This is a genomic window from Craterilacuibacter sp. RT1T, from assembly GCF_023502145.1.
Taxonomy (GTDB): domain Bacteria; phylum Pseudomonadota; class Gammaproteobacteria; order Burkholderiales; family Chromobacteriaceae; genus Craterilacuibacter.
In genome coordinates this window covers 283,099-508,381 of record NZ_JAMFLI010000001.1, presented here as the reverse complement: position 1 = coordinate 508,381, position 225,283 = coordinate 283,099, and the positions used below count along the sequence as shown (strand labels likewise).

The following is a 225,283-nucleotide window of genomic DNA, read 5'->3' as shown; positions in this document are numbered from 1 at the left end:
CCCCGCCTAAAGGGGTGGATGTGCTGAGCGAGTAAACCCGCCATGGCGGCAGGCCGTGCTTGCCGCCATCAGCGCAGGGACAGCAGGGACAACACGCGATACCGGCTGACGCCGGACAGCGCCGGCAGAATTTCGTAATAGCCCTGATAGGCATCACGCTGGTTGAGCCTGGCATTGAAATCCGCGACAAAACCCTGCGCCCAGCTTTGCTCGTCCATGCTCACCAGACGGGAAATCGAGTGTTCGGCCTCGGCAATCGCGCTTAAGATCGCAGCGCGCGACTGCTGCACTTGCGCAATGATGCTGACGACGCGCTGCAAACTCTGGCGGACACCCGCGTGATCATCCAGCTGCCAAGGCAGCTGAAACGGGCCGGACTCGGTTTCCAGACGCACGCGCTGTGGCGAGCCGGCCGGAAAGCGCACGCCTTCGCCACGCACCATCAAGCCCTCGCGCAGCCGCGCGAGCGCGGTCTCCTCGACGCTGAATGCCAGCGCCCCGCCATCGTCCACCTCGGCGCGCACCCCCATGCCGCCCAGCGCGCGGTTAAAGCGTTGCAGCAGGGTTTTCTCGTCGACCCCTTCACCAACGGCAACCACCGCAGGCGGTACGCCGCGCTCCGGCCCGATCAGCACCAGCGTTTCCGCCTTGCCCTGGGTCAGCGCAGACAAATCCATGCCGCGCAGCGAAAAACGCTGGCGCACTTGCCCGGTCACCTGAAAATGCAGCTGCCCGTCCAGCGTGCCATCCGTTTTGGCCTCACGCTGCGCCCATTGTGCCCCGACTTCATCGGCTCTGGCCTGCAGGGGCTCTTTCTCAATGCGCCGGCTGCCCAGCTCGCGTCCCAGATCGGACTTGAGCAGCTCCAGACGCCGCAATAGCTGATCGACGAAATCCAGCGACTGCTGGGCGCTCGTCAATTGCTGGTTCAGCTGCGTACTATAACGCCAGCCCGACACCGCCGATTCGCGCTGGCTGCGGTTTTCCGTGTCGCTAGCAGCGGCTAGCGATCCTGTGCGCGCAGCCGCGACCACGGGCTCGGCCAGGCGGCCTTTCTTGCCAAGTGCGGGCGTATCCAGTGTCGTCAACAAGGGGCGCATATCCGTCCTCAGATCGCATTAAACAAGGTCAGCTGGCTCACCTTGCCATAGGCCTTCTGGCTTGCCTGCAGGGCAAGGGTGTAGGCATTCATACTGATAAAGGCCTCTGCATAGTCGAGCCGGCCAATATCGATTGCGCTTTTCTGGTTGGCAAGACTGACGTTGCTGTGATTGTCGGCCATCATTTTGATAATATTCTGCGCCCCGCCCTGCTCGGCAATCTTGCTGCCTATCATCTGGTGTGCGCTGTCCAGCACACCCAAGGTTTGGCGCACATCATCGCCCACCGCTGTCGCGGTCAAGGCCGGATCATCCAGCTTCACAATCAGCGCGTCCAGCTGGTTAAGCATGCCGGGCAATTGCGCTAGCGTGGCATTCGACACCTGACTGACGCCATGCCCCACAACCACCGAGATCGTGTCCTCATTGCCGGCAAAACCATACACACCGGTCGTGGCATCACGCTGAATGGCAGGCTTGTCATTGGCGGTACCGGAAAAAAGATAACGCCCTTCCTGATCACGGATATTGGCGGAAAACACCAGACTGTCGCGCAGGCTTTTAAGCGAGGCGCCCATGGCGCGCAGATCGGCCGCGGTATTACTGCCATCGGCCGCCCACACCAGCAAGTCGCGCATCTGCATCATGTCGTTGCTGATACTGTCCAGATGCGCCTCGTTCAGCGACAAGCGCGTACTAAGCGCCGTGATATTGGAGCGATACTGGTCGATCGCCGCCTCCTCGCGCTGCAGACGCAGCAGGCGCACGCTGGCGATCGGGTCATCGGAAGGCACATTCAGGCGATTGCCCGATGACATCTGCTGGCCAAGTGCCGCCAATTTGGCGTTATTGTCCTGTAGCACGGCATTCATGGCGCTGTGGTACTGGGTGCTGGCGATACGCATCTTCAACTCCTTACAAAATGGCCAGGGTGCTGTCGAACAGCTCACCGGCCACGGCGATCACCTTCATATTCGCCTGATACATTTTCTGGAACTCGATCAGGTTGACCGCCTCTTCGTCGCTATTCACGCCGCTGGTCGATTTCCATGCACTCTCAGCCTCGGCACGCACCGCGGTAGCAGTCCCCAGCGAAGCTTTATTCTGCTGGCTGGCAATGGCTAGCTGTCCGACCAGCTGTGCATAGGCATCACCAAAACTCACCCTACCCAGCGTTGCGACATCCACCTTTTCTTCACGAATGGCAATCAGCGCATTCAGATTGCCGCTATTGGCCGGCGAGCCCGCAAGAGAGGAAAAAGCCAGCGCCTCCGCCGTCAGCGGCGCCAGCCTGACCGCACCATCAGACGCGCCGATCATAAATAACGGCTTGCCGGCCTGACCCTGCAAATCAAAACCGCCGGCCAGCACTTCGTTGGTCCGGGTCGCCAGCTGCCCCATCAGGCTTTGGACAGCCGCCAGCTGCGGGCGCAATACATTTTTTTCATAGTCGCCCAACCCGCCCAGCGTGCCACCGACGCGCTCATCACTCAGCACAAAACGCTCATTGGCAAACTGCAAGGTCAAGAGCTGGGAACCATTTTGCTGCGCCTCGACCGATAAGGCTGCCGCCGTATCGCCCACCACCAAAGGCGCACCCCCGGGCAAGCTAATGCTCTTGCTGCCATCTCCCAGCGTACTTACCCGCACATCAACCAACTCAGCCAGGGCATCGATCCGGCGGTCACGCTCATCCAGCAAGCCGGCCACATTGCTGTTCATCGCCTCGGCTGCGGCCACTTTCTGATTTAACTGTGCCACTTGCTGCGACAGCACATTGATCTGACCAACCACGGCCGCGCGCTGCTCGCCCACCGATGCCAGCTGTACGGCAAACACCCGGTTAAGGTTGTCGCTGCGGCGCACCAGTGCATCGGCCTCGCTAATGACCTGCTGGCGCAAAGGCAGGGATGCCGGCTCGACACTGGCGGCATTCAGCGCGGCATAGAACTTGTCCAGCCCGGCCGACAAACTGGTGCCGCTACTGCCCATGACTTGCTCTAACTGTTGAAAATACTCGCGTGAAGCCGCGAGCTGGCCCTGTTGTGATTGCGCCTGCCACATCTGCAGGTTTTTATAGGTGTCGCTGTAACGGCGAATGGCAAGCACATCCACGCCGGAGCCGGCGCTCAGGCGATCGCCGCTAGCGGCGGCCAGCGGCGACAACACCACGCCCTGACGCGAATAACCAGGGGTCATCACGTTGGAAATATTCTGGCTGATGGTATTCAGCGCAGCCTGGGCCGCACTGGCACCGGACAGCGCATTGCTGGTCATGCGCATAATATGAACTCGTTATCGGATAGCTGTCATGGCAAACCGGGCCGCAGATGCCACGCCCTGCCCATCAAGAGCGACCAGAAGGGGTTAATTCTTAAGCGCTGGCCCCGCAGAAGCCGGCGTTAACTGACGCAAAATGGCATCTGCCACACCAAAAGCACGCGAGCGGGCGATCTGGTCGGCCACCGCCATCTGCGCAATGCCGGACAACTCACTGCCGCTACCCTTGTTGAACAAACCTTGTTCGCCGGCAATCGCCTGCGTGCCCTTATCCATGTCTTTGAACATTTCGCGCACGAATACCGCCTCGAACGCTTCGGCCGCTTGTGCCGCTTTTTGCTGCCATGCTGCATCGGCTACGGCAGGTGACGTATCGGCCACGACTTCGCTCGCAAGCGGGAGAGCGCTCTGCATCTGCGTTTTAAGCATGATTTTTCCTTAAATGACTATCAGCTCGCCATCTATCGCGCCAGCCTGATCCAGCGCCTGCAGGATGGACATGATGTCGTCAGGCGACGCGCCTATGCTGTTGACGGTATCGATAATGCTTTGCAACTTGACCCCGGCCGGCCAGCGGAACATGCGGCCATTGCCTTCTGCCACCTGCACCTGGGATTGCGGCACCACTTCGGTACGTCCGCCGGCAAAGGCATTGGGCTGGCTGACCGCATCCTGCTCACCGATAATCACGCGCAAGCTGCCATGCGATACGGCAGCGGCGCGCACGGTCACGCCCTGGCTGATGACCACGGTACCGGTGCGCGAATTGAACACCACGCGCGGCAACTCGTCGCCGGTGGTGATATTCAGCCGCTCCAGGCGGGCAACAAAAGCCACCCGCTCGGTCGGGTTAAGCGGTGCCAGCACCTCGATCGAGGTCGCATCGCGGGTCGAGGCCAGCGTGCCGAACTGGCGGTTGATGGTGTTGACGATATTGGTCGAGGTCTGGAAATTAGGCCGTTTCAGGCTCAGGCGGATGCTGGGCCCGCTGTCAAAATCGCTGCTGATCTCGCGCTCGACCGAAGCGCCATTAGGAATGCGCCCGGAAGTCGGGGTATTAACGGTAACACTGGAGCCGCTCTTGCCCTGCGCCGACAAGCCGCCCACCACCACGCTACCCTGAGCCAGCGCATAGACCTCGCCATCGGCCGCCTTCAGCGTCGTCAATAACAAGGTGCCGCCCCTAAGGCTCTTGGCATCGCCCAGCGACGACACATTCACGTCTATCGTTTGCCCCTTGCGGTAACCGGGCGGCAACACTGCGCTCACCATCACGGCGGCCACATTTTTAACCTTGGCACCACCACTCTCCGGCTGTTTGAGGCCGAACTGGTTCAAGAGGTTGGCAACCGACTGACCGGAAAATTTCACTTGGGCATTGTCGCCCGAGCCATCCAGCCCGACGACAATACCGTAACCGATCAACTGGTTCTCGCGTATGCCTTCGATACTGACAAGATTGCGCAATAACTGCGCCTGTGCCAGCACCGGCACACAGAGCAGCAACAGGCGCAGCAGGGGAAAGAACGGCATCAACTAGCCTTTCAAAACGGCATCCATGGACTATTGAACACGCGCATCAGCCAGCCGGCGGCGTTGGCATCGCTCAAAGCACCACGCCCGGCGTAACCGATACGGGCATTGGCTATGCGTTGCGAGGAAATACGGTTATTGCTATCCACATCATCGACGCGGACATAGCCGGCCAGGCGCAAATACTCTTCGCCCTGATTCAGGGTCAGCTGTTTTTCACCCTTGACCAGCATCAGACCGTTGGGCAAGACCTGCTGCACCACAACCGTCAATGAGCCGGACAGGCTATTTTGCTGCGATGACGAGGCGGCGCCATTGAAATTACGTCCGGCATCTATGCCGACATTGGTCTTATAACTATTACTGCCAATCACGGCCGGGCTGATTTCCACCCCGGACTTCTTATCGAACTGGGTACCGGCACGTTTGCTCGCCTGGGTGGTTTCTTCCAGCACGACCGTCAGCACATCGCCCGGACGAAACGCGCGCTTATCCGCCACCAAAGATGCCGCGCCATAGGCCGAAAACACGCCACCACCGCTACCCTTGGCACTAGCCAAAGGAACCGGTGGCAGTTCGGGCTCGCTTTCCCTGACCTGCGGTATCTGGGCACAACCGGCAAGCAAAACCAGGCCAAGCCAGAATACGGATCTCATCGTGCCGACTGAGCCAGGTTCTGCATCATATTGTCGGCAGCCGACAGCACCTTGGTATTCATTTCATAAGTGCGCTGCGCCGCAATCATTTCAACCATTTCTTCGACCACCTGCACATTCGAGCCCTCCAGCGCACCCTGCTTGAGCTTGCCCATGCCATCCGCGCCCGGATTACCCTCAACCGGCGCGCCGCTGGCGTCGGTTTCCTGAAACAGGTTGCCGCCCAAGGCCAGCAAGCCCGTCGGATTGACGAAGCTGGCCAGCGTCAACTGACCCACGGCCTGCAACTGGGTCGAGCCGGGCACACCAACAGACACCTGGCCGCTTTCGTTAATGGTGACCGATGTGGCATTGGCCGGCAGTGTCATGCCAGGCACCAGCGGCAGCCCCTGCGCAGTCACCAACTGCCCTTCGGCATTGACCTGCAACTGTCCCGCACGGGTATAGCCGGTATTGCCGTCGGCCATCTGCACCTGCAAAAAACCCTGACCGATAATCGCCACATCCATGGCTTGTCCAGTCGTGGAAATCGCGCCACCGGTAAACACCTTCTGCGTGCCGGCCAGACGCGTGCCATTGCCAAACTGCACCCCGGAAGGGGCCAGATTATTGGCATCGACCTGCGCGCCAGGCTGACGCTCGACCTGGTAGAACAAGTCTTCAAACACCAGGCGATCGCGCTTGAAGCCCACGGTATTGGCATTGGCCAGATTGTTGGCAATCGCGCCCAGGCGCGCATCCTGCGCCTGAATGCCGGTCTTGCTGATCCATAAAGCCGGATTCATGATCTTCTCCTTGGCTTAGCCGCGTACCAGACGATTGCCGGCATCGGCCATTTCGCTGGCGGTATTGAACATTTTCATCTGCAATTCAAAATCGCGCCCCAAAGCCATGGTCGCAATCATTTCCTCGACTGCCGACACATTGCTGCGCTCCAGATGCCCGCCCTTGACGCGCACGGTATCGTCGGCCGGCAAAGCCCCGCCGGCACGGCTGATAATGAAGCCGTTGCCATTCTTGCTGAGCTCTTCCGGCACCGGCCTGACCAGCTTAAGCCGGCCCACCGGCTGCATCAGCGCCTCACCCTGCGCCTGCACCGATAACGTGCCATCGGCGGCAATCGCCAGCTGGCTAAATGGCGGCAGCGTGATCGCACCGCCATCGCCCAGTACCGGACGGCCCTGCACGCTCAACCGGCCATCCGGGCCGACATCCAGACTGCCGGCGCGGGTATACACTTCCTGCCCGCCATCCAGCACCGCCAGAAAGCCCTCGCCCTCGATCGCCACATCCAGCTCGCGCCCGGTCGCATGAATCGCTCCGGGGCGGCTATTGACCGCGGAGGGCTCCAGCCTTGTTACATGACGGGCATCAAAACCGCTACCGGCGACCACCTGACTGCGCGCCACGCCAAAATCGGCACGAAAACCACCGGTTTCGCTATTCGCCAGATTATTGGCATGCACCTGTTGCGCCTTGAGTGCACGGTTGGCTCCGCTCATGGCGGTAAAAATCAGCGCGTCCATAATCGCCTTAGATTGCCTGCATCAGGGCTTGAATCGCCTGACTCTCGGCGGTAATCACCTTGGTGTTGGCCTGATAGCTGCGCTGCGCACTCATCAGTTTCACCAGCTCCCCCGTCATATCGACGTTGGAGCCTTCCAGTACACCGGCCGCCAATACGCCAGCCTTGCCATTACCCGGCACCGACACCACGGCGGTACCGGAAGCAGGCGAATCTATCCAGCTGGCACCGGATACCGGCGACAACCCGGCTTCGTTAGGGAAGTTGGCAATGGCCAAGACCCCGACGGCCATGCGCTGGCCATTGCTGTATTGGGCGACCAGTTCGCCATTGCTTTCGATACGCACACCGGTCATCACGCCCGAGGCATAGCCGTTCACGCTATTGGCCAGGGTGGTGCTTTCGCCGGCGAACAAGGTGGTACCCGAATAGTCGACATTGACCGTCAAGGGGGCCGCCCCCACAGGCGTACCCAAGTTCAATGAGTTGATGGCCGGCACGCTCAATTGCCCATCCGCACCAAAAGTCAGCGTAGCGGGCGCCGCTGCAGGCTTGCCATCCAGCGTATATTGCACCTGGACTTCATTGTCGCCCGTACGGACAAAATACTGGGTCAGATTATGCTTGTCGCCACGCGAGTCATACACCACCGACACCGTCGAAGCATTAAAAGTCGAGGGGTCGTTCTTGTCGAAAGTGCCGCTCATCTTTGTCCACGCGGTAGACAGGTTACCGGTGTACTTGAGCGCAGTACTGGCCATAGCCGGGATCTGGCCCGACGGAATCTTAAGATCGCCCAGCGCGCCCAGTGCACCATTGGTCGCATTCATGGCATAGCCCTGTACACGGCGCGCCGAACCATCGACCAGAAAACCGTCTTTGTCGGTATTAAACATGCCGACCCGCGTGTACTGGTCCGAGCCATCGCTGCCACGGGTAATAAAGAAGCCGCTGCCGTCAATAGCCGCATCCAGCAAGCGGCCGGTCGACTGCATCCCGCCCATGCGGGCAATGTCTTGCGTCTTGGAGGAAATACCGACCCCCATCGCCTGCGAGCCCACATAGAGCGAGGCAAAGTTGGTGCGACCTGTCTTGTAGCCATAGGACGAGGCGTTGGCAATATTGTTACTGATGCTGTCCAGCTGGCTGCTGACTGCGTTAATGCCGGAAACTGCGATTTCTAGACTCATGACTATCCTTGAGCATCGCGGCTAGCAGCACCGCGCAGCTGGGTAATGGAAGAAGCAGGAAATTCGCCCAGACCTGCCAGGCGCAGCAAGGGCTCACCACCGGACACCGGCAGACGCACCCCCTCGATACGTGCTTCGAACTCGAGCATCGGTTTTTTGCCGGATGCGGTTTGCACGCTGACTTCATAATGCCCGGCAGGCAATTTCAGCGCCGCCGGATCAATACTGAAAGCAAACGCCCCCTCCGGCTGCGCCCCAAGATCCACCTTGGTCTGGCTGCCATCAGCCGCAGTGAGCGTCACCGAAACCGCTTTTTCCGCACCGGAAAGCGTCAGATGGCCGCTCAGCGGACCCGAAGCGGTCGACAGTTCAAGCCTATAGGTAGAAACCCGCGACAAATGCCCGACCTGCCCCCCCAGCGCCAAACCCTGCAACTCGCGCAACATCAAAGCATTGCCCTTGAGCTCGGACAGCATGGAAAGCGAAGTCTGCATCTGGTTCATCTGCACCAGTTGATTAACGAACTGGGCAGGGTCGCTGGGCGACAAGGGATCCTGATTCTTGATCTGCGCCATCAGCAAAGTCATAAACATGTCAGCATCGCCCAGGGCTTGACCGGCGGCCTTGGCAACCGGTGTCTCCCCCTTGGCGCCGCCAGTGTGCCGCTCCTCGACTGTCACACCCGAAACTGCCATCACCCTTCTCCCAGCTTGAGCAGGTCACCCTGCATGGAACGCACCCGGGTCATCACTTCGACATTGGTCTGAAAAGCACGCGAAGCGGCCATCATGTCGGTCATTTCCTCGACCGGATTCACATTGGGGTAGAACACATTTCCGTCAGCATCCGCCAGCGGGTTGCCCGGTTCATGCAGCTTGCGCAATGGCGCCGGGCTTTTGACAACATCCAGCACCGCCACTGTCGCGCCCTGCCAGCCATCCGCGCCCCCTTGTGCCATGGCGGCAAACACCGGCTTGCGCGCGCGATAGGCCACAGCCTCCGAACCCGAGGCCGACTCGGCATTGGCCAGATTACTGGCGATGGTATTCAGGCGTATGGTCTGCGCCGTCATGGCCGAACCCGCGATGCGGGAAATATCCCTGAAAGACATGATTTATTGTCCCGAAATGGCTTTGGCCAAACCCCTGAATTTCATATTCAAAAAAGTCAGGCTGGTCTGGAAGTCGCTGGTATTCTGGGCAAACTCGGCTTGTTCGACCCCCAGCTCCACCGTATTGCCATCCAGCGAGGCATGATTGGGCGTACGATATTTTGCCGCCGTATCCAGCGCCATTTCCATATCGCCTTCGCCGCTCGTCGCCTGCTCCAGCGCGGCAGAAAAATCGATATCGCGCGCCTGGTAACCGGGCGTACTTTCATTAGCCAGGTTCGACGCCAGAATGCGCGTACGCTCCGCCCTTAGTTTGAGCGCTTCCGGATGGATACCCAGCGCCTTGTCAAAAGCTATTCCCATTGACACCCCTAGCCATGTTCAATACCGTTGCTATGACTCAAGATACTGGTTAAGAATAAACCGGTAAAATTGATAGGGGATATTAATAAGCCCCCCGAGATACGTACATGTAATAATTACCAAGACAGCCAGAATGGCAATATTCACGAACCCCTGCCGCCAGACGCTGATGCTTGGCTTGTTATGTCTGGCCAAGGGCGCGCTCGCCAGCACGCCCGCCATACAGCAACAACTCGATATCGCGGTCAAGCAGGCACTGCTGTCGCAAGCAAAAGCCGGCGACAAGCCGCCAGATGCGCAACTGAGCTTTATCCCGCCACGCGAAGCCGATCGCCTGCCGCCTTGCCCGTCAGCACTGCAAATACGCGCTATCGATACCCGCAACCCCGGGCGCATGCGTTTTGCCGTGAGCTGCCCTGAGCTGTGGCAAAACATATGGACCGTACGCGCCCGCCTTCCCGCGCCACCGACGCCAAAGACAGAAGCCGCACCCAGCAAGGCTCAACAGGGTCGTCACAAAGAGGAAGTTGCAGAGCAAGGCCGCAAACAGGATGCCGAAGTGGAATCGCCCCCTCCGTCAACGCCAGTCAGCCAAGGCAATGGGCGCGTGCTGATCCGGCGCGGCGACAAGGTAGACATTATCGCCAGACGCCCGGGCATCGAGGTCAGGGTTAACGGAGAAGCACAAAATCAGGGCAAGGCGGGGGATATCATACGGGTGATGAATCTGGCCAGTGGCCGGATTTTCCTGGCCAGGGTCAATGCGGCGGGAAGCGTTAGCCCGCTGGCGTCGTTGCACGCGCCTGACGCTGGCGCAGAGACGCCACCACACTACTGAGTTTGGCGGCGTAATCCGGATCGGTGGCATAGCCGCCTTGTGCCAGCGCACGGGCATAGGCTGCACCATCACTGCCTACTCCTAAAGCGGCACGATAGCGCGGGTTGGAGGAAATCAGGCGCGCATAGTCGTTAAAAGCTGCTGCGTAATCGGGATAGGCACGAAAAGGCTCAACGCTTTTGCGCATCTGCCCATCGACAAACTCATGGGTCACGCTGCGGGTGCGCTCACCCTGCCAGCCCTCACCCGCTTTGATACCGAACAAATTAAAGCTATGCGAGCCATCCTCGCGCACGATGGGCCGGCGTCCCCAATCGGACTCCAGCGCTGCATGAGCCGCGATAATCTCCGGTGCGACACCCAGCGTGCTGGCGGCCTGACGCGCATAAGGTAAAACGGCGTTGGCAAAATCTTCCGCCGAGCCCGCCTGCGAAATGGTGCGCGCAGCGCCAAGCGCCCCCTGCATGGCAAGCCGGCTATGCAGCCAGGCACCATCAGGCGAAAGCGCCGGCATCGCCTCCGATTCTCCGTGGCGGATATAGTCGCTGACCTCCTGCCGGGTTTGCCGGTAAAGCGCGGAAAACGAATGACCCGCACCAGAGGCTGGCGCAGGCAAAGTGGCCGCAGCCGGCATCTCCCCCGCCACCAAAAACGGCAAGCGCCGGGATTCAGGCAGAAACATAGACATCCTCGTCACCGAACATCACCCGGGTCAACAAGCCATGCTGCTCGCTCATCAGCCGGCCATTGCGCGCATTGAGCGACTGGCAATGCTGCACAAGGCTTCCCAAGGCTTCCCAATGTGCCCGGCAGCGCGTGGCGATATCGACGGGCAAACGCATAAACAAAGCTTCTATCGAAGTCAGCCTGACCACACCCAACGCTTGCAGCAGCAAGCGCTCGCGCTCACAGCGGCTGCTGTCCAGCGTCGCACTCAGCTGCAGTATGCTTTCAGCAAGCGCAGCCAACTGGGACGCATCGCAGCGCACGATAGCGCCAAACTGCGCTTCCAGCAGGCGCTCAAGCTCGGCGTAAGCATTCCGATCAGCCTGAATGCCAGCCATCAGCTGCTTGAGCATTGCCGCGTTCATCATCCCTGATTGCCATGGTAGCGGGCGATCAGCCCGGCCAGCTTATCCGCATCAAAACCGATTTCACCGCGCGCGAGCGCCTGACGAATCGCACTGACCTTGTCCATGTCTACTTCTGCCATGGCAGAAAGCGCATTCATCGCAGGCGCGATATGCGCAGACTCCGCACTGGCTTGCTTCACCTCGGCAGGCGAAGGAGAAGCGGGCGCACCGGTACGCTTGCCGGCAGGCAATTCGCGCAGTTCTGTTCTTTGTGGTGTGATACGCATCTCTTGCCTCGTTTATCCTTGAACCCGTTACTCTAGATAAGGCGGCAGCAACCGGTAAAAACTTAAAACTGTTCCGGCAAAGGTTTAAGCAAGGTGATGCGGCGGTTATCCAGACGGATGTAATGCCCGTATACCAGCTCTTTAAGGATGCGCGCCACCATCTCGCGCGAGGAACCGATGCGTTCGGCAATTTCCTGTTGGGTAAAGGCTTTTTCCAGCTGCAAGACGCCATCCGTTTCGACCATCACCTCGCCGAACAGGATACGGATACGGCCGTAGACATCGAGCAAGGCCAGATTGCGGGCCACCAGCGACATGGTTCGCACCATGCCGGCCAGACGCAAAAGAATCTGCTGCCGGCTGACGGCACAAGGCAGACCGTCCTTATCGTCGAACACTACCATTAAGTCCTGACGACGAAATCTCAGCAATTCGCACTCTTCGTCGGCACAGCATCCCCATGCGCTACCACCACCATCCAGGTAGGACACTTCCCCTAATACATCGCCAGGCTTACTAAACAGAAAAACAAAGCGCTTGCCACTCCCATCTTCGGCACAGCATTGAATGCGGCCGGACAGTTGCACATAGATAGCATCCAGCACATCGCCTTCACGGAATAGGGTCTCCCCCTTACGCAAGCGTAACGGCACCCCCAGCTCCATTAAGCGCGCCTGTGCATCTTCGTCCAGCTCGGCAAAAAAATCGCATTGCGCGACTTGTTGCCGGATATTGTCATTATATTGGGTCACGATCTCTGCTTCACACTTGCCTAACACCCGAATACAGCAGCAGACACTATTAATAAATCTGGCAGTAATCAAGCGGCTTTTCACTAACATTGTTCAATAACAATGAGTATTGATAACCAATGCGCGATAATACCGCATGGGATGACATGTGTGTAACAAAACGCTTAAAACTGCTATTTTTTATTGCACCGCAACAACACCCTTAGCCTGACATTATTGCACCTTGACCAAGCGCTCTTGCAGCACGGTGGCCGGCGCCACATCCGGCCGCGCCGAGTTCACACCCGGCATTAACGCTTCAGTCCGGCCGGGCATGCCGAACATGGAAGACACCTGGTGTGCCTGCTCGGTGGTCAGCACCAGCATCTCGATGCGCCGGTTGGCTACCGCCGCCGGGTTGGCACGGTCCAGCGGCGCCCTATCCGCCATACCGACCACCTGCAAGATGCTGTCTTGAGGCATACCGCCATCCAACAAATGGGCACGGGCGGTCATCGCCCGATTGCTGGACAAACTCCAGTTGGAAAAAGCGGCATGACTCTGATTACGAAACTGCAGCGAATCGGTATGCCCGACAATCAGCAACTGGTTTTCGATGCCACGAAACATCGTCCCCATCCTGACCAGCAACAGGCGAAAACGCTCATTGATCGCGGAGCTGCTGCGCTCAAACATGCCCTGCTCATCGGTGTCATGCAGTAAGATGCGCAAGCCATAAGGCGTAACGACCGCCTGCATATTGCCGGCTAATCCGGCTTCGATCGAAAGCGTCGTCATCATGCGTGCCAGTTTCTGCATCGCCTGCTCGGAGTCGACGCGCTGGCGCGCACCCGCAGAATCATTCAGTGCCGAAGGCTGGCTGCTGCTCTTGACCTGGGTCTGGGCACGACTGTCGCTTTGCGGCTGACCGGGAATCGGATCACGCGGAATCAGACTGCCTTTGGGACTGCCCGTGTGATCCAGCCGCACCGAGCCTCCTTCCGCCGTCATGGTCGCGCCGCCTGCATTCAAAACCTTTTCCAGGTTTTCCTGGTCACGCGCCGCCAGCACCCACAACACCATAAACAGACACATCAAGGCCAGTACGAAATCGGCAAAAGCCACCTTCCATGCCCCGCCATGACCGGCGTCGCCACCGCGCTTGGAGACCTTCTTGATAATGGTGCTTTCGTGGTGCACGTCTTTTCTGGCCATCGCCGCTCCTTAGCTCACGCCTTCGAGCGCATTAATCCACAACTCCAGTTGCGAGAAGCTGGGCTTGGTATTGAGCTGCACCAGACGACGACCGGCGTCGATAGCCAAAAGCGGTGGTTTGCCCGCCACATGGGTGACCAGCACCACTTTGACTGATTCGAAATTGGACATTTCTTCCTTCACCTGCTGGTGCATCATATTGCACAGCGGATCCAGCACGCCGTAACAGAAGAAAATACCGATAAAAGTTCCCACCATCGCCGCGCCAACCTTGGCGGCGATATCGCCAGCCGTCGCCCCGGCACCCACGCTATTCATCGCCATCACGATACCCAGCACCGCGGCCAGAATGCCGAAGCCTGGCATGCCTTCGGAAATTTTGTGCAACGATTTGGACGGCTGCTCCAGCTCCTCCTCGATGGATTCGATTTCGTGATCCAGCACGCCTTCAAGCTCGTGGGCATTGATCTTGCCCATGGCCATCAGGCGGAAGTTATCAACGATAAAAGCCATCAATTTCGGCTCGTCCAGCACCAGCGGATAGCGGGTAAACAGCGGGCTTTGCGCCGGATTTTCCACATGCTCGTCCAGCGCCTTCAGGCCCTGGCTGGCGGTAATCAAGAGCTCATACATCAAGAGCAACAGCTGGCGCTGAAATTCGGCACCCTGCTTTTTGTGCAGGATGACACGCTTGAGCTGGCCGACCATCTCCTTAAGCACATGACCAGGATTGCCCAGCACGATGGCTCCCAAAGCTGCACCGCAAATAATCAGCAACTCGATCGGCTGCCACAACACCGCCAAAGAGCCGCCATGGATCATAAAGCCGCCGAATACGCAGGCGAGGACGATGAAAATACCGAGTAGTTGCTGCATGTTTTACTTTCAGGGGGTCAGGCGGCAAGCCGCATTTTCATTTTTTTCAGCGCGGCCTTGTTGATCTGGCATACACGTGCCTCGGTCAGATCGAGCACCAGCGCGATCTCCTTGAGGCTCAGGTCGAATTCGTAATACAGCTGGATCACGCGCTGCTCGCGCTCATCCAGCAAACGCAAGGCTTGCGCCAGGCTTAAACGGTCCAGCAAGGCCTCATCCGGACGCGACATCCCCCCCGGCTCATGCCCAGCCGCCAAAAGTTCGTCCAGGCTGGCCATGGCCTCGGCGCTCTCGGCCTGCATGGCACTCCCATAGGCCTGCGCACTCAGGCCCAGCAAGGCGCAAGCCTCGGCTTCGCCAGGCTCGTGCCCAAGCTTGCGCGTCAGTTCGCGCAAACCATCGCGCACCCGGTGCGCATCCTGACGCACCGCACGCGGCCGCCAATCCAGACGGCGCAACTCGTCCAGGATCGCGCCGCGCACACGTAAAATGGCAAAGCCGGCAAAGCGCTCATCCGGCACGCCATAACGCCGCAGCGACTCCAATAAGGCCATCAGCCCTATCTGCTCCATATCCTCGCGCTCGATTACGGCAGCGCACTGCGAAGACAGCTGGCGCACGATGCGTTTGACCAGCGGCAGATAGGCATCCAGCTGGCTGGCTTCATCCTGCAAGGCCGTATCGGCGTAGTCGGCGTACATGCGCGCTACTCGATAATCAGCTTGGCAACCATGACTTCGGAGAACGGCATCGCTCGCCCCTCGCCGGCAAACGTCGCCTTATATGCCTGCGCCAAGCGCTGCTGGAATGCGTCGACACTCATGGAGCTGGCTTGTGCAGCGCCCAACTGCGACAGGGAGCGCACGGCAATACTGCGGAAAAACGGCAATTGCGCCTTGACTTCGGCTTCCTGCTTGTCCGAGGTGCGAAACACCAGATCTATCGCCATAAACTGCTGGCTAGCCCCTTCGTGCCCCTTGAGCATGACGATAACCTTGTCCAGACTGACAAAACGGCCATCCTTGACCACGGGGGCCGCGACCGGCTCCGCCGCTTTGGCATGCGCAGACTGGCTCATCCAGAAATACATGCCGCCACCACCTGATAGCACCGCGACCAGCGCGGCCACTACGCCGATTACTACTGATTTATTCATGAAAAACCTCAGACCCTGCTAAAACCCTGCCCCAGCTCGAACACCTCACCGGGGATATCTGCCTCGGCCAGCGCCTTGCCTGGCGCCTGCCCGCTGTGCTGCTGGCCACCTTGTCGTCCCTGGCCCTGACCTGCACCGGCCTGACCTTCACGCACATCAACGCTGACTTGGGAGAACTGGCGCTGCGCCAGATCCTGACGCAAGCCCTCGCCTATGGCCTGCAACTGCCGCACCACATCGGGGTTGGAAGCCGTCAACTGTACCGACAGTCCGCCTCCTTCATGCCGTATGCTGATTTCCAGCGCACCCAGCCTTGGCGGATCCAGCCGGATCAGCGCCTTATCCATGCCGTGTGCGCTTTGAAGCTGCAGCCGCTCGCCCAATGCACTACGCAACGATTCGCCCCAGCTGGCGCTCTTGCCCGCATCCAGCGTCAGGGGCGCCCACTCCGGCAACGGTGCCGCGCCAGCCTTGGTGCCCGCCGGCCAGGGGACGCCCATCCCGGCATCACTGGCGATAGCCAAGCGGCCAGTCTCGCCATCGGCCTGCGCCAGCGGCGAGGCAGGCGAAAAGCGGGCCGCAACTTCGCCAGACAGTACCGCTGACGTATCCGCCCCCCGTGCCGGCATACTCTCCGGCCTTGCTGGCAGCTGAGCAGGCACGCCCGCCTGACGCAATAGAGGGGAAGCCAAATCAACTACCGGCAGGCTGGGCAATACGGCCGCGGCCAGCACCGCCTCACCGGCACGCATAGGGAGCACGACGTGCACAAGCGCATGCCGGCTCTCGACAGCGATACCGTCACTACCCTGATCTACCGGCAATACGCCTAGCTCTACCTGCGCATCCTTGGCGGGCATCATAGCGGCCGCCAGCATGCTCATGACGGGCAAAGCAGGCGTCGGTGCGATCACAGCGGCAGCCGTATCAGGCAGGGGAGACTCCGGCTGACGCTCGGCCTCTTCGCCCGGGACCTGCTCTTCCTGCGGCAAATGGGCTAACAAACTGGAAAAGAGCAAATCATCCGGACTCGCGGCGTCACCCGCCGCAACAGGCGGTGTAGCGGGTGCGGTTTCGGTACGCGAGGGCACGACAGGCAAGGCTGGCGAAATCATAAAAGCTCCGGCTCACTGAAAAGTGCATACGCCTGCTGTCCCTCGCGCGCCGAGGCCAGCAATGCCATTTCCCGCGCCAACTGTGCGCGATGGGCACTGCAAATGGCGACGGCTTCGCCATATGCCTCGCGCAAAGCCAGCAATAAGGCACGCTCGTGTGTGACATTGGGTTGCACAAGATAATGCTGCAGCTGCAAGTCCAGCTGCGCCAGCCGCGCCCAGTCGCACGCTTCGGCCGCATGGATCAGGGCGCGCGGGTCAGGGATGGGTGGCTTCATGCTGATCCCTGACGCCGATCCAGCCGCCCTTAAGCTGGGCCAGCAAAGCCAAAACCTCATCAATCGAACCCACTTCCAGCTTGACGCTAGCGTCATACAAGCGGTAGGCGCAGTAGTCATAAAGGCGGGCCAGATTGGTCACCACCTCGCCACCGCTATCAAAATCCAGCGCACCGGACAGGCCATTCAGGATATTGATGCACTTGGTGATGCTGTCGCCTTTTTCCTCGTAGCGGCCGTGTTCGATGTGGGCCCGCGCCCGCGCCAGCTCTTCCATCAGGCCGTCAAACAACACCAGTACCAACTCCACCGGAGATGCCTGACTGGTCTGCGACTCCAGATTCACTGCGTGATAATTGCGATACGCTTCGTAATCCATTTTCCCGCCCCTTGCCCCTGGCGCATCAAACGCCCAGATTGCTGTTCAACATTTCCATGGTTTTCGCCATCTGCGTCTGCAACTGCTGCAACTGGCTGTACTGCTTGAGATAGCGCTGGTAAGCCTGGTCGTAATCCTGATCAATGCGGCCCTGGCGCTTGTCCAGATCGGCCTTGAAGCCGGTTTCGGAATCCCTGCGCTGCTTAAGTACCCCCTTGGTCGAGCTCAGCCAGGTATCCAGATAGCCGCTGCCGGCCTTAAGCAGGCCACCCGCGGCGGTCGTGCCGCTAAAAAAACTGTCCAGCGCATCCGGCTTGCTGTCCAAAAGCTTGCCCAACTTGCTTTTATCCAGTGTCAGCGTGCCGTCACGGGTGGCAGCGATGCCCATATCGGACAACTTGACCCCGCCAAAATCCTGACGAATCAGGCTATTCAGGCGCTCGCGCAGCGCCCGCACACTGGCATCCGAGGCAAAAGCGCCGGCGGCCTGCCCCTTTTCGGCATTACCGGCCACCGTCAGGCTATTGATGCTTTTAAGCAGCGCGTTATAGCCATCGACAAAGCCCTGCACATTGGCTGCGGTATCGGTGTCGCTGCGCGCAACATTCAGTACCAGCGGCGCATCAGTCGCACCCTGTGCCTTGCTCAAGTTCAGGGTCACGCCATCCACCACGCTAAAGGCATTGCTTGCCTGAGTCAGCTTGATCCCGCTATCCTTCGCGCCCATCCATACCACCGCATCCCTGGCCTCGGTCAGCGGCTTGAATGCCGTCACGGCACCGCTCAGCGCGGTATTGCTTGAACTGAGCGTGATCGTATTGCTGGACCCGGTCTGACCGGCCGACAAGACCAGCGTGCTGCTGCCATCCTGCCCGGTCACCACACCGACACTGAGCTTGCCGGCATTGTCCTTATGCTGGTTAATGGCGCGCGCAATCTCGGTAGACGACAAACCAGCCTGACCATCGGTATCCGCATCCTTCAGCGAAATCGAAAAGCTTTTTGTCCCCACATTCACAGTCAGGGTTTCACCGGTCGCGACCGCCAGCCCATTGGGCGGTACAAAGCTGATCTGGTGCGCACTGGCTACTTGCTCGACAAACAGCGAATAGCGCCCGCCCTGAGCCTTGCCGGTGGCCGTAGCCGTGGCAGCGCCGTCAGGCGAGACCGTTGCGCTCATCGCCAGCATATTTTTTTTGCTGCTTAGCCCATCCAGCGCATTACGAAAATCCTGCAGCGATTTTTGCAAGCTGGCGAGGGCATCGCTGCGCCCTTTGCTGGCCTTATTTTGCTGATCCAGCTGCAGGCGTGCGCCTTGCACATAGATCGAGGCCATCTGGCTGGCCATCTGGGCGGGATTGAAGTCGGTCATAGCAATATCCTGTTCGGGCAGTCCACCATAGTGATGACTAGCGACCAAACACACTGTTTTCTTGAATTTTTACCAAAACAATGGCCCGCTTGATAAAACCATCCTGTTTATTCAGTGGCTTAGCGGCTAAAAACGCTGTGCTTGGCGCTGCCAGCTCTGTCCGGCCGCTTCGTCCGTGTGCTTCTGTTCGCGTCGCTCTTGTTCGCGCAACAGATGGCGTGCTGCCGCAGCATGAACCTGCGCCATCGCCTCGCGTTTTAAGCGCGCCGCCAGCAGACTCTGACGACTCAGCTCGGCATCGGCTTCCGACAAGGCCAGATCCTGCTGCTGGCTGAGCTTGATCTGGCTAAGCTGCCCCTTATAGGCCGACATATTCATCGCCTGCGAGCTATTGAATACGGTTTGGCCTGTCGATGGCGGTGCACTCAACTGCTCCAGCAGGCTGATATTGTTGCGGTAACGCTGCAGCAAGGCATGCTTGGTTTTAAGCTCATCCGCCGCACGCTCAACCTCACGCTGGCGCACCCCGACCATCACGTTCAAGGCCTGCAAACTGCGTGGTTTACTCATGCGACAATCTCCTGCAACTGTTGCCAGCTAGCGGCAAGCTTCGCGCCAGTGTCAGCATCCTGGCGCAATAAACCCTCTATCGCCGGCAGCAAGGCTAGCGCACGGTCGGTATCGCGGTCGGCACCGGCGACATAAGCCCCCAGCGGCAGCAGCGCCCTGACTTCCTGATAACGCGCCCACATCGCTTTGAGCGCTTGTGCCGACAGTTTCACCTCGCGCGGCACCACCTGCCCCATGCAGCGGCTGACCGACGCGGCAATATCGATGGCCGGATAATGGCCGCGCTCGGCCAGCTCGCGCGTCAGCACGATATGGCCATCCAGAATGGCACGCGCGGTATCGACCACCGGGTCCTGCTGGTCATCGCCCTCGGCCAATACGGTGTAGATCGCACTCATGCTGCCACGCTCGCCCTCGCCATTGCCGGCACTTTCGGCCAGCGCCGGCAACATGCCGAACACCGACGGCGGATAACCGCGCGTAGCCGGCGGCTCGCCCAGCGCCAGCGCGACTTCGCGCTGCGCCATGGCATAGCGGGTCAGCGAATCGACCAAGAGCAGCACGTTCTGTCCCTGGTCGCGAAAATGGGCCGCAATGGTGTGGCACAACTCGGTCGCCTTCAGGCGCATCAAGGGCGACTCGTCAGCCGGCGCGACCACCAGCACCGCCTTGGCTAAGCCTTCAGCGCCCAGCGCATGTTCGACAAACTCGCGCACCTCGCGCCCGCGCTCGCCGATCAGGCCCACCACCACCACCTCGGCTTCGGTGTGGCGCGTCATCATGCCCAATAGCACGCTCTTGCCCACCCCGGAGCCGGCAAACAGGCCAACGCGCTGGCCGCGCCCCAGCGTGAGCATGGCATTGATGGCCCTGACGCCGACGTCCAGCGGCGTATCCACCGCACGCTTTTTCAGCGGATTGATGCGCGGCGGGTGGGCCGCCAATGGCAGCTCGCCCCCCAGCCTTCCCCGCTCGTCCAGCGGCTCGCCCAGACCGTTGACAATGCGCCCAAGCCAGGACGGCCCTATCATCAGGCCGCCAGCGTCCGGCGCCGGCTTGACCCGTGCGCCGGTCATCAAACCGACCGGCTTCTTGAACGGCATCAGATAAGACACCTCGCGGCGGAACCCCACCGCCTGCGCGTCCAGCCATTCGCCGCGTGCCGTTTCAATCAGGCAGCGCTGCCCGGTTTCCAGCGGGCAGCCCACGCTCTCCAGCAGCAGGCCAGATACGCCGATCAGGCGGCCGGTCACGCTGGCCATCGGCACGCTGGCGAGGTCTAGCTGCCCCAAGGCATCACGCAGCATCGTCCGCCCCTGCTTGCGTCTTGCTGCGGGCCTTGCTGCGCTTGACCGGCGCGACCGTTACCTCGGCTTCGGCCTGCGGTTTGGCTTTTACCGGCGCACGCTTACGCGTGGCGGCGGTATCGCTGGCCGGCTCCGAAGCGAGCGCCTCTGGCGCCAGCGCCACCGGACGCAACGCGCCACCGTCGGACGGCAAGGTGGCCAACTGCGTACGCACCTTGTCCAGACAAGCATCCAGCCGCTGGCGACAGCCGGCATCGGCTTCGATTTCCGGGGTCCGGATACGGCATTCGCCCGGCGGCAGTTTGGCGTCCGCCAGCAAATGCCACTGGCTGGCCCGCTCCGGCGCCAGCTCGCGGATGCGCTCGTACTCTTCGCTGTTTAAGGCGATCTCCACCTCGCCCTTAACCAGGGGCAAGGCGGCCAGTGTTTCTTCGACCAGCACCAGAATCTGTGCCGGACGTAAAGTCAGCTCGCAGCGGATGACCTGGCGCGCGACCCGGTCCACCAGATCCACGACGCCTTCGCGCAAAAAAGCCTGATAGTCGTCACAGGTGTGGCGCAATGAGGCCGCCGCCGCATCCAGCGGCGCGGCCAGCGTCAACAAGCTGGCCAGCGCCTGCTGGCGCCCCTGTTCCAGCCCTTCCTGATAGCCGGTGCGCTGGCCGGCCTCGCGTCCGGCGGCCTCGCCCGCGGCCAGCCCCTCGTGGTAGCCGGCATCCATACCCTGACGGAAGCCGTCGGCCACCGAGGCCTGCACCTGCGCCACATCGCCGCCGGCAAAAGCGGCGGGTAACTCGCTCTGCACCAGCGGCGGAAAGCGGAAAGAACGCCAGCTCTTCACTCGACCACTTCCTCGGGAAACAGCTGCAGGTCGATTTCACCATTGGCGGCCATTTCCTTGACCAGTTCCATAATCTCGCCCCGCACATCTTCGATGCGGCTCTTGGGTACCGGCCCCAGGCGGCGCATCTGGCTCTCGAAGTTCTGAGCCTGACGCCGCGGCATGGTCTGGATAATGGCGTCGCGCACCGCCGGTTCGGCCCCCTTAAGCGCAATGGCCCACATTTCAAGCGAGACGTCTTCGCAGATGCGCGCAATCACCGTTTCGGTCTGGCGCGACAAGACGAAGAAGTCGTACATGCGCGACTCGATTTCGGACACAATCTTCGGATCATGTGCGCGCAATAGCTCAATCATGCGGCCGCGATCGCCCGACATGCGGTTGATGATATCGGCCGTCTGCTGCATGCCCTCGACACCCGTGCTTTGCGTATGCAAGCTGGCCAGACAGCGGTTCACCAGCTCCTCCAGCTCCAGCAGCAGTTCCCTGTCCACATCTTTCAGACGGGCAATATTGACCAGCACCCGGTCATGGCAGGCTTCGGGCAGTGCATCCAGCACTTGCCCTGCCAGCGCCGGCGGCAAAAAGGCCAGAAACAGTGCCTGCATGCGCACATGCTCATGCGCGATGCGGTCGGCCAGCCATTGCGGCGACACCCATTGCAGGCGCGCCATCTTGGGGCGGATGGCATCGCCGTAGATCTGGTCGAGTACCGAGTTGGCGATATCGCTGCCCAGCGCCAGATCCAGCGAACGCTTGAGGAAGGAGCGGCTGGCACCGTGCACGCCGCTTTGCTCGCGGTACTCGTCGAAGAATTTCTGGATCGAGGTTTTCACGGTATCGACTTTGATCCCGCTTAAGCCGCTCATCACCTGTGTCACCTGCAGCAATTCCTCGCGGTTCAGGCAGCGCAATACCGCCGCAGCCGGCTCTTCTCCCATGCACAACAAAAGAATGGCGGCCTGCTCGACCGGCGACAAGGCATGCTCCTGCGCCTCGGCTGCAGCCAGAGCCACCGTTGCGGCATTCATGCCGCCATTAAGACTGCTGTTGTCCACTTTTTTGCACCCATTGTTTCACCACTTCGGCCACCCGCTCCGGCTCTTTGGCCGCCAGATCCTTCAAATGATCGACCAGTACATCGACAGAGGAGCCCGCCGGTGGCAGATCATAATTTTCCAGCAGCGGCACGACCGCGCCGACCCGCCCGGGCGCGCCCGCCAGTGCCGCTCTTTGTCCATCCGGCATCACCCCCAGCGCAGCCGGCGTCTCGCCCGGCAATTCGCGTTCGGGCGCACTGCCGGCCTGCGGCGGCGCCTGACGGCGCAGCAATGCAAGCACGGGCTTGAGCAGCAGCAAATAGGCCAGCAAAGCCGCCAGTGCCCAGCCCAGCATGCGCAGACCTTCATACCACACCGCCGGGTCCATCCAGAACGGTTCGGCCGGCACTTCAGGACGGAAATCCAGACTGCTAACCAGCAGGGCATCGCCGCGCCGGGTATCAAAACCCAGGCCGTTTTTCAGTACCGCTTCGATATTGGCAATTTGTGCCGGCGTCCAGCGTTTGCCATCCGGCGCCGCGCGCTGGTTCAGCACCACCGCGACATTCAGCCGGCGCAACTGGCCACGGGCACGTTTGACCTGGGTGACGTTGCGGTCATATGCATACTGGCGCGTGGTGGCCTGACGACTGGCACCCAGCTTTTCGCCGGCCGGCGCAGAAGCGCTGGTATCGATAGGCTGGTTGCTTAGCGAACCGGGAATCCCGACCATGGGCGCATTGGCCGAGGTTTCGGCACGCGAAGCTTCATTGGTGACCTTGGGCGCCTCGCCATACTGCTCGCGCGTCTCCTCCACCCTGTCGTTGTCGACATCGGCCGTCACGCTCAAGCGGTAATTGTTCTCACCCAGACTGGCACCCAGCAAGGCGCGCACATTCTCGGCAACCTCGCCCTTGATGCGCCGTGCCGCCTCGCTATCCTTGCCCTGCACCAGCCCTTCGGACAGGTCCACCCGCGCCGACAGCAAATTGCCGGCCTGATCGACCAGCGTCACGCTGCCTTCGGGCAGCGTCGATACACTGCCCGACACCAGCTTGATCACGGCAGCCACCTGCTCGTCGCTCAGGGTCTGGCCGTTTTTCAGTGTCAGCACCACCGAGGCCGAAGCCTTGCTATCGGCGGAACCGACAAAAGACGTGGTTTTAGGCAGCGACAGGTGTACCCGTGCCGCCTTGACCGGCTCCAGCGCCAGCATGCTTTGCACCAGTTCGCCCTCCAGGCCGCGACGGAAGCGCACATCCTGCACAAACTGGCTGACGCCGAGCGGGTCTTGCTGATCCATGATTTCCAGGCCGGATGGCAGGCGCGCCACCACGCCCTTGGACGCCAGCGCCATGCGCGCATGTCCCAGCACCGCATCCGGCACCAGCACCTGCCCGCTTTGCGGATGCAGACGATAGGGAATTTGTTCGCCATCCAGCACCGCCATCATATCGGCGGCGGCGATTTTTTCATCGGCGCCAAACACCGGCTTATAACTGGCGTCGTCGCGCCACAACCAGAACACCACCGCCAGCGTCACCAGCGCGCATAGCGCCAGCATGGGCAAGGCATAGCGCAGGGAAGAGGCAGATAGCGACCATGCCGGCGCGCGCGCGCGCCAAGCTTCAAAACCGTTACGCAATCGGGAAATCAAGGCAGGCTCCACAAAGAATCAGACCGGCATCTTGATCAGGTCATCCACCGCACTGACGACCTTGTTGCGAACCTGGGTCAGCATGGAGAACGACAGCCCGGCCTCCTGGCTCAGAATCATCGCGCCGACCAGATCATTGCTGCGGCCGCTGTCCACCTCGGTCATTTTGTCCGAGGCTTCGCGCCCCTGTGCGTCCACGCTATGCAGCGCCGCCATCATGGCATCGGAAAAACTGTGCGAATCCGTCGCGCTGTCCGGCTGGCTGGCGATATGGGCCGGCTGCGCCAGTGTCGCCATATCGTCGCGCAAGATAGCGGACTGTCCGCTGAGTAACATCAAGCCCGGATTGGTGAGCATGCGCATCCTTACAGACATGAAAGAGAGAAGTTTGTCACGCCACCTTTATGACGGCATGGTTTACTGCGCCGCAGTTTAAACTTACTTCTATCTTCTATATGCGTGAATTTTCACAGACCCTTACGTGAATTTTCACCTCATCTACCCGCTCTGCATTCAGTAAGATGCTCATCCATGTGACACGCCGCGCCCGCGAGCCTGACTGCCCTCTCCTGCCAACTTGAAGAAGCCATGCCCAAAGCCAAGATCCTGAGCCCGGAACAAGCGGCACGCGTCCAGCCACTGGACGCCACCACATTAGGCCGGCCTTTTCATCAGCTCCCGCTGCTGATGCCGCTGATTGAAGCCCGGGTCCACGAATTTGTCAGACGCGAACTCAGCCTGCGCTATCGCGCCACGCTCACGCTGGGCAGCATCGGCTATACGCGCGAAGTCAGTACCGGCCCGCGCTGGAGCTGGCATCAGGTTGGCAACAGCAGCATCGGGGTTCATATCGAACGCCCCCTGCTGCTACGCATACTCGACTGCCGCTATGGCGGACGCACCGCGCAAGTGGACGCCCCCCAGACCGAGCAGCCCGAGACCGAAACCGAATTTCGTCTGGCGCGGATGCTGGGGACGACACTGGCACCCCTGCTACCCGAATTCATTGCCCAGTCCTGTGGCGATACCCCGCTGCCGCTGCCTCCCACCCAGCACCTGCCGGTCGCCCCAGGCAGCACCCCCGTCTTTGCATTGATCCTGCAGCTGAGCGAAAGCGATGGCAGCCCTTGCGGTGCCATCCGTCTCAGCCTTGACCGCGACAGTCTGGACCGCCTGCTCAGAGCCAGCAGCACGCACTTGGCGCCGCGCCCGGCATCGGCGCAAGGAGCGCAAGGCCCGCACTTTGGCGAGACCCTCAGGCTGCGCCTGCAAGCCCGGCTCCAACCCCAGAGCCTGAGTCTGGGCGAAGTCCTTGATTTGCAGGTCGGACAGATTATTCCAGCCTTACACCCGGGCTTGGCCCATGTCCATATCGGACGCAGCCGTCTGTTCCGCGCCAGCGTGGTCGAACACGAAGGCAGGCTGTGCCTGACCTCCTTTACCGATGAAGAATGAAGCCCACATGATGGAAAAAAACGATCTGGAAGAACTCGATAACCTGCTGGACCGACTGGATACACCACCAGCCGCAGCGCCCGTGGCGTCGCCTGCGCCACGCGATATGAGCGGCTTGCTGCGGCGCATACCGGTGACGCTGACTCTGGAAGTCGGTGAAGCCGAGATCTCGCTGGCAGACTTGGCTGCAGTGAATACCGGCTCGGTGATCGAGCTGGACAAGCAGGCCGGCGAAGCGCTGGACATCCGCGTCAACGGCACCCTGATCGGCCGGGCCGAGGTGGTGATCTGTGGCGAAAATTACGGCTTGCGCATTACCGAACTGAACAATCTGGGTCTGGACGCGCTCTCTTCATGAAGCTGCTATCCGCTACGCGCCTTCTGGCTTGTGCGCTTGCGCTGATGCCGCTGGCGGCCAGCGCCGCCGGCACGCTGGACTTGCTCAGCGCCAATGCCGCCGGCACCCAGATCGACTTTACGGTCAAAACGCAGATCCTGATTCTGCTGACCCTGCTTGGCCTGTTGCCGGTGCTGGTGCTGATGATGACCAGCTTTACCCGCTTCGTCATCGTGCTGTCGCTGCTGCGCCTGGCGCTGGGGCTGCAGCAGGGCCTGCCCAACCGCATCGTCACCGGGGTTGCGCTGATCCTGACTTTGCTGGTGATGCGTCCGATCGGGCTTGAAGTCTGGGACAAGGCCATGGTGCCGTTTGATCAGGATAAGATCACCATGCAGCAGGCGCTCACCATCGCCCAGGAGCCGATGTCGCGCTTTATGCTGGCGCAAACCAGCAAGACGGCGCTGGCGCAAATCGCCCGCCTGTCGGGCGAGGCGCATATCACCGAGCCCAGGCAACACGCTTTTGTGGTCAAGCTGGCCGCTTTTTTACTGTCCGAACTGAAAACCGCATTCCAGATCGGCTGCATGCTGTTTATTCCGTTTCTGGTGATCGATCTGGTGGTGGCCAGCGTGCTGATGGCCATGGGCATGATGATGCTGTCGCCGCTGGTCATCTCGCTGCCGCTTAAGCTCTTGCTGTTCGTGCTGGTCGATGGTTGGTCGCTGACGGTGAATACGCTGGTTTCCAGCATACAGGCCTACTGATGCTGACCCCGGAAATCGCCGTCGATCTGGTGCACGACAGCCTGGCCGTCATTGTGACGCTGGTGGTGCTGCTGGTGCTGCCTTCGCTGCTGGTCGGCGTACTGGTCAGCCTGTTTCAGGCGGCGACCCAGATCAACGAGCAAACCCTGTCTTTTCTGCCGCGCCTCTTGGCCACCTTGCTGACCATTGCACTGGCCGGGCACTGGATCACGACCTACCTGATGGATTTCTGTGTAGATATGTTCAATCGTGCCGCCACCTTGGTAGGCTAGATGGAAGGTCTGTTTCCCAAACTGCTGCAATGGCTGCCCATGCTGTGGTGGCCGTTCTGCCGCTTTATCGCCACCTTGTCGGTCGCCCCCTTTGTCGGGGAAACCGCCACGCCCATGCGCGCCCGCGTCGCCATCGCGCTGGTGCTGGCAATGATTAGCGCGCCGGCGATGCGCGATATGGCGCCTATCGATCCGTTTTCGCTGGCCGGCATCGCCGCGGCGCTGGGTGAAGTCATTATCGGCCTGCTGTTCGGTTTGTCGCTGCAATTGGTGATGGTGGTGCTGTCGCTATTGGGTTTTTTGCTGTCTTCGCAGATGGCTTTGTCCATGGCCACGCTCAACGACCCGGGCAATGGCAGCTCCAGCGATGTGCTCTCCACCCTGCTTTATCTGTTTGGGGCGCTGCTGTTTTTTGCCATGGATGCGCATCTGGTACTGGTGGAAGTCATCTACCGCAGTTTCGCCTTGTGGCCCGCCGGCGGCGGCATCCCGCCACAAGCCATGCTGCAGGTGGTACTGGGCGTAGGCTGGGCGATGTCGGCGGCCCTGCTGCTGGCACTGCCGGCCATCTTCGCCACCTTCGTCGTACAAATAGGCTTTGGCCTGATCAACCGTGTCGCACCGGCACTTAACCTGTTTTCGCTGGGCTTTCCTCTGGTGACCCTGTTCGGGCTGATGACGCTCACCCTGGTGGCCACCTTATTGCCCGGCCACTATGTGCGCCTGTGCCAGCAGATCTTCGGACTGTGGGAGCGCATGCTGACAGGAGGCGCGCTTGGCTGAAAGCAGCAGCGGCGACAAGAGCGAAAAGGCCACCCCGCACAAACTGCGCGAGGCGCGCAAAAAAGGCCAGGTACCGCGCTCGCGCGATCTGGCCAGCGCCATCGGCTTGCTGGCGGCGCTCAAGCTGTATGCCTTGCTGATGCCCGGCTGGCTGAAGGATTTTCACAGTCTGTTTGCGCTGGCTTTTGCCCCTTTGTCCGGCAGCGGCACACTGGACAATAGTTTCTCGCTGCTGTTTTCCGGCTCGCTCACCTTACTGGCCGGCATGCTGCTGCCGCTGGCGGCCATCCCGCTGGCCATCATGCTGTTTTCCATGCTGCCCGGCGGCTGGGTGTTTGCCGCCACCCACTTCTTCCCCAAGCTTGAGCGCATGAATCCGCTGGCCCATTTCGGCCGTATCGCCTCGGCCCAGCACGCCAGCGAAACCGGCAAATCCATCGTCAAGGCGCTGGTGCTAGGCGCGGTATTGTGGGGTGTCGCCCATCGCGCCATGAACGATTTTTTCGCGCTCAAAGGCGCCACGCTGGACGCGACCCTGACCTATAGCCTGGCCGTATTCAGCGATGCACTGATGTCACTGATCCTGTTGTTTGTTGCCTTTGCGCTGATCGATGTCCCGCTGCAAAGCTGGCTGTTTGCCCGCCAGCAAAAGATGAGCAAGCAGGAGATCAAGGATGAATACAAAAGCACCGAAGGCCGTCCCGAAATCAAGCAGCGCATCCGTCAGATCCAGCAGCAAATGGCACAGCGCGGCGTGCGTAAAAGCCTGCCCGGTGCCGACGTGGTCATCGTCAACCCCAGCCACTATGCGGTCGCGCTCAAGTATGAAGAGACGCGCGCCGAAGCGCCGTTTTTGATTGCCAAAGGCATGGATGAGATGGCGCTGTATATCCGCGCACAGGCGCACGAGCTGGGCATCGAAGTCATCGAAATTCCGCCGCTGGCGCGCGCCTGTTACCACACCACCCAGGTCAACCAGCAAATCCCGACGCCGCTCTACCGCGCCGTCGCCCTGGTGCTGAACCATGTACTGCAACTGAAAGCCTTTCGCAGCGGCAAACGCCGCAGCGCACCCGTCCTGCCGGACAGTCTGCCCGTACCACGCGAAATGAGCGAACCGCGAGAACCGAAATGAACCTGCCTACCCGCATCATCAACGAGCTCGGCCGCCTGAAGGTAGCCGCGCCGATTTTCCTGCTGGCCATCCTCGCCATGGTGATCCTGCCCTTGCCGCCGCTGGCGCTGGACATCCTGTTCACCTTCAATATCGTGCTGGCCATTCTGGTGATTCTGGTCAGCGTCTCGGCCAGACGGCCGCTGGACTTCTCGGTATTCCCCACCATCATTCTGGCGACGACGCTGATGCGCCTGACGCTGAACGTCGCCTCGACCCGGGTGGTGCTGCTAAACGGCCATGAAGGCACCGATGCCGCCGGACGCGTGATCGAGGCCTTCGGTCATGTGGTGATAGGCGGCAACTTCGTGGTCGGCCTGGTGGTATTCGTCATCCTGATGATTATCAACTTCATCGTGATCACCAAAGGTGCGGAACGCATCTCGGAAGTCTCCGCCCGCTTTACGCTGGACGCCCTGCCCGGCAAGCAGATGGCGATTGACGCCGACCTCAATGCCGGCCTGATCAATCAGGAAGGCGCACAGCAGCGGCGCAAGGATGTGGCGGCCGAGGCCGATTTTTACGGTGCCATGGATGGCGCGTCCAAATTCGTGCGCGGCGATGCCATCGCCGGCATCCTGATCCTGATCATCAATATGGTGGGCGGGGTCGCCATCGGTGCATTGATGCACGATATGGGATTTGCCGATGCCTTCCGCCAGTATGCACTGATGACCATCGGTGACGGTCTGGTGGCACAAATCCCGGCGCTCTTGCTGTCGTCGGCCGCCGCCATTATCGTCACCCGCGTCAGCGACGACGGCGACATGCAGCAGCAAATCGGCGGCCAGTTGCTGGCCTCGCCTACGGTGCTGCTCAGCGCCGCCGGCATGATGTTCGTACTGGCCATCATCCCCGGCATGCCCTGGCCCACCTTTATCGCCTTTGCCGCCCTGCTCGCCTTTGTCGGCTGGCGCATGCAGAAAAACCGCCAAGAACCGCCGGCCAGGGCCGATATCGCTGAAATCCGTCAGGCGCTCGCCGGCGATGCCGAGCCGCCACTGGACTGGCATGCCCTGCCCTACACCGACATGCTGTCGGTGATGCTGGGCTACCGTCTGGTCAGCCTGATCGACCAGGCGCAAGGCGCCCCGCTCAGCAAACGCGTGCGCGGCGTGCGCCAGAGCCTGAGCGAAGCCATGGGCGTGCTGCTGCCGGCCATTACCCTGCGCGACAATCTCAGGCTCAAGCCCACGCAATACGCCATTTTGATCGGCGGCAATACCGTAGCCGAGGCCGAAGTCCACCCCGAACGCCTGATGGCCATCCCCTCGCCCCAGGTCTATGGCCAGCTCGACGGCATCCCCGGCATCGACCCGGCTTATCTGATGCCGGTCACCTGGATAGAAAACAGCGACAAGGCGCATGCGCTGGGCTTGGGCTATCAGGTGGTCGACTGCCCGAGCGTGATCGCCACCCACCTGAACAAGGTCATGCGCGAGCAGATGAGCGAGCTGTTTACGCTGGATGATGTGGCGGCGCTGAACGAACGCCTGTCGGCGCTGGCCCCCAAACTGGCGGCGGCGCTGGCGCAAGCCTTGACCCAGGGCCAGCAATTGCGCGTCTTCCGCCAGTTGCTGACCGAAGGCGTGTCGCTCAAGGACATCATACCGGTCGCCACCACTCTGACCGAGGTGGCGGAAAACGGCAAGGATCCCATCTTGCTGGCCGCCGAGGTGCGCTGCACCCTCAGGCGCCAGATTGTGCAGGCCATTCTCGGCCCGCATGCCGAAATGAAGGCTTTCAACCTGACCCCCGAGCTGGAAAACATGCTGCTCTCCTCGCTCACCCAGTCGCAGCAAAGCGGCAAGGCGGCGCTGGACAGCTTCCCGGTCGACCCTAATGTACTGCAACAGCTACAGGTCAATATGCCGGTGATACGCGACCAGATGAAACAGCACGCCACCGCTCCCATCTTGCTGGTCATGCCGCAGATCCGCCCCATTCTGGCGCGCTACGGCCGCCTGTTTGCCCCCGGGCTGAATGTGCTGTCCTACAACGAGGTGCCGGAAAACCGCGAAGTCAGTCTGATCGGCACGCTGGGCTAAGCGCCGACAGCGCCGGACTGCAAGCCAGCAACGTCAGCACCGCCACCTCGAACAAGGGCAGTGGCAAAGGACGGGATGCCATGGCCGGCAAACGGCAGCCGGGCAACAGGCGCGGCGGCGCGCTTTGCACGATATGACAGGCCAGCAGGGCAAGCCCCGCCTGCTGCAAGGCGCTGCGAATGACCGGCACGCGCGACTTGAGCCAGACGCAAGCCGGTGCCGACGCCGCCAGCAACAGCGCCACGCCCCCCTCATGCGCGCGCAACACCAGACGCACCCGCCCGGCCTCCTCCAGCTCGATTTCCAGCACCAGATCGGCCAATGCCAGCGCCAGCGCACCCGAAGCCTCCGCCTCGCGCTCGGCCAAATCAAGATACACGCGCGGCCCGCCCCATAGCCAGAACGGCAGGCTAAGCGGCAACGCCGGTGCCGCAGGCGTCTCGGGCAAGCCGCCCCCCGCCTGCAGCCAGGCGGCAGAAAAATGCCGCTCTTCGCGTAAAACCTGACGCTGGCTTTCCGCCAGCAGCGCACCGGACAAGGCCGTTTGCCAGCCTTGTGCCAATTGCGCCGGCGCCGGCATCTTGCGCTGCAATAACGGCGCGCTGGCGGCATCCTGCGCCCAAGCGCGCCCTACCGTTTCGGGCGCCACGACAGCAGCCTGATCGCTCGCGCGCTGCGGCCAGGCCAGCTCCAGCCGCGGCGACACCGCACGCACCACAAACGGCCATAGCGAACCTTGCGCCGGCGCGGGTAAATAAGCCGGCCAGCGCAAACTCACACTCACCCCCTGCCCTTGCAACAAAACCGTCCCGTCGGCCTGCTGCGTCATCAACATCAGCTTGAGCAGCTCGCCCGGGCGCAATAACACATCGCCGTCGCGGCTACGCACCGCAATCGGCGGCAAGGCGGCACTGACTGCCCTGATGCGTTCACCCATACATTCCCCACATGAAAAAAGCCGGCGCCCGAAGGCTGCCGGCTTGATCAATCAAGACGCCAAGCGTCTATGGCTTACTGCAGCAGCGACATCGCCAGCTGGCTCATCGAGCTGGACTGCTTCAGCATCGAGGTGCCGGCCTGCATCAGCATTTGCTTGGAGGTCATGCTGGCGGATTCGGACGCGTAGTCGGTATCCATGATGCGGCCCTTGGCGATCTGGGTGTTGTTGTTCACGTTACCCAAGTTGCTGTACACCGACTGCAATCGGGTGGCAGCAGCGCCCATCTCACCGCGAGACTTGGAAACAGAAGCAATCGCCTTATCCAGCTTCGTGATGGTGGCAGCGGCGCCAATCTCGGTGCCCGCTGCGGGTGCCGCGCCATACATCGTTGTAGCAGCGCCGACATCCGTGTCTACATCCCCCAGTGTCGTCTTCAGATCAGCATCCATGACTTCAGCCGCAGATGCACCGATCTGGAACTTAATTGCAGCCTTGCCCAGCGTACCTGCAGTCTTGTCCAACACCTCAGTACCGCCGAAACGGGTGTTTTTCATGATGTTGCCGATTTCTGCCCCCAACGCATCATACTCGGCCTGCATCGCCGCCTTGTCTGCAGTGGTGGTCGTGGCGTTGGCACCCTCGGTCGCCAGATCCTTCATGCGCAGCAGGATGTTGGACACTTCGTTCAGTGCGCCTTCCCCGGTCTGCAGCAGCGAGATGCCGTTCTGTGCATTTTTCATCGCGGCGCCCATGCCGCGGCTTTGTGCATCCAGACGGGTCGCAATCTGCAGGCCGGCAGCGTCGTCCATTGCGCTATTGATGCGCAGACCGGTACCCAGACGGGTCATCGAAGTGGACAGACCGCTCTGGTTGGCATTGAGGTTGCTCTTGGTGAACAGCGATGCGGCGTTGGTGTGCAGGCTCAGCATGATAGATTTCTCCGGTTTTGGTATCAATTGAGGCACTCATTCCAGCGCCTTCACTGATACAAGACGACCGCCTTATCGCAACACTTAAATCCGGCAACTAAATTTTTTATTCGCCCCGCACACGGCCAGACAAGTACGGCTTTTAAGTACCCACTACAAAATAATCGCATACTTTACCAACACAACACTGCAGCCCGCATAATGATATGATTTCATCATTACCAGCCCCGCAAGCCTGCCGTGACCGACCTGACCCTGCCCTCGCTGCCTGTTTTGCTGTCACCGGCCAGCCCCGAACCGCTACTGCCCCGCTTTCCGTCCACCACTGCACTGGATGCGGATGAAGCGGCGCGGGTTTTGCTGCTCTGGCTGGACAAGGTCGGTCATAGTCCGCTGTCGGCCGATACTTTGCTGCTGTCGCTACAAGCGGCGCGCACCACCGGCAGCCGTCTGCAAAACCGGCTTGACGCGCTGGCACGCGAACGCAGTCCTGACGATGCCGGCGCCGGCAGCCAGTTGCAGGCGCTGGCCCTACAGCTTGAAATCGCCCTGCATCAGGGTTACAAGCGTCTGGCCATGCTGCGCGACCGTAGCAGCGGCGGCGGCTGGCTCTCCAGCAGCAAGCCGCGCATGGAAGCGCTGGCGCTGGCGCTGGATAGCGCCTGGCAGCTGCAGCTTTATTTCACCCGCCATCACGCCCAACTGCCTGATGGCTTCTGGCTGGATTGCCACCAGCTCTATGCGCATATCGCGGCCAAGAACTGGGCACAAAAAACGGTCGGGGAGCCTGCCATCACGCTGGCCGCCCGCTACGCGGCCATTTTGCTGACCGGTTTGATCGCCAGTAACGGCATGGATCAGGCTTCGCTCAATGCCTTTATTCCGTTAATGCAGGAAGAAGCCCGCCACCTGCAACTGCTGGCCGCGACAGGCGAGCTAGCGGAAGAAGGCGGTTTTGTTTTCAGCAGTGCCGGCGACACCCCGCCGCGCTTTATCACCGACTGGCCGGCGCGCAAAGGCCCCGGGCCATGGTGGCAACTGGATTTGGCCGTGCTGCTGGAGCGCTTGCAGGCGCGACTACAAGCCCTGCCCGAGCCGGTGTCGCAAATCGAGCTGCAGTTACTGCTGCAGTTGCAGCAAAACTGGCGCCATCCGGCACGGCGGCGCCACCGCCGGCGCCGCCGCTTGGAAAGCAATAAGCTGCGCCTGTTAAGTTCACTGCCCGACTGCTGGGCGGCGCTGGCCGCAGAAACCAAGGCGGCAACCGGTGAAGACGCCACCGTGCCGGCCCCGGAGCTGCATATAGTCGACTTGAGCCTGTCCGGTGTGCAGTTGCAGGGCGAAGGCCGGCTCTACCATATCCAGCCGGGCGAGGTGGTGCTGATCAGCAGCAAGCCGCGCCACTGGCGCTGCGGCATCGTGCGCCGCATCAACAGCCACGATGCGCAAACCTGGTATGGCATCGAATATATGGGCAAACAGCCGCAAGCCGTGGAAATACGCCCCGACAACTCGCTAGGCACCAGCTGGCAGCAGGCCATCATGCTAAAAGGCAGCCTGCGCCATAGCGGCTGTGGCGTATTGCTACTGGAAGGGCGCGCCTTCAACACCCTGCGCCCGTTCATTATTCGCCATGGCACACAGGAAACCGCCATCCAGGCCACCCGCTTGCTGATGCAAAACAGCCACTACCAGCTATTCGAATACAAAAACCAGTAGGCGGCAGCGCCTGCCCAAACTCTCTGCGGACCTTAAGCCATGCCCGTGATTACCTGTGTGGAAGACCTGCGCCAACTGGCGCAAAAACGCGTACCCAAAGCCTTTTACGACTACGCCGACAGCGGGGCCTACACCGAAAGCACCTATCGCAGCAACAGCAGCGATCTGGCGGCGATCAAGCTGCGCCAGCGCGTCGCCATCAATGTGGAACAGCGCTCCACCCGCACCAACTTGCTCGGGCAGGAAGTCAGCATGCCGGTCATTATTGCGCCGACCGGGCTGGCGGGCATGCAATGGGCCAATGGCGAGATTCTGGGCGCACTGGCCGCCGAAAAATTCGGCATTCCGTTTACCCTGTCGACCATGAGCATCTGCTCGATTGAAGACGTGGCCGCCGCCACGCGAGCGCCATTCTGGTTCCAGCTGTATGTAATGCGCGACCGCGGCTTTATCCGTGCGCTGATCCAGCGCGCCAAGGCCGCCGGCTGCTCGGCGCTGGTGTTGACGCTGGATCTGCAAATTCTCGGCCAGCGCCACAAGGATCTGAAAAACGGCATGTCGGTGCCGCCCAAGCTGACCCTGGCCAATATTCTGGACATCGGCTCCAAACCGGCGTGGGCGCTGCGCGCACTGGCCGGGCGCAAGACCTTCGGCAATCTGGCCGGTCATGTGACCGGCGGCAGCGACATCGTGTCGCTCAGCCAATGGACGGCACAACAGTTTGACCCGACACTCAGCTGGGATGATGTAGCTTGGATCAAGCAGGAATGGGGCGGCAAGCTGATCTTGAAAGGCATACTGGATGTAGAAGATGCCAGGCTGGCCGTCGCCACCGGCGCCGACGCCATCGTGGTCAGCAATCATGGCGGGCGCCAGCTCGATGGTGCCATGTCGTCGATTCAGGCGCTGCCGGCCATTGCCGAAGCCGTCGGCGATCAGATCGAGGTCTGGTTTGATGGCGGCATCCGCAGCGGTCAGGACATACTCAAAGCCTGCGCCCTCGGTGCCAAAGCCAATATGATAGGCCGCGCCTTTTTGTACGGGTTGGGTGCCATGGGCGAAGCCGGCGTCAGCCAAATGCTGTCCATCTTGCAGCGCGAGCTCGATGTCAGCATGGCGCTGACCGGTAAGCAAACCATCCGCGACATCGGCCCGGATATTTTGGTGCGCTAAGCGGCCAGGCGGTGCGCCCGGCCACTGTCTGCTGCACGCAACACAACCCCACCCAAGCCAGCCGCCCTGATCCGACAACGATCAGGGCTTTTTTATGCACGCCAAAGCCGTATTCGGCAGATTTATTGCACAAACCAACATGGCAGCAAGGTTTTACTGCATAGCACGCCAACGGCTGGGCATAGCTACCACCGTCCGCCCACCCAAAAAGCAAACCTTACGTCATAAACTGTATATCCTGATTGTGTAAAGTTTTGGCTCGCGTCGTCAGGAGATATTTTTGGAACACACCAGACATCAGGTGCGCCCGCGCACACTGCTCTGGCTGGCCTTGCTATGCCTGACCGGCACGGCGCAGGCAGCCGACAAGGTAGGCAGCATTCTATTCAGCCAGGGCACCGTCAGCGCGCAAGCGGCCAACGGCCCCTTGCGCATCATTGCCAAAGGCAGCCCAATCGAGGAAGGCGATACCGTCAGCACCGATGCCAAGGGCTTCGCCGTTATCGAATACACCGATGGCGCGCGCAACACCCTGCGCCCGGCCACCCGCCTCACCATCAACCGCTACCGCAGCGACGGCACCTTGCAGACCCTGGTCGCCGGCGGCATCCGCAGCATCTCGGGCGGCATCGCCAAAGCCCGCCCCGAAACCGTGAAATACCAGACGGCGACCGCAACGCTGGGCATCCGCGGCACCTCCTTTGATGCGCGCCTGTGCACAGACAGCGGCGACTGTCAGGATACGCTTTCCAATCCGGCAGCACGCGCGCTGCTCATCAAGGGCCAGGTCAACGCCGGCGGCCGGGTACTGGTGAAAGGCGGTGCCGTCGCCGAAGGCGATACGGTAAGCACCGGCGCGGCATCGATTGCCGTGCTGGCCTTTGCCGATGGCAGCCGCGCCAGTCTTGGCCCCAATACCCGGTTTTCAGTCAAGGAATGGCGCTATGCCAAAGGCCAGGGCGGACAAGCCGCCCTCAGGCTCATCGATGGCGCCGCACGCATCGTCACCGGCGCGATCGGCAAGGCCAACCCGCAGGCGTACAAGGTACACGCCGCCACCGCCGTGATCGGCATTCGCGGCACCGGCTTTGACCTGAACTGCCGCGACAGCTGCGCGCAAACCGAAACACTCGGCAGCGAGGCACCACCGGCCGAGGTCGGCACCCGCACCGGTGCCAGCCCGGCCGAGGGCAGCCGCCTGTTCGCCCATACCTGGCAAGGCACGATCGAAGTGGCGGCCGGCCCGTACCGCGTGCCGGTCAGCGTCGGGCAAACGCTGGCGGTGAATGTGGCCAATGGTGCCAGCGACTACCTGAGCGGCGTCCCCGCCTTTATGCAGGACGATGCGCTGCCGCGCCCGGACAGCGTCGCCGGCAGCTTTGACGACAGTCTCACCCCCGCCCGCCCCGGCCTGTATAGCTGGGTACGCAGCGGCCGCGTCGCGCTCGCGCAAGGCGGCGGCGAAGTGGCGCTCGCCCCGGACGAGGCAGGCTACGCCGACTTTGCCGGCCATGTTCCCGAGAAGCTTGCGGCCATCCCGGCCTTTATGGCCGACGACACCACACCGCTGCCTGACGACTTCGACGAAAGCCAAACCCGACTGCAACTGCGCGCCCAACTGCGCGCCAGCCTGATAGAGGCACCCGCCCAATGCACGATACGCTAACCCTGTCCATGCGGCCGCTGCTGCTGGCTTTTGCACTGATGCCGGTCGCGGCGCTGGCGACCCAAGCCGGGCCCGGCTTTACCGTCACCGCCTATCAGCTGACCGACGCCAACCCGCTCACGCCGGACGATACCCGCCGCGTCCTCGCGCCCTACACCGGTGCGAACCAGACCATAGCCAGCCTGCAGCAAGCGGCGGCGGCCTTGCAAAAAGAACTGGCCGCCCGCGGACACGGTTTTTACCGCGTGATCCTGCCGCCGCAAACCGTGGACGGCACCGTGCGCCTGCAACTCATCCTGTTGCCGGTGGGCGATATCAGCGTCTTTGGCAACCAGCATTTCTCTACCCCGTCCATCCTGAACGCCCTGCCCGGCTTGCAAAGCAGCCAGTCGCCGGACACCCGCAAGCTGGCGCGCAACCTTGCCCAGTTCAACGACCATCCGGCGCACCGCGCGGTACTGACCCTGTCCGAAAGCCGCGAACGCGAAGCCATCGATGTCAAAGTCAGCGTCGAAGATGAAAAACCGTGGCTGGCCTTTGCCTCGCTGCAAAACAACGGCAACGCCAGCACCGGCAAATGGCGACTGTCGGTCGGCGCACAGGCCTCGCGCCTGTTCGATACCGACCAGCAACTCACCGCCTCCTATACCACCAGCCCGGATGAACACCGTCAGGATGTAAGCCAGTTTGGCGCCTCATGGAAGCTGCCGCTATATGCGCTGGCCACCGACCTGTCCGCCTATGCGGTCTACTCCAATGTCGACTCTGGCACCGTCGGCGGCTTTTTCGATGTGGCGGGTCAGGGCCATTTTTACGGCGTACGCGCCAGCTATCACCTGCCGCTACAAGGCAAGCTCAGGCAAAGCGTGGCGCTGGCGCTGGACAGCAAGTCGTTCACCAACCAAGTGCTGTTCGCCGGCGACAATCTGGGCAGCGATGTCGGCACGCGTCCGCTGACACTGGCGTGGAATGGCCAATGGCAAGATGCCGCCAGCCAGCTGGATGCCTCGCTGGACTGGGCGCACAACCTGCCCGGCGGGTCGGATAACGACGACCTTCACTATGGCGCCAACCGCGCCGGCGCAACACGCAACTGGCAGGCCTGGCATGGCGGCCTGAACGCCAGCATGCTCTTGCCGCGCAACTGGAGCCTGAACAGCCGCCTGCAAGGCCAGTACAGCCGCGATGCGCTGATCCCAGGCGAGCAGTTCGGTCTGGGAGGCAGCAGCAGCGTGCGCGGCTATCAGGAACGCGAAGTCTCAGGCGAGCGCGGCTATTTCGCCGCGCTGGAATGCTGGACGCCGCTGCTGCGCCCCACGCTCAGGGGACTACTGTTTGTCGATGCCGGCCAAGTCAGCCGCATCGACCCGCAAGCGGGTGAAGATGCCCGCTCGGCCCTCGCCTCGCTCGGTGCCGGCCTGCGCTGGCAGCCGCACAAACTGCTGGGCCTCTCGCTTGATCTGGCCCGTCCGCTAAAAGACGGCCCGAGCACCCGCGCCGGCACCTGGCGCGCCCATGCCTTAGCCAGCGCCCGCTTCTAAAGGAACACCCATGCCCTATGTGCCCCACTTCCGTCCGCGCGCACTGGTCATCGCGCTTGCCGCTGCCTTCGGCCCGGTTTACGCCCTGCCCGGCGGCCATACCGTCGTCGCCGGCAATGTCGCCATCAACGCCCCGGCGGCCAATGTGCTCAATATCACCTCGGGCAGCCACCGAGCCATCGTCAACTGGCAGCAGTTCGGCATCGGAGCCGGCGAACGCGTCCAGATCAACCAGCTCTCTGCCAACAGCGCCCTCCTCAACCGCGTCACCGGCGCCGACCCCAGCCGCTTGCTAGGCACGCTGCAATCGAATGGCCGCGTATTTCTGATCAACCCCAACGGCGTAATCTTTGGTGCCGGCGCACGCATCGACACCGCCGGCTTTATCGCCTCGACCCTGAACATCAGCGATGGCGACTTTCTGGCCGACCGGCTCAAATTCAGCGGTCTCGGCGCTGCCATCCACAATGAAGGGCTGCTGCAACTGAACGGTGACCTTGCGCTGATCGCCCCCCAGCTCAGCAACCAGGGGGTCATCAAGAGCGAACACGGCAATGTGGTGCTTGCCGCCGGACAAAGCGTCGAACTGATCGACCTGGCCAACCCCGATATCCGCTTCGCGCTGCAAGCCCCAGCCGATGCCGTACTCAACCTCGGCCGCATCGACGCGGCCAGCGGCGCGGTGGCGCTGTTTGCCGGCCAGATCCGCCACGGCGGCCAGATCAGCGCCACCCGCGCCGAAGTCGGCGGCGGCGGCAAGATCGTGCTGCGCGCCGGCACCATCCATGTCGACCAGGGCGCCAGCCTGAACGCGGATGCCCAAGGCAGCGGTCACGGCGGGCGCATCGAGCTTGTCGCCAGCGGCAAGGCCGCCGTACACGGCAGCTTAAGTGCCAGAGGCGGCGAGCAAGGCGGCGACGGCGGCTTTATCGAAACCTCGGGCGCGCAGGTGAACCTTGCCGGTGTCAACGTCGACACCCGCGCCCCCCAAGGCAAGACCGGCGACTGGCTGATCGACCCGAACGACTTCGTGGTGGCGCAAAGCGGCGGCGATCTGACCGGCAGCCAACTCTCCGGCCAACTGGCACAAAACAACATCACCTTGCAAAGCAGCGCCGGCCAAAGCGCGGGCAACGGTGACGTGCTGATCAACGACGCGGTCAACTGGAGCGCCGACACCACGCTAACGCTGCAGGCCGAGCGCAATATCAGCATCAACAGCGCCATCAGCGCCAGTGGTGCCAATGCAGGCCTGGTGCTCACCCCCAGCAGCGGCGGCCGGCACACCCTGGGCCCAAACGGCAAGGTCACGCTAACCGGCGCCAACGCCAAGCTCAGCATTGCGGGCAAGGACTACAAGCTGATCCGTAGCCAGAATGAGTTCACCACCGCGCTCAAACCCGCATCGGCCGGCAGTGACAGCGGATTTTTTGCGCTGGGCGATGATTTTGCTTTGGATGCAGGCTTCACCTCCCGCGCGGGGCTCGCCAGCGGCAGCGTATTCGACGGTCTGGGCAACACCCTGAGCAATCAGCAAGCGGCGCTGTTCGGCAGTAACGCCGGCCGGCTGCAGAACCTGACGCTGGCCAATGTCAACATCAACAGCAACAACACAGCAGGTGCTCTGGCCAATACCAACAGCGGCGTGATTGAAAACGTGCGCGTCAGCGGCAGCATCAAAGGCGGCATCCGTATCGGCGGGCTGGTTGGCTACAACCTCGGCGTGATCCGGGATAGCTCTTCGGCCGCCTCCGTCAGTGGAAGCGAGAAAACCGGTGGCCTGGTCGGTGAAAACATCACAGGCGGAAGCATCAGTCACAGCAGCGCCAGCGGCAAGGTCAGCGGCGTGACCGGCACGGGGGGGCTGGTCGGCAAGAACGAAGGCGTCATTGTAGAAAGCACTAGCGACGCTCAGGTCGACTCGACCTCCCGCTGGACAGGTGGGCTGGTTGGATGGAATCTAGGTGGCCGCATCAGCGGCAGCACCGCTTCCGGACGTGTTTCGGGTGATGATATCGTCGGCGGCTTGGTCGGCGCCAACCTAGGCACGCTGGAAAACAGCACCTTCAGTGGTAGTGCCAGCATCAACAGCACAAGCACCAGCACTGCGCGCTGGCTGGGCGGTCTGGTCGGCTGGCAGGACGACCAAGCCACCCTCCGCAACAGCTTCTACAACGCCGAAACCGTCACCCTCAACGGGCAGTCGCGTGTGTTCACCCGAGGCGCGCTGTATGGAAACCAGTATCAGGCCTGGCTCGCCGGCAACCGCAAGCTCGACATCGCCGACTATGCCACCACCCTCGCCACCGACGGCAACGGCGGCTACAAAGTCGGCTCGCTGCAGGGCCTGCGCGACCTGCTCGGCTTTGCCGACGCCGGCTACAGCTTCACGCTCACCGCCGATATGGACCTGGTTGGGGATGCCGGCTTCTTCCTGCCCTACTTCAAGGGTCGCTTCGACGGCGCGGGCCATACCCTGTCCAAGCTCAACATCACGCAGGACTTCACCGGGCGCACCGGCTGGGTTGGCCTCAACGAAGGCAGCCTTGCCAACCTCAAACTCGCCGGCGCCAGCATCCGGGGCTACGGCTACAGCAACAATGGCCTGCTGGTAGGCGAAAACCGTGGCAGCGTGCAGGGCAGCGTGGCGGCCGGCACGCTTGAGGCTGTCGGCGACAATGTAGGCTTCGACTGGGGCGGCAGCGGCGGACTGGTCGGTTTCAATACCCGAACCGGCAGCATCGACGCCAGCAGCAGCCACGGCAGCGCCAAGGGCCAGGACTACATCGGCGGTCTGGCCGGGATCAATAACGGCACCATCAGCACGAGCAACTCCGACGCCACCGTCAGCAGCACCGACGGCATCACCGGCGGTCTGGTCGGGCTCAACTCAGGCAATACCGCGCGCATCAGCAGCAGCAGCGCCAGCGGTGCGGTCACCTCTACCGACTACAACGTCGGCGGACTGGTCGGCTGGAACTACGACGGCGCCCGGATCGAGAACAGTGTCGCCAGCGGCGACGTCAGTGGTAATGCTCAGGTTGGCGGGCTGGTGGGCAGCAACAGCGCGACGATTACCAATAGCGAGGCGCGCGGCAAGGTCACAGGCACAAGCTATCGCGTCGGCGGACTGGTCGGCGCCAACTTTAGCAGCTACAACGTTGGCGGCGACATCAGCAATAGCAAAGCCAGCGGCAATGTCAGCAGTGGCGGCAACGAAACCGGTGGGCTGATCGGCTACAACAGCGCCGGGAAAATCACCAACAGCCAGGCCAGCGGCGCCGTCGCCGGCAGAGACGCAAGCGGTGGCCTGGTCGGCCTCAACAGCAACGGAACCATCGACAGCAGCGAGGCGAGCGGAGCCGTCAGCGGCCGCGATAGAACCGGCGGGCTGGTCGGCCTTCACCAATCCTGGAACGGCATTGGCCATATCAGCAACAGCTCGGCCAGCGGCGACGTGACCGGCAACAGCTTTGTAGGTGGGCTGGTCGGGGCAATTTGGGGCTATTCCGACAAACACGACATACGCGGCGGCGTGGCCCGCGGTAAGGTGATTGGCGATAACGAAGTCGGCGGGTTGGTCGGTAATCTGGGCCATAACGCCACACTGACCGGCAGCCGCTTCGAGGGTTCGCTCAATACCAAAGCGGGCGCCATGGCTGGCGGTCTGGTCGGGTCGCAGTCTGGTACGGCCATCCTGTCCAACAGCCACTACAACGCCGACACGGTGACGATCAACGGCAACAAGGTGGTGACCGCCGGCGCACTGTACGACAAACAGTACGCCGACTGGGTGGCCGACGGTGTGCTGGCGGCAGGCGACTATTTCGCGCCGGCCACCGCCGACGGCTACTTCGTGGTTGACAGCGTAGACAGGCTCAAGGCGGTGCTTGGCTTCGCCGCTGACGCCGACACCCGTTTCCGCCTCGCTGCCGACCTCGACCTCTCGGCGCTGAAAAACTTCAGCATCCCGCACTTTAATGGTGCCGACTTTGACGGCGCCGGCCATACGCTGAGCAACCTGTCTATCCAGCACGACATCACCCTCTCGACCGGCCTATTCGGCAATGTGGGGGCTGGCAGCCGGGCGCATGACCTGCGCCTGGTCAATGTCTCGATCAAGACCCAGAACAAGGCGGCAAGCGGCGGCATCGCCGGCACCAACAGCGGCACGCTGGAGCGGGTTTCGGTCAGCGGCAGCCTGTCCGACTCAGGGAACTACGGGCCCTACACGAACACGGCGGTAGGCGGTATCGCCGGCTACAACAACGGCACCATCCGGCAAGCCGGCGCGCTTATAAGCATCACAAGTACCAGCACGCAAGGCGGCATTACCGGCACCAACGCCTCCGGCGCCAGCATCAGCGACAGCTACAGTCAGGGCAGCCTGGAGAATGGTGTCAGCAGTGGAGGGCTGGCCGGTACCAACTTTGGCAGTATCAGCACCAGTTACTCGACGGCGCGGGTCAAGGCCGCAGGCGGCAATCAAGGTGCGCTGGTCGGCTACAACATCGGCAGCCTGAGCGACAGCTACTGGAATGCGGCGGCGTCCGGGCAAACACAGGCCGTCAGCGGTGGCAGTACCCCATCTGCACTCAGCGATACCCAACTGACGCAGCAGCCATCCTATGCCGGCTTCGACTTTACCAATAACTGGGGCATCGTCGATGGCAAGGGCACGCCCTACCTGAAATGGCAGTTCACGGCGGCGCCGCAACTGGTGTCGGGCAAGCTTACCGGCGGCGGCGGGCAGACGGTGCAGGTGATTTCGGGCGGGCAAGTGATCGGCCAGGCAGTAACGTCGGCCGACGGCAGCTACCTGCTGCAACTGGCGCAGGGCACCTTCCTCAGCGACGCACCGCTGCTGACCATCGCCCGCGACAGCAATAATGTGGTGACCGCCGCCGGCTACAGCGTCGCCAGCGCTGGCCTCGCCACCGGTTTTGACCTGAGCGCCGGCATGTTCAGTGTGTACGGCAGTGGCTCGGCGGCAACGCTGGGCGCGCTGTCGGGCGGCGGCAGCCTGTATAGCGCATCGGGCAACGACCTGACCTTCGCCAATTTGGGCTTCGAGTTAAAGTCGGGCGCCAGTTGGCTGCTCGCCGGCACGCTGAAAACCTCGGCCAGCCAAAACTGGCTGGGCACGCTCAATGTCAGCGGCAACGCCACGCTGGACGCCGGCGGCAATGCCATCAACCTGCCCGGCGGCCTCAATATGGGCGCCGGCAGCAGTCTTACCCTCAACGGCGGCGGCAACCGTGGCGGCGTGTTCGATCTGGGCGGCGGCACACTGACTTTTGCCGGCGGCAACCAGGTGTTCAACAGCGCCACCACCTTACAAAACGGCAACACCGAGTTTGCCGCCGCAGCCCGCTACAGCGGTACCGCCACCGTGAGCAATCTGGGCACGGTTCGCTTCGCCGACGGCGCACGTTTTGAAACAGCCTTTAACAATGCAGGACAAAGTACGCTGAACGGCAATATCCGCTTTGACAGCGGCTATACGCAAAGCGGCGGGGTAACCACGCTGGGCAGCAGCGGCAATCTTGCCACACTGACAGGCAATATGAATCTGGCTGGCGGCACGCTCGCCGGCAGCGGCACCGTCAGCGGCAATCTGCAAGTCGGCAACGCGACGCTGGCGCCGGGTTTCTCACCAGGCAGCCTGACGGTAAGCGGCGACCTGATGCTGGGCGCAGGCTCGATCATCAATAGCGAGGTCATGGGCAACGGCGCCGGCCAGTTCGACACCATTAATGTAGGGGGTACGGCAACGCTGGCAGGCACCCACAATGTGATCACCGGCAGCTACGCACCGACGACGGGCAATACCGACACCTTCAACCTGATCAGCGCCAATGCCTTGAGCGGCAGTTTTGCCAGCAGCAACCTGCCGGCCAGCGCCACGGCCGCCAGCAATGGCAGCTCCTACCAACTGGCGTGGGCAGGCTCGGCCCCCCCTCCGGTGACCCCGCCGGTTAATCCCCCAGTCACGCCACCCGTGACCCCGCCGGTGACACCACCTGTCACCCAACCCGGCGATAACAGTCAGGCAGGCACTTTCTGGCAGGCCAGCACGACGCAGGAGGTGATACAGCTATCGCAAAACTTCAGCAACCCAAGCCCGCTCACCACGGCCGGGGGCGAGGATGAAGAAAAGCGTCAGCGCGAACAGGGTGTGCAGGTTTGCCAGCCATAAGCGCGCTGTGGCGTCGCCATACGCGGCGCATCCTTGCCGCGTGGCTGCTATGCCTGCCTTTTTTGCTGGGTGCGCTCGGGGTGATTTCCCTGCCCGGGCTGGCCCGGCTGGAAGGCTGGCTGCACGATAGCCGGCTCGCGCTGACTGCGCCAGGCGGGGTCGATGCGCGGGTGGTGATTGTCGACATCGACGAGGCCAGTCTCGCCCGGCTCGGGCAATGGCCATGGCCACGGCAAACGGTGGCGACGCTGGTCGATACACTGGCCGGGCATTACCGCGCCCGCGCCATCGGTTTTGACGCGGTGTTTGCCGAACCCGAACACCGCGCCAGCGACGACTGGCTGCCCGCCCTCGGTGCGCGTTACCCGGCGTTGCTGCCCGAATTACGGCAACTGGCCGCCGGCGACGACCATGACCGGCGCCTCGCCGACAGCGTGCGCCGCGCGCCGGTGGTGCTGGGCTACTACTTCGATACCAGCGCCCGTGCAGCCCGGCAAAGTGGCCTGTTGCCCGAGCCGGTATTCGAGCAGGCGCTGGCCAGCGGCATGATGCCGGTCATGGCCGGTGGCTTTGGCGCCAATCTACCGCGACTGCAACAGGCGGCCGGTCACGCCGGCCATTTCAACGCGCTGGCCGATGCCGACGGTGTCAACCGCCGGCTGCCGGCGCTGCTTGCCCATCATGGCCAGCTCTACGACAGTCTGTCGCTGGCCATGCTGCGCCGTCTCGCCGGCGACATGCCACTGCTGCCCGAATATAGCGCCGGCGGCGAAATGGATGCAGTCTCTATCGGCCACTGGCGCTTGCCGCTGGACCGTAGCGGCACCCTGCTGATCCCCTATCGCGGCGCACGCGGCAGCTTTCCTTATATATCGGCGGCACGGGTGCTGGCTCACGAGGTCCCCCCCGCCCAATTGGTCGGACGTATCGTTCTGGTCGGCGCCAGCGCGCCGGGGCTGATGGATCTGCGCGCGACGCCGCTGTCTGCCGTCTACCCTGGCGTGGAAATCCACGCCAACGTGATCGCGGCGACGCTGGATGGCCGCCTGTACCGCCAGCCGGATGCGCCACTGATCGAAGCTTTGCTGGTACTGCTGCTGGGGGGGGGACTGGCGCTGCTGCTACCGCTGCTCTCCCCGCTCAGGGCTGCGCTGGCCACCTTGCTCTTGGCCGCCTTGCTGATCGCGGGCAATCTGGCCGCCTGGCAATACCAACTGCTGGCACTGCCGCTGGCCGCGCCGTTGACGCTGATCCTGCTGCTTTATCTGATGAATGCCAGTTGGGGCTATTTCAGCGAGGCACGCAAACGGCGCGAACTGTCCGGTGCGTTCGGCAGCTACGTGCCGCCGGCACTGGTGGCAAAGATGGCCGATGCACCGCAGCGTTTCCTCGCACAAATGCAGGGTGAGCACCGGGTGATGAGCGTGCTGTTTTCCGATGTACGCGACTTCACCCGCGTGTCCGAAGGTTTGCCGGCAGCTGAACTGGCCACGCTGATGAACCGTTACCTGTCGGCACAGACCACACATGTGCAAGCGGCGGCGGGAACGGTCGACAAGTATATCGGCGACGCGATCATGGCGTTTTGGGGGGCGCCGCTGACCGACGAGGCGCACGCGCGCCACGCCGTCGAAGCGGCGCTGGCGATGGTGGATGGCATGACCGCACTCAACGCGGATTTTGCCGTACGTGGCTGGCCGCAACTGGCTATCGGTGTCGGCATCAACTCAGGCGGGATGAGTGTGGGCAATATGGGCTCGGACTTTCGCCGCGCCTATACGGTAATGGGCGATGCGGTCAATCTGGCGGCACGGCTGGAAGGGCTGACCAAGGTCTATGGCGTGCCCATTCTATGCGGGCCGGACACCCGCGCCGCCTGCCCCGATAGGGTGTGGCGCGAAGTCGACCAACTGCGGGTCAAAGGCAAGTGCGAGGCGATCAGCGCGTGGCAACCACTGCCCACAGCCAGCCAAGCCGCCGCGGAACTTGAAGCGTGGCAGACCGTGCTGGCCGCCTACCGCGCGCGCGACTTCGCCGCCGCCCACACCCGCCTCGAGGTGCTGGCCGCGGCCGCGCCGCACGATGATCTCTACCGTTACTATCTGGCCCGCTGCGCACGCTATCTGCAACACCCGCCCGCTGCCGACTGGGACGGCATTCACCAACACAGCGAAAAGTAAGTAAAGCCGATGCCAGAGACCCTGGACAGACACCGCCGGCGCCTGCTTGAACGACCCGCACCCAAGGTGGGTGCATGATCGCCCTCCCCCATCTCAACGGGTGCAACGTGGCGATCGGCTGCGCGCTGCAGGCGGAAAGTCCAACACCCATCTGCGCCAACGCATAAGCGGGACATCGCCCAAAACAAGACCCGACCTCAGCCTGCCTGCAACAGGCTGCGGTTGGTTTCGTTCAGACGCACCGCCATCACGCCCACTACATAGCGGTGCAGGCGCAAGGCCAGTTGTGGTGCGTCCTGCTCCAGCCGGAGCAGCGCCTCCAGCGGCAAATGCCAGCCATGCACGGTTTCATCGGCAATGACCGATGCCACGGTCGGGCTGGCGCGATACAGGCTGATCTCGCCCAGAATCGTGCCATCACAAAAACGGCGCAGCCGTAACTCGGGTCCATCCGCCGGCTTAACCCGCACCGAGACGCTACCCGAGGCGATAAACAATAACCCGGATGGCGGTGCATCCTGCCGTATCAACACAGCACCAGCCGCATGCGTCATCGGCGCCAGATAAGGCTGGAGCTGCTCGATCAGGCCGGTATAGTCCGGGCATAAGGCGGCCGGTGCCGCTTGTTGTGCCAGTTGCCCGCTTTCCGCCGCTTCCAGCGCATGGTCAAGGTCGGGGTAATGCATCACGATGCCGGCCTGACCATCCAGCCGGGAAAAACTCACCCGCACGCCGGCCCGTCCGGCAGACAGCAGCATCTGCCCGCCGCTATCGCCCATGCGCTGCGCCATCTTGGCAAACAGCGCCAATGCCGTCGCATCCACCCCCTGCACCCGCGCAAGATCAAACACCAGCGTGCGCACCGGATACGCCTGCAATTGGTGCTTGACCTGATCGTACAGGCGCTGGGCTGCACCAAAAAACAGATAGCCTTCCAGCACATAAACCGCCAGCCATTGCGGCTCGCGGGTCAAGGCGGTGCGTTGGGCCGGCGCACGATTTACCCGGCTAGGGGCACCGGCTGCATCGTAATACTGTCGTACCGGATTCAGGCGGGCATAGTCACGCAAAAACAACAGGCCCGCCAGCAATACCCCGACCAGCGCGCCTTGCATAAAGCCCAACAGATTGATTGCCAGCGCCACCGACAGCAGCACAAAAAAATCGGCCCGCGACATCTGCTGCCAGCCTTCAAGCAGGGTTTCGCCAATGAGCCCCATGCCGAAATACACCAGCACGGAGGCCAGCACAAAAACCGGAATCCATGGGATCAGCTGCAAACCCAGACCGGCACCCAGCACACAGCCGCCAGCCAGCAACAGCCCCGCCGCGCGGCTCTGGCCGCCAATTTGCAGATTCAACAGGGTGTCGCTAAGAAAAGGGACATTCGGCAAGCCGCCAAACAGGCTGGCCCCCAGATTCGCGCCCCCCAGCACCGACAGTTCATGATCCATGTCCAGATCGTAACCGCTGGCCCGCTCCAGCGAACTGGACTCCAGCAAGGCCGCCATCAGTACCACAACCGGCACCAGCATGACCTGAGGCAATGCGACCAGCAGGTGCGAAGCCTGAATCTCGTGCCATGCGCCCCATACCCGGGTAAAGCCGATGCCATTCCCCATATTGGGCACCGACAGCCAGCCCGCGCTTTGCAATGCAACCGTGCCCTGCCCCGATAGTGCGGCAACCAGGTAAAACAGCAGCACGCCCAATAGCAGCGCCACAGGGACAAGCAACGGGTGCGAAATGCGATAACCGGCCAGCCATAGCACGAACCCTAGTAGCAAGGCCGGCAAAACCAGCGTAAAACGCCCCCCCAGCATCAGCCAGGAGGCCGGCTGCGCCAGCGACAATTCATCCAGCCCGCCCGCCAAGGCCATTCCGGCCAAAAGCAGCATCATGCCGGAGCCGGCCAGAAAACCGCAGATCACCGGATAAGGCAGGTAGCGCACCAGGACGCCCAGCCGGTAGCGCCCGGCCAGACACAGCAATAAACCGGACATAAAACTGGAAAGCGCAGTCAGTACCAGGATGCTCAGCGCGGCGGCCTCGGCACTGATGCCGGGAAAAAACAGGGTGGATGACAAGGCGGAAAACAGGCTGGCCAGCACAATCACCGCCGCCTCACTGGCACCGCCTATCATGCCAGGCATACGGCTGGAAAAGGCAAGCGCCACGGCACCTGCTGCCGAACCCAGCATCAGCACGCAATACCCCAGCGAAAAATAACTGGCTGCCACGCCCCGGTACAACAAGGCGGCGTAGGCAGCAGCAGCCGTCATCGCAACCAGACTCAGCAAGCTGGCGCTCATCACGGCTGACATTAAACCACGGTGGTTTGCTTTCATTAAGTGAAGTCCAAGTGCAGCATCCGCATACTCAGGCTGCCGCCTGTAGCAAGCTAAGATTGGTGTCTTGCAGGCGGTTAGCCATCACCGCCGCGATCTGGCGGTGCAGTTGCAAAGCCAGTGCCGGCGCACGGAATTCCAGTTGCGACAAGGCTGCCGGACTCAGTTGCAATACCCGGGTGGCCTCGTCGGCATATACGCTGGCACTGGTTGCCGTGCCGGCATAGAGACTGACTTCTCCCAGCACGGTGCCACACATAAAACGGCGCAAGCGGATGGTCTTGCCCGATGCCTGCATCAGCCGCACCGACACACTGCCTGCCGTGATAAACAGCAACCCCTGCGCGGTGTCTCCCTGACGGATCAATAGCTCGCCAGCCTGATAGGATCGCGGCTTCAGATAGGCAGCCAGCTCATCCAGAAGGCCTGGCAGCGGCTGTGCCTCATCGTCTGCTAAGCCCAGCCGCACCAGACGCAAGTCTTCGGCGTATTCAAGCGCGTGATTCAGATCCGGCTGGTACACGATGCCCACGCCCTGCGGCAACGGCAAACCTGCGCGCATATCACACAAGACCAGTACGCCTTGGCGCTCGGCCTGACGCTGCGCCAGCTTGTCCAGCATCGCGATGCCGGTTGCATCGATGCCTTGCACCCGCCCCATATCCAGTATCAGACACTCCGGATAGGTGTGGTTGAATGCCGCTTTAACCTGCTGGTAAAGGCGGTGGGCGCTGCCAAAAAACAGATAGCCTTCCAGCACATAGACCGCCAGCCAGTGCGGATCGACCTCCAGCGCGACATGTTGCGTCACCGGACGGCTCACCCGCCCGGGCGCATTGCCGGCATGGTATTGCTGGCGTACCGGCTGGAGGCGGCTGTAATCGCGCAGAAAAAATCCGGCGGTAAACAGCACGCCCAGCAGCGCACCTTGCATGAAGCCGAACAGGTTGACCGTCAGAGCCACCAACAACATAACGGCATAGTCTGCCCGCCGTGCACGGCCATATTCCTTGATCAGGGTGTCCGACAAGAGCCCGACGCCGAAGTAAATCAGGATGGCCGCCAGAACAAACTGGGGAATCCAGGGCATGATGGACAAACCGGCGATGGCACCCAACACACATAGCAGAGCCATCACCATACCGGCTAAACGATTGGGACCGGCAATATCCAGATTCAGCAAGGTGTCGCTGATAAACGGCACCATGGGCAAAGCGCCACAACAGCCACCCAGTAAATTGGCCGTGCTTTGCGCACGCAACTCGGCATCCAGCTCAAGATCATGCCCCAATACCTGCTCCAGCGCCGAGGTCTGCAACAGCATAGCCAGTAAAGCCACCAGCGCGACCAGCAACAACTGCGGCAAGGCAGACAGAAAAAAATCGGGCTTAAGCGTCGCCCAGGCGGCGGCAAAGCGGGCGTAATCAAAAGAATCATCCTGCACAGGAGGCTGATACAACCAACCCGCCTGCCGCAAGCCGCCCACATCGGCACCGCTTAACCACACCACACTGAAAAACAACACCACGGCGGCTAGCAAGGTCATCGGCATCAATAGGGAATGGGAAATATAACGCCCTCCTCTCACCAATGCGATGGCCAGCAATAAGGCCGGCAAGCAAAACTGCCAGCGTGGCAACAGTTGCAGGAAGGTTGCGGGGTGACTGAGTCCGAGATGATCGATGCCACCGGCCAAACCTAAACCTGCCCATAGCAGCAATAGGCCTGATCCGGCCAGAAAGCCGCTGATGACCGGATACGGCAAGTAACGAATCAACTGCCCCAAATGAAAGCGTCCGACCAGCCAGAACAGCACGCCCGCCAGCAAGCCGGCACTGCCCATTAAGATGATAACCATCAGGGCCGCGGCTTCGGGCGAGGTGGATGCACTAGAGCGCAAACCTGCGATTCCGGCAATGACAGAGGCCAACGCGATGGTGGCAGCCTCGTCCGGCCCGGTAATCAGCCCCGGCTGGCGGCTTTTAACGGCAACCACCATGGCACCGACGGCGGTTCCAAGCATCAGTATGCAGAAACCCAAACCGGTATAGGCGGAAGCCGCGCCCTGAAACAATAAAGAGGCATAAGCCGCAGCGATCGTCATGGCAATTACGCCAAGCAAGCTGCCACTGGAAATAGCCGGCAAGCGAGAAGAAAGGAAGCTCACGGTATATTATTTCGTATATGATATATAAATCATAATACGCAAATTTGGCAGAAGTTGCCTTGAAATCAGGTCTGATTCGTGTGGAAACCCGGCCTCAAAGCGATAGGCGCTTACGACAAGCTGGCCAGCAGAAATAATAAGCCTCTTTTTTGCACCGACTAAGGTTTGCAGCAATCGCTTTCGTGTGACTACTCCACGGTGTGCGTAACAATTCGTGCAGCCCATCGTTTTATCCACGCAAAAAAGCCCTGATTTCACAAGGAGATCAGGGCTTTAATATTTTTGGGGTGGATAATGGGGCTCGAACCCACGACAACCGGAATCACAATCCGGGACTCTACCAACTGAGCTATATCCACCACCGTAAAACCGTGGTGCGCCCGACAGGAATCGAACCTGTAACCCCCGACTTAGAAGGTCGGTGCTCTATCCGGTTGAGCTACGGGCGCAAGTCTATCTGTCAGGTACTGCGTGTTCTTGTGGTCGGAGTACAAGGATTCGAACCTTGGACCCCCTGGTCCCAAACCAGGTGCGCTACCGGGCTGCGCCACACTCCGCCAACTGAGGAGCAAACTATACTGGCTAGCCTTTGCCCTGTCAATACCCATTGAGAAAGGGGGCGTAATAATGCGAAAATGTCATTTTGATTCAGCCCTCCCCTAGGAATACCACGCATGTCGGCACAACTCATTGATGGCAAGGCAGTCGCAGAAACGCTGATCACTCAAGTACGCGAGGGTGTAGACGCACGCCTGGCCGCAGGTAAACGCGCGCCTGCGCTCGCCGTCATCCTGATCGGCGACGATCCGGCCTCCGGCGTTTATGTGCGCAATAAAAAGCGCAGCTGTGAAAAAGCCGGCATCCGCTCGCTGGCATGGGACCTGCCAGCCAGTACCACGCAGGATGAACTGCTGGCCATCATCGACCAGCTCAATGCCGACGACAGCGTAGACGGTATTCTGGTGCAACTGCCGCTGCCCAAACATATCGAACCGCAAGCCGTAATCGAACGCATTGACCCGAAAAAGGATGTAGACGGCTTTCATCCCTACAATATGGGCCGCCTGGCAATCAAGATGCCGCTGCTGCGCCCCTGCACGCCACGCGGCGTGATGACGCTGCTCGAGTCTTATGGTATCGACCCCAAGGGTAAAAAAGCCGTGATCGTTGGCGCCTCCAATATTGTTGGCCGTCCGCAGGCGCTGGAAATGCTGCTGGCGCGCGCCACCGTCACCGTCTGCCATAGCGCCACCGCCGATCTGGCGGCCGAGGTTGCTGCCGCCGATATCGTGGTCGCGGCGGTCGGCAAGCCCAATTTCGTCAAGGGCGAGTGGATCAAGCCGGGCGCGGTAGTTATCGATGTCGGCATCAACCGCCTGGAGAACGGCTCGCTATGCGGCGATGTCGAATTTGAAGCGGCGCGCGAACGCGCAGCCTTTATTACCCCGGTTCCCGGCGGTGTCGGCCCGATGACTATCGCAACCCTGTTGCAGAACACGCTGGATTCGGCCAATCTGCACGCCTGAGCTAATTCGCCCCAAGCACGCCACAGCCCAGGCTGTGGCGTTTTGCATGGGTTTTATGCATATGAAAGAGAAGCATGAGCCAAAACAAACCCTCGGCCACCTTGCTGGTCAGCTGTCCGGACAATAAAGGTCTGGTTGCCGCCATTGCCAATTTCCTGATGAGCTACAACGCCAACATCATGCATGCCGACCAGCATCAGGACGAAAGCGAAAACCTGTTCCTGATGCGCATCCAGTGGGAACTGGAAGGCTTTACCCTGCCGATGGAAAATTTCGAGGCGGCATTCGCCCCGATTGCCGCCCTGCACAATATGAAGTGGCGTACATCGCTATCGACACACAAGCCAAAAATGGCAATTTTTGTCTCCAAGTACGAACACTGCCTGGTAGACCTGTTGCACCGCTGGCGCATCGGCGAGCTGGGCTGTGATATTCCGCTGGTGATTTCCAACCATGAAGACTGCCGCCGCATCGTCGAATTCAACGGCATTCCTTTCCATGTGGTACCGGTGAGCAAAGAGAACAAGGCCGAGGCCGAAGCCGAGCAATGGCGTCTGCTACAGGAAGCCGGCACCGACTTTATCGTGCTGGCGCGCTATATGCAGGTGCTGTCGGAGAAATTCGTCGAACGCTATCCAGACCGCGTGATCAACATCCACCACAGTTTCCTGCCGGCTTTCGATGGTGCCAAGCCCTATCATCGCGCCTTTGCCCGCGGCGTGAAGCTGATCGGTGCCACCAGCCACTATGTCACGCAAGAGCTGGACGAAGGCCCGATTATCGAGCAGGAAGTCACCCGCATCTCGCATCGCGACAATGTCGAGGATCTGGTGCAAAAAGGACGGGATCTGGAAAAAGTGGTGCTGTCGCGCGCGGTGCGCTGGCATATCGACAACCGGGTACTCTCCTACAGCAACAAGACCGTGGTGTTCGACTGAGATGGATAAACTGATTCACGATGCCCTAGACCTGATGCGCTGGCGCGTACGCGAGGCGGCGCACTATCAGTACCCGACATGGCAGCTCGTTGTCACCTTGCTATTGCTGGGCATTATTGCCGCAGCCGGTGCGGGCAGCGTTGGCGGCGACATCGCAGGCAAGCTGCTGTTTTTCACGGTGTTCGGTGCGATGGAAACCCTGCTGATGGCGCAGTTCATGCAGTGGTGGCTGCGCCTGGCCAAAGCGCCGGTCGAGACGCCCTTGTTCAGCCTGCTGCTGGTGGCGGGGCTGGTGCAGGTTTTGACACCACTGACGAGCTGGTTACCGACCGATGTGGCCGAGATTGCGACGATAGCCATCGCGTTTTACGGGGTGACGGTGATGCTGCATGCACTGGCCACCGTCTCGGGCGCCAGCCGCATGCGGGTACTGGGCGGGATTCTGCTGTTTTCACCGCTGGCAGCCATGCTGATGGTGTTTGCGTTTTCAACCGGCAGCAATCTGGGACTGATAGAGCTGCCTGGCGAAACGCAAATAAGCAACAGCCAACCGGATCAAGCTTCGCCTGACGGCAAGCAAGATAGCTTGTACTAAGACTGTCCCTGCCAGAGTCAATAACAAAGGCGCACCCGACATACTGGCGTGCGCCTTTATTGCAGCTTCGCCCGTACACACCCCAGGCAGAGAACAGACAAGCTAGCGCGTCAATCCACCTTGGCGATATAGCGCGCCAAAGCCAGGAAAGCGCGTACCGCTTCGCTCTTTACACCTTCTTCACCACGCAACTTGGCATAGCGCCGCAAAATACCCCGTGTTTCCGTATGCAGATCCAGTTCGGACTCCGGCGAGGCCACGACAGCGATGCGGGCAATTTCGCCCTGCGGGCGCGCCGTCCCCTGACCGATGCACAGATAAACCTTGTGGGCATTCTGCGCGGTGATATGGTCAAACAGATACAGCATCGAGTTGACCCGCAGACCCGTTTCTTCGCGCAACTGTCTGAGCAGCGCCTGGGAGCGTAATTCACCCCGCTCTGCCCGCCCGCCGGGCAAACAATAACGCCCGCCCAGCACAGCCGTCACCAATACACCATCAGGCAATTCAACGATTGCAGTGGCCCGCCGTACCAAATCCGGCGACAAAGGCCGCTCCAATCTCACTTCTCTGGATATCTGCATGTATCTCTTTATTAATCTACTAATATCAAAGCCGTAGCGTAATACAGCTTTTTTCCAAAAGGTTGATTGTATACACGACTGGCCATACTCGCCAGTGCTCAGGCAACGTAAAACATGACCGAAACAAACTGGCACACACTGCCGGCCAGAACAAACAGGTGCCAGATACCATGGCCGTGACGGATTTTTTCATCGTTCAAAAACCAGTAAATCCCCACGCTGTAAAACACGCCCCCCAAGGCCAGCCAGAACAAGCCTGCCGCAGGCAGTGCCGCCATCAAGGGCTTGATGGCAATCAGGATCAGCCAGCCCATCACCACATACAAAATCATGGACAATAGACGGGTACGCTTTCCCAGCGTCAACTCCTGCACAATACCGAAAATGGCCAGCCCCCAACTCAGGCCAAACAGCGTCCACCCCCAAGGGCCACGCAAAGTGATCAGCGAAAACGGGGTATAGCTACCGGCTATCAGCAAGTAAATGGCAGAGTGATCGCACTTTTGCAAAATGGCTTTAGCCCGTCCTCGCGCGCTGTGATATAGCGTAGAGACCAGATACAACAAGACCAAAGACCCACCGTACAAGGAAAAGCTGAACAGCTTCCAGACATCGCCTTGCAAGCTGGCCTCAAGCAATAAGGCCGCCAACGCAGTGATGGCAAACAAAGTACCAAACAGATGGGTAATGCCGTTAAAACGCTCACCATGATACATATCGATACTCCAGCGCAGGCTTAGCAGGCAGACCTTCAATCCAGCCGGGTGCCATAGACAAAGGGCGGGGAAACATCCCCGCCCTTCACATTCAAGCCAGACTCAAATAAGCGCCGCCAGAACTGCATCGCGCACGGCTTCTACCTGCTGCGTGCCATCAATGCGCACATAGCGTGGCGCGCTGGCATCACCGCTAGCGGCCATCTTCGAGTAAAAGTCGACCAGCACTTCGGTCTGCTCGTGATATACCGCCAGACGCTTCATCACGGTTTCAGCCTTGTCATCCTCGCGCTGGATCAGCGCCTCACCGGTCTCGTCATCCTTGCCTTCCACCTTGGGCGGATTGTAGGTCACATGATAAGTACGGCCGGAAGACAGGTGTACGCGACGCCCCGACATACGGTCGATGATATTCTGGTCAGGCACATCAATCTCGAGCACATAGTCGATGGTCACGCCGGCGTCACGCATCGCTTCAGCTTGCGGGGTCGTGCGCGGAAAGCCGTCAAACATAAAGCCCTTGGCACAATCCGGCTCGGCAATGCGCTCCTTAACCAGGCCAATAATGATGTCATCACGCACCAGACCGCCTGCATCCATAATGGCCTTGGCTTCCAGCCCCAGCGGAGTGCCCGCCTTAACCGCCGCACGCAACATATCGCCAGTCGAAATTTGCGGAATACCAAATTTTTCCTTGATATAGCCCGCCTGGGTCCCTTTACCGGCGCCTGGCGCGCCCAGCAGAATCAGCTTCATGCAAAACTCCCGTGAAATTATGAATCGATGCAAATTGTTGCGTTAAATAGATGCCGTACCCGTTCCAGATCTTCCGGGGTATCCACACCGGCAGCCGGTGCCTCCTCTACGGTCGCCACCATAATGGGATAGCCGTGCCAGAGTACACGCAACTGTTCCAGCGCCTCGAACACCTCTGATGCGGCCGGTGCCAACGATGAATAGGTAGAAAGAAAGCCAGCCTGATAGGCATACATACCGATATGCCGCAAAACCGGTAGACCTTGCGGCAAAGTGCTTGCGTCGTGTGCAAACGCATCGCGGGCATAAGGAATGGGCGCACGACTGAAATAAAGTGCGCGCCCCGCGTGATCAAGCACCACCTTGACCACGTTAGGATTAAACATTTCGGCCGCATCGTGAATAGGGTGCGCAACCGTTGCCATGGGCACGCCGGAGCTGGCCATCAAACCGGCCAGACGATCGATCAGCAACGGGTCAATCAGCGGCTCGTCCCCTTGTACATTCACCACGATCTCGTCGTCAGCCAGCGCGAGATTGGCGACCACCTCGGCCAAGCGGTCGGTGCCGCTGGCGTGATCGGCACGTGTCATCACCGACTCGATGCCATGCAGCGTACATGCAGCCACAATATCCGCGTGATCTGTTGCCACAATGACACGATTGGCCGCACTGCGTGCGGCACGCTCCGCCACCCGCACCACCATGGGCTTGCCGGCGATATCCGCCAGAGGCTTTCCCGGCAACCGGCTTGAAGCCATGCGCGCCGGAATCACCACAACAAAACCACTCATTTCACCTCTTCCTCTGGCGGCAACTCACGCGCCTCGGACTCCAGCATCATGGGGATGCCATCCGTAATCGGGAAGGCCAGCCGGTCAGGCTTGCAGATCAACTCCTGCGCCGCCTTGTCGTACACCAAAGGCCCTTTGCACAAGGGGCACACCAGAATTTCCAGAAATTTTGCGTCCATTACCGTCTCTTTAATTGAACGATGATCCAGTCGGCCAAATCAGGCGTAAGCCGCGCGGCGACTGGCAGCGCCCATAGTCTAGCATGATTGATGCACTGCAACTTTACCGCATCTTTGGTCGTCACCAGTACCGCATCGGCATCATCCGGCACATCTTCAGCATTAAAGGTATGGTGATCGGGGAAAGCAATATTGCGCTGCGTGACAATCCCCTGCCCAGCCAAGGTCGCAAAGAAACGTTGCGGGTGGCCGATACCCGCCAAGGCAACCAGACGCTGGCCGGAAAAATCGGCAGCAGCGCGCGTTTGAGCCGGATCAGCCAGCGAAACAAAACGCCCCGGCTCCAGAGTCATGGCAAAAACCGGCAAGTCCGGCGGCAAATCCGGAAAAACAGCAGCGCGCCCGCCATTGACCACCAGTGCGTCAACACCAGCCAGACGCGATACGGGCTCGCGCAAGGGACCCGCAGGCAATAAGCGGCCATTACCGACACCACGCGCACCATCCATCACCACGATTTCCAACGCACGGCCCAAACGGTAATGCTGCAGACCATCATCCGACAGAATCAGATCCAGATCCGGCCTCGCCTGCAGCAAGCAGCGCCCGGCTGCCACACGATCCCGCCCAACCACCACGGGTACGCCGGATGCAGCAAACAGCAAGGGCTCATCACCCACCTCATTGGCACGACTCGCGGCATCCAGCAGCGTCGGTGCGGTATGGCTACCTCCATAACCGCGGCTGATCACCCCCACGCGCAAGCCACGCGCTTGTAAAGAGGCAATCAGCGACAAGGTCAATGGCGTCTTGCCGACACCCCCGACATTGATATTACCGATCACCACCACCGGCACGGACAAATACTGCGCTTTACAGAGCCCGAATCTGAATGCCCAACGCCGCATACCGCTTAGCAAGGCAAATAAGCATGCCAGCGGTGCCAACAACAGACTCAACCAGAGACGCGGCGCATACCAGTGTTTTTCTATGCTACGCACTGCATACGCTCATGGTGTCTCGCTACGCGTAGCGAATGTCAACTGCGTCAGCCCGGCTACCCGCGCCGCCTCCATCACCCTCACGACAGCCTGATGCTGGGCACGGGCGTCGGCACTGATCACCACCACCGGATCCTTGCGCCCGACAGCCTCCTGTTTGAGCGCATCGGCCAGTTGCTCGACCGATGGCGTTGCCAGACGCACCTTGCCTACCACAGCCTCACCTTCGGCACTGACCAATACATCCAGCTCGGACGACTTGGTTTCGGCCATGCCCGCTTCGGCCGAAGGCAAATTAATTTCAATTTCCGAATAGCGCGAATAAGTCGTCGTTACCATCAAAAAAATCAGGATAACCAGCAACAGGTCGATCAGCGGAATAAAATTGATTTCGGGCTCTTCCCTATGCCGCCCACGACGAAAGTTCATGATTTACCCTTGGTGCCCGTTACGCACGCCCTGCACGGCCTCAACCAGACGGATGGCTTGCGCCTCCATCTCGACCAGCAAACCGTCAATTTTTGCCCGGAAATGACGGTAAAACATCATACTGGGAATCGCGACGATCAAGCCAAATGCGGTATTGTAGAGCGCGACCGAAATGCCATGCGCCAACGCTTGGGGATTGGTGCCGCTTGGCGATTGAGAGCCGAAAATTTCAATCATGCCGATGACGGTCCCCAGTAGCCCAAGCAGCGGTGCCATTGCGGCAATCGTCCCCAGCGTGGTGAGATAACGTTCCAGTTGATGACCAACGAGACGCCCCTCATCTTCTATCGCTTCTTTCATGACTTCGCGCGAACTGGCAGCATTGCGCAAACCAGCCGACAATACTCTCCCCAAGGGCGAATGTGCGGCCAATTGCTCGACCAGTTTGCTGCTTGCACCGGCCAGGTGATAAGCCTGAATTGCATCATCAACCAGCTTGGGAGGCGCAACAAGTCGCCCCCGCAGGGAGTACAAGCGCTCAAAAATAATTGCCACCGATACGACGGACGCCAAAATAATGGTCCAGATCGGCCAGCCTGCCGCTTGAATGATCGACCACACCAGCATTCTCCCTCGGTTTGTAGACGCTAAACTGTATCGGTGAAACAGGCCGACCGCAAGCTGCAAGCCGCAATCTCGCAAGCATAAGCAAAGGCAGCCGAGGCCTGCTCTGCGCCTGAAAAAATAGACACAAACCCTGCGCCACCAGACAATCCACAACAACTGTGGGTAGTTCTGTGGAAAAGAATGGGAAAATACACATTAAAGGCTAAACAATAAGGCCTTAACCGCTTTGCTCACAAAATAAACAACTTCGCTTAGTTTTTGTAAAAATTGATTATTAATGCCAAAAAACACAAAACTGGTGCCGTTAGAGCATAGATATCTATTACACCTATCCGTGGATGATTTGACCAAGCATGCTTTTTACGACTCAAACCCAAGATGTCATTAGTGTGACCGCCCTCAACCGCATGGCGCGCAACCTGCTGGAAAACGGCATTCCTTCACTATGGGTCAGCGGCGAAATATCCAACCTCACCCTGGCTGCGTCAGGGCATGCTTACTTCTCACTTAAGGATGCTGGCGCCCAAGTTCGCTGCGTCATGTTTCGCCAGAAGGTCAGGCAGCTCGAGTTTATTCCACGCGAGGGCATGCAGGTCGAACTACTCGGCGCGGTCACTTTATACGAGGCACGTGGTGACTATCAGATCGCGGTGGAAAACATGCGCGAGGCAGGACTCGGGCGCCTGTACGAAGCTTATGAAAAGCTGAAAAAGCGCCTTGCAGCAGAGGGGCTGTTTGCCGAGGCACGCAAACGCCCCCTTCCCCCTCACCCGCGCGCCATCGGCATCGTAACCTCTCCCGCTGCTGCGGCTCTGCGCGATGTAGTGACGACGCTGGCGCGGCGCATGCCGAATATTCCCGTCATCCTCTATCCATCCCCGGTACAGGGCAATGATGCGGCACAGCAGATTGCCCACGCCATTCGCAACGCCAGCAAGCGGCATGAAGTCGATGTATTGATCGTCTGCCGCGGCGGCGGCAGCATAGAGGATTTATGGTCGTTCAATGAGGAACTGGTTGCGCGTGCAATTGCCGCCTGTCCGGTTCCCGTGGTCAGCGGTGTCGGCCATGAAACCGACTTCACTATCTGCGACTTTGTTGCCGATCGCCGTGCCCCGACCCCGACGGCAGCTGCCGAGCTGGTATCGCCTAGCCGTGACGTCATGCTGCAGCAACTGGAACGGGGAAAACGCGGACTGGAGCGGGCACTGGCCCGCCTGATCATAGATAAAGGACAGCGCCTCGATTACCTTGCCAACCGGCTCTCCCACCCAGGTGAACGACTGGCACGGCAACAACAGGAACTGGCACGCGCCCGCATCCGCCTTGAGGCGCTCATCAAAAACCAGCTCAGACAAGACGGCAAACAACTGGCAAACGCCAACGCACGGCTGGGACGGTTACGCCCGGCTCCCGCTCAAGCAGCGCGCACACTACAGCAACTGGCGCTCAGACTGGCTCGCGCCAGTGAGCACATGCAGACCTCGCGCAGCATGAGCTTGTTGCGACTGGAAACGGCACTCTCGGCCATGAACCCGGAAGCGGTATTGGCCCGCGGCTATGCCATCGTACAAAATGCACAAGGCAAGGCGATCAAGTCGCCCGCAGAGTTAAGCAATAGGGAGCTCGTTGTATTGCAACTGGCAGAAGGCAAGGTTAATGCCGAGATCAGCCTGCCACATGGCACTCAGACCCAGTTGCCATTCTGATCGCCAGCTATGGATACCATTGACAAGAGTGCGCCATGCCGCGAGCATGCCACATTTTAAAACAACCGTTTACATCCATGAAGATACGCCCGTCTTTTATCAAAGCACTCATCAACCTTTGGCCCCCGTTTTTGGGAGCGGGCATACGCGTCAAAGCCATCGCCCACGACTGGCAGCACATCGAAGTACGCATGAGACTGGGGATGACCAACCGCAATTATGTTGGCGTACACTTTGGCGGCAGCCTGTACGCCATGACCGATCCTTTCTTCATGCTGATGCTGATCAACACACTGGGAAAAGACTATATCGTTTGGGACAAGGCAGGCAATATTGATTACATCAAGCCAGGAAAAGGGGTCGTCAAGGCGGTGTTTTCCATCGATACGGCCATGCTGGAGAACATACGCAAGCATACCCAAAGCGGAGAAAAGCACTTGCCCGAGCTAAGTGTCGATGTATGCGATGAAAAAGGAGAGCTCGTGGCAAGAGTGCGCAAGACGCTCTATATCAGGAAAAAATTGAAGGTTTAAATAACAACGGCCCACAAGGCAGGCCGTTCAGGGGTGCACTCAAGCGCAGACGACTCTGGCAAGGCAGAGATATCGGATAAAACGATAGCGATGGCAAAATACATTGCCATCGGCAAGCACGGCACGAGCAAATAGCAGCGCGGGGCTCAATCACCAAAGCCGCAAAAAACTTCACGCATCATTTTGAGCACCTCCAGCGTGCGGATGTCCCCAACCCGGTAGTACACACGGTTGGCATCCTTGCGCGTGCGCAACACGCCTTTATCGCGCATGATGGCCAAATGCTGGGAAATATTGCTCTGCGAGGTCCCGACTTTTTCCACGATATCCTGGACACTTACCTCCTGATCCTCGAGAACAGAGATAATTTTCAGTCGCAAAGGATGCGACATAGCCTTCATCGCACGGGACGTCTGCTCAATCTGATCGTCATTAAACAACAAGGCACTACTCCTGAGTAGGTATTTTTATAATTAGCGTGGTTTTACGATTACAATAATACCTACAACTGCCTTCAGCATCAAGAAGCCCTAATATTCTGAACGTATATAACAAAATGCACGCACTGACTCCTGTACTCCTGCTTATCCTTGATGGCTTCGGTGAACGCGCCGAAAGCGACAACAATGCCATCCTGAATGCACGCACGCCAAACCTTGATCGCCTGCGTACCCTTTACGCCAGCGGCGCTATTGAAGCTTCCGAAGGTTATGTCGGCCTGCCCGGCGGGCAGTTCGGCAATTCGGAAGTCGGACACCTGAATATCGGTGCGGGACGCATTGTGCAGCAGGATATCAGCCGCATAGACAGTGATATAGAAAATGGGCTTTTTGCCAGCAATACAACGCTTAAAACGGCCTTCGACAAAAGCAAAAACCACACTCTGCATATTCTGGGCTTATTGTCGGATGGTGGCGTCCACAGCCATGAGGCGCAGATTCATGCTGTGATTCGGGCGGCAGAATCCGCCGGCATCAAGAAAATTTTATTACATGCCTTCCTTGATGGGCGCGATACACCTCCACGCAGTGCCGAAACTTATCTGCAGCGTTTGCACCATGTTCTGACCGAGTGCCCGCACACAAAACTCGCTACCGTTTGCGGACGTTACTGGGGCATGGACCGCGACAAACGCTGGGAGCGGGTCGAACCGGCTTACCGCCTGATCGTGGATGGCGAGGCAGAACATCAGGCAGCGGATGGCTTCACTGCGCTGGCCAACGCCTATGCACGCGGCGAGAACGACGAGTTTGTCGGCGCGACCGTGATTGGCGAAGCGCAACCCATCGCCGATGGCGACGTTGTGCTGTTTATGAATTTCCGCGCCGACCGCGCCCGCCAATTCAGCAGCGCACTGACCGATCCTGCATTTGACGGCTTTGTCGCCCGCCAGCCCAAACTCGCGTATTTCGCCACGCTGACCAGCTATGGCGAGGCCTATCCCAACCCGGTACTGTACGCACCGCAAACCTTGCGCAACGGTTTTGGCGAATACCTGTCCAGTTTGGGCTTAACCCAGCTACGCATTGCCGAAACCGAAAAATATCCGCACGTAACCTACTTTTTCAATGGCGGCGAAGAAGCGGTTTACCCCGGGGAAGAACGTATTCTGGTGCCCTCACCCAAGGTTGCAACTTACGACTTGCAGCCTGAGATGAATGCCCCCGAAGTAAGTCGCCAAATCGTTGAGGCCATTGCCTCGGGCCGCTTCAATGCCATCATCTGCAACTTTGCCAATGGCGACATGGTCGGACATAGCGGTAATTTCGATGCCGCCGTTAAGGCCGTCGAAGCACTGGATAGTTGCGTAGGCTTGTGCGTAGATGCCATGCTGGCGGCTGGCGGCGAAGTGCTGATCACCGCTGACCACGGCAATTGTGAACAGATGCATGATGCCTCGCATGACCAGCCGCACACCCAGCACACGCTGAACCGCGTCCCCTTCATCTACATCGGGCGTAAGGCCGAAATTCGCACAGGCGGCTCGCTGCGCGACATTGCGCCCTCGCTGCTGGCCATGATGGGGCTGGGCCAACCTGCCGAGATGACCGGCCAATCATTGATCGAATTCAAGTGAAAATCTGGGTATTACTGTTGTTACTTTCCGGCGCGGCACAGGCTGCGCCGGACAAGCCTCCTGCTGTTGCACCGCACCAGCAGGATTTGTCGTCTGTGCGCAAAGAAATCAGCACCCTGAAAAAGGATATTGCGCAAAAAGAAGCCATCCGCAAGGAGGCACAAAGCGCGATACGCGAGTCCGAACAGGCACTGCAAGCCACACGCCAGGCGCTTAACCAGCTGGACAGCAAACAGCAAATGTCCAGTCGGAAACTGGCGGAACTGCAAAGCCAGCTGCAAGAGACACACGACAGTGCACTGGATCTGAAAAGCCGCATTGCCGCCATCTTGCAACGCCAGCACCGTGGCGGCTCGCATGACGCGATGCGGCTGATGCTGAATCAGGCCGACCCCAACCAGAGCAGCCGCGACCTGACGTACTACCGCTATATCGCACAAGCGCAACAAGGCCTGATACAAAACCTGAGCGCACAGGAAAGCGAACTGCAGGCGCTCGCCGCGCAAGTCACGCTGGAACTGGAAAAGCTGGGGGCACAAAGCCACCGTCAGGAAAGCCAGCAGGACAAATTGGCACGGGAAAAAGCCACACAGGAACAACAAGCCAGTGCACTGGCCAGCGAAATCCGCAATAAGCAAGGTACGCTGAGCAAGCTGCAACAGGATGAAAAACGCCTGTCCAGCCTGATTGCCCAGATTAACCGCCAGATCGCGGCACAGCGTCAGGCTGCTGCCCGCAAAAAGGCAGAAGAAAGAAAAGCACGGGCACTCGCCCGCAAGCAGGAAAACGAGCGCCGCCGCAAACTGGCAGCGGACGCCAAGTTGCAAGGTAAAACGCTGCCGGCCGAAGCGACGCGCCCGATAAAAGAAGAAGCCGTCGAAGCGGTAGCGGATGCCAGCAGCAGTGGCAAAGCCTTCCGCAGCCTGCAAGGCCGGATGCAATTGCCGGTTTCCGGCAATATCGCCGGGCGTTACGGTAGCCGCCGTCCCGAGGGCAGCAGCTGGAAGGGCCTGTTTATCCGCACCAGCCCCGGCCAGGCGGTACGTGCCGTTGCCGATGGCACGGTGGTCTACGCCGATGCGCTGCGCGGCTTTGGCAATGCGGTCATCGTCGACCATGGCGGCAATTACATGACGGTTTACACCGGACTGGGTGGCATTAGCCGCGGCAGCGGGCAAGCCGTCAAGGGTGGCGACACACTTGGTAACACCGGCACGCTAGACAGTGGCGAAAGCGGCCTTTATTTTGAACTGCGTTATATGGGGCGACCCATCAATCCCCAATCCTGGATGCGCTAGCAAAGATACCCATTATGATGACCCCACCTTTCCGCAAAATTGCCCTGATCGGCGCCAGTGCACTGGCTGGCGCCCTCTTGACCGTCAGCCTGACGGCCAGCGCCGACAAGGATATCGGCTCGCCGCTGCCACTGAACGAGCTCAGAACCTTCGCCGAAGTATTCGGCCGCATCAAACAGGACTATGTCGAGCCGGTCGAAGACAAAAAACTGATCAATGACGCTATCCGCGGCATGCTCACCGGCCTTGATCCGCACTCCGACTATATGAACGCCGATGAATTCAAGGAACTGCGCGAAGGCACGCAGGGTGAATTCGGTGGACTGGGCATAGAAATCGGCGCAGAAGACGGGCTAGTCAAGGTTATTGCCCCGATCGAAGACACCCCGGCACAACAAGCCGGCGTCAAGAGTGGCGACCTGATCGTCAAGATCGACGACACACCGGTGCGCGGCCTGTCACTCACCGATGCGGTCAAAAAAATGCGCGGCAAACCCGGCAGCAAAGTCACGCTGACCATTGCACGCAAAAATGAAGGCAAGCCTGTCGTACTGACGCTGACCCGCGCCATCATCAAGACCAAGAGCGTCAAATCTCGCCTGCTGGAGCCGGACTACGGCTATGTCCGCGTAGCCCAGTTCCAGGAGCACTCGGCAGAAAACCTGGCACAAGCCCTGACCCAGCTGTACAAGGAAAACAAGACCCCGCTGAAGGGCGTGGTGCTGGATCTGCGCGATGACCCGGGTGGCCTGCTCAATGGTGCGGTCGGTGTATCGGCCGCCTTCCTGCCGAAAAACACGCTAGTGGTGTATACCGAAGGCCGTAGCGAAGACGCAAAAATGCGCCTGTCCGCCACCCCGGAAAACTATCTGGCGCGTGGCGATCGCGACTATCTGGCCGGCCTGCCGGCCGAAGTCAAGAAAGTACCGCTGGTGGTACTGGTCAATGGCGGCAGTGCTTCGGCCTCCGAAATCGTAGCCGGTGCCCTGCAGGATCACAAACGCGCCATCATCGTTGGCACCCAGACTTTCGGCAAAGGCTCGGTGCAATCCGTTCTGCCACTAGGCAGCGAGGGCGGCATCAAGCTCACCACGGCCCGCTACTTCACACCGAATGGTCGCTCGATTCAGGCTAAAGGCATCACGCCGGACGTGGAGGTGGAAGAGTCGACCGTCAATGGCGCCGCCGCATCCTTCCGCATCCGCGAAGCGGATTTAGAGCGCCATCTGGAAAACCCGGATCAGAAGAACGGCAAGGACAAGCCGCAGGAAAAGCCGGCAGACAAAACCAAGCCGGACACCCCGAGCGAAGCCAAGCCACAAGGCAAAGACGGAAAGGATGGCAAGGCCGCAGCAGACTTCCAGCTATCGCAAGCCTTGAACATTCTCAAAGTTCAGCAGATATTGATGCAGAAGCAGGCGCAAAAATAAGGGGGCGCACCATCGCCCCGGAGGTGGGGCGATGCGTGAACGCGAACTTTATAAATGCAGAACGCTGCAACTACAGGATGCGGCGGCCACCAAACAGGCCGTCGCCTGTCTGGCGGACATTGGCATTCGTAGCCTGCCACTTCCGCCCATGCACCGTCTGGTCGTCAGTTACAGTCTGCTGACACACACTTTGCAGCATATCCTGCAGCAACTTCAGGACTGCCAGATTCTGCTGGACGACAATACGCTACAACACTGGCATCTGAAGCTGCTGGTTTTCAGCGAAGAAGTGCAGCTCTCCAACCTTTCGATACCGGCGCCCGACACCAAGGGCGTGCAGGCCTTCAGCCGGCTGTACCAACATCACCTGCATGGCGATTACGACGATACGCCGGAAGAATTGCGTCACGAGCGCTGACACCTGCCATTACAAAGGCATTCCTGCTACCCTAAGGGGTTTACGCGTTCTGTGACGGAATTCCCCGCATGCTGAAGCCCGAGTTCGTGCTCGCCTTTCGTGAAGCCGCGCCCTATATCCACGCCTATCGCGGCAAAGTCTTTGTCATCGCCGTCAGCGGCGAATGCCTGGCTGCCAACCATTTTTCCCGTCTGGCCCAGGATCTCAACCTGCTGGTCAGTCTCGGAGTACGCATTGTGCTGGTACACGGTGCACGCCCACAGATTGATGCCCAACTGGCTTTGCGCGGCATTACGCGCCGCTTTCACGGCGCACGCCGCGTTACCGACAGCCACACCATGACCGCGGTGAAGGCGGCAATAGGCGAGGCCCGCCACAATATAGAAGCCCAACTCACCATGGGCATGCCCAACTCGCCCATGCATGGCGCCCACCTGCGTGTCGCCGGCGGCAACTATGTCACCGCCCAACCCTTAGGCGTGCTCGACGGGGTAGACATGCAGTACGCAGGACAAGTCCGGCGTGTAGACAGCACCTCGCTTAGCGCGCGCCTTGCGGCAGGCGAACTGGTGCTGCTCTCCCCCATCGGTTATTCGCCCACCGGGGAAGCCTTCAACCTGACCATGGAAGAAATCGCCTATCAGAGCGCACTTGCGCTTAAGGCGGAAAAACTGATCTTTCTGGTTGAAGATGGCGGTCTGGTAGACAAGACCGGCCAGCTCCATCCATCAATCACCATTACCGAAGCCAAAGCCCTGCTGGATGCAGGGCAAGGCAGCGCGGAAGTCAGTGTTTGTCTGCCGTGGGCCATCCGCGCCACCGAGCAGGGCATCAGCCGCAGCCACCTCGTCAGCGGCAGCGAAGACGGCGCCTTGCTGGTCGAATTGTTTACCCACTTCGGTAGCGGCACCATGATCGTGCGCCAGAGCCTGGTGCAGCTGCGCCAGGCCAGCATTGACGACATCGGCAGCCTGCTGGCGCTGATCCAGCCACTGGAAGAACAGGGCGTACTGGTCAGGCGCAGCCGCGAGCACCTGGAAATGGATATCCAGCGTTTCACCCTGCTGGAGCACGACAGCAAGGTCTTCGGTTGCGTGGCACTGTACCCGTTTGCCGGCACCGGCATGGCCGAGCTGGCCTGTCTGGTTGTCGCGCCCGAGCAACGCACCGCCGGCTATGGCGAGATGCTGCTGCAAGCGCTGGAAACCCAGGCCAAAAAAGACGGCATCCAGTCATTGTTCGTACTGACCACACGGACGGCCCACTGGTTTGTCGAGCGCGGTTTTATCGAGTCCGACCCGCAGGCGCTGCCGATAGAAAAACGCCAGCACTACAACGGGGAGCGCCGCTCCAAGGTCTTCATCAAAACATTATAAAACCCTGCTTGCATCAGGCTTGGAAGCCGGCACATGGCTGTGACACAATAGCGGCGTCGACTTCACTGCAACACTCAAGGAAATTCAATGGCTAGAATGGTCAACTGCATCAAACTCGGCCGCGAAGCGGAAGGCATGGACTTCGCACCGCTACCGGGTGAAATAGGCAAGCGCCTGTATGAAAACGTATCCAAAGAAGCCTGGCAGGGCTGGATACGCCACCAAACCATGCTGATCAATGAAAACCGCTTAAGTCTGGCGGATGCGCGCGCCCGCCAGTATCTGATGCAGCAGCTGGATGCCTACTTCTTCGGCCAGGGCGCCGAAGCACCAGCAGGCTACACACCGCAAGTCTGAGTCTGCTGCCAGTTTGGCAATAGATAGCCCGCCACAGCCTTGGCTTATGGCGGGCAATTCGGCCCTTGCCTGCAAGGGCGCACCGCACCCAAAAGAAAATCAAATGACTCAAGCACAAGAATTGCTACTCAATCGCGAGATGGGCCTGATCGAATTCAACCGCCGGGTGATGGCGCAAGGCGAAGACAGTAGCCTGCCCCTGCTGGAGCGACTGAAATTCCTGTGCATTGTGTCATCCAATCTGGACGAGTTTTTTGAAGTACGCGTGGCCTGGCTCAAGGATAATGCGCAGCACAATCCGGGGCGCATTTTGGCCGACGGCAACACACCCGGCAGCACGCTAGGCAACGTCACCACCGCCGCCCATGACCTGGTCGCCCAACAATACGCGCTACTGACCGACACCATGCTGCCTGCGCTGAGGGAAGAAGGCATTGTGTTCCTGCGCCGGCGCGAATGGAGCTTGGCGCAACAGGAATGGGTTAAAGCGTTCTTTTTCCGCGAGCTCATGCCTATCCTGACGCCTATCGGTCTGGACCCGGCTCACCCCTTCCCCAAAGTGCTCAATAAGAGCCTGAATTTTGCCGTCGAACTGGAGGGACGCGATGCCTTTGGCCGCGCCTCCGGCATCGCCATTGTGCAGGCGCCGCGCATCCTGCCGCGCGTCATCCAGCTGCCGCCCGAGGTCTGTGATGGCAATCGGCACAGCTTCGTGTTCCTGTCCTCCATCCTGCACGCACATGTGCACGAGCTGTTTCTGGGCATGACGGTTAAGGGCTGCTACCAGTTCCGCGTGACCCGCAACAGCGAATTGACGGTGGAAGAAGAGGATCTGAAAAATCTGCGTACCGCCTTGCAAGGCGAACTGCGCCATCGCCAGTTCGGCCAGGCGGTCCGCCTCGAGATTGCCGACACCTGCCCGCGGCATATGGAAGACTTCCTGCTGACCCAGTTCAATTTGCAGCGTGAAGATGTCTACCGCGTTAATGGCCCGGTCAATCTGGTACGCCTGATGCAGGTGCCCGACCTCGTAGACCGGCCCGACTTGAAGTTCACCCCCTTCCTGCCTAGCCTGCCGCCTGTACTGCAGCAAAAAGCCAATCTGTTCGAGGCGATCAGCAAGCAAGACATCCTGCTGCATCACCCCTACCAGAGCTTCCAGCCTGTCATCGACATGCTCAATCTGGCCGCCTTCGACCCGCAGGTAGTCGCCATCAAGATGACGGTCTACCGCACCGGCACTGACTCTGTGCTGATGGACTCGCTGATTGCTGCCGCACGCAGCGGCAAACAGGTGACGGTTGTGGTCGAGCTGATGGCACGTTTTGATGAAGAAGCCAATATTGGCTGGGCAAGCCGGCTGGAAGATGCCGGCGCCCACGTGGTGTATGGCGTATTCGGCTACAAGGTGCACGCCAAGATGCTGATGGTGGTCAGACGCGAGGACGGCGCGCTCAAGCGCTACGTCCATCTGGGCACCGGCAACTACCACCCGCGTACTGCACGCATGTATACCGACTTCGGCCTGATGACCTGCAACGAAGACGTCGCCAGCGACGTCAACGATATTTTCGTCCAGCTCACCGGTCTTGGCCGCGCCAGCAAGCTCAAACTCTTGCTGCAAAGCCCGTTTACCCTGCACAGCATGGTCATGCAGGCCATTGCCACCGAAACCGAGCACGCCAAAGCCGGACGGCCGGCGCGCATCATCGCCAAGATGAATGCACTACTGGAGCCGCAGGTCATTCATGCGCTGTATCGCGCCAGCCAGGCCGGCGTCAAGATTCAGCTCATCATCCGCGGCGTATGCGCGCTGCGCCCCGGCGTGCCCGGCCTGTCGGACAATATCAGCGTGCGCTCCATTGTCGGGCGCTTCCTCGAGCACCCGCGCGTGTTCTACTTTTACAACGACAAGGCAGAAAACCTCTATATCGCCAGCGCCGACTGGATGGGACGCAATTTCTTCCGCCGCATCGAGTCCTGCGTGCCCATTCTCGACCCTGCGCTGAAGCGTCGCGTGATCAAAGAGGCCTTGCGCATGAATCTTGTCGACAATTTCAATGCCTGGGAAATGCAGGCCGATGGCAGCTACCGCAAAAAAACAGCACGCGGCAAGGTCCATAGCGTGCAACAGACCTTGCTTGCCGATTACACCCGACAAATCTGACCACCCGGATACCAAACTTGGACACGATCCTTCTCGGCCATCTGGCTGCCGGCCTGCTGATCCTGATTGGCTTGGCCGGCGTCATTCTGCCGGCACTGCCCGGCCTGCCGCTGATGTTTGCCGGCATGCTGCTGACGGCCTGGCTTAGCGACTTCCAGCATATCGGTGCCTTTAGCCTGGGTCTGCTAGGCATGCTGACACTGCTTGGCATGTTTGCTGACTTTATTGCCGGCGTGCTGGGGGCCAAAGCCGGTGGTGCCAGCCGTCAGGCGCTCTGGGGTGCATTCTGGGGCAGCGTATTCGGACTATTGCTCGGAATTGCCGGACTGATTATCGGCCCCTTGCTGGGCGCGGCCATCGGGGAGTACTTAGCCAGACGCGATATGCTGCAGGCCGGCAAGGCAAGCGTGGCGACCTTTATTGGCCTGTTGCTGGGTACGGTAGCGAAAGTAGGCTGTGCACTGGCCATGCTGCTGATTTTTGCCAGCGCCTTGTTGCTAGGCTAGGCGCTGATCAGCAAACCACTTCCGGCACGCGGACGCAAGCGCCAGGCAAAACGCGCCATGAACTGGCGGCCACATACATGCCCGTTAGCGTAATCCTGCTCCAGAGCGGCCGCCGAGCTACCCAGCGCACGGCTCTTCAGCGCCTGCGCAGGCGCAAGCTCCAGCACTTTCACGCCCTTGGGCGGCGAATCGATAAAGGCCTGCGCCTCGCGATAGGCCACCTTGTGCCGGTTAACCACCTCGGCGGCAGCCCGCAGGCGACTACCTTGCGGCAAATGCACTATCGGTCGTGGAGGAGACTCGACATGACCCGCCGGCAAGGTACGCACCACCACAATCAAATCACAGCCCAGATCATGCGCGGCCTTGACTGGTAACGCATCGCTCACCCCGCCGTCCCAATAACACACCCCGCCCAGATTCACCCCACCACGGTACAAGACAGGAATGGCACTGGATGCCTTAAGCGAAGCCAGCCAGCCATGATGTGCAAACTGCAGGTATGCGGTGTCCAGCGTGTCGCTGCGGCTGGCACACATATAGAATTCGCGACCAGCCAGACGCAGCGCTGCCCGCGCCATATCCAGCGGACACTCGCGCATCGTCACATCCATAAACCAATCCAGATCGATCAGATGGCCACCACGCATAAAGCGCAGCGGGTTGTAGAACTCTTTGCGTGTACTGTAACGGCTGATCACATGGCGTGAATAGCCCAACTGGCCACTGGCATAGGCCGACAGATTCTGAGCGCCGGCCGAAGTGCCTATCATCAGGTGAAAGGGAAAAAAGCCTTCGGCCAGAAAAGCATCCAGCACGCCGGCGGTAAAGATACCGCGCTGCCCGCCCCCTTCGCACACCAGCGCCACCCGGCCAAACTCCAGCCATGGTGTCACTTCCTGTACGCCGGAAAGATGAATGCTATACGTCATACCCCTGTCCCTAGATCCGGTGTCTTATCAGACAAGCTTAGACGCACGGTGCTCAAATACCATAACGGAAAACAAAATAAGAAAAACCCGGTAATCACTAGATACTTTGTGGCCAGAAGGGTGAATTGAAAATTAAATTGAAAAAGGGTGAGCGGCGGCAACAAGAGGCCATAGCGGTATGGCTGCCGGATAGCAAGCCGGCAACGCACAGCCTGATCATGAAAGCGAAGCTGCAGACGACAAAAAAGCTGCTTTCGGATGGAAAGCAGCTTTTTTGTTTATTCTGGCGTCCCCACGGGGAATCGAACCCCGGCCGCCGCCGTGAAAGGGCAGTGTTCTAACCGCTAAACTATAGGGACTTTGGTGCACCCGGAGCGATTCGAACGCCCGACCCTTTGGTTCGTAGCCAAATACTCTATCCAACTGAGCTACGGGTGCAGTAGCTGGCGGAGAAAGAGGGATTCGAACCCTCGATACAGGTTTTGCCCGTATGCACCCTTAGCAGGGGTGTGCCTTCGACCACTCGGCCATTTCTCCGTCAAGCGAGTCGCCATATTAATGAACGACCGCTTTGCTGTCAAGCGTTATCAAGCAGAAATTTTCTGATTGAGGCCAAAAGCCTTATGTAATACACGAACAGCCAGTTCTAGGTACTTTTCATCAACCAGAACCGACACCTTGATTTCGGAAGTCGAGATCAGCTGGATATTGATCCCCTCTTCCGCCAGCGTGCGGAACATGGTCGAGGCAATACCGCAATGCGAACGCATGCCGACGCCAACGATGGAGATCTTTGCGACCTTGTCGTCACCCTCGACGCGAGCCGCGCCGATATGGGTCTGCACATCGCGCAGGATGGACAGCGCCTTGTTGTACTCGCCACGCGGCACGGTAAACGAGAAGTCGGTTGCGCCATGGTCGCCCACATTCTGGATGATCATGTCCACTTCGATATTGGCGTCCGCCACCGGCCCCAGAATCTGGTAGGCGATACCCGGACGATCCGGCACACCCTTAACGTTGATACGCGCTTCATTGCGATCAAATGCGATACCCGCTACAACGGCCTGTTCCATGCTTTCATCTTCCTCAAACGTAATCAGCGTACCCTCGCCCTCTTCCTCGAAACTGGAGAGCACGCGCAGCCTTACCTTGTACTTGCCGGCGAATTCCACCGAACGGATCTGCAATACCTTGGAGCCCAGACTGGCCAGCTCGATCATTTCTTCGAAGGTAATGGTCTTCAGGCGACGCGCTTCCGGCTCGACCCGCGGGTCGGTGGTGTACACCCCGTCCACATCGGTATAGATCTGGCACTCGTCGGCCTTGAGTGCCGCCGCCAGCGCCACGGCCGACGTGTCCGAGCCACCGCGCCCCAGCGTCGTAATCGCGCCGTTTTCGTCCACCCCCTGGAAGCCGGCGACGATGACCACACGACCGGCATCTAGATCGGCGCGCATGGCTTCATCGTCGATAGACGAAATGCGTGCTTTGCCATGTGCGCTGTCAGTCGTGAGTTTGACCTGCCAACCGCAATAGCTCTTGGCTTCCAGCCCGATTTCCTGCAAGGCCATGGCCAGCAAGCCGATGGTGACCTGCTCACCGGTGGACACGATCACATCGAGTTCACGCGGGTTGGGCGTTTCCTGAATTTCCTTGGCCAAGGCAATCAGCCGGTTGGTTTCGCCGCTCATGGCGGACAAAACAACAACCAGACTATGCCCCTGGGCCTTCCACTTGGCGATACGCCTGGCAACATTCTTGATACGCTCGGTCGAGCCCACCGAAGTGCCGCCATACTTTTGTACGATGAGAGCCATGCTGAATTGATCTTGGGGTTGAATATCGAGCCTTGATTCTGTCCATAGATCACACGCAAATGCAATACCAAATGCATGGTAAATACAGAAAAATTGCGCAGTGCAATACTGTAGCGGGCGACTAAGGCTGTATTCGGCAGCCGTGACTGTAAATATTAGCGCGCCCGGGACGGGCAAAGCCAATCAGGGTCAAACCATAGGCCTGGGCCATATTGACCGCCAGTTCGGTAGGGGCCGACATGGCCAGTAAAATCTCCACCCGGCTACTGACCGCCTTCTCGACCATTTCATAACTGGCACGGCTGGTCACCAGCGCCGCCCCCGCCGTCACCGCACTGCGCGCCCGCCAGCCCAGCAGTTTGTCCAGCGCCACATGCCGGCCGACATCCTCGCGTACCGCTTGCAAAACGCCATCCGTATCCAGCCAGGCGGCGGCGTGCGTGGCGCCGGTCAGCAGCCCCAGCTTCTGTTCGCCGCGCAAGGCAGATACGGCGGCGTCCAGCGCCGACACGGCCAGCGTCTGGCTAAACGGCAATACCGCTTGCTGAATAAAAACGGCGTCCAGCTCATCCACCCCGCACAGGCCGCAACCGGTGCGCCCCGCCATCTGGCGGCGCCGGGCCTTGAGTGCGCTAAAGCGGGCACTGGCCAGTTCGATATGGACTTCAAAACCGCGGCAAGCTTGCCTGACCTCGATATCGTAAAGCTCGGCCGGCGTAGTCGCGATGCCCTCGGCCAGGCTGAAGCCCAGCGCAAAATCCTCCAGGTATTCCGGCGTCGCCATCATCACTGCATGCGAGATGCCGTTGTACACCAGCGCCACCGGCACTTCACACGCCAGATCGTCTTCGCGCGCATCCCATGCAGGCAAAGCCTGCAAACAGACCGTACTGGATGTGTGACTAAGCGCCAGCACCTCGTCGTTAAGGGGTTTGAGCGGACGTTCAATGAATGTCATAATAACCGCACACGCATAGTGTTTATAAAGACCGACAATTATCTAATAAAAACATCAACAAGCTTCAATTTCTCTACCCTGGAGTCAAACCATGCAAGTCAGCAGACGACAGTTTTTTAAACTGTGCGGCGGCAGCATGGCAGGCACCACGATCGCGGCCCTCGGCTTTACGCCGGGCGTGGCCATGGCCGACGTCAGAAGCTACAAGCTTCTGCGCGCCAGCGAAACGCGGAACACCTGCCCTTACTGCTCAGTAGGATGCGGCATCCTGATGTATAGCCTTGGCGACGGCGCCAAGAATGCAAAATCCGACATCATCCATATCGAAGGGGATGCCGACCATCCGGTTAACCGCGGCGCACTGTGCCCCAAGGGTGCCGGCCTGCTCGATTTCGTACACAGCCCGAACCGCCTCAAGTACCCGGAAGTACGCGAAGCGGGCAGCAACGAATTCAAGCGCATTTCGTGGGATGAGGCGTATAGCCGCATCGCCCGCCATATCAAGACCGATCGCGACGCCAACTTCGTCGAGAAAAACGCTGATGGCGTGACGGTCAACCGCTGGCTGAGCACGGGCTTTCTTGCCGCCTCGGCCTCAAGCAATGAAACCGGCTGGCTGACACAGAAGTTTGTGCGCTCGCTGGGCATGCTGGCAGTCGACAACCAGGCGCGCGTTTGACACGGTCCGACGGTGGCAAGTCTTGCCCCTTCATTTGGCCGTGGTGCGATGACCAATCATTGGGTCGACATCAAGAACGCAGATCTTATCGTGGTGATGGGCGGCAATGCTGCCGAAGCACACCCGGTAGGTTTCCGCTGGGCGCTGGAAGCCAAAACCCGCAATAAAGCGAAAATCCTCGTAATCGACCCGCGCTTTACGCGCACGGCGTCGGTGGCGGATTACTACGCCCCTATCCGTACCGGTACCGATATCGCCTTTTTGTCCGGCGTAATCCGTTACCTGCTGGAAAAAGGTGCGTACAACAAGGAATACACCCTCGCCTATACCAATGCCGCGCTATTGGTGAATCCGGACTTCGCCTTTGACGAAGGCCTGTTCTCCGGCTGGGATGCGACGACCAAGAAGTACGACAAGGCCAGCTGGAGCTACCAGCTGGACGAGCAAGGCTTTGCCAAGCGTGACGACACGCTCTCCGACCCGCGCTGCGTGCTCAACCTGATGCGCGAGCATGTCGCACGCTATACGCCCGAGGTAGTGGAAAACATCTGCGGCACGCCCAAAGATGCCTTCCTCAAAGTGTGCGAATACATCGCCACCACCGGCGCGCATGACAAGACCACCTCGTTCCTGTACGCCCTTGGCTGGACCCAGCATTCGATCGGCGCACAGAACATCCGCACCATGGCCATGATCCAGCTGCTGCTGGGCAATATGGGCATGGCCGGTGGCGGGGTGAATGCGCTACGCGGTCACTCCAACATTCAGGGTCTGACCGATGTCGGCCTGTTGTCGCAGAGCCTGCCCGGCTATCTGCGCCTGCCGTCCGAAAAAGAAACCACGCTCGAAGCCTTCCTAGAAGCGACCACCCCCAAGGCGCTGGCCGATGGCCAGATGAACTACTGGCAGCACACGCCCAAGTTCCATGTGTCGCTGATGAAGTCGTTCTGGGGTGCCAACGCCACCGCAGAAAACAACTGGGGCTTCGACTGGCTGCCCAAGTGGGATCAGGGCTACGATGTATTGCGCTACTTCGACATGATGCATCAGGGCAAGGTCAACGGTTACTTCTGCCAGGGCTTCAACCCGGTCGCCTCGTTCCCGAACAAGAACAAGGTGGTCGCCTCGCTCTCCAAGCTTAAGTTCCTGGTGGTGATGGACCCGCTGGTGACCGACACCTCGACCTTCTGGAAGAACCACGGCGAGCAGAACGACGTCGACACGGCCAGTATCCAGACCGAAGTGTTCCGCCTGCCGACCACCTGCTTTGCCGAAGAAGAAGGCGCCATCGTCAACTCCGGGCGCTGGTTGCAGTGGCACTGGAAAGGTGCCGATGCACCGGGCGAAGCGCTGACCGACGTCGAAATTATCGCCGGCATCTTCACCCATGTGCGCGCACTGTACGCCAAAGAAGGCGGCGCCTACGCCGAGCCTATCCAGAAGCTGTCGTGGGCCTACCGCAATAGCCATGACCCGAAAGCCGAAGAACTGGCCAAGGAGTTGAACGGCAAGGCGCTGGCCGATATACCCGACCCGAAAAAGCCGGGCGAATTCCTCGCCAAAAAAGGCGAGCAATTGCCGGGCTTTGCCGCCTTGCAAGCCGATGGCAGCACCGAGAGCGCCTGCTGGATCTTTGCCGGTAGCTGGACACAAGCCGGCAACCAGATGGGACGACGCGATAACGCTGACCCGTCGGGCCTGGGTAACACCTTGGGCTGGGCTTGGGCATGGCCGGCCAACCGCCGCATTCTGTACAACCGTGCATCCAATAAGCCGGACGGCACGCCATGGGATACCAAGCGTACGCTGATCAAGTGGAATGGCGAGAAGTGGGTCGGCATCGACGTGCCTGACTTCAAGGCCGACGAACCGCCAGGCAGCAAGATGAGCCCGTTCATCATGCAGGCCGAGGGTCTGGGCCGTTTGTTTGCGCTGGACAAGATGGCCGAAGGGCCGTTCCCCGAGCATTACGAACCGTTTGAAAGCCCGATCGGCACCAACCCGCTGCACCCGAAAGTGGTGACCAACCCGGCTGCACGCATTTTCAAGGCGGACGCGGAACAGTTGGGCACCAAGGCTGACTTCCCGTATGCGGCAACGACCTATCGCCTGACCGAGCACTTCCACTACTGGACCAAGAACGTGCTGCTCAATGCCATTGCGCAGCCGGAACAATTCGTCGAAATCGGCGAAGGTCTGGCCAAGGAGAAAGGCATTACCCACGGCGACATGGTCAAGGTGTCAAGCAAGCGCGGCTATATCAAGGCGCGCGCGGTGGTGACCAAGCGTATCCGTACGCTCAAGGTCAATGGCCAGGATGTGCACCACGTCGGCATCCCGATCCACTGGGGTTACGAAGGCGTGGCGAAGAAGGGTTTCCTCGCCAATACGCTGACCCCGTTCGTCGGCGACGCCAATACGCAGACGCCGGAGTTCAAATCCTTCCTCGTTAACATCGAGAAAGCCTAAGGAGAGACGCATATGCAATCGCAAGACATTCTGCGCCGCTCCGCGAGCCCGACCCAGCCGCCGATCGCCCGCGCCCATCAGACCGAGGTCGCCAAGCTGATCGACGTCACCACCTGTATCGGCTGCAAAGCCTGTCAGGTGGCCTGCTCCGAGTGGAACGACCTGCGTGACGAGGTCGGTGACTGCGTCGGCGTGTACGACAACCCGGCTGACCTGTCGGCACAAAGCTGGACGGTGATGCGCTTTACCGAGCATGAGGAAAACAACAAGCTCGAATGGCTGATCCGCAAGGATGGCTGTATGCATTGTGCCGAGCCGGGCTGCCTCAAGGCCTGCCCGTCGCCCGGCGCCATCATTCAGTACGCCAACGGTATCGTCGACTTCCAGTCCGAGCACTGCATCGGCTGCGGCTACTGCATTGCCGGCTGTCCGTTCAACGTGCCGCGCATCAACGCCCGTGACAACAAGGCGTACAAGTGCACCCTGTGTTCCGACCGCGTGGCAGTCGGCCAGGAGCCGGCCTGCGTCAAGACCTGCCCCACCGGCGCGATCAGCTTTGGCAGCAAGGAAGACATGAAGCACCACGCGGAAGAGCGCGTGGCCGAGCTGAAAACGCGCGGCTACGAGCAGGCGGGTCTGTATGACCCGCAAGGCGTGGGCGGCACGCATGTGATGTATGTCCTGCACCACGCCGACCGTCCCGAACTGTATGCCGGCCTGAAAAAAGACCCGGCCATCAGCACCACGGTCGGCCTGTGGAAAGGCATACTCAAGCCGCTGTCGACCATTGGCCTGGCGGTATCGGTGCTGTTTGGCTTCTTCCACTACATCGGTGTAGGCCCGAACAAGGCCGACGAAGAAGAAGACGAAGCCAAACCGGAAAGCGCAGGCAAGGACAAGCCGGACAGCAAGGAGGACAAGGCATGAAGGAAAAGCTGATCCGCCGCTATAACGCGGCCGAGCGCGTCAACCACTGGATCGTCGCCGTATGCTTTATCGTACTGGCGATCTCGGGGCTGGCCTTCTTCTACCCGGCGTTTTTCTGGCTGACCGGCGTATTCGGCACGCCGCAACTGGCGCGCATTGTTCACCCCTTTGTCGGGGTGATCATGTTCGTCGGTTTCTTCGTGCAGTTTTTGCGCTACTGGCATCACAACTTCATCGACCGTGAGGACGTGAAGTGGATGAAGTCGGTGAAAGAAGTGCTGCTGGGTGAAGAAGTCGGTGACACCGGCAAGTACAACGGCGGCCAGAAAGGCATGTTCTGGATGATGACCCTGTGTATGCTGGGCCTGATCTCCACCGGCATCGTCATCTGGCGTCCCTACTTCGCCCAATACTTTCCGATCGAGCTGATCCGCATCGCGCTGTTTGTGCACGCCTGGGCGGCACTGGCGCTGATCGCCGGCATCATCATCCACGTCTACGCGGCGATCTGGGTACGCGGCACCATCCGCGCCATGGTCGAAGGCGTCGTCACCGAAGCCTGGGCCAAGAAGCACCACCCGCGCTGGTATCGTGAAGTGATGGCCAAACGCGCCAAGGAGCAGACAGAGAAACCATGAGCATCCGCATCGTCCCCGAGGGCGAGCTGACGCAAGCGGCGGGAGAGATCCCGCCGCTTTTGTTGCCCGACCCGAAAACGCTCTACCTCACCCGCGCCCGCAGGCTGGAACTGCTCGCGGCCGGCCATGCCATGGCCGACTACCTGAACTTTTGCGCGCGCATCGCCCACGCCCAGCACGCGCTGGTGGCCGAACATCCGCTGGCTCTGCCCGCGCGCGACGCCTACTTTACCGAGTGCGCACGCCACGGCCTGCCGCCTTTAGGCAGCGCCGCCTGGCCGCGTGACGCCGTATGGCAAGACCTGCTGGATGCGCTGCTGGGCAAACTGCTGCCCGGCACCACCGGCATCGTGGCCGACGCCATCATGACGCTGCAAGGCATGGAAAGAAGCGAGCGCGAAGCTCGCGCCAGCGCACTCTTGGCCGGCCGCTTTGACAGCGTTTCGGCGGCCGAAGCGCTGTTTGTCTGGGCGGCGCTGTCGGTGTATTTCAGCCAGCTTGCTGCGGCGCTGAAAATCAGCACCGTAACCGAGCCGGACGAAAGCCGCCACCAGTGCCCGGTGTGCAGCCAGGGGCCGGTCGCCAGCATCGTCAAGATCGGTGACAAGGCCGGCCTGCGCTACCTGCACTGCACCTTGTGCGAGAGCGAGTGGCATATGGTGCGCGTCAAATGCAGCAACTGCGAATCGACCCGCGACATCGGCTACTGGTCGCTGGAAGCGCAAGCGCCCGGCATCCGTGCCGAAAGCTGCGGAGACTGCCACAGCTACCTCAAGGTCATGGCACTGGACAAGGATATGGCACTGGAAGCGGTCGCCGACGATCTGGCCACGCTGATGCTGGACGCCGCCACCGAAGAACAGGGCTTTGCGCGCAGCGCAATCAACCCCTTCCTGTTTCCCGGTAGCTAAACAAGACCCCGGCTGCCGAAGGGTGGCTGGGGTCTTTCTAGGTTTGCGCCCTAATTGCGTGTTAGTTTTTATTTCATTGGCGATGCAAATCATGCATATACCAGCAGACATTCTCCGCCAGGCTCGCACAGATGAAAAAGAGATCGACCACACCGCACGCAAATCGATCACGCTGCTCTGCGAAGAATGGCATGCCTTTTTGGCAGGCTCCCAATCACCTGATTTATTAGTCAGTACAATGTTTCGCAATGAAAAAAAAATCGACTAAGATGACCGATGTGAAAATTTTCTGGACTGCGTGAAAAAAAATGAGACGCCTTGGATATGAATGGCTTCGGCAAACCCTATCACTCCCGACATTGCCGGTCTCTCCAGTTGCTATGGTTGGAGCAACTACCAGGATCATCGAGGTGGGTGCAGAACTGCTGGTGCCGGCCGCTGTTGCGCCTATAGTTGACTCCGTTCTAGCCCATGTCTTATTTGCCCTGAAACACGAAGGAACCAACCTTGGCGTACTCTCGCATGCATTACGCCATGTAGCCTCCACCGATCTAGAAGCGGAAATGTGTTCGCAACCAAACAGCCGCTTTGTACGGGTAGCTTCCTATCTTTGGGAGCACTACAACCAAGAACACTTATCTGACCCACCCAAAATATCCGGCCCCTACGTCGATGTGTACGATCCTAAGCTGTACTTTCCCGGAGACGAGGTTAGAGATCCACGTTGGCGAGTCAGGTTCAATGGCGTGGGGTCACTTGATTATTGCGTCACCATTCGACGCACTCAGGCTATTCAGGCGCTACAAGAAATCGACATTTTTGCCGAAATGGAGGCATTCATCGCTGAGGTTGGCCAAGGCATGCTTGATCGTGCACTGGCTTGGGCTTATCTCAGCGAAACAGAAAGCTCCTTCGAAATCGAGCGGGAAGCGCCAAGCGCAGCCAAAGCTGAGCGATTCGTCCAGCTGCTTCATCATGCACACGATGGCCGAGAACTGAGTGAAGAATACTTGGTTGAACTACAGCAAAGCGTCGTGACTAATCCGCTCGATCAAGCCGTTTCCTACCGTACAGAGCAAAACTGGTTGCGAAATCAGATGCGTGGCCCGCTCGGGGTCACCTATGTTCCTCCAAGCCCCGATCACGTCGATGATCTGATGGAAGCGTTCAACCAGTTCTGCAACCATCCTCCTGCACAACTGGATCCACTATTTGTAGCCAGCATTGCCTCGTTTGGCTTTGTATTCATCCATCCTTTCATGGATGGGAATGGCCGGCTCTCCCGATTTTTGTTCCACCACGCTTTGTGCCGATCCGGGCGCCTAGCCAAGGGATTTCTGTTGCCAGTGTCGATTGCCATCAAACGGAATGAAGTAGACTATCTAGCCACTCTGCAGACGTTCTCCAAACCGGCTCGCGATCTCTGGCACGTTCGACAGGCGGGTGACAATGACTTTACCTTTCAGCCCCAAACCAATGCCGACATTTATCGCTATTGGGATGCCACCCCCATTGTTGAGTTTGGGCTGCGGATGGCGAAGGAAGCGCTGGAGCATGACCTGCAGAAGGAAACCCAATTTTTAGGCGGCTACGACCGCGTTTTACGCATGATTAACGAGCAGTTCGACGTCCGAAACACTATTCTCCCTACGCTGATTAATGGCTGTTATGAGCAGGAAGGCCGGATATCAAAGCGGTTGCGCAAGAAGTATGAGCACCTTGTACAGCCAGAGGCCTATGACTGGATCGAGTCGTGTGTAAAGGAAGTCTTCTTTGCGAAAGACGATGAGGGTTAGGCCTGTGGCCTAACCCTCCCATCACTTCCCCGGCGGCGACATGCTGACTGGGGTACAGATTTCACCGCAGCGCTTGATCGCACCAACTAGTACTTCGAGCGGCGTCGTCATACCGCTTAAGGGCAGCATGCCGTAAGCGACACGTGCCCATAAAAACAAAGGGCCGCACGCGGATGCGTACGGCCCTTTGTTTGAGCGCTTATGGTGGAGAGCGGCCTGCGCCCCCACCCTGCCAGCTACGTTAAATCACGCTGACCCGCGCATCGCCGGCTTGCAGCTTGCCAATCACCGAGGCGTAGCCAAAGCCCGCTGCGCGGAACATGGCCAGCACGGCGTCGGCTTTTTCCGGCGCAACGGCCGCCAGCAAGCCACCGCTGGTTTGCGGGTCGACCAGCAGACGGCGTTTCCACTGTGCCAAACCTTCGGCAAAGTCGACATCATGGCCGAAGCTGGCCTGATTGCGCTCAATGGCGCCAGGGCCGATGCCGGCCTCGGCAAACGAGCGCGCCTCGGTAATCACCGGCACCTTGTCGAATTCGACTTCGGCCGCCAGCTTGGCGCCGCGACAAACTTCCAGCAGGTGGCCCATCAGGCCAAAACCGGTGACGTCGGTCAGCGCATGCACTTCAGGCAAGGCTGCCAGCTTGGCACCCACCGTATTGAGCTGGGTGGTCGAAGCGATCAGTGCCGCATAGCCGGCCTCGTCCAGTTCGCCGCGCTTCATCGCCTGCGCCAGAATGCCGACACCCAGCCCCTTGCCCAGAATCAGCACATCACCCTCTTGGGCGTCGTCGTTACGCTTGAGCTGGTCGGGGTGCACGATACCCATGGCCACCAGACCATAGATAGGCTCAGGCGCATCGATGGAGTGGCCGCCGGCAATCGGGATGCCTGCCGCGTGGCACACCGACTCACCACCGGCGAGGATGTCGCGTATGGTTTCCACCGGCAACACGTTCACCGGCATGCCGACAATCGCCAGCGCCATGATCGGGGTCGCGCCCATGGCGTAGATATCGGAAATCGCGTTGGTAGCAGCAATCCGGCCAAAGTCGAAGGCATCGTCCACAATGGGCATGAAGAAGTCGGTGGTGGCGACCAGTGCCTGCGACTCGTTCAGTTTGTAGACCGCTGCGTCGTCAGCCGTTTCGGTGCCGACCAGCAAATTAGGGAAGACCATCTTCTCGCGGGTACTGGCGAGTATGGTTTCGAGCACTGACGGCGCGATTTTGCAACCGCAACCACCGCCGTGAGACAATTGGGTCAATCTGATTACGGACACGATAAAGTCCTTCCAAATACTATGCTTTTCAAGCCCGCGACCGTAGCACAACTGGGGCAATTTTACGAGGTGATCGACGTGCGATCCCCCGCCGAATTTGCCGAAGACCACATTCCCGGCGCCATCAATTGCCCGGTGCTGGATGACGCGCAGCGCCACGAAGTTGGCACGCTGTATAAGCAGGTATCGCCGTTTGAAGCGCGCAAGGTCGGCGCGGCGTTGGTGTCGCGCAATATCGCGCTGGCGCTGGAAGAGCAGTTCGCCGACAAGCCGCGCAACTGGCGGCCGCTGATTTATTGCTGGCGCGGCGGACAGCGCTCCGGCGCCATGGCGACCGTGTTCGCCCAGGTCGGCTGGCCGGTTTACCAATTGCAAGGCGGCTACAAGGCCTACCGCCACGAGGTGCTGGCACAGCTGGAAAACCTGCCAGCCACGCTGGATCTGCGCGTGGTATGCGGGCCGACCGGCTCGGGCAAGAGCCGGCTGCTGGATGCGCTCTCGCACGCCGGCCATCAGGTGCTGGATCTGGAAGGTCTGGCCAATCACCGAGGCTCAGTCTTGGGCAAGCTACCCGGCTCGCCCCAGCCCAGCCAGAAATCATTCGACTCGCAACTGCTGGCTACCATGCGCAAGCTGGATCTTGCCCGTCCGGTGTTTATCGAGTCGGAAAGCAAGAAAGTCGGCCAGGTCACCCTGCCCTTGGCGCTGTTCGAACACATGCACCAAAGCCCTTGCCTGCTGGTGGATGTGCCGCTGGCCGAGCGCGTGCGCTTCTTGCTGGAAGACTACGACTTTTACGTGTCCGACCCGGAAAGCCTGATCAAACAGTTAGGCTTTCTCAAGGCGGTACACTCCAAAGAGCAGCTGGCCCACTGGTCGGCGCTGATCCGTAGCGGCGAATTCGGCCTGCTGGTCGGCGAGCTGCTGACCCTGCATTACGACCCGCTTTATCTGCGCTCGATGGATCGCCATTACACCCATCTGGCGCAAGCGCAAAAAATCGCGCTGCCTTCGCTCGCACCCGATGTACTGGCCGGCGTCGCCGCCACGCTGCAAGTGGCATGACGGCCGCGCCACTTCACGCCCGTCTTGCCTGGCAGGACGGGCAGCCCTCGTCGCTGGACTATGGCGATGTCTACTTCTCGCGCGACAGCGGGCTGCATGAAACACGCCATGTGTTTCTGGCCGGCAACCGTCTGGCCGAGCGCTTTGCCGCACTGCCGCAGCAAGCCTGCTTTACCGTGGGCGAAACCGGCTTTGGCACCGGCCTGAACTTTCTGTGCGCCTGGCAGCTATTCAAAGCCTGTGCCCCCGCCAGCGCGCGGCTGGATTTTGTCAGCACCGAAAAGCATCCGCTAAGCCATGCCGACCTTAGCCGTGCCCTGCAAGCCTGGCCGGAACTTGCCGGCGAAGCGGCGGCGCTGCTGGCGCTGTATCACGGCATGGAGGGCGGACACCAGCGCCTGTTGCTGGATAACGGCCGCGTCAGCCTGAGCCTGCTGATTGGCGATACGCTGGACACCCTGCCCGAGCTGGATACCCGCGTCGACGCCTGGTTTCTCGATGGCTTTTCCCCGTCGAAAAACCCGGACATGTGGCAGCTACCCTTGTTCGAACAACTCGCCCGCCTGTCCGCCGCCGATGCCACGCTGGCGACCTTTACCTGCTCCGGCTTTGTGCGCCGCGGCCTGAGTGCGGCCGGCTTTGCCGTCAAAAAAGTCCCGGGCTTTGGCAGCAAGCGGGAAATGACCGTAGGCACGCGCCTTGCCGCCGGCACCTTGCCCTGGCAAGCGCCCTGGCTCGCCCGCCCGCCAAAGGCCAGCGGCCGGCGCGCCATCGTGATTGGCGCAGGCATTGCCGGCGCCAGCGCCGCCGCCAGCCTCGCCCGGCGCGGTTTTAGCGTGACCGTGCTGGAGCGCCACGCGGCACCGGCGCAGGAAGCCTCGGGCAATCCGCAAGGCGTGCTTTACCTCAAACTGTCGGCCCACCTGACCCCGCAAACCCGGCTATTACTGGCCGGCTATGGCTATAGCCTGCGCACGCTTTATGCCTGCCAGCAAAAAGGGACGGACTGGGATAATTGCGGCGTGCTGCAACTGGCACACGACGACGCCACGCGCAAACGCCAGGCGCAACTGGCGGCAGCCTTTCCCGCAAGCCTGCTGTACCCGGTGTCGCCCGCAGCCGCGAGCCAGCTTGCCGGTTTGCCGGTGAGCGAAGAGGGACTGTTTTTTCCCGAAGGCGGCTGGATCCGGCCACCGCGTCTGGTCGCGGCCCTGCTCGCAAGCCGCGGCGTGATTTGCCGCTATCAAGTGCAAGCCAAGCAGTTGCAGCCCAGCGGCCACGGCTGGCAGGTCACGCTTGGCAGCGGTGAAACGCTCTACAGCGATCTGGTGGTAATCGCCTGCGCCAATGCCGCCAAAGACTTTAGCCAGAGCGCCCAGTTGCCGCTCAAGCCAATCCGCGGCCAGGTGTCGGTTGCACGCAGCACCGATGCCAGCTGCCGCCTGCAGACCGTGCTGTGCGGCGAGGGCTATATCGCGCCGGCGGCCGATGCGACCCACACTTTTGGTGCCAGCTTCAACTTTGACAGCATCGAAACCGACACCCGCGACAGCGAACACGCCGAGAATCTGGCCATGCTCGCCAAGCTCAACCCGGCGCTGTATCAGGCTCTGGGCGGCACCGACCTTGCTCCCGCGGCGCTAAACGGGCGCGCCGCGCTGCGTGCCACCACGCCCGATTATCTGCCGCTGGTCGGGATGCTGGCCGATGCAGCAAGCCTGCAGCAGGTCTATGCCGATCTTGCGCGTGACGCCAGCTTGCAGCTTTATGCACCCATGCCGTGGTTGCACGGCTTATATATCAGCAGCGGCCATGGCTCGCGCGGCATGGTCACCGCGCCTCTGGCCGGCGAACTGATCGCCAGCCTGGCCTGCGGCGAAACCCTGCCGCTACCCAAGAGCGTCGTCGATGCGCTCTCCCCCAACCGCTTTGTCTTGCGCGCGCTGGTACGCAGCCAGAAAAGCAAGTCGCGCTAAGCGGATCCCCCAAGCAAAACAGCCCGCTGCACTCAAGTGCTGCGGGCTGTTTTTGACTGCTTGTTTGTATGCTTACAACTTAAAGCGCTTAAATGCCGCTTCCATCATCTGCACCCGCTGCCCCAACTGCAGCAACGTTGCCCTCGCCTGCTGCAAATCGCTATCCGAGCTCACAATCTGGCTATTGATGGACTCGGTACTTTGCGCCATCGCCATGGTCGCGTTTTGCTGCTCCCCTGTCGATAAGGCAATGCCGCCGATGCGCTCTACAACCTGACGCATAGTATCGGTAATATGCTGCATACGCTCACGCGTTTCCTTGGTCAGCGTCACGCTGGCACCGACTGCGCCCTCGGTATGCTGCATATTGCCAACAGCGCGCCCGGTCTCATCGAGAATACTGCGTATCATCGCACTAATCTCAACCGTGGCGAGCGCCGTGCGCTCGGCCAACTTGCGCACCTCGTCCGCCACGACGGCAAAGCCACGTCCCTGCTCGCCGGCACGCGCAGCCTCAATCGCCGCATTGAGCGCCAGCAAATTGGTCTGGTCGGCAATATCGCTGATCACGCCGGTTATTTTGGAAATTTCCTGCGAGCGCTGCTCAAGCGAGCTCAATAAAACGGCAAGATCCGCGACCGACTGGCTGGTATCCGACATTTTTGCATTGATGTTCAGCATATCCGTTGCCCCGACATCGGCCGCCCGTCCCGACTCGCGCACCAGACTATCGGTTTCGCGGGTCGCATCGGCAATCTGTGCAATGCTGACACTCACCTCTTCGATCGCAGCGGCGTTGGCACTAGAAATATCGGCCAGAACATGCGAGTCATCAGCGACCTTATCGACCGTAGCGCCGACTTCGACCACGCCTTGTGCCAGCGCCACCGCTTCGGCTTGCAACTCACGGAACATCTGGTTGAGGCGGGACACAAAAAGGTTAAATGCTTCTGCCGTCTGTGCAACCTCGTCACTCCCCGACACACTGATACGATGGGTCAGATCGCCCTCGCCCTGCGAGATCTCGCGCATGGCATCTCGCACTTGGAACAAGCCCTTAAGCAAGCGCCCAAGATAAGCCGAACAAAATAGCAACACCAATACACACACCAGCGTCACGCCGGCGATGATCAGCCCGATCATGCGATAAATGGGGGCATCGACTTCGGCCTTGTCCATCGCTACGCCGAGCACCCAGTCGCTACCGGCAACCGCCTTCAACTCGATCAAAAATGCTTTATCATTGATGTCTAGCTCCATGACCTCATTGGTTGTGGCCATCCGTCCAAGTAGAGCTGCATTCAAGCCCGGGATCACATCGGTAATTGGCTTAAGCGCATAGCCCGCCTTGGGATAGGCAATGATTTTGCCATCCTTCGTCATCAGGAAGACATGCCCCTGCCCCGGCAGCTTGACATCAAGAATGGACTGCACAAGCTTTTCAATCAGGATGTCTCCCCCCACCACCAGCGGTTGCCCCTTCACACCATCGGCAATGGTAATCACCAGCTGACCCTTGGTCTCCGGTTCGGAATCGGGATATGGCTCGGTCACAATAATGCCGTTTTGCTGCTTGGCATATTGAAACCAGGGACGCTGAGACGGACGATAGTCTGCACTGGGTTTGGCGCGGCCAGGTACGGAGTATTGCATGTCCTCGGACGCCCCGTTACCCGCATAAATAATACTGAACCCCCCCGCCTCGGCCAGCTGCTTCAGGTAGTAGCTAACCTGCGGATCCGCCGCACGCTCAAGGCTGCTACTGATGATGCTTTTACGTACATTCAACCATTCGGCCACATACTGTTCTTGAGCATGCGTCAGCTGTTTCATCTCTTGTGAAGCCTGCAAATTCGCGCTGCGCAACAAGCTAAAGCAAACAATCATGGTGATACACAAGGCGGTAAACAGCATGGCGGCTGCTATGAGCAAGGTTAATTTGCTTCGTAGGGAGCGCACAATTATTCCAATTATTTATAGTATTAATAATGTTCGTATATTATCACTAACTTAAATAAAAAGACTGAAGGATATATCTGCGGCATCTACATGCTGATATACAGGCCCATTGCTCACCAGGCAGGGCCTCGGCTACCGGCCTGATACCCCCTTGAGCTACCCAGCCAACAAGCACTGTTGGTAATGGCAGACGAAATGCTTAAATAGCTGCGCGCTGAACCGAGCAGGCACCAAAGAACAGACCAATGCCGCGCGAACTTGATGCCATCACCGCCGCCACCCGTTTTAACGGGTATTTTTTAGTTCGGCAGCAGCGACGCGCCCTCCCCCCCCTAGACACCATAAAAAAATCAAACGGCAGATGGCCGAGTTTCCATTGCGGCCTGCAAACCCGTTTTGATGGCATCAGGCAAGGGCACGCTCTTGCCTGCGCGGTAATCCACCCACACCAGCGTCACCTCGCCCAGCGCGTACACCGTCTCACGGTCATCGCCGCAAAAGAAACGGTGGCGCAGCTTCAGGCTGCTGCGTCCCAGGTGCTCAAGCTCGATGGTGATATGCAAGGTAGCCGGATAGCTGATTTCACGCTTGAAATGGCAGGCGGTATGCGCGATAACCGGGCCGATCCCGTCCGGGGTAATCGGAAAGCCCGCCTCCTCCAGCCAGTCGATGCGCACCTGCTCCAGATAGCGGAAATACACTGCATTATTGAGATGGCCGATAGCGTCCATATCGCCCCAGCGCATCACCATGCTTTTTTCACTCAATACCGGATAATGCTTTTCCATTCACACCCCCACGATTAATGCCAAAAGGGTAGCGCAAATCTGTACCACTGGCCATGAATCCTGTCCGGATCTGTCCCCCACCCTGTCCATAAACGGCATCACGCAAGGCTTTGCCCGTGCGGCATCATGGCATCACGCCCAAACAAGGAGCTTTGCCATGTCGTCACACAGCGCCCTGATCGTGATTGATGTTCAACAGTCTTTTTTACACCGCCCTTTCTGGGACGAGCGCGCCTTGCCCGCCTTTCGCGCCCCCTTGCTGAAGTTGATTGCCGGTTGCCGTGCGCAAGGCGTGCCGGTCGTGCATATCCTGCACGAAGATGGCGACGGCCCATTTTCCGCCGCCTCGGGCCTGGTGCGCATCATGGACTGGCTGCCGGACAATGCCGATGCCACCTTTACCAAGCATGTACACAATGCGCTGACCGATAGCGGCCTGCATGAATGGCTGGAGCAGCATGCCATCACCCGGCTGATTATTGCCGGCATCCGCACCGAGCAGTGCTGCGAAACCACGGCCCGCGTGGCCTCGGACTTAGGCTATGCCGTCGATTTCGTGAGCGAAGCGACCCTGACCTTTGCCATGACGCACCCGCATAGCGGACGCACTTACACGGCACAAGAACTGCGTGAGCACACCGAGCTGGTACTGGCCGGACGCTTTGCCGCCTTGCACAGCGTCGCCAGCTGCCTTGCCGCACTGCCCGCACAAAACTGATGGCATAATCAGCAACTAACCGGAGTCCCCCCCCATGCCCTTTACCGACCGATTGATCGCACTGGCCATCGTGGCCGTGTGGGGCTTCAACTTTGTGGTCATCAAGTGGGGCGTTGCCGGCGTGCCGCCCTTTTTATTGGGTGCGCTGCGCTTTGCCTGCGCCGCCGGCGTCGGCCTGCTGTTCGTGCGTCGCCCCAAGCTGGGGTGGAGCACGCTGGCCGCCTACGGGCTGACCGTCGGCTTCGGCCAGTTTGCCTTCCTGTTTTCCGCCATCAAGGCCGGCATGCCGGCTGCACTGGCGTCCATCGTGCTGCAAAGCCAAGCCTTTTTTACCCTGCTGTTGGGGGCGCTGTGGCTGCGCGAACCATTTAGCCCGGCACAACTGATCGGGCTGAGCGTCGGCAGTGGCGGCCTGCTGCTGATCGGCTTAAGTAGCGGCCACACCCTGCCGCTGGCCGGCTTTGCACTGACACTGGCCGGTGCCGTGTGCTGGGCCAGCTCCAATCTGGTGGTGCGGCACATCGTCCGCCAAGGCCAGCAGCCCGACATGCTGTCGCTGGTGGTATACGCCAGCCTAATCCCCATTCTGCCCTTTCTTGCCATGTGGGCCCTGTTCGAGCAGGCCGATACCGACTGGTCGGCGGTGCTCACCCTCAATAGCGCAGCGGCGGTCGCCTATCTTGCGCTGGTCGCCACCTTGTTCGGCTATGGCCAGTGGAGCCGGCTGCTATCGCGCCACTCGGCCAATGTGGTCGCACCGTATAGCCTGCTGGTGCCGTTTTTCGGCGTATTGTCGGCCAGCCTGTTTCTGGGCGAGCGCCTGAGTGCCTTGCAACTGGCAGGCGGAGCGCTGCTGCTTGCCGGGCTGGCCATAGGCAGCCTAGGGCCACGCCTGCTGGCCCGGCTACGCGAGGTGAACACATGAATGAGGTCTTCTTCATCCTGACGCCGCATTATCTGGCGCTGGATCATGCCGGCCCGGCCGAGGCGATGCGTATCGCCATTGATGAAGGTGCGCGGCTGCGGCTGCATACGGTGGGGCCGGCAGCCGAATGCGTCAGCTCGCTGGGGCTGATCAGCCGCGTTTCGCCCCTGCCCGAAAAACTACCGGACCAAGCACTACTGGTACTGGTCGGCACCGTTGATGAAGACCACGATTACAGCACCGCGCCGGCGCAACAACTGGTCGCATGGCTGGCGCAAAATGTACGGGCAGATACCCGCATTGCCTGCATCTGCTCGGGCGCACTCCTGGCCGCGATGGCCGGGCTGCTGAACGGGCGGCGCTGCACCACCCACCACGCCTTGACCGGCAAGCTCGCGGCCCTCGCGCCTGCCGCACGGGTCGAACAAGACCGTATTTTTGTCGAAGACGGCCCCATTGCCACCTCGGCCGGCATCACCGCCGGCATCGATCTGGCGCTATGGCTGATCGAACAGCAGGCCGGTGCCGCGCTCGCGGCCCGCGTCGCACGGCGCATGGTGGTCTACGCACGGCGCGACGGCACGGCCGCCCAGCTGTCGCCGTTTATGGCACACCGCAACCACCTCAACCCGGCGCTGCACAAGGCGCAGGATCTGATTGCGGCCGATCCCGCCCAGCACTGGACGCTGGCGAGTCTGGCCGAACGCGTGCATGTCAGCGAGCGCCATCTGTGCCGGCTATTTCGCACCCACACCGCCAGCAGCGTGGTGGCCTACCGTCAGGCGCTGCAAATAGAAGTCGCCCGCGACCGGATCGCACGCGGCGCGACGGTGGAGACGGCCGCAGCAGCCGCCGGATTTGGCTCGGCGCGTACCCTGCGCCGGGTATGGAAGCAAATCGTTGGCGGCACACCGGCCAAGCGATAGCGTTCGCCTCCAATACAAGAGCATGGTTCAATCATGCGTTTGAACCTTGCCCGCCCACGGGCATATGGACGCGCTCATGCCCTACCGTGAACAAAGCCTGTATCTGCCGGTGTCAGGTGGTGACACCCTGCACCTGCGCCGTATCCGCCACGCCACACAGGATCATGGCGCGCCAGTGCTGCTCTTGCACGGGGTGATGGGTAACGGCCGCATTTTCTATAGCGACTCGGGCAAGGGGCTGGCTCCGTGGCTGGCGGCGCAAGGCTACGACTGTTTCGTGCTCGATTTGCGCGGACGCGGCCAAAGCACGCCAAAAATCAGCCGTGCCAGCCGCCATGGCCAGACCGAGACCATTACCCAGGATCTGCCGGCCGCATTCGAGCTGATTCGCCGCCTGCGCCCGGACCGCCCTATGCACTGGCTCGCCCACTCCTGGGGCGGCGTGCATATGAGCAGCGCGCTGGTGCGCTACCCGGCATTGCTGGCCCATATAGAAAGCGTGGTTTACTTCGGCAGCAAGCGCAGCGTGCACGTTAAAAACCTCAACAAGCTGATCGAAGTCGACCTGATGTGGAATCTGGCCTCGCGCCTGATTATCCGCACTTGCGGCTACCTGCCGGCCAGACGCATAGGCCTCGGTGCGGATAATGAAAGCGACAAGAGCCATCTGCACAGCAAGCTGTGGGCCAAGGTGGCGCCATGGGTCGATGCCGACGACGGCTTCGACTATCGCGCTGCGGCCCAAAAGGTGACACTGCCGCCAACGCTCTATCTGGCCGCCCTGCGCGACCCGTGCCGTGGCCATGTCGATGATGTCCGGCGTTTTCGCGCCGAATCCGGCCCCCACTTCTCGCGTGTCCATCTGCTGGCAAAAAAAACCGGTCATTGCCACGACTACGATCACGTCAGCCTGCTGACCCACCCCGATGCCATCCGCGACCACTTCCCCATGGTGGCTGACTGGCTCAGCGGCCGCCGCCAGGAAATTACAGAAAACATTTGATCCAGCTGCTTCACCTGATATGCAATACCGTGGTAATAAATGGCACCGATATTGCTAACAAGGTGCAGCATGGATTTGCCTGTCCAACAAGATGTAGCGCATGAGCTATCCGCTATCGCACAGCAACTGGCCGAACAGGGCTGGTGCACGGTACGCAACCTGTTCTCGCCTGCCGATATTCGCGCGCTAGGCAGCGCCTGCCTGAGCGAATGGGAAGACGGCCGCTTTCACCAGGCCGCCATCGGTCGCGGCCAGAGCGCGGCACGGCGTAGCGAAATCCGCTCCGACTCGGTGCTGTGGCTGGACGAAGATGCGGCCTCGCCCGCCGTCAGCCATTATTTCGCCACGATGCAGCGCCTGCGTAACGCAGTAAACCGCGAACTCTATCTGGGTCTGGCCGAGCTGGAAGCACACTTTGCCGTCTATCCGGCCGGCAGTTTCTACCAGAAGCATCTGGACCGTTTCCGCGATGACGACACCCGCACCTTAAGCGCCGTACTGTATCTGAACGAGGACTGGCCTGAAGCGTGCGGCGGCCAACTCAGGCTTTATCTTGACCCCGACTGCCAGCGCTATAGGGACATCCATCCCGAGGCCGGCACGCTCGTGCTTTTCCTGTCAGACCGCTTCTGGCACGAAGTGCTGCCGGCAACGCAGCAGCGCCTGTCCATTACCGGCTGGTTCCGCCGCCGATCATGACAATGCGATCGGTAATCGGCAGATGCCATGGTAGAATTGTGCGCAATAAACTGGCTGGCGCACCGCGCACTACGGCAAAAAACAGGGGAAATGCATGTCCGGCAATAGCATGGGGTTGTTGTTTACCGTCACCTCTTTCGGCGAGAGCCATGGCCCGGCCATAGGCTGTATTGTCGACGGCTGCCCGCCCGGGCTCGCCATTCACGCGTCGGATATCCAGCAGGAGCTGGACCGGCGCAAGCCCGGCACCAGCCGTCATGTGACCCAGCGCCGCGAGCCGGACAGCGTGGAAATTCTCTCCGGCGTGTTTGAAGGCAAGACCACCGGCACGCCGATTGCCCTGTTGATCCGCAACACCGACCAGCGCAGTAAGGATTACGGCAATATCGCCGACACCTTCCGCCCCGGGCACGCCGACTATAGCTACTGGCACAAATACGGCGTACGCGATCCGCGCGGCGGCGGGCGCTCCAGCGCACGCGAAACCGCGGTGCGCGTCGCCGCCGGCGCCATCGCCAAAAAGTGGCTGCATGAAAAATTCGGCATCGTGATCCGCGGCCACATGACACAGATAGGCGAGATCGCCATCCCGTTCAAAAACTGGGAAACAACGGCCAATAATCCCTTCTTCGCCGCAGACGACAGTGTGGTGCCGGCGCTGGAAGCCTATATGGACAGCATCCGCAAATCGCTGGACTCGGTCGGCGCGCGCCTGCGCGTAGTAGCGGAAAACGTACCGGTAGGCTGGGGCGAGCCAGTTTATGACCGTCTGGACGCCGATATCGCCTGGGCGATGATGAATATCAATGCGGTCAAGGGTGTAGAAATCGGTGCGGGTTTTGGCAGCGTGACGCAAAAAGGCTCGGAGCACAGCGACGAGCTCACCCCTGACGGTTTTGCCAGCAACCACGCCGGCGGCATCCTGGGCGGCATTTCCACCGGGCAAAACATCGAAGTCAGCCTTGCCATCAAGCCCACATCCAGCATCGCACAAAGCCGCCACTCGATAGACAAGGCCGGCCAGGCCATCCTGATGGAAACCCATGGCCGGCACGACCCGTGCGTCGGCATCCGCGCCACGCCGATTGCCGAAGCCATGCTGGCACTGACCCTGATCGACCACGCGCTGCGCCATCGTGCCCAGTGCATGGATGTACGGGTCGATACGCCGCGCATTGCCGGCCCGCAGCACTCTATTTGAAAGACCGGTTGAACCCGATATGCTGAAGTCTCTGTTTGCCAGCCTGCGCGCCAAGCCTGCCATCGCAGAACCCGTCGCTGCGATCGCCGAAACCGCACTTCCTCCGACGCTGGGCGTTCTCACTCACCAGCCGGTTTACGATGCCAGACATAATCTGGTCGCCAATGAGTTCTTACTCAGTCAGGCCATGCGTGCCGGCCCGGCGCCAAACAAAGAACCGGGTCAGTTCGACCGCTTGATGCTCAGGACGCTTATCAATCTGGATGTCTTTGGCTCGCTATCGCGCCGCGCCTCGGTCATTCACCTGTCTTCACTTGCTTCGCTGAGCGCACCCGAGCTGGCCGACTTACCGGCCGAACACATCATCCTGCTGCTGGATATCGCACCGGATGAGGTGCTTACCATGGATAGCACCGAACAACTGGCCATCCTCAAGACCCAAGGTTATCGCCTGGCGCTGGCGGCCGCGAGCCTGAGCCCGCAACACACCGCCACGCAAAGCCAAACCCTGCTGTCACAGGCCGATTTTCTGGTGGTGGATTTTTCTGCCTCGGCCGAAGGTGTGCTGGCGCCACTCCTTAACCATACCCTGCAGCAGCACCCGCATATCGCCGCTTATGCGCGCAATGTCAGCTCCTACGAGGATTACAACGTCTGCCGCCATAGCCGCAATCATCACTTCACCCTGTTTCAGGGGCCGTTTATGGCGCATAGCCGGCAACAAAACCCGGAACAGGCAAACCCGGGGCAAATACGGGTAATGGAAATCATGCGCCTGCTGCGCAGCGATGCACCGGTGCGCGAGCTGGATGCCCAGTTCAAGCTCGACTCGACCCTGCTGTTCAAGCTGCTGCGCTTTATTAATGCCTCGGCCAACGGCATCACGCGCAAGATCATGACGCTGGATGAAACCCTGCTGCTGCTGGGGCGCGAGGCTTTATTCAAGTGGCTGACCCTGCTCTTGTTCAGCTCGCACAAAGATGACGGACGCAGCCGCGCCCTGCTGGAACAATCACTATCGCGCGCCCGTTTCATGGAAAGCTTGGGCAAGGCACGCGGCGGCAACAAGATAGAGAACGAACACCTGTTTCTGACCGGCATGTTTTCCATGCTGGGCGCACTCCTGAAGCAACCGCTGGAGCAGGCGATTGCACCACTGGAGCTCCCGACTACCGTCGTGCAAGCCCTACTGGAGGGACGCGGCCTGTTCGCCCCTTATCTGGTACTGGCACAGGCGATGGAAAACCATAGCAGTCAGGAAATAAGACGGCTCAGTCACGCGCTGGGCATCCCGCTGGAGCAGGTCAACAGTCTGAGCATGCAAGCCATGCAGTGGGCTGAAAATATAAGCTGCACCGACGCTAGCCATTGAACCCTATCGTATCCCTGATGGACACACCCCGATGCTTAAAAACCTGTTTGGCAGCCTGACCGGCAAAACCGCAGACAAGACAGAAGACAGCAAAACAGCACAAGCTGAGCCAGATAACGCCGAACGCCTGCCGCCCTCCTTCGGTTTTATCACCCATCAGCCGGTCTACGATAGCCAGCAAAAACTGGTGGCCTACGAGTTCGTCACCTGTGATGCCGCGCAGCGTAGCGAGACCGGCACCAGCCAGTACGCGCAATATGATCAACTGATGCTGGGTACACTGCTGAATCTGGATGTATTCAGCCTGCTCGCCAAACGCCGTGCCTTCATCAACCTGTCACTGGGCGTGTTGGACCACCCCAAACTGGCGACTCTGGCCGCGCAGCGCGTCATCTGCATCCTCAACCCTTCGGTCGGAGAGCGCATCGGGCAAGCAGAACTGGCTCAGATACAGCAACTCAAGCAGCAAGGGCTGTGCTTTGCGCTGGAGCCGACACAGTTCGGCGAAGGACAACTGCCCCCCGCCTTGCAAAACGACCTGTTCGGGCTGATGGACTATCTGATACTCGATTTTTCCGCCTCGGCCGAAGAGGTACTGGTTCCGTTTCTGGACAAACTGCCCGCGCGTTTCCCGCGTGCGCGCTGGTATGCGCGCAATATCAACTCGATGGAAGCCTACGAAGTCTGCCTGCGCAGCAGTGCGGCGCATGAGCGCTTTGTCCTGTTCCAGGGGCCGTTCATCACCCAGGTGCGCAAGATAGAAGGCGTACCGACTGACGCTGGCCGACTGCGCGTAATGGAGATTCTGCGTCTGTTGCGCAGCGGTGCCGATAGCAAAGCACTGAATGAACAGTTCAAGCTCGACTCCATCCTGCTGTTCAAGCTGCTGCGCTTTATCAACTCTCCGGCCAACGGCTTAAACCGCAAGATCTCGACGCTGGACGAAAGCCTGCTACTGCTTGGACGGGAAAGCCTGTTCAAGTGGCTGACCCTGCTGCTGTTTACCAGCAACAAAGACGACAACCGCAGCCTGGTTTTGCTGGAGCGCTCACTATGGCGCGCACGCTTTATGGAGAACCTGGGCACGGCGGGCGGCAAAAACCGGCTGGAATGCGAGCATCTGTTTCTGACCGGCATGTTCTCCATGCTCGACGCCCTGCTACAACAACCGCTAAAAGAAGCCTTGCAGCCTTTATCGCTCCCGCCCACCGTCGCCAGCGCCCTGATTGACGGCCACGGTCTGTTTGCCCCCTACCTCAATCTGACCTTGGGTCTGGAACAGGAACAAGACGCACGTATCCGCACCTTGTCCGGCGAACTTGGGCTCGCCGTCGAACAAGTCAACCGCCTGCAACTGCAAGCCATGGCATGGGCAGAATCGGTGGCCAATGGCGATCAGCCATAAAAAAGAAATCAAGCAAATGAGCCAGCGGCCCGATACAGGCCGCTGGCGAATCTGGTTCAGTCGCAAATCAGGCTTGTTGTATAGCGTGCTGAAGCAGAATCTTCTCTAGCTTCAATCACGCCCCGGCACCCGCAGACGAATGGTATGGCCAAACACTTCAATAGCCGAATAGCCGATGTGCTGGCCACGCACCATTTTAATGGTGTCTTGGATCTGGCGCAGACACTAGAGCGTTATCTGTAACTCTACAACCAACAGCTCCCGCAAAAAGCCCTTGAGTACACGGCCCCAGTTCAGGCATTAAAACGCTGACAAACAAAGTACCCTGAATTATTCGTAAAACGCGTAAATAATCGTCCGGGATTTAACAGTTAGCGAGCAGTGGATTTGACCTGAATAGGCCAACAATACGACCGCTACACGGTGGCTACACTGCCGAAAAGTGGCGATGCGAAGCAGAAAACAAAAAGGCCAACCCTTGCGGATTGGCCTAAGTGCTTGATTTTTATGGTGCCGGTAAGAGGAGTTGAACCCCCGACCTTCGCATTACGAATGCGCTGCTCTACCAACTGAGCTATACCGGCGAACCAACTTGTAAAAAAGCCTTGATGATTAAAACGATCAAGGCTTTTGAATTCTGGTCGGAGTGAGAGGATTCGAACCTCCGGCCTCTACGTCCCGAACGTAGCGCTCTACCAGGCTAAGCTACACTCCGATTCTTACGATAAAGACTATTTATACAAGTCAAAATTTACCGCAAACTTATCGAAGTTTCAACACTGGCAAAACTTGAAGTAATGGTCGGAGTACAAGGATTCGAACCTTGGACCCCCTGGTCCCAAACCAGGTGCGCTACCGGACTGCGCCACACTCCGTCATGAACTTCAAAACAACAAGCTGCTGCGTGATGGTCGGAGTACAAGGATTCGAACCTTGGACCCCCTGGTCCCAAACCAGGTGCGCTACCGGACTGCGCCACACTCCGCCGAAAAATCATGCTGCTAACTTGTTAAGTTGTGGTCGGAGTACAAGGATTCGAACCTTGGACCCCCTGGTCCCAAACCAGGTGCGCTACCGGACTGCGCCACACTCCGCTTTCAACTTTATTTCCCCAGTTGCGACATGGCCCGTTTTGATTGCGGTACAATAATTGCTTCTGAGGACGAGCATTATCTATTAAATATGTGGTTTAAGCAACTCTCTTTTTATCGCCTAAGCGAAAATTCGATTCCTTCTACCGAAAAACTGTCGGAAGTACTGGAAAAACGCCCCTTCTCCCACTGCATGGGTCTGGATTGGTTCAGCGAAGGCTGGGTGCCGCCGGCAGGTTTTCTGGTCGATCCGGTCTATCCGGTACGCGATTGCCTGATGGTCGCGCTCAAGCGCGAAGACAAGGTGCTGCCGGCCGGCGTGATTCGTGACTTCCTCGATGCCAAGATCAGCGAGATCGAGAACACCGAGCTGCGCAAAATAGGCCGCAAGGAAAAGCTGGAGTTAAAAGAGCAGATTACCGATGATCTGTTGCCACGCGCCTTTACCCGTTCCGGCCGGCTGACTGCCTATCTGGATACGCGCCGTCAGTGGCTGATGGTCGATAGCGGCACGGCCAGCAAGGCCGAAGCACTGGTTTCGCAACTGCGCGATGCTCTGCCGCCCTTCCCTGCCGCCTTGCCGCGCACCAAGCTGGCACCGCATACCGCGATGACGAGCTGGGTGGCCGATGGCGAAGCGCCGCATGGCTTCGAACTGGATGCCGAGTGCGAGCTGAAGGATCCGGGCGAGAACGGCGCCATCATTCGCTGCACGCGCATGGATCTGACCAGCGACGATATCAAGCAGCACATCGCTAACGGCATGCTGGTCACGCGCGTCGGCCTGATCTGGCGCGAGCGCGTGCGCTTTGTACTGACCGATGCCTTGCAGCTTAAGCGCATCCAGTTCCTTGATGTCCTGCAAGAAGAAGCCAGCGGCGCCGGCGATGATATGGAAAGCCTGTTCGAGGCCACCTTCATTCTGATGAGCGAAGAGCTGGGCGATATCGTCGAAGCACTGGTCGAATCGCTGGACGGCCTGACTGACGAGCAGATGGAGGCGACCAGCCAACCGGCCGCTACACCCGCTAGCCCTGCCGCCAGCCATACCCCCTCCGCAGCGGGTAGCGGCGACGATGATGTGCCGTGGAATTGAAGCAGGATAAACAACAAGGAGGCTATGCCTCCTTTTTTATCGATAGTCAAAAGCTAACTATCGAAAACATATATTCAATTTAACAAAACTATAAAGCAAAGGCATAATCACTTCATCAACAGCAGGACACGACCATGAAACACGATGGCAACTGGCTGGATGGCTGGTTCGATCTATACGCGAACCTGGTCTGGCTGCAATAAACCCGATGGAGCGAAACATGAACAAACTCACGACCCAGGCCGGCGCACCGGTCCCCGACAATCAGAATGTAATGACCGCCGGCGAGCGCGGCCCGATGCTGCTGCAGGATGTGTGGTTTCTGGAAAAACTCGCCCACTTCGACCGCGAGGTGATCCCGGAGCGACGCATGCATGCCAAAGGGTCGGGCGCTTTTGGCACCTTCACCGTCACCCACGACATTAGCCGCTATACCCGCGCCAAGCTATTTTCCGCCATCGGCAAAAAGACCGAGCTGTTTGCCCGCTTCTCTACCGTAGCGGGCGAGCGCGGCGCGGCGGATGCCGAGCGCGACATTCGCGGCTTTGCGCTGAAGTTTTACACCGAAGAGGGCAACTGGGATCTGGTGGGCAACAACACGCCGGTGTTCTTCCTGCGCGACCCTCTGAAATTCCCCGACCTCAACCATGCGGTCAAACGCGACCCGCGCACCAATATGCGCAGCGCCAACAATAATTGGGACTTCTGGACACTGCTACCCGAGGCGCTACATCAGATCACTTATGTGATGGGCGACCGCGGCATCCCGGCCAGCTACCGCCATATGCATGGTTTCGGCAGCCATACCTTTAGCCTGATCAATGCCGCGAACGAGCGCCACTGGGTGAAATTTCACTTCCGCAGCCAGCAAGGCATCAAGAATCTGAGCGATGCCGAAGCGCAAGCACTGGTAGGCCGTGATCGCGAAAGCGCACAGCGTGACTTGCTGGATAGCATCGACAACGGTGACTTCCCGCGCTGGACGCTATTTATCCAGATCATGAGCGAGCAGCAGGCTGCCGAATGCCCGTTCAACCCGTTTGATCTGTCCAAGGTGTGGCCACATGGCGACTACCCGCTGATCGAGGTGGGTGAATTTGAGCTCAACCGCAACCCGGCCAATTACTTTGCCGAGGTCGAGCAGGCCGCATTCAATCCGGCCCATGTCGTACCAGGCATCAGCTTCTCGCCTGACCGCATGCTGCAGGGCCGGCTATTCTCCTACGGTGATGCGCAGCGCTACCGTCTGGGGGTGAATCACGGCCAGATCCCGGTCAACGCACCGCGCTGCCCGTTCCATAGCTACCATCGTGACGGCGCCATGCGCATGGATGGCAACCACGGCAGCACGCTCGCCTACGAGCCCAACAGCTACGGTCAATGGCAGGAGCAACCGGACTTCAGCGAGCCGCCACTGACACTCTCCGGCGCCGCACAGCGCTGGAACCACCGCGAGGACAGTGATTATTACAGCCAGCCGCGCGCGCTATTCCAGCTGATGAGCGCGGACGAGCAACAGCGCCTGTTCGATAACACCGCCCGCGCCATGGGAGATGCCGATATCAAGATCAAGCGCCGCCATATTGCCAACTGCACGCTGGCCGACCCGGCCTATGGTGCCGGTGTCGCCCGCGCACTCGGCTTGTAAACACGGGAGCCATGCCGGGCTGACATGGCGCGGGATTGACCAACTTGCAAATGAGAATTAATATCATTAAACACATCAGCAAGGAGACTCAACGCCATGTTTGCCTGGATCAGACGCCACCCACTGCAACGCAGCAGCGGTCTTGCCATCTTCACCGCCGGCTGGCTTAGCCTGCTCTGCCACTGAGGCAGATACAACAACGCCCCGCACTGCGGGGCGTTGTTGTATGCGCAAGCGGTTACGCTTACATGGTACGCAGCTTGCCGCGGAAGTCGGCGAGCTTGCTGTAACCCTTTGCCTCCATGATGGCAGCCAGCTCGTTCAGGATGCGCGCGAAACAATCCACGCCTTCTTCGTACAGGCAAGTTCCCACCTGAATCGCGGTTGCACCCGCCAGAATGTGCATAAACGCCTCGCGCCCGCTCTTGATACCGCCACAGCCGATCACATGCTTGTCGTCCAAGAGGCGTGAGAATTCACGCACATTGGCCAGCGCAGTCGGCAAGACATAATCGCCGCCCAAGCCACCCAGACCCGCCTTAGGCTTGATGACCACCGACTCCTGATCGATATCGATCACCAGACCGTTGCCAACCGAGTTAATACAGGTGACGTACTTGAGCGATGGGAAGCTATTGAGCACCGATGCCATCTCGGCAAAGTGAACCGGATCGAAGTAAGGCGGCAGCTTGACGCCAAAAGGCTTGTCGTACACTTTAACCACTTCGCTCAATACATGGCTGGATGCGGCAAAATCGTAACCGATCTGCGCCTTGCCCGGCAGGTTCGGGCAGCTCAGATTGAGCTCGACCAGGCACGGCAATTCGGCATCGCGAAACGCCTTAAGCATGGTCAGGTTCTCTTCCAGCGTCATGCCGGAAATCGAGACAAACAGCGGCTTACCGCTAGCGTGATCGTAAATTTTGGCGTAATCGAGATAGTATTCGTAGCCGGCGTTAGGCAGGCCCATCGAATTAATACTGCCAAATGGTGCCGTCGCATAACGCGGCTCGGGGTTCCCCTCGCGCGCAGACAGCGTGCAACTCTTGGTAATCAATGCCCCGGCAGCAGAGGCGGCGACGGCATCGAGCTCTTCACGCGAGCGGCACATCACGCCGGACGCGTTGTACAGGGGGTTCTCCATATTGACACCCAACCAGGAGACGGACAAATCGATGGCCATGCTTGATTTCCTCAGAATAAAAACCGGACTTAAACCCTCTTATTCTAATAGTCCGCACACCCTTAATGCACTGACCAAGATCAAGACCATGACAGCAATACCCCGCAATCAGGCCCTCAAAACAAAACACCTCCTCTGAAAAGCACTCACGCCGGCCCATGCACTCCATCAGCCTGACGGCCGATCAAAAGATAAAACAGACCGCCGCCCGCATAGGCCAGCGAAAACCACTCAAAAGACGATTGCCCAACCCTCAGATAAAGCACAACCGCCAAAGCCCCTCCCGCAAAGTACCCCGCCATCTCCATCAGACTGAACCAGACCTTCCAGCCCACATCCTTTTGACCACTCGCCAGATAACCCAAGTTAACCCCAAAATCCGTCAGATTTCCGGTCATATGCGTTGTGCGCACAACATTGCTGCGATACTGGATATACAAGGCATTCTGGCAGCCCATAGTCATGGTTAATGCATATAAAAAACTGGCCTGCTCATGCCCGTAACGCGACCAAAACCACAGCACCACCCCCATTCCCAACATCAAATAACCATACAAGGGACGATAGCCTCCTCGCCCCTCACGCATGAGCAATCCGGAAATAAATGCGCCCAGTGCAAAAAAACCGATAAGCAGCAAAATACGCCAACCCTGCTCCAGGGCATGCTTCAGCAAAATATCATCCGCGATATCCAGCAGATTTCCAGAAAAATGGGAAACCGAGTAGGCAAAACGCAGCAGCGTAAAAATATTAAGCGCGCCACTGAAGAGGCATAAAAGTGCAATCCAGATCAGCAACAAGGCAGGAGATGTAGAGCGAGTCATAAGCCAGCTTAGGTAGGTCACGCCATACTTGCTGCTCTAATTTATGCAATACTCGACCACTCCGCATGAAAACGCATGACAGTAGACCGGTTACCAACCTTGCCTTGTGTCCCTACCCTCCCACATCAAGACAGATAGCCGCACGATAATGCGTGCCTTGTTTCACATCTCGCAAGCAGCCCCCATCCAGACAGGGCAAGTGAGATGCCAGCCAAACACCCCGGCTTTCGGGCCCCATCAAGACCAGCCGGAAACATCAACAACAGTGAGGAAGGCGCGAATGGCACACCGGCCTTATGGCGTAGCGGCACTGCACATTTTAATGAGGGATGGTGATAAACAAATCATGCCGAAAAGCAAAAAGCCCGCAGATCATTGATCTGCGGGCTTTTATTGGAGGCGGGGGTCGGAATCGAACCGGCGTAGACGGCTTTGCAGTGTGCCGATTTGCATTAAAAGTCATAGATATATGCGGCTCGGCCACTCCAAAATATAAAAACAGCACAGCGGGCAAAAACGCAACAAGCCCGCTGCATACGTTTGGCTGCACGATTTTGCACGATTTTTCGTGCAGTAAAATGTGCCATTGAGCGCCAGTAACGGCGGGCAGCCGGGGTATTTCGTGCACCTGCATGTTTTCCGACCCAAGAAGCGGGCGGGCGGGGCGGGGTCCCGAGCGCGCGCCACGGGGTCGAGCGGAACTTATGGAGGCAAACGGGGAAAGGACTGAGGCAAGAAAAGAATCAGGCGGCCACGCAGGCCGCCATTGAGGGCGAGAAAGGGCTGAGAGGGCTAGGCCGGGTCGGCCAGCGCATAGTCGTCGAAGCGCACCACCTCTTCGCCCAGCCAGTCGTTTAGCTCGGCAAAGCGCGCCTGCAGCGGCTTGATTTCGTTGACCCAGAAAACCTTTGCCGCCTTCTCTACATCACCAAAACCGCCCACGTTGCCAGGCATGACGCCAAGCAGCTGGGGCGGAACGCGGTGCATGGCAAGCTGATCATCCCGGGTGATGTTCTTGATGCCGGAAAAATCATCCTTGGCCGCCACCTCGCTCACGGGGAGCAGCTGGATGCCGTCTTTCTTGCCGCCCGGCGCGTAGACGAAAAGATTGCGGAAGTTGCCAGGGCCCTTGCTGTCTTTCAGCGCTTTGCGTAGCGCATCAACGTCACCCTCTTGCTGCACGGTGTCGGTCATATACAGAATGAAGCCGGCGTGGCTGCCATTCTGGAAGTATTTGCGGCGGAAAAGCGTGGCAGATTCGTTAAGCCAGGCTGAATTAAGCGCGGCCAGATATTCGGGCATGCCGTAAAGCTCTTGGTTCACGTCGTATTCCATCAGGTGATAAACGCTGCCGCGAGGCATGGCAACGCCATCCGTACTGCTGCCGCAGTACCAATAGGTATCAGATTCAAGGCCGCGACGCATGTACTTGGCGGGCGCGGGGGCCAGCTCAATAGTGCGGCCGCCCTGATTCGTGCGCCGTTCCAGGTACGCATTGCCGAAGATCAGGAAGTCGAGCGCCAGCCGGGAGAACCCAGCACGCGACAGCAGCGGATGCGGCCGGAAGGTGCTGGCCAGAACGTTGCGCTTCACATACAGCGCAGAGCCATGATGCACCGATGCGCGGAACGACTGCGCCAAGCCATCCAGCGAAACGGGCGGTTCGTACCAACGCCCGCCAAACGTGGTGCAGTGCAAATAATCGAGCAGGCCGCGATTGCTGAGCACCGGCTCGGGGTCGCCAAAAGAAAAGGCCATCGGGCCATGCGGGGTTGCGGTGTCGGTCATTAGAAAAGCTCCAGGAAACTGCTGTTATTCGGGTTGCGGCCTTCGAGCGGTTCATGCTCAAGGGCGTGCATGACGGCCCATGCCACATCGGCATGACTGGACTCTTCCGAGCGACCCGCCACATAGGTGGCCTGACGACCGGACGGCGTGACCGTCTTTTTGATCTGCATGAAGCTGGCGGCAATGTCGGTATGGCCGGCGTCGAACTCAAGCCTGCCCCGGCTGATCACGTCATAGGCCTTGAGAACAAGCCGAACCTTGACCTCCACCGAGTAATTGATTGCCTTGGCCGCCGGGAAGAACTGCTTGACCAGTTGATGTACGCCCACGCCAAGGCCGGTGGTATCGATACCAATATGGGTGACGCGGTAGCGGTCACACATCTTGCGGATTGCATCGGCCTGCGCCTGAAAGTCGATGCCACGGAACTGATGACGCTCAAGCACGCGGAACTTCCCGCCGTCGACCAGCGGCGGAGCTACCACGGCGCAGCCGGCGCTATCGCCGGCATTAGCTGGATCGTAGCCAATCCAGACCTCACGCTCACCCAGCGGGCGGGCAGCAAATGGCTTGTAATCATCCCAGTCAAAGGCGTCGACCATGCAGCGCTGCATCATCGGCATGGTGAACACGCTTTCACCGTCATCGATAAATTCGCACATATACAGCTGCTCGAATTCGGTCGGGCTGTTTTCTAGTCGCAGCTGGTCCACATCAAACAGTGTGCAGCCGCCGCGCGCGGCGTCTTCAACCGTGACGATTTGCCGCCACTGGCCATCAGCACAACGCACGCCACCAGCAAGCGCGCCGTGTGAAATGTCCAGCGCGATATGGTCGGCCTTGGGGCGGCCCTTGTTGAATAGCTTGCCAGACCAGAACGGATACGCATCGTGGCTAATGGCAGACGGCGTGGAGAAGTAGGTGATGCGCCACTTTGCGTGCGAGGCCATGCCTGCAGCGACTTTGCGCAGCTCTTGAAACTTGGGGATCCAGAAATACTCATCCAGATACAGGTTGCCGTGGTACGACTGGGCTGTACGGCTGTTTGTACCCAGAAAGATCAGCTCTGCGCCATTGGGCAGAATGATGGGGTCGCCGCGCAGCTCGACGCCTTCGCTCTTGGCAAATGCGACGATGTAGGAGCGGAACTGATGCGCCTGGGCACGACTAGCTGACAGGAAGATCTGGTTGCGCCCGGTCAGCAGCGCATCGATAAGCGCCTCATGCGCAAAAAAGTAAGTTGCACCAATCTGGCGCGATTTGAGCAGGTTGCGGATGCGGTGCGTTTTGCCGGCCTCGTGCCAGTGCTTCTGATAATCAAACATACCATCCAGAAAACACTCTACCAGCCGCTCTTGCTGCTCTTCGCTGACGGCGTTCTTTTCGCTGGGCTTGCGCTCACGAGCGTTGCGGTTCGCCACGCGAGGGTTGAGATCTGCCTCATTGCCGCCGTGATTGAATTTATTGACCCGCGCCATGCGCTCCATCTGCCTGCCAAGCAAGTCAATTTCCTTGAAGTCGCGGCCGTCTTTCGGCTCTTTGGTGATCAGCTGCATTAGCCGCGCTTCGAGCGTGGCGTCCACGCGATCGATCGGAGAACTTGCATCCCAGCCATCGCGCCGCTTCCAGCTTTGCAGCGTGGCGGGGTTGACGCGCAGCTGCTCAGCAATGCGCTGGATGCGCCAGCCCTGCCAGTAAAGGCCACGGGCAATGCGGCGCGGGTCTAGGTCTTGGTGAATTTCCATGGCCAAAGCTTCAATGAAGCGCGCGCGCGAGGGAATGCGCGGCTGATCTACCAGCCTTCCAGACAACGAGCACACATAGCGAAGCCGGGCAAAGGCTGGACAATGTGGGCATCAATCACGCTAAAGGGCAGGCAATGCCAAGACCAAGCAAGTTTTTCAGGGTCGCCACCGAAGGGGCAACCACTGACGGCCGGCTGATCAATCGCGACTGGCTCACCCAGATGGCCGCCAGCTATGACCCGGCAAAGTACGGCGCGCGCGTCAACATGGAGCATGTTAGAGGGTTTTATCCGGACAGCACGTTCCGCGCCTACGGCGACGTGCTGGCCCTGAAGGCGGAAGAAGTAGACGGCAAAATGTGCCTGTTTGCGCAGGTTGACCCGACAGAAGACCTGATCAGCCTGGTTAATGATCAGCGGCAGAAGGTTTACACGTCGATCGAGATCGACCACGACTTTGCCGATACCGGCGCAGCTTATCTGGTCGGCCTCGCCATTACTGATTCGCCCGCCAGCCTCGGGACAGAAATGCTGAAATTTTGCGCAGGCGCTACCGAAAACCCGCTGCGCATGCGCAAGCAAAAGCCGGAAAACAGCTTTACCGCTGCGGAAGAAACGCTAATCGAACTGGAAGCAGAGAGCGCGCAGACAGGGGAGAGTTTTTTTGCCCGCATCAAAGCGATGATAGGCAAGAAGGACGCAGGCAGCGCCGAGCGCTTCGCAAGTATCGAGCAAGCGGTTGAGGCCATCGCAGAAAGCCAGCGCGAGCTGGTCGAGCAGGCAGGCAGCCGCCAGGGTGACGACACCAAGCTGAGCGAGCAGGCGCAAGAAATAGACGGCTTGAAGCAGCAAGTGCAAGACCTGAAGGCTGCGTTTGCCACGCTTGAGAAAGTGCCAGCAACCGAGCCGCGCCAGCCGGCCACCGGCAGCACCACTGCCCACCCTACTACGTTCTAACTGGAGACAAGCCCTATGCGCAAAGAAACCCGCCACGCTTTTGAGCAATACACCGCCAAAATCGCCGAACTGAACCAAGTCGCCAGCGTAGACAAGAATTTCACCGTGCTGCCATCCATCCAGCAGACGCTGGAAACCAGCCTGCAAGAGTCGAGCGAATTCTTGAGCCGCATCAATATGCCGGGCGTGACCGATATGGAGGGCGAGAAGCTGGGGCTCGGCACAACGGGCACGATTGCCGGCCGCACCAAGACCGCAAACAACAACCCGCGCCAGCCGCGCAGCGTAGCGGACATGGTTTCCGGCGCTTACAAGTGCGTCAAAACCAACTTCGACACCGCCTACCCGTATGCGCAGCTGGATATGTGGGCCAAGTTTCCGGACTTCCAGACCAAGCTGCGTGATGTAATTGTCAAGCAGCAGGCGCTTGACCGCATCATGATCGGCTTTAACGGCGTGTCGGCGGCAGAAAATACAGACCGCGAAACCAACCCGCTATTGCAGGACGTAAACAAGGGCTGGCTGCAGCAATACCGCGAGCACGCGCCTGAGCGCGTAATGAAAGAAGGCGCAACGGCGGGCAAGATTACGGTCGGCACCGGTGGCGACTATGTCAATCTGGATGCACTGGTTTTTGATGCCGTCAATACGCTGATTGGCGCGGCCTTTGCCGAGGATACCGAGCTGGTGGTGATTTGCGGGCGCGAGCTGCTGGCAGATAAGTATTTCCCGATTCTCAATAGCGACAATAAGCCGTCTGAAATGATGGCGGCCGACCTGGTTGTCAGCCAGAAGCGCATGGGCGGACTGCAGGCCGTGCGCGCGCCATTCATGCCGCAGGGAAAGATGCTGATCACCAAGCTATCCAACCTGTCTATCTACTGGCAGGAGGGCGCCCGCCGCCGCAACGTTGTTGAAGAGTCGAACTATGACCGCATCGCCAACTACGAAAGCACCAATGATGCTTACGTCGTTGAGGTGTACGAGGCCGGTTGCCTGGTCGAAAACATCGAGATGCTGTGATATGGCCAGCCCCGCACAGCGTCACATGATGCGGGCAACAGCCGCCAGGGTTTCCGCCTTGGCGGCTTTTGGCAACCCGCTTGCCAACGCATCAGGCTATGAGCTGATGCTTTCCCGCCTTGCTGGCGATAAGCGCAGGCTAAAAGCCATCCAGTCTATCGAGTCGAAATGCGCGCTAAAGCGCGAGCTATTGCCGGAATACGCGCCGTGGGTGGAGGGCGTGCTCAGTGATGGCAAGGGCGCGCAAGACGATGTCTTTATGTCGATCATGGTCTGGACTATCGATGCCGGAGATTACGCTGCCGCATTGCCCATGGCGCGCTACGCCTTGCAGCACAAGCTCACCCTGCCAGACCAATACCAACGCACCACCGCAACCCTGCTGGCCGAAGAAATCGCGGACGCCGGCATTCGGGCGCATGACGCCAGCGAGTCGATAGACCTGCAAAGCCTGATCCAGATGCACGATCTGACCGAAGGCGAAGACATGCCGGACGAGGTGCGCGCCAAGCTGCTCAAGGCCATAGGCTACGGATTGCGCGCAGGAAAAAAGCGGGAGCAGGCTTGCGCCGCACTCAAGCGGGCGCTGCAGCTGCACGACAAGTGCGGCGTAAAGAAAGACATCGAGCGACTGGAGCGCGAGATAAAGAACTTGGCGGCTGGCAAATCCATCCGCTGACACCGGGCGAACCCCGCACCACTGGACGGCTCGGGGCCGCGACTGACTTCGCGCCAGCTCAAAGCCCCGACCACCGTCTACCAAGGAACGCGCATGTTTGTAGCGACAGAGCAAAACCCAAGCGACGAGGACGAGCGCCCTATCGGCAACTCGGCATTTTGGCCGGACATCGACCCGACAGACGCCCGAGACGCCCTGCGCATCGATGGCACTATCACCATGCTGCGCCTGCGCCATGCGCTGATTGAGGCGATGGTCAGCACCAATGCCGACCTTGCAAACTGGCGAGCCATGATGCAGGCGGCGGGCTATGCAAGTCTGGGGGATGTACCGGCCGACGCTATAGATGGCGACAGCGTGCACATGGCGAGCTATCGCCGCGCCGTGTTTTGCGAAGCCAAGGCAAATTTGCTTGAGCGATACCGCGACTATGACGCAACGGGCGACGGGCAGCGCAGAGCAGACGAGATGGAAAGCCCGATCGACGATCTGAGGCGCGATGCGCGCTGGGCGTGCCGCAGCATTACCGGCGCCGGGAGAACGACAGTGGAGCTGATCTGATGCAGGTCATTGCACACCAGGGCGACACCGTCGATGCAATCTGCCATCGGCATTACGGCTTTACCGCTGGTATCACTGAGGCGGTATTTGCCGCGAATCCGGGGCTGGCTGAGTTTGGCGCCATCTTGCCGCACGGGGCGAAAGTTGAATTGCCGCAGGCCACACCACCAAAGCCCGTCAGCGGGCTGATCAATCTATGGGACTGAGTAATGGCTGAACCAATAAGCAGTACGGCGGTGACAGGGTCGGTTTTTTCTGTCGCGCTTTTATCGATGTTTCCGGGGGTGGAGGCCGCCGTGGTGCTGGGCGCGTTTGCCGGCGCAGTCGTTTTTGTGCTGTCAAGCAGCGACCTTGGGTTGGTCGCCAAGGCGGCATCGTTTGTCGTGTCGTTTATCGCCGGATGCATCGGGTCGGGGTTTATGTCGGGGCTGGTCGCAGCCCTCACGCCGCAGGCCGTACAAGTTCCAGAAGGCGTGGGCGCGTTGCTGGCGGCCGCGCTGGCCGTCAAGTTGCTGTTATGGCTGATCCGCAAGGCAGACAACCCGGAAGAGCTGATCGGAAGGGGGCGCAAATGATCGCGCTGCTGAGCAGTATCGATGCCATTTTGTGTGCGCTCATTGCCATTCGCCTGGTCATATTTCGCGCACGTGCCGGGCGCCATAAACCGAGAGCCAGCGCGGCGGCGTATGTACTGATCGTGGCCGCAGGGTCGGTGCCTCTGCTGCACCTGTTTGGGCAGGATGCCAGCGCGGCGCGCGTGGTGCTGGACGGCATGCTGTGTGCTGCCGTATTTGCAGCGCGCGGCAATGTATTCAAGCTATTCCGGCAAGCGGGACAAGCCGAGAGCCATCTTGCCAAGTGGATGGGGAGGCGAACATGGTTTTAAAGCATGGCAGCAAAGGAGCGGCAGTTACTGCGCTGCAGCTGGCGCTGTCGGATGCAGGGTTTTCCACGGAGGTGGACGGATGGTTTGGCGCGGCGACAAAAGACGCCGTGCGCCGCTTCCAGCGCTCGGTCGGGCTGGCCGCCGACGGCATTGCAGGCGTAAACACCTTGCGCGCGCTAGAGCTAGGCACCACTAGGCGCGCACTGACCGAGGCAGACATTCATGCAGCCGCCGCTGCGCTTGAAGTAGACGCCGCAGCCATTCGCGCCGTGCTGGATGTCGAGTCGCGAGGCAACGGGTTTGATGCAAGCGGCGCACCTGTCGTGCTGTTTGAGCGGCATGTATTTTATCGCCGTCTGCCGCCTGACATGGCGCAAAAGCTGGCCGCCAGCCATCCAGAGCTTTGCAGCCAGAAGCGAGGCGGCTATCAGGGCGGCAGTGCAGAGCAGGTGCGCATCAGTCGCGCCGCTGCGCTGTGTGGCAGTGAAGCGCCCGCTATTGAGTCAGCCAGCTGGGGGCTGTTTCAGATCATGGGGTATCACTGGGGGGCGCTGGCCTATGCGAGCGCAGAACAGTTTGAGGAGGCTATGAACCAGAGCGAGGGCGAACAGCTACGCGCCTTTGTCAAGTTCGTGCAGGTAAACCAGCCAGTCTGGCGCGCACTCAAGCGGAAAGACTGGGTCAGTTTTGCCAGGCATTACAACGGGCCGGCGTTTGCCGAAAACCTGTACGACACCAAGCTTTACCGCGCCTATCTTAGGCACAGCAAGGAGGCCGCATGATCAGGAATGCAGCCATTGCCAGCCTGTTTTTGATTGCCGCCGTCGCAATACTGGGCGCCCAGCGCGCGAACGAAAAACGCAGCGCATCCGAGCAGCAGCTAAAAGCCGCACAGGAAGCGCTGGACACGGAGAGCGCATCGGTCCGCGCCATGCAAAAGGCGGCGGAAGCCAGCGAGGCCGAGCGAATCCGCCTAATTGAGCGCATCGATGCCATCAACGCCACCACGACGGCCCGCGCCGTCAAACTAGAAAGGGCACAGCGTGAAAGCAAGCAAACTGCAGACTGGGGCCGCACTCGCCTGCCTGATGATGTTGCCGGCGTGCTCAACTACAGCGCCGAAGCAAATTAACGTGTCAAGCACCTGCCCCGCCGTAACGCGTTGCGACTTGCCCGCGACCGCGCCGCGCACCAATGCAGAGCTGGCCGCCAGCATGATTGAAAACAGGGCGGCGCTGGCGCGCTGCGCCGCACAGGTGGACGCCATTGCCAACGCCAAGGGGCAGCCATGACCGATGCGTTTGATCGGGCGCAAGCGCTGGAGGAAATGCAGCGCGATATCGCGTTAGCGGCGCAGGAGGCAAAGATGAAGGCAGGGGCAATGCTGATGCAGTGCGAAGACTGCGGCGAAGACATACCGGAAGCCCGGAGGCGCGCGGTTACGGGGTGCAGGCGCTGTGTTCCGTGCCAGTCCGAGCGGGAGCGCATGAGATGAACAAGCCCACCAGCCTGCGCGCCGCACTAAGCGCCAGCGTACCCAGCCTGAAAAAGCACCCTGAGCGGCTGCATGTATTCATCGACGAGGGCAGCATTGCCAGCACCATGGGTGGCGACTCGCTCAGTTTTGAATACCGCTACACCTGCAACATCATCGTCACCGACTACGCCGGCCATAGCGACGCCCTGATTGTGCCGGTGCTGGCGTGGATCAGGTCAAACCAGCCAGAGTTGCTGCTGAACAGAGAGCGCATGGTCGACGGATTCCGGTTCGAGGCAGACATTTTGAATAATGCCTCGTGCGACATATCTATCAAGCTGACGCTGACAGAGCGTGTCGGCGTGAAAGAGTCTGGCGGGAAGGTGGAGGCCACCCACTATGGCGAGCCAGCCATAGACCCCCATGCGGGCGTAGAGTGGGATCTGTTTATCCAGGGAAAGCCGGCCGCAGAATGGGAGGGCGTAATAAGTGGCAACGCTTGAGCACGCAGAGCAGGCTTTTGCGGCGCTCATCGCCAACCTGTCGCCGGCCAGTCGCAGAGAGCTGGCGCGCGAGATGGCAAAACGACTGCGCCAGAGCCAGCAAAAGCGTATAGCCGCACAGCAAAACGCAGACGGCAGCGCCTACGCACCACGACTGCCGCAATTGCGGAAAAAGAGTGGGCGCATAAAAAAGCAGATGTTCGCCAAGCTGCGCACTGCCAAATATCTCAAGGCAAAATCAAGCACCGCCAGCGCATCGGTCGAGTTCACGAGCAACGTGGCGCGAATCGCGCGCGTACACCAGTACGGCCTGCGTGACCGCGTAAGCAAAGGCGGACCAGAAGCGCAGTACCCGCGCCGAGAGCTGCTAGGCCTAAGCGATGAAGACCTGCGCACCGTTGAAGAGATGGTGCTGTCCGCGCTCGCAAAGTAAACACCGCCCTACCCCGCCAGCAGACAACGAGCAAGACAAGCCAAAGCAGCGCCAGCCGGTCAAACTCGCTGCATGGACATCACCGAAATTATCCGCCGCATAGAAAACCTGATCCGCCTGGGCGCAATCGCCGAGGTGGACGCAGGCGCTGCGCGCGTGCGCGTGACATCCGGAGGCATAGAAACGGACTGGCTGCCGTGGATTCATGCCCGTGCAGGCACAACGACAGACTGGGACCCGCCAAGCGTGGGCGAGCAAGTCATTATTTTTAGCCCGTCAGGCGATACCGCCGTCGGCATCGTCATGACAGGGCTGAACACGCACGCCGCACCAGCGCCATCGGCAAGCCTTGGAGAGTGCGTGCGCACCTATCCGGATGGCGCACGCATCGCCTACCGACACGAAACGGGCAGCCTGTCGGCCAGCGGGATCAAAACGGCAACAGTGCAGGCATCTGAAAAATGCACAGTGGACTGCCCTGCCAGCGAATTCACCGGAGACGTGCAGGTCATGGGGGCGCTCACGGCAAACGGGCTGTTTACTTATAAATCAGGCATGAACGGGAAAGGCGGCAGCGCAAGGGCAGGCGGAACGGTTATCAGCGGGCCTATACGCCACGAGGGCGAGTTCACCAACAGCGGCGGGCTAAGCAGTAACGGCGTCAGCTTGCCGAGCCACACGCACCCGGGCGACTCGGGCGGAACTACGGGGACGCCAAAATGAGCGCACGCTACATCGGCCTGTCCGCCGCCACTGGAACCCAGATCAGCGACCTCGACCATATCCGGCAGAGCATCGCCAAGATTCTCACCACGCCGATCGGCAGCAGAGTGATGCGCCGCGACTTCGGCAGCCTGATCCCGCAACTGATCGACCAACCGTTTGACGGAAAGACGCGCATGCGACTGATGGCTGCGTCCGTTATGGCCATCGCGAGATGGGAGCCACGCGCTAGGGTTGTGCGGGTTGACGTGCAGGCTGCGCACGACGGGCTAGCGACGGTGAGCATGGAGATTGAGACAGAGACGACAGCGCTCGCAGAAACAGCAACGGTGACCATTGGAGGGGCGAGATGACGATTGATCTGACAAAATTGCCACCGCCGCAAGTTGTCGAGCAAATCGACTATGAACTGCTGCTATCCGAAAGGAAAAGGCGGCTGATTAGCGCAGTGCCGGATGAAATGCGCCGCGGAATAGAGGCAACGCTCGCTATTGAGAGTGAGCCGCTGACAATGCTGCTGCAGGAATCAGCCTACGCGGAGTTCGTGCTGCGCGCCCGCATCAACGATGCCGCACGCGCCACTATGCTGGCGTACGCGCAAGGCGCGGATCTGGACAACCTCGTCGTGCTGCTGGACGTAGAGCGGCTAGAGGTTGCGCCAGCAAATCCAGACGCCACACCGCCAGCCGAGAAAGTCATGGAGAGCGACGAGCGGCTGCGCTATCGCGCGCAGATGTCGCTAGAGGGGCTTTCTGTCGCCGGAAGCATCGATGCGTACCGTTTCCACACGCTATCCGCCGATGCGGGCATTGCCGATGCAGCGGTAGACAGCCCGACTCCAGGCGTTGTGCGCGTCGCGATCCTGGGAGAGACAGGCGTGGCTACGCCGGCACAAGTAGCGGCCGTCGCCGCGGCGCTGAATGCCAAGCGTGTGCGGCCACTAACCGACACCGTCAAGGTCGAGGCCGCGCGAGTAGTGGTCTATTCGCTGCGCGCAACCGTCACCATTGCCGATGGGCCAGACCGCGACGTGGTACTGGCAGACATCAGGCAGCGCGCCGCACAGACCGCCATCGACTACCGTGCCATCGGCCGGGGCGTGCCGCGCTCTGCGCTCTATGCAGCGCTGCACGGCGCGGGCGTGCTGGGCGTCAGCCTGACCATGCCTGCTGCGGATATGGCGGCCGACCCGCTGGCCGCGTATCAGATTGGCAGTATCGAGATCGGGGTGGCCGCATGAGCGCCAGGTTGCTACCACCCAACCGCACGCCGCTTGAGGCGGCTGTTGCCAACGCTACCGATTTTGATGCCGACCCGTCAGTCATCGCAAAACTGTGGTCGGCAGATGACTGTCCGGCAGCGCTGCTGCCATGGTTAGCCTGGTCACTATCGGTTGACGGATGGGAGCTAGCTGACAACGAAGCCGAGCGCCGCGCACTAATCAAAACGTCTATCGATCTGCACCGCCACAAAGGCACGGTGTGGGCGGTGGAAGAGGCCATCAAGGCCGCTGGCTACGCCGACGCGCAGATCGTTGAGGGGCTCCCGATTCTCATTAGGAACGGAAGCGTCGGTCGATCTGGCGTTGAATTGCGTAACCGAGGTAGCTGGGCGGTTTTCAGGATTCTGCTGGACATTGGTGAGCACAAGGGCATTGGCGCGGCGGAAGCTGCACGCGTACGCGCCGCCGTCGAGAGATGGAAGCCAGCCCGATCCCATCTGAAGGATTTGCTCTACCAAGCAACCACCTCCGACCTGCAGGCCATTAAAGACACTTCCGCCAGCCTGTCGGTCGAGCTGGACGTAGCCGATGTTGGCGTGTTCGGGCTTAGGCGTAACGGCAGCATACGCAGAAACCAGACAACGCAGCAGCTCAGGGATGGAATCCTGAGTAGGAATTCTGGAGCTGTTCGTGTGCCGTGGATCATCTCTGGACTCACCCGGAACCAACAAACCGACACTGCCAATATTGCGCTGCAGGTATCTGATGCAGACTCGCCAGAGATCCGCCCGATTCGGGACGGGGGATTCAATAGAAATCACTGCGTACTCCGCGGGGCGAGGAACGCGTTTGCCGCTGATGCAAACATGCCCATCTCCATGGAAATAAGCCTGCGTAGAAGTGGAAAGATTCAGCGCGGAAGCTGGCGGCGCGATGGCACAACAGGCAGAGACGGCTCGGTCCGTCGCCAGCCGCCAGTAAGGCGCACAGGCACAATCATTTATCACATGGAGGCATGAAAATTGAGCGACGAAGATAGGGCATGCAGCTCGCCAGCGCGTATGGCAACGACGGACGCATCACCGCCGGCGACTGGCGTGTTCGAGCTAAGGGTGTATCGCCGCGGCGTGCTGGAGCATGAGTTTGCTGAGCCGAATCTGGTGGTCGATGCCGCCAAGGATGCCCACGCGAAGCTGATCGGCGGAAACGGAAGTGGCAAGCCGGTAAACAGAATTGGTTTTGGCGCCAACGGGACGCCTCCCGCGCCAGGCGACACGACACTGACTGGCGCGACGCTAAAGCCGGTCGGGCAAGTCAGCTATCCATCTGCAGGGAAAGTGTCATTCAGCTGGACACTAGCGGCGAACGAAGCGGTCGGGAAAAGGATTGCAGAGTTTGGACTGATCTGCTCAGACGGATCGCTTTACGCCCGCAAGACGCGGGCACCAATAGAGAAGACGGACGACATGACGCTGTCGGGCTCGTGGACGATCACATTCTAAGGACGACATATGGCAAACCTGCAAGAACAGGTCTTATGGGAATCTAGCATTTATCAGTGGGCCGACACTGACCCGCTTCAAGGTGGACCGGATGGCATTGACAACGTGCCGACCAGACAGCTGGCAAACCGCACGCAATACCTGAAGAAATTCGCAGACGAAGTTTCCGCCGCGCGCGGCAACCAGCAAAGTCTAAAGGCGCGGCTGGACGGCTACGACGCCTTCGCGCCAGAGTCTCAGGTCGGCATCATTGCGATGGCGCAGGAGGCGCTGAATCTCGCCGGTGCCGCCAACCGCCGCCTGGAGGGCATCCGCAACACCGAGCGGATCAGCGGTCGCGCCGTACTAAAGAACAAGTATGTGGTCAGCGGTGCCGTACTAACCAAGTCGGACATCCGCGCGTTGCACCTGTCCGCCAGCGGCACGGTCGGCAGCGGAACCAGCCGCGCGATGATCGACGGCGCCATCGTCGAGTTGCGCGACGACGACTACCACGTCTCGGTGCCAACCAACCCGTCTACCAACCAACTCACGCTGATTGCGTACTTGTGGAAAAGCCCGACCGGTTACCGCATCGACATTAGCGAGGCAGTGCCGGACGCTGGCATGGCGCTTTACCGACTGACGTTGCCCGCGCAAGACACGGCGGGAAACCTGTCTGCGGTCTCGCTTGCCGACTTGCGCACCGTACAGGAGGCCAACGCTTGGTACGTCAACAGCCGGCCGAGCGTGTACGTGCCGCTGCCGGTGACGCTACCGCGCGCCGACTACGCCGTGCATCTTGAAGTCGAGTCCGCTACTGACGTCAACGCCGTCGGCCTGCTCACCCTGTCCAGCCGCGCGACCAACGGCTTTGCCGTGCAGATGGAGGGTAGCGCCGACAACGTGGTGCTGCGCTACACCGTATCCAACCCGAACTACAAGTGATCGCCATGAATATCCAGACCATGACCGAGGGGCGTCTGCCGGGCGTAAGGCTAACCGGCAGCATGCTGACCATCACGCTGGGCGAAGCCGCGCTGCAGATCGACCTTGAGGCCGAGCAGGGCGATACCACCCGGCAAGTCGAGGTGCGCACCACGCGCCGCGGCGAGACGCTGTCCAGAACCGAGGGCGACACCTACGCAGCAGTCATTACGTTGCCGCGCCGCCGTTACCTGCCCGTCGATCCGCAGGGCGAAGCCGGAGAAGGCGTAGCGCCACCGCAGCCGGAGCCGCTCAACGCAGAAACCGTCACCGTGCAGCTGTGGGGCTGCGCTGAAACCATCGAACACCAGGGAGAATAAGCATGTCCATCGTCATTTCCGTTGTCGACAGTCTGCGCCAGTCTGTCGAAGCCGCTTCGGGCGGAAAAAATACCGTGCTGTACGACAGCAAGGGCTACCCGTCGATCATGGCGGTCATCCCAAAGTTTAACGTGCAGGACATCGACGCCAGCCTTGGCACCGGCGTGCATCCGGCCTTCGTGGTTGGCGGCGTTGAAAAGAGCGAAATCTTTGTCGGCAAGTTCCAGGCGACGCTGCATGACGGCAACGCGCTGAGCTTGCCAGGCATGAACCCGGCGCGCTCGCTGAACTACGACGCCGCGCACACCGCATGCCGCAACAAGGGCGCCGGCTGGCACCTGATGACCAACGCCGAATGGGCCGCGCTCGCGCTGTGGTGCTGGAAAAACGGCTTCATGCCGCGCGGAAACAACAACTTCGGCCGCGACACAGTGCAGACGTATGAAACCGCGCGCCGAGTCAATGGCGGACGTCCGGGCGACGCCACAGGCGATGGGGCGACGCTGACAGGTTCCGGCCCAGCGTCTTGGTATCACGACAACACCATGGCCGGCGTCGCGGACCTTAACGGCAACGTGTGGGAATGGCAGAGCGGTCTGCGCCTGAACGACGGTGAGATCCAGATCATCGCCAATAACGACGCCGCACTGGCCAGCGCAGACCACTCCGCCGGTTCGGCAGACTGGAAGGCGATCAAGGTGTCCGACGGTACGCTGGTCGCGCCCGGAACCGCCGGTACTGCTAAGTACGATTCGCCAGCCGCCGGCACCACCGGCAACCACGGCACGCCGCTCCTGTCGGACACGATCGTTAACCGCACTGGCACGGCAGGAGACAGCAGCAACACGCCAGGGCTCAACTCGGGCGCATTCGAGTCGTGCGGAATCAAGGCCGGCCTGACCGCGCCAGCCCTGCTAAAGCAGCTTGGACTGTACCCTGTCGCGGCAACAGGCCTTGGCGGCGATCAGTTATACCTGCGCAACTACGGCGAGCGGCTCCCGGTCCGTGGCGGCGATTGGTACTACGCCGCGGCAGCTGGCGTGTTTGCGCTCTACTGCAACAATCCGCGCACGACCGCGACCAGCAGCGTCGGGTTCCGCCCCGCTTTTGTGGCCTGATATCTGTAATGTGACATCTGACCGGGTGCGCGATAGCGCACCCTTGAGTGCCCATGAATCCAAACAACGATTTGCTGATACGCCAGCGATGTGAGGCGATGATCGAATATGGCTACGTGGCCATGCGCCAGTTTCCTAAAGCCGAGCGGCATGTGCTCAGTGCAGAAATCAGGCATAGCATGTGGCAGATACTGCGGCTGATTGTGGTTTGCAATAAGCGCTACCACAAAAAGACCACGCTGCAAGAGCTGGATGGCGAGCTGGAGTTGCTGCGCAGCCAGGTGCGAATGGCCAAGGCGCTAGGCTATCTGGATTTCAAGAAATACGAGAATTGGGCGCGTCACAATGATGAAATCGGGCGCATGGTCGGCGGATGGATAAAGTCTGCCAGCCAGCGCGGGACAACAGATTAACCAAGGGTATCGCGTTACTGGCTCCCGATCCGTGGCGGCAATTGGAACAACGCCGCGACAGCTGGCGTGTTTGCGCTCAACTGCAACAATCCGCGCACGAACGCGAACAGCAACATCGGGTTCCGCCCCGCTCTTGAGGAAAGCCAGAAGCGGCATGCCTACGGGCCCGCCGCCAGTGCGCCATCAAAAGGACGCGACATCCTCGCCTATTGGCGAAACATTAAACAAACCGTGCTGGCAAGTAGCAAAACGAAAGTCAGCGCGCACCCATGCCAAAAACTTATAACAATTTATTACCAAAGATTTACGACTTTGAGAACTTGCACCGCGCTTACTTGAAGGCTCGTGCAGGCAAGCGAACGCGACTGGAGGTTATGCGCTTCGAGCAGGACTTGGAGGGCAATCTGATCCAGCTGCAAAACGAGCTGATATGGAGGATGTACGAGACAGGAAAGTACAGGTTATTCGACGTGTTCGAGCCAAAGCACCGCATAGTCGCCGCACTACCGTTCCGTGATCGCGTTGTCCAGCACGCGATTGTTTCAGTGATTGAGCCGATATGGGAGCAGCGCTTCCACTTCGACAGCTACGCCTGTCGACCTGGCAAAGGCACGCATGCCGGCGCAGATCGGGCGCAAGATTTTCTGCGCCGTGTGCAGCGGCAGCATGGGCGCGTGTATGCGCTCAAGGCTGACATCAGCAAGTTTTTCGCCAGCATCGACCACGGCATTCTTAAAAAACTGATCCGCCGCCGCATCGCGTGCCAGCCGACGCTGGCGTTGCTGGACGCCATTATTGACAGCACGGCAGGCGACGGACTCGCGCCAGTCGGCCTGCCGATCGGCAATCTGACCAGCCAGTTATCCGCCAACATCTATCTGCACGAGCTTGACGACTACGCAAAACACAAGCTGGGGGAGCGGCACTACTGCCGCTACATGGACGATTTCATCATCGTTCATCACGACAAACAGCACCTGCACCGCGTGCGCGCCGACATCGAGGACTGGCTGTGGCGCGAGCTGAGGCTAAAAACCAACCATAAAACGCAGGTATTCCCGGTTGCTGTGCGCAACGGACGTGCACTGGATTTTCTGGGATACCGGATATACCCGACTCACCGACGATTGCGCGTGGATAGCATCAAGCGCATCAAAACTAAGCTGCGAAGGCTCAAGCGGCAATACGCAGCAGGCGAAATCAGCATTGATGACATCACGCCAAGCATCAAAAGCTGGGTCGCTCACGCCAGTCATGCTCAGACGTTTGGTTTGCGTGAATTTGTCATGAAGGCATTTGTATTTAAACGAGAAGCAATGCCGCCTCAAACCCCGCCGCACTTGCTGCGCAGTTAAGTATCAGCGCAGTAGAGGCATCGATATCAGGGCGGGACGCAGCATGGGTGAGCAGTTCGTACAGGCCAGCCAGCGTATCATCGCAACTGGAGCCGATAAGAGGATTAATCTGCATGGCGGCCTGACGGGATGTTGATTGCATGGTGCGACCTCAAAAAGCATGCACTATGAGTTCATGCACTATCAAACACATCGGCGTATGCGCCGATGCTAAACACCCAATAAGCGTGCAAGCAATTCCGTGCGGCTGCGCGTAAACAGCTTTTGATTCATCGCCTCAAGGTGCGCGCGTATCGTGCGCTCGCTCACGCCAAGACGCGCAGCCATCGCGCCATTCGATAGCCCAAGCTCAAGCAAATCGGCCACATCACGTTCGCGCGCGGTCAGCATCAGGCGGGCTGTGGCGCGCCGATCATGGCGGCCAGCACCCTCTATCGCAGACTGGCGCAGCAAGCCGGCCAGCGCCGGGCGGACGGAGGCCGATTTGACAGACAGCGCTAGGCTGCGCGCAGATACCGCGTCAATCACAGGCAGCATATCGCCATCCACCGCCGCTACCGCAACATCGCGCGCCAAGCGCGCCAGGTGAGCATTCATACAATTCCAAGGTGTGATCGGGTCAGTTACAACAAGCGCCCAGCGCGCAGGGGCGCTTGGGCGGGCAAAATCTAGCGGTATGCTCAACTCCGGAGAATGAAAGCATGGCGCAAGATTATCACCACGGCGTGCGCGTCGTAGAGATCAACGAAGGCACCCGCCCTATCCGTACCATCGCCACCGCCATCATCGGCATCGTGTGCACCGCCAGCGACGCGGATGCCGTGGCCTTCCCGCTGGATACGCCGGTATTGCTGGCGGGCAACGTGCAAGAGGCCATCGGCAAGGCCGGCACCAAGGGCACGCTCAAGCCCACACTAGAAGCCATCGCCGCACAAGCCAAGCCCATGGTGGTCGTGGTGCGCGTGGCCGATGGCGCTGACGAAGCTGAAACAACCAGCAACATCATTGGCGGCACCAGCGTAGACGGCAAATTTACCGGCATGAAAGCCCTGCTGGCCGCCAACAACACCCTCAAGGTCAAGCCGCGCATTCTGGCTGTGCCGGGGCTGGACAATGCCGCCGTCGCCACTGCCCTGGTCAGCATCGCGCAAAAGCTGCGCGCCTTTGCCTATCTGTCTGCGCATGACTGCAGCACCAAAGAAGATGCCGCCGCCTATCGCGACACGCTGGCCGCGCGCGAAGCGATGGTGATCTTCCCGAACTGGGTGTGCTGGTCCACGACAGAAAACAAGTCCGTCGAAGCGCCAGCCACCGCCTTTGCCTGCGGCCTGCGTGCCAAGATCGATGAAGAAACCGGCTGGCACAAGACCCTGTCCAACGTCGGCGTCAATGGCGTCACCGGCATCAGCATCGATCTGACGTGGGATCTGCAGGACCCCGCCACCGACGTCGGCTACCTCAACGAAAAAGACGTCACCGCCCTGATTCAGTCTAGCGGCTATCGCTTCTGGGGCTCGCGTACTTGCTCGGATGATCCGCTGTTTGCCTTCGAAAACTACACCCGCACCGCGCAAGTGCTGGCCGACACCATGGCCGATGCGCACATGTGGGCCATCGACAAGCCGATGCACCCAAGCCTGGTGAAGGACATCGTAGAAGGCATCAAGGCCAAGGGGCGCGAGCTGGTGGCGCAAGGCTACCTGCTGGGCTTTGACTGCTGGTTTAACGAAGAAGCCAACAGCAAAGAAGTGCTCAAGAGCGGCAAGCTGTATATCGACTACGACTACACCCCGGTGCCGCCGCTGGAAAACCTGATGCTGCAGCAGCGCATCACCGACCGCTATCTGGTTGACTTCGCCGCGCGCATCAACGGCTAACCCAAAAGGAAAACAGAATGGCCCTGCCCCGCAAACTCAAACACTTCAACGTGTTTTACAACGGTGAAAACTTCATCGGCCAGGCCGGCGAAGTCACCCTGCCCAAGATCGCCCGCAAGATGGAAGGCTGGCGCGGCGCCGGCATGACCGGTGAGGTCAAGGTCGACATGGGCATGGAAGCCATGGAGCTGGAGCACAGCTACGGCGGCATCATGGCCGAGATCTACCGCGACTTCGGCATTGCCAAGGTCGATGGCGTCATGCTGCGTTTTGCCGGTGCCTACCAGCGCGACGACACCGATGCCGTAGATGCCGTCGAAATCGTCTGCCGTGGCCGGCATGAAGAGATCGACCCCGGCAGCGCCAAGGCCGGCGACGATACCGAATTCAAGGTCAAGTCTGCGCTCAGCTATTACAAGCTCAGCATCAACGGCGAAGACCTGATCGAGATTGACCTCGTCAACATGGTCGAAAAAGTCGGCGGCGAAGACCGTCTGGCAGAGCATCGCAAGGCCATCGGCCTGTAACCACCCCATGCCCAAACGGCCGGCGCGCGCCGGCCTTTGTCACACAGAAAGCACCCCATGAACAAAATGACACTCGACACCCCAATCAAACGCGGCGACACCGAAATCACCGAACTGAGCCTGCGCAAACCGCTGGCCGGCGAGCTGCGCGGCATCGCGCTGACGGGTCTGATCCAGATGGATGTCGACGCACTGGCCAAAGTCTTGCCACGCATTACCACCCCTGTCCTCACCGAGCATGAAGTCGGGCGCATGGATATTGCAGACCTGATGCAGGCCGGCATCGTGGTGTCCGGTTTTTTGTTGCCGAATGCCAGCAAGCCGGATGCATCCCTCGCGTAATTGACGACGCAATGGCGGATATCGCGGTGGTGTTTCACTGGCCGCCGCGAGAAATGGACGGCATGACGCTGGTAGAGCTAATGCAATGGCGCGAGCGCGCCAGGCTAAGAAACGGAGCAGACGAATGAGCGGGCGCAATCTCAAGCTGGAAGTGATCCTGCAGGCGGTAGACAAGATCACCGGCCCGCTCAAGTCGGCCATGCAGGGCAGCAAAGGCTTGGCGCAGGCAGTAAAGGGCGCGCGCGACCAGATCAAGGGCATGGAGCAGGCAAGCGCCAGGATGGACGCCTTCCGGCAAGTCAGCCGCGACGCAGCCATCGCCGCCAACCAGCTAGCGCAAGCGAAGGACAAGGCGCAAGCACTGGCCCGCACGTTTGCCGCCACGGAAAACCCGACCAAGGTCATGGCAAGAGAGCTGGCCGCAGCCACGGCAGAAGCCAAGCGGCTGGGCGAGCGTAGCCAGACCCTCACTCAGAAACAGCAGCGACTGCGCGCAGAGCTGGCAGCAGCCGGCACACCAACCCGCAATCTGGCCCAGCACCAACGCGAACTGCGCCAGCGGGTCACAGAGGCCAGCGCCGCACTGGAGAGGCAAGAGCAACGGCTACGCGCCCATGGCGAGCAAATGCGCAAGCAGGCCGCCGCCCGCGCGAACTACGACAAAGCCCTCGCCACCCGCGATAAGCTGGCCGGCGCAGGGGCCGGCATGATGGCGGCCGGCGCGGCGGCCGGCGCACCCATCGCCATGTCGGTGCGCGAATACGCCAAAGCCGAAGACGCCGCCACCAACTTACGCGTGGCGATGATGCGCAAAGGCGGCAGCGTGCCGCCCGAGTTTGAAAAGATCAACGCACTGGCCGAGCAGCTGGGCAACCGCCTGCCGGGCACCACCGCCGAGCTGCAAGGCATGATGGCCATGCTGCTACGCCAGGGCATGAGCGCAGCGTCCATCCTGAACGGGCTGGGCGAGGCCACTGCCTATATCGGCGTGCAGATGAAAATGCCGTATGAGGACGCGGCCAAGTTTTCGGCACAGCTGCAAGACGCCACCCGCACCACCGAAAAAGACATGATGTCCTTGATGGATGTCATCCAGAAAACCTACTACACCGGCGTAGACCCAGAGTGGATGCTGCAAGGCTTCAGCAAGCTGGGTGCCGGTATGGACACCATCGGCAAGAAGGGCCTGCAGGGCGCTAAAGAGCTGGCACCCTTACTGGCGCTGGCCAATCAGGCCGGCATGACCGATGGCGGGTCGGCGGGCAACGCCTATCGCAAGGTGTTTCAGCTGGGCATGAGCAAAGACAAGGCCGACAAAGCCAACGCCGAGCTAAAAGACATGGGCGCGGGCTTTTCGCTGGACTTCACCGATGGCAAGGGCGAGTTTGGCGGGCTGGACAAAATGTACGCCCAGCTGGCGCAGCTCAAAAAACTCAGCACCCAAGACCGTGGATCGGTGCTGAAAGAGATGTTTGGGGACGATGCAGAAACCCTGCAAGTGCTCACCCTGATGATCGAGAAAGGCAAGGCCGGATACACCGAAATGCAGGCCAAGATGGAAGCGCAAGCCAGCCTGCAAGACCGCGTAGGCCAGCAGCTTGGCACGCTCAAAAACCTGTGGGATGCCGCCAGCGGCACCTTTACCAACTTTCTGGTCAAGATGGGCGAAGCCATCGGACCAGAACTGAAGGCGGTCACGGAATGGATGGGCGAAGCCGCCGCCACCGCCAGCAACTGGGCCAAGCAAAACCCCGCACTGGCCAATACCATCATGAAGGTGGCCGCCTTTATCAGTATCGCCCTGATCGCCACCGGCGGCCTCGCCGTCGCGCTGGCCGCCATACTGGGGCCGCTGGCGCTGGCCAAGCTCAGCATGAGCGTGCTGGGCATCAAGGCCTTCGCACTGGCGACGCCGCTATGGACGCTGGCGCGCGCCGCCCTGCCGGCGGTGGGTAACGCCATCCTGTTTATCTCCAGGGCACTACTGATGAACCCGATCGGCTTGGCGGTGACGGCTATTGCCGTGTCAGCGCTGGCGATCTGGAAATACTGGGGGCCGATCAAGGCGTTTTTTGCCGGGCTATGGCAGGGCGTACTGGCCAGCACCAACACGGCACTGGCATGGCTCACTGCAATGCCATCAAGGCTTAACACCATTGGCCAGCAGCTCATGCAAGGGCTGGTGAAAGGCATTCAAAGCGGGCTCAAATGGGTGATGAGTGCAGTGCGGGGCGTTGGTGACGTACTGCCGGAATGGCTACGCAAACGGCTGGAAGTGCACTCCCCTTCTCGGGTGTTTGCCAGGATAGGCGGCTACACCATGCAGGGCTTGGCGCAGGGGCTGAACGACGGGCAGGCCAGCCCCTTGCAGGCGGTAATGGCCACCGCCAAAAAGCTCACCGCCGCCGGCGCAGGCCTCACGCTGGGCGCGGGCATCGCCATGGCCGGCACGCTGCCGCTAGACAGTCGGCCGCCACTAAGCCGGCCCGGCGCAGCGGTTAGCCAGAGTGCCGCCGCCAGCCCCATCAATATCACGATCAACGCCGCGCCCGGCATGGACGAGCGCGCACTGGCGCGGCTGGTGGCGCAAGAGATCGACAAGGCCAAGCGCCAGCAGGCCGCGCGCGGCCGCTCACGCCTCACCGACAGGGATTAACCATGCAAGGCTTACCGATGATGACGCTGGGCATGTTTGTGTTCGCGATGGACACCCTGCCCTATCAGCAGCTGCAACACCGCGCCGGCTGGCGCTTGCCGGGCAATAGCCGCGTGGGTCAGCGCAAGAGCGTGCAGTTTTTGGGGCCGGACGATGAAACCGTCACCCTGTCCGGCGTGCTGGTGCCCGAGCTGACCGGCGGCGACACCGCCCTGTCCATGGTGCGGCTGATGGCCGATCAGGGGCGCGCATGGCCGCTGATCGATGGCGGCGGCGAGATCTGGGGTTTTTACATGATCGAATCGCTGGAGGCCGGCCGCACCCTGTTTCATAGCGACGGCAAGGCGCGGCGCATCGAGTTCACCCTCAGCCTGAGGCGGGTGGATGGCGACTCGCTATCCGACATGCTGGGCCAGATCACCGGCCAGCTATCCGCCATGGTGCCGGGCCTGCAAGGCTGGCTGCCATGAATATCGACTTGACCCGCACCGATAGCCCCGCCTTCAGCCTGAGCCTGTCAGGCCGTGACATCAGCGCCAACATCACCCCGCGCCTGATCTCGCTCAGCCTGACCGACGCGCGCGGCTTCGAGGCCGACCAGCTGGATATCGAGCTGGACGACGCAGACGGCAAGCTGGACCTGCCCACCCGTGGCGCCAAGATCAAGCTGGCGCTGGGCTGGAAAGGCGGGCTGATGGTAGACAAGGGCGATTACACCGTAGACGAGATCGAGCACAGCGGAGCGCCAGACAAGATCACCCTGCGCGCCCGCTCTGCCGACCTGCGTGCCGGCATTGCCCAGCGCAAAGAGCGCAGCTTTCACGGCAAGACCTTGGGCGAGATCATTCGCACGCTGGCCGAAGCCAACGGGCTGACCGCCGTGATCCCGCCCGAGCTTTCCGACCGCAAAGTGCCGCATCTGGACCAGCAAGGCGAAAGCGACATCGCGCTGGCGACACGGCTGGCCGGCGAATGGGATGCCATCGCCACCGTCAAGGCCGGCCGTCTGCTGTTTATCAGGGCGGGTGATGCCACCACCGCCAGCGGCCTGCCCATGCCGCCGGTGGCGATCTTGCGCCGCGATGGCGACAGCCACCGCTTTTCCATTGCCGACCGCGACAACTACACCGCCGTGCGCGCCTACTGGCAGGACATCGATAACGGCAAGCGCGGCGAAGTGCTGGTGGACAAGAACACCCAATTCGAGCGCAAGAACCAAGTCGGCAAGCGCGGCAAAGTGCTCAAGACCAAAAAGCTGACCGTCACCCAGCGCGAGGCCATCGAGGCCAGCGCCGACAACATCAAGCAGCTGCGCCACACCTATGCCAGCGAAAACACGGCATGGCAGGGTGCGCGCAGTGCCTGGGAAAAGTTGCAGCGCGGCGTGGCCAGCTTCGAGATCACCCTCGCCCGTGGGCGGCCGGAGATCATGCCGGAGCTACCGGCGACCGTGCAGGGCTTCAAGCCGGCCATCGATGCTTGCAGCTGGATCATCGCCAGCGTCACCCACACGCTGGACGATAACGGGCTGATCACCCGGCTGGCGCTGGAGATGAAGCTGGAAGACATGGCCAGCTGACGGGCTTGTCATTTGTATCTAATCGGATACAATGAGCGCATGAACACATTTGTTGCCACCGCCGAATTTGACCGCTGGCTGGCCGGATTGCGCGACCCAATCGCCAAGGCCAGGATTGTCCAGCGCATCCGGGCTGCATCACTGGGTAATTTTGGCGATTGCGAGCCTGTGGGCGAAGGCATCTCTGAAATGCGCGTCCACGTTGGGGCCGGCTACAGGGTCTACTACACACGGCGCGGCAGCGTGGTTTATTTGCTGCTATGTGGTGGCAGCAAATCCAGCCAGCAGCGTGACATTCACCACGCCAAGACCATGCTGGATAACTTGCCGGAGGACTAGCTATGACACAAATTGTCCCATTCGACGCTGCCAACTATCTGGACAGCGAAGAGGCCATTGCCGAATACCTGAACGCTGCACTAGAAGACGGCAATCCTGACATGCTGCTACTAGCCGTGCGCGACATTGCCCGAGCAAGAGGCATGGCGCAGCTGGCAAAAGATAGTGGCATGGGGCGTGAAAGCCTTTACAAGGCGCTGATGCCGGGCGCGAAGCCGCGCTACGACACCATGCTCAAGCTGCTGCGCGCACTGGGCGTACAGCTTCACGCCACGCCGACTGCACACACATGAAAAAATCTGAGCCGCTCACCCGTGAAGACGGCGAAGTCCGAGAACTGGGAACGCAAGACATGGCGAACATGAAACCCGCCGCCGAAGTGCTGCCAGCCAGCCTGCTGAAAAAGCGGGATGCAAAAATGCTGTTTCCAATCGCAATCGAGCCCGGCGACGAAGCCCACGCATTCGGCGTGATCGTGCCGGATATTCCGGGATGTTTTTCGGCGGGCGACACACTGAATGAGGCGCTTCGCAACGCAAAAGAGGCCATAGGCCTGCATTTGCAAGGGATGGCAGAAGAAGGGATGAAAGTTCCGGCGGCCAACAGCATGCAATCGCACGCTGCTAGCCCAGAATACGCAGGCTTTATCTGGAAAACTGTTGAGATTGACATGAGTCAATACCAAGATTGACCGTGCCGGCACACCCAGCAAAGCACCGATCAAACCACCGCCCGCAAGGGTGGTTTTCTATTGTGGCGCCCTGCCACAACCAGCCCGCCAGCCGCCCCACCCTTAGCGCGTGAGAAACTGAGCGCCAGCCGACAGCCGGCCAAGGATCTGGCCGGTCAATTCGTCAAAACGCTGGATATTAGAAGGGTTCACAATGACACCAGAGCAACAGGAAAAACAGCAAGTGTGGGAGCAGAGGCAACGTGAGCAGCAGCGCGTGCAAGAAATACAAAGTCACGTCGATTACATCATCAAAAATTCGCTTTCCGACCGTCACGATACCGGCACCACCACCCGCCTGCTGGAGCAGATGCTGCCAGAGGCCGCCGCAGACCCGAAGGCATGGGCAGCGGCGTTAGCATCGGCATTATGGAGCGCGGATGAAGTGGTGATGGAAAAAGCCCGCCGCTATCAGCTATGCCCGTGCGCCCGCCGCTAGCGCGGTTTGGTCGGGGCGGGCAGGTAGCGCCGCGTCATCGTGTCGCGCCGGCCGGATCGGGCGCGGGGGCCGGCCAGCAAGCGGGCGGTGCTGGGGCTCAGGCGCATGGGTCGGCCTCGCGCATGGCGGCCAGCAGCATACGCCGCGTGCGCTCATCCAGCCGGCCCCACAAGGCCACCACCTCGGCAAGCTCGGGCGATAACGCCGGCATGGCGTGCGCGCTGCCCAATACAAAGCCGACATCAAAACCGGCATCACCCAGCGCCAGCAAGGCATTAGTATTGGCGGCCCGTGTGCCTGCCTCCCACGCCGCGTAAGTCGAGGCCGACACGCCGGCCAGACGGGCCGCGCTCATCTGCCCCAAGCCAAGACGGGCGCGTTCGGATTGCAGGCGGTGATGTAGATTCATTGTCAGCCCTTTTCTATCTGTCTGAAGATCAGGATTGGCGTCATGCCGTAATGATTGAATGGGCGGCCGGCAGCAAGACGGACGGCATTGAGCATTTCAGCCATGGAAGAGGCCAGCGCTGACCCGATATCAGGTGGAGGCGAATCATCTTCAGGAAGCGCATCAACGCAGCCAAGAACATGCCAGTCGCCAGAAATATGGCCGCCATGCTTGAGTGCCAAATCATCTGGGTTGATTACCATGAATTCACTGTTCAGCGTCATCCATACTTGATCGCCATCATGATCGGTAAGATACATCTGCACCGATTGCGGCAATTTCTCGATCAGAGCGCCAATGGACTTGTATTCAGCTTTCAAAGCACCTATCTGTTTGGCGCTCTTTCCTGCTGCCTCTTGCCGGACAAAAAAATCGAGCAACGGGGTCCACATGTTCTGCAGCAGCTTGATATCCAACACCGATACCCTGCCGCACGTCAGGCGAAGCTGGCCGATACGGGTGTCAGCAAGGCCGCGACGGATAAAACCATACTGGTCGAGGCCATCCAGCACATTCAAAGGGAGCGTCCATGAAGAGTCGAACTGCATCTCTTGACTGGTGGTATTCGTAGACTGGGCACTACTGGCCCCCTTGAGTAGCTTGGGAATGCCGGCCTCGACGCCGTTATGGATGCCGTCGGCGGTTTGCTCGGTTTTCTTGACGGATGTAAGTACCCCGTCGTCAAAGACCTGCGCCATAAAGGCAGACAGTCTGCTGCGATCTAGGTAGAGAAAATCATAGAGTGAATCGATGCTTTGAAAGTCTTGCGCCACGTGCATGGTTTCCTTTGATATTTTCGCGCTCTGCTTCATGCGCGCGTGTTCTCGCCTCAAGAACGTCGAACACTTCTTTAGCGCCTTGCGTCAGCAGGGCATCTGCCTTTTCGCTTGCTTCGGCCAGCTTCTTCAGGCTGGAAAAAAATGTAGTGTTCATGACTTTGGCCTCGCCAGATAAAAACAGGGTTTAGTTTTAACCTGTTATACATTGCCAGCTCAGAAAAGCGACCGGTTTAGCCAGCTTTCTGCGGGTTGGTGTCTGTTATCGACTGCGATGTATTCATCAGGCGTCGGCTGCCTCTTTTACCATCAGCAGGAAATCATCTTCGTCAAGGATGGAAGCCCCCATCGCCTGCGCCTTCTCAAGCTTGCTGGCGCCAGCACGCGGGCCGGCACACAGCAGGTTTAGGTTTTTGGTGACATTTTTGCGCACGATAAAGTAAGACCCGGCCGCCATGTCTTCGAGCGATTCGCGCTTGGCCGAGGCAAAGCCGGTAAAGGCAATCTCCAGCGCGCCAACGGCTTTGAGTTCGGAAACGCTCATAGATGCCGAGGAAAAATCAGTCACATTACCAATGCTGGCCGCCGCCTTGCTGCGCGCCATTTCAGCCTGCGCATGGGCCTCAACGATGCCATCCGCCCAGCCCATGGCGTCAGCCACCTCGCCGGTCAGTTCTGAGGTCACCACGCCCTGCACCCTATCCAGGCGAAAGGTGCGATGCGCATTGCGCAGCAGGCAGCGACCGGCAAAGCGCTCGCCATCAATCATGCGCACCACCATTCTGCGGTCACTGGTTTCGCCCTTGGCATTCAGGTAGGCAAAATTGATCACATCCAGCTTGCTGCCTTCGATCGTGCGCCATGTTGAGCGGGTGCGCTTCGGGCGGCCCACCGGCTCCCAGTCGCTGAACGTTCCCGCCGGCACATTGCCGCCGATCGACTCGATCAGTGCGATCAGGTCAACGCTCTCGATGGGGTCGATCTCGCCATCCTGTAGCGACTCCTCCAGCAAGCGGGAGAGCTGGCCGATGCGCGGGTTGCTCAGCAGCCACGGGCTGGCGCGCAGCAGATCTTGCAACTGGAAAGCCTCGCCATCGTCTATCCAGCCATCGGCCGCTACCGCTTCGCAGCGGACAATAAACTGCGCCTCGGAAACAGCATCTGGATTGGGCGCGGGCACATGAGGCTTGTCGGGCGCTACAGCAGGCGGCGCGCACTCAATGGGCGCCAGAGGCACTGGCGAAGAGGCGGAGCGTCCTGCAGGCCGGCCGGCTAGGGCAGACGATGCAGGCGCTGGCTTTGCCGGCTCGGCAACCGGATCGGGCGCGGCAATGCGCCGGGCAAGATACCAGCATGCGGCCAAGCAGCCACAAGACACCGGATAGAGCCAGCCGCTGCCAGCGAGCAGACTGGTCACTACCACGACAGGGAGTAGCGCCACGCCACCAGACAGCGCGCCGGAAACATGCCGGGTGAAGATGCCGTATTTCTGGGCAACATCACAGCGACACACCGCCCGCCAGATCAGGATCGGACAAGCCAGCCAGACAGCCAGCAGCACCAGTACGGAAAGATCGGACACGACAACCCCTTTACAAACAAGAAATCAGCGGCCGCCAGTCGCGGCCGGGACGCGACTTAACCCGCCTTCTGCGGGTTGGTATCGGCTATCGACTGCGATGTATTCATTAGGATCGCCACCCCGCGCGCATCCATGGTTGCCATTTGTGCAAGCACTTGCGCTTGCTCGTTGGAAAGCGTCGTCTCGTTGCGCACGCCGGTGACGATGTACAGCACGTCAAAGCCGGCAGCGTATAACTTTGCCAGTGCGACAGCATCCGGAACGCGGTCATACCTCTCCCACGCGTGGTATGTGCTAAGCCCTGCTGAGGCGACTTCAGCGGCCTGTTTTTGGCTCAAGCCAAGACGGTGGCGCTCACTTGTAAGCCGATCTTGAAATCCCATTTTCGAGAAAGCCTATTGATATAATCCCGAATAAGGGATAAAGTGCCATCCCATAGAGCCGGAAAACTCAAACGGGACAAACAAAAATGAGTAGAGAATACCGCAAACACCCGGAAACGGGTACACCAAGCCCCGCCAAGATCGAAACCGCCGTGTCGCTGCGCCTCACGCCGGAAGACTACGTCACCATCCGCGAAGTGGCCGAACTGGAAGACCGCAGCGTGTCGTCGCTGGTGCGCCTGTTGATCCGCCGCGCCTGCATCGCCCACCGCGCCAGCGTGGCCGCCAAAATCCCCCCCCCTCAAGATCAGATTACCCAATAGCAGCGGGTTTCCCACGCAGCGCAATTTGTTTGTCATTGAGAAAGCGAGCAAGACCATGCAGCAAGCCATCGAGCAGCGCCACCCATCACGCAGCGGCTATCTGGCCAAGTATCTGGCCAAGGTTTACAGCGTGACCGGCATCCACGCCTACGCCTTGAAGTACCTGTTAAAAAGCCGCAACGAGCAGGAACTCGCGGCGGCGGTGGCAGAGCTAAAGGCCAGTGATCTCGGCTTATTCAGGCCGGTTGAAGGTGAAGCGGTTGTCGTAGCCTTCGCGTGAGGCGGGTTTGTTTGGCCCGATGAGGTCAATCAGCCCCATGTCGAGCAGGGCGTAAACACAGTTGAAGTAGCCGCCCATGCCTTCGGGCCTGATGATGCGATAAACCTGACCTTCGTGGTTTTCAATCGCAATCACCATGCGGCCGCCACCTTCAAAGCCTTTGGCATTGAGCATCTTGGTAATGGATTCGTCGTAGTCGGGGACAGTCACACCTGTCAGTGTTTTGCTTAGCATTGAGGCTCCAGAGTCATGCACAAAAACCAAAACAGTAGCACGGCAGCAGCAGGTTCAGCCATACAGGGGCGCGTTGAGCAGGCGCTGCGCGCTGCGCTCACCAGCCGCGAGCGCGGCGATATTGCCGAGGCGGTGGGCTGGGACGATAGCCAGGTGTCGCGTTTTATGTCAGGGCAGCAGGGCGTCACCATCACCAAGCTGGAGGCCTTGCTCAAGGCCGCCGGCTACACCATCGCCAACAAAAAATACATTGATGCACTGACCACCCTGTCGATCATGGGTGCCGAGTGCGCGCAGTGCGACCAGCAAAGCGACTGCAGAAAACAGAGGCAGAAGTAATGGCTTTTATTTGTCCGGCTTGTGGCCATGTGGCCCGCAAGCGCTCCAGCCGCATGCTGTCCCGCGAAGTGCGCGAGGGCTATTACAGCTGCACCAATGATCAGTGCTGCGGACAGTTCCGCACGCTGGAAGGCGATCCGGTGTGGACCGCCAAGCCGGCCAGCCTGGGCAAGCTTGAATACCGCCTCAAGCTGTCGCCACGCAAGTTCCCGCCGGTAGATAAGCGCCAGATAGCGCTGCCGATCCCGGAATAACCCACCCAAGCGCCACCCATGGCATGCCGTTTTGACGGCATGGCGGGGACGGCTTGGCCTAAACCCACGAAAACACAGCGGAGCGCACCATGAAAACAATGACCAAAACCCGATTCAGCAATGGCACTTGCTGCTATTCGCCCAACTGGCGCACCCGCCAGCCTTCGCAGATGCGCCTGTTTGCGCGCCAGTTGCCGCTGGCGCTGCTGGCGGCGCTGGTTATGGGCGGCTTGCCGCATCTGTTTCTGTCGCTGGGGTGGATGTGATGCAGGCCGCCAAAGACACCGCCGCCTATCAGGACTTCCGCCACGCGCTGGCGTTTCTGGGTGCCAGGGCCGGGGCCGCCAGCGGCCATGCCGCGATCAGCGAAACCCGCCCGCCACTGGAAACTGTCACGGCTTTGCAGGCCAAGGTGCTGACGCCGGCGCAACTGGATGCGATCAGCCAAGTGCAAAGCGCACTGGCCGGCATCCAGAGTCTGGGCGCGCTGGTGAATACCCTGATCGCACAGCAGGGATTGCCGCTGCAGCGCCCGTCCATCGCGGACACCGCCCGCCTGAGCGGCGACATCGAGGGCGCGCTATTCGATCACAGCCTGGCGCTGGCCAAGCTGGCCGCCGGCGGCCGCACCGCTACCCCATCCACCGACCGCCGCATTGCGGCATAAGGACACAACATGGCAACCCTGACCCTTTCCAGCCTGAATGCGCTGCTCAACACCATTCCCACTCCGCCTCGCCCGCAGGACATGACGGCGCTGGAAAATCTGGTGCATGCCATCGCCACCGCCGCCGGCATGGATGTGGCGCTGGATTTGTGCACGAACGCCGCCAAAGACAGCCCGGCGGTGAAGGCGGTCGACGCATGGGCGGCGCACACCGAAGAGGGTGCGATGTTTGATATGGCGCTGAAGAAGATGGTCGCTGTGCGCACCGCATTGGAAGGGCAGCGATGAGCGCAGCCAAGCCTAGCTTGCTGGACAAGCTGGATGACTGGGGGCGCGAGATGGTGGCGCGCTTCCCGTTTCATTTGCGCCAGGGTATTGCCCGGCGCTATCTGGCGATTCGCGGCCGCGCTTTGCGCCATGGCGCTGCCCGCATCGGCATTCTGGATGATGGCCGCGAGCGCGAGGCGAACTTGTGGCTGCGCAATCTGGCGCTGGAGTTCCCTGAGTACCGTCTGGCGCTGGGCGCGTCGGATGGTCAGCTATGCGAGTTTGCCAACGAACGCGCCAAGGAGTTCGACTTGATGTCGGCCCGTGGCGCGTCCGTTGACGATCTTGCTGCCCGCTGCGCCCATTACGGCGTGGAATTGCCTTACGGCGAGACGGAACACGCTGTCGCGCGCCGGCTGGGTCACGATAAGTGGTGGCGCCGTGCCTTGCGCCGTCACCGGGTGCGCGCCGGCGAAGCGCTGGCTATTGAGCTGGGCATGGTGTGCAAGCAGCGCCAGCTGTACGTCAGCAACGACACACTGGCGATCCGCACCGCACAGAAGGCGCGCAACAGCGCGTTGCTGGATGGCATGGTGGCGGTGAATGAGCTGGGGCAGTCGTTCACGCTGACCGAGCTGGCAGAGAAAGGGGTTTCCAACCCCAAGATCCGCCGCGCCGAACTGATTTGCCGCATGGCCGGCATGGAGACTATCGCGCAAAGCGTGGGGCTGGCCGGTGAATTTATCACGCTGACCACGCCCAGCCGCTTTCATGCGGTGATCGCCAAGACCGGCCGCGCCAACCCCAAGTACGCCGGCACCACGCCGCGCGATGCGGCCGATTATCTGCAAAAGGTATGGGGGCGCATTACGGCCCAGTTGGCGCGCGAAGGCATCCGCATTTATGGCCTGCGCGTGGCCGAGCCGCACCACGACGGCACCCCGCACTATCACGGCCTGTTTTTCATGCGTCCGGAGAAGGTGGCCCGTTTCCGCGCCATCGTGGCGTGCCATGCGGTGCGCGAAGACCGCGACGAGCTGGGCCTGAGCTATGCGCTGACCGACAAGCTGGCGCGGGCGCAGGCGCGCGAGATGAAGGCCGCCGGCAGCAGCAGGGCCACACTGGAGGCGCTGGCCCGCAGCATCGGCAACGAGCGCGCATTCTGGCGCGAGCCGGCCGCCGGCGTGTGGGCCGGCATCGATGCCCGTATCAACTTCAAGGCCATCGACTGGAATCGCGGCACGGCCACCGGCTACATCATCAAGTACATCGCCAAGAACATCGATGGCGAGCGCAATGATGGCGAGTCGGTCGGGATTGACTTTGACGCCAGCGACGACGGCATGGGCGGCAACGATGTCCGCGCCACCGCGCTGCGCGTGAATGCCTACGCGTCGGCTTGGGGCGTCCGCCAGTTTCAGCAGGTAGGCGGCCCACCGGTAGGCATCTGGCGCGAGCTGCGCCGCTGGAAGCACGACGGCGCCGAGACGGTGATCCAGCTGGCAGCCATGGCCGCCAACGATGGCAACTGGGGCCGCTTTGTCGAGCTGATGGGCGGCTGGGAAGCCCAGCGCAAGGCTATGCCGCTCAAGACGGTGAAGACCGTGTCCGGCGGCCTGAATATCTACGGCGAAGCCCGTGCCGATACGGTGGCTGGCGTGGTGGATATTGAGAGCGGGATGGTGGTCGCAACGCGTGCCCACGATTGGACGATAAGCAAGGGGGTTGACCTTAAAGCAGGCGCAGCCTGCACTTGGACTCGTGTCAATAACTCTACGGAAATGAAATTTTCCAGCCTGAAGCCGGCCCCGATGCCGACCGAAGCGGACTATGAGCGCTGGGCAGATGAGGCGGAGATGGACCGTTTGATGCGCGCCATCCAGCCGGAAGACGACGGATTCAAGCCGGCGGCCGAATTGGCCCAGATTCGCCAGGCGAAAAAGGCCGCAATGGACAAATACCGCTTCGAGCGCGAGATCAATAGCAACGACGACGGCACGCTGTCGGACTTTGTGCAGGCCGATATTGAGCGCCGCATGGTCGAAGCCGAGCAAAAATCAGCCGAAACGCGCCAGCGCGTGGCGATGTCTGCCGAAATCAAGGCCATCAGCCGCACTTACCAGCAGCCAGCGCACGGTCGCGGGCTGGAAGTCATCGCCCAGGTGAAGCGCGCGGCCGAGCATCAGGCCAGCCGCATTGAAAAACCGACCCGCCAGAAGATCTTGCAGGGCGTGACCTTGCAAACCCAAGAACAACAAGCGGCCACGCTGGCCCGCCTCATCGCCAGCGCCCCAGTGCTGAGCAATAGCGAGCCGGACGCGCCGGATCTGGTCTCGGCAGAAATCGCCAAGGCCAACCGCCTGATCAAACAACTTAGCCAGGTCATCGCCTGAACCCAACTGAAAAGGAAGCCACCATGACCAAGATCATTGAAGTGAACGCCAGATTAACCCCGCAGGAGGCGCAGGCCTTCGGCTCTTTCCTGCGCTTGGCGGGCCGCGCTGACTACGCAGTCAACGCCAAGACCGAGGAAGAAGCCACGCTGATGCAGGCGGCTGGCGATAAGCTGCGCCGCGCACTGGCCCACGGCGTGATCGATGCGCAAAAAATTGCAGGGGAAGCGCAATGACACATTTGTACGTGAGGCTTGTCGAGCGCGAAACGCGCCAGTTTCAGCAGCGCGTCGCGCGCATCAACCGCATGTTGCCGGTACTGCAGTCGGCCGAGGCGCTGGCGACCCGCGCCCATGGCTGGAGCGGCATGCGCGCAAGGGCGGATGCCTGTGAGCAAGGCTACCCGTTTATCAGCATCAGCATCCCGATCGAGCGGATGCCGGGGCTGGACGTGGCGGACATGCTGACAGAGGCGATGAGCGAGACGGTGATTGCCTGCCTGGCTGCGACCGGCGAATACCTTGTGCTGCTGGATGATGATGGCGACAACGAGGAGGGATCGGCACTACGCGTGAAGGTGGATACGCACTGATAGACAAGGCCGCGCAAGCGGTCATGGCTGGCCGGCTTGGCTCCGAATAACGCAACCGGGGTGCCGTCCTCTGAAACCGGCAGGCCGGCCAGCCATGACCACTGAGAAAGACAGCAATGCCGACGCAAGACTTATACCGCTTGGGCCACTTGGACGGATTTAACGGTAAAGCGCCCCAGCAGCCGGAACAGCCCTACTACATGTACGGCCACCAGCGCGGGCAAGAACTCAAGACCATGCAAGCAGCGAGGACAGAAAAATGAATGAAACACTGGATATGACCGAAGCCGCCGAGCTGCTGAAAATCAGCGCCTCGCTGATGCAGGAGCTGGCATCCACCGGCGTGGTGATCGGTGCCCGCGTCGGCAAGGGCTGGGTATTCATTCGCCAGGACTTGATGGATTACCTGCGCGCCGAGACTCGCCGCCAGACCAATGAGCGCCGCGCCGCACAGGAGGCGGACAAAGCGCTGGCAGGCCGCACCCCGGGCGTGCCGACATTTGGCGCACCACGCCGCCAGCCGACCACGCGCAAGCGCCCGGATCTGGACAAGCTGGAGGCTGCACACGCATGAGCATGACGCACCCGATGAAAGACCCGTGCAACTGGGCAAACTTTGTCGTGACGCATCGCGGCGCGGATTATGACCTGCTGCGCGAGCCCCGCCGTGCCAGCGCCGCAGCGATAGAGCGGGGCAACGCCCGCCGCAAGATCGAAGAAAAACGCATGCTGGCCGACATCGCCGGCAAAGACTATTGGGAGCATTGAGATGAGCAGCAAGCCAAAGCGCATCCCGCGCCGCACCACCAGCCCGCTGATGCTGCTGGCCGCCAAGCAGCCAGTGGGCACCACCGACGCCGACCGCCTGATGCTGCCGGCGCATGTGCACCTGTATGAAGTCGCTCACGGCGAAGCAAAGCAGGACGCGATGCGCATCCTGACCGTGAATCTGACCGCCGCCTACGATGCGGCGGTGCACTACAAGAATGCTGCCATGCGCGAGATGCTGGAAACGGCGGCGCTGGCATGGGTGGCCGCCCGCGAGCGCTGCATGGCACGCGGCATGGCCGAGCGCATGCTACTGACAGGCGACGAGCTGAAGCTGGTACGCGGCGCGATCAGCGCGCTGCATGACTGGCTTCCACGCGTTGAGCTTGGGCTGTGGATCGCCATGATTAACGAAAGCGCCGCCCGCTGGGAATGGCATTGCAACAAGCAGGCGGCGTAAGCCGCAGCTATTTCAAATAAAACAGGATTACCCCATGAATAGCATCACCCTGGACGGCCGCGTGGCCGCGGATAGCGAACTGAAATACACCCAGAGCGGCGATGCAGCGCTGTCGTTTCGCGTGGCAAGCGATATCGGCTTTGGCGAAAAAAAGACCACCAACTGGTTTTATTGCCAGCTGTGGGGCAAGCGCGCCGAGGCGCTGCAGCCCTATCTGGCCAAGGGTCAGCAGGTGACGGTCTACGGCCAGCTGACGCTGAGAGAATGGACGGACCGGGACGGCGCCAAGCGGCTGTCGCCGGATGTGCGCGTCAATGAAGTGAGCCTGCAAGGCGGCAAACGCGAAGAAGAACAAGCGCCGCCAGCCAGCCGCCAAGCGCCCACACCGCCGCCGGCACGCAGCAGCTACGGCGGGCAGAAGCCGGCCACCAGCAGGGACGAATACCCCTACTAAGGAACAAAGCAACGGGCCAGATATGGCCCGTTTTGCATTACCACATCAGATCGGCCAGATCCGAGCCGCGAAGATTGGCGTACCGCGCCAGCATGCGCGGGTCACGGTGGCCGGTGACCTTGGCAATCTGCAGGTCAGACATCGGGGTGCGCTCGAATAGCCGGCTGGTGGCTTCGTGGCGCAGGTCATGAAACTTGAGATCGCCGCAGCCGGCCACCTCAAACACGCGGGAAAACTGGGCTGACAGTAGCGAAGTGATGCGCCGGAGGCCTGCGGCGTCGGTGTTGCTTAGCCAGGGAAACAGCCGGCCACGACTCAGACTAAAGCCGGCCATGCCGCGCGTGCCGGTTTCGACCTGTTCGCGATAGCGTGCCAGCACGGCCAGCGCCACGCTGGAGAGCGGAATTTGCCGCTTGTCGCCGTTCTTGGTTTTGTCCAGAAAGATGGTGCGCTTCTCCAGGTCAATCTGCGATAGCTCCAGCGTGTAGATTTCACGCATGCGCATGGCGGTTTCAAGCGCCAGGTCAAACAGACATTCCAGCGCGCCCTGCCACTTGAGCGCCAGCGGGCGTTCGCGACCTTCAGGCGTGGCACCGGAGAGCATGGCGCGAATAGCGGCCTCTTCGCCGGGGTCTAGCCGCCGGTCGCGGGAGATGTCGCTCGGGATGACCGCCTTGTGGTCATCGCCGCGCAACACCGCCGCATCGCTGGGGGTGTAATTCGCATAACGCCGGGGAAGCTGGCGCAGCGGATTGGCGATAAACACGCTGCCGGCGCTACGCGTCACCCAGTCGAGGCAGCGCGCCAGCGCGCCAACATAGTGGCGGATGGATGAGGGGGCGAGCTGCTGGGTTTGCTTCATGCTGCGCACCCACGATTCGACCCACGCGTAATCGACGGCGGACAGCGTGACGCCACCTACCCTGTCGAGCAGCACCCCAAGCACCGGCCTGTCTGCTGCTGATACATCAATCGCGACCAGGTAACCGCGGATCGCGTCGGCAATCGTGGCGAGGTGCGGCTTCTGCTCCAGCAGGTCGTCCGGAACGATGCCGCGATCAAGCAACGATTCAAGACGCAGGCAATAGGCGTCGCCTTCGGCCTCGTTGGTAAATGTGAACGTGGCCGGCTTGGGCAAAACGCCTTTGCGCCGGACGATGAATTCCCAGTTTCCGCTGGAGCGTAAGCGCTTGGTGGCCATGATGATTCCCGTAGACGGCAAAAAGCATAGTCTACGCGCAGCATGCCACTTTTGCGGAGTGGCACGAGAACAAGAATCAAGGACTTAGCGCAACATCTGGCGCGCGCGACTACGCGAAACAAATAAACAAAAGCCCCGCAAACGTAATGTTTACGGGGCTTTGACTGGAGGCGGGGGTCGGAATCGAACCGGCGTAGACGGCTTTGCAGGCCGCTGCATAACCACTTTGCTACCCCGCCATAAGGGGCTGGAACAAGCTTAAAGCTTGATCCTAAAACTGGAGCGGGAAACGAGGCTCGAACTCGCGACCTCAACCTTGGCAAGGTTGCGCTCTACCAACTGAGCTATTCCCGCATTGGGTAAAACTTTACAAATTGTCGACTTTTGGAGCGGGAAACGAGGCTCGAACTCGCGACCTCAACCTTGGCAAGGTTGCGCTCTACCAACTGAGCTATTCCCGCAAACCGGTCAATCTATGCGTGGAGCGGGAAACGAGGCTCGAACTCGCGACCTCAACCTTGGCAAGGTTGCGCTCTACCAACTGAGCTATTCCCGCATCACTACCAACTTGTATTCAAGAAATTTGCCTGGAGCGGGAAACGAGGCTCGAACTCGCGACCTCAACCTTGGCAAGGTTGCGCTCTACCAACTGAGCTATTCCCGCATCACATTTCTTGTCTTGCTAACGTTGCCGTCTTCAAGAGAATGCGAATTATAAGGATTTTCCGAAGCCTGTCAACACTTCATGCATCCATTTTTTTATCCGCGAACTCTTTGGCTGCCATGCGCAGATAGTAAACCATTGACCACAAAGTTAAAATTACGGCAACAACCATAAATAAATTTCCGATTACCAGCGTACTTACAAACGGAAAAACAGGATCCGCATACAACAACAGCAAGATGGCTGCCATTTGCGCCATGGTTTTAAGCTTGCCTATGCTCGCCACGGCCACACTCTTGCGCGCCCCCATCTCGGCCATCCACTCCCGCAGCGCCGAGATGGTGATCTCCCGCCCGATGATAATCATGGCCATCCAACCCTCGGTCCGACCCAACTCCACCAGCAAGATGAGCGAAGCCGCCACAATCAGCTTATCTGCCACCGGATCCAGAAAAGCACCAAACGCCGAAGTCTGGCCCAGTCTGCGCGCCAGAAAGCCATCCAGCCAGTCGGTCACCGCTGCCAAAAAGAAAATCACCGCACCGGTCACATTGGCAACATGCGAAGACATCAGGCTAGGCGGCAGAAAAAAGATCGCCACAAAAATGGGGATCAGGGCAACCCTGAGCCAGGTCAGGAAGATAGGCAGATTGAACGGCATGGGGTGGTCTTTGTTATTAGTGCAAGGCGTTATAAATCAATTCGGCCAGCTTATGGCTGATTCCTTCGACCCGGGCAAGGTCGTCAATACTCGCCGCCTTTACGCCACGCAGCCCGCCAAAACGGGTTAACAACTGCTGGCGACGTTTGGCGCCGACACCCGGAACTTCTTCCAGTGTCGACATGGTGCGCGTTTTGGCGCGGCGCGCCCGATGTCCGGTAATGGCAAAGCGGTGCGCCTCATCGCGCACAGTCTGAATCAGATGCAGCGCAGGATGATCGCTGGGTAATTGTAACGTCTTTTGCAGATAAGGGAGGATTAGCGTCTCCAGGCCGGGTTTGCGCGCCTCGCCTTTGGCCACGCCAACAATAGGCAGTACAAGGCCCAATTCCTGCATTACTTCCAGCGCGACCCCCACCTGGCCCTTGCCGCCATCTATCAGCAGGACATCCGGCAGCTTACCCTCGCCTTCGGCCAGCTTGCCATAGCGCCGGGTCAATGCCTCGCGCATCGCGGCATAATCATCTCCCGCCTTGGCCGTTGCAATATTGAAGCGACGGTACTCGGCAGGCTGCATATCGCCCTTGTCGTACACCACACAGGACGCGACCGTCGCCTCCCCCATCGTGTGCGAAATATCGTAGCACTCCAACCGCGCCACACCATCCAGCTCCAGCACTTCGGCCAGCGCAGCCAGACGCGCAGACTGGCTAGCCTTGCTGCCCGCACGCTGCGCACAGGCAAGCATTGCATTTTTCTCGGCCATTTCCAGCCACACCCGCCGCTCACCTATCGGATGACTCACAATATGCAAGGCATGCCCGGCACGCGCCTGCAACGCATCGCTCACCACATCAGGGATGGCATGATTGATCACCAATACGGCTGGCACAGGCGCCGCCAGATAATGCTGCCCCAGAAAAGCTTCCAGCATGGCCGAAGCATCGCTGTCTTCGGCATTCACCGGAAAGAAGCTTTTATCACCCAGATGACGTCCGCCACGCACCATCACCAGATTAACGCAGGCTACCCCGGCGTCCTGCACGGCCACGACCACATCGGCGTCCAGTTGCGAAGTGTTACTGGACACAAACTGCTGCTCCTGCACGCGAGACAGCGCCTGCACCTGATCACGCAGCTCGGCCGCCAGCTCAAACTCCAGCGCCTCGGCCGCCTGCAACATGCGCAGCGACAAACCATCGATCAGCTCGTTTTGCTTGCCCGACAAAAAGGCGACGGCACTGGCTACATCCTGCGCATAAGCTCCGGCACTAATTTTGTCCACACAGGGCGCAGTACAACGCTTGATCTGGAATAACAAACAGGGACGCGAACGGTTGGCAAACACCGAATCTTCACAGGTACGCAGGCGGAACACCTTTTGCAAGATCTGGATACTCTCGCGTACCGCATAGCCATTGGGAAACGGCCCGAAATACTGATGCGGTTTTTTGGGTTCACCGCGAAAGTACGCCAGTTGCGGAAAGGTATGGGCGGAAATCATCAGATAAGGGTAGCTTTTGTCGTCGCGAAACAGGATGTTGTAACGCGGCGCCAGCGCCTTGATCAGATTGTTTTCCAGAACCAGCGCCTCGGCCTCCGAGCGCGTTACCGTGGTTTCAATCGCAGTGATCTGGCGCACCATCAACTGAATGCGCGGACTCAGATCCGACTTCTGAAAATAAGAACTGACGCGGCGCTTGAGATCAATGGCCTTGCCGACATACAAAACCTTGCCGGCAGCATCCAGCATGCGATAGACACCGGGCAAGGGGGGCAGAGTCCGCAACACCTCGGCCGCATCAAAGACACTCACGAACCGCACCACTCTTTCATATCTTTGCGTGCTGTCGACAAAATAGCCTCGCTACGCGGCTTGGCCGCTTCTGCCCGCTCAAGATTGGTTTTGGCGCGACTGCAATTATCCGCACGCATGCGCCGGTTATAGTCTTCCACTTTTTTATTCAGCTGCGCCGCCTCCTGCTGCAGGCTTGCACCCGAGGCAGCGGACGGCACCACCGCCTGACCGACTGCCGGCGCGCTCGCTTCGCGCGCAACCGCCACACCCGTGCGCACATCCAGCTTCTGCGCCGGAGCGCCGACTGGCGGCCGGTCAGAATAGACCGTGCGCCCACTGGCATCTTTCCACTTATAGACCTCCGCTGCGGCGGACAAAGAACCGGCCGCCAACGCCAACCCGCACACTACAAACTTGAAATTCATACCCCCCCCGATCATCCGCGAGCCAACGGCTCAATTACAACGCCAAAGCACTACACGCGACAGAGAACACATACAAGGCTAGTCTTTGCCTAGAAACTCAATTCGCCTGTATAATCTGCTTTTGCTGCCAAGGAAGCGCCAGATGCGTATCATCGAAAAAGCCTACACCTTCGACGACGTTCTTCTCGTGCCGGCTCATTCCTCAGTCCTGCCGCGCGACGTCACCCTTTCTACCGTTCTTACCCGTAATATCCAGCTGAACCTGCCTCTGGTGTCTGCCGCCATGGATACGGTAACCGAATCCCGTCTGGCCATTTCGATGGCACAAGAAGGCGGTATTGGCATCGTACACAAAAACATGAGCGTAGAGCGACAGGCGATGAAAGTTTCCAAGGTCAAGCGCCATGAAAGTGGCGTGGTCAAGGATCCGATTACTATCGCACCCGACATGTTGATCCGCGACCTGGTGCTGTTGACCCGTCAACACAAGATTTCCGGCCTGCCGGTCATTGAGGCAGGCAAGGTCGTTGGTATTGTCACCAACCGTGACCTGCGCTTCGAAACACGCCTTGACCAGCAAGTCGCCTCCATCATGACCCCGCGTGATCGTCTGATCACGGTCAAGGAAGGCGCCAGCATCGACGAAGCCCGCGAACTGATGCACTCCCACAAGCTGGAGCGCGTACTGGTCGTCAATGATGCCTGGGAGCTCAAAGGTCTGATCACCGTCAAGGACATCATCAAGACCAGCGAACACCCGCGTGCCAACAAGGACGCACAAGGCCGCTTGCGTGTAGGCGCAGCGGTTGGCACCGGTGGCGACACCGAAGAGCGCGTGGCCGCGCTGGTGGCTGCCGGCGTGGATGTGATCGTAGTGGATACCGCGCACGGCCACAGTCAGGGCGTGATCAACCGCGTACGCTGGGTCAAGGACAACTACCCGCAAGTTGACGTGATTGGCGGCAATATCGCCACGGCAGAAGCGGCACTGGCACTGGTTGCCGCCGGCGCCGACGGCGTCAAGGTCGGCATCGGCCCGGGCTCGATCTGCACCACCCGTATCGTGGCGGGTGTCGGCGTACCGCAATTGACCGCAATCCACAATGTATCCGAAGCCCTCAAGGGTAGCGGCGTACCGATGATTGCCGACGGCGGCATCCGCTTCTCCGGCGATATTTCCAAGGCACTGGCTGCCGGTGCCAACTGCGTGATGCTGGGCGGGATGTTTGCCGGCACCGAAGAAGCACCGGGTGAAGTCGAGCTGTATCAGGGCCGTTCGTACAAGTCCTACCGCGGCATGGGTTCGCTGGGCGCAATGGCGCAAGGTTCGTCGGATCGCTACTTCCAGGACAACGAGGCCAATGCCGACAAGTTTGTACCGGAAGGCATCGAAGGCCGCGTTCCTTACAAAGGCCCGATCGCACAGGTCATTCACCAACTGATGGGCGGCCTGCGCTCCTCCATGGGTTATCTGGGCTGCGCCACCATTGCCCAGATGCACGAAAAAGCCGGCTTTGTTGAAATCACCTCCGCCGGCATGCGCGAAAGCCATGTTCACGATGTGCAGATCACCAAAGAAGCACCGAACTACAACGTAGGCTAAAACCTCCGCTGTTGCCGGACACCGCACCCAATATCCGGGTGCGGTTTTTTTGCGCCGCCTGCAATGACATCGCGGGTTCAAAAAGTAAGTGCAACAGTCAATAGTTAATTTTGTTCAATGGCTTGCCACTTTTGAAGACCGCTGTCGGCGCTTGCCAGCCCAGTCGTTTTCGTGGCCGATGATTTAATTTGCGCTCGACTTCATCCATCGCCTTCTGGCTGACTTGGGTGAAGTCTGTTTTTCCCTTCGGGAAATATTGACGCACCAAGCCATTCAAATTTTCGTTACAGCCACGCTGCCACGAACTGTATGGATCGGCAAAGTAGCAATCCGCCTTCAGCTTCTTCGCGATCTTCAGATGCCCGGCAAACTCCTTGCCATTGTCAAAGGTGATGCTCAGCACCTGATCACGATACGGCCGCAGCGCCTTGATAATCGCCTGCGTGACCACATTCGCCTCACGCGTCGGTATCACGATCAGTTTGGCAAAGCCGCTGGCCCGCTCCACCAGACTGACGACCGCCCCTTTGTGGCCTGTGCCGATAATGGTATCCGCCTCCCAATCACCGATCCGATTGCGTAATTCCACATCGGCTGGCCGGTCATGAATCGAGCGTCGGTCGCGTAACTGGCCGCGCCGCTCAGGCTTGCCATAACGCTTTTTACGCTGCTTCTGGCAACGTAGATGCTTGTACAGCAAGCCGCCGCCGACCTTATCCTGCAGAATGCGCTGGTAGAGCCATTCGTGACTGACCGCGACCTCACTGCCACTAAATACGCCGCTAATCTGTTCCGGGCTCCAGCCCTCGGCTAGCAGCGGCACGCCGACTTCGTCAAACATCAGCCGCCAAGGCTGTCGGGCAACGCCCTTATCCTGCAGATGCTGTTGATACTTCTGCTGCGCCTCGGTGGCCCGGTAAGCGCCCCCCGCATTGCGATTACGCCGTAACTCGCGGCTGATGACGCTCTTGCAACGCTGGATCCTTCTGCCAATGACGCTTGGGCCACAACCTTCACCCGCCAACAGTTGAATCTGGTATCGTTCACCTTCGGTGAGGTGGTAGTAATTCATTCTTCGTGCTCCAGGCTGGCCGGCCAAAAGTCGGAGAAGTTATCTCATCTCACCGCCCTCTGCATACCGGTCGTCCTGTTGCACTTACTCCCTGAATCCGCCCATTAAAATAACCAATCATTCAAGCCCGATACTATCCGCCATGTACACACCCATCCAGCACGCCCGACAGGAAACACACCAGCGCGGCCAACACCGCACCCGTACCCTGCACTGGGGAAATCCCGAGCAGCCGCTTCTGGTTTTGCTGCATGGCTGGATGGATAGCGCCGCAACTTTCCAGTTTGTTGCCGACCATCTGGCTACACACTGGCACCTTGTCGCGCCGGATTTGCGCGGCTTTGGCGACAGTACGTGGAATCACGGCAGCTATTATTTTCCGGATTATCTGGCTGACCTGGACGCACTCCTGCAGGCACTCAGCCCGGACAAGCCGGTCATGCTCGCCGGGCACAGCATGGGCGCCATGATAGCGGGCCTTTATGCCGGCATTCGCCCCGGGCGGATCGAGAGGCTGATGTTGATAGAAGGTTTTGGTCTTGCGCAAACAAGACCCGAAGAAGCCCCGGGGCGCTACGCACGCTGGCTAAGAGAGCAAAGCCAGCCACCCGCATTTGGCCAACTGGAAAGCACGACCAAACTCGTAGACAAACTGCAAGAGCGCAATCCGCGCATGCGCACCGAGCACGCAGGCTATATGGCTGAGCAATTGACCCACCCTGTCGACGGTGCACTGTACTACCGTGCCGACCCGCGCCATAAAGGCGTCAACCCCATCCTGTACCGGCTGGAAGAGGCCAAGGCCTGCTGGCGCAAGATCAATGCGCCGGTGCAATGGGTATTAGGTGGAGACATGTGGGACCACCCCATGGCCAAGGGCGTATTCGACACTCTGGACGAGCGGCGCGCCTGCTTCCGCCAACTACAGGAAGTCACCATCCATCAAGCTGGGCATATGGTGCAATGGGAGCAGCCGCAGGCGCTGGCACAGGCCATGCATGACTTTTTCAGCCATGCATCCGGCTAGCACCCATGCCGGCCTCAGGCTCAAGACTTAAGTTGCATAGCAGGCACGGGCTGCGGCTGGGCACACCAGTTATTGCGCGCACGAATGCCGCCATCGGGTGAGCTGTAACCCAGACAACCCAGCACGCTATCGAAGATTTCCTCATGCCGCAGCACCCGCCCCGATGCCTGCAGCTTACGCAGTGCGGCAAAGGCACGCGCGCCATCAGCCTGGGCAAGATAACTGTCCGAGGCCCACATCACCACCGGTACATCGAACTGCTCAGGTGGTGCAATATCACGCGGCGTGGCATGGAAGTGACTGTTTTCCTCAATCGATTCACCGTGGTCCGGCACATAAACCATCAGCGCCTTGCGCCCTTTAAGGCGCGCAATCACCTCGGCCAGCACATGGTCGGTGTACAGCACGCTATTATCAAACGCATTGATCAGCGAGGCTTTGCTGCACGCATCGTCAATACTGGTGCACTCCGGGGTATAACGGGCAAATTCGCGCGGATAGCGCTGTGAATACTGGTAATGCGAACCCTTGGTGTGCAACACCACCAGATGCTTGCCCTTGGGATGGGTCGCCAGCGAGCGCTCCAACTGAGGCAACAACAACATATCGCCCGCGTGCTTGCCACTGCTGAGCTTGTCCGACACCACCATTTCGCGCAGCGCATACTGATCGGCTTTGAGACTGTTATAAAACCACAGCTCGCTTTGCATGGCATACAACTCGCTGCTGTAACCCAAGGACTTCAGCACAGCAAAGACATTGCGCTCCTTAAGCGTGCGCTGCGCATTGTCGGCCGCCCCGCCTTCACGCACAAACATACAGCGCAATGAGAGCTTGGTTGCGGTATCACAAGCGCGTCCCTGGAATGCCAGCACGTTTTTCTCGGTCCCCAAGCGCGGCGTGGTATCGCGCGCGTACCCCAGCAAGCCGGTATTGCGCCCGCGCGTGGTTTCGCCAATCACAAACACGATGGTCGTATCCTCAAGACCCGGACTGCTTTTCCAGCTAAATGCCGTTGCAGGATCCAGCAACTTGCCATTATTTTGCGCTTCAGCAGCCCGGTTATAAGCCACCATACCCAGACCCGCGATCCAGTTGCTGGGCAAATAACTATGCGCCACCGCGCCTGCACGACTGGGGCTATAGGTATTAGTCGCCTGTGCTTTGGCTTCTTCATACTTATCCAGCTGGCGCAGGGGAAACACCGCCAGCACCAGTGCCAGCGCTGTCGTCCATAACGGCAAGATCCGCTGACTAGGTGTTTTCAAACCCTGCCACATATTGCGCTCTAGCTTGGATTTCCATAGCAGGGCAAGAGGCGGCAGCGCGGTAACGGCCAACCACAACACAAAATCCCAGCCTATCGATTCGCGTGCAAGATCGGTGTCAGTCGTCAACACCGACACCATCACCCCATAGCCAACCACGACATTAAATAGCGTCATGTAATAGCTGGCGGCCGCAGAAAACAGCAGCAACAGGCTTCCCAGCACACGGTAAATCAGGCGACCGCCCAAACTAGCCAATGCAAACAGCAAGTAACTGAATGCCAGTACGGCCACGACCTCAACCCCGATTGAAACAAACTCCCCAGCCCCGGCTGACGCCATGCGCCGCAACAGCACATCCGCATTCAGCAACGCACCGATATAAAGCGACAGCAACAAGGACAGTTGAAACTGGGACAGGGAAAGCAGTTTGCGCATCGACAGCTTTTCAATTTTTAAAAGTAAGGAATCATAACCAACTTTATTAAGCCGGTCAGTTGAAAAACAAAAAAATCTTCCTTTGGCATAGACACCCACAAAAAACAAAAATACAATAAAATCATTTACTTACATACAAGCCTGCGCAACACGCTTCAGCCTTCCATACAAAACGGTGATAATCGGACGCATACGGTTTACAAACCGATTTTAGTGAGCCCACCCGTGCCCATACCGAGACTGCAACTTTTGATCATCGACCCGCAAAACGATTTTTGCGACCTAGCCGCGGCGGCCCTGCCCGTTCCCGGTGCCACGGCAGATATGCAGCGGCTCAGCCAACTGATACAGGCACAAGGGCATTTGCTGGATGCCATTCATGTCACGCTCGACACCCACCAGAAACTGGACATCGCCCACCCGAGCTGGTGGTGCAACGCATCAGGCGAGGCCCCTCCGCCCTTCACCCAGATTTCGATTGCCGACATTGAAAACGGCATCTGGCAAGCACGTCATCCGCAACAACAGGCATACAGCCTCGCCTATGTGCAGGCACTCGCCCAAAGCGGACGCTATCAGCTTATGGTCTGGCCGGAACATTGCCTGCAGGGCAGCTGGGGACAGCAAGTTCATGATGGTTTAGCCAAAAGCCTGGCCGACTGGGAAAGCGATTACGGCCTTAAGGTGAACTACATCCGTAAAGGCTATAACCCGAACACCGAGCATTACTCGGCCATTCAGGCGGAAGTGCCCGATCCGGCAGACCCGGCAAGCCAGGTCGACACGGTGTGGATAGCGATGCTCGCGCGCGCCGACACCCTACTCATTGCCGGCCAAGCCCTGTCACACTGTGTGGCCAGTACCATAGACGACTTGCCGGCACAGCTGGGCGAATCTTATCTGCAGAAAATGTGGTTATTAAACGACTGCTCAAGCCCGGTGCCGGGTTTTGAAATGATCGCAGACACATTCATAAGCAAGATGCGAATCAGGGGCATGCATAGTGTGTGCAGCCGCGAGGTGGACTTAAGCCAACTGACAGCAACAAGCCAGTCAAAGGAGCAGCACCATGCTTGAAATCCGGCCTATTAAAGCATTCAGCGATAACTACATCTGGGCCTTCCAGAGTGAAAATGGCGTATGTGCAGTCGACCCGGGAGATGCCATGCCCCTGCTTGACTGGCTGGCAGAAAACCGGCTATCGCTGGCTACCATCCTGCTGACCCACCACCACCCCGACCATATCGGCGGACTAGCCTCCCTGCGCGAGCGCTTCTCCAGCCTGCAAGTCTATGGCCCGGCCTCTATCGCCGGCGTGACCCACCCGGTAAGCGAGGGCGGGAAAATCAGCCTGGGCGAACTGACACTGGATGTCATCGCGACACCCGGCCACACTCTGGATCATCTGGCCTATCTGGGCGCTGACTTTGCCTTTACCGGCGACACGCTGTTTGCTGCCGGCTGCGGGCGCCTATTTGAAGGCACACCAGAGATGATGTACCAGTCGCTCTCCCGGCTGGCAGGTTTACCAGACACCACGCGACTCTACCCTGCCCATGAGTACACCCTGGCCAACCTCTATTTTGCCCAAGCATGCGAGCCGGACAATCTCGCCATCAAGGACAGATTGGTATGGGCGCAACAATGCATGGCGTCCAAGCAGCCCACGCTGCCGGTTCTGCTTAGTACTGAAAAAGCCAGCAACCCTTTCCTGCGCGCCTCGCTGCCATCGCTTGCTGCGGCAGCGTCCAGCCATACAGGCTGTATGGTCAGGCCGGGATTGGAAACCTTTACCATTTTGCGGCAATGGAAAAACGAGTTCGTTAGATAGCAACCATGCTCAATTAATAACAAATGCATCACGCGCTAAACCGTGTGCATTTCTCGCAAGATTGTTGATTTCAATTGATTTATTGCGTTGACAGCCCCCTCTTGCGTGGTAGGATCGGCACGGAATGAAATATCGAATACCGGGCTCTCCTCGAAATGAAAAAACTCACGCTTGCACTCTCTCTGGCTCTCGCCTTTTCCGCATTTAAGGCACCCGTCCAGGCCGGAACACTATTTGGCAAGCCCGCAGGAGCCTCGGTAGACGAGGCAATGGCAGCGGGTCTGGACATGATGTTGCTGAACACCAGCTTGCTCAGAAATGGCGACAATCTGTTGTTTCGCGCGCGCGAAGGCTTTCAGATGGCCGAGGTCAACCCGGAGTTGATCCGCAAGATAGAACGCCAATATGCGGCCAATCCTGCCGGATTGCAGCGCAGTATGGCGCGCAGCCAAAAATACCTGTTCTTCATCATGAATGAAGTCGAAAAGCGCGGCATGCCGACCGAGCTTGCCCTATTGCCTGTCGTGGAGAGCGCCTTCCTGCCGACGGCACAATCCCATGTCGGCGCCGCCGGTTTATGGCAGTTCATGCCTGCAACCGGACGCCAGTACGGCCTGGAGCAGACCTGGTGGTACGATGGCCGGCGCGATGTGATCGACGCCACCCACGCTGCACTCGACTATCTGCAATATCTGCACGGGCGATTTGGCGATTGGGGCTTTGCGCTGGCTGCCTACAACTGGGGTGAAGGCAATGTCTCGCGTGCCATTGCCCGCGTCAGGGCCCAAGGCCAGGTCGAAACTTACGAAAATCTGCGCCTGCCAAATGAAACCCGCAACTACGTGCCCAAGTTGCTGGCCGTGCGCAACCTGATTGCCGAGCCGGAAAAATTCGGACTCAACCCGGCAGCCTTCCCCAATAAGCCCTACTTTGTTGCCGTTTCTACCGGCCGCCACATGGATATTGACGTAGCGGCACGGCTGGCCGAGGTGTCCAGCGCAGAATTCCGCGAGCTAAATCCCGCATTCAACCTGCCGGTTTACGCGCACAAAAGTGGCCGCCAGATGCTGCTGCCCGCCAGCAAACTGCACCGCTTCGAGCGCAATCTGGCAGCATGGGACAAGCCGCTACTGAATTGGGATGTGCACATGCCGGACAGCAGTACCGATGCACAAAGCCTGGCCCAGCAGTTCAATATGGATGCAAACGAGCTGATGCGGGTCAATAACCAGCGCAATGGTCGCTTTGCCGCAGGGCAGCCGGTTCTCGTTGCAGCCAATAACAGCAATGCAAGCCCCGTCGCGCTACGGGTATCCAGCTCCGGACGCGCCTCGGTACTGGAAACACCCATGGTCGCAGCTATCGGTCGCGATGAAGCGGCACCGGTTCAAGCCGACACCAGCGAGCGCATGGTACTGACGCAAACGATCCAGCCCGCCGCGCCTATCATACAGCCCGCCGTAGCACCCGTACGCGTCACCGCTCGCGCCACGCCAACGCCACCCGCCATTACCCCGGCAGTAATAGCCACGCCGGCGGTTTCCGGCTTGCAAACGGCAAGCGCAAGCCCTTCTATCGCCATCACGCCCGAGCCCCTACCCCCTCGCCTGATTATCAGGACGACACCTGCACTGCAAGCATCCGTCGCCGTGCAAGCACTGGCCCAAGCTCAGCAAGCGGCCATGCCTCAATTGCAAAACGGCCAGCACATCGTCGGCACCGGCGATACGCTTTACAATATTTCGCGCCGCTACCAGATGAGTGTGGGTGAGCTGCAAGCACTAAACGGGCTAGACAACACCACACTGCGTTTGGGGCAAAGCCTTAAAATCAGTGGCACGCCGATTTTGGCCAGACCCATCCCCGCGAATAGTGAGGCCATCGCCCAACTGGCACAGCTGGATCAGCCGGCCTCCTTCAAAAAAGTCAGTAGCGAGTATGTGGTACAAAGCGGCGACACCGTTTTTGGCATCGCCCGCAAGTTGGGACTGAGCCATACCGACATCCAGCGCTGGAACGATATAGGGCAACAAGCCAGCCTGCAGCCTGGCCAGCGCCTGCTGATTCAGGGCTTGTAAGCCTATTCGGGCTGGCGGCTATCCAGCCACAAAGTCACCGGCCCGTCATTAACCAGACTGACCTTCATCTCTGCGCCAAAACGGCCGGTTTCAACCGGCCGCCCCAAGACTGCAGACAGGCGCTCGGTAAAAGCGTCAAACAAGGGGCGGGATAGCTCGGGACGGGCAGCGCGGCTATAGCTTGGCCGGTTACCCTTTTTCAGGCTGGCCATCAAAGTGAACTGGCTAACCGCCAGCACGTCCCCCCCGCAGTCCAGCAGCGAGCGGTTCATCACTCCGGCTTCATCGTTGAACACCCGTAGCTGACAGATCTTGCGCACCAGCCAGTCGATATCGTTTGCGCTGTCAGGCGCCTCTACCCCTACCAGCAATAGCAGGCCGCCAGCAATGGCTCCCACCACCTCGTCATCCACCGTGACACAGGCCTCATTCACCCTTTGCAGCAATACGCGCATTCCTTGCCCCCAGTTTTTCGGAAAACCGTATTTTAAGGGCTTTAGGCTACAATCCTGCAATTGCGCACGCTTTCAAAGGCTATTACCCCATGCTGATGCTGATCTCGCCGGCCAAGACCCTGGACAATACCCCACCGCCGGATGACCTACCCTACACCCAGCCCGAGCTGCTGGCACACAGCGCCGAGCTGATGCCCACGCTGCGTGAATTAAGCCCGCAACAGCTAGCTCAGTTAATGAAGATCAGCGATGCCCTCGCCATTCTCAATGCCGGCCGCTTCGATGGCTGGCACCCCCCCTTTACCCTATCCAATGCCAAGCAGGCGGTACTGACGTTTATGGGCGATGTGTACGAGGGACTGGGTGCACAGCAGATGAGCCAGGACGAAATGTTATGGCTGCAAAACCGGCTGTGCATCCTGTCGGGTTTATATGGCGTATTAAGACCGCTGGACCTGATGCAACCCTACCGTCTGGAGATGGGTACGCGTCTGGCCAATGCGCGCGGCAACAATCTGTACGCCTTTTGGGGCGAGATCATCACCGATGCCATCAACCGGCGTCTGGCGCAAGACGCCAAGCCGGTGTTGATTAATCTGGCCTCGGAAGAGTACTTCAAGTCGGTCAAACGCCAGGCCATCAACGCAGCCATCATCACGCCCGTGTTTCAGGACAGGAAAAACGGCCAGTATAAAATCATCAGCTTTTACGCCAAGCGCGCCCGCGGACTGATGGTGCGCTGGGCGCTGGAACACCGGATTGAAGAAGCGCAAGACCTGCGCCGCTTTGACAGCGAAGGCTATGCCTTTGATGCCGATGCATCGAGCGAGCTTGAATGGGTGTTCCGCCGCGATACCACAGCTGGCTTATAACAAAACTTCGTTTTGTAGATGCTCGCCACGCTGATACGCCAGCGCGTTCTCCAGTGTTGTTCGGGCAATAGCCGCCAAGGCTTCCTGCGTCAAAAAGCCCTGATGGGATGTCACCAGCACATTGGGGAAAGTCAGCAGCCGCGCCAGCTGGTCATCCTGCAAGCAGGCTGCGGACAAGTCCTGGAAAAACACGCCCTCCTCCATCTCGTACACATCCAGCCCGACGCCCATCAGGCAGCCTGCTTTGAGCGCATCAATCAGAGCAGGCGTATCCACCAGCCCGCCACGACTGGTATTAATCAACACCGCAGCAGGCTTCATCGCCGCCAACGCCTTGGCGTTGACGATATGGTGCGTATCAGCGCTTAACGGCAAATGCAGGCTAAGTACATCACTCTCTCCCAATAGACGCGCCATGGTGCAGTACTCAAAATCCAGGCTGGCCGCCATGTCCATTTGCGGCCTAGGATCACATGCCAGCACACGCATGCCAAAACCGCGGGCAATGCGGATTGCCGCCAGGCCTATACGACCGGTGCCTAGCACGCCAAAAGTCCGGCCATGCAAATTGAAGCCAACCAGCCCATCCAGCGCAAAATTCAGCTCGCGTACGCGCGCATAAGCCTTATGCGTATGACGCACTACGCTTAGCAGCAAGGCAAAAGCGTGTTCGGCGACCGCCTCAGGCGAATACGCAGGCACCCGTGTCACCGCCACACCATGCCGGGCACAGGCAGCCAAATCCACCCCGTTGTAACCCGCACAGCGCAAGGTCACCAACGTCACCCCAGCCATGGCCATCTGCTCGACTACGCCATCGTCTACGCAATCATTCACGAAGGGGCAAACCGCATCAAAGCCTTGCACCAGACTGACGGTTTGTCTATTCAGGCGCGGCTCGAAAAAACTCAATGTATGACCAAAAGCCACATTGGCCGACTCCAGCGCCTGACGGTCATAATGTTTGGTATCGAAAACAGCGATGCGCATATCAGCCCCCTTGCGGGATGAATAACGATGGAGATACTGACTGTACCGTAGCAAGTGCCCCTGCACGGATCGAGATACAAAGAGAAAAAACAAAAGCGCCCGCCCTTATAGGGTCGGACGCCGGGTAAATCCCTTACATGCTTGTAAACCCAGCTCGATCACGCTGACCTTATCGACTCTGGCCGCGGTCGGTCCCCGCTGTGCCCAGCGGATGAAAGCATCAACGGCGGAGGGTTCTCCCTCAAGCAAGACTTCAACCGTATTGTCACTACGGTTCCTGACCCAGCCACTCAAGCCGAGCTCACCACTTAACATGACGGCACTATCACGGAAGTACACGCCCTGTACCTTTCCGTAAATACGCAATAGACGCGCAATCATGGCAATATTTTCCGACAGAGGATGAATCAGGAGTAGCGGATATCCTGCATGAAAGCAGGCTCACCGCTTACACATGCAAACCTGACTGGTCTCATGACGCTATAGCATGCTTGAAGCTAAGACTTAAAAAAATTTGGGCCGCTATTAAAGCGGCCCTATTCCCGATCTGACAATACCCTCTGCACGGCAACCCTGCCGCTTCAGACCAAATTCATAATAGAAGACTGAGCTTAAACCGTCTAAAATAAACTATGCAAAAGTTCTAAGCACAGTGGCTTAGCAACTGGCATTCAGATAGGCATCGGCCGGATAAACTGCGCTTTCAACGCCAAGCAGTGAGCGGAAAGTGACTTGAAACTTACGACCAACCGGTGCCACCTCAACCACCTCGTAACGATCGACTTCGCCGTTGGACTTTTGCTCGTGTATCTGGAACCCAGGCTGCAGCTGGCTTACTTTTATCATCATTGTCTGACCTCCTTTATCAATAATTTCCATCAAATAAACCTCAATCTTATATAAAAATAAATATTTATCAGTAAATACTAAACTTCTTCACGCGTCAAGAATACGATAGCACTCATTCATTACACACTCATTAAATACCCAAAACAAAAGCACCACAAATGCAAACAATGCTTTTGTGGTGCTTTTGTTATTGCAAGAGCTAAATTAACCGACCCGCATCCCCGGCAGCACGCCTTCGTCGGCATCCAGCAGGAACAGGCCTTGGCTGTCTTCAATACCCGAACCGCAGACAATCATGCCGGCCGATACGCCAAAACGCATCTTGCGTGGTGCCAGATTGGCAACCACCACCACATTGCGGCCGATCAGCTTTTCCGGCTCGCCATACGCCTTGCGAATGCCGGAGAAGATATTGCGCGTTTCGAAGCCCAGATCGACAGTGAACTGCAACAGTTTGTCCGAGCCTTCAATAAACTTGCAGTCCAGCACCTTGCCAATACGCAGGTCAACCTTGGCAAAGTCGTCAATGGTGATGGTATCGGCCAAAGGCTCGTACTGAGCGGCAGCCGGTGCTTGTTGTTCCATGCTTTGCTTGTTCGCTTCTATCAGTTTTTCGATCAGCACCGGATCAATGCGTTGCATCAGATGCTGGTAAGGATTGATGACATGACCCAACAGCAGCGTCTCGCTATCGGACCACTGCAGTTTTTCCAGATTCAGGAAGGCTTCTACGCCCTCGGCGAGCTTGGGCAGTACTGGCTTGAGATAGATGGTCAGCAGACGGAAAGCATTGATCAGCACCGAGCAGACTTCCTGCAGGCGGCCATCCTGCCCTTCCTGGCGTGCCAACTCCCATGGCTTGTTGGCATCGACGTAAGCATTAACCAGATCGGCCAGCGCCATCACATCGCGCAGCGCCTTGGCGTATTCGCGCGCCTCGAAGGCGGCGGCGATATTAACCGCCTCGGCCTGCAAATGGGCCAGTAGCTCAAGGTCGGAGATGCCGTCTGCCAGCTTGCCGCCAAAGCGCTTGGCGATAAAGCCGGCGGCGCGGCTGGCGATATTGACAAACTTGCCCACCAGATCCGAGTTCACCCGTGCGACGAAATCATCGAGCGAAAGGTCGATGTCTTCGATGCGGGCATTGAGTTTGGCGGCGATGTAGTAACGCATCCACTCGGGGTTCAGCCCGCACTCGAGGTAGCTCTTGGCCGTGATGAAAGTGCCGCGCGACTTGGACATCTTCTGGCCGTCGACAGTCAGGAAGCCGTGCGCGAACACGCCGGTCGGCGCGCGGTAGCCCGCGTATTTCAGCATCGCCGGCCAGAACAGCGCATGGAAGTACAGGATGTCCTTGCCGATAAAGTGGTACAACTCGGCACTCGAGTCGGCCTTGAAATACTCGTCGAAATCGATGCCGGTTCGGTCGCACAAATTCCTGAACGAAGCCATATAGCCAATCGGCGCATCCAGCCAGACATAGAAATACTTGCCCGGCGCATCCGGAATCTCGAAGCCGAAATACGGCGCATCGCGCGAGATGTCCCAGTCTTGCAGGCCACCCTCGATCCACTCGTTCATCTTGTTCAGCGATTCGGCCTGCAGATGCGGCTGAGCCACACCGTCGGCACGCAAGGTGCTGCCGGCGGTCCACGCCTTGAGGAAGTCGGCACAGTCGCCCAGCTTGAAGAAGTAATGCTCGGATGTTCTTAGCACCGGTGTCGCGCCGGATACTGCCGAGTATGGATTTTTCAGTTCGGTCGGGCTATAGGTCGCACCGCAGACTTCGCAATTGTCGCCGTACTGATCCTTGGCGCCACACTTCGGGCACTCGCCCTTGACGAAGCGGTCAGGCAAAAACATCTGCTTTTCCGGGTCGTACAACTGCTCGATGGTACGCGAAGAGATTTTGCCGTCGGCACGCAAAGCCTTGTACACCGTCTCGGCATAGGTCTTGTTTTCCGGGCTATTGGTCGAGTAGTAATTGTCGTAGCCAATATGAAAACCGGTGAAGTCGGCCAGATGCTCGTCCTTCACGCGTGCAATCAGTGCCTCGGGGGTGATGCCCTGCTTCTCGGCCGCCAGCATAATGGGCGAGCCGTGGGTATCATCCGCACACACATAATGGCAGTCGTGACCACGCATTTTCTGAAAGCGTACCCAGACGTCGGTCTGGATGTGTTCGACCATATGGCCAAGGTGGATCGCGCCGTTCGCATAAGGCAGCGCGCTCGTCACCAAAATCTTGCGTTTCGTCATCGGAAAGCCCCTGGATTCGATTTCAAGCCATCGATTATAACAATAAAGGCAGGACAGGATCGAAACCGACCCCACCCTGCCTTTTCATCAGACAAATCTGTCTTAAGCGCCCTGGTTGGCAAGCTCCGGCGGCCGATTTTCCTGCTCAGGCATTTGGGCTTCCGCCTCGGCGCGCTCAGCCATCGCCAGCGCCACCATACGACTGGCCAGACAGACAAAGGCCAGCGAAGTCACCAGCGACAACAAGGCAAAACCCGTCATCCCACCAGCCTTATAGGCAAAAGTAAAGCACTCGATCCCCAGCGCGTAACCCAGCATCGAAATCATGCTCATGCTGGCAGAAACGGTTCCCTTACCCTCAGGGCAGGACATCAGGGCAAAGCGGTACAATACACCGAAGGCCATTCCTTCGCCAAAAGCCATCAGGCTCATGCCAGCCACCATGGTGTACTGTGGCGCATCGACAAACAACACCCCACCCAGCATCAAGGCAAGACCGGCAACAATCGGCCACATCCCCAGCTGCACCGAGCGCCCCAGCGGCCAGCGTTCGGCCACCATGGCCAGAAACAGGTTGCCGGCAATCAGGCCACCGAACACCGGAATCTGCATCAGGCCATATTCAACGGTCGTCATCCCCAAGTCCTGCACCAGCAAGACCGGCGACAGGGCAATCCAGCCCATCAAGGGCAAGGCCAGCAAGGGAATGCATAAAGCCGACAGCACAAAGCGGCGGTTGCGGAATACGGCCAGATAATCGTGGCCGATTTGCGACAGCGGCAGCTTTTCATGGCTGGGCTTGACCGTTTCCGGCATACACAGCAACAGGCCAATCAGCGCAACAAAAGACAGCGCTGCAATCAGCAGGAAACTGGCGCGCCATGGTGCCAGCTCAAGCAAGGCCGCACCGGCCAACGGGCCCAGCAAGGGGGCAATCAAGGCCACATTGGCCATCAAGGCCATCACCTTGACGGCGGTTTTTTCCTTGAAGGCTTCCTGCACGGCGGCGTAACCCACGGCATTGATAAAGCACAGACCGACCCCTTGCAGCACGCGCAAGGCGATAAACGCCTCGATGCTCGTCACCAGATAGGTCGCCAGACAAGTCAGCGTAAAATAAGCGACCCCGGCCAGCAACACCGGACGACGGCCGATACGGTCGGACAAAGGCCCGGTCAGCCATGGCAGCAAGGCGCCACCAGCCAGAAATGCCGTCATCGAAGTCGGCACCCAGGACGAGTCCACCATAAATTCGCGCGTCACCGCCAGCATGGCGGGTTGCACCATATCGTTACAGATGTAAACGGCGAACTCGAACAGCACCAGCGCAAGCGGGAACAACAGAGCCGCACGCCCGGAAAGAGTGTTTTTTGCGTGCATATAAAAGAACAAAACCTTTCAAATCAAACAGCAACGGCGCCACAAGGGCGCCGGATAAATGCGGACTCGGCATACAGCCAAACGCAGAAAAGGGGGCGATTCTACTTCAGCCGGCACTGATATACCAGCACGCAAGCGGTTTTACCCTTGTGCCCCCCCCCAGTCAGGCCGGGCAAGCATCGCCTTAGCCAGGACTAGCGCGTATCATCCGCAAAACAGCACGCGCCATTCGCGCACCCCACTCTCCGACTTGACGAATGCCATCCATGTTTTCCAAAATCAGCCGCTACTTCAGCCCCCACGACCGCGAGGAGAAAAACAACACCATGACCGTGACTGAAACCCAGCTGCAAGACAGCATTGCCGGGCTGATCGACAGCAATACCGGCAAGCCTTATAGCGCGGCCAAAGCCATACGCAAACTGTCCGTCAGCGATGACTGCATTTCGCTGGCCGTTGTCCTGTCTTATCCGGCCCAAAGCCAGTTCGAGGCGATCCGCACGCAGTTTAGCGATGCGCTGCACCCCTTAGCGCAAGGCCGTCGCATCGACGTTGCCGTCAGCAGCCAGATCGTCAGCCATGCCGCCCAGCGCGGCGTGCCCCTGCTTAATGGCGTCAAAAACATCGTCGTCGTCGCTTCGGGCAAGGGTGGCGTCGGCAAGTCCACCACAGCGGTCAATCTGGCACTGGCGCTCGCGGCCGAGGGTGCACGCGTCGGCCTGCTGGATGCGGATATCTATGGCCCGTCGCAGCCCTTGATGATGGGGCTGGCCGATGCCAAGCCCGAAGTCATAGAAGGCAAGGGACTCAAGCCGGTAGAAAACTACGGCGTACAGACCATGTCCATCGGCTATCTGGTCGACACCGATCAGGCCATGGTATGGCGCGGCCCCATGGTCAGCCAGGCGCTACAGCAACTCCTGAGCGACACCCAATGGGACAATCTGGACTATCTGGTGGTAGATATGCCGCCAGGCACCGGCGACATCCAGCTGACCCTGTCGCAGAAAGTACCGGTCACCGGTGCCATCATCGTTACTACGCCACAGGACATCGCGCTGCTGGATGCGCGCAAGGGCTACACCATGTTTGAAAAGGTCGGCGTACCGGTATTGGGCCTAGTGGAAAACATGGCCATCCATATCTGCTCCAACTGCGGCCATGCCGAGCATATCTTCGGTGAAGGCGGTGCGGCCAAAATGGGGGCAGACTTCGGCATCGAACTACTGGGTTCGTTACCGCTGGACATCAGCATCCGTGCCGCCGTCGACGCCGGCAAGCCGACACTGGCTGCCGAACCGGATAGTGCGATTGCCGCAAGCTACAAGGCTATTGCGCGCAAAGTTGCAGTCAAGATCGGTGAAAAGGCACAGGACTTCTCCGGCCGCTTCCCCAAGATCGTGATCCAGAATAGCTAAGCCGGCTGTTTGCCCGCTGGCCTGCCCCGTGCAGGCCAGTTTTTATTGAGTACCCATCTGGAGTTTGCATGATAGGCATGTTCGACTCGGGTCTGGGCGGCCTGTCGGTCTGGCGCGAGCTTGCCAGACAATTGCCGCATGAATCGGTCATCTATCTGGCCGACCGCGCCTGGTGCCCGTACGGGCCACGCAGCCACGCCGAAATCGAAGCGCGCAGCACGCGTATTGTAGAGTGGCTGCTGGCACAAGGCGCCACCAGCATCGTCATCGCCTGCAATACCGCGACCAGCGCGGCGGCAGCCCAATTGCGCCGCCACTACCCCGGCCTGCCCATCATCGGCATGGAGCCCGCCATCAAGCCGGCAGCCCTCGCCTCCCGCAGCGGCCATATCGCGGTACTGGCAACCCGCGCCACCCTATCGGGGGAAAAGCTGCAGCGTCTGGCTGCCCACTATCACGAGCATGTGCAAATTACGTTTTTGCCCGGCGACGGCTTTGTCGAGCAGGTGGAAGCCGGCGAGCTAGACAGCCCCAAAACCCGCGACACGGTCAAGCAAGCCTTGCTAGGGCTCGCCGGCAGCAATGCCGACCAGATTGTCCTGGGCTGTACCCACTACCCCTTCCTCGCGCCCTTACTCAGCTGCGCCTGGCCACAAGCCGAACTCATCGATCCTGCCGGTGCCGTCTGCCGCCGGATACAGCAACAGCTGGAAAGCCACCACTTGGCCAGTCCTCCCGGGCAAGTGGCAAGCTACCGCTTTGTCAGCACCGCAGAACACGAGGGCATGCAGGACTTTATCGCCAGGGTCTTGGGAATGAAGGCCGAAGTAGAGCCGCTACAACTGGCCTGACGCAAGCAAAATGCAGACGCAAAAAAGGCCATCTGAACAGATGGCCTGATTTAGCGTGTCTTTTGGTCGGGATAGTAGGATTCGAACCTACGACCCCTTGCACCCCATGCAAGTGCGCTACCGGACTGCGCCATACCCCGACTAAAGAGCGGCTATTATATTGGGTAAATCAATCCTTGCCAATACCCAAATCAAGCCAAGCCAAGATGGATTGCAGCTCTTTGCGCACCTCGCCGGCAGTCATCGTCGCCGGCGCCCCGCTTTGCTGCTGCAGACGCTGACGCGCGCCCTGAATGGTAAAACCGTCATCGTATAACAGGCCGCGGATGCGCCTGATCAGCAATACTTCCTGATGCTGATAATAACGACGGTTTCCCCTGCGCTTGATCTGGCCCAGCTGGAGAAACTCCTGCTCCCAGTAACGCAGCACATGGGGTTTAACCCCCGACAGTTCACTCACTTCACCAATGGTAAAGTAACGCTTGGCCGGGATTGCCGGCAGTTCAACAGTTGTCATTATTCTGTTCAACCATGCCCTTCAGTTTCTGACTTGCATGAAACGTTACCACACGGCGCGCGGTGATGGGAATCTCCTCGCCGGTTTTGGGGTTACGTCCGGGGCGCTGCGGCTTGTCGCGCAGTTGAAAATTACCGAAGCCGGACAGTTTGACACTATCTCCGACTTCAAGAGCGACACGGATTTCCTCAAAAAACGATTCCACCATGTCCTTGGCTTCGCGTTTGTTCAAGCCCACCCGATCAAACAACAGGTCGGCCAACTCGGCTTTGGTCAAAGTCATGAACACACCTCAGAAACAACGATAACAAAATCATCCCCCGCTCACAGGCGGGGGAATACTTCGGGAAAACAACAGGATACAGGATATCAGGCGCGAAGGCTCGCCTGATGATCCTCCGCCAGCGCAGCCAGCATGGCGGCAATCACCGGCTCGACATCTTCATCGGTCAGCGTGCGCGTCATGTCCTGCAACTGGATGCGGAAGGCCAGACTCTTCTTGCCCTCTTCAACCCCCTTGCCGCGATACACATCGAACAGCGCCACTTCGCTGACGATAGGCGTAGAAACACGGGCAAAGCTCTCCAGCATGGCTTCAACTTCAACGCGCTCGTCCACCAGCAAGGCCAGATCGCGGCGCACTGCCTGGAAGCGCGAAACAGCCTGCGCCTTCACCGGCACCACATCCTGCGCGGCGGCAAAGTCGATCTCGAACAGCACCGGTGCCGATGGCAGATCATAAGCTTGCACCCAGCGCGGGTGCAGCTCACCGATAAAACCGATCACCTGGCCATCCAGCAACACCTCGGCACAACGCCCCGGATGCAGCGCCGCATGCGGGGCCGCACGGAAGCTTGGCCGGCGCGGAGCCAGCAAGGCCTCGACATCGGCCTTCACATCATAAAAATCGACACGCTCGGCCTTGAGCGACCATTGCTCGGCCACACGCGGCCCCCAGGCCAGTGCTGCAATTTTTTCCGGCTGGGCAAAACCGCCCTCGGCCCTGGAGAAGACACGCGCCACCTCAAACACACGCACGCGCGGCTGTTTGCGGTTGATATTGGACGACAGTACATCGACCAGACCACCGATCAGCGTCGAGCGCATCACGCTCATCTGGCTGGCGATCGGATTAATCAGACGCACCGGATCGAGGTTGGCGGCAAAATCGGCCTCCCACTTTTCTTCGACAAAGGCGTAGCTGACCACTTCCTGATAATCGCGGCCGGCCATAAAGTGGCGCACTGCCGCACGCGGGCGGCGGTTTTCCGGCAGCGGCAACATGGACTGGCGCGAACGCGGCGCATCGGACGGGATGGCATCGTAACCATAGACGCGGGCAATTTCTTCGATCAGATCGACTTCGATCTCGATATCGAAACGGAAGCTAGGCGCGGCCACGGCAAAACCTTCCGCCGTCGCCTGATGCGGCAAGCCCAGGCGCGACAGCGTCTGACCGATTTCATCCGCCGACAAGGCCACGCCCAGTACGCGCGACACGCGCGCAGTACGCACGCTGACATCATGGCGCACCGGCAACTCGCCCAATGCCTCCACCAGCGGGCCGGCTTCGCCGCCGCAAATGTCCAGCACCAGTGCCGTCGCGCGCTCCATCGCATCGCGCTGCAGCTCGAAATCCACCCCGCGCTCGTAGCGGAAGGACGAATCCGAACCGAAGCCCAGCGTCCGCGCCTTGCCGGCAATAGCCTCAGGCGCAAAGAAAGCGCTTTCAAGGAAGATATCGCGGCTGTCCGTCGTCACGCCGCTATGCAGGCCACCCATAATGCCGGCGATCGCCAATGCTTTACTGTCATCGGCAATCACCATGGTGTCAGGCGCAAGCGTGACTTCTTTTTCATTCAGGCAGACCAGCGTTTCGCCGGCTTGGGCGAAACGGACGGTAATGCCGCCATCTACCTTGGCCAGATCAAAAGCGTGCATGGGCTGGCCCTGCTCGAGCAGCACATAGTTGGTGATATCGACAATGGCCGAGATGGAACGCAGGCCGGAGCGCTCAAGACGGCGGCGCATCCATTCCGGCGTAACTGCGGCCGCATCGACATTTTTCAGCACGCGGCCGATATAGCGCCCGCAAGCCTTGCCGGCGGCCAGCTTCACCGCACGCACTTCGTCATGCGCCGCCGCAACCGGTGCAATGGCAAACGGCTGCTGCGCCGTAGCCGTCAGTGCCGACACTTCACGCGCCAGACCCTTGATCGACAGGCAGTCGGCACGGTTGGGGGTGATTTTCAGGGTAAACAGGGTGTCGTCCAGCCCCAGATAATCGCGGATGCTGCTGCCTACCGGTGCATCGGCCGGCAGCACCAGCAAGCCATCCACCTCGTCCGGCACGCCCAATTCCTTGCCCGAGCACAACATACCGTTGGACTCGACGCCACGCATCTTGGTCGGCTTGATCTTGAAGTCGCCCGGCAGAACGGCGCCGGACATGGCGCACGGCACTTTCAGGCCAACGGCCACATTAGGCGCGCCGCACACGATCTGCACCAGTTCGCCCGTACCCACATCGACCTTGGTCACGCGCAGGCGGTCGGCATTCTCGTGCTTGACCACTTCCTTGACTTCGGCCACCACCACGCCGCTGAACGCGGGCGCTGCAGGCGTGGTCTCCTCGACTTCGAGGCCAGCCATTGTCAGTAAATAAGAGAGTTCATCGCTGGAAATCGACGGATTGACCCAGCTTCTCAGCCACTGTTCGGAAAATTGCATAGTCTTGTCGGCTCCGCGCTCAGTTGAACTGTTTAAGGAAGGACAGATCGTTCTCGAAGAAGAGACGCAGATCGTTCACGCCATAGCGCAACATGGCAAAGCGGTCCAGACCGATACCGAAGGCAAAGCCGGTATAACGCTCGGCATCGATGCCGACGTTGGCCAATACATTCGGGTGCACCATGCCGCAGCCGCCCACTTCCAGCCAGCCCTTCTCGCCCAGCACGTCGATCTCGGCCGACGGTTCGGTAAACGGGAAGAACGATGGACGGAAACGCACCTGCAGATCCTCGCGCTCGAAGAAGCGGCGCAAGAAGTCGGTGATGGTCGCCTTCAGGTCGGCAAAGCTGACATCTTCGTCCACCCACAAACCTTCCATCTGATGGAACATCGGCGAGTGCGTGGCATCGGAGTCCACGCGATAGACACGGCCCGGCGCGATAATCTTGATCGGCGGCTGGTTGTCCAGCATATAGCGCACCTGGATGGGCGAAGTATGCGTACGCAGCACATCGCCGCCTTCCACATAGAAGGTATCCTGCATGGCGCGCGCAGGATGGTCTTCCGGAATATTCAGCGCCTGGAAGTTATGGAAATCGGTCTCGATTTCCGGGCCGTCGGCCACTTCAAAGCCCATGGAACGGAACAGTTCGGTAATGCGCTCCAGCGTCAGCGTCACCGGATGCAGACCACCGGTACCCATGCCGCGACCGGGCATGGTGACATCCAGCGCTTCTGCCGCCAGTTGCTGCTCGAGCTTGGCGGCATTGATCGCATCGCGACGCGCATTGTGCTCGGTTTCAAATGCCTGCTTGGCGGCATTAATCACGGCCCCGGCACTTTTGCGCTCATCCGGTGCCAGCGCACCCAACTGCTTGAGCAAGCCAGTCAGCTCACCGCTTTTACCCAGATATTTTGCCTTGACCTGCTCTAGCTCGACCAGGTCCGTCACCGTCGCCAGCGCCGCTAGAGCCGACTCGAGAATCACATCCACGTTGTTCATTATCGGGATCCAATGTGAAGAAAACTGACCACACGCTTGGGCGTCTGGTCAGCGTTCTTGGAAAGTTTTACGAAAAAAAGGGAGGCTTAAGCCTCCCTTTAAATCATCTGGCGATTAAGCAAGCTTGGTTTTTGCGATCTCGACGATCTGTGCAAAAGCAGGCTTGTCGAAGATAGCCATATCGGACAGAACCTTACGGTCGATCTCGATAGCGGCTTTCTTCAGGCCGTTCATGAACTTGCTGTAGGACAGACCGCATTCACGCGCAGCGGCGTTGATACGGGCAATCCACAGACGGCGGAACTGACGCTTTTTCTGACGACGGTCACGATAAGCGTACTGTCCAGCTTTCATTACCGCTTGCTTGGCAACACGGTAGACGTTCTTGCGACGGCCGCGATAGCCTTTCGCCAGAGCGAGGATTTTCTTGTGACGGGCGCGAGCGGTGACACCGCGTTTTACACGTGGCATTTATAACTCCTTAGGCGTAGGGCAACATTGCACGAACAGACGGCATATTGCTGGCATCTACCATGGTAGTACCGCGCAATTGACGTTTGGTCTTGGTGGTCTTCTTGGTCAGGATGTGACGCTTGAAAGCGTAAGAACGCTTGACACCACCATTGCCCAGAACCTTCAGACGCTTTTTAGCGCCCGACTTGGTTTTCATCTTCGGCATTAGGAAGACTCCTGCTGAAACTGAGTTAGATTAGATGCAAGGTGGACCGGCAAACCTAAGCCTGCCTGACACTTGGGAACCCATACATCACGCTTTTAATAGCCCGCAGGGGGCTATAAAACCAACGCGACAGGACTAGCCTGTCGCGTCAAGATGATGATTATACCCGATTATTTCTTTTTCGGGGCAATCATCATGACCATCTGACGACCTTCAAGGCGCGGAAACTGCTCAACCACACCGATATCGAGCAAATCCGCCTCGACACGGCGCAGCAGCGCAAGGCCGATATCCTGGTGCGCCATTTCGCGACCACGGAAGCGCAAGGTAATCTTGGCCTTGTCACCATCTTCCAGGAAGCGAATCAGGTTACGCATCTTGACGTTGTAGTCGCCATCATCGGTGCCAGGACGGAATTTGACTTCCTTGATCTGGATCTGCTTCTGCTTGGACTTGGCTTCCTGACGCTTTTTGGACAGCTCGTACTTGAACTTGCCGTAGTCCATCAACTTCACAACCGGCGGTTGCGCATTGGGAGAAATCTCTACCAAGTCAACATCCTGCTCTTCAGCAAGTGCCAGTGCCTCGCGCAGACTCACAATACCGAGCTGCTCACCTTCATTACCTACCAAACGGATTTCGCGAGCGGTAATCTCGCCGTTAATCCGTGGTTCGCGTTCCTGAGCTATGGCCAAATCTCCTATACATTAATCTATCGTGCTGGTGCCGATTCAAGCCGCTGGCATTTCTGCCTTGAGCCGGTCGATAAACGCGGAAAGCGTGAGTTGCCCCAAGTCTTCGCCACGTGCCCGTACGGCCACCAGTCCTTCTGCCTTTTCCTTGTCGCCGACAATAATCTGATACGGCAACTTCTGCAGGCTGTGCTCGCGGATTTTATAACCGATCTTCTCGTTTCTCAAGTCAAGATCGACGCGGAAGCCTTGTTTCTTCAATGCCTCGACCACTTCGGTCGCATAATCAGCCTGCGCCTCGGTGATATTCATCACCACCATCTGCACCGGCGCCAGCCACAGCGGGAATGCACCGGCATGGTTTTCGATCAGGATCCCGATAAAGCGCTCAAGCGAACCCAGAATGGCACGATGCAGCATCACCGGACGCTTGCGGCCGTTTTCTTCGGTCACATACTCTGCATCCAAACGCTCTGGCAGCACAAAGTCCAGCTGCAGCGTACCGCACTGCCAGGAGCGACCCAGCGCATCCTTGATATGGTACTCAATCTTGGGACCGTAAAACGCACCCTCGCCCGGCAACTCTTCCCACTCTACGCCACAAGCAGACAGTGCGTCGCGCAAACCCTGCTCGGCCTTGTCCCATACCTCGTCGGAACCGGCACGCTTCTCCGGACGCAAGGACAGCTTGATGGCGACATTATCGAAGCCGAAATACTGGTACACCGCCATGGTCAGCTCGTTGAAAGCCTGCGCCTCGGCATTGACCTGTTCTTCGGTACAGAAAATATGCGCATCGTCCTGCACAAAGCCGCGCACGCGCATCAGGCCATGCAGGGCACCGGTCGGTTCGTTACGGTGACAGGCACCGAATTCGGCCAGACGCAGCGGCAGATCACGATAAGAGCGCAAGCCCTGATTGAACACCTGCACATGACCCGGGCAGTTCATCGGTTTCACCGCATAGTCGCGCTTTTCCGACTCGGTGGTGAACATATTGTCGCGATAGTTCTCCCAATGGCCGGACTTCTCCCACAAGGAGCGGTCCATCATCATCGGGGTACGGATTTCCTGATAACCGGCTGCATCCAGCGTCTTGCGCATGTACTGCTCGATGTTCTGCCACAGATTCCAGCCCTTAGGGTGCCAGAACACCATACCCGGCGCCTCGTCCTGCAGATGGAACAGATCCAGCACCTTGCCCAGCTTGCGGTGGTCGCGCTTTTCCGCCTCTTCCAGCATGTGCAGGTAAGCCGCCAGATCTTCCTTCTTGGCCCAGGCCGTACCGTAGATACGCTGCAGCATTTCGTTCTTGCTATCGCCGCGCCAGTAGGCACCGGCCAGCTTCATCAGCTTGAACACTTTGAGCTTGCCGGTCGATGGCACGTGCGGGCCGCGGCACAGATCGGTAAAGTCGCCTTCCTTATACAGCGAGAGCACCTCGCCCTGCGGAATGGACTCGATAATTTCAGCCTTATACGCCTCGCCAATACTCTTGAAGTAGGCAACCGCCTCATCCCGCCCCATGGTCAGGCGCTCGACCGGAATGTCCTGCTTGGCCAGCTCGGCCATTTTCTTTTCAATCGCCAGCAAGTCTTCCGGCGTAAACGGACGCTTGTAGCTGAAGTCGTAGTAGAAACCGTTTTCGATTTCCGGCCCGATGGTCACTTGCGCATCCGGGAACAGGGTTTTCACCGCATACGCCAGCAAGTGGGCGGTCGAGTGACGGATCACCGACAGGCCGTCGGCATCTTTATCGGTAATGATCGCCAGACTCGCGTCTTTTTCGATCAGAAAAGAAGTATCAACCAGCTCGCCATCTACACGCCCAGCCAGCGCAGCGCGCGCAAGACCGGTGCCGATGGACGCGGCGACTTCATGAACAGTAACAGCGGCATCGAAAGAACGAACAGAGCCGTCTGGCAGGCGGATATCAGGCATCGCAACTCCAACTCTAGATAAGGAAATGCGCCACAGGGCGAGCATGCATTGGAAAAAAGAATAAAAAAAAGCGCGGCCGAGCCGCGCTTTTTTTCATGAAGCAACCCAAGGCTCGAAGGTAACGAGTTTAAAGGGTAGTGGTTGTACTGGACATATCCACCTGAAGCTCCATGCGAATATTTTTGGTAGGCGATACTGGAATCGAACCAGCGACCTCCACGATGTCAACGTGGCGCTCTAACCAGCTGAGCTAACCGCCTGTAAATCTGAGACACGGATATTAATCATTTCGGCACGCCTTGGCAAGGATTTTATCTGGAAAACTTGAAAAGCCGGCTTTGCGCTATACTGGCGCGTTGATTTTGCACAAGATTTGCTCCCATGCTCAAGTTTACCCTGCACAAGACATCGGGCGGCGCACGCCGCGGCACACTGGAACTCAATCACGGCACCGTGGAAACCCCGGTTTTCCAGCCGGTCGGCACTTACGGCTCGGTCAAGGCCATGAGCCCGCTGGAGCTAAACGAAATCGGTGCCCAGATCATTCTTGGCAACACCTTCCACCTGTGGCTGCGCCCGGGCCTGGAGGTCATTGAATCGTTCGGCGGCCTGCACGGTTTTATGGGCTGGGACAAACCCATCCTCACCGACTCCGGCGGCTTTCAGGTATTCAGCCTCGGCGCCCTGCGTAAACTGACCGAAGAAGGCTGCACTTTCCACAGCCCGGTCAATGGCGACAAGCTGTTCCTCTCGCCCGAAATCTCGATGCAGATCCAGACGGTGCTCAACTCCGACATCGTGATGCAGCTGGACGAATGCACCCCGGGCCAGGTCGACCATAAAACCGCCGAAAGCTCGATGCAGATGAGCTTGCGCTGGGCGGCGCGCTCGCGCCAGGCCTTTGACGACCTGAACAACCCGAACGCCCTGTTCGGCATCGTACAAGGCAACCTCTACACCGATTTGCGCCAGAAATCACTGGAAGGCCTGATGGAAATCGGCTTTGACGGCATCGCCATCGGCGGCCTGTCGGTCGGCGAACCCAAGCCCGAGATGTACCGTATGCTGGAAGAAATGCGCGACATGCTGCCGGCAGAAAAACCACACTACCTGATGGGCGTCGGCACGCCGGAAGATCTGGTGCAAGGCGTGGCCAACGGCATCGACATGTTCGACTGCGTGATGCCGACCCGTAATGCACGCAACGGCTGGATCTTCACCCGCTATGGCGACATCAAGATCAAGAATGCACGCCACAAGCTGGACCATGCGCCACTGGATGAAGAATGCAGCTGCTACGCCTGCCGCAACTTCAGCCGCGCCTACCTGCATCACCTGCACCGCACCGGCGAAATCCTCGGCGCCCGCCTCAATACCATCCACAACCTGCATTACTATCAGGAGCTGATGCAGGAAATGCGCGATGCCATCGATGCGGACCGCTTCGAAGACTGGCGCGCCGCTTTCCACGAAAAGCGTGCCCGCGGCGCCTGAATCAAAACAATAAATTGATGCCAATGGAACCTGTCATGACACGGCGGGTCGGATAGCGCTGAATAAATCCGGCGCTATCGCGGTTGGAAAAGCATCGCGTCATCGTTACAATCACCGGTCTATCCGTATTCCGGCCTGACATTACCAAGGGAGTTCACAGATGTTTATTGCCCCTGCCTATGCAGCAGACGCCGCTGTAGCCGGCTTCGATATCATGCAGTTCCTGCCCATGATCGTGATCTTCGTGCTGTTCTGGTTCTTGCTGGTTCGCCCGCAACAGAAGCGCATGAAGGAACAGCAGAAAATGCTGTCCGAGATCGTAAAGGGTGATGAAGTCGTTACCCAGGGCGGCATGATAGGGCGCGTGACCAAAGTCACCGACCAGTACCTGACACTGGAAATCACCAGCGGTGTGGAAATCACCATCCAGCGTGGCGCAGTAGCGGCCAAGCTGGAAAAAGGCACGATGAAGTCCCTGTAAACCCCAAGAGCAGGCCGCCTTTGTCGCGGCCTGCTTTTTGCCTAGTCTCCCCCCATGAATCGCTACCCGCTCTGGAAATACCTCGTCATCGCGGTGGCCCTGATCGTATCGACGATCTATACGCTGCCCAACTTTTACGGCGAGACACCGGCTGTACAGATCTCCAGCACCCGCCAGTCGATACCGGTCGACACGGCAGTTATGGCGCGCGTGGAAGAAGCCCTCAAAAGCCATCAGATCACAGCGGATGGTCTCTATCTCGACAACGGCAGCCTGAAAGTCCGCTTCAAGGATCCCGACACGCAGATCAAGGCGCGTGACGTCATTCAGCAGGCACTGGGCGACAACTACATTATTGCGCTCAACCTGCTGGCGGCATCGCCACAATGGCTGACCAAGATACATGCCAACCCGATGTTCCTCGGTCTTGACCTCAGGGGCGGCGTACACTTCCTGCTGGAAGTGGATATGAAAGCCGCGACCGACAAGACAATGGAACGCTACGCCGGCGACATCCGCCGCGAGCTGAAAGACAAAAAAATCCGTTACGGCAATATCCGCCGCAACGGCACCACGCTGGATGTACAGCTAAGAGACGCCGAAACACTGGCAGCGGCAGAAAAAGCCATTGTGCGCACCCTGCCCGGCCTGACCATCAAAACGGATGATGCCAACTTCCGCCTGCTGCTGACGCTCAAGCCGGAAGAGATCACCCGCATCGAGTCCGATGCCGTCAAGCAAAACATCACCACCTTGCACAATCGCGTCAACGAGTTGGGCGTCGCCGAACCGGTGATCCAGCAAGCCGGCCCGAACCGTATCGTGGTGCAGCTGCCGGGCGTACAGGACACCGCCAAGGCCAAGGATATTCTGGGCCGTACCGCCACCTTGCAAGTACGCATGGTGGAAGACGACAGCGCCAAAGTGGCCGAAGCACTGGCAGGCAACCCGCCGGCCGGCTACGAGCTGCTGGACGAGCTGACTTCGCGCGGCCCGCAGAAGATTCTGGTGAAGAAGGATGTCGAGCTGACTGGTGACAATATCAACGACGCTCAGCCGACCTTCGACGAAAACGGCGCCCCCGCCGTCAGCATCAACCTCGACTCGACCGGTGCCGGCATCTTCCGTGATGTCACGCGTGAAAACGTCGGCCGGCGCATGGCGATGATTCTGGTGGAAAAAGGCAAGAGCGAAGTCGTGACTGCACCGGTCATCCGTGCCGAAATCGGCGGCGGACGCGTACAGATCTCGGGCTCGATGAACTCGGCCGAAGCCAACGACACGGCCTTGCTGCTGCGCGCAGGTTCGCTGGCTGCACCGATGCAGATCATCGAAGAGCGCACCGTCGGCCCAAGCTTGGGCAAGGAAAACATCGAGAAGGGCTTTAACTCCACCTTGTGGGGCTTTGCCGCCATCGCCGTCTTTATGGTGGTTTACTACCGTGTCTTCGGCGTGATCTCGGTGCTGTCGCTGGGCGTCAACGTGCTGATGCTGGTGGCCATCCTGTCCATGCTGCAAGCAACGCTGACGCTACCGGGTATTGCCGCGATCGCGCTGACGCTGGGCATGGCCATTGACGCCAACGTGCTGATTAACGAACGGGTACGGGAAGAGTTGCGCAACGGCATGCCGCCGCACTCGGCGATCCAGGCCGGTTATAGCCACGCCTGGTCGACGATTCTCGACTCCAACGTCACCACCATGATCGCCGGCCTCGCGCTGCTGATCTTCGGTTCCGGCCCGGTGCGCGGCTTTGCCGTCGTGCACTGCCTGGGCATTCTGACCTCCATGTTCTCGGCCGTGCTGGTTTCGCGCGGTTTCGTCAACCTGTGGTATGGACGCCAACGCCGCCTGACTTCGATTTCGGTCGGTCAGATCTGGAAACCGGAAGCCAAGTAAGGGACTACCATGGAGCTTTTCCGCATTAAACGGGACATCCCGTTCATGAGCTACGGCAAGCTCACCACCGCGATTTCGCTGGTGACCTTTATCCTTGCCGTGTTCTTTTTGTTCAGCAAGGGCTTGAACCTGAGCGTCGAATTCACCGGCGGCACGGTGATGGAGGTGCAATATGCGCAGTCGGCCAACCTGAAGGACATCCGCCAGCGCGTGGATAGCCTGAAGCTGGGCGAAGCGCAGGTGCAGAGCCTGGGCAGTAGCCGCGATGTCCTGATCCGCCTGCCGGTGAAAAAGGACGTGAGTTCGGCCCAGATGTCGAATCAGGTTTTGTCCACCTTGCAAGCCGGCGACACGCAGGTTGAACTGCGCAAGGTCGAGTTTGTCGGCCCGTCGGTCGGCGCCGAACTGGTGTCCAACGGCCTGATCGCACTGACCATGGTCTGCCTGGGCATTATTGCCTATCTGGCGCTGCGCTTTGAATGGCGCTTCGCGGTGTCGGCCATTATCGCCAACATGCACGACGTGATAATCATCCTCGGCTGCTTCGCGCTGTTCCAGTGGGAATTCTCGCTGACCGTGCTGGCCGGTGTACTGGCGGTGCTGGGTTACTCGGTCAACGAGTCGGTGGTGGTATTCGACCGTATCCGCGAAAACTTCCGCAAGCCGGCGATGCGCCACAAGAGCACGGCAGAGGTCATCGACAACGCCATTACCTCGACCATGAGCCGTACCATCATCACGCACGGCTCAACCGAGACCATGGTGCTGTCCATGCTGCTGTTCGGCGGCCCGGCGCTGCACGGCTTTGCCATGGCGCTGACCATCGGCATCGTGTTCGGCATCTACTCGTCGGTGCTGGTAGCAAGCCCACTGGCGCTGTGGCTGGGTATCAAGCGCGAGCATATGATCAAGCCGCCCAAGCAGAAACAGGAAGCGGTGGTCTGAGCCATCGCCGCAAACATGACGCAGGGCCGGCATCGCCGGCCCTTTTTCCTTCACAGCCTGTTTTCGCCAGCGGCTAAACCCGCTGAGCCGCTGACGAAAACCTACTGAACCGGACGGCCTCTCTTATGGAAATGATTCAATTCATCATCGACTTTATCCTGCATATCGACGTGCATCTGGCCGAACTTGCCACTGCTTACGGGCCATGGATCTACGCCATCCTGTTTTTGATCGTGTTTTGCGAAACGGGTCTGGTGGTCACGCCTTTCCTGCCGGGTGACTCGCTGCTGTTTGTCGCCGGAGCGCTGGCCGCCATGGGTGAAATGAATATCCACGCCATGGTGGCGCTGTTGATCTGTGCGGCGATTATCGGCGACGGCGTCAACTACGCCATCGGCCGCTATTTCGGCGAAAAGCTGGCGGCACGCTACCCCAAGCTGATCCGCCCCGAGTATCTGGCCAAAACCCATGCCTTCTATGAAAAGCATGGCGGCAAAACCATTATCCTCGCCCGCTTTGTGCCCATCGTGCGCACTTTCGCGCCTTTTGTGGCCGGTATCGGCAAAATGGGCTACCGCCATTTCGCCTTTTACAATGTCACCGGCGCAATACTGTGGGTGACCAGCTTCGGCTACGCCGGCTACTTTTTCGGCAATATGCCCATCGTCAAAAAGAACCTGACGCTATTGATCTTCGGCATCATCTTCGTCTCCATCCTGCCCGGCGTGATCGAGTTCTGGCGCCATAAGCGCGCGCAAAACAAGCAGGCGGCACAATGAAACGCATACAGAAACTATCCGACCACCTGGTTAACCAGATCGCCGCCGGCGAAGTGGTCGAGCGCCCGGCCTCCGCACTGAAAGAAATGCTGGAAAACAGCCTGGACGCTGGCGCAAGCAAGATCAGCGTCGATCTGGCGCAAGGCGGCATCAAGCTGATCCGCGTCAGCGACAATGGCTCGGGTATCGCGGCGGATGATCTGGCACTGGCACTGGACCGACACGCCACCAGCAAGATTGCCTGCCTGGATGATCTGGAGCAGGTCGCCACCTTGGGCTTTCGCGGCGAGGGACTGGCCAGCGTGGCGTCGGTGTCGCGCCTGACGCTGGTGAGCCGGCCGCAAGGCGAACCGCATGCCCACCAGATTGTCGCCATCGACGGCACGCTGCATCCGGTCGAGCCGGCAGCCCACCCCGAAGGCACTTCGGTCGAGATGGTGGATCTGTATTTCAACACCCCGGCACGGCGCAAATTCCTCAAGAGCGAAGCCACCGAATACGCCCATTGTGCAGCCACCTTCGAGCGCATCGCCCTGGCCCACCCCGGGGTCGAGATGATCTTGCGCCACAATGGCAAGGTGGTCAGCCGCCTGCCGGCACAAAGCCTGGCCGACCGCGTTGGCGCCATCCTCGGGCGCGACTTTGTCGATGCCTCGCTGATCATAGATAGCGCAGCAGCAGGCCTGAGCCTGCGCGGCCTGGTCGCCTCCCCCACTTTTTCCAAAGCCAGCCGCGACGCGCAGTATTTCTACGTCAACGGCCGCTTTGTACGCGACAAGACCGCACAGCACGCGCTGCGCCAGGCTTACCGCGACGTATTGCACCATGAGCGCCATCCGGCTTATGCCCTGTTTTTCACGCTGGACCCGGCCGGTGTCGACGTCAATGTCCACCCGACCAAGATCGAGGTACGCTTTCGCGAAAGCCAGGCCATCCACCAGTTCCTGTTTCATAGCGTCCACAAAGCGCTGGCCGCCAGCGCCGGCAACAATGCCACGGCCGCCACACCGGCCAGCGTGGCCATCGCCCAGGCAGACGACAGTACACCCGACACCCGCGTTACGACCATGAGTGCGCCAGCTACCCCCGCAACCGCATCCTTATTTGCGCCGGTGCGTAGCGATAGTCCGGCACGCAGCCACACCCCAGTGGCACCGCATTTCGAGCAGCAACGCATTCCGCTTGCGGTGGCGCGCGAGGCGGTCGGTGTCTACGACAAGCTGTTTACCGGTCTGCGCGACGAAGAGCGCGCCACGCTCCAGCCGCCGGCGACAGCACCGGCGGCATTTACACCAGCCCCGCCCGCACAGGACAACGGCGACGGCATTCCGCCGCTGGGCTTTGCACTGGCGCAATTGCACGGTGTTTATATTCTGGCGCAGGCGGTCGATGGCTTGGTGCTGGTCGATATGCATGCCGCCCACGAGCGCATCGTGTACGAGCGGCTGAAAAATGCACTGGAAAGCGATGTGATCCCGATGCAGCCCCTGCTGCTGCCGGTGTCCTTCGGAGCGGATCGTTTTGAAGCGGCCTGCGCGCAGGAACACGGCGAGGCGCTGCAAAAGCTGGGCATAGAACTGGCGCCACTCTCCCCGACCCAGATTGCCATACGCGGCGTTCCCATCTGGCTGAAAGACGGCGATGCGGTTGAGTTGGCGCGCGCGGTACTCAAGGATGTACGCGAACACGGCATGAGTGCGGTACTGACCGAGCGGCGCAACGAACTACTGGCGAGTATGGCCTGTCACGGTGCGGTGCGCGCCAATCGCCAGCTAACGCTGACCGAAATGAATGCCCTGCTGCGCGATATGGAAGCCACCGAGCGCTCCGGCCAGTGCAACCACGGTCGCCCGACCTGGACACGACTGAGCATGCGTGACCTAGACAAACTGTTTATGCGCGGGCAGTAAGCGCGCACGCCGTGCCATCCTGCCCCAGCAAGGATAAAAGCTGCGCCAGATAAGCCAGCCCTTCCGGCCACGTGTGGTGGCCGGAGGCCACATTGATATGCCCGGCCTGCGCCAGCCATTCCAGCCTTGCGCCCCAGCTGTCGGCCAGCGCCTTGGCACGCGCGCTGCGGCAAAACGGATCATTGGTACTGGCCAGCACCAGGGCAGGAAAAGGCAGCGCAATCTGCGGTGCAGGCGCAAAGCCCAGCAATGCCGGCGGTGCATCTTCCCGCTCCACATCGGCCGGCGCTACCAGCAAAGCGCCGGCAATAGCCTGCGGGTAAAGCCGGGCATAATGCGCCAGCGCAATACAGCCCAAGCTGTGCGCCACCACAATCACCGGCTTGTCTGCCTGCGCAATAGCCGTATGCAAGCCATCCAGCCAGTCCTCACGGCGCGGCAGATGCCAATCGCGATTGGCGACACGCCGCGCCCCCAGATACTGTTGCCAATGACTTTGCCAATGCTCGGGCGGTGAATCATTCCAGCCTGGCTGAATCAGGAACTCGAAGCGGTTTGCAGCAGACGTAAGGCTGGATATTGCGCGTGATTGCGGCATGTGGCCCACCCATTTATGCAATTTGGTAAGCGATTGTTTCACACTCGCTTTATATTAAAAAGTAACTTTTAATATTTTTAAAATTGCACAAAAGAATAAACAAACCTATACGGCCATAAAAATGCCGGCCTGCTGCCGTCTGGCGGACAAAAAAATCCCTGCGCTATGGCAGGGATTTTTCTCGGGGATCAGTCGTCCCAGTGTTTCCAGTGTTTTTTGCGCTTCTTGCCATGGTAATGACCATAACTCTTATAACTTTTATTTTTAGTGGTCAACGCCACACCGGTACCCGCACCCAGCGCGCCGCCGATAATGGCTCCTTCGCGCCCACCTACCGCATTACCGACCAAAGCCCCCGTTGCGCCACCCAGCGCACCGCCAAGAATCACGTCGGTATTGGATGCGGCCAGTGCCCCGCCTGCCGGCAAAGCCAGCGCCGCCAGCACGACCCATGCTGCTAATTTCATCTTTGCCCCTTGGCTGACTTGCTATCAATGGCGGCATTGTAAGGCCAAGTCTGTCTCAAGGCGCAAAGCAAAGTGTTGCCATTTGTTGCACAGGAAACACTTGCTTCACATTCGCATCAAGTACGCGGCAAGGTCACGCCAACCTGACCCTGATACTTGCCGCCGCGGTCCTTGTACGACACATCGCACACTTCGTCGGATTCGAAGAACAGCACCTGAGCCACGCCTTCATTGGCGTAGATTTTGGCCGGCAACGGCGTGGTATTGGAGAACTCCAGCGTCACATAGCCTTCCCACTCCGGCTCGAACGGGGTGACGTTGACAATGATGCCGCAGCGCGCATAAGTCGATTTACCCAGGCACACGGTCAGCACCTCACGCGGAATGCGGAAATACTCAACCGTGCGCGCCAGTGCGAAGCTGTTCGGCGGGATGATGCAATAGCCTTTGCCCGACACCTCGACGAACGACTCCGGGTCGAAATTTTTCGGGTCGACAATGGTGCTGTTGATATTGGTGAACACCTTGAATTCGTCGGCGCAGCGGATATCGTAGCCATAGCTCGAGGTGCCGAAGGAAATGACTTTTTGCCCGTCCACTACCTTGACCTGATCATGCTCGAACGGCTCGATCATGCCGCGCTCGGCAGCCATGCGACGTATCCACTTGTCTGACTTGATGCTCATTTCGTTTCTCTTTGGCAAAATTCTGTAGCGGGCGATTCTACCCCAAAAGCCGGCGCGGTTGCGCAGGCGATGGCGGGAGAAATAGCTGGCATTTTTCCCTTATCAGGCAAAATCAGACTAGATAATAACCAAAAAAGCTTGAGCCAGATCATTGACATAGCTTGGGCACAGGCTTATGTTTGAGAACAATTATCAATAAGCATGAGTTGTACAGGGATGACGCTTGACAGACTACGCACCGGCGCGCATGGCATGGTCACTCGCCTGAATCTGGACGAAGAGACGCTGCACCGCGTCATGGCATTCGGCCTGACGCCGGGACAGACTTTCCATATCACGCGGCGCGCAGCCTTCGGCGGTCCCATCATGCTGGAAGTCGGCACCACCCATTTTATGTTGCGCGGCAAGCTGGCACGCCAGATCGAAGTCCAAGCTCAGGCATGAAACGTTTTGCCCTGATCGGCCAGCCCAATACCGGAAAATCCTCCTTGTTTAACCGCCTGACCGGGCTGTCGCAGCGCGTGGGCAACTGGCCGGGGCTCACCGTCGAGCTGGCGCACGCCAAACTATTGCTGGGCGGGCAGATGGTAGAGCTGGTGGATCTGCCCGGCATTCATGATCTGTCCGGTTATACCGAAGACGAGGCCGTGGTGCGCGACGTCCTGTCCGCCACGGCTTTTGACGCCCAGCTTATCGTACTCAATGCCTCCCAACTGGACCGGCAGCTGCCGCTGGCCATTCAGGCTATCGCCACCGGCATTCCCGCTCTGGTCGTGCTGAACATGGCCGACGAAGCCGAACTATTGGGCATAGACATCGACACCCAACAACTCGCCGCCCGACTGGGCGCGCCCGTTGTTCTGGTGTCCAGCAAGCGCATGCAAGGCTGGGACAGCTTCAAAAAAGCACTGGATAGCCTGGCCCGTAGCCCCCGGCCCGCCGTTAGTGCCCGGCTGGACGCCATCGCCGACACCCGTAGCGCGCAAAACCATGCCAGACAGGCGCTTGCCGGCGCCTGGCATTTGCCCCCCACCCTGCCTGCCCGCCTAAGCCACCGGCTGGACCATTACCTGATGCATCCGGTGCTGGGGCTAGGGCTGTTCGTGCTGATCATGGCGCTGGTTTTCAACGGCACTTACCTGCTGGGCGGCCCCCTGCAGGATGGCTTGGGCAGCGCGCTTGACTGGCTCAAAAATCACTGGCTCGCAAGTGCCGTCAGTCCCTTGCCGGCGTGGCTGCAAAGCCTGCTGCTGGACGGGGTATGGCAAGGGCTCAGTACGGTTCTGACTTTTGCTCCCATTCTGTTTGTGTTTTTCGTACTGATGGCCTTGGTGGAAGACAGCGGTTATCTCGCGCGCGCGGCCTATTTGACCGATGCACTCATGTCGCGCCTGGGACTGGATGGCCGTGCTTTTGTAATGCAATTGATGGGTTTTGGCTGCAATGTGCCGGCGATTATGGGCACGCGCGTCATGCGCGAGAAAAAGCAGCGCCTGCTGTCCATGCTGATCATTCCGTTTTCGCTGTGCTCGGCCCGCCTGCAAGTGGTGGTGTTTTTTGCCAGCACGCTGTTTTCGCCTGCCATCGCGCCATGGGTGCTGATGGCGTTTTACGCGGTCAGTCTGGCGGTAGCGATACTGACCGCACTGGTTTTCAAGGGGAAATATTGCGCCAGCGAAGCCTATCTGATGGAGGTGCCACCTTACCGCCTGCCCGGCATCAAGCATGTGCTGACCCGCGCCTATGGCGAGGTGCGCGCCTTTTTCGAGCTGGCTTCGACCTTTATCCTGCTGGGCGTGGTACTGGTCTGGCTGATGACCCATATCCATTTGGGCGGGCATACGCTAGCCGATCACTTGGGCATACTGCTGGCACCGGTGCTCGACCCTATCGGCATACGTCATGAGCTGGCCATTGCCCTGCTATTCGGTTTTGTCGCCAAGGAGATTCTGCTGGGCAGTCTGGCGGTGATCTACGGCGTCAGCGATGCCGGCCTCGCCACTGCCGTCGTGCAGCATCTGGACTGGGTATCGGCCATGAGCTTTGTGCTGTTCACCCTGATCTATGTGCCCTGCCTGTCGACCGTCGCCGCCATTCGGCGCGAGTCGCACAGCCTGTCGTTTACCGTCTTGTCGGCCAGCTGGTCTGTCGCGCTGGCCTGGGTCTTGTGCCTGGCCTTCTACCAGATCACCAGCCGCCTGGTGTAAAGCCCGCCCGGTAGCGCACAGGCGAGGCTGCTTGCCGCGCGGACCGTGCGGCCTTACACTGGCCGCCGCCACAGCGCCCTGATCCGCCACACAGCGGATCGCGCTTCCTCTTTGCTTTCCCCTGATCGTACTCATGCCATTTATTGCTTTGGGCCTTATGCCCGATCTCGCCCGCGCCGCTGGCGAAAAAAACTATTTGCAGCCGACCCCCATCCAGCAAACCGCCATTCCCGCGATCTTGCAAGGCGGCGATGTGCAAGGCTCGGCACCAACCGGCTCGGGGAAAACCGCAGCCTTTGCCCTGCCGCTATTGCAGGCCTTTAGCCAAAGCCGGCAGCAGATGCCGCGCAAGACCCAGACGCTGATTCTGCTGCCCACGCGCGAACTGGCGATCCAGATTGCCGACAGTCTGGCTTTTTTCGCCCGCCATCTGCCGCATACTCCCAAAATCATCACACTGGTAGGCGGCGTGGCACTGAACCCGCAGCTCATGGTATTGCGCGGCGGCGCCGATATCGTGCTGGCGACACCGGGGCGTTTGCTGGATGTACTTGCGCATAATGCGCTCAGGCTCAATCACGTCAAAACGCTGGTACTGGACGAAGCCGACCGCCTGCTGGAGCTGGGTTTCAGCGATGAAATCCGCCAGATCCTCGCGCTCCTGCCAGCCAAACGGCAAAACCTGCTGTTCTCGGCCACCTTCCCCTCTGGCGTCAAGGCGCTGACCAGCGGCTTATTGCAAGATCCGGTGCTGATTGATGTAGCGGCAAGCGATGCAGCCCCCCGCCCCGCCATCCGCCAGCGCGCCCTGATGGTAGACACAACCCGCCGCACCGCCTTGCTGCGCCACCTGATTGCCAGCGAAGCCTGGCAGCGGACACTGGTGTTTGTCGCCAGCCAGCATGGCGCACGTCATCTGGCTGAAAAGCTGGTCAAGGCGGGGCTGAAGGCAGAAGCCTTCCATGGCGAGCTAAGCCAGGGGCGGCGTAACCGGGTATTGGCTGAATTTCAGGATGGCAAGCTGCAGGTGTTGGTGGCCACCGATGTGGCGGCGCGCGGACTGGATATCACCGCGCTGGATGTGGTGGTGAACTATGATCTGCCGCGCGCCAGCGATGACTATATCCACCGCATCGGCCGCACCGGCCGCGCCGGCGCCAGCGGTCTGGCCATCAGCTTGATCACAGCGCAAAACGAAGCCCACTTCTATCTGATCGAAAAACGCCAGCAACAGCGCGTGGCGCGCGAACAGATTGCCGGCTTCGAGCCCGAGATGCCGGTTGTATCTCCGGCAAAAGCGGTGGCCGACGATAATGGCGGCATCAAGGGCAAGCGCATGAGCAAGAAGGACAAGCTGCGCGCAGCGCAGGCGGCAGGCTCAAGCCCAAACCGCGCCGATGCGTAACAGGGCGGCGGCAAAAGCGTCCGAGCCGAACAGCTCACCCGCCTCGGGCGGGCATACAAAAGCATGGCGCTCGCCTTCCAGCATGAAACTTAAGGCATAGGCGTGCAGATAGCCCCGGTCGGCGGGGCTGCCGCCATATAGCGCATCCCCCAGTATCGGCGCAGACAGGCTTTTCATCGCCACACGCAACTGGTGGGTGCGTCCGGTCTGCGGACGCAGCACAAACAGGCGCAAGCCCGGTGCGACCGACTCGGTACTAAAGCGGGTCACCGCCGGTTTGAGCTGGCTCGGGCATAGCCTCCAGGCTCCGCCGCGTCCCTTCTCCATATCACCCTTGATCCAGCCCTGCTTTTTCTGCGGCTTGCGCTCGGACAGGGCCAGATACACTTTTTCGACTTCACGTCCGGCAAAGGCCACCGACAAGGCCGCTGCCACCGCCGCCGAACGCGCCACCACCAGCAGGCCGGATGTCATCCGGTCCAGCCGGTGCACCGGCCACAAGGCTTCATCCGCCAGACCTGCACGCAAGCCTTCCATCAAGCCGGCCTCTTCGCCTTCGCGATGGAAGCTGACGCCGGGCAGTTTGCTGATAATGTAAAAGCGCGGATCGGTATGAATCAGCGTGTACATAGGCGGCAAGACGGCAGCGACATCGCTCATAGCGGATTTTTCAGTTGTTCGGCCGCAGCCATGCGCATCTGCTTGCGTATCTGCGCGGCCGCGAAGCGCTGCTTCTGCTCATCGGTTTCCAGCAACAAGGGCGGCACCGGCATGGCTTTGCCCTGCTCCATCGCTACCATGGTGAAGTAGCAGCTATTGGTGTGGCGCACGACACGGGTACGGATATTCTCGGCAATCACCTTGATGCCGATCTCCATCGAAGTACGCCCGACATAATTGACCATGGCCAAAAAGGTCACCAGTTCGCCGACATGGATGGGCTGCTTGAACAGCACCTGATCCACCGACAAGGTCACCGCATAATGGCCGGCATAGCGGCTGGCACAGGCATAAGCGACCTGATCCAGCAGCTTGAGCAAAGAGCCGCCATGTACATTGCCGGAAAAATTCGCCATATCCGGTGTCATCAGCACCGTCATGCTCAGCTCGCGCTGCCCCATCAAAACATCCATCTTCGTTTCCACTCCAGATCCGGCACAGAGGCCGAAACAATCATTAGCACATTCTATAATGCAAAAATAATGCAATTAGACGACAATTGCGCCCAATCACACGAAAAGCCCGACATCCTGCCGCAAAATACAGTGACAAGCCACTGGTAAGCGCAATGCGGGCTATCTACCATAGAGCAAGCGTGTCATCAGAGGCCATAGCAAATAAACACTCTGGCCCTCTCCCGCAACGCCTACCCAACAAAAACAGGAAACTCGCCATGTCTAAAATGTCTCTTCGCCTGACCGCTACCGTCGTAGCCGGTGCCCTTGCCCTCACCGCGTGTACCACCAACCCGATGACCGGCCAGAGTGAAATGAACAAAGCCGCAACCTATGGCCTGGGCGGCGCTGCCGTCTGCGGCGCTATCGGCGCACTGGTCTCCGGCAGCAAGGGCGCGCGCAATGCAGCGCTGGCCTGTGGCGCCCTCGGCGCCGGCGTCGGCGTATATATGGACAATCAGGAAAAAGAACTGCGTGCCAAGCTGGCCAACACCCAAGTTCAGGTTAACCGCGTCGGTGACCAGATCAAACTGGTGATGCCGGAAAACATCACTTTTGCACTGAACAGCGCCTCGCTCAATAGCGGCGCACAGCGCTCGCTCGCCGATGTAGCCGGCGTACTCAACCAGTATCCGGAAACCACCATCACTGTTAACGGCTACACCGACAGCACCGGCGCGCTGGCTTACAATATGAAGTTGTCGCGCGAACGCGCACAATCGGTTGCCAATATCCTGCGCAACAATGGCGTAGCCGGCAGCCGCATCGCAACCCAGGGTTATGGCCCGGAAAGCCCGGTTGCCAGCAATGCCACGGCAGCAGGACGCGCGCAGAACCGCCGCGTAGAAATCCTGATCAACCCCAAGCCGCAATAAACCCGCTTTTTTACATAAAAAAACCGCCGCTCCCGGTCAGGGGCGGCGGTTTTTTATCTTCCCGATTTTAAAGCAGCGCACCAATCAAAGGCGCCAGCAGCACCATCGCCACCCCGCACAACATCATGGTCAGGCTGGCCACCACGCCCTCTTCCTCACCGATCTCGCTGGCTTTGGCCGTGCCCGCACCGTGCGCGGCTGCGCCAAACAGCGCACCGCGTGCCAAAGGGCTACGCACCCGAAACAGCAATAACAACAACTCCCCCAGCGACATACCGACCACACCGGTGATCACCACGAAAATCGCCACCAGTTGCGGATTTGCCCCGAGATGGGCGGCACTGGCAAGGGCAAACGGCGTACTGACCGAACGCGGTGCCAGACTACGCACCACCGTTTCCGGCAGGGAAAAAACATGAGCCAGCCAGACCGAGCTACCCACACCGATCACGATGCCGGTGAACACACCGGCAAGCAGGGTGATCCAGTTTGTGCGAATCAGCGCACGCTGCTGATAAATGGGCACAGCAAAGGCGACGGTCGCCGGCCCCAACAGCCAGGTCAGGTAGCGCGTATCCTGCCAGTAGCTGGAAAAGGGGATACCGCTCAACAAAAGCAAAGACACCAGCAACACCGGCACCAGAAAAATAGGCGCCGACCACCAGCGCTTCAGACGCTGGTGCACATATTTAACCAATACATACAGCAGCAGCGTCACCAGCAGACACAGCACCGAACTTAGCGCAAACATAGCGCAGCCTCCATCCGCTTGGCACGCAGACGCTTAAAGCGCAGCAAGCGGTAACAACGGTCGACAACCAGCGCGGTTGACAGCATGACGCAGGCTGTCGACAGCACGATCACCGCCATAATGCGCACCCCGTTCTGCTCGAACAGCGCGGTAAACTTCACCACCGCTACCACCGCAGGGATGAAAAACAGCAACATCTCGGCCAATAACCAGCGCGAGCCTTGCTCGACCCAACTCACAGGCAGCCACTTGCCTTGCAAAGCCAGATACAGCAATACAAGCCCCAGCACACCACCGGGCAGGGCCGGCATAAAACGCTCGCACAAAATCTGGGCACACCACCAGCATAAGGAAAGCAAAATAACCTGCCATACCGTGCATAGCGTTTTTTTAAGCGCGGGAAACATGATCGTTATACTGTCGGGTGAACTGAACTAAACAGTGTATGCGCGGTCTTTTGATAGATAAAATGAATTAAACTAACAACAATCATTCCAGAAAGGAATGCATGGATATTCGAGCCTTACGTTACTTTGCCGCAGTCGTACGCGAACAAAGCTTTACCCGTGCTGCCGACAGCCTGTTTGTCACTCAGCCCACCATCAGTAAGATGGTGCGCCAGCTGGAAGACGAGCTGGGAACACCGCTTTTATTGCGCCAAGGGAAACACATCTCGCTGACCGATGCCGGCAAGGTCACGCTTGCCCGCGCCGAAGATATGCTGCACAGCATGCAGTTGCTCAAACGCGAACTGATTGACCTGTCTGAACTCAAATCCGGCGAACTGGTATTCGGCTTGCCGCCCATGGTAGGCGCCGCCTATTTTGCCCCTGTTGTCAGCCGCTTTCGCGAGCACTATCCCAAGATCGAACTCAAGCTGGTTGAAACCGGGGCGCTGGCAGTAGAAAGCCAGATACGCTCGGGAGAGGTCGAGCTCGGCATTGCCGTACTGCCGGTCAATACCGAGGATTTCAGCGCACTGGAGGTGGTGAATGAACCGCTCTGCCTGGTTGCACCGGCCAACTCGGCCTGGCATGGCCGGGAATCCGTTTTTCTGGCTGAGCTTACCGAACAGACGTTTGTACTCTATCCGCCAGACTTCACCCTGACGGCACATATTGCCGAAGCTTTCCGCCGGATGGAAAAGCCGCTAAACATTGCCGGCAGTAGCGCACAATGGGACTTTCTGGCCGAACTGGTCGGGGCCCGTCTCGGCATTACCCTACTCCCTTATTCAGTCGCCCAGCGCCTGAATCCGGCCAAATTCGACCTGATTGCACTTGCCGACGCCGATCTGAGGTGGCATCTTGCGCTGATCTGGCGCAATGGCGCCTATCTCTCACATGCCGCACGCGCCTGGATCGACACCACGCGCAGCGTATTGGCCCCGACTAAGGATGCATCATGAAACGCTGGATACTGCTACTCACGCTCACTTTGCTGAGCGCCTGCTCAACCTTGGGGCTGGAAAAGCCCAAGGTCAGCCTGGTCGACATCAAGCCCAGCAGTAAAAGCACGCTCTTCGAACAAGCTTTCGATGTCAGCCTGCGCATCAGCAACCCCAACGGTTTTGCGCTGTCGGGCAAGGGGGTGAAATTCACTCTGCAAGTCGATGACAAAAGGCTGGCTGACGGCATGAGCAATAAAGCATTTGAAATTCCGGCCCGCTCAAGCAGTGTCATTACGGTCAGAATGCACACCTCGCTGGCCGACTGGCTCAAGCAACTGGGCAATGCATTGGCTAGCCCGAATAGCGGCATCACCTACCAGCTGGAAGGTCAGATTACCGATGTGAACGGCATTGCCAGCCTGCCTTTTAGCAGCAAGGGCAACTGGTCTTTGGCCGAAAAAATGGGCTTCAAGCCTTAACGGACAAAAAGGCGGCGCACATCCCGTACGCCGCCTTTTCCTGCTCGACCCTATCAGCCGCACTTTAAGTGCAATACAACACCCGCCATTGCCGCCCGGCAAGTTTGCCCGCATCGTAAGATGCGCCTTCGCCTCGCACTACGCTTTAGCCTTGCCCGGCCCTGCGGCCAAGCGCATGGACATAGACGGCCATTAGGCATACCATTTGCAGTACATACACATAATCCATCCGATCCCACCCGGCACAAGCTTGTACGGGGGTCGGTGCGACAAGGTGACCATGATGCCCATTGTGCTTGGTTTGCTGATTGCGCTACATATCTGCTGGCCAGTCTGGCGTAAACAGCTAGCCAGCCGCCCTTTATGTGCAAGCGATTATGTACTGGCGCTGGCGATCGGCACGCTGGAGCTAGGCTTGATGGCCACGCAATACCATTCCATCTCGGTAGCCAGCACTTATCTGTTTGCCGGCATTCCCGCCACCACCTATCTGCTTGCAACATCGCTGGACATGTTTTCAGCAGAGTCTTGATTCAGTAAGGCCGGCCGAACTTAATAATTAATTGCGATTACTCGCCATATTTGATATAAAATTATTATCATTTATCATCGATATGGAGGCTGGCATGATGGCTGCGTTGCTGGGCATACTGGTTGCCGCCCATATCTGCTGGCCCATCTGGTACTGGCAACTACACGGCAAACCCTTGCGCCGTGCCAACTGGCTACTGGCCTTTTTGTTTGCGGCACTGGATCTTGGCTTTATCGCCAGCCAAATACAGGGTGAAACGGGGCAGGCTGTCCTACTGTTCTCCGGCATTCCTGCCGCCATCTATCTGTTGGCTTTCCTTAGCGAAAAGCGGCAGCAACAGCCCTGATCCAAAACATCTGGACGCCGCAGCGTCCAGTATCCGTTTAGCCCTTGGCGCTACGCGCACGCTTGATCATGATCCCGATCAGCACGCATACAATCACCGTCGTGGCACCAATCACAGCCAGGCTCGCCCGACCCACATTATCCGACAATAACAGCGTCCACAGTTCCATCTGACTTTCCTCCCGGCTCGCTTACAAAATATGCATTAAGATTAAGTTGACACGCAAAATGCCAACTTGATCAAGATCAAGCCCCGGCCAATCCCTTGCGCTGGCGCGCCAGAAAAGCATCCCTTATTGCCTACGGAGACCTGTATGCCGGCAATTGCAGTGATAGGAGGTGGCATCAATGGCGTGATGAGCGCATGGGCGCTGGCGCGCGCGGGGCACGAAGTCACCTTGTTCGAACGCGACACGCTGATTTCCCACACCAGCCAAGCTTCATCCAAGCTGCTGCACGGCGGGCTGCGTTATCTGGAAAACGGCGAGATTTCACTGGTGCGCCGTGCACTGGCCGATCGTGACTGGTGGCTGACACAAGACAGCAAACTGGCCAGTCCGCTGGCTATCTGCCTGCCGCTCTATCGCCATGCCCGCCGCGCGCGCTGGCAGCTAAAAACCGGCTTGTGGCTATATGACCGGCTGGCCGGGCACTCTGCCCTGCCCCGCCATGCATTTTTGCCCCCCTCGGTCCTATTGCAAAACGGTGACCGACTTTGCCCGCAGCAACTGCTGGGGGCCTACCGTTACTACGATGCGCAGATGGATGATGCCAAGCTGGGCTTATGGGCCGCAGAACAAGCGCGGGCGGCGGGGGTCAGCCTGCAAGAACATGCAAGCGTCAGCCGGGTCAGCTGCGATGGCAGCCTGCAGCTTGGCGGGCAGCAGCTGCAGTTTGACGCCATCGTCAATGCCTGCGGCCCGTGGGCCGAACGCTTGCTAAGCCAGAGCAAGATAGCCTGCCCACTGGCGCTGGACACGGTACGCGGCAGCCATATCGTGCTCGCGCGCCCCTTGTCGCAAGGCTATCTGCTGGAAGTACCGGACGAGCGGCGGGTGGTATTTGTCCTGCCGTGGCAAGGACAGACCCTGATCGGCACCACCGAACAGCGGCAAGCACCCGATGCGCCGGTCGAGTGCAGCGCTGCCGAAGCCAGCTACCTGCTCAGGCTTTACCAGCACTACTTTGGGCCGGCAAACGAAAACGAGATTTGCGCACGTTATGCCGGCATCAGGCCGCTACTGAAAAGCGCACACGACCCCAACCGCGCACAGCGTGAACACGCGCTGATTGCACAGGGCCGGCTGCTGTCTATATTCGGCGGAAAATGGACCACCTCGCCGTCACTGGCACGCGAGGTGGCTTTGCGCGTGGGGCAACAACTCGGAACATAAAAAAGCCGCCCGGTTTACCCGGACGGCTTTTGCTTTTGACTGGACGATAGATCAGATCATGTTCTTGCTTTTGAGCAGCTCGTACATGGTCTTGCCGATCTCGGCCGGGCTACGGGTGTAGGCGATGCCGGCTTTCTCGAAAGCCTTGAATTTCTCTTCGGCCGTACCCTTGCCGCCGGAAATGATGGCACCGGCGTGACCCATGCGCTTGCCCTTCGGCGCGGTGACGCCGGCGATGTAGCCCACCACCGGCTTGGTCACATAGGACTTGGCAAATTCAGCCGCTTCTTCTTCGGCCGAACCACCGATTTCACCGATCATTACGATCGCGTCGGTATCCGGATCATCCTGGAACAGTTTGAGCGCATCGATATGCGACAGGCCCGGGATAGGGTCACCGCCGATACCGATACAGGTCGACTGACCGAGGCCCAGCGCGGTGGTCTGCGCCACGGCCTCATAGGTCAGCGTGCCGGAGCGGCTGACGATGCCGATACGGCCCGGGTTGTGGATGTGCCACGGCATAATACCGATCTTGCACTCGCCCGGGGTGATGATGCCTGGGCAGTTCGGGCCGATCAGGCGTACGCCGGCTTCGTCCACGGCTTTTTTCACATACAGCATGTCCAGTGTCGGCACGCCTTCGGTGATGCAGACAATCAGCTTCACGCCGGAAGCGACGGCTTCAAGGATGGAATCCTTGGCAAAAGCTGCAGGTACATAGATTACCGAAGCATCCGCCTGGGTTTCACGTACTGCATCCTTCATGGTGTTGAACACCGGCAGGCCCAGATGCTCGGAACCGCCCTTGCCCGGGGTCACGCCGCCCACCACCTTGGTGCCGACCTTCAGCGCCTGCTCGGCGTGGAAAGTGCCGTTTTTGCCGGTAAAGCCCTGCACCAGCACCTTCGTGTCTTTATTTACGAGAACGCTCATCTTGATATCCTTGTTCGGTGCAGGTGATTACAGGGCAGCTACGGCGGCAACAATCTTCTCGGCCGCGTCGTTCAGGCCTTGGGCCGAAGTCAGCTTGAGACCGGACTCTTCCAGGATCTTGGCACCCAGTTCGGCATTATTGCCTTCCAGACGCACCACCACCGGTACCGTGACATTCACTTCCTTCACGGCCGCGATAATGGCTTCGGCGATCATGTCGCAACGCACGATGCCGCCGAAGATGTTGATCAGCACGCCCTTGACCGAGCTGTCGGCCAGAATCAGCTTGAACGCCTCAACCACGCGCTCCTTGGTTGCGCCACCACCCACATCGAGGAAGTTGGCTGGCTGGCCACCCTTGAGCTTGATGATGTCCATGGTGGCCATCGCCAGGCCGGCACCGTTCACCATGCAGCCGATATTGCCTTCCAGTGCCACGTAGTTCAGATCGAATTCGGAGGCCTTCACTTCACGCTCGTTCTCCTGGCTCTTGTCGCGCATGGCCAAAAGTTCCGGGTGACGGTACAGCGCGTTGGAGTCAAGGTTGATCTTGCCGTCCACACAAGCCAGTTCGCCGTTTTCGCGCAGCGCCAGCGGGTTCACTTCGAACAGGGCAAAGTCGTTTTCCATAAACGCGTCGTACGCGCCCAGCATCAGCTTGCTGAATGCTGCAATTTGCGCGCCCTTCAGGCCCAGTGCAAAGGCGCAATCGCGCGCCTGGAATGGCTGCATGCCAACCAGCGGATCGACTTCGACCTTGATGATTTTTTCCGGGGTTTCTTCGGCGACTTTTTCAATCTCGACACCGCCTTCGGTGGAGACCATAAACACCACGCGCTGGCTGCCACGGTCAACCACGGCGCCCAGATACAGTTCGCGTTCAACCGGGTACATGTCTTCGCATACCAGTACCGAATGCACTGGCTGGCCGGCAGCGTCGGTCTGATAGGTCACCAGATTGGAGCCGATCAGGCGCGCGGCTTCGGCAGCGGCTTCTTCGCGGCTCTTCACCACTTTCACGCCACCTGCCTTGCCACGACCACCGGCATGCACCTGGGCCTTCACCACGGCAAACTTGCCGCCGAGCGCATCGTAGGCGGCGGCAGCTTCTTCAGCCGTAGCGGCCAGAATGCCTTTTTGTACCGGCAGGCCGTAACGGGCCAGCAGCTCTTTCGCTTGGTATTCGTGCAGGTTCATTTATGGTTTCCTTTTATTGGAAATCGGATGGCCTTCATGAGCCATCCTGATTTTTTGCCCTAAAGCTTGCGCCTTAGAGCCTGGGCTTCGCTACGGGAAATCAGGGCGCGGCGTAACGTACACGGATGGCAATCAACAGCAGACCACCCACACACGCCAGCAACACAGGCCATTTCAGGCGCCGCCTGGCGGCACCCGACATGACATAGACCGAAACGGGGAAGGTCGCACCAGCCAAAAACAGCTTGATCCCCCGAATCCGGTCGAATACGCCGGCCTCATCAAAGCCGATTTTCACTAGCCACATCAAGGCGGCCACCAGCATCAGCACACCCAGCATGACTGCGTTGGCAATCAACTCCATCAGGCACTTTCATAAGCGCCAGCCCGGCAAGGCTGGCCGGATTCAATCAACCGTGCAGTGCGCGCTTATCCACAGCCAGCGCCGCTTCGTGCACCACTTCGGACAAGGACGGATGGGCATGGATAATGCGCGCCAAATCTTCGCTGGCCGCCTTGAATTCCATGGACACCACACCTTCGGTCACCAGCTCGGACACCATAGGCCCGATCATATGCAGACCAAGGATGCGGTCGGTCTTGGCACAGGCCAGGATCTTCACCGTGCCTTGCGCCTGACCCAGACCCAGCGCGCGACCGTTGGCGGCAAAGCCGGAAGAGCCCTTCTTGTACTCGATGCCTGCGGCCTTGAGCTGCTCTTCGGTCTTGCCGACCCAAGCGATTTCCGGACTGGTGTAAATCACCCACGGAATCACGTTAAAGTCGACATGCGGCTTCTGGCCGGCGATGCGCTCGGCCACGGCCACGCCCTCTTCCGACGCCTTGTGCGCCAGCATCGGGCCGCGCACCACGTCGCCAATCGCCCACACATTCGGCAGGTTGGTGTGGCAGTGATCATCCACCACCACAAAGCCGCGCTCGTCCAGCTGCAGGCCGACCGCGTCGGCCCCCAGGCCGCTGGTATTGGGCACGCGGCCGATGGAGACGATCAGCTTGTCGAATTCGGCTACCGTCGCTTCGCCGCCGACTTCATAGGCCACGCTGACCTTGTCGCCCAGATTCTTGATCTCGCCGATCTTCACGCCCAGCTTGATATCCAGCCCGGTGTTCTTGGTCAGCGTCTTGAAGGCTTCCTTGGCAATTTGCTGGTCGGCGGCGGCAAGGAAGGTCGGCATGGCTTCGAGGATGGTGACGTCGGCACCGACGCGCTTCCATACCGAGCCCATTTCCAGACCGATCACACCGGCACCGATCACGCCCAGACGGGCAGGCACGGCGTCCACATTCAGCGCGCCTTCGTTGTCCAGCACGGTGACGTTGTCGATGGTGACACCCGGCAACTGGCGCACGCTGGAGCCGGTGGCAACAATTACATGCGTCGCTTCAATGGTGTCGACCGTGTCGCCGTTTTTCACTTCCAGCTGCCACTTCTCGCCGCTGCGGCCCTTGAGCGAGCCCAGGCCATGCAGACTGGTCACCTTGTTCTTTTTGAACAAAAAGCCGATACCGGCGGTGAGCTTGTCAACGATGCCGTCCTTGCGCGCAATCATCTTGGCCGCGTCAAACTTGGCGCCCTCCACGCTGATGCCGTGTTCGGCAAAGTCGTGGGCGATGGCGTGGAAGTTTTCGCTCGACTGCAACAGCGCCTTGGACGGAATGCAACCGACGTTCAGGCAGGTACCGCCCAGCGACGGCTTGCCGCTTTTGCCGACAAAGGCATCGATACAGGCCGTATTAAAGCCCAGTTGGGCGGCACGAATAGCGGCAACATAACCGCCGGGGCCGGCGCCGATCACGACGACGTCGAATTGTTGGCTCATGGTGTATTCCCTTGATAGGCCGCGCCTTGCCCGCAGTGCACAGGCGCTAGCTCAGCTCTTGCTGACAGCAAGCAGCAAAATTCCGAATGCAATCATGAACAGAATCAGGATGGATTTACCGAAGGTCGAGAACCAGTCTTCCTTCACCCCCATTTTGCGCTTCTTGATCATCAAAAAAGCCAGTGCAAAAGCGGCGAGGATGGAAGCAATGCCGTAGAACCAGTCGGGGATATTCATAAAGCTCCGTTCATGTCTTGTGGCATGCCGCTGGCGGCGCCCCTCACGGGCACCCCCAGCCGGCAGGCCGGATTACAAATCAAGAATGAGGCGGGCCGGGTCTTCTAGCAGATCCTTGATCGTCACCAGCGTCAGCACCGCCTCGCGACCATCAATGATACGGTGGTCGTAAGAGAGCGCAAGATACATCATCGGGCGCGCGACGATCTGACCATTCTCAACAACTGCGCGATCTTTGGTTGCATGCATGCCCAAAATGGCCGACTGTGGCGGGTTGATGATAGGAGTGGACATCATCGAACCGAAGGTGCCTCCGTTGGTGATGGAGAAAGTGCCACCGGTCAGGTCTTCCATCGACAGCTTGCCGTCGCGTGCCTTCACCGCAAACTCGGCAATCTGTTTTTCGATTTCGGCGATCGACATCTGGTCGGCGTTGCGCAGGATAGGCACCACCAGACCGCGCGGGCTGCCTACGGCAATACCGATATCGAAGTAGCCGTGATAGAGGATGTCGTTGCCGTCAACCGAGGCGTTCACCACCGGGAATTTCTTCAGTGCCGCCACCGCCGCCTTGACGAAGAAGGACATGAAACCCAGCTTGACGCCGTGTTCCTTCTCGAACTTGTCCTTGTACTTGGCGCGCAGATCCATCACCGGCTTCATATTCACTTCATTGAAGGTGGTGAGGATGGCGTTTTGTGCCTGGCTTTGCAGCAGGCGCTCGGCGACGCGCTGGCGCAGGCGGCTCATCGGCACGCGCTGCTCAGGACGGTCGGACAGCAGGGCACCGGCGTTCACCGCCGATGGGGTGCTGGCCAGCGCCGCACCACTTACGCTGGAAGGCGCAGCCAGGACTGGGCCTGCCTGTACCGGCGCCAGCGGCTTGGCCGCGGCAACCTGTACATCTTCTTTCAGGATGCGGCCATCACGGCCGGAGCCGGCCACATTCGCCAGGTTCACGCCGCTCTCGGCAGCCAGTTTGGCAGCCGACGGCATGGCGGCGGCAGGCGCAGCGGCAACCGCGGCCACTTCCGGCGCGGCAGCGGGTGCCACTTCACCCGCCTTGGCGGCGGTGTCGATACGGGCAATCAGCTGGCCGGACACGACGGTCGCGCCATCGGCTTCAATGATTTCAACGATCACACCTGCCAGCGGTGCCGGCAGTTCCAGCACGACTTTGTCGGTTTCCAGATCGATCAGGTTTTCGTCGCGAGCGACGGCTTCGCCGACCTTTTTGTGCCAGCTCATCAGCGTGGCTTCGGAAACAGACTCGGGCAGTTGCGGAACTTTGACTTCGATAATCATATTCTTCTCCGTTGGGAGCCGCTTGTTGCGGCCCCGGAACTCACACTTCAGCTGTGATCTTATTTGCCGAACGACAGGGCTTCTTCAACAAAAGCCTTCAGTTGGGCCACGTGTTTGCTCATATAACCGACCGCCGGCGAGGCCGACGAAGGACGGGCCGCATAAGACAATGTCTGCTTGGCCCCCATCAGCGCCTCCAGGCGGTGACGCAGCTGGTACCAGGCCCCCTGATTCTTCGGCTCTTCCTGTACCCACACCACTTCGTTGGCCTTAGGGAAGCGCGCCAGTTCAGCGGCCACCTGTTCGGTCGGGAAGGGATAAAGCTGCTCGATGCGCACGATGGCTACATCCTGTTCCAGTTCGCGCTCTTTGCGGCCAGCGACCAGGTCGTAATACACCTGACCGGCACACAGCAGCACGCGCTTGACCTTTTTCGGGTCGGCCATTGCGTGGTCGCCAATCACGGCACGGAAAGTCCCGTTGCTGCAATCCTCGATCGCACTCATCGAATCCTTGAAGCGCAACAGGCGCTTGGACAGGAAAATCACCAGCGGTTTACGGAACGGGCGCAGCATCTGGCGGCGCAGCACATGGAACATCTGGCTGGCTTCGGACGGCATCACGATTTGCATATTGTGCTCGGCGCACAGCTGCAACCAGCGTTCCAGACGGGCCGACGAGTGCTCCGGGCCCTGACCATCGTAGCCATGCGGCAAGATGGTGGTCAGACCGCACAGGCGGCCCCACTTGGTTTCACCCGAGGCGATAAACTGGTCGATGGCAACCTGGGCACCGTTGGCAAAGTCGCCGAACTGCGCTTCCCAAATCACCAGCTGATCCGGGCTGTTGCAGGCATAGCCATACTCGTAGGCCAGCACCGCTTCTTCGTTGAGGATGGAGTCGATGACCAGGAAGTCGCCCTGGTTTTCCGACATATGGCGCAGCGGCACATAGCTGCCGTCGTCCCACTTCTCGCGGTTCTGGTCATGGAAGACCGCATGGCGGTGGCTGAAGGTGCCGCGGCCCGAGTCTTCACCCGAGATACGCACGCCATAGCCGGACTCAACCAGGCTTGCGTAAGCCAGCGTTTCGGCCATGCCCCAGTCTACCGGCTGCTCGCCGGCGGCCATGGCCAGACGACCCTTGACCACGCGATCCACCGTATTGTGCAGCTTGAAGCCTTCCGGCACCTGAGTGAACTTGTCGGTCAGGCGCTGGATATCGGCCAGCGGCAAAGAGGTATCGGTCGGGTGCGCCCAGTCCGTCCCCATAAACGGGGTCCAGTCGACGGCAAACTCGCGGCGATAGTTGGTCAGCACGGTCTGCTCGACATGCTCGCCCTTGTCCAGCGCATCGCGGTAAGCCTGAATCAGCGCCTGCCCTTCTTCGGCGCTCATCACGCCCTCGCCCACCAGACGCTCGGCGTACAGCGCGCGCGAGCCCGGATGCTTGGCGATTTTCTTGTACATCATCGGCTGGGTCAGATAAGGGTCATCGCCCTCGTTGTGGCCCAGTTTACGGAAGCACACCAGATCGATCACCACGTCCTTGTTAAAGGTCATGCGGTAGTCGAGCGCGGCCTGCATCACATAGCACACGGCTTCCGGGTCATCGCCGTTGACGTGGAAAATCGGGGCCTCGATCATCTTGGCCACGTCGGTGCAATAGCTGGTAGAGCGGATATCGCGCGTGTCCGAGGTGGTGAAGCCAACCTGGTTGTTGATCACGATATGAATGGTGCCGCCGGTACCGTAACCGCGCGTCTGCGACAGGTTGAAAGTACCCTGGTTGACACCCAGACCGCCAAAGGCCGAGTCGCCGTGCAGCAGCACCGGCACCACGGTCTTGCGCTCGCCATCCTTGCGCCGCTGCTGGCGTGCGCGCACCGAACCCTCAACCACCGGGTTGACGATTTCCAGGTGGGACGGGTTGAACGCCAGCGAGACATGCATCGGGCCGTTAGGCGTCGGAATGTCGCTGGAGAAGCCCATATGGTATTTCACGTCGCCGGAAGCCAGCTCCTTCGCCGGTTTGCCTTCAAACTCGGCAAACAGGTCGCGTGGCAGCTTGCCCAGCGTGTTGACCAGTACGTTCAGGCGGCCGCGGTGGGCCATGCCGATAATCAGTTCCTGCACGCCTTGCGCCGTTGCGTTCTGGATCAGGTGATCCAGCGCCGCGATCATGCTTTCGCCACCTTCCAGCGAGAAGCGCTTCTGGCCGACATAGCGGGTGTGCAGATAGCGCTCCAGCGTTTCGGCAGCAGTAATCTGCTTGAGGATGCGGCGCTTGCTCTGCGCATCATAATGCGGCGTGGACAGATCGCCCTCGAAGCGGCGCTGCACCCAGCGCTTTTCTTCGGTCTGGGTGACGTGCATATACTCGACGCCGATATTGCCGCAGTAGGTCTGCTTCAAGCGGGCCAGAATCTCGGACAGCGGCAGCTGCTGCGGGCCGATCATGGAGCCGATATTGAACTGCAAAGCCATATCCGCATCGGTCAGGCCATGGGTCGCCGGGTCGAGTTCACGCAGTTGCACCTGATCCATGCGCTTGAGCGGATCGAGGTTGGCGTGACGCGAACCCAGTACGCGGTAAGCCGAAATCAGCTTCAGTACCGCCACCTGCTTTTGCATCGACTCCCAGTCGCCTACCGCGCTAACGCGCTGGCCGGCAACCGGCTTTTTCGTCAGTTGGATAAACGACTGCTGGATCGGCAGATGCGGCACATCGCGCTCGGCCGCACCCGGAGCCAGGGACAGCTTGTCAAAATATTCACGCCACTGGTCAGGGGTGGAGCTCGGATCAGCAAGGTACTGTTCGTACAGCTCCTCGATGAAAGGTGCATTCCCGCCAAACAGGTAGGAATGGCCAAACATGGCTTGCATCATGGGTTCGGGCCCTTTGATTCGGTTTAAGACAGCTACCAGAAGCGTTCTGGCAAACCTCTTTGGCTTGCCGCAACGCTCCCGTGGAAAAAACCGGCCACCCAGGGTGCGGGCAGCCGGCCTTGCATCGATCAGCGGTCGCTGACCGGTGCCACATCGCGGCGCACGGCGCCGGTATACAGCTGGCGCGGACGGCCGATTTTCTGTTGCGGGTCGGCAATCATTTCGGTCCAGTGTGCAATCCAGCCCACGGTACGCGCCAGCGCGAAGATAGGCGTGAACATGGAGACCGGAATGCCAATGGCCGACAATACGATGCCGGAGTAGAAGTCGACGTTCGGATACAGCTTGCGCTCGACAAAGTACGGGTCTTCCAGTGCAATCTTCTCCAGCGCCATCGCCAGCTTGAACTTAGGATCATCCTGCAGACCCAGTTCGCGCAGCACTTCGTCGCAGGTTTGCTTCATAATCGCGGCACGCGGGTCCATATTCTTGTACACGCGGTGACCGAAGCCCATCAGCTTGTAGCGCTTGTCCTTCACGCCATCCATGAATTCGGCCACATTGTCGGCGCTGCCGATTTCGTCCAGCATCTTCAGTACCGCCTCGTTGGCACCGCCATGCGACGGACCCCACAGGCAGGCGATACCGGCCGCGATACAGGCAAACGGGTTGGCACCGGACGAGCCGGCCAGACGTACGGTCGAAGTCGATGCGTTCTGCTCGTGATCGGCATGCAGCGTGAAAATGCGGTCCAGCGCGCGCGCCAGTACCGGATTGACCTTGTACTCTTCGCACGGGGTCGAGAACATCATGTGCATAAAGTTCTCGGCATAGGACAGGCCATTCTTCGGATAGGAGAATGGCAGGCCTTTGCTGTAGCGATACGCCTGAGCCGCGATGGTCGGCAGCTTGGCGATCAGGCGATGCGCCGAAATGCGGCGGTGTTCGGCATTGGTGATGTCGAGCGAGTCGTGATAGAAGGCGGACAGCGCGCCCACTACACCGACCATGACCGCCATCGGGTGTGCATCGCGGCGGAAGCCCTTGAACAGGCTGAACAGCTGATCATGCAGCATATTGTGGCGCATGATGCCGCGCACAAACTCGGTGCGCTGGGCGCTATTGGGCAGTTCACCATTCAGCAGCAGATAGCAGACTTCGAGGTAGTCGCACTTCTCGGCCAGCTGCTCGATCGGATAGCCGCGGTAATACAGCATGCCCAGATCGCCATCGATAAAGGTGATCCTGGATTCGCACGAAGCCGTTGCCAAGAAGCCAGGGTCGAAGGTAAACATGCCGGTCTTGTTGAAAGAGCGGATATCCACCACTTCCGGCCCCAGCGTACCCGCCAGTACCGGCATTTCGATCTGGTCGCGGCCTTCGTTGTAGGACAGCGTAACTTTCTTGTTCGTTTCCACAGACTTACTCCCTGGTATATAGGTATTGTTTTGCGACCACTACTCAGACACTGCGCAACATGGCGACGATGGGCGCGAGCGTCACATCGTCGGTCTCCACCTTGCCGTTCACCAGTTCCAGAAACTCCGTATCCGGCAGATCCAGAATCCGCACATAGGCGGCAAACTCGTCAGGCGTCAGCTGATCGTAACGCTCGGCCAGAAAGCGCGTCAGCACCAGATCCAGCTCCAGCAGGCCGCGGCGCGAACGCCAGCGCACCCGCTTTTTTTCGATCGGATCGATGAGTTCACTCATACCGCACGCTTGACCATCAGGTCCTTGATCTTGCCGATGGCGCGCGTCGGGTTCAGGCCTTTAGGGCAGACATCGACGCAGTTCATGATGCTGTGGCAGCGGAACAGGCGGTATGGGTCTTCCAGATTATCCAGACGCTCGCTGGTGGCTTCGTCGCGCGTGTCGGCGATAAAGCGGTAGGCGGCCAAGAGGCCGGCCGGGCCGACGAACTTGTCCGGGTTCCACCAGAAGCTCGGGCACGAGGTCGAGCAGCAGGCGCACAAGATGCACTCGTACAGGCCGTCCAGCTCCTTGCGATCTTGTGGCGACTGCAGACGCTCGCGCTCGGGCGCCGGGCTGTTGTTGACCACATACGGCTTGATCGAGTGGTACTGGGTAAAGAACTGGGTCATGTCGACGATCAGGTCGCGAATCACCGGCAAGCCAGGAATCGGACGCAGCTCGATCGGCTGTTTCAGATCGCGCACATCGGTCAGGCAGGCGAGGCCGTTCTTGCCGTTGATGTTCATCGCATCCGAACCGCACACGCCTTCGCGGCAGGAGCGGCGGAAAGAAACGGTCTCGTCCTTGACCTTGAGCTTGACCAGCGCGTCCAGGAGCTTACGGTCGGTCGAATCGATCTCGACCGAAATATCCTGCATATACGGTTTGGCGTCCTGATCCGGGTTGTAGCGATAGACGCGGAACTGGATGGTTTCGTGAGTCATGATGTCTGTCGCCTTAGTAAGAACGGGTCTTCAGGGCGATGGCTTCGACGGTCAGCGGGGTCATGTTGACCGGCTTGTAGTCGAGCTTGTTGCCATCGCGGTGCCACAGCGTGTGTTTCAGCCAGTTCTGGTCGTCACGGCCGTTCGGATTGGCCGGCGTATCTTCGGCATCGTCGCGCACATGGGCGCCACGGCTTTCGGTACGGGCATTGGCCGAGATCATGGTGGCTTTGGCCACTTCGATCAGGTTTTCCAGCTCCAGCGCTTCCAGGCGGGCGGTATTGAACACCTTGGACTTGTCGGCAATCTCGGTGGTCTTGACCATCTGCTCGACCTTGAGGATCTCTTCCACCCCCTTGGCCAGCATGTCCTTGAAGCGGAACACGCCGCAATGCGTCTGCATCACGCGCTGCATGGCGCTGCGCGCTTCATGCACATTGCTGCCGCCGGTCTGGCCATCCAGTCGCGCCACGCGCGCCACCGAATACTCTACGGCGGCCATATTCAGCTCAGGCAGGTTCTCGGGCTGGGTCTTGATGAAGTCGATCATCGAGTTGCCCGAGCTCTTGCCGAACACCAGCAAGTCCAGCAGCGAGTTGGTACCCAGACGGTTGGCACCGTGCACCGAGGCGCACGCGCATTCGCCGGCGGCGTAGAAGCCCTTGACGATATCGCTGTGGTTGTCGGTGGTCGACAGCACCACTTCGCCCTTGTAGTTGGTCGGAATGCCGCCCATCTGGTAGTGGCAGGTCGGCACTACCGGAATCGGCGCCTTGATCGGGTCGACACCGGCGAACTTGATCGAAATCTCGCGGATGCCCGGCAGCTTGGACATAATCACCTCGGGGTCGAGGTGGGTGATGTCCAGCAGCACGTGATCCTTGTTCGGGCCGCAACCACGGCCTTCGTTGATTTCGGTCACCATGGCGCGCGACACCACGTCACGCGAAGCCAGATCCTTGGCATTCGGTGCGTAGCGCTCCATAAAGCGCTCGCCGTCCGAGTTGCGCAAAATGCCGCCTTCGCCGCGCACGCCTTCGGTAATCAGCACACCGGCACCGGCCACGCCGGTCGGGTGGAACTGCCAGAACTCCATGTCTTCCAGCGGAATGCCGGCACGCGCCGCCATCCCCAGACCGTCACCGGTATTGATGAAGGCATTGGTGGACGAAGCGTAGATACGGCCGGCACCGCCGGTGGCGAACAAGGTGGCCTTGGCCTGGAATACGACGATTTCCGACGTTTCCATTTCCATGGCGACCACGCCCTGCACATTGCCGTCGGCATCGCGGATCAGATCCAGCGCCATCCATTCAACAAAGAACTGGGTATTGGCGCGCACATTGCGCTGATACAAAGCATGCAGCATGGCGTGGCCGGTACGGTCAGCCGCCGCACAGGCGCGGCGCACCGGCTTCTCGCCGAAGTTCGACATATGGCCGCCGAACGGACGCTGGTAGATAGTGCCATCGTCGTTGCGGTCAAACGGCATGCCGAAGTGTTCGAGCTCAACCACCACCTTGGGTGCTTCGCGGCACATATATTCGATGGCGTCCTGGTCGCCCAGCCAGTCCGAACCCTTGACGGTATCGTACATATGCCAGTGCCAGTGATCCTGTTCGGAGTTGCCCAGTGAAGCGGACACCCCACCCTGTGCCGCTACGGTGTGCGAGCGGGTCGGAAAAACCTTGGAAATGACTGCGGTCTTGAGACCGGCTTCAGACAACTGCAAGGCTGCGCGCATGCCGGCGCCGCCGGCGCCGACGATTACTGCATCGAAATGACGAACTGGTACGTTCATTGCAGACCCCAGACAACTTTAACCGAATAGATGAAACAGCCCGTGAGCCACACGATGGTGAACACATGCAGGCTCAGGCGCAGACCGGTGGGCTTGATGTAGTCCATCCAGACATCGCGGATACCAACCCAGACGTGCAAAAATAGCGCCAGCAAGGTGATCTGGGTAAACACGCGCACCCAGGTCTGGCTGAACAGGGCTTTCCAGCTGTCGAAATCGGACGGCATGGCCAGCAGCAGCAGCACCAGCGCGACGGTGTAAGCCAGCATGACGACGGCAGTCACGCGCTGCATCAGCCAGTCGCGCAAGCCGTAATGGGCACCAACCACGTTGCGGTTTACCATAACAAGAACCCCAGAATTGCGGTCAGGACAAGGCTGACAATCAGTACCAGCTTGGCGGTCGCGCGTGCGGTTTCCAGCTCCAAGCCCTTGTGCACATCAAGAAACAGAAAACGGATGCCGGCGCAGAAGTGGTGCAGGTAAGCCCACAAAAAGCCGATCAGCACCAGTTTCATCAGCGGATAGGCGATGACGGCGCGAAAAGTATCGAAGTCCTGAGCAGAGCTCAGCGTACCTGCAAACAGGTACATCAAAAGAGGCAGGGAGAAAAAGAGCGCCACACCACTGACCCGATGCAGGATCGAGACGATACCCGGCACGGGCAATCTGATCTTGCCAAGATCTAGGTGCTTTGGTCGTTGCTTCTGCATATGGCTTCCTAAGTATGTTTTTTGACCAAACCGTTGTAACCGGGCTTTACACGACAAGCCCACCAAACCAGTGCTTCACCTTGCAAAGCCGCAGACAAAAGCCTGAGCAACCCTGCCTGACGCAGTGCACCACCCATAAGATGGCTACGCCATTCTACCAAACAGAAACGACATTATCATCGACTTCGTCATTATTTTGTGCGATGCGATAACCTTAAGGCATTGCTGTATAAGCTAAAGCGTCGGTCAGACAGTAACGCTGCCGCCAGAGCACCGCATCGCCCATCAGCGGACCGGACAAGGTCAGCACTGACAGCGCGGCACGCCCGGGCTCCACACTCAAAAGAGCCGCCTCTTCCCGCGGCAAGTGCTCGACCCGGAACTGCTCGGCATGCACATGCACCCTGACTCCATAACGCCGCAGCAAGACTTCATGCAGACTGGCCGAACGGACACGCAAAGTGCGCGCATCCAGCTCGTCAAAACGCTCGGCACTGAGCAGAATCTCGTCCGTCGCCACCGGCAGGCCCTGATGCCGCCACAGCAAGCGCACGCGAAACAGCGGCGCGCCACGCCTCAGCAGCAGGGCTGACGCAACCTCCTCGCCGGCGCTCAAGCGCGACACACCGAGAAACTCCCGCACCAGCACATCCGCCGGCCCGCCAAACACACCGGGCATCACCACCGCCCCGCTTCCCCAATCCCCCGGCAGCGGCGCAACAAAAGTCCCCTTGCCCTGCAAGCGCAACAACACGCCATCGGCGACCAGTTCTGCCAGTGCCTTGCGTGCCGTGCCCTGGCTCACCCCCAGCTCGGCCGCCAGATCCCACTCGCTGGGCAGCATCTCGCTCTCGCCCCACTCCCCGGCACACACCCTTTGCAGCAGATGCGCCTTGGCCTGACGATAGAGTGGTTCTTTATTGATGGCGTTTGCATTCATTGCATGCTTTTTATCACCAAATTTCAGCCGAGTAAATACAAGTCTTATATAAGACACACAAGTTGACGCACAACTCTAAAAATACCTGTATCAATCCGTACACAAACCAGCACAAATAAATAAAATGTCGTGGTAAACTCATTTGCCGCAATATTGCAAAGCACCATTCCGAGCAGTGAATATCAAAGGAGAATGCGAGAAATGAAAGCCCCCGTACGTGTTGCCGTTACCGGCGCTGCTGGCCAGATCGCCTACAGCCTGCTGTTCCGTATTGCCAGTGGTGAAATGCTGGGCAAAGATCAGCCCGTCATCCTGCAATTGCTGGAAGTGCCGTTTGAAAAGCCACAGCAAGCGCTCAAGGGCGTGATGATGGAGTTGCAGGACTGCGCTTTCCCGCTGCTGACTGATATGGTCGGTACCGATGACCCGCTGGTGGCTTTCAAGGACGCCGAATACGCTTTGCTGGTCGGTGCCCGTCCGCGCGGCCCGGGCATGGAGCGCGCCGACCTGCTGCAGGAAAACGCCAAGATCTTCACCGCACAAGGCAAGGCGCTGAATGACGTGGCGCACCGCGACGTCAAGGTACTGGTCGTCGGCAACCCGGCCAACACCAATGCCTATATCGCGATGAAGAGCGCGCCGGATCTTCCGGCCAAGAACTTCACCGCCATGCTGCGTCTGGACCACAACCGTGCAGCCAGCCAGCTCGCGGCCAAAACCGGCAAGGCTGTTGCCTCCATCGAAAAACTGCTGGTTTGGGGCAACCACTCGCCAACCATGTACGCCGACTACCGCTTTGCCACCATCAATGGCGAAAGCGTCAAGGCCATGATTGGTGACGAAGCCTGGAACCGCGACGTATTCCTGCCAACCGTAGGCAAGCGTGGCGCCGCCATTATCGAAGCGCGCGGCCTGTCTTCCGCCGCCTCCGCCGCCAATGCCGCCATCGACCATATGCGCGACTGGGCACTGGGCACCGACGGCAAGTGGACCACCATGGGCATTCCATCCGACGGCAGCTACGGCATCCCTGCGGGCGTGATGTACGGATTCCCGGTAACGTGCGAAAATGGCGAGTACAAGATTGTGCAAGGCTTGGAAATTGATGAATTCAGCCGCGACCGGATGAATTTCACCCTGAACGAGCTGGAAGAAGAGCGCGCAGCGATTGCTCACCTGCTGGGTTGATTTCCCGCCCTGCTAAAAAAAGCGCACCTTTTGGTGCGCTTTTTTGTCTTTGCATCTAGACACGCGATACATTTGTATTTAATTATTCTCTGAACTAACTGGAGATCACTACCATGATCGAAGCCGAAATCCTCAACCAGATCGATGCCAAGCTGATCGATCTGACGACGCGCAACACCGATATTCGGGGGTATCTTTGACTACGACGGCAAAAAAGACCGTCTGGAAGAAGTCACCGGTCTGACCGAAGACCCGAACATCTGGAATGACCAGAAAAAAGCCCAGGAACTGGGCCGCGAACGCAAGATGCTGGAAGATGTCGTGCTCGTCATCGAAGGCATACAGTCGGCGCTGACCGACAGCCGCGAGCTGTTCGACATGGGCCGCGAAGAAGAAGACGACGACACCATCCTCGCCGTACAGGCCGATTTGGCAGAGGCCGAAGCCAAGCTGGCCAACCTTGAATTCCGCCGCATGTTCAGCGATCCGATGGATCCGAACAACTGCTTCGTCGACATCAAGGCCGGCGCAGGCGGCACCGAAGCACAGGACTGGGCCGGCATGCTGCTCAGAATGTATGTGCGCTGGGCCGAACGCCGCGGCTTCAAGGTCGAAGTACTGGAAGAGTCCGAAGGTGAAGTCGCCGGTGTCACCAGCGCCACCATCAAGATCGAAGGCGAATACGCCTATGGCCTGCTGCGCACCGAAGTGGGCGTACACCGTCTGGTACGCGTGTCGCCGTTCGACTCCAATGCGCGCCGCCACACCTCGTTTTCCTCGGTTTTCGTCTATCCGGAAGTGGATGATTCGTTCGAAATCGACATCAACCCGTCCGATGTACGCACCGATACCTACCGCGCCTCCGGTGCCGGTGGTCAGCACATCAACAAAACCGACTCGGCCGTACGCCTGACCCACAACCCAACCGGTATCGTGGTGCAGTGCCAGAACGACCGCTCGCAGCACCGCAACCGCGATGAAGCGTGGCAGATGCTGCGTGCCAAGCTGTATGAGCTGGAGCTGAAAAAGCGCAACACCGCCAAGCAGGAACTGGAAGACAGCAAAACCGATGTGGGCTGGGGACACCAGATCCGCTCCTATGTCTTTGACCAGTCGCGCATCAAAGACCTGCGTACCGGCTATGAAGTCGGCAACATCAAGGGCGTGATGGACGGCGACCTCGATCCATTTATCGAAGCCAGCCTCAAGCAAGGGGTCTAAATTGGCTACAACAACCGAAATGCGGCCCCGCTGCTGCGTCAATCCGTAATGACTGGAGACACTATGTCTGAACACGAAACCGCATCACCCATCCAGGATGAAAACCAGATCATGGCCGAGCGCCGCAGCAAGCTAAAAGCGCTGCGTGAAGCCGGCGTGGCTTTCCCGAACGACTTCCGCCGCGAAGACATGGCCGGCGATCTGGCCAAGAAGTGCAGCGACAAGAGCAAGGAAGATCTGGAAGCCCAGAAGATCCAGGTAGTCGTAGCCGGACGGATGATGCTCAAGCGTGTCATGGGCAAGGCCAGCTTCGCGACGCTGCAAGACAGCACGGGCCGTATCCAGCTTTACATCAACGACCAGGGCGTGGGCGCCGAAAAGCACGAATCCTTCAAGCACTGGGATCTGGGCGACATTCTGGGCGCCAAGGGCGAGCTGTTCCGCACCAACAAGGGCGAACTGTCGATCAATGTCACCGAGCTGCGCCTCTTGTCCAAGAGCCTGCGTCCGCTGCCGGACAAGCACCACGGCCTGGCCGACCAGGAAACGACCTATCGCCAGCGCTATGTCGACCTGATCGTCAACGAAGCTTCGCGCGACACCTTCATCAAGCGCTCCAAGATCGTGCAAACGGTACGCGACGTGATGGTGGGTGAAGACTACCTCGAAGTCGAAACGCCGATGATGCACCCTATCCCGGGCGGCGCCGCAGCCAAGCCGTTTGCCACGCACCACAATGCGCTGGATATGCCGCTGTATCTGCGTATCGCACCCGAGCTGTACCTGAAGCGTCTGGTAGTTGGCGGTCTTGAGCGCGTATTCGAGATCAACCGCAACTTCCGCAACGAAGGCATGAGCACCCGTCACAACCCTGAATTCACCATGATGGAGTTCTACGAAGCCTATAGCGGCTACGAACGCATGATGGAAATGACGGAAAAAGTGATCCGTGCCTGCGCCATGGCCGCTTGCGGCACCACGCGCATCAGCTACGGCGGCAAGGACGTCGATCTGGAAAGCCCGTTCGCGCGCTTTACCATCGTTGGCGCCATCCAGCACTTCAACCCGCAATACAGCGACGAACAACTGGCCGACGCCGAATGGCTGAAGAGCGAGATCAAGAAGCTGGGCGGCAAGCTGCCACCGGCGCCTGGCCTGGGCAGCCTGCAGCTGACCCTGTTTGAAGAGTGCGCCGAAGGCCTGCTGTGGAACCCGACCTTCATCATCGACTACCCGGTGGAAGTCTCGCCACTGGCACGCGGCTCGGATGCCGACCAGTCGATCACCGAGCGTTTCGAACTGTTTGTCGTCGGCCGCGAACTGGCCAACGGCTACTCCGAGTTGAACGATCCGGAAGACCAGGCCGCCCGCTTTATGAGCCAGGTTGAACAGAAAGACGCCGGCGACGACGAAGCCATGCACTATGACGCCGACTACATCCGCGCCATGGAATACGGCCTGCCACCGACCGGCGGCTGCGGCATCGGCATCGACCGTCTGGTCATGCTGCTGACCGATGCCCCGTCGATCCGCGATGTGATTTTGTTCCCGCACATGAGGCCTGAGTAAGGTTTTTTGGCTTCCTAGCCAATCCTAGCTACACATCAGAAACCCCCGTCAGCAAAGGCTTTCGGGGGTTTTTCATTGAAATCACGTCCCAATGCATTCCTATTGCTTCTGACGGTATTTGACGGTATTACAGCAGCACAGCAAGGGACAACTGATGCCACGGACCGCGCTTGATTGTAAGAACGCCACGCCCAAGGCCGATGGCAAGCCTGCCAAACATGCTGACACCGATGGCCTGTACCTGCTGGTCAGCAACAGGTCGAAGCTGTGGCGCTTTGACTACCGCTTTGTCGGAAAGCGCCTGACTGCCTCGTTCGGCGTCTACCCCGAAGTATCACTCAAAGAAGCGCGCCAGCTACACGACGAAGCCCGCCGGCAGCTCAGAGTGGAGCATCGGTTGAACCAGAGATAGCCTAGGCGTGGCTGGCTGAGCATAGCTAACGACTCTAGCCGTAACTATTTTTTCTAAAAATAGTCATAATGTAATCGTTTCAGTAAAGGGATAAGCAAAACTATGCCCACTATCGGCTACCAGTGGCTTGCCAAGGCCCACGACATCGACCCGGTCCATCCGTTTGCCGTGCAAAGCACCATCGGTAGCTCGCGTACGACCTTACTGGAGAATGACCTCCGACGAGAGGTCTATCCTGAGAGTTACCGGCCAGCCGAAACGCTGAAGGATCAGCTAACGTTTGCGCTCAAGCATGAAGAAGTACACCTCGAATTTTTAAGCAGGCTGTTTCAGCGGCCAGCGATCAAAGAGGCGCTAACTGCCTGGGTACATGCTGAGCCCACCGGCGCCTACGCCAGGCGCGCTGGCTTCCTGTATGAATGGCTGACAGGGGGGCAGCTTGATTTTGCAGGCGTAGCGCGTGGCAATTATGTGGATGCGCTGGATGACAAGCGCTACCTGACGGGAGCCCCGATCAACAACCCGCGTTGGCGGGTGCGGGACAACTTGCCCGGCAATCGCGATTTCTGCCCTATAGTCCGGCGTACCGATGCTATCAGACAGGCGGAGGCATACGACATCGCGGCTAAGCTCGTTGAGTTGGAAGACGACTACGGTGTGGATCTGATCCTGCGCAGCACGGTATGGCTGACAGTCAAGGAAAGCCGAGCCAGCTTCCAGATTGAGCGAGAGCAAGGGAAGGAGGACCGAATCCGCCGTTTTGCGGCGGTAATGGAAAGGGAGTGCGGCCGTCACGATGATCCTTTTGCACCTGGAGCACTTACCAGCCTACAGCGAGGCATCTTAGGTGAATCGGCATTACGCTATGGCTTACGTCGATCCCCTGTATTTGTTGGCCACACATCACACTACCAACCAGTAGTCGATTACATCGCACCGCATTGGGATGATACTGTGCCGATGCTGGGTGGCTTGTCAGCCTTTATGAGTCGTACACAAGGCCAAGCGTCCTTACTAAGGGCGGCGGTAGCCTCCTTCGGCTTTGTATACGTACACCCTATGGCGGACGGCAATGGCCGGATTTCGCGCTTCCTGATCAACGACGTATTGCGACGGGATGGCCAAGTGCCTGCACCCATCATTTTGCCTGTCTCTGCCACCATCACCCACAGCACACGTAACCGGGCGGACTACGACCGGGTACTGGAACGCTTCTCGCGTCCACTGCTGCAGCGCTACAACCAACACTACCGCTTTGCCGAAAGCATTGAGGCAGAAGACGGCGTGATCTTCAATTTTCACTTTGATGCGTACGAAGGCGCGCGCCCGGCTTGGGCCTACCCGGATCTGACCGCCCATGTTGCGTATCTGGCACAGGTCATCGACCAGACCCTGAGCTTGGAGATGCGAGATGAAGCCCGTTTTCTGCAAGCCAACGAACGCGCCCGCCAAGCAATCAAACAAGTACTGGAAGCACCGGATAACGACTTGGATGTGATCATCCGTAGCGTGCGCGAAAACGGTAATCGCATCTCCAACAAACTGATCAAGCGCTATCCCTTGCTGGAACAAAATCCTGCTTTGGCGGAGCATATTGTCGTAGCTGTTATCGAAGCATTTTCTCATGCGCTCGCATCTGGGCACACGGAAAAAAACTAGACACACATCACCGAGTATTCAAGAACAGCGAGCCCCTCTCCAGCCCGCAAGGCGACGTTTTGCTCAGGCCCATCCGGGTTACTTTTGTGCGCTATTGAACACGGACACGGGGCAAACCGTGTCGTGTAGCGGGGGCCGCCCCACTCACGGCGCATCTGCCAGCGCTGGCCCAGCGCTTCGACGGCGAGCTTGAGCGTGCCGTCACAGTATCGCAGGTTGATCGCGTCTAGGGTGTTCATCAAAGCGGTGGCGTTGGAAGAGGAGTGAGCTGGAACGCATTGTGCGCGTAATTTGATCCCCCCCCCGCCAGCCAAAACTGCCGAAGGTTTTTTATGGTGCGGCCTCCGTTACGAGTTGGCAGCGATGGGCTTTGAGTTTTGAGTCCGCTGCGCGGCATATTAAAGAGGGGCCAGACGCACCCTGCCCCTGGCCGTACACATCCAGCCGCCAGCGCAGCAAGACGCCTGCGCCGAGGATATTTCCTTGGCACGCCAGCATGCCGGTTATCATGTCTATTGCACGCCTCAGGTTGCCGAAGTGCCATGCCCTGCCTACAATCGCGCCAAGCTCAGCCATCAGGACCCCTACCATGTCGAACCCTGCTTTTGATCTCTTGATTTCCGCCCGCTGGATGATCACCGTCGAACAAGATGGTGAAATTCTGGAAGACTATTCTCTGGCCATCAACAACGGGACGATTGTTGCCCTGCTGACGCCTTCACAGTCGGCAGCCGCCACCGCCAAACAGCATGTGCGGCTGGACAACCATGTATTGATGCCCGGCCTGATCAATCTGCACGGCCACAGCGCGATGACCCTGCTGCGCGGTCTGGCGGACGACAAGGTGCTGATGGACTGGCTGTCCAATCATATCTGGCCGGCCGAAGGCCGCCATGTGCGCGACGAATTTGTGTTTGATGGCGCACTGATTGCCATGGCGGAAATGATCCGTGGCGGCACCACCACCATCAATGATATGTACTTCTATCACGGGGCCATGGCGCGCGCCGGCCTCGCTGCGGGCATGCGCACCTTTGTTGGCGCCTCCATCCTCGAGTTCCCGACCAATTACGCCAACAATGCCGACGAATACATCAGCCGCGCGCTGGACGAGCGGCGTGAATTTTTGGGCGAGGAACTGATTACCTTCACGCTGGCACCGCATGCGCCCTACACCGTGGCCGACGACACTTTCCGCAAGGTGGTGATGCTGGCCGAAGAGCAGGACATGCTGATCCATTGCCACATCCACGAGTCGGCCGGCGAAATCAGCGACAGCATGCGCGACCATCACCAGCGGCCACTGGCACGCCTGAAAGAATTGGGCCTGCTCTCGCCGCGCCTGATTGCCGCGCATATGGTGCATCTGTCGGATGACGAGATCGAGCTGGCCGCCCGCCATGGCATCTCGGTGGCGCATAACCCAAGCTCGAATATGAAGCTGGCCTCGGGCATTGCCCGCATTCCCCAGCTGCTGGCCGGCGGCGTCAATGTCGGCATCGGCACCGATGGCGCAGCCTCCAACAACAAGCTGGACATGCTGGCCGAGATGCGCATGGCCGCCTTGCTGGCCAAGGTCGGCGCGATGGACCCGACCGCCGTGCCGGCAGCTACCGCCATCCGCATGGCCACGCTCAATGGCGCACAGGCTTTGGGCATTGCCGACAAGGTGGGCAGCATCAAGCCCGGCAAACAGGCCGACCTGATCGCCATTGATCTGGCGACGGTAGAAACCGCGCCGATATTCGACCCGATTTCCCATGTGGTTTACGCCGCCGGGCGCGAACAGGTCAGCCATGTCTGGGTCAAGGGTCAGGCCCTGATGGCGGAGCGCCAGCTCAAGACACTGGACGAAGCACAACTGATAGCCAGCGGCAGAAGCTGGCGCGAACGGATTCTGGCAGGAGATCAAAACGCATGAGCAATGTCGACGCACAAGAACTGGAAAAATTCAGCCAGCTAGCCCACAAGTGGTGGGACAAGGACAGCGAATTCAAGCCGCTGCACGAGATCAACCCGCTGCGCCTTGATTTTATCGATGGCTATGCCGCGCTTGCCGGCAAGTCCGTACTCGATGTGGGATGCGGCGGCGGCATTCTGGCCGAAAGCATGGCCGCGCGCGGCGCCAGCGTAACCGGTATCGATCTGGCCAAGAAATCGCTGAAAGTGGCGCAGCTGCATAGCCTGGAGTCGGGCGTGCCGGTCGAATACCGCTGTGTCGCCGTGGAAGACCTGGCGGCAGAAAAGCCGGGCTATTACGACGCGGTGACCTGCATGGAAATGCTGGAGCATGTGCCGGATCCGCAAAGCATCGTGCGTAGCTGCGCGCGTCTGGTCAAACCCGGCGGCACCGTGTTTTTCTCCACCCTTAACCGCAATGCCAAGGCTTACCTGCTGGCCGTGGTGGGGGCCGAGTACGTGCTTAATCTGCTCACGCGCGGCACGCATGACTATGCCCGCTTCCTCAAGCCTTCCGAGTTGTCGCGCATGGCACGCAACGCCGGGCTGGAGCTACTGGATATCCGCGGCATGACTTACAACCCGGTGACCGGCATCCACAAGCTGGGCACCGACACCGACGTCAACTATCTGATGGCTTGCCGCCGCATAGACTGATACTGCAATGAAAAAAACCTCTCCAGCCCAAGGCCGGAGAGGTCAACACCCGTGTCGTTCCTGCAAGACTCCCCAAGAGGAGCGCCTGTTGCCATCCCGAAATGACAGCCAGACTTGCTTGCATGATATGAATTTAGCGAAGAACTGTTAGCCCCTGTTTTTACCCTCGCGCGGCCCAGATCAAACAAGCGTTTGAATCCTACGTCCGCAGCAAAATACCCGCAAGGCATTTCACCTTGGCCAAGACATAAGTGATGGTTTTACGCCACAACTACAAAACGGCAGCGAATGCTAAAATAGCCGCCAGCGGCAAACCGCCATCGCCAACCCGACAGATCACGCCGAGCCTGCATGCCCTTTAAAGCCAACGATTCACTGACCGAGCAAATCGCCCAGCACTTGGGCAAACTCATTATCCAGGGCACGCTCGCACCCGCAGAGCGCATTCAGGAGTTACGCATCGCCGCCGAACTGGACGTCAGCCGCGGCTCGGTACGCGAAGCCCTGCTGATTCTGCAGCGCCGCCATCTGGTCGAAATCTATCCGCGCCGTGGCGCCGTCGTTGCCAGCCTGACGCAGGAAGATGTCAGGGCATTTTTTGAGCTATGGTTTTTGCTGCTAAACCGGGCCGCGACCAATCTGGCCCTGTCCTGGAAAAACGATGATCTGGCGCGCTTTTTTGCGCTGGAAGCCGAGCTGGCCGAGCATAAGCTGCATGCCGATTTCAACGCCTTTTTTGACACCAGCTTTATCTTTTTGCAAACGCTGTACGACTTTGCCGGCAACCGCTATCTCGAGGATGCCCTGAATAATCTGCAACCGATGACCCAGCGTTGCCTGTACGCCATTTTCCGTAGCGGCGACATGCAGCTGGAGCGCGCACAATGTTTTATCAGCGACCTGCTTAAAGCCATCATTGCACGCGACCTTACCCGCCTGAATAGCGTGACCCAGCATCTTAGCGACACCTATCGCGCACTGGTGCAAGAGGCCACGGCGACACTGGCCAAGGCATAAAAAAACGGGGCGATGCCCCGTCAGCCTTATTTGCGCAACCAGGTCTGATACGACCAGCGCAAACCGTCTTCCCGACTATGCCCTTCTTCCGCCACCTGCTGCCATTCATGCTCAGCCCAAGCCGGAAAATGGGCGTCTCCCGCGACATCCAGATCAATCAGCGTCAGCTCCATTTTTGCCGCCAGCGGCAAGGCCTGGGCAAACAGCTCGCCGCCACCGATCACACAGGCCTCGGCCAGCGAAGCCACCGAGGCCAGCGCTTCCGGCAGCGAATGCATGACCTCGGCCCCCTCGGCCTGCCAGTCGGCCTGACGCGTCACCACGATATTGCGCCGCCCGGGCAAAGGCCGGCCGATGGAGTCCCAGGTCTTGCGCCCCATAATAATGGGCTTGCCCAGCGTCACCGCTTTGAAATGCTTGAGATCTTCCGGCAAATGCCAAGGCAGTCGGTTGTCCACGCCGATCACCCTGTCGTTCGCCATCGCCACCACCAAGGTCACCAGAGGCATACTCATACCGCCACCTGCGCCTTGATATGCGGATGCGGGTCGTAGCCTTCCAGCTCGAAGTCTTCAAAACGGAAGGCAAACAGGTCTTTGACCGCCGGATTGATCTTCATGCGCGGCAAGGCGCGCGGTGCGCGTGACAACTGCAGCTCGGCCTGTTCCAGATGATTGCTGTAGAGATGGGCATCGCCCAGCGTATGCACAAAGTCGCCCGGCTCAAGGTCGCACACCTGCGCCACCATCATGGTCAGCAAGGCATAGCTGGCGATATTGAACGGCACACCCAGAAAGATATCGGCCGAACGCTGATACAGCTGGCACGACAGGCGGCCACCCGCCACATAGAACTGGAACAGGCTGTGGCAAGGCGGCAAGGCCATCTCGTCCACCAGCGCCGGATTCCACGCCGACACCATCAAGCGGCGCGAGTCCGGGTTGGTCTTGATCATCTGGACCACATTGGCAATCTGGTCGATATGGCGGCCATCGGCAGCCGGCCATGAACGCCACTGGTAACCGTATACCGGCCCCAGATCGCCGTTTTCATCGGCCCACTCGTCCCAGATGCGCACGCCGTTTTCCTTGAGGTAACGGATATTGGTGTCGCCGGACAAAAACCACAGCAATTCGTGCACGATGGACTTCAGATGCAGCTTCTTGGTCGTGACCAAGGGGAAGCCGTCCTGCAAGTTGTAACGCATCTGATAGCCGAACACCGAACGGGTACCGGTACCGGTGCGGTCGGATTTTTCATCGCCATGTTCAAGCACATGGCGCATCAGGTCTTGGTACTGCTTCATGGCGCGAGTCCGTCAAAATTCAAGGCGCTAGTTTAACGCTACGCCCCATTCTTGAACACCGCGAAGCCCGTGCCTATCTGCCCCCATCATCACGTTACTTGCAAAAAATACAACATAAATGCAGGCTTTTTGAATATCAGGGACTTGAAGCCTAGCGGATGGTAAACTCGCGCCACACGATACCTATCTGATAAAAAACCGGCAGCACGCATGGCAGAAGACTCCGATCTGGAACGCACAGAACCCGCCTCAGAGCGCCGTCTGCAACAGGCGCGCGAAGACGGTAATGTGCCGCGCTCGCGTGAACTGGCGACTTTTGCCGTCACCATGACCGGGGTGGCGCTCTTGATCGCGCTGGGGCCGGCGCTTTACCGCGCGGTGCGCGACATCGCCATCGGCATGCTGCGCTTTGACAGCCAGAAGCTGAAAACGCCGGAACTGGCGGTCGAGGCCTTCAAAAGCGCCAGTATCGACATGTTTATGGCGCTACTGCCCTTTTTGGGCGGTCTGGCCATCGTTGCCCTGCTGACGCCGCTATTGATCGGCGGCTGGAATCTGACACTCAAGGCCATTGAGCCGAAATTTTCCAAGCTCAACCCGGCCTCCGGCATCAAGCGCATGTTTTCGGTACAGGCGCTGGCCGAGGGCGGCAAGGCCATTATGAAAAGCGCGCTGATCGGCGGCGTGGCCACCTGGGTAATCTGGAGTGAACGCGGCGAACTGATGGGGCTGGTCAGCCAGCCGCTGGAGCTGGCGCTGGGCAGCATGATGGGGCTGATCGAACACACTTTCCTGATCGTGGTGGGCGCCATGCTATTGCTGGTGGCGGTGGATGTGCCGCTGCAACTCTGGCAATACCATAAAAAACTCAGGATGACCAAGGAAGAGCTCAAGCAGGAAAGCAAGGAACAGCAAGGCTCGCCCGAAGTGAAAGGCCGTATCCGCCAACTGCAGCGCGAGGCGGCACGCCGGCGCATGATGCAGGAAATTCCGGGGGCCAATGTGATCGTCACCAACCCGACCCATTACGCGGTGGCGCTCAAATACAGCGACGACATGCGCGCGCCGCAAGTCGTGGCCAAAGGTACGCTGAAGCTGGCCGAGCGCATTATTGCCGCCGGCAGCGAGCATAAGATTGCCACCATGCGCGCGCCCAGCTTTGCCCGCGCCCTGTATTTCCATGCCGAGCTGGGTGCGGATATTCCGCCCAAGCTGTTTTCGGCGGCGGCGCAGGTGCTGGCCTACATCTACCAGCTCAAGGTCTATGAAAACCAGGGCGGTCTGGCGCCGGTTTACCCGGAAAAGCTGGAAGTGCCGCCAGAACTTGACCCGAACAATAAACAAAAAGCAGCGGCCAGACCGGCCGATGCGCACTGACTGACGGCATGAACCAGATTCTAGATTTACTGAAGACGCTCAAAGTGAGCAAACTGGCAGGGCCGGTACTGATCATCCTGATTCTGGCGATGATGGTGCTGCCGCTACCGCCGGTGATACTGGATATCTTCTTTACCTTCAATATCGCGATTTCGGTCATTGTGCTGATGGTCGGCATCAACACGCGCCATCCGCTGGAGTTTTCCGCCTTTCCTGCCGTGCTGCTGATCACCACCTTGTTGCGGCTGTCGCTCAACGTTGCCTCCAGCCGGGTGATTCTGATGGAAGGTCATACCGGCCCGGCCGCTGCCGGTAAGGTAATCGAATCCTTTGCCCACTTCCTGATCGGCGAAAACGTCGCCATCGGCATTATCGTGTTCATTATCCTGACCATCATCAACTTTATGGTGATCACCAAAGGTGCAGGCCGGATTGCCGAAGTGTCGGCCCGCTTTACCCTGGACGCTATGCCGGGCAAACAGATGGCGATCGATGCCGACCTCAATGCCGGCCTGATCGGCGAGGACGATGCCAGAAAACGCCGCCAGACCATTACCGAAGAAGCCAACTTCTTCGGCGCCATGGACGGTGCCTCCAAATTCGTGCGTGGCGATGCCATGGCCGGCATCATGATTATCGTGATCAATATTGTCGGCGGCCTGATCATCGGCATGATGCAGCATGATATGCCGGCCGGCGAAGCCGCCAAGACCTATACCCTGCTCACCATCGGCGATGGTCTGGTTGCCCAGATTCCGGCGCTGATCATCTCCACCGCCGCCGGCATCGTGGTGGCCCGCGTCGGCACCGACAAGGACTTGTCCGAGCAGTTTATCGGCCAGCTCTTCTCCAACCCGCATGTGCTCTATATCACGGCCGGTGTGATCGGCCTGATCGGCCTGATCCCCAATATGCCGCATGCTGCCTTCCTGATGATTGCCGCTTCACTGGCGGCGCTGGCCTGGTGGCAAGAGAAACGCCAACAAAAGGAAAAACTGGCGCAAGCACTATCCAGCCAGCCCGCCACGCCTGCCGCTTTGTCCGCATCCGGAGGGGAACAGGCCATGGCCGAGGTCAGCTGGAATGATGTGCAGCCGGTAGACATGCTGGGGCTGGAGGTCGGTTACCGGCTGATTCCCTTGGTCGATCGCGATCAGGATGGCGAGCTGCTGCGCCGCATTCGCGGCATCCGTAAAAAAATGGCGCAGGAAATGGGTTTTCTGGTTGCGGCCGTCCATATCCGCGACAATCTGGAAATCCGCCCCAATGCCTACCGCATCCTGCTTAAGGGGGTCGAAGTCGGCGTAGGCGATGCCTATATCGGCCAGTTCCTGGCGATCAACCCCGGCCATGTCAGCGGCGAAGTGCCCGGCACGCCGACCACCGACCCGACTTTCGGCCTGCCCGCACTATGGATCGAGGCCAGCCGGCGCGAAGAGGCACAAAGCCTGGGCTACACCGTGGTCGATGCCAGCACCGTGGTTGCCACCCATCTGTCCAATCTGTTGCAATCGCATGCGGCCGAGCTGTTGGGGCGCGAAGAAGTGCAGGCCCTTATCGATCATCAGGCCAAAGAGTCGCCCAAGCTGATCGAAGACTTGGTACCCAAAGTCATTGCGGTCGGCATTTTGCAAAAGGTTCTGCAGCAACTGCTCAGTGACGGCCTGAACATCCGCGACTTTCGCACCATTATCGAAACGCTGGCCGACCATGTGCCCATTACCCAGGACATCGACGAGCTGACCGCTGCCGTGCGCACCGCCCTGTCGCGCGCCATCGTCCAGCAACTCTTCCCTGGCGAGAATGAACTACCGCTGATGTCGCTGGACCCGCAACTGGAAAACATCCTGCTACAGGCGGTGCAGTCTAAAGCCGGCGGCGGACTGGAGCCGGGGCTGGCGGAGAATCTGCTGGCCAATGCCGCCCACCAGACCGAGGAAGTCGAAAACCAGGGTCTGAATCCGGTACTGCTGACCCCGCCGGGCTTGCGCCCCTTGCTCGCGCGTTTTCTGCGCCGGGCGCTGCCGCAGTTACGCGTGATTTCGCATAATGAAATACCGGATAGCAAAACCATCCGTATAATCGCAGTTATTGGAGCCGGCAAGGGTTGAGGACGATATAACAGATGGTGGTCAGAAAGTTTTACGGTAAAACTACGCGCGATGCCTTGCGCCAGGTCCGCGAGGCGCTGGGCGCAGACGCGCTGATCCTGTCCAATCGCCCCACTCAGGGCGGTGGCGTAGAGATCATGGCCGTAGCCGATGCCGATGTTGCTGCCCTGTCGGATACGCTGGCGCCTGCTGCCACCCGCCATCCTCCGCGCAAGACGCCGGCACCGGCGGCCATCCTGCCCGCTCAAGGCCATGCCGCCGCACGCGCGCTGTCGCGCAGCTATGCCATGCCGATCGAACCGCTGGACGAACCGCCCCCCACCGCACAGCCGGAACGCAGACCCGCCGCCGCCATCGAGCCGGCACGCCCTGCCGTTTTTAGCGCCGCTACGCGAGCGGCTCCGCCAGCACCTCCCGCAGCCCCGCCTGCTGCGCCGGTGGCCGAAGCCAAGCCAGCTGCCGCACAAGCCGCCCCCCTGGTGCCGCCGCCAGAAGAACATATTGCCGACGATATTCGCCATATCGGTGAAGAAATCCGCCTGCTGAAAAGCCTGCTGCAAAACCAGCTGGCAACTTTTGCCTGGTCGGAAATGGAAGGGCAAACCCCCAATCGCGCCGAACTGTTCCGCTACCTGCTGACGGCAGGCTTTAGCCCGGCGCTGATACGCCAGCTCACCCAGAAATTGCCCCCGCAGTACGATGCCGAAGTCGCGCAAAAATGGGCGCGTTCGGCCTTGATGCATAATTTGAAGTGTATGGATCCGGCCAGCGACATCATCGACCAGGGCGGGATTTTTGCACTGGTGGGCCCCACCGGCGTAGGCAAAACCACAACCGTCGCCAAACTCGCCGCCCGCGCCACCATGCGCTACGGCGCCGAGGGCGTGGCTCTGATCACCACCGACAGCTACCGGATCGGCGCACAGGATCAGTTACGCATCTACGGCAAGATTCTGGGCGTGCCGGTATTCTCGGTACAAAACGAAGGCGATTTACAGCTGACACTGGCCGATCTGACTCAGCGCCGTGTGGTGCTGATCGATACGGTCGGCATGAGTCAGCGCGATCAGCGCGTCCTGCAACAGATCCGCATGTTTGCCACGGCCGGGCGGCCGGTACGCCGCCTGCTGCTATTGGCGGCCAATGCCGATGGCCGCACGCTGGAAGACGTGGTCAAACATTTCCGCAGTGATGACTTGACCGGGTGCGTGCTGTCCAAGGTCGACGAAGCCGTGATGCTGGGTTCCAGCTTGGATGTCATCATCCGCAACCGTTTGCGCCTGTTTTACATCACCAATGGCCAGCGGGTACCGGAAGACCTGCATTGCGCCAATGCGGACTTTCTGATTGACCGCGCCTTGCGCGCGGGACAACTGGCGACCCCGTTTCATGGGCAGAGCAATGAAATCCCGATGATCAATGCCGCACAGTCGGGCTGGTTGTAATATGAGTGACCAAGCCGCCAGCCTCAGGCAACTCAGCCAGCAAAGCACACACCTGCCGCCCTTGTTCGCCCTCACCGGTGCCAGCCATAGCGGCATTTCCACCCTGTGCGCAGGGCTGGCTGCGGCCAGCGCGCTACAGGGAAAGCGCCCCTTGTTGCTGGATCACCAAAATGGCCAGGCGCTGGCACGCTTAGCCGGCGTGCCGCCCTCTGCTTCGCTGGCCAGCCTGAACATCAGCCGCGGCGGCCTGACCGATCTGATGGTGAACTCGCGCCATGGCGTGACTCTGGTCAATCTGTATGCCCAGCCGGAAGAACGCCACCGTCTGTCAGCCCGCGTCTGGCAACGCCTGGCCAGCGAATTTTCCGCGCTGGAAAAAGACTGCGGCCTGACGCTGGTCGATGCACCGGACCCGAGCCAGGATGCCGCGCCGCTGGTGATTGCCGACAATCTGATTCTGGTCATCACCCCGCAAGCCGAATCCATCACGCGCGGCTATGCCAGCATGAAACGATTGGCCGGCGAATTCGGCCGCCGCCGTTTCAATGTGCTGGTCAACCGGGCAAGCGGACAGGACGAAGCGCAAAGCGTGTTTGCCCGCTTGTCATCGGTAGCCGGCGACTACCTTGGCGTTTCCTTGCGCTGGGTCGGTTTTGTGCCGGAGGATCAGGCCATACGCAAGAGCCAGGCATTACGCCGGCCAGTGATAGAAGCCTTTCCGGATAGCGAAGCGGCCCAGGCATTCAGCCAGCTGGCCGCCATGCTGCCTTTATGGCATGCACCGGACACCGGCCATGCCCGCTCCAGCTATCTGGAACAACTGTTAAGCACCAGCAAGACCCTTACCGAAATCACGGATCGTTAACCATGGCTCTGGCCACGCATCAAGCCCACGCCTACGCACAAGCTGCCGCTACCGATCGCCCGGATGTCATGAAATATGCGCCTTTGGTCAGGAAGATTGCCAGCCTGATGATGGCCCGCCTGCCGGCATCGGTCGAGCTGGATGATCTGGTACAAGTCGGCATGATCGGACTACTGGAGGCCGCCCGCCAGTTCGACCCGTTGCAAGGGGTACAGTTTGAAACCTTTGCCGGCACGCGCATCAAGGGCGCCATGCTGGATGAGCTGCGGCGCATAGACTGGATGCCGCGCCAGCTCAGGCGCAATGCCCGCATGATTGAAGACGCCATCAAGCACGCCACCCAAACACTGGGTTACGCGCCCAGTGAAAGCGAAATCGCCGACGAGCTGGCGGTATCGCTGGAGGATTACCAGGCCATGCTGGGCGACTGCATGGGCGTGCGTCTGGTGTATTTCGAAGACTTTCATAGCCACGACGGCGAAGAGCTGAATGATGCACTGGCCAATATCGCGGACGACAACACGCCGGATCCGCTCGCAACACTGGCCGACAGCGGTTTTCGCCAGGCACTGATAGATGCCATCGCGACCTTGCCCGAGCGCGACCAGCTGGTGATGAGCCTGTATTACGAGCAGGATCTCAACCTCAAGGAAATCGGCGCAGTGCTGGGCGTGTCCGAGTCCCGCGTCAGCCAGCTGCATACCCAGGCCGTCACCCGCATCCGCAGCAAGCTACGCGAATGGCTGTAAACAACAAGGACAGACGTGGATAAACTCAGCATTATTGCCATCATGGGCGGACTGACCGCCATTCTGGCAGGACAAGCACTGGAAGGCGGCCACTTAGGCTCGCTGCTGCAACTGACCGCCTTTATGATCGTCATCGGCGGTACGGCCAGTGCCGTCATGCTGCAAAGTACGCCACGCCAGTTCGTCAACGGCCTGAAAATGCTCAAGTGGGTGTTTTACCCGCCGCAGTTCAATCATGAAAAAATGATACGCGACATCATCCTGTGGAGCCAAAGTGCGCGCAAAGGCGGCTTGTTGTCGCTGGAGGGCTATGTTTCCTTGCAGCACGACCCCTATACCAAAAAAGCCCTGCAGATGCTGGTTGACGGCGCGGCCCCCGAAACACTGCGCTCGGTGATGGAAGTCGAAATCACCATGTTTGAACATGCGCGCAAGCAGGCCGCCAAAATATGGGAGTCTGCCGGCGGCTACGCCCCCACCATCGGCATCATCGGCGCGGTGCTCGGCCTGATCCATGTGATGGAAAACCTGTCCGATCCGACCAAACTGGGCTCCGGCATTGCCGTTGCCTTTGTCGCCACGGTTTATGGCGTCGGTTCAGCCAACCTGTTTTTCCTGCCGGTAGCCGTCAAACTCAAAAACCTGATTGCGACCGAAATTGCCACCAAAGAGCTGATTCTGGAAGGCGTTATCGCCATTGCCAGCGGCGAGAACCCGCGCATTATCGAAAGCCGCCTGCGCGGCTTTCTGGCCATGCATGCCTAGCCTGCCGGCAGTTCGTGCAGCGTAACTCCGGGCACCGGTTTTTTCAGCCAGTGCTGCAATAGCTTATATATCGCCAGATCAAACACCGGCGTACCCTGCAGGCAAGCCACATCATCGCCCGAGCCCAAGTAGCACCAGCGCTCGAACACATGGCTCACCGACTCGCCACTCACCTCGTCGCTTTCGGTCAGCGCAATCGCACCGGCATAGGGCCAGCTTTGGGTTTTCAGCCGCTGCAAAGCGCTTTGCAGGCGCGCATTATGCGCGGCGGCACTTTCCTTGCTGCAACAGGCCCCCAGGCAGCGCCGGTTTTTGAAGCTTTGGCATGGCGCACCTTTGCGGCTTGTGACTGTTTCCACTTCCAGAATGGCCGGGCATAGCTGATGCGCACGCGCAAGCTCGCTCAATGCCTTTTTGGCTTCGCGCGGGCTGCGGAACAGGCCATACAAATCCGCCGTACGCGAAAAGTCCAGCGTGCGGGCAAGGCTGACACTCACCCGCAAAAAGCCATCCTCCCCTGCTTCGCTCAACTGCAAGGCGCACAATTCATTCGTCTGGCGCGCACGCGGGTTGTAACGCGGCCGCAAGGCCGACTGTTGCTGCAATTCAAGCAATGCCGCACCAAACTCGCCCAGTGTTTCCTGCCATGCTACATGGGCGATGCGCTCATGAATGCGCGGCAGTTTGGCGTCCAGCGTCCCGGCGCCATAGTGGGCAAACACCCTTTGCCTGAGGTTAAGGCAACGCCCGGCATAAAGCGCCTCGCCACTGGCGGCATACAGGGCATACACCCCCGGCGTATCCGGCAGCGTATCGGCCAACTCCTGCGCCATGCCCTCCGGCACGCTAGGCAGCGCCAATAAGGCCGCAGCGGCAGCACGCAGCGGCTCCACCCCCAACTCGTTCCGTGCCAGACATAAAAACTGGTATACGGCCTCGGCATCCGCCAGCGCACGGTGCCGTGCCGGCAGCACGAGTTGATGGCGTTCGATAATACTGTCCAGGCTGTGTTTGAAGTATTGCGGGTACAGGCGGCGCGACAACTTGACCGAGCACAGGGTGTTGGCGTTAAACGCCAGACCGGCACGGCGAAATGCATTTTTGAGAAAGCCGTAATCGAAGCGCGCGTTATGGGCAATCAGCAAGCGCCCTGCCAGTTTTTGCCACAAGGCCGGCGCCAGTTCGGCAAATGCAGGCGCCTCGGCCACCATCGCATTGCTGATCCCGGTCATGTCTTCGATAAAGGGCGGGATGGGCTGGCCGGGGTTGACCAGCATTTCGATGCGCTCGACGTTCTCCCCGTCCACCAGGATCA

General features: G+C 59.6%; 237 protein-coding genes and 18 tRNA genes (2 of these 255 running past the window's edge). 131 read left to right on the top strand and 124 right to left on the bottom strand.

The features are described 5' to 3' along the window. Window positions 1-35: the final stretch of an outer membrane lipoprotein periplasmic chaperone LolA gene (lolA, locus tag M3P88_RS02715; RefSeq protein ID WP_249614515.1), read on the top strand. Its footprint begins 568 nt before the window's first position; only the last 35 of its 603 coding nucleotides appear in the window; the start codon falls outside the window, past its left edge; the stop codon is at window positions 33-35. A gap of 33 nt (window positions 36-68) precedes the next feature. On the opposite strand, the gene M3P88_RS02710 is transcribed toward lolA, so the two are convergent. The 12 genes from M3P88_RS02710 to flgB form a co-directional block, all read right to left on the bottom strand. Next, complete coding sequence (locus tag M3P88_RS02710; RefSeq protein WP_249614514.1) at window positions 69-1,100, bottom strand: hypothetical protein; 1,032 nt, start codon at window positions 1,098-1,100, stop codon at window positions 69-71. 8 nt (window positions 1,101-1,108) lie between these two features. Next, window positions 1,109-2,005: a flagellar hook-associated protein FlgL gene (gene flgL, locus M3P88_RS02705; protein ID WP_249614513.1), complete on the bottom strand. Its 897-nt coding sequence runs from the start codon at window positions 2,003-2,005 to the stop codon at window positions 1,109-1,111. Between the two features lie 10 nt (window positions 2,006-2,015). Next, complete coding sequence (gene flgK, locus M3P88_RS02700; protein ID WP_249614512.1) at window positions 2,016-3,383, bottom strand: flagellar hook-associated protein FlgK; 1,368 nt, start codon at window positions 3,381-3,383, stop codon at window positions 2,016-2,018. 84 nt (window positions 3,384-3,467) lie between these two features. Beyond that, window positions 3,468-3,809: a flagellar biosynthesis protein FlgJ gene (locus M3P88_RS02695; RefSeq protein ID WP_249614511.1), complete on the bottom strand. Its 342-nt coding sequence runs from the start codon at window positions 3,807-3,809 to the stop codon at window positions 3,468-3,470. A gap of 9 nt (window positions 3,810-3,818) precedes the next feature. Beyond that, window positions 3,819-4,913 (bottom strand): flagellar basal body P-ring protein FlgI, encoded by a 1,095-nt coding sequence (locus tag M3P88_RS02690; RefSeq protein ID WP_249614510.1) that lies wholly within the window; start codon window positions 4,911-4,913, stop codon window positions 3,819-3,821. An 11-nt stretch (window positions 4,914-4,924) separates the two neighbouring features. Further along, window positions 4,925-5,569, bottom strand: a complete 645-nt coding sequence (gene flgH / locus M3P88_RS02685) for a flagellar basal body L-ring protein FlgH (RefSeq protein ID WP_249614509.1) — start codon at window positions 5,567-5,569, stop codon at window positions 4,925-4,927. After that, on the bottom strand, window positions 5,566-6,354 hold the full coding sequence (flgG, locus tag M3P88_RS02680; protein ID WP_249614508.1) for a flagellar basal-body rod protein FlgG: 789 nt from the start codon (window positions 6,352-6,354) through the stop codon (window positions 5,566-5,568). The genes flgH and flgG overlap by 4 nt, the downstream gene beginning before the upstream one ends. Window positions 6,355-6,369: 15 nt before the next feature. Beyond that, complete coding sequence (locus tag M3P88_RS02675) at window positions 6,370-7,095, bottom strand: flagellar basal body rod protein FlgF (protein ID WP_249614507.1); 726 nt, start codon at window positions 7,093-7,095, stop codon at window positions 6,370-6,372. 7 nt (window positions 7,096-7,102) lie between these two features. Next, window positions 7,103-8,284 carry a flagellar hook protein FlgE gene (locus M3P88_RS02670; protein WP_249614506.1) on the bottom strand — a complete coding sequence of 394 codons (1,182 nt, stop codon included), beginning with the start codon at window positions 8,282-8,284 and terminating at the stop codon, window positions 7,103-7,105. A 2-nt stretch (window positions 8,285-8,286) separates the two neighbouring features. Continuing rightward, the gene (locus tag M3P88_RS02665) at window positions 8,287-8,979 is read right to left on the bottom strand and encodes a flagellar hook capping FlgD N-terminal domain-containing protein (RefSeq protein ID WP_249614505.1); all 693 of its coding nucleotides are present in this window, start codon (window positions 8,977-8,979) and stop codon (window positions 8,287-8,289) included. After that, a complete protein-coding gene (gene flgC / locus M3P88_RS02660; RefSeq protein WP_124736333.1) occupies window positions 8,979-9,395 on the bottom strand; it encodes a flagellar basal body rod protein FlgC in 417 nt (138 codons plus the stop codon). Before flgC ends, M3P88_RS02665 begins: the two co-directional genes overlap by 1 nt. Window positions 9,396-9,398: 3 nt before the next feature. Continuing rightward, window positions 9,399-9,758, bottom strand: coding sequence for a flagellar basal body rod protein FlgB (flgB, locus tag M3P88_RS02655; protein ID WP_124736332.1), 360 nt, complete (start codon window positions 9,756-9,758; stop codon window positions 9,399-9,401). 133 nt (window positions 9,759-9,891) lie between these two features. On the opposite strand from flgB, the gene flgA reads away from it, so the two are divergent. After that, window positions 9,892-10,596 carry a flagellar basal body P-ring formation chaperone FlgA gene (flgA, locus tag M3P88_RS02650; protein ID WP_249614504.1) on the top strand — a complete coding sequence of 235 codons (705 nt, stop codon included), beginning with the start codon at window positions 9,892-9,894 and terminating at the stop codon, window positions 10,594-10,596. On the opposite strand, the gene flgJ is transcribed toward flgA, so the two are convergent. From flgJ to fliE, 18 genes are all read right to left on the bottom strand, one after another. After that, window positions 10,535-11,278 (bottom strand): flagellar assembly peptidoglycan hydrolase FlgJ, encoded by a 744-nt coding sequence (gene flgJ / locus M3P88_RS02645; RefSeq protein ID WP_249614503.1) that lies wholly within the window; start codon window positions 11,276-11,278, stop codon window positions 10,535-10,537. The two genes, flgA and flgJ, sit on opposite strands and share 62 nt — an antisense overlap. Beyond that, the gene (locus M3P88_RS02640; protein WP_249614502.1) at window positions 11,265-11,690 is read right to left on the bottom strand and encodes a flagellar protein FlgN; all 426 of its coding nucleotides are present in this window, start codon (window positions 11,688-11,690) and stop codon (window positions 11,265-11,267) included. The genes flgJ and M3P88_RS02640 overlap by 14 nt, the downstream gene beginning before the upstream one ends. Continuing rightward, window positions 11,687-11,956, bottom strand: a complete 270-nt coding sequence (flgM, locus tag M3P88_RS02635; RefSeq protein WP_249614501.1) for a flagellar biosynthesis anti-sigma factor FlgM — start codon at window positions 11,954-11,956, stop codon at window positions 11,687-11,689. Before flgM ends, M3P88_RS02640 begins: the two co-directional genes overlap by 4 nt. 62 nt (window positions 11,957-12,018) lie before the next feature. Then, window positions 12,019-12,708 carry a Crp/Fnr family transcriptional regulator gene (locus tag M3P88_RS02630; RefSeq protein ID WP_249614500.1) on the bottom strand — a complete coding sequence of 230 codons (690 nt, stop codon included), beginning with the start codon at window positions 12,706-12,708 and terminating at the stop codon, window positions 12,019-12,021. A 213-nt stretch (window positions 12,709-12,921) separates the two neighbouring features. Continuing rightward, window positions 12,922-13,902: a flagellar motor protein MotB gene (locus M3P88_RS02625; protein WP_249614499.1), complete on the bottom strand. Its 981-nt coding sequence runs from the start codon at window positions 13,900-13,902 to the stop codon at window positions 12,922-12,924. Window positions 13,903-13,911: 9 nt separating this feature from the next. Continuing rightward, window positions 13,912-14,778: a flagellar motor stator protein MotA gene (motA, locus tag M3P88_RS02620; RefSeq protein ID WP_249614498.1), complete on the bottom strand. Its 867-nt coding sequence runs from the start codon at window positions 14,776-14,778 to the stop codon at window positions 13,912-13,914. 17 nt (window positions 14,779-14,795) lie between these two features. Then, complete coding sequence (fliA, locus tag M3P88_RS02615; RefSeq protein ID WP_249614497.1) at window positions 14,796-15,479, bottom strand: RNA polymerase sigma factor FliA; 684 nt, start codon at window positions 15,477-15,479, stop codon at window positions 14,796-14,798. Window positions 15,480-15,484: 5 nt separating this feature from the next. Next, window positions 15,485-15,934: a flagellar basal body-associated FliL family protein gene (locus tag M3P88_RS02610; protein ID WP_249614496.1), complete on the bottom strand. Its 450-nt coding sequence runs from the start codon at window positions 15,932-15,934 to the stop codon at window positions 15,485-15,487. A gap of 8 nt (window positions 15,935-15,942) precedes the next feature. Then, window positions 15,943-17,049 carry a flagellar hook-length control protein FliK gene (locus M3P88_RS02605; RefSeq protein ID WP_249614495.1) on the bottom strand — a complete coding sequence of 369 codons (1,107 nt, stop codon included), beginning with the start codon at window positions 17,047-17,049 and terminating at the stop codon, window positions 15,943-15,945. Next, window positions 17,046-17,327: a hypothetical protein gene (locus M3P88_RS02600; protein WP_249614494.1), complete on the bottom strand. Its 282-nt coding sequence runs from the start codon at window positions 17,325-17,327 to the stop codon at window positions 17,046-17,048. The genes M3P88_RS02605 and M3P88_RS02600 overlap by 4 nt, the downstream gene beginning before the upstream one ends. After that, complete coding sequence (gene fliS / locus M3P88_RS02595; RefSeq protein ID WP_249614493.1) at window positions 17,308-17,706, bottom strand: flagellar export chaperone FliS; 399 nt, start codon at window positions 17,704-17,706, stop codon at window positions 17,308-17,310. Before fliS ends, M3P88_RS02600 begins: the two co-directional genes overlap by 20 nt. A 25-nt stretch (window positions 17,707-17,731) precedes the next feature. After that, the gene (gene fliD / locus M3P88_RS02590; protein WP_249614492.1) at window positions 17,732-19,078 is read right to left on the bottom strand and encodes a flagellar filament capping protein FliD; all 1,347 of its coding nucleotides are present in this window, start codon (window positions 19,076-19,078) and stop codon (window positions 17,732-17,734) included. A 126-nt stretch (window positions 19,079-19,204) separates the two neighbouring features. Continuing rightward, a complete protein-coding gene (locus M3P88_RS02585; protein ID WP_249614491.1) occupies window positions 19,205-19,648 on the bottom strand; it encodes a flagellar export protein FliJ in 444 nt (147 codons plus the stop codon). Next, on the bottom strand, window positions 19,645-20,955 hold the full coding sequence (gene fliI, locus M3P88_RS02580) for a flagellar protein export ATPase FliI (RefSeq protein WP_249614490.1): 1,311 nt from the start codon (window positions 20,953-20,955) through the stop codon (window positions 19,645-19,647). The genes M3P88_RS02585 and fliI overlap by 4 nt, the downstream gene beginning before the upstream one ends. Next, window positions 20,945-21,796 (bottom strand): flagellar assembly protein FliH, encoded by an 852-nt coding sequence (fliH, locus tag M3P88_RS02575; RefSeq protein ID WP_249614489.1) that lies wholly within the window; start codon window positions 21,794-21,796, stop codon window positions 20,945-20,947. Before fliH ends, fliI begins: the two co-directional genes overlap by 11 nt. After that, on the bottom strand, window positions 21,793-22,854 hold the full coding sequence (locus tag M3P88_RS02570) for a flagellar motor switch protein FliG (RefSeq protein WP_249614488.1): 1,062 nt from the start codon (window positions 22,852-22,854) through the stop codon (window positions 21,793-21,795). Before M3P88_RS02570 ends, fliH begins: the two co-directional genes overlap by 4 nt. Further along, window positions 22,835-24,493, bottom strand: coding sequence for a flagellar basal-body MS-ring/collar protein FliF (gene fliF / locus M3P88_RS02565; protein WP_249614487.1), 1,659 nt, complete (start codon window positions 24,491-24,493; stop codon window positions 22,835-22,837). The genes M3P88_RS02570 and fliF overlap by 20 nt, the downstream gene beginning before the upstream one ends. A gap of 18 nt (window positions 24,494-24,511) precedes the next feature. Further along, complete coding sequence (gene fliE, locus M3P88_RS02560; protein WP_249614486.1) at window positions 24,512-24,850, bottom strand: flagellar hook-basal body complex protein FliE; 339 nt, start codon at window positions 24,848-24,850, stop codon at window positions 24,512-24,514. Between the two features lie 231 nt (window positions 24,851-25,081). Between fliE and M3P88_RS02555 the strand changes: the two genes are divergently transcribed. Genes M3P88_RS02555 through M3P88_RS02525 form a run of 7 tightly spaced genes read left to right on the top strand, consistent with a single transcriptional unit; the run spans window position 25,082 to window position 31,329 of the window. Further along, window positions 25,082-25,948 (top strand): FliM/FliN family flagellar motor C-terminal domain-containing protein, encoded by an 867-nt coding sequence (locus tag M3P88_RS02555; RefSeq protein WP_249614485.1) that lies wholly within the window; start codon window positions 25,082-25,084, stop codon window positions 25,946-25,948. A gap of 7 nt (window positions 25,949-25,955) precedes the next feature. Further along, complete coding sequence (gene fliN, locus M3P88_RS02550) at window positions 25,956-26,306, top strand: flagellar motor switch protein FliN (RefSeq protein ID WP_283773068.1); 351 nt, start codon at window positions 25,956-25,958, stop codon at window positions 26,304-26,306. Further along, window positions 26,303-27,052 (top strand): flagellar type III secretion system pore protein FliP, encoded by a 750-nt coding sequence (gene fliP, locus M3P88_RS02545; protein ID WP_349629033.1) that lies wholly within the window; start codon window positions 26,303-26,305, stop codon window positions 27,050-27,052. Before fliN ends, fliP begins: the two co-directional genes overlap by 4 nt. Continuing rightward, window positions 27,052-27,324 carry a flagellar biosynthesis protein FliQ gene (gene fliQ / locus M3P88_RS02540; RefSeq protein ID WP_124736314.1) on the top strand — a complete coding sequence of 91 codons (273 nt, stop codon included), beginning with the start codon at window positions 27,052-27,054 and terminating at the stop codon, window positions 27,322-27,324. Before fliP ends, fliQ begins: the two co-directional genes overlap by 1 nt. After that, the gene (gene fliR / locus M3P88_RS02535) at window positions 27,325-28,107 is read left to right on the top strand and encodes a flagellar biosynthetic protein FliR (protein WP_249614484.1); all 783 of its coding nucleotides are present in this window, start codon (window positions 27,325-27,327) and stop codon (window positions 28,105-28,107) included. Further along, window positions 28,100-29,242 (top strand): EscU/YscU/HrcU family type III secretion system export apparatus switch protein, encoded by a 1,143-nt coding sequence (locus M3P88_RS02530; protein WP_249614483.1) that lies wholly within the window; start codon window positions 28,100-28,102, stop codon window positions 29,240-29,242. Before fliR ends, M3P88_RS02530 begins: the two co-directional genes overlap by 8 nt. Next, window positions 29,239-31,329 (top strand): flagellar biosynthesis protein FlhA, encoded by a 2,091-nt coding sequence (locus tag M3P88_RS02525; RefSeq protein ID WP_249614482.1) that lies wholly within the window; start codon window positions 29,239-29,241, stop codon window positions 31,327-31,329. The genes M3P88_RS02530 and M3P88_RS02525 overlap by 4 nt, the downstream gene beginning before the upstream one ends. Here M3P88_RS02525 and M3P88_RS02520 read toward each other — a convergent pair. Beyond that, window positions 31,304-32,266, bottom strand: a complete 963-nt coding sequence (locus M3P88_RS02520) for a hypothetical protein (protein ID WP_249614481.1) — start codon at window positions 32,264-32,266, stop codon at window positions 31,304-31,306. The two genes, M3P88_RS02525 and M3P88_RS02520, sit on opposite strands and share 26 nt — an antisense overlap. Before the next feature lie 74 nt (window positions 32,267-32,340). Then, entirely contained in the window at window positions 32,341-33,198 is an 858-nt protein-coding gene (locus M3P88_RS02515; protein WP_249614480.1) for a flagellin N-terminal helical domain-containing protein, read from the bottom strand. 240 nt (window positions 33,199-33,438) lie between these two features. Here M3P88_RS02515 and M3P88_RS02510 point away from each other — a divergent pair, with 240 nt between their 5' ends. From M3P88_RS02510 to M3P88_RS15875, 6 genes are all read left to right on the top strand, one after another. Beyond that, window positions 33,439-34,917 (top strand): cyclic-di-GMP receptor FimW-related protein, encoded by a 1,479-nt coding sequence (locus tag M3P88_RS02510; protein ID WP_249614479.1) that lies wholly within the window; start codon window positions 33,439-33,441, stop codon window positions 34,915-34,917. Between the two features lie 39 nt (window positions 34,918-34,956). Continuing rightward, entirely contained in the window at window positions 34,957-36,090 is a 1,134-nt protein-coding gene (locus M3P88_RS02505) for an alpha-hydroxy acid oxidase (protein ID WP_249614478.1), read from the top strand. A 280-nt stretch (window positions 36,091-36,370) separates the two neighbouring features. After that, window positions 36,371-37,756 carry a FecR family protein gene (locus M3P88_RS02500; RefSeq protein ID WP_249614477.1) on the top strand — a complete coding sequence of 462 codons (1,386 nt, stop codon included), beginning with the start codon at window positions 36,371-36,373 and terminating at the stop codon, window positions 37,754-37,756. Further along, the gene (locus M3P88_RS02495) at window positions 37,741-39,297 is read left to right on the top strand and encodes a ShlB/FhaC/HecB family hemolysin secretion/activation protein (RefSeq protein WP_249614476.1); all 1,557 of its coding nucleotides are present in this window, start codon (window positions 37,741-37,743) and stop codon (window positions 39,295-39,297) included. The genes M3P88_RS02500 and M3P88_RS02495 overlap by 16 nt, the downstream gene beginning before the upstream one ends. A gap of 10 nt (window positions 39,298-39,307) precedes the next feature. Then, on the top strand, window positions 39,308-45,496 hold the full coding sequence (locus M3P88_RS02490) for a GLUG motif-containing protein (RefSeq protein ID WP_249614475.1): 6,189 nt from the start codon (window positions 39,308-39,310) through the stop codon (window positions 45,494-45,496). Continuing rightward, complete coding sequence (locus M3P88_RS15875) at window positions 45,484-47,676, top strand: CHASE2 domain-containing protein (protein WP_283773067.1); 2,193 nt, start codon at window positions 45,484-45,486, stop codon at window positions 47,674-47,676. The genes M3P88_RS02490 and M3P88_RS15875 overlap by 13 nt, the downstream gene beginning before the upstream one ends. Window positions 47,677-47,873: 197 nt before the next feature. Here the strand turns inward: M3P88_RS15875 and M3P88_RS02475 are convergent, their stop codons facing one another. From M3P88_RS02475 to M3P88_RS02455, 5 genes are all read right to left on the bottom strand, one after another. Then, on the bottom strand, window positions 47,874-50,024 hold the full coding sequence (locus M3P88_RS02475; RefSeq protein ID WP_249614474.1) for a SulP family inorganic anion transporter: 2,151 nt from the start codon (window positions 50,022-50,024) through the stop codon (window positions 47,874-47,876). Between the two features lie 31 nt (window positions 50,025-50,055). Beyond that, complete coding sequence (locus tag M3P88_RS02470; protein ID WP_249614473.1) at window positions 50,056-52,191, bottom strand: SulP family inorganic anion transporter; 2,136 nt, start codon at window positions 52,189-52,191, stop codon at window positions 50,056-50,058. 283 nt (window positions 52,192-52,474) lie between these two features. Beyond that, window positions 52,475-52,550 (bottom strand) — tRNA-His (locus M3P88_RS02465). Between the two features lie 13 nt (window positions 52,551-52,563). Then, window positions 52,564-52,640, bottom strand: a tRNA-Arg gene (locus tag M3P88_RS02460). Between the two features lie 31 nt (window positions 52,641-52,671). Beyond that, window positions 52,672-52,748, bottom strand: a tRNA-Pro gene (locus M3P88_RS02455). 117 nt (window positions 52,749-52,865) lie between these two features. On the opposite strand from M3P88_RS02455, the gene folD reads away from it, so the two are divergent. From folD to M3P88_RS02440, 3 genes are all read left to right on the top strand, one after another. Beyond that, entirely contained in the window at window positions 52,866-53,717 is an 852-nt protein-coding gene (gene folD, locus M3P88_RS02450; protein ID WP_249614472.1) for a bifunctional methylenetetrahydrofolate dehydrogenase/methenyltetrahydrofolate cyclohydrolase FolD, read from the top strand. A 74-nt stretch (window positions 53,718-53,791) separates the two neighbouring features. Next, window positions 53,792-54,655, top strand: a complete 864-nt coding sequence (gene purU / locus M3P88_RS02445) for a formyltetrahydrofolate deformylase (protein ID WP_249614471.1) — start codon at window positions 53,792-53,794, stop codon at window positions 54,653-54,655. A 1-nt stretch (window position 54,656) separates the two neighbouring features. Then, on the top strand, window positions 54,657-55,250 hold the full coding sequence (locus tag M3P88_RS02440) for a hypothetical protein (RefSeq protein ID WP_249614470.1): 594 nt from the start codon (window positions 54,657-54,659) through the stop codon (window positions 55,248-55,250). Window positions 55,251-55,360: 110 nt separating this feature from the next. On the opposite strand, the gene M3P88_RS02435 is transcribed toward M3P88_RS02440, so the two are convergent. From M3P88_RS02435 to M3P88_RS02400, 8 genes are all read right to left on the bottom strand, one after another. Continuing rightward, window positions 55,361-55,834: an NUDIX domain-containing protein gene (locus M3P88_RS02435; RefSeq protein ID WP_249614469.1), complete on the bottom strand. Its 474-nt coding sequence runs from the start codon at window positions 55,832-55,834 to the stop codon at window positions 55,361-55,363. 98 nt (window positions 55,835-55,932) lie between these two features. Next, window positions 55,933-56,550, bottom strand: coding sequence for a PAQR family membrane homeostasis protein TrhA (gene trhA / locus M3P88_RS02430; RefSeq protein ID WP_249614468.1), 618 nt, complete (start codon window positions 56,548-56,550; stop codon window positions 55,933-55,935). A gap of 102 nt (window positions 56,551-56,652) precedes the next feature. Beyond that, window positions 56,653-57,306: an adenylate kinase gene (gene adk / locus M3P88_RS02425; protein ID WP_249614467.1), complete on the bottom strand. Its 654-nt coding sequence runs from the start codon at window positions 57,304-57,306 to the stop codon at window positions 56,653-56,655. 17 nt (window positions 57,307-57,323) lie between these two features. Then, window positions 57,324-58,100, bottom strand: a complete 777-nt coding sequence (gene kdsB / locus M3P88_RS02420; protein ID WP_249614466.1) for a 3-deoxy-manno-octulosonate cytidylyltransferase — start codon at window positions 58,098-58,100, stop codon at window positions 57,324-57,326. After that, window positions 58,097-58,279, bottom strand: a complete 183-nt coding sequence (locus M3P88_RS02415; RefSeq protein ID WP_249614465.1) for a Trm112 family protein — start codon at window positions 58,277-58,279, stop codon at window positions 58,097-58,099. The genes kdsB and M3P88_RS02415 overlap by 4 nt, the downstream gene beginning before the upstream one ends. Further along, complete coding sequence (gene lpxK, locus M3P88_RS02410; protein ID WP_249614464.1) at window positions 58,279-59,280, bottom strand: tetraacyldisaccharide 4'-kinase; 1,002 nt, start codon at window positions 59,278-59,280, stop codon at window positions 58,279-58,281. Before lpxK ends, M3P88_RS02415 begins: the two co-directional genes overlap by 1 nt. 9 nt (window positions 59,281-59,289) lie before the next feature. After that, complete coding sequence (locus M3P88_RS02405; RefSeq protein WP_249614463.1) at window positions 59,290-59,709, bottom strand: ExbD/TolR family protein; 420 nt, start codon at window positions 59,707-59,709, stop codon at window positions 59,290-59,292. A 3-nt stretch (window positions 59,710-59,712) separates the two neighbouring features. Continuing rightward, window positions 59,713-60,330, bottom strand: coding sequence for a MotA/TolQ/ExbB proton channel family protein (locus M3P88_RS02400; protein WP_249614462.1), 618 nt, complete (start codon window positions 60,328-60,330; stop codon window positions 59,713-59,715). A 359-nt stretch (window positions 60,331-60,689) separates the two neighbouring features. Here M3P88_RS02400 and xseA point away from each other — a divergent pair, with 359 nt between their 5' ends. Together xseA and M3P88_RS02390 are read left to right on the top strand one after the other, a co-directional pair. Beyond that, window positions 60,690-62,045, top strand: a complete 1,356-nt coding sequence (gene xseA, locus M3P88_RS02395) for an exodeoxyribonuclease VII large subunit (RefSeq protein WP_283773065.1) — start codon at window positions 60,690-60,692, stop codon at window positions 62,043-62,045. Between the two features lie 35 nt (window positions 62,046-62,080). Then, window positions 62,081-62,578, top strand: a complete 498-nt coding sequence (locus M3P88_RS02390; protein WP_249614460.1) for a DUF4442 domain-containing protein — start codon at window positions 62,081-62,083, stop codon at window positions 62,576-62,578. Between the two features lie 146 nt (window positions 62,579-62,724). Here M3P88_RS02390 and M3P88_RS02385 read toward each other — a convergent pair whose 3' ends face one another. Beyond that, window positions 62,725-63,021, bottom strand: coding sequence for an ArsR/SmtB family transcription factor (locus tag M3P88_RS02385; protein WP_124734248.1), 297 nt, complete (start codon window positions 63,019-63,021; stop codon window positions 62,725-62,727). 113 nt (window positions 63,022-63,134) lie between these two features. Here M3P88_RS02385 and gpmI point away from each other — a divergent pair, with 113 nt between their 5' ends. The 8 genes from gpmI (at window position 63,135) to M3P88_RS02345 (ending at window position 72,207) form a co-directional block, all read left to right on the top strand. Continuing rightward, the gene (gene gpmI / locus M3P88_RS02380) at window positions 63,135-64,655 is read left to right on the top strand and encodes a 2,3-bisphosphoglycerate-independent phosphoglycerate mutase (protein ID WP_249614459.1); all 1,521 of its coding nucleotides are present in this window, start codon (window positions 63,135-63,137) and stop codon (window positions 64,653-64,655) included. Next, window positions 64,652-65,953 carry a murein hydrolase activator EnvC family protein gene (locus M3P88_RS02375; RefSeq protein WP_249614458.1) on the top strand — a complete coding sequence of 434 codons (1,302 nt, stop codon included), beginning with the start codon at window positions 64,652-64,654 and terminating at the stop codon, window positions 65,951-65,953. The genes gpmI and M3P88_RS02375 overlap by 4 nt, the downstream gene beginning before the upstream one ends. Window positions 65,954-65,967: 14 nt before the next feature. Next, window positions 65,968-67,383 (top strand): S41 family peptidase, encoded by a 1,416-nt coding sequence (locus M3P88_RS02370; RefSeq protein WP_249614457.1) that lies wholly within the window; start codon window positions 65,968-65,970, stop codon window positions 67,381-67,383. A 31-nt stretch (window positions 67,384-67,414) separates the two neighbouring features. Further along, window positions 67,415-67,801 (top strand): hypothetical protein, encoded by a 387-nt coding sequence (locus tag M3P88_RS02365; RefSeq protein WP_249614456.1) that lies wholly within the window; start codon window positions 67,415-67,417, stop codon window positions 67,799-67,801. A 68-nt stretch (window positions 67,802-67,869) separates the two neighbouring features. Then, complete coding sequence (argA, locus tag M3P88_RS02360; protein WP_249614455.1) at window positions 67,870-69,177, top strand: amino-acid N-acetyltransferase; 1,308 nt, start codon at window positions 67,870-67,872, stop codon at window positions 69,175-69,177. 87 nt (window positions 69,178-69,264) lie between these two features. Continuing rightward, the gene (locus tag M3P88_RS02355) at window positions 69,265-69,534 is read left to right on the top strand and encodes an oxidative damage protection protein (RefSeq protein ID WP_124734242.1); all 270 of its coding nucleotides are present in this window, start codon (window positions 69,265-69,267) and stop codon (window positions 69,532-69,534) included. Window positions 69,535-69,580: 46 nt separating this feature from the next. After that, window positions 69,581-71,701 carry a polyphosphate kinase 1 gene (ppk1, locus tag M3P88_RS02350; protein WP_283773064.1) on the top strand — a complete coding sequence of 707 codons (2,121 nt, stop codon included), beginning with the start codon at window positions 69,581-69,583 and terminating at the stop codon, window positions 71,699-71,701. 17 nt (window positions 71,702-71,718) lie between these two features. Beyond that, complete coding sequence (locus tag M3P88_RS02345; RefSeq protein ID WP_249614453.1) at window positions 71,719-72,207, top strand: DUF456 domain-containing protein; 489 nt, start codon at window positions 71,719-71,721, stop codon at window positions 72,205-72,207. Here the strand turns inward: M3P88_RS02345 and M3P88_RS02340 are convergent. The 6 genes from M3P88_RS02340 to fdhD all read right to left on the bottom strand — a co-directional run bounded on the left by M3P88_RS02340 (window position 72,204) and on the right by fdhD (window position 75,917). Then, window positions 72,204-73,139: a patatin-like phospholipase family protein gene (locus tag M3P88_RS02340; protein ID WP_249614452.1), complete on the bottom strand. Its 936-nt coding sequence runs from the start codon at window positions 73,137-73,139 to the stop codon at window positions 72,204-72,206. The genes M3P88_RS02345 and M3P88_RS02340 overlap by 4 nt on opposite strands. A 284-nt stretch (window positions 73,140-73,423) precedes the next feature. Further along, window positions 73,424-73,498: transfer RNA gene (locus tag M3P88_RS02335), tRNA-Glu, on the bottom strand. Window positions 73,499-73,500: 2 nt separating this feature from the next. After that, window positions 73,501-73,577, bottom strand: a tRNA-Arg gene (locus tag M3P88_RS02330). Window positions 73,578-73,583: 6 nt separating this feature from the next. Next, window positions 73,584-73,676: transfer RNA gene (locus M3P88_RS02325), tRNA-Ser, on the bottom strand. Window positions 73,677-73,726: 50 nt separating this feature from the next. After that, complete coding sequence (locus tag M3P88_RS02320; protein ID WP_249614451.1) at window positions 73,727-74,959, bottom strand: aspartate kinase; 1,233 nt, start codon at window positions 74,957-74,959, stop codon at window positions 73,727-73,729. 121 nt (window positions 74,960-75,080) lie between these two features. Then, window positions 75,081-75,917, bottom strand: a complete 837-nt coding sequence (fdhD, locus tag M3P88_RS02315) for a formate dehydrogenase accessory sulfurtransferase FdhD (protein WP_249614450.1) — start codon at window positions 75,915-75,917, stop codon at window positions 75,081-75,083. Window positions 75,918-76,008: 91 nt separating this feature from the next. Here fdhD and fdnG point away from each other — a divergent pair, with 91 nt between their 5' ends. The 6 genes from fdnG to M3P88_RS02285 all read left to right on the top strand — a co-directional run bounded on the left by fdnG (window position 76,009) and on the right by M3P88_RS02285 (window position 83,337). Then, window positions 76,009-79,065 carry a formate dehydrogenase-N subunit alpha gene (gene fdnG, locus M3P88_RS02310; protein WP_249614449.1) on the top strand — a complete coding sequence of 1,019 codons (3,057 nt, stop codon included), beginning with the start codon at window positions 76,009-76,011 and terminating at the stop codon, window positions 79,063-79,065. 12 nt (window positions 79,066-79,077) lie between these two features. Next, window positions 79,078-79,992: a formate dehydrogenase subunit beta gene (gene fdxH, locus M3P88_RS02305; protein ID WP_249614448.1), complete on the top strand. Its 915-nt coding sequence runs from the start codon at window positions 79,078-79,080 to the stop codon at window positions 79,990-79,992. Beyond that, a complete protein-coding gene (locus M3P88_RS02300) occupies window positions 79,989-80,630 on the top strand; it encodes a formate dehydrogenase subunit gamma (protein ID WP_249614447.1) in 642 nt (213 codons plus the stop codon). The genes fdxH and M3P88_RS02300 overlap by 4 nt, the downstream gene beginning before the upstream one ends. Further along, window positions 80,627-81,541: a formate dehydrogenase accessory protein FdhE gene (fdhE, locus tag M3P88_RS02295; RefSeq protein ID WP_249614446.1), complete on the top strand. Its 915-nt coding sequence runs from the start codon at window positions 80,627-80,629 to the stop codon at window positions 81,539-81,541. Before M3P88_RS02300 ends, fdhE begins: the two co-directional genes overlap by 4 nt. After that, complete coding sequence (locus M3P88_RS02290; protein WP_249614757.1) at window positions 81,498-81,809, top strand: hypothetical protein; 312 nt, start codon at window positions 81,498-81,500, stop codon at window positions 81,807-81,809. Before fdhE ends, M3P88_RS02290 begins: the two co-directional genes overlap by 44 nt. A 142-nt stretch (window positions 81,810-81,951) precedes the next feature. After that, the gene (locus M3P88_RS02285) at window positions 81,952-83,337 is read left to right on the top strand and encodes a Fic family protein (protein WP_249614445.1); all 1,386 of its coding nucleotides are present in this window, start codon (window positions 81,952-81,954) and stop codon (window positions 83,335-83,337) included. A 241-nt stretch (window positions 83,338-83,578) separates the two neighbouring features. Here the strand turns inward: M3P88_RS02285 and selD are convergent, their stop codons facing one another. Continuing rightward, a complete protein-coding gene (gene selD, locus M3P88_RS02280) occupies window positions 83,579-84,622 on the bottom strand; it encodes a selenide, water dikinase SelD (protein WP_502798939.1) in 1,044 nt (347 codons plus the stop codon). 18 nt (window positions 84,623-84,640) lie between these two features. Between selD and mnmH the strand changes: the two genes are divergently transcribed. Beyond that, on the top strand, window positions 84,641-85,684 hold the full coding sequence (gene mnmH / locus M3P88_RS02275; protein ID WP_249614443.1) for a tRNA 2-selenouridine(34) synthase MnmH: 1,044 nt from the start codon (window positions 84,641-84,643) through the stop codon (window positions 85,682-85,684). Then, the gene (mnmC, locus tag M3P88_RS02270) at window positions 85,681-87,660 is read left to right on the top strand and encodes a bifunctional tRNA (5-methylaminomethyl-2-thiouridine)(34)-methyltransferase MnmC2/FAD-dependent 5-carboxymethylaminomethyl-2-thiouridine(34) oxidoreductase MnmC1 (RefSeq protein WP_249614442.1); all 1,980 of its coding nucleotides are present in this window, start codon (window positions 85,681-85,683) and stop codon (window positions 87,658-87,660) included. Before mnmH ends, mnmC begins: the two co-directional genes overlap by 4 nt. A gap of 72 nt (window positions 87,661-87,732) precedes the next feature. Here mnmC and M3P88_RS02265 read toward each other — a convergent pair whose 3' ends face one another. Together M3P88_RS02265 and M3P88_RS02260 are read right to left on the bottom strand one after the other, a co-directional pair. After that, the gene (locus tag M3P88_RS02265; protein ID WP_249614441.1) at window positions 87,733-89,592 is read right to left on the bottom strand and encodes a methyl-accepting chemotaxis protein; all 1,860 of its coding nucleotides are present in this window, start codon (window positions 89,590-89,592) and stop codon (window positions 87,733-87,735) included. Window positions 89,593-89,969: 377 nt separating this feature from the next. Beyond that, entirely contained in the window at window positions 89,970-90,407 is a 438-nt protein-coding gene (locus M3P88_RS02260; protein ID WP_249614440.1) for an acyl-CoA thioesterase, read from the bottom strand. 157 nt (window positions 90,408-90,564) lie between these two features. Between M3P88_RS02260 and M3P88_RS02255 the strand changes: the two genes are divergently transcribed. The 8 genes from M3P88_RS02255 (at window position 90,565) to M3P88_RS02220 (ending at window position 98,656) form a co-directional block, all read left to right on the top strand. Continuing rightward, on the top strand, window positions 90,565-91,125 hold the full coding sequence (locus tag M3P88_RS02255; protein WP_249614439.1) for an isochorismatase family protein: 561 nt from the start codon (window positions 90,565-90,567) through the stop codon (window positions 91,123-91,125). Between the two features lie 34 nt (window positions 91,126-91,159). Further along, window positions 91,160-92,050 (top strand): EamA family transporter, encoded by an 891-nt coding sequence (locus M3P88_RS02250; RefSeq protein WP_249614438.1) that lies wholly within the window; start codon window positions 91,160-91,162, stop codon window positions 92,048-92,050. Further along, window positions 92,047-92,976 (top strand): GlxA family transcriptional regulator, encoded by a 930-nt coding sequence (locus M3P88_RS02245; RefSeq protein WP_249614437.1) that lies wholly within the window; start codon window positions 92,047-92,049, stop codon window positions 92,974-92,976. Before M3P88_RS02250 ends, M3P88_RS02245 begins: the two co-directional genes overlap by 4 nt. Window positions 92,977-93,052: 76 nt before the next feature. Next, on the top strand, window positions 93,053-93,979 hold the full coding sequence (locus M3P88_RS02240) for an alpha/beta hydrolase family protein (protein ID WP_249614436.1): 927 nt from the start codon (window positions 93,053-93,055) through the stop codon (window positions 93,977-93,979). A 69-nt stretch (window positions 93,980-94,048) separates the two neighbouring features. After that, window positions 94,049-94,678 (top strand): 2OG-Fe(II) oxygenase, encoded by a 630-nt coding sequence (locus tag M3P88_RS02235; RefSeq protein ID WP_249614435.1) that lies wholly within the window; start codon window positions 94,049-94,051, stop codon window positions 94,676-94,678. 94 nt (window positions 94,679-94,772) lie between these two features. After that, window positions 94,773-95,879: a chorismate synthase gene (aroC, locus tag M3P88_RS02230; RefSeq protein WP_249614434.1), complete on the top strand. Its 1,107-nt coding sequence runs from the start codon at window positions 94,773-94,775 to the stop codon at window positions 95,877-95,879. Window positions 95,880-95,898: 19 nt separating this feature from the next. After that, on the top strand, window positions 95,899-97,251 hold the full coding sequence (locus M3P88_RS02225) for an EAL and HDOD domain-containing protein (RefSeq protein WP_249614433.1): 1,353 nt from the start codon (window positions 95,899-95,901) through the stop codon (window positions 97,249-97,251). Between the two features lie 31 nt (window positions 97,252-97,282). Beyond that, window positions 97,283-98,656: an EAL and HDOD domain-containing protein gene (locus M3P88_RS02220; RefSeq protein ID WP_249614432.1), complete on the top strand. Its 1,374-nt coding sequence runs from the start codon at window positions 97,283-97,285 to the stop codon at window positions 98,654-98,656. A 508-nt stretch (window positions 98,657-99,164) separates the two neighbouring features. On the opposite strand, the gene M3P88_RS02215 is transcribed toward M3P88_RS02220, so the two are convergent. The 5 genes from M3P88_RS02215 to M3P88_RS02195 all read right to left on the bottom strand — a co-directional run bounded on the left by M3P88_RS02215 (window position 99,165) and on the right by M3P88_RS02195 (window position 99,750). Then, window positions 99,165-99,240 (bottom strand) — tRNA-Thr (locus tag M3P88_RS02215). 54 nt (window positions 99,241-99,294) lie between these two features. Next, a tRNA-Pro gene (locus M3P88_RS02210) sits at window positions 99,295-99,371 on the bottom strand. Between the two features lie 83 nt (window positions 99,372-99,454). Further along, window positions 99,455-99,531: transfer RNA gene (locus M3P88_RS02205), tRNA-Pro, on the bottom strand. 33 nt (window positions 99,532-99,564) lie between these two features. Further along, a tRNA-Pro gene (locus M3P88_RS02200) sits at window positions 99,565-99,641 on the bottom strand. Window positions 99,642-99,673: 32 nt separating this feature from the next. Continuing rightward, window positions 99,674-99,750, bottom strand: a tRNA-Pro gene (locus M3P88_RS02195). Between the two features lie 88 nt (window positions 99,751-99,838). On the opposite strand from M3P88_RS02195, the gene M3P88_RS02190 reads away from it, so the two are divergent. Together M3P88_RS02190 and M3P88_RS02185 are read left to right on the top strand one after the other, a co-directional pair. Beyond that, window positions 99,839-100,843, top strand: a complete 1,005-nt coding sequence (locus M3P88_RS02190; protein ID WP_249614431.1) for a recombination-associated protein RdgC — start codon at window positions 99,839-99,841, stop codon at window positions 100,841-100,843. Between the two features lie 220 nt (window positions 100,844-101,063). After that, on the top strand, window positions 101,064-102,491 hold the full coding sequence (locus M3P88_RS02185) for a catalase (RefSeq protein ID WP_283773063.1): 1,428 nt from the start codon (window positions 101,064-101,066) through the stop codon (window positions 102,489-102,491). 244 nt (window positions 102,492-102,735) lie between these two features. Here M3P88_RS02185 and M3P88_RS02180 read toward each other — a convergent pair whose 3' ends face one another. From M3P88_RS02180 to M3P88_RS02165, 4 genes are all read right to left on the bottom strand, one after another. Beyond that, a complete protein-coding gene (locus tag M3P88_RS02180; RefSeq protein WP_249614429.1) occupies window positions 102,736-103,674 on the bottom strand; it encodes a dihydroorotate oxidase in 939 nt (312 codons plus the stop codon). 146 nt (window positions 103,675-103,820) lie between these two features. Continuing rightward, window positions 103,821-104,498 carry a YoaK family protein gene (locus tag M3P88_RS02175; RefSeq protein ID WP_249614428.1) on the bottom strand — a complete coding sequence of 226 codons (678 nt, stop codon included), beginning with the start codon at window positions 104,496-104,498 and terminating at the stop codon, window positions 103,821-103,823. 792 nt (window positions 104,499-105,290) lie between these two features. Next, window positions 105,291-106,286, bottom strand: coding sequence for a phage portal protein (locus M3P88_RS02170; RefSeq protein WP_249614427.1), 996 nt, complete (start codon window positions 106,284-106,286; stop codon window positions 105,291-105,293). Continuing rightward, entirely contained in the window at window positions 106,286-108,097 is a 1,812-nt protein-coding gene (locus M3P88_RS02165; protein WP_502798935.1) for a terminase ATPase subunit family protein, read from the bottom strand. Before M3P88_RS02165 ends, M3P88_RS02170 begins: the two co-directional genes overlap by 1 nt. 68 nt (window positions 108,098-108,165) lie before the next feature. On the opposite strand from M3P88_RS02165, the gene M3P88_RS02160 reads away from it, so the two are divergent. The 23 genes from M3P88_RS02160 to M3P88_RS02050 all read left to right on the top strand — a co-directional run bounded on the left by M3P88_RS02160 (window position 108,166) and on the right by M3P88_RS02050 (window position 122,168). Then, entirely contained in the window at window positions 108,166-108,987 is an 822-nt protein-coding gene (locus tag M3P88_RS02160) for a GPO family capsid scaffolding protein (protein ID WP_249614426.1), read from the top strand. A gap of 15 nt (window positions 108,988-109,002) precedes the next feature. Further along, complete coding sequence (locus M3P88_RS02155; RefSeq protein ID WP_249614425.1) at window positions 109,003-110,010, top strand: phage major capsid protein, P2 family; 1,008 nt, start codon at window positions 109,003-109,005, stop codon at window positions 110,008-110,010. 1 nt (window position 110,011) lies between these two features. Then, a complete protein-coding gene (locus M3P88_RS02150; protein WP_249614424.1) occupies window positions 110,012-110,689 on the top strand; it encodes a phage terminase small subunit in 678 nt (225 codons plus the stop codon). 93 nt (window positions 110,690-110,782) lie between these two features. Beyond that, a complete protein-coding gene (locus M3P88_RS02145; protein ID WP_249614423.1) occupies window positions 110,783-111,250 on the top strand; it encodes a head completion/stabilization protein in 468 nt (155 codons plus the stop codon). After that, a complete protein-coding gene (locus M3P88_RS02140; RefSeq protein ID WP_249614422.1) occupies window positions 111,250-111,456 on the top strand; it encodes a tail protein X in 207 nt (68 codons plus the stop codon). The genes M3P88_RS02145 and M3P88_RS02140 overlap by 1 nt, the downstream gene beginning before the upstream one ends. 3 nt (window positions 111,457-111,459) lie before the next feature. Further along, entirely contained in the window at window positions 111,460-111,825 is a 366-nt protein-coding gene (locus M3P88_RS02135; RefSeq protein WP_249614421.1) for a putative holin, read from the top strand. After that, window positions 111,822-112,136, top strand: coding sequence for a phage holin family protein (locus tag M3P88_RS02130; RefSeq protein WP_249614420.1), 315 nt, complete (start codon window positions 111,822-111,824; stop codon window positions 112,134-112,136). Before M3P88_RS02135 ends, M3P88_RS02130 begins: the two co-directional genes overlap by 4 nt. Beyond that, entirely contained in the window at window positions 112,127-112,918 is a 792-nt protein-coding gene (locus M3P88_RS02125) for an N-acetylmuramidase domain-containing protein (RefSeq protein ID WP_249614419.1), read from the top strand. The genes M3P88_RS02130 and M3P88_RS02125 overlap by 10 nt, the downstream gene beginning before the upstream one ends. Beyond that, window positions 112,915-113,268 (top strand): hypothetical protein, encoded by a 354-nt coding sequence (locus M3P88_RS02120; RefSeq protein WP_249614418.1) that lies wholly within the window; start codon window positions 112,915-112,917, stop codon window positions 113,266-113,268. Before M3P88_RS02125 ends, M3P88_RS02120 begins: the two co-directional genes overlap by 4 nt. Continuing rightward, entirely contained in the window at window positions 113,225-113,428 is a 204-nt protein-coding gene (gene lysC, locus M3P88_RS02115; protein ID WP_349629032.1) for an Rz1-like lysis system protein LysC, read from the top strand. The genes M3P88_RS02120 and lysC overlap by 44 nt, the downstream gene beginning before the upstream one ends. Further along, on the top strand, window positions 113,425-113,631 hold the full coding sequence (locus tag M3P88_RS02110; protein WP_283773062.1) for a TraR/DksA family transcriptional regulator: 207 nt from the start codon (window positions 113,425-113,427) through the stop codon (window positions 113,629-113,631). The genes lysC and M3P88_RS02110 overlap by 4 nt, the downstream gene beginning before the upstream one ends. After that, window positions 113,628-114,116, top strand: coding sequence for a phage tail protein (locus M3P88_RS02105; protein WP_249614417.1), 489 nt, complete (start codon window positions 113,628-113,630; stop codon window positions 114,114-114,116). Before M3P88_RS02110 ends, M3P88_RS02105 begins: the two co-directional genes overlap by 4 nt. Continuing rightward, window positions 114,103-114,549, top strand: coding sequence for a phage virion morphogenesis protein (locus M3P88_RS02100; RefSeq protein WP_249614416.1), 447 nt, complete (start codon window positions 114,103-114,105; stop codon window positions 114,547-114,549). Before M3P88_RS02105 ends, M3P88_RS02100 begins: the two co-directional genes overlap by 14 nt. A 72-nt stretch (window positions 114,550-114,621) precedes the next feature. Then, window positions 114,622-115,272 carry a phage baseplate assembly protein V gene (locus M3P88_RS02095; RefSeq protein ID WP_249614415.1) on the top strand — a complete coding sequence of 217 codons (651 nt, stop codon included), beginning with the start codon at window positions 114,622-114,624 and terminating at the stop codon, window positions 115,270-115,272. Beyond that, window positions 115,269-115,625: a GPW/gp25 family protein gene (locus tag M3P88_RS02090; RefSeq protein ID WP_249614414.1), complete on the top strand. Its 357-nt coding sequence runs from the start codon at window positions 115,269-115,271 to the stop codon at window positions 115,623-115,625. Before M3P88_RS02095 ends, M3P88_RS02090 begins: the two co-directional genes overlap by 4 nt. After that, window positions 115,622-116,512 (top strand): baseplate assembly protein, encoded by an 891-nt coding sequence (locus M3P88_RS02085; RefSeq protein ID WP_249614413.1) that lies wholly within the window; start codon window positions 115,622-115,624, stop codon window positions 116,510-116,512. Before M3P88_RS02090 ends, M3P88_RS02085 begins: the two co-directional genes overlap by 4 nt. Then, complete coding sequence (locus M3P88_RS02080) at window positions 116,509-117,513, top strand: phage tail protein I (protein WP_249614412.1); 1,005 nt, start codon at window positions 116,509-116,511, stop codon at window positions 117,511-117,513. The genes M3P88_RS02085 and M3P88_RS02080 overlap by 4 nt, the downstream gene beginning before the upstream one ends. 3 nt (window positions 117,514-117,516) lie before the next feature. After that, complete coding sequence (locus M3P88_RS02075; RefSeq protein ID WP_249614411.1) at window positions 117,517-117,996, top strand: hypothetical protein; 480 nt, start codon at window positions 117,517-117,519, stop codon at window positions 117,994-117,996. A gap of 9 nt (window positions 117,997-118,005) precedes the next feature. Next, complete coding sequence (locus M3P88_RS02070; protein ID WP_249614410.1) at window positions 118,006-118,923, top strand: hypothetical protein; 918 nt, start codon at window positions 118,006-118,008, stop codon at window positions 118,921-118,923. Window positions 118,924-118,928: 5 nt separating this feature from the next. Further along, window positions 118,929-119,282: a hypothetical protein gene (locus tag M3P88_RS02065; RefSeq protein WP_249614409.1), complete on the top strand. Its 354-nt coding sequence runs from the start codon at window positions 118,929-118,931 to the stop codon at window positions 119,280-119,282. A gap of 2 nt (window positions 119,283-119,284) precedes the next feature. Further along, window positions 119,285-120,400 (top strand): formylglycine-generating enzyme family protein, encoded by a 1,116-nt coding sequence (locus tag M3P88_RS02060; protein ID WP_249614408.1) that lies wholly within the window; start codon window positions 119,285-119,287, stop codon window positions 120,398-120,400. 53 nt (window positions 120,401-120,453) lie between these two features. Then, on the top strand, window positions 120,454-120,813 hold the full coding sequence (gene avd, locus M3P88_RS02055; RefSeq protein WP_249614407.1) for a diversity-generating retroelement protein Avd: 360 nt from the start codon (window positions 120,454-120,456) through the stop codon (window positions 120,811-120,813). Window positions 120,814-121,082: 269 nt separating this feature from the next. Next, on the top strand, window positions 121,083-122,168 hold the full coding sequence (locus tag M3P88_RS02050) for a reverse transcriptase domain-containing protein (RefSeq protein WP_249614406.1): 1,086 nt from the start codon (window positions 121,083-121,085) through the stop codon (window positions 122,166-122,168). 210 nt (window positions 122,169-122,378) lie between these two features. On the opposite strand, the gene M3P88_RS02045 is transcribed toward M3P88_RS02050, so the two are convergent. Continuing rightward, window positions 122,379-122,765 (bottom strand): response regulator transcription factor, encoded by a 387-nt coding sequence (locus M3P88_RS02045; protein ID WP_249614405.1) that lies wholly within the window; start codon window positions 122,763-122,765, stop codon window positions 122,379-122,381. Between the two features lie 104 nt (window positions 122,766-122,869). Between M3P88_RS02045 and M3P88_RS02040 the strand changes: the two genes are divergently transcribed. From M3P88_RS02040 to M3P88_RS01995, 11 genes are all read left to right on the top strand, one after another. Further along, window positions 122,870-124,045, top strand: coding sequence for a phage tail sheath protein (locus M3P88_RS02040; protein ID WP_249614404.1), 1,176 nt, complete (start codon window positions 122,870-122,872; stop codon window positions 124,043-124,045). A gap of 17 nt (window positions 124,046-124,062) precedes the next feature. Beyond that, a complete protein-coding gene (locus M3P88_RS02035) occupies window positions 124,063-124,572 on the top strand; it encodes a phage major tail tube protein (RefSeq protein WP_249614403.1) in 510 nt (169 codons plus the stop codon). Window positions 124,573-124,629: 57 nt separating this feature from the next. Beyond that, window positions 124,630-124,914, top strand: coding sequence for a phage tail assembly protein (locus M3P88_RS02030; protein WP_249614402.1), 285 nt, complete (start codon window positions 124,630-124,632; stop codon window positions 124,912-124,914). An 11-nt stretch (window positions 124,915-124,925) separates the two neighbouring features. Beyond that, window positions 124,926-125,042, top strand: coding sequence for a GpE family phage tail protein (locus M3P88_RS15870; RefSeq protein WP_283773061.1), 117 nt, complete (start codon window positions 124,926-124,928; stop codon window positions 125,040-125,042). Continuing rightward, window positions 125,039-127,570, top strand: a complete 2,532-nt coding sequence (locus tag M3P88_RS02025; protein ID WP_249614401.1) for a phage tail tape measure protein — start codon at window positions 125,039-125,041, stop codon at window positions 127,568-127,570. Before M3P88_RS15870 ends, M3P88_RS02025 begins: the two co-directional genes overlap by 4 nt. A 2-nt stretch (window positions 127,571-127,572) precedes the next feature. Continuing rightward, window positions 127,573-128,040: a phage tail protein gene (locus M3P88_RS02020; RefSeq protein ID WP_249614400.1), complete on the top strand. Its 468-nt coding sequence runs from the start codon at window positions 127,573-127,575 to the stop codon at window positions 128,038-128,040. Next, entirely contained in the window at window positions 128,037-129,149 is a 1,113-nt protein-coding gene (locus M3P88_RS02015) for a phage late control D family protein (RefSeq protein ID WP_249614399.1), read from the top strand. The genes M3P88_RS02020 and M3P88_RS02015 overlap by 4 nt, the downstream gene beginning before the upstream one ends. Window positions 129,150-129,188: 39 nt before the next feature. Beyond that, window positions 129,189-129,488, top strand: a complete 300-nt coding sequence (locus M3P88_RS02010) for a type II toxin-antitoxin system RelE/ParE family toxin (protein ID WP_249614398.1) — start codon at window positions 129,189-129,191, stop codon at window positions 129,486-129,488. A 2-nt stretch (window positions 129,489-129,490) separates the two neighbouring features. Next, entirely contained in the window at window positions 129,491-129,781 is a 291-nt protein-coding gene (locus M3P88_RS02005; protein WP_249614397.1) for an addiction module antidote protein, read from the top strand. Continuing rightward, on the top strand, window positions 129,778-130,179 hold the full coding sequence (locus M3P88_RS02000; RefSeq protein WP_249614396.1) for a type II toxin-antitoxin system HicB family antitoxin: 402 nt from the start codon (window positions 129,778-129,780) through the stop codon (window positions 130,177-130,179). The genes M3P88_RS02005 and M3P88_RS02000 overlap by 4 nt, the downstream gene beginning before the upstream one ends. Before the next feature lie 193 nt (window positions 130,180-130,372). After that, entirely contained in the window at window positions 130,373-130,657 is a 285-nt protein-coding gene (locus M3P88_RS01995) for a hypothetical protein (RefSeq protein WP_249614395.1), read from the top strand. 97 nt (window positions 130,658-130,754) lie between these two features. On the opposite strand, the gene M3P88_RS01990 is transcribed toward M3P88_RS01995, so the two are convergent. The 5 genes from M3P88_RS01990 to M3P88_RS01970 form a co-directional block, all read right to left on the bottom strand. Then, complete coding sequence (locus M3P88_RS01990; RefSeq protein WP_249614394.1) at window positions 130,755-131,066, bottom strand: helix-turn-helix transcriptional regulator; 312 nt, start codon at window positions 131,064-131,066, stop codon at window positions 130,755-130,757. Between the two features lie 2 nt (window positions 131,067-131,068). Then, window positions 131,069-131,884, bottom strand: a complete 816-nt coding sequence (locus M3P88_RS01985; RefSeq protein ID WP_249614393.1) for a DUF6414 family protein — start codon at window positions 131,882-131,884, stop codon at window positions 131,069-131,071. Continuing rightward, on the bottom strand, window positions 131,841-132,038 hold the full coding sequence (locus tag M3P88_RS01980) for a hypothetical protein (RefSeq protein ID WP_249614392.1): 198 nt from the start codon (window positions 132,036-132,038) through the stop codon (window positions 131,841-131,843). The genes M3P88_RS01985 and M3P88_RS01980 overlap by 44 nt, the downstream gene beginning before the upstream one ends. Window positions 132,039-132,164: 126 nt before the next feature. Further along, complete coding sequence (locus M3P88_RS01975) at window positions 132,165-133,463, bottom strand: hypothetical protein (protein WP_249614391.1); 1,299 nt, start codon at window positions 133,461-133,463, stop codon at window positions 132,165-132,167. Between the two features lie 56 nt (window positions 133,464-133,519). Next, entirely contained in the window at window positions 133,520-133,801 is a 282-nt protein-coding gene (locus tag M3P88_RS01970; protein WP_249614390.1) for a helix-turn-helix domain-containing protein, read from the bottom strand. Window positions 133,802-133,932: 131 nt separating this feature from the next. Here M3P88_RS01970 and M3P88_RS01965 point away from each other — a divergent pair, with 131 nt between their 5' ends. Together M3P88_RS01965 and M3P88_RS01960 are read left to right on the top strand one after the other, a co-directional pair. Then, window positions 133,933-134,169: a ribbon-helix-helix domain-containing protein gene (locus M3P88_RS01965; RefSeq protein WP_249614389.1), complete on the top strand. Its 237-nt coding sequence runs from the start codon at window positions 133,933-133,935 to the stop codon at window positions 134,167-134,169. 55 nt (window positions 134,170-134,224) lie between these two features. Further along, on the top strand, window positions 134,225-134,449 hold the full coding sequence (locus M3P88_RS01960) for a hypothetical protein (protein ID WP_249614388.1): 225 nt from the start codon (window positions 134,225-134,227) through the stop codon (window positions 134,447-134,449). On the opposite strand, the gene M3P88_RS01955 is transcribed toward M3P88_RS01960, so the two are convergent. Then, the gene (locus tag M3P88_RS01955; protein ID WP_249614387.1) at window positions 134,402-134,683 is read right to left on the bottom strand and encodes a hypothetical protein; all 282 of its coding nucleotides are present in this window, start codon (window positions 134,681-134,683) and stop codon (window positions 134,402-134,404) included. The genes M3P88_RS01960 and M3P88_RS01955 overlap by 48 nt on opposite strands. A 15-nt stretch (window positions 134,684-134,698) precedes the next feature. On the opposite strand from M3P88_RS01955, the gene M3P88_RS01950 reads away from it, so the two are divergent. The 12 genes from M3P88_RS01950 to M3P88_RS01895 all read left to right on the top strand — a co-directional run bounded on the left by M3P88_RS01950 (window position 134,699) and on the right by M3P88_RS01895 (window position 140,877). Further along, window positions 134,699-135,022 carry a helix-turn-helix domain-containing protein gene (locus tag M3P88_RS01950; RefSeq protein WP_249614386.1) on the top strand — a complete coding sequence of 108 codons (324 nt, stop codon included), beginning with the start codon at window positions 134,699-134,701 and terminating at the stop codon, window positions 135,020-135,022. Then, window positions 135,022-135,276 carry an Ogr/Delta-like zinc finger protein gene (locus M3P88_RS01945; RefSeq protein ID WP_249614385.1) on the top strand — a complete coding sequence of 85 codons (255 nt, stop codon included), beginning with the start codon at window positions 135,022-135,024 and terminating at the stop codon, window positions 135,274-135,276. Before M3P88_RS01950 ends, M3P88_RS01945 begins: the two co-directional genes overlap by 1 nt. Before the next feature lie 89 nt (window positions 135,277-135,365). Further along, on the top strand, window positions 135,366-135,542 hold the full coding sequence (locus tag M3P88_RS01940) for a hypothetical protein (protein WP_249614384.1): 177 nt from the start codon (window positions 135,366-135,368) through the stop codon (window positions 135,540-135,542). Beyond that, the gene (locus tag M3P88_RS01935; protein ID WP_249614383.1) at window positions 135,542-135,943 is read left to right on the top strand and encodes a hypothetical protein; all 402 of its coding nucleotides are present in this window, start codon (window positions 135,542-135,544) and stop codon (window positions 135,941-135,943) included. Before M3P88_RS01940 ends, M3P88_RS01935 begins: the two co-directional genes overlap by 1 nt. 9 nt (window positions 135,944-135,952) lie before the next feature. Continuing rightward, window positions 135,953-136,231 (top strand): hypothetical protein, encoded by a 279-nt coding sequence (locus M3P88_RS01930; RefSeq protein WP_249614382.1) that lies wholly within the window; start codon window positions 135,953-135,955, stop codon window positions 136,229-136,231. Further along, window positions 136,228-138,603 carry a replication endonuclease gene (locus tag M3P88_RS01925; protein ID WP_249614381.1) on the top strand — a complete coding sequence of 792 codons (2,376 nt, stop codon included), beginning with the start codon at window positions 136,228-136,230 and terminating at the stop codon, window positions 138,601-138,603. Before M3P88_RS01930 ends, M3P88_RS01925 begins: the two co-directional genes overlap by 4 nt. A gap of 23 nt (window positions 138,604-138,626) precedes the next feature. Continuing rightward, window positions 138,627-138,839, top strand: a complete 213-nt coding sequence (locus M3P88_RS01920) for a DUF7706 family protein (protein ID WP_249614380.1) — start codon at window positions 138,627-138,629, stop codon at window positions 138,837-138,839. Next, entirely contained in the window at window positions 138,836-139,195 is a 360-nt protein-coding gene (locus M3P88_RS01915; protein WP_249614379.1) for a hypothetical protein, read from the top strand. The genes M3P88_RS01920 and M3P88_RS01915 overlap by 4 nt, the downstream gene beginning before the upstream one ends. Window positions 139,196-139,454: 259 nt before the next feature. Further along, window positions 139,455-139,769, top strand: coding sequence for a helix-turn-helix domain-containing protein (locus tag M3P88_RS01910; RefSeq protein ID WP_249614378.1), 315 nt, complete (start codon window positions 139,455-139,457; stop codon window positions 139,767-139,769). Then, the gene (locus M3P88_RS01905; RefSeq protein ID WP_249614377.1) at window positions 139,766-139,963 is read left to right on the top strand and encodes a hypothetical protein; all 198 of its coding nucleotides are present in this window, start codon (window positions 139,766-139,768) and stop codon (window positions 139,961-139,963) included. Before M3P88_RS01910 ends, M3P88_RS01905 begins: the two co-directional genes overlap by 4 nt. A gap of 1 nt (window position 139,964) precedes the next feature. Continuing rightward, window positions 139,965-140,423, top strand: coding sequence for a hypothetical protein (locus M3P88_RS01900; protein WP_249614376.1), 459 nt, complete (start codon window positions 139,965-139,967; stop codon window positions 140,421-140,423). A gap of 34 nt (window positions 140,424-140,457) precedes the next feature. Then, on the top strand, window positions 140,458-140,877 hold the full coding sequence (locus M3P88_RS01895) for a single-stranded DNA-binding protein (protein ID WP_249614375.1): 420 nt from the start codon (window positions 140,458-140,460) through the stop codon (window positions 140,875-140,877). A gap of 37 nt (window positions 140,878-140,914) precedes the next feature. On the opposite strand, the gene M3P88_RS01890 is transcribed toward M3P88_RS01895, so the two are convergent. The 9 genes from M3P88_RS01890 to M3P88_RS01850 all read right to left on the bottom strand — a co-directional run bounded on the left by M3P88_RS01890 (window position 140,915) and on the right by M3P88_RS01850 (window position 145,626). Beyond that, on the bottom strand, window positions 140,915-142,078 hold the full coding sequence (locus M3P88_RS01890; protein ID WP_249614374.1) for a site-specific integrase: 1,164 nt from the start codon (window positions 142,076-142,078) through the stop codon (window positions 140,915-140,917). Between the two features lie 165 nt (window positions 142,079-142,243). Then, window positions 142,244-142,317: transfer RNA gene (locus M3P88_RS01885), tRNA-Cys, on the bottom strand. Window positions 142,318-142,356: 39 nt separating this feature from the next. Continuing rightward, window positions 142,357-142,432, bottom strand: a tRNA-Gly gene (locus M3P88_RS01880). Between the two features lie 31 nt (window positions 142,433-142,463). After that, window positions 142,464-142,539: transfer RNA gene (locus tag M3P88_RS01875), tRNA-Gly, on the bottom strand. Window positions 142,540-142,558: 19 nt separating this feature from the next. Further along, window positions 142,559-142,634 (bottom strand) — tRNA-Gly (locus M3P88_RS01870). A gap of 32 nt (window positions 142,635-142,666) precedes the next feature. Beyond that, a tRNA-Gly gene (locus tag M3P88_RS01865) sits at window positions 142,667-142,742 on the bottom strand. Between the two features lie 79 nt (window positions 142,743-142,821). After that, a complete protein-coding gene (pgsA, locus tag M3P88_RS01860) occupies window positions 142,822-143,403 on the bottom strand; it encodes a CDP-diacylglycerol--glycerol-3-phosphate 3-phosphatidyltransferase (protein ID WP_124734210.1) in 582 nt (193 codons plus the stop codon). Between the two features lie 16 nt (window positions 143,404-143,419). After that, window positions 143,420-145,219, bottom strand: a complete 1,800-nt coding sequence (gene uvrC, locus M3P88_RS01855) for an excinuclease ABC subunit UvrC (RefSeq protein WP_249614373.1) — start codon at window positions 145,217-145,219, stop codon at window positions 143,420-143,422. Continuing rightward, window positions 145,216-145,626 carry a DUF4124 domain-containing protein gene (locus M3P88_RS01850; RefSeq protein ID WP_249614372.1) on the bottom strand — a complete coding sequence of 137 codons (411 nt, stop codon included), beginning with the start codon at window positions 145,624-145,626 and terminating at the stop codon, window positions 145,216-145,218. The genes uvrC and M3P88_RS01850 overlap by 4 nt, the downstream gene beginning before the upstream one ends. Before the next feature lie 142 nt (window positions 145,627-145,768). On the opposite strand from M3P88_RS01850, the gene guaB reads away from it, so the two are divergent. Further along, window positions 145,769-147,229: an IMP dehydrogenase gene (gene guaB, locus M3P88_RS01845; protein ID WP_249614371.1), complete on the top strand. Its 1,461-nt coding sequence runs from the start codon at window positions 145,769-145,771 to the stop codon at window positions 147,227-147,229. A 97-nt stretch (window positions 147,230-147,326) separates the two neighbouring features. On the opposite strand, the gene M3P88_RS01840 is transcribed toward guaB, so the two are convergent. Continuing rightward, complete coding sequence (locus M3P88_RS01840; protein WP_249614370.1) at window positions 147,327-148,301, bottom strand: IS30 family transposase; 975 nt, start codon at window positions 148,299-148,301, stop codon at window positions 147,327-147,329. Window positions 148,302-148,443: 142 nt separating this feature from the next. Between M3P88_RS01840 and M3P88_RS01835 the strand changes: the two genes are divergently transcribed. Further along, window positions 148,444-149,328 carry an alpha/beta fold hydrolase gene (locus M3P88_RS01835; protein WP_249614369.1) on the top strand — a complete coding sequence of 295 codons (885 nt, stop codon included), beginning with the start codon at window positions 148,444-148,446 and terminating at the stop codon, window positions 149,326-149,328. Between the two features lie 20 nt (window positions 149,329-149,348). Here M3P88_RS01835 and eptB read toward each other — a convergent pair whose 3' ends face one another. Continuing rightward, a complete protein-coding gene (gene eptB, locus M3P88_RS01830) occupies window positions 149,349-151,034 on the bottom strand; it encodes a kdo(2)-lipid A phosphoethanolamine 7''-transferase (protein ID WP_249614368.1) in 1,686 nt (561 codons plus the stop codon). Between the two features lie 225 nt (window positions 151,035-151,259). Here eptB and M3P88_RS01825 point away from each other — a divergent pair, with 225 nt between their 5' ends. The 3 genes from M3P88_RS01825 (at window position 151,260) to M3P88_RS01815 (ending at window position 154,943) form a co-directional block, all read left to right on the top strand. Next, a complete protein-coding gene (locus tag M3P88_RS01825; RefSeq protein ID WP_249614367.1) occupies window positions 151,260-152,111 on the top strand; it encodes a cysteine hydrolase family protein in 852 nt (283 codons plus the stop codon). Beyond that, the gene (gene gloB / locus M3P88_RS01820; RefSeq protein WP_249614366.1) at window positions 152,104-152,865 is read left to right on the top strand and encodes a hydroxyacylglutathione hydrolase; all 762 of its coding nucleotides are present in this window, start codon (window positions 152,104-152,106) and stop codon (window positions 152,863-152,865) included. Before M3P88_RS01825 ends, gloB begins: the two co-directional genes overlap by 8 nt. A 155-nt stretch (window positions 152,866-153,020) precedes the next feature. After that, on the top strand, window positions 153,021-154,943 hold the full coding sequence (locus M3P88_RS01815) for a lytic transglycosylase (protein ID WP_249614365.1): 1,923 nt from the start codon (window positions 153,021-153,023) through the stop codon (window positions 154,941-154,943). Window positions 154,944-154,945: 2 nt separating this feature from the next. Here M3P88_RS01815 and dtd read toward each other — a convergent pair whose 3' ends face one another. Next, window positions 154,946-155,398 carry a D-aminoacyl-tRNA deacylase gene (gene dtd, locus M3P88_RS01810; protein WP_249614364.1) on the bottom strand — a complete coding sequence of 151 codons (453 nt, stop codon included), beginning with the start codon at window positions 155,396-155,398 and terminating at the stop codon, window positions 154,946-154,948. A gap of 89 nt (window positions 155,399-155,487) precedes the next feature. Between dtd and yaaA the strand changes: the two genes are divergently transcribed. Beyond that, a complete protein-coding gene (yaaA, locus tag M3P88_RS01805; RefSeq protein ID WP_249614363.1) occupies window positions 155,488-156,270 on the top strand; it encodes a peroxide stress protein YaaA in 783 nt (260 codons plus the stop codon). Here yaaA and M3P88_RS01800 read toward each other — a convergent pair. The 5 genes from M3P88_RS01800 to M3P88_RS01780 form a co-directional block, all read right to left on the bottom strand. Beyond that, window positions 156,265-157,260 carry a 2-hydroxyacid dehydrogenase gene (locus M3P88_RS01800; RefSeq protein ID WP_249614362.1) on the bottom strand — a complete coding sequence of 332 codons (996 nt, stop codon included), beginning with the start codon at window positions 157,258-157,260 and terminating at the stop codon, window positions 156,265-156,267. The genes yaaA and M3P88_RS01800 overlap by 6 nt on opposite strands. A gap of 105 nt (window positions 157,261-157,365) precedes the next feature. Then, complete coding sequence (locus M3P88_RS01795; RefSeq protein ID WP_283773058.1) at window positions 157,366-157,641, bottom strand: acylphosphatase; 276 nt, start codon at window positions 157,639-157,641, stop codon at window positions 157,366-157,368. A gap of 276 nt (window positions 157,642-157,917) precedes the next feature. Then, the gene (locus M3P88_RS01790; protein WP_249614361.1) at window positions 157,918-158,109 is read right to left on the bottom strand and encodes a hypothetical protein; all 192 of its coding nucleotides are present in this window, start codon (window positions 158,107-158,109) and stop codon (window positions 157,918-157,920) included. 204 nt (window positions 158,110-158,313) lie between these two features. Further along, window positions 158,314-160,368 (bottom strand): methionine--tRNA ligase, encoded by a 2,055-nt coding sequence (gene metG, locus M3P88_RS01785; RefSeq protein WP_249614360.1) that lies wholly within the window; start codon window positions 160,366-160,368, stop codon window positions 158,314-158,316. A gap of 102 nt (window positions 160,369-160,470) precedes the next feature. Continuing rightward, complete coding sequence (locus tag M3P88_RS01780; RefSeq protein ID WP_249614359.1) at window positions 160,471-161,748, bottom strand: MFS transporter; 1,278 nt, start codon at window positions 161,746-161,748, stop codon at window positions 160,471-160,473. Between the two features lie 326 nt (window positions 161,749-162,074). On the opposite strand from M3P88_RS01780, the gene apbC reads away from it, so the two are divergent. Both apbC and murI read left to right on the top strand, forming a co-directional pair. Further along, a complete protein-coding gene (gene apbC / locus M3P88_RS01775; protein ID WP_502798938.1) occupies window positions 162,075-163,166 on the top strand; it encodes an iron-sulfur cluster carrier protein ApbC in 1,092 nt (363 codons plus the stop codon). A gap of 68 nt (window positions 163,167-163,234) precedes the next feature. Then, window positions 163,235-164,017 carry a glutamate racemase gene (gene murI, locus M3P88_RS01770; protein WP_249614357.1) on the top strand — a complete coding sequence of 261 codons (783 nt, stop codon included), beginning with the start codon at window positions 163,235-163,237 and terminating at the stop codon, window positions 164,015-164,017. A 63-nt stretch (window positions 164,018-164,080) separates the two neighbouring features. On the opposite strand, the gene M3P88_RS01765 is transcribed toward murI, so the two are convergent. The 10 genes from M3P88_RS01765 to M3P88_RS01720 all read right to left on the bottom strand — a co-directional run bounded on the left by M3P88_RS01765 (window position 164,081) and on the right by M3P88_RS01720 (window position 171,839). Next, window positions 164,081-164,157 (bottom strand) — tRNA-Pro (locus M3P88_RS01765). Window positions 164,158-164,186: 29 nt separating this feature from the next. Beyond that, on the bottom strand, window positions 164,187-164,534 hold the full coding sequence (locus M3P88_RS01760) for a MerR family transcriptional regulator (protein WP_124734196.1): 348 nt from the start codon (window positions 164,532-164,534) through the stop codon (window positions 164,187-164,189). After that, on the bottom strand, window positions 164,521-164,817 hold the full coding sequence (locus M3P88_RS01755; protein WP_124734195.1) for an integration host factor subunit alpha: 297 nt from the start codon (window positions 164,815-164,817) through the stop codon (window positions 164,521-164,523). The genes M3P88_RS01760 and M3P88_RS01755 overlap by 14 nt, the downstream gene beginning before the upstream one ends. An 86-nt stretch (window positions 164,818-164,903) precedes the next feature. Then, the gene (pheT, locus tag M3P88_RS01750; RefSeq protein WP_249614356.1) at window positions 164,904-167,264 is read right to left on the bottom strand and encodes a phenylalanine--tRNA ligase subunit beta; all 2,361 of its coding nucleotides are present in this window, start codon (window positions 167,262-167,264) and stop codon (window positions 164,904-164,906) included. A gap of 19 nt (window positions 167,265-167,283) precedes the next feature. Continuing rightward, complete coding sequence (gene pheS, locus M3P88_RS01745; protein ID WP_249614355.1) at window positions 167,284-168,267, bottom strand: phenylalanine--tRNA ligase subunit alpha; 984 nt, start codon at window positions 168,265-168,267, stop codon at window positions 167,284-167,286. Window positions 168,268-168,381: 114 nt separating this feature from the next. After that, window positions 168,382-168,738 (bottom strand): 50S ribosomal protein L20, encoded by a 357-nt coding sequence (rplT, locus tag M3P88_RS01740; protein ID WP_124734192.1) that lies wholly within the window; start codon window positions 168,736-168,738, stop codon window positions 168,382-168,384. A gap of 10 nt (window positions 168,739-168,748) precedes the next feature. After that, complete coding sequence (gene rpmI / locus M3P88_RS01735; RefSeq protein WP_124734191.1) at window positions 168,749-168,946, bottom strand: 50S ribosomal protein L35; 198 nt, start codon at window positions 168,944-168,946, stop codon at window positions 168,749-168,751. 170 nt (window positions 168,947-169,116) lie between these two features. Further along, the gene (gene infC / locus M3P88_RS01730) at window positions 169,117-169,641 is read right to left on the bottom strand and encodes a translation initiation factor IF-3 (RefSeq protein ID WP_124734190.1); all 525 of its coding nucleotides are present in this window, start codon (window positions 169,639-169,641) and stop codon (window positions 169,117-169,119) included. 36 nt (window positions 169,642-169,677) lie between these two features. Beyond that, window positions 169,678-171,579, bottom strand: coding sequence for a threonine--tRNA ligase (thrS, locus tag M3P88_RS01725; protein ID WP_249614354.1), 1,902 nt, complete (start codon window positions 171,577-171,579; stop codon window positions 169,678-169,680). A 183-nt stretch (window positions 171,580-171,762) separates the two neighbouring features. Then, a tRNA-Val gene (locus M3P88_RS01720) sits at window positions 171,763-171,839 on the bottom strand. Between the two features lie 121 nt (window positions 171,840-171,960). Between M3P88_RS01720 and tgt the strand changes: the two genes are divergently transcribed. From tgt to mutL, 6 genes are all read left to right on the top strand, one after another. Then, the gene (gene tgt / locus M3P88_RS01715) at window positions 171,961-173,073 is read left to right on the top strand and encodes a tRNA guanosine(34) transglycosylase Tgt (protein ID WP_249614353.1); all 1,113 of its coding nucleotides are present in this window, start codon (window positions 171,961-171,963) and stop codon (window positions 173,071-173,073) included. Window positions 173,074-173,233: 160 nt separating this feature from the next. Then, window positions 173,234-173,554 (top strand): preprotein translocase subunit YajC, encoded by a 321-nt coding sequence (gene yajC, locus M3P88_RS01710; protein WP_124734187.1) that lies wholly within the window; start codon window positions 173,234-173,236, stop codon window positions 173,552-173,554. A gap of 54 nt (window positions 173,555-173,608) precedes the next feature. Continuing rightward, complete coding sequence (secD, locus tag M3P88_RS01705; RefSeq protein WP_249614352.1) at window positions 173,609-175,453, top strand: protein translocase subunit SecD; 1,845 nt, start codon at window positions 173,609-173,611, stop codon at window positions 175,451-175,453. Window positions 175,454-175,462: 9 nt separating this feature from the next. Continuing rightward, window positions 175,463-176,398 (top strand): protein translocase subunit SecF, encoded by a 936-nt coding sequence (gene secF, locus M3P88_RS01700; protein WP_249614351.1) that lies wholly within the window; start codon window positions 175,463-175,465, stop codon window positions 176,396-176,398. A gap of 131 nt (window positions 176,399-176,529) precedes the next feature. Further along, complete coding sequence (locus tag M3P88_RS01695; protein WP_249614746.1) at window positions 176,530-177,177, top strand: DedA family protein; 648 nt, start codon at window positions 176,530-176,532, stop codon at window positions 177,175-177,177. Further along, window positions 177,174-179,087: a DNA mismatch repair endonuclease MutL gene (mutL, locus tag M3P88_RS01690; protein WP_249614350.1), complete on the top strand. Its 1,914-nt coding sequence runs from the start codon at window positions 177,174-177,176 to the stop codon at window positions 179,085-179,087. The genes M3P88_RS01695 and mutL overlap by 4 nt, the downstream gene beginning before the upstream one ends. Here the strand turns inward: mutL and M3P88_RS01685 are convergent. The 3 genes from M3P88_RS01685 to dcd all read right to left on the bottom strand — a co-directional run bounded on the left by M3P88_RS01685 (window position 179,071) and on the right by dcd (window position 180,838). Beyond that, a complete protein-coding gene (locus M3P88_RS01685) occupies window positions 179,071-179,685 on the bottom strand; it encodes an RBBP9/YdeN family alpha/beta hydrolase (RefSeq protein ID WP_249614349.1) in 615 nt (204 codons plus the stop codon). The genes mutL and M3P88_RS01685 overlap by 17 nt on opposite strands. A 188-nt stretch (window positions 179,686-179,873) precedes the next feature. Next, window positions 179,874-180,152 carry a YMGG-like glycine zipper-containing protein gene (locus M3P88_RS01680; RefSeq protein WP_249614348.1) on the bottom strand — a complete coding sequence of 93 codons (279 nt, stop codon included), beginning with the start codon at window positions 180,150-180,152 and terminating at the stop codon, window positions 179,874-179,876. Between the two features lie 116 nt (window positions 180,153-180,268). Next, the gene (gene dcd / locus M3P88_RS01675; protein ID WP_124734180.1) at window positions 180,269-180,838 is read right to left on the bottom strand and encodes a dCTP deaminase; all 570 of its coding nucleotides are present in this window, start codon (window positions 180,836-180,838) and stop codon (window positions 180,269-180,271) included. A 216-nt stretch (window positions 180,839-181,054) separates the two neighbouring features. On the opposite strand from dcd, the gene M3P88_RS01670 reads away from it, so the two are divergent. The 3 genes from M3P88_RS01670 (at window position 181,055) to M3P88_RS01660 (ending at window position 184,450) form a co-directional block, all read left to right on the top strand. Beyond that, window positions 181,055-181,282, top strand: a complete 228-nt coding sequence (locus M3P88_RS01670; protein ID WP_249614347.1) for a FeoA family protein — start codon at window positions 181,055-181,057, stop codon at window positions 181,280-181,282. Continuing rightward, window positions 181,279-183,045, top strand: a complete 1,767-nt coding sequence (feoB, locus tag M3P88_RS01665; RefSeq protein WP_249614346.1) for a ferrous iron transport protein B — start codon at window positions 181,279-181,281, stop codon at window positions 183,043-183,045. Before M3P88_RS01670 ends, feoB begins: the two co-directional genes overlap by 4 nt. Window positions 183,046-183,202: 157 nt before the next feature. Continuing rightward, window positions 183,203-184,450: a DEAD/DEAH box helicase gene (locus M3P88_RS01660; RefSeq protein WP_249614345.1), complete on the top strand. Its 1,248-nt coding sequence runs from the start codon at window positions 183,203-183,205 to the stop codon at window positions 184,448-184,450. On the opposite strand, the gene M3P88_RS01655 is transcribed toward M3P88_RS01660, so the two are convergent. Together M3P88_RS01655 and M3P88_RS01650 are read right to left on the bottom strand one after the other, a co-directional pair. Then, window positions 184,424-185,080 (bottom strand): TIGR01621 family pseudouridine synthase, encoded by a 657-nt coding sequence (locus tag M3P88_RS01655; RefSeq protein WP_502798937.1) that lies wholly within the window; start codon window positions 185,078-185,080, stop codon window positions 184,424-184,426. The two genes, M3P88_RS01660 and M3P88_RS01655, sit on opposite strands and share 27 nt — an antisense overlap. A gap of 26 nt (window positions 185,081-185,106) precedes the next feature. Beyond that, window positions 185,107-185,583, bottom strand: coding sequence for an acyl-CoA thioesterase (locus M3P88_RS01650; protein WP_249614343.1), 477 nt, complete (start codon window positions 185,581-185,583; stop codon window positions 185,107-185,109). 260 nt (window positions 185,584-185,843) lie between these two features. Here M3P88_RS01650 and M3P88_RS01645 point away from each other — a divergent pair, with 260 nt between their 5' ends. Then, window positions 185,844-186,500, top strand: a complete 657-nt coding sequence (locus tag M3P88_RS01645; protein WP_502798934.1) for a YiaD family glycine zipper/OmpA-like lipoprotein — start codon at window positions 185,844-185,846, stop codon at window positions 186,498-186,500. 67 nt (window positions 186,501-186,567) lie between these two features. Here M3P88_RS01645 and M3P88_RS01640 read toward each other — a convergent pair whose 3' ends face one another. Further along, entirely contained in the window at window positions 186,568-187,251 is a 684-nt protein-coding gene (locus M3P88_RS01640; protein WP_249614342.1) for an LrgB family protein, read from the bottom strand. Beyond that, complete coding sequence (locus M3P88_RS01635) at window positions 187,239-187,658, bottom strand: CidA/LrgA family protein (RefSeq protein ID WP_249614341.1); 420 nt, start codon at window positions 187,656-187,658, stop codon at window positions 187,239-187,241. Before M3P88_RS01635 ends, M3P88_RS01640 begins: the two co-directional genes overlap by 13 nt. A gap of 101 nt (window positions 187,659-187,759) precedes the next feature. On the opposite strand from M3P88_RS01635, the gene M3P88_RS01630 reads away from it, so the two are divergent. The 4 genes from M3P88_RS01630 to M3P88_RS01615 all read left to right on the top strand — a co-directional run bounded on the left by M3P88_RS01630 (window position 187,760) and on the right by M3P88_RS01615 (window position 189,998). Continuing rightward, window positions 187,760-188,659 carry a LysR family transcriptional regulator gene (locus tag M3P88_RS01630; RefSeq protein ID WP_249614340.1) on the top strand — a complete coding sequence of 300 codons (900 nt, stop codon included), beginning with the start codon at window positions 187,760-187,762 and terminating at the stop codon, window positions 188,657-188,659. Continuing rightward, the gene (locus M3P88_RS01625; protein WP_249614339.1) at window positions 188,656-189,120 is read left to right on the top strand and encodes an LEA/WHy family protein; all 465 of its coding nucleotides are present in this window, start codon (window positions 188,656-188,658) and stop codon (window positions 189,118-189,120) included. The genes M3P88_RS01630 and M3P88_RS01625 overlap by 4 nt, the downstream gene beginning before the upstream one ends. A gap of 283 nt (window positions 189,121-189,403) precedes the next feature. After that, window positions 189,404-189,652: a hypothetical protein gene (locus M3P88_RS01620; protein ID WP_249614338.1), complete on the top strand. Its 249-nt coding sequence runs from the start codon at window positions 189,404-189,406 to the stop codon at window positions 189,650-189,652. Between the two features lie 94 nt (window positions 189,653-189,746). Next, window positions 189,747-189,998: a hypothetical protein gene (locus M3P88_RS01615; RefSeq protein ID WP_249614337.1), complete on the top strand. Its 252-nt coding sequence runs from the start codon at window positions 189,747-189,749 to the stop codon at window positions 189,996-189,998. A gap of 37 nt (window positions 189,999-190,035) precedes the next feature. Here M3P88_RS01615 and M3P88_RS01610 read toward each other — a convergent pair whose 3' ends face one another. Next, window positions 190,036-190,167 carry a DUF3149 domain-containing protein gene (locus M3P88_RS01610; RefSeq protein ID WP_124734170.1) on the bottom strand — a complete coding sequence of 44 codons (132 nt, stop codon included), beginning with the start codon at window positions 190,165-190,167 and terminating at the stop codon, window positions 190,036-190,038. A gap of 144 nt (window positions 190,168-190,311) precedes the next feature. On the opposite strand from M3P88_RS01610, the gene M3P88_RS01605 reads away from it, so the two are divergent. Then, window positions 190,312-191,391 carry an FAD-dependent oxidoreductase gene (locus tag M3P88_RS01605; protein WP_249614336.1) on the top strand — a complete coding sequence of 360 codons (1,080 nt, stop codon included), beginning with the start codon at window positions 190,312-190,314 and terminating at the stop codon, window positions 191,389-191,391. A gap of 51 nt (window positions 191,392-191,442) precedes the next feature. On the opposite strand, the gene sucD is transcribed toward M3P88_RS01605, so the two are convergent. From sucD to M3P88_RS01535, 14 genes are all read right to left on the bottom strand, one after another. After that, window positions 191,443-192,327, bottom strand: coding sequence for a succinate--CoA ligase subunit alpha (sucD, locus tag M3P88_RS01600; protein WP_124734168.1), 885 nt, complete (start codon window positions 192,325-192,327; stop codon window positions 191,443-191,445). A 27-nt stretch (window positions 192,328-192,354) separates the two neighbouring features. After that, on the bottom strand, window positions 192,355-193,524 hold the full coding sequence (sucC, locus tag M3P88_RS01595) for an ADP-forming succinate--CoA ligase subunit beta (RefSeq protein WP_249614335.1): 1,170 nt from the start codon (window positions 193,522-193,524) through the stop codon (window positions 192,355-192,357). Window positions 193,525-193,624: 100 nt separating this feature from the next. Beyond that, a complete protein-coding gene (locus M3P88_RS01590) occupies window positions 193,625-193,888 on the bottom strand; it encodes a hypothetical protein (protein ID WP_249614334.1) in 264 nt (87 codons plus the stop codon). Between the two features lie 46 nt (window positions 193,889-193,934). Further along, complete coding sequence (gene lpdA, locus M3P88_RS01585; RefSeq protein WP_249614333.1) at window positions 193,935-195,365, bottom strand: dihydrolipoyl dehydrogenase; 1,431 nt, start codon at window positions 195,363-195,365, stop codon at window positions 193,935-193,937. Window positions 195,366-195,416: 51 nt separating this feature from the next. Continuing rightward, window positions 195,417-195,602, bottom strand: coding sequence for a hypothetical protein (locus tag M3P88_RS01580; protein WP_249614332.1), 186 nt, complete (start codon window positions 195,600-195,602; stop codon window positions 195,417-195,419). A gap of 72 nt (window positions 195,603-195,674) precedes the next feature. After that, the gene (odhB, locus tag M3P88_RS01575; RefSeq protein ID WP_249614331.1) at window positions 195,675-196,907 is read right to left on the bottom strand and encodes a 2-oxoglutarate dehydrogenase complex dihydrolipoyllysine-residue succinyltransferase; all 1,233 of its coding nucleotides are present in this window, start codon (window positions 196,905-196,907) and stop codon (window positions 195,675-195,677) included. A 59-nt stretch (window positions 196,908-196,966) separates the two neighbouring features. Further along, on the bottom strand, window positions 196,967-199,795 hold the full coding sequence (locus M3P88_RS01570) for a 2-oxoglutarate dehydrogenase E1 component (RefSeq protein ID WP_249614330.1): 2,829 nt from the start codon (window positions 199,793-199,795) through the stop codon (window positions 196,967-196,969). A 128-nt stretch (window positions 199,796-199,923) separates the two neighbouring features. Then, complete coding sequence (gltA, locus tag M3P88_RS01565; RefSeq protein WP_249614329.1) at window positions 199,924-201,213, bottom strand: citrate synthase; 1,290 nt, start codon at window positions 201,211-201,213, stop codon at window positions 199,924-199,926. Between the two features lie 43 nt (window positions 201,214-201,256). Continuing rightward, complete coding sequence (locus M3P88_RS01560) at window positions 201,257-201,508, bottom strand: FAD assembly factor SdhE (protein ID WP_124734160.1); 252 nt, start codon at window positions 201,506-201,508, stop codon at window positions 201,257-201,259. Then, entirely contained in the window at window positions 201,505-202,215 is a 711-nt protein-coding gene (locus tag M3P88_RS01555; RefSeq protein WP_249614328.1) for a succinate dehydrogenase iron-sulfur subunit, read from the bottom strand. Before M3P88_RS01555 ends, M3P88_RS01560 begins: the two co-directional genes overlap by 4 nt. 13 nt (window positions 202,216-202,228) lie before the next feature. Continuing rightward, complete coding sequence (sdhA, locus tag M3P88_RS01550; RefSeq protein WP_249614327.1) at window positions 202,229-204,016, bottom strand: succinate dehydrogenase flavoprotein subunit; 1,788 nt, start codon at window positions 204,014-204,016, stop codon at window positions 202,229-202,231. Beyond that, window positions 204,013-204,360, bottom strand: coding sequence for a succinate dehydrogenase, hydrophobic membrane anchor protein (sdhD, locus tag M3P88_RS01545; protein WP_249614326.1), 348 nt, complete (start codon window positions 204,358-204,360; stop codon window positions 204,013-204,015). Before sdhD ends, sdhA begins: the two co-directional genes overlap by 4 nt. Continuing rightward, window positions 204,354-204,728 (bottom strand): succinate dehydrogenase, cytochrome b556 subunit, encoded by a 375-nt coding sequence (gene sdhC, locus M3P88_RS01540; RefSeq protein WP_249614325.1) that lies wholly within the window; start codon window positions 204,726-204,728, stop codon window positions 204,354-204,356. The genes sdhD and sdhC overlap by 7 nt, the downstream gene beginning before the upstream one ends. 214 nt (window positions 204,729-204,942) lie before the next feature. After that, window positions 204,943-205,668, bottom strand: coding sequence for a GntR family transcriptional regulator (locus M3P88_RS01535; RefSeq protein WP_249614324.1), 726 nt, complete (start codon window positions 205,666-205,668; stop codon window positions 204,943-204,945). A 201-nt stretch (window positions 205,669-205,869) separates the two neighbouring features. On the opposite strand from M3P88_RS01535, the gene M3P88_RS01530 reads away from it, so the two are divergent. From M3P88_RS01530 to M3P88_RS01510, 5 genes are all read left to right on the top strand, one after another. After that, complete coding sequence (locus M3P88_RS01530) at window positions 205,870-206,856, top strand: malate dehydrogenase (protein WP_249614323.1); 987 nt, start codon at window positions 205,870-205,872, stop codon at window positions 206,854-206,856. Window positions 206,857-206,969: 113 nt separating this feature from the next. Further along, window positions 206,970-208,077, top strand: a protein-coding gene (gene prfB / locus M3P88_RS01525) for a peptide chain release factor 2 (protein WP_283773056.1) whose coding sequence is annotated in 2 segments (ribosomal slippage) — window positions 206,970-207,053 and window positions 207,055-208,077 — 1,107 coding nt in all. Because the reading frame shifts where the segments join, the coding sequence is not laid out codon by codon here. Between the two features lie 63 nt (window positions 208,078-208,140). Next, window positions 208,141-209,646 (top strand): lysine--tRNA ligase, encoded by a 1,506-nt coding sequence (lysS, locus tag M3P88_RS01520; protein ID WP_249614322.1) that lies wholly within the window; start codon window positions 208,141-208,143, stop codon window positions 209,644-209,646. Window positions 209,647-209,800: 154 nt separating this feature from the next. Next, entirely contained in the window at window positions 209,801-210,058 is a 258-nt protein-coding gene (locus tag M3P88_RS01515) for an Arm DNA-binding domain-containing protein (protein ID WP_249614321.1), read from the top strand. Window positions 210,059-210,160: 102 nt separating this feature from the next. Beyond that, window positions 210,161-211,717, top strand: coding sequence for a Fic family protein (locus M3P88_RS01510; RefSeq protein ID WP_249614320.1), 1,557 nt, complete (start codon window positions 210,161-210,163; stop codon window positions 211,715-211,717). Here the strand turns inward: M3P88_RS01510 and M3P88_RS16030 are convergent. Then, window positions 211,714-211,956 (bottom strand): DUF4113 domain-containing protein, encoded by a 243-nt coding sequence (locus M3P88_RS16030; protein WP_502798933.1) that lies wholly within the window; start codon window positions 211,954-211,956, stop codon window positions 211,714-211,716. The two genes, M3P88_RS01510 and M3P88_RS16030, sit on opposite strands and share 4 nt — an antisense overlap. 350 nt (window positions 211,957-212,306) lie before the next feature. Here M3P88_RS16030 and M3P88_RS01505 point away from each other — a divergent pair, with 350 nt between their 5' ends. From M3P88_RS01505 to M3P88_RS01495, 3 genes are all read left to right on the top strand, one after another. Further along, window positions 212,307-213,638 (top strand): TRZ/ATZ family hydrolase, encoded by a 1,332-nt coding sequence (locus tag M3P88_RS01505; RefSeq protein WP_249614319.1) that lies wholly within the window; start codon window positions 212,307-212,309, stop codon window positions 213,636-213,638. Beyond that, window positions 213,635-214,333: a bifunctional 2-polyprenyl-6-hydroxyphenol methylase/3-demethylubiquinol 3-O-methyltransferase UbiG gene (gene ubiG, locus M3P88_RS01500; protein ID WP_249614318.1), complete on the top strand. Its 699-nt coding sequence runs from the start codon at window positions 213,635-213,637 to the stop codon at window positions 214,331-214,333. Before M3P88_RS01505 ends, ubiG begins: the two co-directional genes overlap by 4 nt. A 351-nt stretch (window positions 214,334-214,684) precedes the next feature. Beyond that, window positions 214,685-215,350, top strand: coding sequence for a GntR family transcriptional regulator (locus M3P88_RS01495; protein ID WP_249614317.1), 666 nt, complete (start codon window positions 214,685-214,687; stop codon window positions 215,348-215,350). A gap of 26 nt (window positions 215,351-215,376) precedes the next feature. On the opposite strand, the gene M3P88_RS01490 is transcribed toward M3P88_RS01495, so the two are convergent. Beyond that, window positions 215,377-215,865, bottom strand: coding sequence for a dihydrofolate reductase (locus tag M3P88_RS01490; RefSeq protein WP_249614316.1), 489 nt, complete (start codon window positions 215,863-215,865; stop codon window positions 215,377-215,379). Further along, window positions 215,862-216,656 carry a thymidylate synthase gene (locus M3P88_RS01485; RefSeq protein ID WP_124734148.1) on the bottom strand — a complete coding sequence of 265 codons (795 nt, stop codon included), beginning with the start codon at window positions 216,654-216,656 and terminating at the stop codon, window positions 215,862-215,864. Before M3P88_RS01485 ends, M3P88_RS01490 begins: the two co-directional genes overlap by 4 nt. A gap of 210 nt (window positions 216,657-216,866) precedes the next feature. Here M3P88_RS01485 and flhB point away from each other — a divergent pair, with 210 nt between their 5' ends. From flhB to M3P88_RS01455, 6 genes are read left to right on the top strand one after another with little or no spacing between them, the layout of a single operon-like run. Then, window positions 216,867-218,033, top strand: coding sequence for a flagellar biosynthesis protein FlhB (gene flhB, locus M3P88_RS01480; protein WP_249614315.1), 1,167 nt, complete (start codon window positions 216,867-216,869; stop codon window positions 218,031-218,033). 8 nt (window positions 218,034-218,041) lie between these two features. Then, window positions 218,042-220,144, top strand: coding sequence for a flagellar biosynthesis protein FlhA (gene flhA / locus M3P88_RS01475; protein WP_249614314.1), 2,103 nt, complete (start codon window positions 218,042-218,044; stop codon window positions 220,142-220,144). A gap of 14 nt (window positions 220,145-220,158) precedes the next feature. Then, window positions 220,159-221,589, top strand: coding sequence for a flagellar biosynthesis GTPase FlhF (gene flhF / locus M3P88_RS01470; protein WP_249614313.1), 1,431 nt, complete (start codon window positions 220,159-220,161; stop codon window positions 221,587-221,589). A 1-nt stretch (window position 221,590) separates the two neighbouring features. Then, the gene (locus M3P88_RS01465; protein WP_249614312.1) at window positions 221,591-222,454 is read left to right on the top strand and encodes a MinD/ParA family ATP-binding protein; all 864 of its coding nucleotides are present in this window, start codon (window positions 221,591-221,593) and stop codon (window positions 222,452-222,454) included. 2 nt (window positions 222,455-222,456) lie between these two features. Further along, window positions 222,457-223,203 (top strand): RNA polymerase sigma factor FliA, encoded by a 747-nt coding sequence (locus tag M3P88_RS01460; RefSeq protein ID WP_283773055.1) that lies wholly within the window; start codon window positions 222,457-222,459, stop codon window positions 223,201-223,203. Window positions 223,204-223,218: 15 nt separating this feature from the next. Next, window positions 223,219-223,968 (top strand): flagellar motor protein, encoded by a 750-nt coding sequence (locus M3P88_RS01455; protein WP_249614311.1) that lies wholly within the window; start codon window positions 223,219-223,221, stop codon window positions 223,966-223,968. Here the strand turns inward: M3P88_RS01455 and M3P88_RS01450 are convergent. Beyond that, on the bottom strand, window positions 223,965-225,283 hold the 3' portion of the coding sequence (locus M3P88_RS01450) for an exonuclease domain-containing protein (RefSeq protein WP_249614310.1). 85 nt of this gene lie beyond the right edge of the window; only the last 1,319 of its 1,404 coding nucleotides appear in the window; the start codon falls outside the window, past its right edge — the gene reads right to left on this strand; its stop codon occupies window positions 223,965-223,967. The genes M3P88_RS01455 and M3P88_RS01450 overlap by 4 nt on opposite strands.

Coding starts and splice junctions, on each gene's coding strand:
- M3P88_RS02710 (WP_249614514.1), bottom strand. CDS start 1,100: ATGCGCCCCTTGTTGACGACACTGGATACGCCCGCACTTGGCAAGAAA.
- flgL (WP_249614513.1), bottom strand. CDS start 2,005: ATGCGTATCGCCAGCACCCAGTACCACAGCGCCATGAATGCCGTGCTA.
- flgK (WP_249614512.1), bottom strand. CDS start 3,383: ATGCGCATGACCAGCAATGCGCTGTCCGGTGCCAGTGCGGCCCAGGCT.
- M3P88_RS02695 (WP_249614511.1), bottom strand. CDS start 3,809: ATGCTTAAAACGCAGATGCAGAGCGCTCTCCCGCTTGCGAGCGAAGTC.
- M3P88_RS02690 (WP_249614510.1), bottom strand. CDS start 4,913: ATGCCGTTCTTTCCCCTGCTGCGCCTGTTGCTGCTCTGTGTGCCGGTG.
- flgH (WP_249614509.1), bottom strand. CDS start 5,569: ATGAGATCCGTATTCTGGCTTGGCCTGGTTTTGCTTGCCGGTTGTGCC.
- flgG (WP_249614508.1), bottom strand. CDS start 6,354: ATGAATCCGGCTTTATGGATCAGCAAGACCGGCATTCAGGCGCAGGAT.
- M3P88_RS02675 (WP_249614507.1), bottom strand. CDS start 7,095: ATGGACGCGCTGATTTTTACCGCCATGAGCGGAGCCAACCGTGCACTC.
- M3P88_RS02670 (WP_249614506.1), bottom strand. CDS start 8,284: ATGAGTCTAGAAATCGCAGTTTCCGGCATTAACGCAGTCAGCAGCCAG.
- M3P88_RS02665 (WP_249614505.1), bottom strand. CDS start 8,979: ATGGCAGTTTCGGGTGTGACAGTCGAGGAGCGGCACACTGGCGGCGCC.
- flgC (WP_124736333.1), bottom strand. CDS start 9,395: ATGTCTTTCAGGGATATTTCCCGCATCGCGGGTTCGGCCATGACGGCG.
- flgB (WP_124736332.1), bottom strand. CDS start 9,758: ATGGGAATAGCTTTTGACAAGGCGCTGGGTATCCATCCGGAAGCGCTC.
- flgA (WP_249614504.1), top strand. CDS start 9,892: ATGGCAATATTCACGAACCCCTGCCGCCAGACGCTGATGCTTGGCTTG.
- flgJ (WP_249614503.1), bottom strand. CDS start 11,278: ATGTTTCTGCCTGAATCCCGGCGCTTGCCGTTTTTGGTGGCGGGGGAG.
- M3P88_RS02640 (WP_249614502.1), bottom strand. CDS start 11,690: ATGATGAACGCGGCAATGCTCAAGCAGCTGATGGCTGGCATTCAGGCT.
- flgM (WP_249614501.1), bottom strand. CDS start 11,956: ATGCGTATCACACCACAAAGAACAGAACTGCGCGAATTGCCTGCCGGC.
- M3P88_RS02625 (WP_249614499.1), bottom strand. CDS start 13,902: ATGGCCAGAAAAGACGTGCACCACGAAAGCACCATTATCAAGAAGGTC.
- motA (WP_249614498.1), bottom strand. CDS start 14,778: ATGCAGCAACTACTCGGTATTTTCATCGTCCTCGCCTGCGTATTCGGC.
- fliA (WP_249614497.1), bottom strand. CDS start 15,479: ATGTACGCCGACTACGCCGATACGGCCTTGCAGGATGAAGCCAGCCAG.
- M3P88_RS02610 (WP_249614496.1), bottom strand. CDS start 15,934: ATGAATAAATCAGTAGTAATCGGCGTAGTGGCCGCGCTGGTCGCGGTG.
- M3P88_RS02605 (WP_249614495.1), bottom strand. CDS start 17,049: ATGATTTCGCCAGCCTTGCCTGTCGTGCCCTCGCGTACCGAAACCGCA.
- M3P88_RS02600 (WP_249614494.1), bottom strand. CDS start 17,327: ATGAAGCCACCCATCCCTGACCCGCGCGCCCTGATCCATGCGGCCGAA.
- fliS (WP_249614493.1), bottom strand. CDS start 17,706: ATGGATTACGAAGCGTATCGCAATTATCACGCAGTGAATCTGGAGTCG.
- fliD (WP_249614492.1), bottom strand. CDS start 19,078: ATGACCGACTTCAATCCCGCCCAGATGGCCAGCCAGATGGCCTCGATC.
- M3P88_RS02585 (WP_249614491.1), bottom strand. CDS start 19,648: ATGAGTAAACCACGCAGTTTGCAGGCCTTGAACGTGATGGTCGGGGTG.
- fliI (WP_249614490.1), bottom strand. CDS start 20,955: ATGCTGCGTGATGCCTTGGGGCAGCTAGACCTCGCCAGCGTGCCGATG.
- fliE (WP_249614486.1), bottom strand. CDS start 24,850: ATGCTCACCAATCCGGGCTTGATGTTACTCAGCGGACAGTCCGCTATC.
- M3P88_RS02555 (WP_249614485.1), top strand. CDS start 25,082: ATGCCCAAAGCCAAGATCCTGAGCCCGGAACAAGCGGCACGCGTCCAG.
- fliN (WP_283773068.1), top strand. CDS start 25,956: ATGATGGAAAAAAACGATCTGGAAGAACTCGATAACCTGCTGGACCGA.
- fliP (WP_349629033.1), top strand. CDS start 26,303: ATGAAGCTGCTATCCGCTACGCGCCTTCTGGCTTGTGCGCTTGCGCTG.
- fliQ (WP_124736314.1), top strand. CDS start 27,052: ATGCTGACCCCGGAAATCGCCGTCGATCTGGTGCACGACAGCCTGGCC.
- fliR (WP_249614484.1), top strand. CDS start 27,325: ATGGAAGGTCTGTTTCCCAAACTGCTGCAATGGCTGCCCATGCTGTGG.
- M3P88_RS02525 (WP_249614482.1), top strand. CDS start 29,239: ATGAACCTGCCTACCCGCATCATCAACGAGCTCGGCCGCCTGAAGGTA.
- M3P88_RS02520 (WP_249614481.1), bottom strand. CDS start 32,266: ATGGGTGAACGCATCAGGGCAGTCAGTGCCGCCTTGCCGCCGATTGCG.
- M3P88_RS02515 (WP_249614480.1), bottom strand. CDS start 33,198: ATGCTGAGCCTGCACACCAACGCCGCATCGCTGTTCACCAAGAGCAAC.
- M3P88_RS02505 (WP_249614478.1), top strand. CDS start 34,957: ATGCCCGTGATTACCTGTGTGGAAGACCTGCGCCAACTGGCGCAAAAA.
- M3P88_RS02495 (WP_249614476.1), top strand. CDS start 37,741: ATGCACGATACGCTAACCCTGTCCATGCGGCCGCTGCTGCTGGCTTTT.
- M3P88_RS02490 (WP_249614475.1), top strand. CDS start 39,308: ATGCCCTATGTGCCCCACTTCCGTCCGCGCGCACTGGTCATCGCGCTT.
- M3P88_RS02475 (WP_249614474.1), bottom strand. CDS start 50,024: ATGAAAGCAAACCACCGTGGTTTAATGTCAGCCGTGATGAGCGCCAGC.
- folD (WP_249614472.1), top strand. CDS start 52,866: ATGTCGGCACAACTCATTGATGGCAAGGCAGTCGCAGAAACGCTGATC.
- purU (WP_249614471.1), top strand. CDS start 53,792: ATGAGCCAAAACAAACCCTCGGCCACCTTGCTGGTCAGCTGTCCGGAC.
- M3P88_RS02440 (WP_249614470.1), top strand. CDS start 54,657: ATGGATAAACTGATTCACGATGCCCTAGACCTGATGCGCTGGCGCGTA.
- M3P88_RS02435 (WP_249614469.1), bottom strand. CDS start 55,834: ATGCAGATATCCAGAGAAGTGAGATTGGAGCGGCCTTTGTCGCCGGAT.
- trhA (WP_249614468.1), bottom strand. CDS start 56,550: ATGTATCATGGTGAGCGTTTTAACGGCATTACCCATCTGTTTGGTACT.
- adk (WP_249614467.1), bottom strand. CDS start 57,306: ATGAAGCTGATTCTGCTGGGCGCGCCAGGCGCCGGTAAAGGGACCCAG.
- kdsB (WP_249614466.1), bottom strand. CDS start 58,100: ATGAGTGGTTTTGTTGTGGTGATTCCGGCGCGCATGGCTTCAAGCCGG.
- M3P88_RS02415 (WP_249614465.1), bottom strand. CDS start 58,279: ATGGACGCAAAATTTCTGGAAATTCTGGTGTGCCCCTTGTGCAAAGGG.
- M3P88_RS02405 (WP_249614463.1), bottom strand. CDS start 59,709: ATGAACTTTCGTCGTGGGCGGCATAGGGAAGAGCCCGAAATCAATTTT.
- xseA (WP_283773065.1), top strand. CDS start 60,690: ATGCTTTTTACGACTCAAACCCAAGATGTCATTAGTGTGACCGCCCTC.
- M3P88_RS02390 (WP_249614460.1), top strand. CDS start 62,081: ATGCCGCGAGCATGCCACATTTTAAAACAACCGTTTACATCCATGAAG.
- gpmI (WP_249614459.1), top strand. CDS start 63,135: ATGCACGCACTGACTCCTGTACTCCTGCTTATCCTTGATGGCTTCGGT.
- M3P88_RS02370 (WP_249614457.1), top strand. CDS start 65,968: ATGATGACCCCACCTTTCCGCAAAATTGCCCTGATCGGCGCCAGTGCA.
- M3P88_RS02365 (WP_249614456.1), top strand. CDS start 67,415: ATGCGTGAACGCGAACTTTATAAATGCAGAACGCTGCAACTACAGGAT.
- argA (WP_249614455.1), top strand. CDS start 67,870: ATGCTGAAGCCCGAGTTCGTGCTCGCCTTTCGTGAAGCCGCGCCCTAT.
- M3P88_RS02355 (WP_124734242.1), top strand. CDS start 69,265: ATGGCTAGAATGGTCAACTGCATCAAACTCGGCCGCGAAGCGGAAGGC.
- ppk1 (WP_283773064.1), top strand. CDS start 69,581: ATGGCGGGCAATTCGGCCCTTGCCTGCAAGGGCGCACCGCACCCAAAA.
- M3P88_RS02340 (WP_249614452.1), bottom strand. CDS start 73,139: ATGACGTATAGCATTCATCTTTCCGGCGTACAGGAAGTGACACCATGG.
- M3P88_RS02320 (WP_249614451.1), bottom strand. CDS start 74,959: ATGGCTCTCATCGTACAAAAGTATGGCGGCACTTCGGTGGGCTCGACC.
- fdhD (WP_249614450.1), bottom strand. CDS start 75,917: ATGACATTCATTGAACGTCCGCTCAAACCCCTTAACGACGAGGTGCTG.
- fdxH (WP_249614448.1), top strand. CDS start 79,078: ATGCAATCGCAAGACATTCTGCGCCGCTCCGCGAGCCCGACCCAGCCG.
- M3P88_RS02300 (WP_249614447.1), top strand. CDS start 79,989: ATGAAGGAAAAGCTGATCCGCCGCTATAACGCGGCCGAGCGCGTCAAC.
- fdhE (WP_249614446.1), top strand. CDS start 80,627: ATGAGCATCCGCATCGTCCCCGAGGGCGAGCTGACGCAAGCGGCGGGA.
- mnmH (WP_249614443.1), top strand. CDS start 84,641: ATGCTTTTCAAGCCCGCGACCGTAGCACAACTGGGGCAATTTTACGAG.
- mnmC (WP_249614442.1), top strand. CDS start 85,681: ATGACGGCCGCGCCACTTCACGCCCGTCTTGCCTGGCAGGACGGGCAG.
- M3P88_RS02260 (WP_249614440.1), bottom strand. CDS start 90,407: ATGGAAAAGCATTATCCGGTATTGAGTGAAAAAAGCATGGTGATGCGC.
- M3P88_RS02255 (WP_249614439.1), top strand. CDS start 90,565: ATGTCGTCACACAGCGCCCTGATCGTGATTGATGTTCAACAGTCTTTT.
- M3P88_RS02250 (WP_249614438.1), top strand. CDS start 91,160: ATGCCCTTTACCGACCGATTGATCGCACTGGCCATCGTGGCCGTGTGG.
- M3P88_RS02245 (WP_249614437.1), top strand. CDS start 92,047: ATGAATGAGGTCTTCTTCATCCTGACGCCGCATTATCTGGCGCTGGAT.
- M3P88_RS02240 (WP_249614436.1), top strand. CDS start 93,053: ATGCCCTACCGTGAACAAAGCCTGTATCTGCCGGTGTCAGGTGGTGAC.
- M3P88_RS02235 (WP_249614435.1), top strand. CDS start 94,049: ATGGATTTGCCTGTCCAACAAGATGTAGCGCATGAGCTATCCGCTATC.
- aroC (WP_249614434.1), top strand. CDS start 94,773: ATGTCCGGCAATAGCATGGGGTTGTTGTTTACCGTCACCTCTTTCGGC.
- M3P88_RS02225 (WP_249614433.1), top strand. CDS start 95,899: ATGCTGAAGTCTCTGTTTGCCAGCCTGCGCGCCAAGCCTGCCATCGCA.
- M3P88_RS02220 (WP_249614432.1), top strand. CDS start 97,283: ATGCTTAAAAACCTGTTTGGCAGCCTGACCGGCAAAACCGCAGACAAG.
- M3P88_RS02190 (WP_249614431.1), top strand. CDS start 99,839: ATGTGGTTTAAGCAACTCTCTTTTTATCGCCTAAGCGAAAATTCGATT.
- M3P88_RS02185 (WP_283773063.1), top strand. CDS start 101,064: ATGAACAAACTCACGACCCAGGCCGGCGCACCGGTCCCCGACAATCAG.
- M3P88_RS02180 (WP_249614429.1), bottom strand. CDS start 103,674: ATGGCCATCGATTTGTCCGTCTCCTGGTTGGGTGTCAATATGGAGAAC.
- M3P88_RS02175 (WP_249614428.1), bottom strand. CDS start 104,498: ATGACTCGCTCTACATCTCCTGCCTTGTTGCTGATCTGGATTGCACTT.
- M3P88_RS02170 (WP_249614427.1), bottom strand. CDS start 106,286: ATGACCGACACCGCAACCCCGCATGGCCCGATGGCCTTTTCTTTTGGC.
- M3P88_RS02160 (WP_249614426.1), top strand. CDS start 108,166: ATGCCAAGACCAAGCAAGTTTTTCAGGGTCGCCACCGAAGGGGCAACC.
- M3P88_RS02155 (WP_249614425.1), top strand. CDS start 109,003: ATGCGCAAAGAAACCCGCCACGCTTTTGAGCAATACACCGCCAAAATC.
- M3P88_RS02150 (WP_249614424.1), top strand. CDS start 110,012: ATGGCCAGCCCCGCACAGCGTCACATGATGCGGGCAACAGCCGCCAGG.
- M3P88_RS02145 (WP_249614423.1), top strand. CDS start 110,783: ATGTTTGTAGCGACAGAGCAAAACCCAAGCGACGAGGACGAGCGCCCT.
- M3P88_RS02140 (WP_249614422.1), top strand. CDS start 111,250: ATGCAGGTCATTGCACACCAGGGCGACACCGTCGATGCAATCTGCCAT.
- M3P88_RS02135 (WP_249614421.1), top strand. CDS start 111,460: ATGGCTGAACCAATAAGCAGTACGGCGGTGACAGGGTCGGTTTTTTCT.
- M3P88_RS02130 (WP_249614420.1), top strand. CDS start 111,822: ATGATCGCGCTGCTGAGCAGTATCGATGCCATTTTGTGTGCGCTCATT.
- M3P88_RS02125 (WP_249614419.1), top strand. CDS start 112,127: ATGGTTTTAAAGCATGGCAGCAAAGGAGCGGCAGTTACTGCGCTGCAG.
- M3P88_RS02120 (WP_249614418.1), top strand. CDS start 112,915: ATGATCAGGAATGCAGCCATTGCCAGCCTGTTTTTGATTGCCGCCGTC.
- lysC (WP_349629032.1), top strand. CDS start 113,225: ATGATGTTGCCGGCGTGCTCAACTACAGCGCCGAAGCAAATTAACGTG.
- M3P88_RS02110 (WP_283773062.1), top strand. CDS start 113,425: ATGACCGATGCGTTTGATCGGGCGCAAGCGCTGGAGGAAATGCAGCGC.
- M3P88_RS02105 (WP_249614417.1), top strand. CDS start 113,628: ATGAACAAGCCCACCAGCCTGCGCGCCGCACTAAGCGCCAGCGTACCC.
- M3P88_RS02095 (WP_249614415.1), top strand. CDS start 114,622: ATGGACATCACCGAAATTATCCGCCGCATAGAAAACCTGATCCGCCTG.
- M3P88_RS02090 (WP_249614414.1), top strand. CDS start 115,269: ATGAGCGCACGCTACATCGGCCTGTCCGCCGCCACTGGAACCCAGATC.
- M3P88_RS02085 (WP_249614413.1), top strand. CDS start 115,622: ATGACGATTGATCTGACAAAATTGCCACCGCCGCAAGTTGTCGAGCAA.
- M3P88_RS02080 (WP_249614412.1), top strand. CDS start 116,509: ATGAGCGCCAGGTTGCTACCACCCAACCGCACGCCGCTTGAGGCGGCT.
- M3P88_RS02070 (WP_249614410.1), top strand. CDS start 118,006: ATGGCAAACCTGCAAGAACAGGTCTTATGGGAATCTAGCATTTATCAG.
- M3P88_RS02065 (WP_249614409.1), top strand. CDS start 118,929: ATGAATATCCAGACCATGACCGAGGGGCGTCTGCCGGGCGTAAGGCTA.
- M3P88_RS02060 (WP_249614408.1), top strand. CDS start 119,285: ATGTCCATCGTCATTTCCGTTGTCGACAGTCTGCGCCAGTCTGTCGAA.
- avd (WP_249614407.1), top strand. CDS start 120,454: ATGAATCCAAACAACGATTTGCTGATACGCCAGCGATGTGAGGCGATG.
- M3P88_RS02050 (WP_249614406.1), top strand. CDS start 121,083: ATGCCAAAAACTTATAACAATTTATTACCAAAGATTTACGACTTTGAG.
- M3P88_RS02045 (WP_249614405.1), bottom strand. CDS start 122,765: ATGAATGCTCACCTGGCGCGCTTGGCGCGCGATGTTGCGGTAGCGGCG.
- M3P88_RS02040 (WP_249614404.1), top strand. CDS start 122,870: ATGGCGCAAGATTATCACCACGGCGTGCGCGTCGTAGAGATCAACGAA.
- M3P88_RS02035 (WP_249614403.1), top strand. CDS start 124,063: ATGGCCCTGCCCCGCAAACTCAAACACTTCAACGTGTTTTACAACGGT.
- M3P88_RS02030 (WP_249614402.1), top strand. CDS start 124,630: ATGAACAAAATGACACTCGACACCCCAATCAAACGCGGCGACACCGAA.
- M3P88_RS15870 (WP_283773061.1), top strand. CDS start 124,926: ATGGCGGATATCGCGGTGGTGTTTCACTGGCCGCCGCGAGAAATGGAC.
- M3P88_RS02025 (WP_249614401.1), top strand. CDS start 125,039: ATGAGCGGGCGCAATCTCAAGCTGGAAGTGATCCTGCAGGCGGTAGAC.
- M3P88_RS02020 (WP_249614400.1), top strand. CDS start 127,573: ATGCAAGGCTTACCGATGATGACGCTGGGCATGTTTGTGTTCGCGATG.
- M3P88_RS02015 (WP_249614399.1), top strand. CDS start 128,037: ATGAATATCGACTTGACCCGCACCGATAGCCCCGCCTTCAGCCTGAGC.
- M3P88_RS02010 (WP_249614398.1), top strand. CDS start 129,189: ATGAACACATTTGTTGCCACCGCCGAATTTGACCGCTGGCTGGCCGGA.
- M3P88_RS02005 (WP_249614397.1), top strand. CDS start 129,491: ATGACACAAATTGTCCCATTCGACGCTGCCAACTATCTGGACAGCGAA.
- M3P88_RS02000 (WP_249614396.1), top strand. CDS start 129,778: ATGAAAAAATCTGAGCCGCTCACCCGTGAAGACGGCGAAGTCCGAGAA.
- M3P88_RS01995 (WP_249614395.1), top strand. CDS start 130,373: ATGACACCAGAGCAACAGGAAAAACAGCAAGTGTGGGAGCAGAGGCAA.
- M3P88_RS01990 (WP_249614394.1), bottom strand. CDS start 131,066: ATGAATCTACATCACCGCCTGCAATCCGAACGCGCCCGTCTTGGCTTG.
- M3P88_RS01985 (WP_249614393.1), bottom strand. CDS start 131,884: ATGCACGTGGCGCAAGACTTTCAAAGCATCGATTCACTCTATGATTTT.
- M3P88_RS01980 (WP_249614392.1), bottom strand. CDS start 132,038: ATGAACACTACATTTTTTTCCAGCCTGAAGAAGCTGGCCGAAGCAAGC.
- M3P88_RS01965 (WP_249614389.1), top strand. CDS start 133,933: ATGAGTAGAGAATACCGCAAACACCCGGAAACGGGTACACCAAGCCCC.
- M3P88_RS01960 (WP_249614388.1), top strand. CDS start 134,225: ATGCAGCAAGCCATCGAGCAGCGCCACCCATCACGCAGCGGCTATCTG.
- M3P88_RS01955 (WP_249614387.1), bottom strand. CDS start 134,683: ATGCTAAGCAAAACACTGACAGGTGTGACTGTCCCCGACTACGACGAA.
- M3P88_RS01950 (WP_249614386.1), top strand. CDS start 134,699: ATGCACAAAAACCAAAACAGTAGCACGGCAGCAGCAGGTTCAGCCATA.
- M3P88_RS01945 (WP_249614385.1), top strand. CDS start 135,022: ATGGCTTTTATTTGTCCGGCTTGTGGCCATGTGGCCCGCAAGCGCTCC.
- M3P88_RS01940 (WP_249614384.1), top strand. CDS start 135,366: ATGAAAACAATGACCAAAACCCGATTCAGCAATGGCACTTGCTGCTAT.
- M3P88_RS01935 (WP_249614383.1), top strand. CDS start 135,542: ATGCAGGCCGCCAAAGACACCGCCGCCTATCAGGACTTCCGCCACGCG.
- M3P88_RS01930 (WP_249614382.1), top strand. CDS start 135,953: ATGGCAACCCTGACCCTTTCCAGCCTGAATGCGCTGCTCAACACCATT.
- M3P88_RS01925 (WP_249614381.1), top strand. CDS start 136,228: ATGAGCGCAGCCAAGCCTAGCTTGCTGGACAAGCTGGATGACTGGGGG.
- M3P88_RS01920 (WP_249614380.1), top strand. CDS start 138,627: ATGACCAAGATCATTGAAGTGAACGCCAGATTAACCCCGCAGGAGGCG.
- M3P88_RS01915 (WP_249614379.1), top strand. CDS start 138,836: ATGACACATTTGTACGTGAGGCTTGTCGAGCGCGAAACGCGCCAGTTT.
- M3P88_RS01910 (WP_249614378.1), top strand. CDS start 139,455: ATGAATGAAACACTGGATATGACCGAAGCCGCCGAGCTGCTGAAAATC.
- M3P88_RS01905 (WP_249614377.1), top strand. CDS start 139,766: ATGAGCATGACGCACCCGATGAAAGACCCGTGCAACTGGGCAAACTTT.
- M3P88_RS01900 (WP_249614376.1), top strand. CDS start 139,965: ATGAGCAGCAAGCCAAAGCGCATCCCGCGCCGCACCACCAGCCCGCTG.
- M3P88_RS01895 (WP_249614375.1), top strand. CDS start 140,458: ATGAATAGCATCACCCTGGACGGCCGCGTGGCCGCGGATAGCGAACTG.
- M3P88_RS01890 (WP_249614374.1), bottom strand. CDS start 142,078: ATGGCCACCAAGCGCTTACGCTCCAGCGGAAACTGGGAATTCATCGTC.
- pgsA (WP_124734210.1), bottom strand. CDS start 143,403: ATGCCGTTCAATCTGCCTATCTTCCTGACCTGGCTCAGGGTTGCCCTG.
- M3P88_RS01850 (WP_249614372.1), bottom strand. CDS start 145,626: ATGAATTTCAAGTTTGTAGTGTGCGGGTTGGCGTTGGCGGCCGGTTCT.
- guaB (WP_249614371.1), top strand. CDS start 145,769: ATGCGTATCATCGAAAAAGCCTACACCTTCGACGACGTTCTTCTCGTG.
- M3P88_RS01840 (WP_249614370.1), bottom strand. CDS start 148,301: ATGAATTACTACCACCTCACCGAAGGTGAACGATACCAGATTCAACTG.
- M3P88_RS01835 (WP_249614369.1), top strand. CDS start 148,444: ATGTACACACCCATCCAGCACGCCCGACAGGAAACACACCAGCGCGGC.
- eptB (WP_249614368.1), bottom strand. CDS start 151,034: ATGCGCAAACTGCTTTCCCTGTCCCAGTTTCAACTGTCCTTGTTGCTG.
- gloB (WP_249614366.1), top strand. CDS start 152,104: ATGCTTGAAATCCGGCCTATTAAAGCATTCAGCGATAACTACATCTGG.
- M3P88_RS01815 (WP_249614365.1), top strand. CDS start 153,021: ATGAAAAAACTCACGCTTGCACTCTCTCTGGCTCTCGCCTTTTCCGCA.
- dtd (WP_249614364.1), bottom strand. CDS start 155,398: ATGCGCGTATTGCTGCAAAGGGTGAATGAGGCCTGTGTCACGGTGGAT.
- yaaA (WP_249614363.1), top strand. CDS start 155,488: ATGCTGATGCTGATCTCGCCGGCCAAGACCCTGGACAATACCCCACCG.
- M3P88_RS01800 (WP_249614362.1), bottom strand. CDS start 157,260: ATGCGCATCGCTGTTTTCGATACCAAACATTATGACCGTCAGGCGCTG.
- M3P88_RS01795 (WP_283773058.1), bottom strand. CDS start 157,641: ATGATTGCGCGTCTATTGCGTATTTACGGAAAGGTACAGGGCGTGTAC.
- M3P88_RS01790 (WP_249614361.1), bottom strand. CDS start 158,109: ATGATGATAAAAGTAAGCCAGCTGCAGCCTGGGTTCCAGATACACGAG.
- metG (WP_249614360.1), bottom strand. CDS start 160,368: ATGACGAAACGCAAGATTTTGGTGACGAGCGCGCTGCCTTATGCGAAC.
- M3P88_RS01780 (WP_249614359.1), bottom strand. CDS start 161,748: ATGCACGCAAAAAACACTCTTTCCGGGCGTGCGGCTCTGTTGTTCCCG.
- apbC (WP_502798938.1), top strand. CDS start 162,075: ATGACCGTGACTGAAACCCAGCTGCAAGACAGCATTGCCGGGCTGATC.
- murI (WP_249614357.1), top strand. CDS start 163,235: ATGATAGGCATGTTCGACTCGGGTCTGGGCGGCCTGTCGGTCTGGCGC.
- M3P88_RS01760 (WP_124734196.1), bottom strand. CDS start 164,534: ATGACAACTGTTGAACTGCCGGCAATCCCGGCCAAGCGTTACTTTACC.
- M3P88_RS01755 (WP_124734195.1), bottom strand. CDS start 164,817: ATGACTTTGACCAAAGCCGAGTTGGCCGACCTGTTGTTTGATCGGGTG.
- pheT (WP_249614356.1), bottom strand. CDS start 167,264: ATGCAATTTTCCGAACAGTGGCTGAGAAGCTGGGTCAATCCGTCGATT.
- pheS (WP_249614355.1), bottom strand. CDS start 168,267: ATGAACAACGTGGATGTGATTCTCGAGTCGGCTCTAGCGGCGCTGGCG.
- rplT (WP_124734192.1), bottom strand. CDS start 168,738: ATGCCACGTGTAAAACGCGGTGTCACCGCTCGCGCCCGTCACAAGAAA.
- rpmI (WP_124734191.1), bottom strand. CDS start 168,946: ATGCCGAAGATGAAAACCAAGTCGGGCGCTAAAAAGCGTCTGAAGGTT.
- thrS (WP_249614354.1), bottom strand. CDS start 171,579: ATGCCTGATATCCGCCTGCCAGACGGCTCTGTTCGTTCTTTCGATGCC.
- tgt (WP_249614353.1), top strand. CDS start 171,961: ATGCTCAAGTTTACCCTGCACAAGACATCGGGCGGCGCACGCCGCGGC.
- yajC (WP_124734187.1), top strand. CDS start 173,234: ATGTTTATTGCCCCTGCCTATGCAGCAGACGCCGCTGTAGCCGGCTTC.
- secD (WP_249614352.1), top strand. CDS start 173,609: ATGAATCGCTACCCGCTCTGGAAATACCTCGTCATCGCGGTGGCCCTG.
- secF (WP_249614351.1), top strand. CDS start 175,463: ATGGAGCTTTTCCGCATTAAACGGGACATCCCGTTCATGAGCTACGGC.
- M3P88_RS01695 (WP_249614746.1), top strand. CDS start 176,530: ATGATTCAATTCATCATCGACTTTATCCTGCATATCGACGTGCATCTG.
- mutL (WP_249614350.1), top strand. CDS start 177,174: ATGAAACGCATACAGAAACTATCCGACCACCTGGTTAACCAGATCGCC.
- M3P88_RS01685 (WP_249614349.1), bottom strand. CDS start 179,685: ATGCCGCAATCACGCGCAATATCCAGCCTTACGTCTGCTGCAAACCGC.
- M3P88_RS01680 (WP_249614348.1), bottom strand. CDS start 180,152: ATGAAATTAGCAGCATGGGTCGTGCTGGCGGCGCTGGCTTTGCCGGCA.
- dcd (WP_124734180.1), bottom strand. CDS start 180,838: ATGAGCATCAAGTCAGACAAGTGGATACGTCGCATGGCTGCCGAGCGC.
- M3P88_RS01670 (WP_249614347.1), top strand. CDS start 181,055: ATGACGCTTGACAGACTACGCACCGGCGCGCATGGCATGGTCACTCGC.
- feoB (WP_249614346.1), top strand. CDS start 181,279: ATGAAACGTTTTGCCCTGATCGGCCAGCCCAATACCGGAAAATCCTCC.
- M3P88_RS01660 (WP_249614345.1), top strand. CDS start 183,203: ATGCCCGATCTCGCCCGCGCCGCTGGCGAAAAAAACTATTTGCAGCCG.
- M3P88_RS01655 (WP_502798937.1), bottom strand. CDS start 185,080: ATGTACACGCTGATTCATACCGATCCGCGCTTTTACATTATCAGCAAA.
- M3P88_RS01650 (WP_249614343.1), bottom strand. CDS start 185,583: ATGGATGTTTTGATGGGGCAGCGCGAGCTGAGCATGACGGTGCTGATG.
- M3P88_RS01645 (WP_502798934.1), top strand. CDS start 185,844: ATGTCTAAAATGTCTCTTCGCCTGACCGCTACCGTCGTAGCCGGTGCC.
- M3P88_RS01640 (WP_249614342.1), bottom strand. CDS start 187,251: ATGTTTGCGCTAAGTTCGGTGCTGTGTCTGCTGGTGACGCTGCTGCTG.
- M3P88_RS01635 (WP_249614341.1), bottom strand. CDS start 187,658: ATGTTTCCCGCGCTTAAAAAAACGCTATGCACGGTATGGCAGGTTATT.
- M3P88_RS01630 (WP_249614340.1), top strand. CDS start 187,760: ATGGATATTCGAGCCTTACGTTACTTTGCCGCAGTCGTACGCGAACAA.
- M3P88_RS01625 (WP_249614339.1), top strand. CDS start 188,656: ATGAAACGCTGGATACTGCTACTCACGCTCACTTTGCTGAGCGCCTGC.
- M3P88_RS01620 (WP_249614338.1), top strand. CDS start 189,404: ATGCCCATTGTGCTTGGTTTGCTGATTGCGCTACATATCTGCTGGCCA.
- M3P88_RS01615 (WP_249614337.1), top strand. CDS start 189,747: ATGATGGCTGCGTTGCTGGGCATACTGGTTGCCGCCCATATCTGCTGG.
- M3P88_RS01610 (WP_124734170.1), bottom strand. CDS start 190,167: ATGGAACTGTGGACGCTGTTATTGTCGGATAATGTGGGTCGGGCGAGC.
- M3P88_RS01605 (WP_249614336.1), top strand. CDS start 190,312: ATGCCGGCAATTGCAGTGATAGGAGGTGGCATCAATGGCGTGATGAGC.
- sucD (WP_124734168.1), bottom strand. CDS start 192,327: ATGAGCGTTCTCGTAAATAAAGACACGAAGGTGCTGGTGCAGGGCTTT.
- sucC (WP_249614335.1), bottom strand. CDS start 193,524: ATGAACCTGCACGAATACCAAGCGAAAGAGCTGCTGGCCCGTTACGGC.
- M3P88_RS01590 (WP_249614334.1), bottom strand. CDS start 193,888: ATGGAGTTGATTGCCAACGCAGTCATGCTGGGTGTGCTGATGCTGGTG.
- lpdA (WP_249614333.1), bottom strand. CDS start 195,365: ATGAGCCAACAATTCGACGTCGTCGTGATCGGCGCCGGCCCCGGCGGT.
- M3P88_RS01580 (WP_249614332.1), bottom strand. CDS start 195,602: ATGAATATCCCCGACTGGTTCTACGGCATTGCTTCCATCCTCGCCGCT.
- odhB (WP_249614331.1), bottom strand. CDS start 196,907: ATGATTATCGAAGTCAAAGTTCCGCAACTGCCCGAGTCTGTTTCCGAA.
- M3P88_RS01570 (WP_249614330.1), bottom strand. CDS start 199,795: ATGATGCAAGCCATGTTTGGCCATTCCTACCTGTTTGGCGGGAATGCA.
- M3P88_RS01560 (WP_124734160.1), bottom strand. CDS start 201,508: ATGAGTGAACTCATCGATCCGATCGAAAAAAAGCGGGTGCGCTGGCGT.
- M3P88_RS01555 (WP_249614328.1), bottom strand. CDS start 202,215: ATGACTCACGAAACCATCCAGTTCCGCGTCTATCGCTACAACCCGGAT.
- sdhA (WP_249614327.1), bottom strand. CDS start 204,016: ATGAACGTACCAGTTCGTCATTTCGATGCAGTAATCGTCGGCGCCGGC.
- sdhD (WP_249614326.1), bottom strand. CDS start 204,360: ATGGTAAACCGCAACGTGGTTGGTGCCCATTACGGCTTGCGCGACTGG.
- sdhC (WP_249614325.1), bottom strand. CDS start 204,728: ATGCAGAAGCAACGACCAAAGCACCTAGATCTTGGCAAGATCAGATTG.
- M3P88_RS01535 (WP_249614324.1), bottom strand. CDS start 205,668: ATGAATGCAAACGCCATCAATAAAGAACCACTCTATCGTCAGGCCAAG.
- M3P88_RS01530 (WP_249614323.1), top strand. CDS start 205,870: ATGAAAGCCCCCGTACGTGTTGCCGTTACCGGCGCTGCTGGCCAGATC.
- lysS (WP_249614322.1), top strand. CDS start 208,141: ATGTCTGAACACGAAACCGCATCACCCATCCAGGATGAAAACCAGATC.
- M3P88_RS01515 (WP_249614321.1), top strand. CDS start 209,801: ATGCCACGGACCGCGCTTGATTGTAAGAACGCCACGCCCAAGGCCGAT.
- M3P88_RS01510 (WP_249614320.1), top strand. CDS start 210,161: ATGCCCACTATCGGCTACCAGTGGCTTGCCAAGGCCCACGACATCGAC.
- M3P88_RS16030 (WP_502798933.1), bottom strand. CDS start 211,956: ATGAACACCCTAGACGCGATCAACCTGCGATACTGTGACGGCACGCTC.
- M3P88_RS01505 (WP_249614319.1), top strand. CDS start 212,307: ATGTCGAACCCTGCTTTTGATCTCTTGATTTCCGCCCGCTGGATGATC.
- ubiG (WP_249614318.1), top strand. CDS start 213,635: ATGAGCAATGTCGACGCACAAGAACTGGAAAAATTCAGCCAGCTAGCC.
- M3P88_RS01495 (WP_249614317.1), top strand. CDS start 214,685: ATGCCCTTTAAAGCCAACGATTCACTGACCGAGCAAATCGCCCAGCAC.
- M3P88_RS01490 (WP_249614316.1), bottom strand. CDS start 215,865: ATGAGTATGCCTCTGGTGACCTTGGTGGTGGCGATGGCGAACGACAGG.
- M3P88_RS01485 (WP_124734148.1), bottom strand. CDS start 216,656: ATGAAGCAGTACCAAGACCTGATGCGCCATGTGCTTGAACATGGCGAT.
- flhB (WP_249614315.1), top strand. CDS start 216,867: ATGGCAGAAGACTCCGATCTGGAACGCACAGAACCCGCCTCAGAGCGC.
- flhA (WP_249614314.1), top strand. CDS start 218,042: ATGAACCAGATTCTAGATTTACTGAAGACGCTCAAAGTGAGCAAACTG.
- flhF (WP_249614313.1), top strand. CDS start 220,159: ATGGTGGTCAGAAAGTTTTACGGTAAAACTACGCGCGATGCCTTGCGC.
- M3P88_RS01465 (WP_249614312.1), top strand. CDS start 221,591: ATGAGTGACCAAGCCGCCAGCCTCAGGCAACTCAGCCAGCAAAGCACA.
- M3P88_RS01460 (WP_283773055.1), top strand. CDS start 222,457: ATGGCTCTGGCCACGCATCAAGCCCACGCCTACGCACAAGCTGCCGCT.